The 200,343-nt window shown below is 71.2% G+C and carries 177 protein-coding genes, 7 pseudogenes and 1 riboswitch; of the genes and pseudogenes, 98 read left to right on the top strand and 86 right to left on the bottom strand.

Annotated features, from left to right (window positions below; all coding sequences use genetic code 11):
* Positions 1 to 321: 321 nt before the first annotated feature.
* Positions 322 to 2,292 carry a Stk1 family PASTA domain-containing Ser/Thr kinase gene (gene pknB, locus QCN29_RS08520; protein ID WP_279927102.1) on the top strand — a complete coding sequence of 657 codons (1,971 nt, stop codon included), beginning with the start codon at positions 322 to 324 and terminating at the stop codon, positions 2,290 to 2,292.
* 50 nt (positions 2,293 to 2,342) lie between these two features.
* Positions 2,343 to 3,188, top strand: coding sequence for a deoxyribonuclease IV (locus QCN29_RS08515; RefSeq protein WP_279927119.1), 846 nt, complete (start codon positions 2,343 to 2,345; stop codon positions 3,186 to 3,188).
* A gap of 28 nt (positions 3,189 to 3,216) precedes the next feature.
* Here QCN29_RS08515 and QCN29_RS08510 read toward each other — a convergent pair whose 3' ends face one another.
* Positions 3,217 to 3,849 carry a sulfite oxidase-like oxidoreductase gene (locus QCN29_RS08510; RefSeq protein ID WP_279927101.1) on the bottom strand — a complete coding sequence of 211 codons (633 nt, stop codon included), beginning with the start codon at positions 3,847 to 3,849 and terminating at the stop codon, positions 3,217 to 3,219.
* A 151-nt stretch (positions 3,850 to 4,000) separates the two neighbouring features.
* Between QCN29_RS08510 and bfr the strand changes: the two genes are divergently transcribed.
* Complete coding sequence (gene bfr / locus QCN29_RS08505) at positions 4,001 to 4,480, top strand: bacterioferritin (protein ID WP_279927100.1); 480 nt, start codon at positions 4,001 to 4,003, stop codon at positions 4,478 to 4,480.
* Between the two features lie 30 nt (positions 4,481 to 4,510).
* On the opposite strand, the gene QCN29_RS08500 is transcribed toward bfr, so the two are convergent.
* On the bottom strand, positions 4,511 to 4,765 hold the full coding sequence (locus QCN29_RS08500) for a (2Fe-2S)-binding protein (RefSeq protein ID WP_279927099.1): 255 nt from the start codon (positions 4,763 to 4,765) through the stop codon (positions 4,511 to 4,513).
* A gap of 177 nt (positions 4,766 to 4,942) precedes the next feature.
* Positions 4,943 to 6,289, bottom strand: a complete 1,347-nt coding sequence (locus tag QCN29_RS08495) for a class II 3-deoxy-7-phosphoheptulonate synthase (protein ID WP_279927118.1) — start codon at positions 6,287 to 6,289, stop codon at positions 4,943 to 4,945.
* A gap of 138 nt (positions 6,290 to 6,427) precedes the next feature.
* Here QCN29_RS08495 and QCN29_RS37050 point away from each other — a divergent pair, with 138 nt between their 5' ends.
* Together QCN29_RS37050 and QCN29_RS08490 are read left to right on the top strand one after the other, a co-directional pair.
* Entirely contained in the window at positions 6,428 to 6,493 is a 66-nt protein-coding gene (locus tag QCN29_RS37050) for a trp operon leader peptide (RefSeq protein WP_398859154.1), read from the top strand.
* Positions 6,494 to 6,602: 109 nt separating this feature from the next.
* Positions 6,603 to 8,468, top strand: a complete 1,866-nt coding sequence (locus QCN29_RS08490; RefSeq protein ID WP_279927098.1) for an anthranilate synthase family protein — start codon at positions 6,603 to 6,605, stop codon at positions 8,466 to 8,468.
* 261 nt (positions 8,469 to 8,729) lie between these two features.
* Here the strand turns inward: QCN29_RS08490 and QCN29_RS08485 are convergent, their stop codons facing one another.
* The 5 genes and pseudogenes from QCN29_RS08485 to QCN29_RS08465 all read right to left on the bottom strand — a co-directional run bounded on the left by QCN29_RS08485 (position 8,730) and on the right by QCN29_RS08465 (position 13,906).
* A complete protein-coding gene (locus QCN29_RS08485) occupies positions 8,730 to 9,725 on the bottom strand; it encodes a 2-hydroxyacid dehydrogenase (protein WP_279927097.1) in 996 nt (331 codons plus the stop codon).
* 190 nt (positions 9,726 to 9,915) lie between these two features.
* On the bottom strand, positions 9,916 to 10,944 hold the full coding sequence (locus QCN29_RS08480) for a 6-phosphofructokinase (RefSeq protein ID WP_279927096.1): 1,029 nt from the start codon (positions 10,942 to 10,944) through the stop codon (positions 9,916 to 9,918).
* Between the two features lie 140 nt (positions 10,945 to 11,084).
* Positions 11,085 to 11,835 (bottom strand): annotated as a pseudogene (locus QCN29_RS08475) (response regulator).
* The gene (gene macS / locus QCN29_RS08470) at positions 11,835 to 13,052 is read right to left on the bottom strand and encodes a MacS family sensor histidine kinase (protein WP_279927095.1); all 1,218 of its coding nucleotides are present in this window, start codon (positions 13,050 to 13,052) and stop codon (positions 11,835 to 11,837) included. Before macS ends, QCN29_RS08475 begins: the two are co-directional and overlap by 1 nt.
* 47 nt (positions 13,053 to 13,099) lie before the next feature.
* Positions 13,100 to 13,906 (bottom strand): lysophospholipid acyltransferase family protein, encoded by an 807-nt coding sequence (locus QCN29_RS08465; RefSeq protein WP_279927094.1) that lies wholly within the window; start codon positions 13,904 to 13,906, stop codon positions 13,100 to 13,102.
* Positions 13,907 to 14,122: 216 nt separating this feature from the next.
* Here QCN29_RS08465 and QCN29_RS08460 point away from each other — a divergent pair, with 216 nt between their 5' ends.
* Positions 14,123 to 14,902: an alpha/beta hydrolase gene (locus tag QCN29_RS08460; RefSeq protein ID WP_240139131.1), complete on the top strand. Its 780-nt coding sequence runs from the start codon at positions 14,123 to 14,125 to the stop codon at positions 14,900 to 14,902.
* Positions 14,895 to 15,506, top strand: coding sequence for a hypothetical protein (locus tag QCN29_RS08455; RefSeq protein ID WP_279927093.1), 612 nt, complete (start codon positions 14,895 to 14,897; stop codon positions 15,504 to 15,506). The genes QCN29_RS08460 and QCN29_RS08455 overlap by 8 nt, the downstream gene beginning before the upstream one ends.
* A gap of 55 nt (positions 15,507 to 15,561) precedes the next feature.
* Here QCN29_RS08455 and QCN29_RS08450 read toward each other — a convergent pair whose 3' ends face one another.
* From QCN29_RS08450 to QCN29_RS08425, 6 genes are all read right to left on the bottom strand, one after another.
* A complete protein-coding gene (locus tag QCN29_RS08450; protein ID WP_398859152.1) occupies positions 15,562 to 16,314 on the bottom strand; it encodes an endonuclease/exonuclease/phosphatase family protein in 753 nt (250 codons plus the stop codon).
* A gap of 459 nt (positions 16,315 to 16,773) precedes the next feature.
* Entirely contained in the window at positions 16,774 to 17,715 is a 942-nt protein-coding gene (locus tag QCN29_RS08445) for an ROK family glucokinase (protein ID WP_240139128.1), read from the bottom strand.
* A 65-nt stretch (positions 17,716 to 17,780) separates the two neighbouring features.
* On the bottom strand, positions 17,781 to 18,272 hold the full coding sequence (locus tag QCN29_RS08440) for a DUF5304 family protein (RefSeq protein WP_279927091.1): 492 nt from the start codon (positions 18,270 to 18,272) through the stop codon (positions 17,781 to 17,783).
* Positions 18,273 to 18,362: 90 nt separating this feature from the next.
* Positions 18,363 to 19,544: an ArsA family ATPase gene (locus QCN29_RS08435; RefSeq protein ID WP_279927090.1), complete on the bottom strand. Its 1,182-nt coding sequence runs from the start codon at positions 19,542 to 19,544 to the stop codon at positions 18,363 to 18,365.
* Positions 19,544 to 19,993: an SRPBCC family protein gene (locus tag QCN29_RS08430; protein WP_279927089.1), complete on the bottom strand. Its 450-nt coding sequence runs from the start codon at positions 19,991 to 19,993 to the stop codon at positions 19,544 to 19,546. The genes QCN29_RS08435 and QCN29_RS08430 overlap by 1 nt, the downstream gene beginning before the upstream one ends.
* A gap of 144 nt (positions 19,994 to 20,137) precedes the next feature.
* The gene (locus QCN29_RS08425) at positions 20,138 to 20,905 is read right to left on the bottom strand and encodes a metallophosphoesterase family protein (protein ID WP_279927117.1); all 768 of its coding nucleotides are present in this window, start codon (positions 20,903 to 20,905) and stop codon (positions 20,138 to 20,140) included.
* Between the two features lie 293 nt (positions 20,906 to 21,198).
* Here QCN29_RS08425 and QCN29_RS08420 point away from each other — a divergent pair, with 293 nt between their 5' ends.
* Positions 21,199 to 22,995 (top strand): AMP-dependent synthetase/ligase, encoded by a 1,797-nt coding sequence (locus tag QCN29_RS08420; RefSeq protein WP_279927088.1) that lies wholly within the window; start codon positions 21,199 to 21,201, stop codon positions 22,993 to 22,995.
* A gap of 14 nt (positions 22,996 to 23,009) precedes the next feature.
* Here QCN29_RS08420 and QCN29_RS08415 read toward each other — a convergent pair whose 3' ends face one another.
* On the bottom strand, positions 23,010 to 24,644 hold the full coding sequence (locus tag QCN29_RS08415) for a GMC oxidoreductase (protein WP_279927087.1): 1,635 nt from the start codon (positions 24,642 to 24,644) through the stop codon (positions 23,010 to 23,012).
* A 135-nt stretch (positions 24,645 to 24,779) separates the two neighbouring features.
* Positions 24,780 to 25,922, bottom strand: a complete 1,143-nt coding sequence (locus QCN29_RS08410; RefSeq protein ID WP_279927086.1) for a glycosyltransferase family 4 protein — start codon at positions 25,920 to 25,922, stop codon at positions 24,780 to 24,782.
* 69 nt (positions 25,923 to 25,991) lie between these two features.
* Here QCN29_RS08410 and QCN29_RS08405 point away from each other — a divergent pair, with 69 nt between their 5' ends.
* The gene (locus QCN29_RS08405; RefSeq protein ID WP_279927085.1) at positions 25,992 to 27,239 is read left to right on the top strand and encodes a glycosyltransferase 87 family protein; all 1,248 of its coding nucleotides are present in this window, start codon (positions 25,992 to 25,994) and stop codon (positions 27,237 to 27,239) included.
* Positions 27,240 to 27,681: 442 nt separating this feature from the next.
* Here QCN29_RS08405 and QCN29_RS08400 read toward each other — a convergent pair whose 3' ends face one another.
* The 5 genes from QCN29_RS08400 to QCN29_RS08380 all read right to left on the bottom strand — a co-directional run bounded on the left by QCN29_RS08400 (position 27,682) and on the right by QCN29_RS08380 (position 33,124).
* Complete coding sequence (locus QCN29_RS08400) at positions 27,682 to 28,782, bottom strand: hypothetical protein (RefSeq protein WP_279927084.1); 1,101 nt, start codon at positions 28,780 to 28,782, stop codon at positions 27,682 to 27,684.
* A gap of 15 nt (positions 28,783 to 28,797) precedes the next feature.
* Entirely contained in the window at positions 28,798 to 29,838 is a 1,041-nt protein-coding gene (locus QCN29_RS08395) for a C40 family peptidase (RefSeq protein WP_279927083.1), read from the bottom strand.
* A 226-nt stretch (positions 29,839 to 30,064) separates the two neighbouring features.
* Positions 30,065 to 31,117, bottom strand: a complete 1,053-nt coding sequence (locus tag QCN29_RS08390; protein ID WP_279927082.1) for a C40 family peptidase — start codon at positions 31,115 to 31,117, stop codon at positions 30,065 to 30,067.
* Between the two features lie 338 nt (positions 31,118 to 31,455).
* Positions 31,456 to 32,817, bottom strand: a complete 1,362-nt coding sequence (locus tag QCN29_RS08385) for an NYN domain-containing protein (protein WP_279927081.1) — start codon at positions 32,815 to 32,817, stop codon at positions 31,456 to 31,458.
* A 61-nt stretch (positions 32,818 to 32,878) separates the two neighbouring features.
* A complete protein-coding gene (locus QCN29_RS08380) occupies positions 32,879 to 33,124 on the bottom strand; it encodes a hypothetical protein (protein WP_279927080.1) in 246 nt (81 codons plus the stop codon).
* A gap of 177 nt (positions 33,125 to 33,301) precedes the next feature.
* On the opposite strand from QCN29_RS08380, the gene QCN29_RS08375 reads away from it, so the two are divergent.
* Positions 33,302 to 34,054, top strand: a complete 753-nt coding sequence (locus QCN29_RS08375; protein WP_398859151.1) for a rhomboid family intramembrane serine protease — start codon at positions 33,302 to 33,304, stop codon at positions 34,052 to 34,054.
* Positions 34,051 to 34,332, top strand: a complete 282-nt coding sequence (locus tag QCN29_RS08370; RefSeq protein WP_240136013.1) for an Lrp/AsnC family transcriptional regulator — start codon at positions 34,051 to 34,053, stop codon at positions 34,330 to 34,332. The genes QCN29_RS08375 and QCN29_RS08370 overlap by 4 nt, the downstream gene beginning before the upstream one ends.
* Positions 34,333 to 34,495: 163 nt before the next feature.
* On the opposite strand, the gene QCN29_RS08365 is transcribed toward QCN29_RS08370, so the two are convergent.
* The 6 genes from QCN29_RS08365 to ctaE all read right to left on the bottom strand — a co-directional run bounded on the left by QCN29_RS08365 (position 34,496) and on the right by ctaE (position 41,881).
* On the bottom strand, positions 34,496 to 35,863 hold the full coding sequence (locus QCN29_RS08365) for an aminotransferase class V-fold PLP-dependent enzyme (protein WP_279927078.1): 1,368 nt from the start codon (positions 35,861 to 35,863) through the stop codon (positions 34,496 to 34,498).
* A 160-nt stretch (positions 35,864 to 36,023) separates the two neighbouring features.
* Positions 36,024 to 36,141, bottom strand: a riboswitch (SAM riboswitch).
* A gap of 277 nt (positions 36,142 to 36,418) precedes the next feature.
* On the bottom strand, positions 36,419 to 37,483 hold the full coding sequence (gene trpD, locus QCN29_RS08360; RefSeq protein WP_279927077.1) for an anthranilate phosphoribosyltransferase: 1,065 nt from the start codon (positions 37,481 to 37,483) through the stop codon (positions 36,419 to 36,421).
* A 175-nt stretch (positions 37,484 to 37,658) separates the two neighbouring features.
* Complete coding sequence (qcrB, locus tag QCN29_RS08355) at positions 37,659 to 39,290, bottom strand: cytochrome bc1 complex cytochrome b subunit (protein WP_279927076.1); 1,632 nt, start codon at positions 39,288 to 39,290, stop codon at positions 37,659 to 37,661.
* A complete protein-coding gene (gene qcrA, locus QCN29_RS08350) occupies positions 39,287 to 40,342 on the bottom strand; it encodes a cytochrome bc1 complex Rieske iron-sulfur subunit (RefSeq protein ID WP_240136009.1) in 1,056 nt (351 codons plus the stop codon). The genes qcrB and qcrA overlap by 4 nt, the downstream gene beginning before the upstream one ends.
* The gene (qcrC, locus tag QCN29_RS08345) at positions 40,339 to 41,148 is read right to left on the bottom strand and encodes a cytochrome bc1 complex diheme cytochrome c subunit (RefSeq protein ID WP_279927075.1); all 810 of its coding nucleotides are present in this window, start codon (positions 41,146 to 41,148) and stop codon (positions 40,339 to 40,341) included. The genes qcrA and qcrC overlap by 4 nt, the downstream gene beginning before the upstream one ends.
* Before the next feature lie 112 nt (positions 41,149 to 41,260).
* Positions 41,261 to 41,881 carry an aa3-type cytochrome oxidase subunit III gene (ctaE, locus tag QCN29_RS08340; RefSeq protein WP_240136007.1) on the bottom strand — a complete coding sequence of 207 codons (621 nt, stop codon included), beginning with the start codon at positions 41,879 to 41,881 and terminating at the stop codon, positions 41,261 to 41,263.
* 212 nt (positions 41,882 to 42,093) lie between these two features.
* Here ctaE and QCN29_RS08335 point away from each other — a divergent pair, with 212 nt between their 5' ends.
* The gene (locus QCN29_RS08335; protein ID WP_240136006.1) at positions 42,094 to 42,495 is read left to right on the top strand and encodes a DNA-binding transcriptional response regulator; all 402 of its coding nucleotides are present in this window, start codon (positions 42,094 to 42,096) and stop codon (positions 42,493 to 42,495) included.
* 177 nt (positions 42,496 to 42,672) lie between these two features.
* Here the strand turns inward: QCN29_RS08335 and QCN29_RS08330 are convergent, their stop codons facing one another.
* The 4 genes from QCN29_RS08330 to ctaC form a co-directional block, all read right to left on the bottom strand.
* Positions 42,673 to 43,923, bottom strand: coding sequence for a L,D-transpeptidase (locus tag QCN29_RS08330; RefSeq protein ID WP_240136005.1), 1,251 nt, complete (start codon positions 43,921 to 43,923; stop codon positions 42,673 to 42,675).
* A 160-nt stretch (positions 43,924 to 44,083) separates the two neighbouring features.
* Positions 44,084 to 44,482, bottom strand: coding sequence for a cytochrome c oxidase subunit 4 (locus QCN29_RS08325; RefSeq protein WP_240136004.1), 399 nt, complete (start codon positions 44,480 to 44,482; stop codon positions 44,084 to 44,086).
* Positions 44,479 to 46,215, bottom strand: coding sequence for an aa3-type cytochrome oxidase subunit I (gene ctaD, locus QCN29_RS08320; protein ID WP_279927074.1), 1,737 nt, complete (start codon positions 46,213 to 46,215; stop codon positions 44,479 to 44,481). The genes QCN29_RS08325 and ctaD overlap by 4 nt, the downstream gene beginning before the upstream one ends.
* A complete protein-coding gene (ctaC, locus tag QCN29_RS08315; protein ID WP_398859150.1) occupies positions 46,212 to 47,216 on the bottom strand; it encodes an aa3-type cytochrome oxidase subunit II in 1,005 nt (334 codons plus the stop codon). The genes ctaD and ctaC overlap by 4 nt, the downstream gene beginning before the upstream one ends.
* A 259-nt stretch (positions 47,217 to 47,475) precedes the next feature.
* Between ctaC and QCN29_RS08310 the strand changes: the two genes are divergently transcribed.
* Entirely contained in the window at positions 47,476 to 48,852 is a 1,377-nt protein-coding gene (locus QCN29_RS08310) for a cysteine desulfurase/sulfurtransferase TusA family protein (RefSeq protein WP_279927073.1), read from the top strand.
* A gap of 312 nt (positions 48,853 to 49,164) precedes the next feature.
* Here QCN29_RS08310 and QCN29_RS08305 read toward each other — a convergent pair whose 3' ends face one another.
* Complete coding sequence (locus QCN29_RS08305; protein ID WP_240136000.1) at positions 49,165 to 50,139, bottom strand: carbohydrate kinase family protein; 975 nt, start codon at positions 50,137 to 50,139, stop codon at positions 49,165 to 49,167.
* Positions 50,140 to 50,269: 130 nt separating this feature from the next.
* Here QCN29_RS08305 and QCN29_RS08300 point away from each other — a divergent pair, with 130 nt between their 5' ends.
* Together QCN29_RS08300 and QCN29_RS08295 are read left to right on the top strand one after the other, a co-directional pair.
* On the top strand, positions 50,270 to 50,476 hold the full coding sequence (locus tag QCN29_RS08300) for a hypothetical protein (RefSeq protein WP_240135999.1): 207 nt from the start codon (positions 50,270 to 50,272) through the stop codon (positions 50,474 to 50,476).
* 158 nt (positions 50,477 to 50,634) lie between these two features.
* Positions 50,635 to 52,275, top strand: a complete 1,641-nt coding sequence (locus QCN29_RS08295; RefSeq protein ID WP_398859149.1) for a hypothetical protein — start codon at positions 50,635 to 50,637, stop codon at positions 52,273 to 52,275.
* A 9-nt stretch (positions 52,276 to 52,284) separates the two neighbouring features.
* On the opposite strand, the pseudogene QCN29_RS36825 reads toward QCN29_RS08295, so the two are convergent.
* The 4 genes and pseudogenes from QCN29_RS36825 to QCN29_RS08280 all read right to left on the bottom strand — a co-directional run.
* Positions 52,285 to 52,482, bottom strand: a pseudogene (locus QCN29_RS36825) (NF041680 family putative transposase); the annotation flags it as partial.
* 13 nt (positions 52,483 to 52,495) lie between these two features.
* Positions 52,496 to 53,047, bottom strand: a complete 552-nt coding sequence (locus QCN29_RS08290; protein WP_279927071.1) for a recombinase family protein — start codon at positions 53,045 to 53,047, stop codon at positions 52,496 to 52,498.
* 144 nt (positions 53,048 to 53,191) lie between these two features.
* Positions 53,192 to 54,016, bottom strand: coding sequence for an ABC transporter permease (locus QCN29_RS08285; RefSeq protein ID WP_279927070.1), 825 nt, complete (start codon positions 54,014 to 54,016; stop codon positions 53,192 to 53,194).
* Positions 54,013 to 54,933 (bottom strand): ATP-binding cassette domain-containing protein, encoded by a 921-nt coding sequence (locus QCN29_RS08280; protein ID WP_279927069.1) that lies wholly within the window; start codon positions 54,931 to 54,933, stop codon positions 54,013 to 54,015. Before QCN29_RS08280 ends, QCN29_RS08285 begins: the two co-directional genes overlap by 4 nt.
* Before the next feature lie 208 nt (positions 54,934 to 55,141).
* Here QCN29_RS08280 and QCN29_RS08275 point away from each other — a divergent pair, with 208 nt between their 5' ends.
* Together QCN29_RS08275 and QCN29_RS08270 are read left to right on the top strand one after the other, a co-directional pair.
* Positions 55,142 to 56,317, top strand: coding sequence for a sensor histidine kinase (locus QCN29_RS08275; RefSeq protein ID WP_279927068.1), 1,176 nt, complete (start codon positions 55,142 to 55,144; stop codon positions 56,315 to 56,317).
* Positions 56,314 to 56,976, top strand: coding sequence for a response regulator transcription factor (locus QCN29_RS08270; RefSeq protein WP_279927067.1), 663 nt, complete (start codon positions 56,314 to 56,316; stop codon positions 56,974 to 56,976). The genes QCN29_RS08275 and QCN29_RS08270 overlap by 4 nt, the downstream gene beginning before the upstream one ends.
* A 191-nt stretch (positions 56,977 to 57,167) precedes the next feature.
* Here QCN29_RS08270 and QCN29_RS08260 read toward each other — a convergent pair.
* Positions 57,168 to 58,060: pseudogene (locus QCN29_RS08260) on the bottom strand (Tn3 family transposase); the annotation flags it as partial.
* A gap of 299 nt (positions 58,061 to 58,359) precedes the next feature.
* On the opposite strand from QCN29_RS08260, the gene QCN29_RS08255 reads away from it, so the two are divergent.
* The gene (locus tag QCN29_RS08255; protein ID WP_279927064.1) at positions 58,360 to 58,608 is read left to right on the top strand and encodes a hypothetical protein; all 249 of its coding nucleotides are present in this window, start codon (positions 58,360 to 58,362) and stop codon (positions 58,606 to 58,608) included.
* Positions 58,609 to 58,713: 105 nt separating this feature from the next.
* On the opposite strand, the gene QCN29_RS08250 is transcribed toward QCN29_RS08255, so the two are convergent.
* Positions 58,714 to 59,700, bottom strand: coding sequence for an alpha/beta fold hydrolase (locus QCN29_RS08250; protein ID WP_279927063.1), 987 nt, complete (start codon positions 59,698 to 59,700; stop codon positions 58,714 to 58,716).
* 143 nt (positions 59,701 to 59,843) lie between these two features.
* On the opposite strand from QCN29_RS08250, the pseudogene QCN29_RS08245 reads away from it, so the two are divergent.
* Positions 59,844 to 60,447, top strand: a pseudogene (locus QCN29_RS08245) (helix-turn-helix domain-containing protein).
* A 49-nt stretch (positions 60,448 to 60,496) separates the two neighbouring features.
* Here the strand turns inward: QCN29_RS08245 and QCN29_RS08240 are convergent.
* Positions 60,497 to 60,742, bottom strand: a pseudogene (locus QCN29_RS08240) (transposase); the annotation flags it as partial.
* Between the two features lie 208 nt (positions 60,743 to 60,950).
* Positions 60,951 to 61,307, bottom strand: coding sequence for an iron-sulfur cluster insertion protein ErpA (gene erpA / locus QCN29_RS08235; RefSeq protein ID WP_240135997.1), 357 nt, complete (start codon positions 61,305 to 61,307; stop codon positions 60,951 to 60,953).
* A 298-nt stretch (positions 61,308 to 61,605) separates the two neighbouring features.
* On the opposite strand from erpA, the gene nadA reads away from it, so the two are divergent.
* Positions 61,606 to 62,784, top strand: a complete 1,179-nt coding sequence (nadA, locus tag QCN29_RS08230; RefSeq protein ID WP_279927062.1) for a quinolinate synthase NadA — start codon at positions 61,606 to 61,608, stop codon at positions 62,782 to 62,784.
* Between the two features lie 102 nt (positions 62,785 to 62,886).
* Here nadA and QCN29_RS08225 read toward each other — a convergent pair whose 3' ends face one another.
* From QCN29_RS08225 to QCN29_RS08215, 3 genes are all read right to left on the bottom strand, one after another.
* A complete protein-coding gene (locus QCN29_RS08225; protein ID WP_279927116.1) occupies positions 62,887 to 63,096 on the bottom strand; it encodes a type II toxin-antitoxin system RelE family toxin in 210 nt (69 codons plus the stop codon).
* Between the two features lie 31 nt (positions 63,097 to 63,127).
* On the bottom strand, positions 63,128 to 63,397 hold the full coding sequence (locus QCN29_RS08220; RefSeq protein ID WP_279927061.1) for a type II toxin-antitoxin system Phd/YefM family antitoxin: 270 nt from the start codon (positions 63,395 to 63,397) through the stop codon (positions 63,128 to 63,130).
* 78 nt (positions 63,398 to 63,475) lie between these two features.
* Positions 63,476 to 63,772, bottom strand: a complete 297-nt coding sequence (locus QCN29_RS08215) for a hypothetical protein (RefSeq protein ID WP_279927060.1) — start codon at positions 63,770 to 63,772, stop codon at positions 63,476 to 63,478.
* Between the two features lie 128 nt (positions 63,773 to 63,900).
* Between QCN29_RS08215 and QCN29_RS08210 the strand changes: the two genes are divergently transcribed.
* Together QCN29_RS08210 and QCN29_RS08205 are read left to right on the top strand one after the other, a co-directional pair.
* Complete coding sequence (locus QCN29_RS08210) at positions 63,901 to 64,746, top strand: helix-turn-helix domain-containing protein (protein WP_279927059.1); 846 nt, start codon at positions 63,901 to 63,903, stop codon at positions 64,744 to 64,746.
* Positions 64,725 to 65,000, top strand: coding sequence for a DUF397 domain-containing protein (locus tag QCN29_RS08205; protein WP_279927058.1), 276 nt, complete (start codon positions 64,725 to 64,727; stop codon positions 64,998 to 65,000). The genes QCN29_RS08210 and QCN29_RS08205 overlap by 22 nt, the downstream gene beginning before the upstream one ends.
* Positions 65,001 to 65,062: 62 nt before the next feature.
* Here the strand turns inward: QCN29_RS08205 and QCN29_RS08200 are convergent, their stop codons facing one another.
* From QCN29_RS08200 to QCN29_RS08185, 4 genes are all read right to left on the bottom strand, one after another.
* On the bottom strand, positions 65,063 to 65,752 hold the full coding sequence (locus QCN29_RS08200) for a response regulator transcription factor (RefSeq protein ID WP_279927057.1): 690 nt from the start codon (positions 65,750 to 65,752) through the stop codon (positions 65,063 to 65,065).
* Complete coding sequence (locus tag QCN29_RS08195; RefSeq protein WP_279927056.1) at positions 65,749 to 67,116, bottom strand: sensor histidine kinase; 1,368 nt, start codon at positions 67,114 to 67,116, stop codon at positions 65,749 to 65,751. Before QCN29_RS08195 ends, QCN29_RS08200 begins: the two co-directional genes overlap by 4 nt.
* Before the next feature lie 332 nt (positions 67,117 to 67,448).
* A complete protein-coding gene (gene pspAA, locus QCN29_RS08190) occupies positions 67,449 to 67,730 on the bottom strand; it encodes a PspA-associated protein PspAA (protein ID WP_240135988.1) in 282 nt (93 codons plus the stop codon).
* A 75-nt stretch (positions 67,731 to 67,805) separates the two neighbouring features.
* Entirely contained in the window at positions 67,806 to 68,606 is an 801-nt protein-coding gene (locus QCN29_RS08185) for a PspA/IM30 family protein (RefSeq protein ID WP_240135987.1), read from the bottom strand.
* Between the two features lie 306 nt (positions 68,607 to 68,912).
* Here QCN29_RS08185 and QCN29_RS08180 point away from each other — a divergent pair, with 306 nt between their 5' ends.
* The 4 genes from QCN29_RS08180 to QCN29_RS08165 all read left to right on the top strand — a co-directional run bounded on the left by QCN29_RS08180 (position 68,913) and on the right by QCN29_RS08165 (position 73,620).
* The gene (locus QCN29_RS08180) at positions 68,913 to 69,512 is read left to right on the top strand and encodes a DUF3043 domain-containing protein (RefSeq protein WP_279927055.1); all 600 of its coding nucleotides are present in this window, start codon (positions 68,913 to 68,915) and stop codon (positions 69,510 to 69,512) included.
* Between the two features lie 50 nt (positions 69,513 to 69,562).
* Positions 69,563 to 70,327: a class I SAM-dependent methyltransferase gene (locus tag QCN29_RS08175; RefSeq protein ID WP_279927115.1), complete on the top strand. Its 765-nt coding sequence runs from the start codon at positions 69,563 to 69,565 to the stop codon at positions 70,325 to 70,327.
* Between the two features lie 293 nt (positions 70,328 to 70,620).
* A complete protein-coding gene (locus QCN29_RS08170) occupies positions 70,621 to 72,468 on the top strand; it encodes an ABC transporter ATP-binding protein (protein WP_279927114.1) in 1,848 nt (615 codons plus the stop codon).
* A 51-nt stretch (positions 72,469 to 72,519) separates the two neighbouring features.
* Positions 72,520 to 73,620 carry a S1C family serine protease gene (locus QCN29_RS08165; RefSeq protein ID WP_279927054.1) on the top strand — a complete coding sequence of 367 codons (1,101 nt, stop codon included), beginning with the start codon at positions 72,520 to 72,522 and terminating at the stop codon, positions 73,618 to 73,620.
* Positions 73,621 to 74,046: 426 nt separating this feature from the next.
* Here QCN29_RS08165 and QCN29_RS08160 read toward each other — a convergent pair whose 3' ends face one another.
* On the bottom strand, positions 74,047 to 74,280 hold the full coding sequence (locus tag QCN29_RS08160; protein ID WP_279927053.1) for a hypothetical protein: 234 nt from the start codon (positions 74,278 to 74,280) through the stop codon (positions 74,047 to 74,049).
* A 93-nt stretch (positions 74,281 to 74,373) separates the two neighbouring features.
* Between QCN29_RS08160 and QCN29_RS08155 the strand changes: the two genes are divergently transcribed.
* The 3 genes from QCN29_RS08155 (at position 74,374) to QCN29_RS08145 (ending at position 77,736) form a co-directional block, all read left to right on the top strand.
* Positions 74,374 to 75,582, top strand: a complete 1,209-nt coding sequence (locus QCN29_RS08155) for a bifunctional adenosylcobinamide kinase/adenosylcobinamide-phosphate guanylyltransferase (protein WP_279927052.1) — start codon at positions 74,374 to 74,376, stop codon at positions 75,580 to 75,582.
* A 262-nt stretch (positions 75,583 to 75,844) separates the two neighbouring features.
* A complete protein-coding gene (cobT, locus tag QCN29_RS08150) occupies positions 75,845 to 76,933 on the top strand; it encodes a nicotinate-nucleotide--dimethylbenzimidazole phosphoribosyltransferase (protein ID WP_279927051.1) in 1,089 nt (362 codons plus the stop codon).
* A gap of 50 nt (positions 76,934 to 76,983) precedes the next feature.
* Positions 76,984 to 77,736, top strand: coding sequence for a hypothetical protein (locus QCN29_RS08145; RefSeq protein WP_279927050.1), 753 nt, complete (start codon positions 76,984 to 76,986; stop codon positions 77,734 to 77,736).
* On the opposite strand, the gene QCN29_RS08140 is transcribed toward QCN29_RS08145, so the two are convergent.
* Complete coding sequence (locus QCN29_RS08140; protein WP_279927049.1) at positions 77,684 to 78,448, bottom strand: hypothetical protein; 765 nt, start codon at positions 78,446 to 78,448, stop codon at positions 77,684 to 77,686. The two genes, QCN29_RS08145 and QCN29_RS08140, sit on opposite strands and share 53 nt — an antisense overlap.
* Positions 78,449 to 78,722: 274 nt before the next feature.
* Here QCN29_RS08140 and QCN29_RS08135 point away from each other — a divergent pair, with 274 nt between their 5' ends.
* From QCN29_RS08135 to aceE, 6 genes are all read left to right on the top strand, one after another.
* On the top strand, positions 78,723 to 79,490 hold the full coding sequence (locus QCN29_RS08135; protein WP_279927113.1) for an adenosylcobinamide-GDP ribazoletransferase: 768 nt from the start codon (positions 78,723 to 78,725) through the stop codon (positions 79,488 to 79,490).
* Positions 79,491 to 79,874: 384 nt separating this feature from the next.
* Positions 79,875 to 81,434, top strand: coding sequence for a leucyl aminopeptidase (locus QCN29_RS08130; RefSeq protein WP_279927048.1), 1,560 nt, complete (start codon positions 79,875 to 79,877; stop codon positions 81,432 to 81,434).
* 223 nt (positions 81,435 to 81,657) lie between these two features.
* Complete coding sequence (lpdA, locus tag QCN29_RS08125) at positions 81,658 to 83,046, top strand: dihydrolipoyl dehydrogenase (RefSeq protein ID WP_279927047.1); 1,389 nt, start codon at positions 81,658 to 81,660, stop codon at positions 83,044 to 83,046.
* 56 nt (positions 83,047 to 83,102) lie between these two features.
* Positions 83,103 to 84,842 (top strand): 2-oxoglutarate dehydrogenase, E2 component, dihydrolipoamide succinyltransferase, encoded by a 1,740-nt coding sequence (gene sucB / locus QCN29_RS08120; RefSeq protein ID WP_279927046.1) that lies wholly within the window; start codon positions 83,103 to 83,105, stop codon positions 84,840 to 84,842.
* Positions 84,843 to 84,965: 123 nt separating this feature from the next.
* Positions 84,966 to 85,592, top strand: coding sequence for a GntR family transcriptional regulator (locus QCN29_RS08115; RefSeq protein ID WP_240135977.1), 627 nt, complete (start codon positions 84,966 to 84,968; stop codon positions 85,590 to 85,592).
* 620 nt (positions 85,593 to 86,212) lie between these two features.
* On the top strand, positions 86,213 to 88,906 hold the full coding sequence (aceE, locus tag QCN29_RS08110; RefSeq protein WP_279927045.1) for a pyruvate dehydrogenase (acetyl-transferring), homodimeric type: 2,694 nt from the start codon (positions 86,213 to 86,215) through the stop codon (positions 88,904 to 88,906).
* A gap of 74 nt (positions 88,907 to 88,980) precedes the next feature.
* On the opposite strand, the gene QCN29_RS08105 is transcribed toward aceE, so the two are convergent.
* Both QCN29_RS08105 and QCN29_RS08100 read right to left on the bottom strand, forming a co-directional pair.
* Positions 88,981 to 89,118: a methionine/alanine import family NSS transporter small subunit gene (locus QCN29_RS08105; protein WP_279927044.1), complete on the bottom strand. Its 138-nt coding sequence runs from the start codon at positions 89,116 to 89,118 to the stop codon at positions 88,981 to 88,983.
* The gene (locus QCN29_RS08100; RefSeq protein ID WP_279927043.1) at positions 89,118 to 90,650 is read right to left on the bottom strand and encodes a sodium-dependent transporter; all 1,533 of its coding nucleotides are present in this window, start codon (positions 90,648 to 90,650) and stop codon (positions 89,118 to 89,120) included. The genes QCN29_RS08105 and QCN29_RS08100 overlap by 1 nt, the downstream gene beginning before the upstream one ends.
* A 182-nt stretch (positions 90,651 to 90,832) precedes the next feature.
* On the opposite strand from QCN29_RS08100, the gene QCN29_RS08095 reads away from it, so the two are divergent.
* Together QCN29_RS08095 and QCN29_RS08090 are read left to right on the top strand one after the other, a co-directional pair.
* On the top strand, positions 90,833 to 91,672 hold the full coding sequence (locus QCN29_RS08095; protein WP_279927042.1) for a MerR family transcriptional regulator: 840 nt from the start codon (positions 90,833 to 90,835) through the stop codon (positions 91,670 to 91,672).
* 400 nt (positions 91,673 to 92,072) lie between these two features.
* Entirely contained in the window at positions 92,073 to 93,068 is a 996-nt protein-coding gene (locus QCN29_RS08090; RefSeq protein WP_279927041.1) for a helix-turn-helix transcriptional regulator, read from the top strand.
* Positions 93,069 to 93,169: 101 nt separating this feature from the next.
* Here the strand turns inward: QCN29_RS08090 and QCN29_RS08085 are convergent, their stop codons facing one another.
* Positions 93,170 to 94,093: an SDR family oxidoreductase gene (locus QCN29_RS08085; protein ID WP_279927040.1), complete on the bottom strand. Its 924-nt coding sequence runs from the start codon at positions 94,091 to 94,093 to the stop codon at positions 93,170 to 93,172.
* 122 nt (positions 94,094 to 94,215) lie between these two features.
* Between QCN29_RS08085 and QCN29_RS08080 the strand changes: the two genes are divergently transcribed.
* Positions 94,216 to 94,737: a DUF4240 domain-containing protein gene (locus QCN29_RS08080; RefSeq protein WP_240136029.1), complete on the top strand. Its 522-nt coding sequence runs from the start codon at positions 94,216 to 94,218 to the stop codon at positions 94,735 to 94,737.
* A gap of 16 nt (positions 94,738 to 94,753) precedes the next feature.
* Here QCN29_RS08080 and QCN29_RS08075 read toward each other — a convergent pair whose 3' ends face one another.
* Entirely contained in the window at positions 94,754 to 95,254 is a 501-nt protein-coding gene (locus QCN29_RS08075) for a GNAT family N-acetyltransferase (RefSeq protein WP_279927039.1), read from the bottom strand.
* Positions 95,255 to 95,297: 43 nt separating this feature from the next.
* Here QCN29_RS08075 and QCN29_RS08070 point away from each other — a divergent pair, with 43 nt between their 5' ends.
* Together QCN29_RS08070 and QCN29_RS08065 are read left to right on the top strand one after the other, a co-directional pair.
* Positions 95,298 to 96,206 (top strand): TIGR01777 family oxidoreductase, encoded by a 909-nt coding sequence (locus QCN29_RS08070; RefSeq protein WP_279927038.1) that lies wholly within the window; start codon positions 95,298 to 95,300, stop codon positions 96,204 to 96,206.
* A 458-nt stretch (positions 96,207 to 96,664) separates the two neighbouring features.
* Positions 96,665 to 97,981 (top strand): NAD(P)/FAD-dependent oxidoreductase, encoded by a 1,317-nt coding sequence (locus tag QCN29_RS08065; protein WP_279927112.1) that lies wholly within the window; start codon positions 96,665 to 96,667, stop codon positions 97,979 to 97,981.
* Between the two features lie 192 nt (positions 97,982 to 98,173).
* Here QCN29_RS08065 and QCN29_RS08060 read toward each other — a convergent pair whose 3' ends face one another.
* The gene (locus QCN29_RS08060; protein ID WP_279927037.1) at positions 98,174 to 99,706 is read right to left on the bottom strand and encodes a regulator; all 1,533 of its coding nucleotides are present in this window, start codon (positions 99,704 to 99,706) and stop codon (positions 98,174 to 98,176) included.
* A 256-nt stretch (positions 99,707 to 99,962) separates the two neighbouring features.
* On the opposite strand from QCN29_RS08060, the gene lipB reads away from it, so the two are divergent.
* The 4 genes from lipB (at position 99,963) to QCN29_RS08040 (ending at position 103,020) form a co-directional block, all read left to right on the top strand.
* The gene (gene lipB, locus QCN29_RS08055) at positions 99,963 to 100,781 is read left to right on the top strand and encodes a lipoyl(octanoyl) transferase LipB (protein WP_279927111.1); all 819 of its coding nucleotides are present in this window, start codon (positions 99,963 to 99,965) and stop codon (positions 100,779 to 100,781) included.
* A gap of 100 nt (positions 100,782 to 100,881) precedes the next feature.
* Entirely contained in the window at positions 100,882 to 101,841 is a 960-nt protein-coding gene (gene lipA / locus QCN29_RS08050; protein WP_279927036.1) for a lipoyl synthase, read from the top strand.
* 239 nt (positions 101,842 to 102,080) lie between these two features.
* Positions 102,081 to 102,290, top strand: coding sequence for an SCO2195 family GlnR-regulated protein (locus QCN29_RS08045; protein ID WP_279927035.1), 210 nt, complete (start codon positions 102,081 to 102,083; stop codon positions 102,288 to 102,290).
* Positions 102,291 to 102,309: 19 nt separating this feature from the next.
* The gene (locus tag QCN29_RS08040; protein ID WP_279927034.1) at positions 102,310 to 103,020 is read left to right on the top strand and encodes a DUF4191 domain-containing protein; all 711 of its coding nucleotides are present in this window, start codon (positions 102,310 to 102,312) and stop codon (positions 103,018 to 103,020) included.
* 163 nt (positions 103,021 to 103,183) lie between these two features.
* On the opposite strand, the gene QCN29_RS08035 is transcribed toward QCN29_RS08040, so the two are convergent.
* A complete protein-coding gene (locus QCN29_RS08035; protein WP_240135965.1) occupies positions 103,184 to 103,651 on the bottom strand; it encodes an RDD family protein in 468 nt (155 codons plus the stop codon).
* Between the two features lie 232 nt (positions 103,652 to 103,883).
* On the opposite strand from QCN29_RS08035, the gene glnA reads away from it, so the two are divergent.
* Complete coding sequence (glnA, locus tag QCN29_RS08030) at positions 103,884 to 105,293, top strand: type I glutamate--ammonia ligase (RefSeq protein ID WP_240135964.1); 1,410 nt, start codon at positions 103,884 to 103,886, stop codon at positions 105,291 to 105,293.
* A gap of 290 nt (positions 105,294 to 105,583) precedes the next feature.
* Here glnA and QCN29_RS08025 read toward each other — a convergent pair whose 3' ends face one another.
* The 5 genes from QCN29_RS08025 to QCN29_RS08005 form a co-directional block, all read right to left on the bottom strand.
* Positions 105,584 to 106,153 (bottom strand): peptide deformylase, encoded by a 570-nt coding sequence (locus QCN29_RS08025; protein ID WP_279927033.1) that lies wholly within the window; start codon positions 106,151 to 106,153, stop codon positions 105,584 to 105,586.
* A 118-nt stretch (positions 106,154 to 106,271) separates the two neighbouring features.
* Entirely contained in the window at positions 106,272 to 108,110 is a 1,839-nt protein-coding gene (gene ltrA / locus QCN29_RS08020) for a group II intron reverse transcriptase/maturase (protein ID WP_450169258.1), read from the bottom strand.
* A 902-nt stretch (positions 108,111 to 109,012) separates the two neighbouring features.
* On the bottom strand, positions 109,013 to 109,216 hold the full coding sequence (locus QCN29_RS08015) for a hypothetical protein (protein ID WP_279927031.1): 204 nt from the start codon (positions 109,214 to 109,216) through the stop codon (positions 109,013 to 109,015).
* Entirely contained in the window at positions 109,213 to 109,395 is a 183-nt protein-coding gene (locus tag QCN29_RS08010; protein ID WP_279927110.1) for a hypothetical protein, read from the bottom strand. Before QCN29_RS08010 ends, QCN29_RS08015 begins: the two co-directional genes overlap by 4 nt.
* Positions 109,396 to 109,574: 179 nt before the next feature.
* Positions 109,575 to 109,814, bottom strand: a complete 240-nt coding sequence (locus tag QCN29_RS08005; protein ID WP_279927030.1) for a hypothetical protein — start codon at positions 109,812 to 109,814, stop codon at positions 109,575 to 109,577.
* A 281-nt stretch (positions 109,815 to 110,095) separates the two neighbouring features.
* Here QCN29_RS08005 and QCN29_RS08000 point away from each other — a divergent pair, with 281 nt between their 5' ends.
* On the top strand, positions 110,096 to 111,127 hold the full coding sequence (locus tag QCN29_RS08000) for a helix-turn-helix domain-containing protein (protein ID WP_279927029.1): 1,032 nt from the start codon (positions 110,096 to 110,098) through the stop codon (positions 111,125 to 111,127).
* A 245-nt stretch (positions 111,128 to 111,372) separates the two neighbouring features.
* On the opposite strand, the gene QCN29_RS07995 is transcribed toward QCN29_RS08000, so the two are convergent.
* Positions 111,373 to 111,933, bottom strand: coding sequence for a VanZ family protein (locus QCN29_RS07995; protein WP_279927028.1), 561 nt, complete (start codon positions 111,931 to 111,933; stop codon positions 111,373 to 111,375).
* A gap of 150 nt (positions 111,934 to 112,083) precedes the next feature.
* Here QCN29_RS07995 and QCN29_RS07990 point away from each other — a divergent pair, with 150 nt between their 5' ends.
* A complete protein-coding gene (locus tag QCN29_RS07990; RefSeq protein ID WP_279927027.1) occupies positions 112,084 to 113,292 on the top strand; it encodes a sensor histidine kinase in 1,209 nt (402 codons plus the stop codon).
* Positions 113,238 to 113,957 (top strand): response regulator transcription factor, encoded by a 720-nt coding sequence (locus tag QCN29_RS07985; RefSeq protein WP_279927026.1) that lies wholly within the window; start codon positions 113,238 to 113,240, stop codon positions 113,955 to 113,957. The genes QCN29_RS07990 and QCN29_RS07985 overlap by 55 nt, the downstream gene beginning before the upstream one ends.
* A gap of 202 nt (positions 113,958 to 114,159) precedes the next feature.
* Here QCN29_RS07985 and QCN29_RS07980 read toward each other — a convergent pair whose 3' ends face one another.
* Both QCN29_RS07980 and katG read right to left on the bottom strand, forming a co-directional pair.
* The gene (locus QCN29_RS07980; protein WP_279927025.1) at positions 114,160 to 114,867 is read right to left on the bottom strand and encodes a carbon-nitrogen hydrolase family protein; all 708 of its coding nucleotides are present in this window, start codon (positions 114,865 to 114,867) and stop codon (positions 114,160 to 114,162) included.
* Between the two features lie 146 nt (positions 114,868 to 115,013).
* A complete protein-coding gene (katG, locus tag QCN29_RS07975; RefSeq protein WP_279927024.1) occupies positions 115,014 to 117,245 on the bottom strand; it encodes a catalase/peroxidase HPI in 2,232 nt (743 codons plus the stop codon).
* A 328-nt stretch (positions 117,246 to 117,573) separates the two neighbouring features.
* Here katG and QCN29_RS07970 point away from each other — a divergent pair, with 328 nt between their 5' ends.
* The 4 genes from QCN29_RS07970 to QCN29_RS07955 all read left to right on the top strand — a co-directional run bounded on the left by QCN29_RS07970 (position 117,574) and on the right by QCN29_RS07955 (position 120,534).
* The gene (locus QCN29_RS07970; protein WP_279927023.1) at positions 117,574 to 117,984 is read left to right on the top strand and encodes a Fur family transcriptional regulator; all 411 of its coding nucleotides are present in this window, start codon (positions 117,574 to 117,576) and stop codon (positions 117,982 to 117,984) included.
* Positions 117,985 to 118,214: 230 nt separating this feature from the next.
* Positions 118,215 to 118,850, top strand: a complete 636-nt coding sequence (locus QCN29_RS07965; RefSeq protein ID WP_240135947.1) for an ATP-binding cassette domain-containing protein — start codon at positions 118,215 to 118,217, stop codon at positions 118,848 to 118,850.
* Between the two features lie 14 nt (positions 118,851 to 118,864).
* A complete protein-coding gene (locus QCN29_RS07960) occupies positions 118,865 to 119,767 on the top strand; it encodes a metal ABC transporter permease (protein WP_279927109.1) in 903 nt (300 codons plus the stop codon).
* Positions 119,695 to 120,534, top strand: coding sequence for a metal ABC transporter solute-binding protein, Zn/Mn family (locus QCN29_RS07955; protein WP_279927022.1), 840 nt, complete (start codon positions 119,695 to 119,697; stop codon positions 120,532 to 120,534). Before QCN29_RS07960 ends, QCN29_RS07955 begins: the two co-directional genes overlap by 73 nt.
* Positions 120,535 to 120,651: 117 nt before the next feature.
* Here QCN29_RS07955 and QCN29_RS07950 read toward each other — a convergent pair whose 3' ends face one another.
* Both QCN29_RS07950 and QCN29_RS07945 read right to left on the bottom strand, forming a co-directional pair.
* Entirely contained in the window at positions 120,652 to 122,328 is a 1,677-nt protein-coding gene (locus tag QCN29_RS07950) for a class I adenylate-forming enzyme family protein (protein WP_279927021.1), read from the bottom strand.
* Positions 122,329 to 123,545: 1,217 nt separating this feature from the next.
* Positions 123,546 to 125,255: pseudogene (locus QCN29_RS07945) on the bottom strand (CoA transferase); the annotation flags it as partial.
* A gap of 121 nt (positions 125,256 to 125,376) precedes the next feature.
* Here QCN29_RS07945 and QCN29_RS07940 point away from each other — a divergent pair.
* Positions 125,377 to 126,570, top strand: a complete 1,194-nt coding sequence (locus tag QCN29_RS07940; protein WP_279927020.1) for an acyl-CoA dehydrogenase family protein — start codon at positions 125,377 to 125,379, stop codon at positions 126,568 to 126,570.
* 176 nt (positions 126,571 to 126,746) lie between these two features.
* Here the strand turns inward: QCN29_RS07940 and QCN29_RS07935 are convergent, their stop codons facing one another.
* Positions 126,747 to 127,910, bottom strand: coding sequence for a sugar ABC transporter permease (locus QCN29_RS07935; RefSeq protein WP_279927019.1), 1,164 nt, complete (start codon positions 127,908 to 127,910; stop codon positions 126,747 to 126,749).
* Positions 127,907 to 129,145, bottom strand: coding sequence for an MFS transporter (locus QCN29_RS07930; RefSeq protein ID WP_318036700.1), 1,239 nt, complete (start codon positions 129,143 to 129,145; stop codon positions 127,907 to 127,909). Before QCN29_RS07930 ends, QCN29_RS07935 begins: the two co-directional genes overlap by 4 nt.
* A gap of 170 nt (positions 129,146 to 129,315) precedes the next feature.
* Between QCN29_RS07930 and QCN29_RS07925 the strand changes: the two genes are divergently transcribed.
* The 3 genes from QCN29_RS07925 to QCN29_RS07915 all read left to right on the top strand — a co-directional run bounded on the left by QCN29_RS07925 (position 129,316) and on the right by QCN29_RS07915 (position 131,868).
* Positions 129,316 to 130,086, top strand: coding sequence for a hypothetical protein (locus QCN29_RS07925; RefSeq protein WP_279927018.1), 771 nt, complete (start codon positions 129,316 to 129,318; stop codon positions 130,084 to 130,086).
* A gap of 184 nt (positions 130,087 to 130,270) precedes the next feature.
* Positions 130,271 to 131,050, top strand: a complete 780-nt coding sequence (locus tag QCN29_RS07920) for a sigma-70 family RNA polymerase sigma factor (RefSeq protein ID WP_398859153.1) — start codon at positions 130,271 to 130,273, stop codon at positions 131,048 to 131,050.
* Entirely contained in the window at positions 131,026 to 131,868 is an 843-nt protein-coding gene (locus QCN29_RS07915; protein ID WP_279927016.1) for an MOSC domain-containing protein, read from the top strand. Before QCN29_RS07920 ends, QCN29_RS07915 begins: the two co-directional genes overlap by 25 nt.
* A gap of 71 nt (positions 131,869 to 131,939) precedes the next feature.
* Here the strand turns inward: QCN29_RS07915 and QCN29_RS07910 are convergent, their stop codons facing one another.
* Both QCN29_RS07910 and QCN29_RS07905 read right to left on the bottom strand, forming a co-directional pair.
* A complete protein-coding gene (locus QCN29_RS07910; protein WP_240135938.1) occupies positions 131,940 to 132,266 on the bottom strand; it encodes a hypothetical protein in 327 nt (108 codons plus the stop codon).
* 156 nt (positions 132,267 to 132,422) lie between these two features.
* Positions 132,423 to 132,911, bottom strand: coding sequence for a carboxymuconolactone decarboxylase family protein (locus QCN29_RS07905; RefSeq protein ID WP_279927015.1), 489 nt, complete (start codon positions 132,909 to 132,911; stop codon positions 132,423 to 132,425).
* Positions 132,912 to 132,958: 47 nt separating this feature from the next.
* Between QCN29_RS07905 and pdxR the strand changes: the two genes are divergently transcribed.
* The 3 genes from pdxR (at position 132,959) to glnII (ending at position 136,731) form a co-directional block, all read left to right on the top strand.
* A complete protein-coding gene (gene pdxR, locus QCN29_RS07900) occupies positions 132,959 to 134,416 on the top strand; it encodes a MocR-like pyridoxine biosynthesis transcription factor PdxR (protein ID WP_279927014.1) in 1,458 nt (485 codons plus the stop codon).
* An 85-nt stretch (positions 134,417 to 134,501) separates the two neighbouring features.
* Positions 134,502 to 135,182, top strand: a complete 681-nt coding sequence (locus QCN29_RS07895; protein WP_279927013.1) for an RlpA-like double-psi beta-barrel domain-containing protein — start codon at positions 134,502 to 134,504, stop codon at positions 135,180 to 135,182.
* Between the two features lie 517 nt (positions 135,183 to 135,699).
* Positions 135,700 to 136,731 (top strand): glutamine synthetase, encoded by a 1,032-nt coding sequence (gene glnII, locus QCN29_RS07890; RefSeq protein WP_240135934.1) that lies wholly within the window; start codon positions 135,700 to 135,702, stop codon positions 136,729 to 136,731.
* 22 nt (positions 136,732 to 136,753) lie between these two features.
* Here the strand turns inward: glnII and QCN29_RS07885 are convergent, their stop codons facing one another.
* The gene (locus tag QCN29_RS07885; RefSeq protein ID WP_279927012.1) at positions 136,754 to 136,948 is read right to left on the bottom strand and encodes a hypothetical protein; all 195 of its coding nucleotides are present in this window, start codon (positions 136,946 to 136,948) and stop codon (positions 136,754 to 136,756) included.
* Between the two features lie 4 nt (positions 136,949 to 136,952).
* Positions 136,953 to 137,990 (bottom strand): amidohydrolase family protein, encoded by a 1,038-nt coding sequence (locus tag QCN29_RS07880; RefSeq protein WP_279927011.1) that lies wholly within the window; start codon positions 137,988 to 137,990, stop codon positions 136,953 to 136,955.
* A 92-nt stretch (positions 137,991 to 138,082) separates the two neighbouring features.
* Here QCN29_RS07880 and QCN29_RS07875 point away from each other — a divergent pair, with 92 nt between their 5' ends.
* The 3 genes from QCN29_RS07875 to QCN29_RS07865 all read left to right on the top strand — a co-directional run bounded on the left by QCN29_RS07875 (position 138,083) and on the right by QCN29_RS07865 (position 142,147).
* Positions 138,083 to 138,817, top strand: a complete 735-nt coding sequence (locus QCN29_RS07875) for a TetR/AcrR family transcriptional regulator (RefSeq protein WP_279927010.1) — start codon at positions 138,083 to 138,085, stop codon at positions 138,815 to 138,817.
* Between the two features lie 151 nt (positions 138,818 to 138,968).
* Positions 138,969 to 139,964, top strand: coding sequence for an NAD-dependent epimerase/dehydratase family protein (locus QCN29_RS07870; protein WP_279927009.1), 996 nt, complete (start codon positions 138,969 to 138,971; stop codon positions 139,962 to 139,964).
* Between the two features lie 620 nt (positions 139,965 to 140,584).
* A complete protein-coding gene (locus QCN29_RS07865; RefSeq protein ID WP_279927008.1) occupies positions 140,585 to 142,147 on the top strand; it encodes a DUF1996 domain-containing protein in 1,563 nt (520 codons plus the stop codon).
* A 138-nt stretch (positions 142,148 to 142,285) separates the two neighbouring features.
* Here the strand turns inward: QCN29_RS07865 and QCN29_RS07860 are convergent, their stop codons facing one another.
* The gene (locus QCN29_RS07860; protein ID WP_279927007.1) at positions 142,286 to 142,774 is read right to left on the bottom strand and encodes a hypothetical protein; all 489 of its coding nucleotides are present in this window, start codon (positions 142,772 to 142,774) and stop codon (positions 142,286 to 142,288) included.
* Between the two features lie 135 nt (positions 142,775 to 142,909).
* On the opposite strand from QCN29_RS07860, the gene QCN29_RS07855 reads away from it, so the two are divergent.
* From QCN29_RS07855 to QCN29_RS07835, 5 genes are all read left to right on the top strand, one after another.
* Positions 142,910 to 144,970: a hypothetical protein gene (locus QCN29_RS07855; protein WP_398859148.1), complete on the top strand. Its 2,061-nt coding sequence runs from the start codon at positions 142,910 to 142,912 to the stop codon at positions 144,968 to 144,970.
* Between the two features lie 279 nt (positions 144,971 to 145,249).
* Positions 145,250 to 145,372 (top strand): hypothetical protein, encoded by a 123-nt coding sequence (locus tag QCN29_RS37045; RefSeq protein ID WP_398859147.1) that lies wholly within the window; start codon positions 145,250 to 145,252, stop codon positions 145,370 to 145,372.
* A 381-nt stretch (positions 145,373 to 145,753) separates the two neighbouring features.
* Complete coding sequence (locus QCN29_RS07845; RefSeq protein ID WP_279927006.1) at positions 145,754 to 149,254, top strand: ALF repeat-containing protein; 3,501 nt, start codon at positions 145,754 to 145,756, stop codon at positions 149,252 to 149,254.
* Positions 149,255 to 149,256: 2 nt separating this feature from the next.
* Positions 149,257 to 149,685, top strand: coding sequence for a DUF7674 family protein (locus QCN29_RS07840; RefSeq protein WP_240135927.1), 429 nt, complete (start codon positions 149,257 to 149,259; stop codon positions 149,683 to 149,685).
* A 109-nt stretch (positions 149,686 to 149,794) separates the two neighbouring features.
* Positions 149,795 to 150,523 carry a TetR/AcrR family transcriptional regulator gene (locus QCN29_RS07835; protein ID WP_279927005.1) on the top strand — a complete coding sequence of 243 codons (729 nt, stop codon included), beginning with the start codon at positions 149,795 to 149,797 and terminating at the stop codon, positions 150,521 to 150,523.
* A gap of 54 nt (positions 150,524 to 150,577) precedes the next feature.
* Here the strand turns inward: QCN29_RS07835 and pulA are convergent, their stop codons facing one another.
* A complete protein-coding gene (pulA, locus tag QCN29_RS07830) occupies positions 150,578 to 155,911 on the bottom strand; it encodes a pullulanase-type alpha-1,6-glucosidase (protein ID WP_279927106.1) in 5,334 nt (1,777 codons plus the stop codon).
* 249 nt (positions 155,912 to 156,160) lie between these two features.
* Positions 156,161 to 157,855 carry a carbohydrate-binding module family 20 domain-containing protein gene (locus tag QCN29_RS07825; RefSeq protein ID WP_279927004.1) on the bottom strand — a complete coding sequence of 565 codons (1,695 nt, stop codon included), beginning with the start codon at positions 157,853 to 157,855 and terminating at the stop codon, positions 156,161 to 156,163.
* Positions 157,856 to 158,168: 313 nt separating this feature from the next.
* Between QCN29_RS07825 and QCN29_RS07820 the strand changes: the two genes are divergently transcribed.
* The 6 genes from QCN29_RS07820 (at position 158,169) to QCN29_RS07795 (ending at position 165,344) form a co-directional block, all read left to right on the top strand.
* Positions 158,169 to 159,467 carry an extracellular solute-binding protein gene (locus QCN29_RS07820; protein ID WP_279927003.1) on the top strand — a complete coding sequence of 433 codons (1,299 nt, stop codon included), beginning with the start codon at positions 158,169 to 158,171 and terminating at the stop codon, positions 159,465 to 159,467.
* A 139-nt stretch (positions 159,468 to 159,606) separates the two neighbouring features.
* The gene (locus tag QCN29_RS07815; RefSeq protein ID WP_279927002.1) at positions 159,607 to 160,560 is read left to right on the top strand and encodes a carbohydrate ABC transporter permease; all 954 of its coding nucleotides are present in this window, start codon (positions 159,607 to 159,609) and stop codon (positions 160,558 to 160,560) included.
* The gene (locus tag QCN29_RS07810) at positions 160,557 to 161,465 is read left to right on the top strand and encodes a sugar ABC transporter permease (protein ID WP_398859146.1); all 909 of its coding nucleotides are present in this window, start codon (positions 160,557 to 160,559) and stop codon (positions 161,463 to 161,465) included. The genes QCN29_RS07815 and QCN29_RS07810 overlap by 4 nt, the downstream gene beginning before the upstream one ends.
* 160 nt (positions 161,466 to 161,625) lie before the next feature.
* Complete coding sequence (locus QCN29_RS07805; RefSeq protein ID WP_279927001.1) at positions 161,626 to 163,236, top strand: glycoside hydrolase family 13 protein; 1,611 nt, start codon at positions 161,626 to 161,628, stop codon at positions 163,234 to 163,236.
* 25 nt (positions 163,237 to 163,261) lie between these two features.
* Positions 163,262 to 164,296: a LacI family DNA-binding transcriptional regulator gene (locus tag QCN29_RS07800; RefSeq protein ID WP_279927000.1), complete on the top strand. Its 1,035-nt coding sequence runs from the start codon at positions 163,262 to 163,264 to the stop codon at positions 164,294 to 164,296.
* A gap of 112 nt (positions 164,297 to 164,408) precedes the next feature.
* On the top strand, positions 164,409 to 165,344 hold the full coding sequence (locus QCN29_RS07795) for a phosphatase PAP2 family protein (RefSeq protein ID WP_279926999.1): 936 nt from the start codon (positions 164,409 to 164,411) through the stop codon (positions 165,342 to 165,344).
* A 261-nt stretch (positions 165,345 to 165,605) separates the two neighbouring features.
* Here the strand turns inward: QCN29_RS07795 and QCN29_RS07790 are convergent, their stop codons facing one another.
* Positions 165,606 to 168,659: a bifunctional [glutamine synthetase] adenylyltransferase/[glutamine synthetase]-adenylyl-L-tyrosine phosphorylase gene (locus QCN29_RS07790; protein ID WP_279926998.1), complete on the bottom strand. Its 3,054-nt coding sequence runs from the start codon at positions 168,657 to 168,659 to the stop codon at positions 165,606 to 165,608.
* A 232-nt stretch (positions 168,660 to 168,891) separates the two neighbouring features.
* On the opposite strand from QCN29_RS07790, the gene QCN29_RS07785 reads away from it, so the two are divergent.
* Entirely contained in the window at positions 168,892 to 169,338 is a 447-nt protein-coding gene (locus QCN29_RS07785) for a VOC family protein (RefSeq protein WP_279926997.1), read from the top strand.
* A 9-nt stretch (positions 169,339 to 169,347) separates the two neighbouring features.
* Here QCN29_RS07785 and QCN29_RS07780 read toward each other — a convergent pair whose 3' ends face one another.
* From QCN29_RS07780 to QCN29_RS07755, 6 genes and pseudogenes are all read right to left on the bottom strand, one after another.
* The gene (locus QCN29_RS07780; protein WP_279926996.1) at positions 169,348 to 169,557 is read right to left on the bottom strand and encodes an antitoxin; all 210 of its coding nucleotides are present in this window, start codon (positions 169,555 to 169,557) and stop codon (positions 169,348 to 169,350) included.
* Positions 169,558 to 169,664: 107 nt separating this feature from the next.
* A pseudogene (locus tag QCN29_RS07775) lies at positions 169,665 to 169,751 on the bottom strand (glutamine synthetase); the annotation flags it as partial.
* Between the two features lie 516 nt (positions 169,752 to 170,267).
* Positions 170,268 to 172,724, bottom strand: a complete 2,457-nt coding sequence (locus QCN29_RS07770) for a protein kinase domain-containing protein (RefSeq protein ID WP_279926994.1) — start codon at positions 172,722 to 172,724, stop codon at positions 170,268 to 170,270.
* 573 nt (positions 172,725 to 173,297) lie between these two features.
* Positions 173,298 to 174,008 carry a creatininase family protein gene (locus QCN29_RS07765; protein ID WP_279926993.1) on the bottom strand — a complete coding sequence of 237 codons (711 nt, stop codon included), beginning with the start codon at positions 174,006 to 174,008 and terminating at the stop codon, positions 173,298 to 173,300.
* A gap of 18 nt (positions 174,009 to 174,026) precedes the next feature.
* Positions 174,027 to 175,154 (bottom strand): hypothetical protein, encoded by a 1,128-nt coding sequence (locus QCN29_RS07760; protein ID WP_279926992.1) that lies wholly within the window; start codon positions 175,152 to 175,154, stop codon positions 174,027 to 174,029.
* A gap of 187 nt (positions 175,155 to 175,341) precedes the next feature.
* Positions 175,342 to 175,725 (bottom strand): GntR family transcriptional regulator, encoded by a 384-nt coding sequence (locus QCN29_RS07755; RefSeq protein WP_279926991.1) that lies wholly within the window; start codon positions 175,723 to 175,725, stop codon positions 175,342 to 175,344.
* Between the two features lie 764 nt (positions 175,726 to 176,489).
* Here QCN29_RS07755 and QCN29_RS07750 point away from each other — a divergent pair.
* The 14 genes from QCN29_RS07750 to QCN29_RS07685 all read left to right on the top strand — a co-directional run bounded on the left by QCN29_RS07750 (position 176,490) and on the right by QCN29_RS07685 (position 187,286).
* Positions 176,490 to 176,810, top strand: a complete 321-nt coding sequence (locus QCN29_RS07750) for a hypothetical protein (RefSeq protein WP_279926990.1) — start codon at positions 176,490 to 176,492, stop codon at positions 176,808 to 176,810.
* On the top strand, positions 176,807 to 177,478 hold the full coding sequence (locus tag QCN29_RS07745; RefSeq protein WP_279926989.1) for a GGDEF domain-containing protein: 672 nt from the start codon (positions 176,807 to 176,809) through the stop codon (positions 177,476 to 177,478). Before QCN29_RS07750 ends, QCN29_RS07745 begins: the two co-directional genes overlap by 4 nt.
* A complete protein-coding gene (locus QCN29_RS07740) occupies positions 177,475 to 178,380 on the top strand; it encodes a DUF2637 domain-containing protein (RefSeq protein WP_279926988.1) in 906 nt (301 codons plus the stop codon). Before QCN29_RS07745 ends, QCN29_RS07740 begins: the two co-directional genes overlap by 4 nt.
* Positions 178,380 to 178,772 carry an RRQRL motif-containing zinc-binding protein gene (locus QCN29_RS07735; protein WP_279926987.1) on the top strand — a complete coding sequence of 131 codons (393 nt, stop codon included), beginning with the start codon at positions 178,380 to 178,382 and terminating at the stop codon, positions 178,770 to 178,772. The genes QCN29_RS07740 and QCN29_RS07735 overlap by 1 nt, the downstream gene beginning before the upstream one ends.
* 95 nt (positions 178,773 to 178,867) lie before the next feature.
* Complete coding sequence (locus QCN29_RS07730; RefSeq protein ID WP_279926986.1) at positions 178,868 to 181,060, top strand: cell division protein FtsK; 2,193 nt, start codon at positions 178,868 to 178,870, stop codon at positions 181,058 to 181,060.
* Positions 181,061 to 181,200: 140 nt separating this feature from the next.
* Positions 181,201 to 181,482 carry a hypothetical protein gene (locus QCN29_RS07725; protein WP_398859145.1) on the top strand — a complete coding sequence of 94 codons (282 nt, stop codon included), beginning with the start codon at positions 181,201 to 181,203 and terminating at the stop codon, positions 181,480 to 181,482.
* Between the two features lie 4 nt (positions 181,483 to 181,486).
* Positions 181,487 to 181,675 carry a hypothetical protein gene (locus tag QCN29_RS07720; protein ID WP_279926984.1) on the top strand — a complete coding sequence of 63 codons (189 nt, stop codon included), beginning with the start codon at positions 181,487 to 181,489 and terminating at the stop codon, positions 181,673 to 181,675.
* Between the two features lie 11 nt (positions 181,676 to 181,686).
* Positions 181,687 to 182,298: a hypothetical protein gene (locus QCN29_RS07715; RefSeq protein ID WP_279926983.1), complete on the top strand. Its 612-nt coding sequence runs from the start codon at positions 181,687 to 181,689 to the stop codon at positions 182,296 to 182,298.
* Complete coding sequence (locus tag QCN29_RS07710) at positions 182,295 to 182,633, top strand: hypothetical protein (protein ID WP_279926982.1); 339 nt, start codon at positions 182,295 to 182,297, stop codon at positions 182,631 to 182,633. Before QCN29_RS07715 ends, QCN29_RS07710 begins: the two co-directional genes overlap by 4 nt.
* A gap of 18 nt (positions 182,634 to 182,651) precedes the next feature.
* Positions 182,652 to 183,212: a hypothetical protein gene (locus QCN29_RS07705; protein WP_279926981.1), complete on the top strand. Its 561-nt coding sequence runs from the start codon at positions 182,652 to 182,654 to the stop codon at positions 183,210 to 183,212.
* A gap of 86 nt (positions 183,213 to 183,298) precedes the next feature.
* Entirely contained in the window at positions 183,299 to 184,210 is a 912-nt protein-coding gene (locus QCN29_RS07700) for a bifunctional DNA primase/polymerase (protein WP_279926980.1), read from the top strand.
* Positions 184,207 to 185,616, top strand: coding sequence for a DNA primase family protein (locus tag QCN29_RS07695; RefSeq protein WP_279926979.1), 1,410 nt, complete (start codon positions 184,207 to 184,209; stop codon positions 185,614 to 185,616). The genes QCN29_RS07700 and QCN29_RS07695 overlap by 4 nt, the downstream gene beginning before the upstream one ends.
* A 62-nt stretch (positions 185,617 to 185,678) precedes the next feature.
* Positions 185,679 to 185,945, top strand: a complete 267-nt coding sequence (locus tag QCN29_RS07690; protein WP_398859144.1) for a helix-turn-helix domain-containing protein — start codon at positions 185,679 to 185,681, stop codon at positions 185,943 to 185,945.
* A 72-nt stretch (positions 185,946 to 186,017) separates the two neighbouring features.
* Positions 186,018 to 187,286 (top strand): tyrosine-type recombinase/integrase, encoded by a 1,269-nt coding sequence (locus tag QCN29_RS07685; protein ID WP_279926977.1) that lies wholly within the window; start codon positions 186,018 to 186,020, stop codon positions 187,284 to 187,286.
* A 75-nt stretch (positions 187,287 to 187,361) separates the two neighbouring features.
* Here QCN29_RS07685 and QCN29_RS07680 read toward each other — a convergent pair whose 3' ends face one another.
* Entirely contained in the window at positions 187,362 to 188,723 is a 1,362-nt protein-coding gene (locus QCN29_RS07680; protein ID WP_279926976.1) for a glutamine synthetase family protein, read from the bottom strand.
* Positions 188,724 to 188,945: 222 nt separating this feature from the next.
* Between QCN29_RS07680 and QCN29_RS07675 the strand changes: the two genes are divergently transcribed.
* The 7 genes from QCN29_RS07675 (at position 188,946) to QCN29_RS07645 (ending at position 194,780) form a co-directional block, all read left to right on the top strand.
* Positions 188,946 to 189,356: an ArsR/SmtB family transcription factor gene (locus QCN29_RS07675; RefSeq protein WP_279926975.1), complete on the top strand. Its 411-nt coding sequence runs from the start codon at positions 188,946 to 188,948 to the stop codon at positions 189,354 to 189,356.
* On the top strand, positions 189,353 to 189,607 hold the full coding sequence (locus QCN29_RS07670) for a hypothetical protein (RefSeq protein ID WP_279926974.1): 255 nt from the start codon (positions 189,353 to 189,355) through the stop codon (positions 189,605 to 189,607). The genes QCN29_RS07675 and QCN29_RS07670 overlap by 4 nt, the downstream gene beginning before the upstream one ends.
* A gap of 212 nt (positions 189,608 to 189,819) precedes the next feature.
* Positions 189,820 to 191,940, top strand: a complete 2,121-nt coding sequence (locus QCN29_RS07665; protein WP_279926973.1) for an MMPL family transporter — start codon at positions 189,820 to 189,822, stop codon at positions 191,938 to 191,940.
* 290 nt (positions 191,941 to 192,230) lie between these two features.
* Positions 192,231 to 192,680 (top strand): hypothetical protein, encoded by a 450-nt coding sequence (locus QCN29_RS07660; RefSeq protein ID WP_279926972.1) that lies wholly within the window; start codon positions 192,231 to 192,233, stop codon positions 192,678 to 192,680.
* 61 nt (positions 192,681 to 192,741) lie between these two features.
* Positions 192,742 to 193,383, top strand: coding sequence for a DUF3105 domain-containing protein (locus QCN29_RS07655; RefSeq protein ID WP_279926971.1), 642 nt, complete (start codon positions 192,742 to 192,744; stop codon positions 193,381 to 193,383).
* Positions 193,380 to 194,090 (top strand): DUF305 domain-containing protein, encoded by a 711-nt coding sequence (locus QCN29_RS07650; protein ID WP_279926970.1) that lies wholly within the window; start codon positions 193,380 to 193,382, stop codon positions 194,088 to 194,090. Before QCN29_RS07655 ends, QCN29_RS07650 begins: the two co-directional genes overlap by 4 nt.
* 270 nt (positions 194,091 to 194,360) lie before the next feature.
* Positions 194,361 to 194,780 (top strand): CBS domain-containing protein, encoded by a 420-nt coding sequence (locus QCN29_RS07645; protein ID WP_279926969.1) that lies wholly within the window; start codon positions 194,361 to 194,363, stop codon positions 194,778 to 194,780.
* Between the two features lie 45 nt (positions 194,781 to 194,825).
* Here QCN29_RS07645 and QCN29_RS07640 read toward each other — a convergent pair whose 3' ends face one another.
* The 3 genes from QCN29_RS07640 to QCN29_RS07630 all read right to left on the bottom strand — a co-directional run bounded on the left by QCN29_RS07640 (position 194,826) and on the right by QCN29_RS07630 (position 197,300).
* The gene (locus QCN29_RS07640) at positions 194,826 to 195,668 is read right to left on the bottom strand and encodes an alpha/beta fold hydrolase (protein WP_279926968.1); all 843 of its coding nucleotides are present in this window, start codon (positions 195,666 to 195,668) and stop codon (positions 194,826 to 194,828) included.
* Positions 195,665 to 196,474, bottom strand: a complete 810-nt coding sequence (locus QCN29_RS07635) for a DUF998 domain-containing protein (RefSeq protein ID WP_279927104.1) — start codon at positions 196,472 to 196,474, stop codon at positions 195,665 to 195,667. The genes QCN29_RS07640 and QCN29_RS07635 overlap by 4 nt, the downstream gene beginning before the upstream one ends.
* Positions 196,475 to 196,694: 220 nt before the next feature.
* On the bottom strand, positions 196,695 to 197,300 hold the full coding sequence (locus QCN29_RS07630; RefSeq protein WP_279926967.1) for a hypothetical protein: 606 nt from the start codon (positions 197,298 to 197,300) through the stop codon (positions 196,695 to 196,697).
* A gap of 96 nt (positions 197,301 to 197,396) precedes the next feature.
* Here QCN29_RS07630 and npdG point away from each other — a divergent pair, with 96 nt between their 5' ends.
* Positions 197,397 to 198,122, top strand: coding sequence for an NADPH-dependent F420 reductase (gene npdG / locus QCN29_RS07625; protein WP_279926966.1), 726 nt, complete (start codon positions 197,397 to 197,399; stop codon positions 198,120 to 198,122).
* A gap of 24 nt (positions 198,123 to 198,146) precedes the next feature.
* Positions 198,147 to 198,407: a hypothetical protein gene (locus QCN29_RS07620; protein ID WP_398859143.1), complete on the top strand. Its 261-nt coding sequence runs from the start codon at positions 198,147 to 198,149 to the stop codon at positions 198,405 to 198,407.
* Between the two features lie 67 nt (positions 198,408 to 198,474).
* On the opposite strand, the gene QCN29_RS07615 is transcribed toward QCN29_RS07620, so the two are convergent.
* Positions 198,475 to 199,281, bottom strand: a complete 807-nt coding sequence (locus QCN29_RS07615) for a site-2 protease family protein (RefSeq protein WP_279927103.1) — start codon at positions 199,279 to 199,281, stop codon at positions 198,475 to 198,477.
* A gap of 207 nt (positions 199,282 to 199,488) precedes the next feature.
* Between QCN29_RS07615 and QCN29_RS07610 the strand changes: the two genes are divergently transcribed.
* Positions 199,489 to 200,343, top strand: an 855-nt coding sequence (locus QCN29_RS07610; protein WP_279926964.1) for an AfsR/SARP family transcriptional regulator, incomplete at its 3' end; no start/stop codon positions are given.

Genomic DNA, 200,343 nt, shown 5'->3' with positions numbered 1-200,343 from the left:
GGGGCGGGGCAGGACGGCAGGCAGCGGAGCGCGGCGTCGACCGGCCTGGCTCGGGGCCGCGCCGGGGCGGGGCAGGACGGCAGGACCCCGTGCGGACGGGCCGTGCGGCCGAGCCCGCGTGGGGTCCCGGCCGTACGAGGCCCGGCCGTCGACCGGCCGGGCTCGGGGCCGCGCCGGGGCGCCCCTGCGGCGTCGCCCACCCTGCTGCGGGAGCCGCAAGGGCCCGGACACCGATCCGTACGTGACAGGTTGGTCGCAGTGCCGGGTCTGTGCCGCTCGAGGCGTTCGGGAGGTGCAGGCCCGGCTCGTACACTCAACGGCGTGGATACGACCCTTCAGGACCCCCTCGTCGGGCAGCTGCTCGACGGCCGCTACCGAGTCGACGAGCGCATCGCCGTCGGCGGCATGGCCACGGTCTACCGGGCGGTCGACACCCGTCTGGACCGGGTGCTTGCTCTCAAGGTCATGCACCCCGCTCTCGCCGCCGACGCCACCTTCGTGGAGCGGTTCATCCGCGAGGCCAAGTCCGCGGCCCGGCTCGACCATCCCAATGTGGTGGGGGTCTTCGACCAGGGCGCCGAGGGTGCGTATGTCTATCTGGCCATGGAGTACGTGGCCGGCTGCACGCTGCGCGACGTGCTGCGCGAGCGAGGGGCGCTCCAGCCGCGGGCGGCGCTGGACATCCTGGAGCCGGTGCTGGCCGCGCTGGGCGCCGCGCACCGGGCGGGGTTCGTCCACCGCGACATGAAGCCGGAGAACGTCCTCATAGGGGACGACGGCAGGGTCAAGGTCGCCGATTTTGGCCTGGTGCGGGCCGTGGGGTCGGTGACCAGCACCACCGGCGCGGTGCTGGGTACCGTGTCGTATCTCGCTCCGGAGCAGATCGAGCACGGCACCGCGGACACCCGCGCCGATGTGTACGCGTGCGGGGTCGTGCTGTACGAGATGCTGACCGGGGCCAAGCCGTACGCCGGGGACACCCCGGCCCAGGTTCTCTACCGGCATCTGAACGAGGATGTGCCAGCTCCGTCCGCCCTTGTCCCCGGGCTGGCGGTCGAGCTGGACGAGCTGGTGGCGAGCGCGACCGCCCGGCATGCCGACGTCCGTCCGGACGACGCCGTGGCGCTGCTCTCCCGGGTGCGTGAGGCCCGCGCGGCGCTCGGCGACGAGCAGCTCGACGCCGTGCCGCCGCAGGCCCGGGACACGGCGGGGGACGCGGTGGCGGACGCGGGCCCGGTCTCCCCCGAGGCCATGACCAGTGTGATCCCCCGTACGGCGCCCATGGAGCCGGGGGCCGGGGCGCCCCCCGCGGATTCCGGCCACACCAGCAGACTCGAGGTGCCCCTGCCGCCTCCTCCGCACCCGCCGGGGCAGGCCCGGCCGCGCGGCGGCAGGGTCCCGATGCCCCGGCGCGGCGTGCTCGCAGCGCTGATCGCGGTTCTGGTGGTCCTGGGGGTCGGCGCGGGCGTCTGGTACATCGGCTCCGGGCAGTTCACCCGGGTCCCCGCGTTGATCGGCAAGACCGAGCAGGAGGCGCGGCAGCGGCTCGGCGACGCCGGTCTCGGCGTCAAGGAGGTGCGCCGCGACTTCAGCGAGACGGTCGAGCGGGGCACGGTGATCAGCAGCGACCCCGGCACCGGTGAGCGCATCCGGGGCAACGGCTCGGTGACCATCGTCGTCTCCCGCGGCCCGGAGATCGTGAAGGTTCCGGACCTGAAGGGCAAGCCGCTCGCCGAGGCTCAGCGGGAGCTCGAGAAGACCGGTCTCGCGCCCGGGGTCGTCACCGAGGAGTTCAGCGAGGACGTCGAGCGGGGCTCGGTGATCAGCACGGAGCCGGGAGCGGGCGCCGGGCGCAGCCCCGACACGGCCGTCGCGCTGACCGTCAGCAAGGGCGCGCTGGTCGATGTGCCGGACGTGGTCGGCGACTCGGTGGACGACGCCACCCGTGAGCTGAAGGACGCCGGCTTTGAAGTGCAGGTGGCCCCGGAGCGGATCAACTCGGCCGAGGAGGCCGGGGCGGTCGCCCGGCAGTCGCCCGGCAAGGGCGCGGAGGCGGCCCGGGGCGACACGGTGACGCTCACGCTCTCCAAGGGCCCGCGGATGGTCGAGGTCCCGGATGTGGTGGGCGACAAGGCCGACGACGCCGAGCGGAAGCTGAAGCAGGCAGGCTTTGAAGTGAAGGTGGAGAAGAACTTCCCCTTCCTCGGCGACGAGGTGGAGAGCCAGTCCGTCGACGGCGGCGAGCAGGCACCCGAGGGCAGCACCGTCACCATCCGGATCAAGGGCCTGTAGCAGCCGGGGCCCGTGGCAGCGAGCAAGGAACCGTGGAATCCGTGGAGCGTGTGCGCAACCCCGTGGGCAGTCATGTGCCCGTGGCGGGCGGTCTGGCCAGGATCGGTCTGGGCTATGCCCGTGAGCTGGGCGCGGAGGCCGTCCAGGTGTTCGTCGCCAATCCGCGGGGGTGGGCGACGCCCGCGGGGAACCCGGCACAGGACGAGCAGTTCCGCGCGGAGTGCGCGGCCGAGGGGATGTCGGCCTGGGTGCACGCCCCCTACCTGATCAACTTCGGCTCGCACACGGAGGCCACCGTGGAGCGGTCGGCCGAGTCGCTGCGGCACTCACTGCGCCGGGGACGGGACATCGGGGCGCTGGGCGTGGTGGTGCACACCGGCTCCGCGACCGGGGGGCGGCCGCGTGGCGAGGCCCTGGCGCAGGTCCGGGAGCGGATGCTGCCGCTGTTGGACGAGCTGGCGGACGACGATCCGTTTCTGCTGCTGGAGTCGACGGCCGGGCAGGGCTTCTCGCTCTGCTCCCGGATGGAGGACTTCGGCCCGTACTTCGAGGCGCTGGACTTCCATCCGAAGCTCGGCGTGTGCCTGGACACCTGCCACGCATTCGCCGCAGGTCACGATCTCGCCGCCCCGCAGGGGATGGCGCTGGCTCTGGACCTGCTGGCGGCGACCGTCGGCGAGGGGCGGCTGAAACTCGTCCACGCCAACGACTCCAAGGACGTCGTCGGGGCCCACAAGGACCGGCATGCGAACATCGGCGCGGGCCATATCGGCGAGGAGCCGTACCGGGAGCTGATGCGCCATCCGGCGACCGAGGGGGTGCCCCTGATCATCGAGACGCCGGGCCGCAAGGAGGGCCATGCGGCGGATGTCGCCCTGCTGAAGAAGCTCCGCTGACCGGCGGAGAGGCGGCAGAGCCCGGGGGCTACAGCTCGGGGCCGTCTCCGGGCTCCTCCTGGTAGGAGTAGCGCTGCTCCCGCCAGGGGTCGCCGAGGTTGTGGTAGCCCCGCTCCTCCCAGAAGCCCCGCCGGTCCGCGATCATGTACTCGACGCCCCGGACCCATTTGGGCCCCTTCCAGGCGTACAGATGCGGCACGATCAGCCGCAGCGGGAAGCCGTGCTCGGCGGTGAGCAGTTCGCCGTCCTTGTGGGTGGCGAAAATCGTGCGCTCGGAGGCGAAGTCCGACAGCCGCATATTGGCGCTGAAGCCGTACTCCGCCCACACCATCACATGAGTGACGTCGGCCGCCGGAGGGGCGAGCTCCACGATCGTGCGGGCGGGCACTCCGCCCCATTCGGCCCCCACCATGCTGAACTTCGTCACACAGTGGAGATCGGCGACGACGGTGGAGAAGGGCAGCGCCGAGAACTCCTCATGGTTCCAGCAGCGTTTGTCGCCGTCCGCGGTGTGGCCGAAGACGCGGAACTCCCAGCGGTCCGGCCTGAACTTGGGGACGGGGCCGTAGTGAGTGACCGGCCAGCCCCGCTGCAGCCGCTGTCCCGGCGGAAGCACGGACTCCTCTGGTGCGCGGTATTCCCGGCTCTCCGGCTGACCCATGCCCTCAATGGTGACAGACAGGAGGGGGTGGTCATGACCGGGTCTGCACCGATTCGGGCAACTCGTACTAAGCATGTACTTACTGGACGACCCCTGCTCGCGGTGCGAGGATGCGCCCACCTGCCGGTCACATGTGGAAGGAGCCTCTGCGATGCAGGGCGACCCCGAGGTCATCGAGTTCCTGAACGAGCAGCTGACTGCCGAACTGACCGCGATCAACCAGTACTTCCTCCATTCGAAGATGCAGGAGAACTTCGGCTGGACGAAGCTCGCCAAGTACACGCGCGCGGAGTCGTTCGACGAGATGAAGCACGCGGAGGTGCTCACCGACCGCATCCTCTTCCTCGACGCCCTGCCGAACTACCAGCGCCTCTTCCACGTCCGCGTCGGCCAGACGGTGACCGAGATGTTCCAGGCCGACCGGCAGATCGAAGTGGAGGCGATCGACCGGCTCAGGCGCGGCATCGAGCTGATGCGCAGCAAGGGCGACATCACCTCGGCGAATATCTTCGAGTCGATCCTGGCGGACGAGGAGCACCACATCGACTATCTCGACACCCAGCTGGAGCTGGTCGAGAAGCTCGGTGAGCCGCTGTACATCGCCCAGCTGATCGAGCAGCCGGACAGCTGACAGCCGGAACCGGTCTCTGCGGTCAGGCGATCAGGCGGCTTCTTCGAGCAGCGGGGCCTCGTCCGGCGACCCGGCGCCGGCGGTGAGCGCCGGCAGCCCCTGATCGAGCAGCTCACGGCGCGGGCAGCCGCCGCGGCCGAGCAGGGACTGGATCTTGCGGACGCAGGAGCCGCAGTCGGTGCCCGCCTTGCTGGCGGAGGCTATCTGCCGGGGGGTGCATGCGCCCGCGTCGGCGTGCTCCTTGACCTGCTTCTCCGTAATGCCGAAGCACGAGCAGACGTACACGCGGATCCACCTCCCGTCCGATGCGAGCAGTCCGGCCGCGAAACAACCGGCCCACTGATCAATAAGGCTAACCTAACCTTACCCGCCGGGGGCGGCTCGCAAAAGCCCCGGATACGCCTGTGGGGCGTGGATCACATGGATCCACGCCCCACAGGCGGTGTGCGCACACTCACCGACTCACTGGTCGCGGTACATCTCCGCCACCAGGAACGCCAGATCGAGCGACTGGCTGCGGTTGAGCCGCGGGTCGCAGGCCGTCTCATAGCGCTGGTGCAGATCGTCGACGAAGATCTCGTCGCCGCCGCCCACGCACTCCGTGACATCGTCGCCGGTCAGCTCCACATGGATGCCGCCGGGGTGGGTGCCCAGAGCCTTGTGGACCTCGAAGAAGCCCTTGACCTCGTCCAGGACGTCGTCGAAGCGGCGCGTCTTGTGGCCGGAGGCGGCCTCGAAGGTGTTGCCGTGCATCGGGTCGGTCACCCAGGCCACCGTGGCCCCCGAGGCGGTGACCTTCTCGACCAGCTCGGGGAGCTTGTCGCGGACCTTGTCGGCGCCCATGCGGACGATGAAGGTCAGCCGGCCGGGCTCACGCTCGGGGTCCAGCCTGTCGATGTACGTCAGCGCCTCGTCGACCGTCGTCGTCGGCCCCAGTTTGACGCCGATCGGGTTGCGGATCCGCGACGCGAACTCGATGTGCGCCCCGTCGAGCTGCCGGGTGCGCTCGCCGATCCAGACCATATGGCCGGATACGTCGTAGAGGTCGCCGGTGCGGGAGTCCACCCGGGTCAGCGCCGACTCGTAGTCCAGCAGCAGCGCCTCGTGCGAGGCGTAGAACTCCACCGTGCGGAACTCGGCGGGGTCGGTGCCGCATGCCTTCATGAAGTTCAGCGCGTTGTCGATCTCACGGGCGAGCTGCTCGTAGCGCTGGCCCGAGGGGGACGACTTCACGAAGTCCTGGTTCCAGGCGTGCACCTGCCGCAGGTCGGCGTAGCCGCCGGTGGTGAAGGCACGCACCAGGTTCAGCGTGGAGGCGGACGCGTTGTACATCCGCTTGAGCCGCTCGGGGTCCGGGACGCGGGCCGCCTCGGTGAACTCGAAGCCGTTGACGGAGTCGCCCCGGTAGGTGGGCAGTGTCACACCGTCGCGGGTCTCGGTCGGCTTGGAGCGGGGCTTGGAGTACTGCCCCGCGATCCGGCCGACCTTGACCACCGGCACGGAGGCGGCGTAGGTGAGCACCGCGCCCATCTGGAGGAGGGTCTTGAGCTTGTTGCGGATGTGGTCCGCGGAGACGGCGTCGAAGGCCTCGGCGCAGTCGCCGCCCTGGAGCAGGAACGCCTCGCCCTTGGCGACGGCTCCCATCCGGGCGCGCAGCTGGTCGCACTCGCCGGCGAAGACGAGCGGCGGATACGACTCGAGGTCCGCGATCACATCGCGCAGAGCCTCGGCGTTCGGGTAGTCGGGCTGCTGCGCCGCGGGCAGGTCTCGCCAGGTGTTGCCACCGACAGCGGTGGTCTTAGCGTTCACGGTCACGACGTCAAGATTACGGGGTCCTGGACGAGGGCCCGTCGAGCGCCCAGCAAATGAGACGAGAAGTCCACGGCGCACTGCGGATCAGCGGACGGCCATCGGACAGCCGCGGGCGGATGCGCTAGGGTCGGCGGCATGTTCGCGCCGCCGACGTGCCTCAATCAGAACTGGTGGTGGACCGCAGACCCGGCGGCCCACTGACCGAGCGCGCGACATCATCGCCAAGGCCGCCCGAGGGGCGGCCTTCACTGTTTCCCGGGTCTCCCGGAGAGAAGCGGCCGTTCCTCCCTCTCTCCCGGAAGGAACCCGCATGATCATCCAAAGGCTGCTGGCGGACGACTGCCCTCCGTTCGCTCTGCTGCGCCGCCGCACCCCCGGCGGCGACCACGACACCGTGGAACTGCTGATCGGGTCCGTGCACGAGGCCGAGCGCCTCGCGGACATCCCGGTCGGCGAGCTGCCGTCCCTCGCGCTCGTGCCCTTCCGGCAGATCAGGGAGCGCGGCTTCGACGTCCGCGACGACGGCACGCCGCTGACCGTGCTCGTCGCCGACGAGGTGCACGAGCTGCCGCTGGCCGAGGTGCTCGCCGGGCTGCCCGCGCATGAGGTGCGGGTGGAGGACGGCGGGTTTGACACCGAGGACGCGGCGTACTCGGACATCGTCCGGCGGGTCGTCCGGGACGAGATCGGCGCCGGTGAAGGAGCGAACTTCGTCGTACGGCGGACCTACACGGGGCGCATCCCCGGTTTCGGCCGCGCCGACGCGCTCGCCCTGCTGCGGCGGCTGCTCCAGGGCGAGCGGGGCGCGTACTGGACGTTCGCCGTGCACACCGGGGAGCGGACGCTGATCGGCGCGAGCCCCGAGGTGCATGTGCGGATGTCCGGGGGCACGGTCGTGATGAACCCGATCAGCGGCACCTACCGCTATCCGGAGGGCGGTGCGACGGCGGAGGGCCTGCTGGCCTTCCTCGACGACCGCAAGGAGCGCGAGGAGCTCTCCATGGTCGTCGACGAGGAGCTGAAGATGATGTGCACCGTCGGCGACATGGGCGGGGTGGTGATCGGGCCCCGCCTGAAGGAGATGTCGCACCTGGCGCACACCGAGTACGAGCTGCGGGGACGCTCCTCGCTCGATGTGCGCGAGGTGCTGAAGGAGACCATGTTCGCGGCGACGGTCACCGGGTCGCCGGTGGAGAACGCCTGCCGGGTGATCGCCCGGCACGAGGCGGGTGGCCGCGGCTACTACGCGGGCGCGCTGGCCCTCCTCGGCAGGGACGCCGGAGGGGCGCAGCGCCTGGACTCGCCGATCCTGATCCGCACGGCGGACATCGACGCGCAGGGCGTGGTGCGGGTGCCGGTGGGGGCGACGCTGGTGCGGCACTCGGACCCGGCGGGTGAGGTCGCCGAGACGCACGCCAAGGCGGCGGGGGTGCTGGCGGCGCTCGGGGTGCGGCCCGGGCGGCCGCGGGAGGAGTCCGTACGGCCCGGGCTGGCCGAAGACCCCCGGGTGCGGGCGGCGCTGGACGGCCGGCGGGCCCAGCTGGCGCCGTTCTGGCTGCGGATGCAGGCCCGCTCCGCACGGCTCACCGGGCGGGCGCTGGTGGTGGACGGGGAGGACACCTTCACCTCGATGCTGGCGCATCTGCTGCGGGCCTCCGGCCTTGAGGTGGCGGTCCGCCGCTTCGACGAGCCGGGCCTGCGGGCGGCGGTCCTCTCCCATCAGGGCCCGGTGGTGCTGGGCCCCGGCCCCGGAGACCCGACCGACGCCGCCGATCCCAAGATGCGGCTGCTGCGCGGGCTCGCCGGGGAACTGCTGCACGGCCACCGCCATGGGCTGCTGGGCGTCTGCCTGGGCCATGAGCTGCTCGCGGCGGAGCTCGGCCTGGACATCGTCCGCAAGGACGCCCCCCACCAGGGGGCCCAGGAACGGATCGACTTCTTCGGCCGGCCGGAGACCGTCGGCTTCTACAACAGCTTCACCGCCCGCTGCGACGAGGCGGCGGCGGAGGAGCTGGCGATGCACCGCATCGAACTGAGCCGCGACGCTCCGACGGGCGATGTCCACGCCCTGCGCGGCCCGGGCTTCGCGGGCGTCCAGTTCCACCCGGAGTCGGTCCTGACCACGTCGGGCGCGGAGCTGACGGCGTCGCTGCTTGCGGGGGTGCTGGTGCCGTGAAGCCGGGGGGCGGGGCGGCGTTCCCGTGCTTCGGGACGCGGGGCACCGCGGATCCTTCCCCCTCCCCGCCCGCTCCCGAAACCGGGGGCAGGCCCTTGCCGAAACCCGGGGCCCCAGACCCCGCAACGGCCTGAAGGCCGTGTCCTCAATCGCCGGACGGGCTGGAGTTCGGCTGCTCCGAATTCCAGCCCCGCCCGGGGCGCCCCGGAAGCAGTCCGGGGAGTTCGGTGCGCGGGGTCCGGGGCGGAGCCCCAGTGGGGCCTAGGCGCGGGGGACCAGCGTGTTGTCGCTGCGGCGGCCCGCCGCGTAGTCGTCGACGTTGCGCCGCGTCGTCTCGACGATCTGGGTCACCGCGTCCCGGGTGTAGTACGCCTGGTGCGAGGTGACCAGCACGTTCGGGAACGTCATCAGCCTGGCCAGGGTGTCGTCCTCGATCGCCTCGAGGGACCTGTCGAGGAAGAACAGACCGGCCTCCGCCTCGTACACGTCGAGGCCCACACCGGTGAAGCGGCCCCGACGCAACGAGTCGACCAGCGCGTCCGTGTCGATCAGGCCGCCGCGGCTGGTGTTCACCAGGATCGCGTCGTCCTTCATCATGCGCAGCGCCTCGGCGTCCAGGAGGTGATGGGTGGCGGGCAGCAGGGGGACATGCAGGCTGACCAGGTCGCTGGAGGCCAGCAGTTCCTCCTTCTCGACGTACTTCATGCCGAGGTCCACGCACGCGGGGTTGGGCGCGAGGTCCCAACCGAGCAGTTGCGCGCCGAAGCCGTGGGCGATCCGGGTGAAGGCCTCACCGATCTTCCCGGTGCCGAGCACGCCGACCGTGCGGCCGCGCAGATCGCGGCCCATCAGCCCGTCGAGGCGGAAGTCGAAGTACCGGGTGCGGCTCGCGGCGCGGACGACGTTGCGGTTGACCGCCATCGCCAGGGTCCAGGCGAACTCGGCGACGGAGTACGGCGAGTAGTACGAGACACGGGCGACGGTCAGACCGAGACTCCCGGCGACGTCGAGGTCGATGTTGTTGAAGCCCGTGGAACGCTGGGCGATCATCCGGGTCCCGCCGTCGGCCAGGATCCTCAGCACCTGTGCGCCCAGATCGGCGTTGACGCTGGTGGAGACCGCCTCGTGGCCTGCGGCCAGCGGGGCGGTGTCCTCGGCGAGGAAGACGTCCAGGCACCGGATGTCATGGCCCTTCGCGAAGGCCCTCTCGATCAGCGGTTTCTCGTCTGCCTGCACACCGAACGCCAGGACTTCCACGACACACCTCTCCAAGACGGGCAATCGGGCCGGATATCACGCTTGTCAGCGCGTGTCCGTATCGCGAATATACGGCCCGCGGCCCGTCGGCGCCCGGGCCGAACGGCCCTCGCCGTCGCCGTCGCCTCGCCGTCACCCTCGCCTCGCCGTCGACCTCGCCGTCGCGTCGCCCTCGGCCTCGGCCTCGCCGTCAGCCGAAGAAGACTCCGACCTCCTCGTAGAGCTTCGGGTCGACCGTCTTCAGCCTTGATGTAGCCTCGGCGATCGGAACGCGCACGATGTCCGTGCCGCGCAGCGCGACCATCGAGCCGAAGTCGCCGTCCCACACGGCCTCGATGGCGTGCAGCCCGAAGCGCGTGGCCAGCCAGCGGTCGAAGGCGCTGGGCGTGCCGCCGCGCTGGACATGGCCGAGCACGGTGGTGCGGGCCTCCTTGCCGGTGCGCTTCTCGATCTCCTTGGCCAGCCACTCCCCCACGCCGGAGAGCCGGACATGGCCGAAGGAGTCCACGGAGCCGTCCTTGAGGACCGCCTCGCCGTCCTTGGGCATCGCGCCCTCGGCGACGACCACGATCGGGGCGTAGCTCGCCTTGAACCGGGACGTCACCCAGGCGCAGACCTGGTCGAGGTCGAAGCGCTGCTCGGGGATGAGGATGACGTTCGCCCCGCCGGCGAGGCCGGAGTGGAGGGCGATCCAGCCGGCGTGACGCCCCATCACCTCCACCACCAGGACCCTCATATGGGACTCGGCCGTGGTGTGGAGGCGGTCGATCGCCTCGGTGGCGATGCCGACGGCGGTGTCGAAGCCGAAGGTGTAGTCGGTGGCGGACAGGTCGTTGTCGATGGTCTTGGGGACGCCGACGCACTTGACGCCGTACTCGTCCGACAGCCGGGCCGCGACGCCCAGCGTGTCCTCCCCGCCGATCGCGACGAGCGCGTCGACCTCGTCCTTGGCGAGGTTCTCCTTGATGCGGCGGACGCCGTCCTCTTCCCGGAAGGGGTTGGTGCGCGACGAGCCGAGGACGGTGCCGCCGCGGGGCAGGATGCCGCGTACGGAGGGGATGCCGAGGGGCGCCGCGTCGCCGTCCAGCGGTCCGCGCCAGCCGTCGCGGTAGCCGAGGAACTCGTACCCGTACTCCTGCACGCCCTTGCGGACGATGCCGCGGATGACCGCATTGAGCCCGGGGCAGTCGCCGCCCCCGGTCAGTACTCCGACGCGCATGGAATCTCTCCTTCGCATGGTGAGCCTAGTGACCGCCACGCTAATGGTGAGCCAGATCACTCGCAGATGGGAAGGATCGTCAACTTCGTTATGTCCCAGGGCGGTTGGGCCCAGGATTTTCACCCGAACGAGTAATGGCGTCAGGCGTCGTCCAGGCCTCGCTCTATCGCGTACCGCACCAACTCGACCCTGTTGTGGAGCTGGAGCTTGCCGAGGGTGTTCTGGACGTGGTTCTGCACGGTGCGGTGGGAGATGACCAGACGCTCGGCGATCTGCTTGTACGACAGCCCCTTGGCCACCAGCCGCAGCACCTCCGTCTCCCGCTCGGTGAGCCGCGGCGCATGCGGCTCACGGGCGTCNCGTCTCCCGCTCGGTGAGCCGCGGCGCATGCGGCTCACGGGCGTCGGCGGCGGGGGCGGGCTCGGCGGCCAGCCTGCGGTACTCACCGAGGACCAGCCCCGCGAGCCCAGGAGTGAAGACCGGGTCCCCGGCGGCCGTGCGGCGCACCGCGTCCGTCAGCTCACCGGTGCTGGCCGACTTGAGCAGATAGCCGGTGGCGCCGGACTTGACCGCCTCCAGCACGTCCGCGTGCTCGCCGCTCGCGGACAGCACGAGCACACGCAGCCCCTCCAGTGAGCCGACGAGTTCCTTGCACACCTGGACGCCCGGCTTCGCGGGCAGGTTCAGATCGAGGACGAGGACGTCCGGGCTCGCCGCACGCGCACGGCGCACCGCCTGCTCGCCGTCGCCTGCCGTGGCGACCACCTCAAAGCCCGCGGCCTCGAGATCGCGGGCGACCGCGTCACGCCACATGGGGTGGTCGTCGACCACCATGACCCTGATCGCCCGCCCGGTCTCCTGCTCTTCCGAAGGCTGCCGCTGGTCCGTCATCAGTCCTGTCCCGCCTTCCCCCGTGGAACCTTCAATTCGACTTCCGTGCCCTGCCCCGGCACCGAGATCACCTCGGCGCCGCCGCCCAGATCCCGCAGCCGCCCGCGGATGGACAGCGCGACCCCCATCCGCCCCTCCCCCTCGGCCTGCTCCAGCCGGCCCTCCGGGATGCCGGGGCCCTCGTCCCGAACGGTCACGACCACCTCGTCGGGCCAGTCCTCGACCAGGATCCAGGCGCGCGCCCGCTCCCCGACGTGTCTGCGGACATTGTCCAGGGCGGCGCCGACAGCAGCCGTCAGCTCCCGTGCGGCGGGGGCGGGCAGCAGCACCGGCGCGCCCGGTTCGGAGAGCGTCACCCGCGAGTTCGCGTACGGGCCCAGCAGGGTCAGCAGATCGCACGGCGCGAGGGCCTCGGGGAGCTCCGGGCCCGGCTCTTCGACGACTCGCACCACCGCGCCCTGCGAGGCGTCCTCCGAGACCCGGGACGCGGGCACCATGCCGCCGGCGACCAGGGTCCGCAGGGCGACTTCCTGCTCGCCCGCCAGTCGGCCCAGCTCGGCCGCCTCGCCGCCGAGGGCCGTGCCGCGCCGCTGCACCATGGCCAGCACCTGCAGCACGCTATCGTGGATGTCCCGGGCGAGCCGCTCCCGCTCCCGCGTCGCGGCCTCGATTTCCAGGGCGCGGGCGAGGGTCCGCTCGGAGGCGCGGGCGACCTCGACGACGTACCCGATGGCGATGGACGCCACCCACACCAGCAGCACGTTGTGGTACGTGTCGCGGCTCGGCTCGCCCCGCTCCACGATGTTGGCGACGGCGACGACGGACGAGGCGCCGACCGCCCAGCGCCAGCCGCCCTTGATCGCATAGGCGAGCACGGAACCCGCCGTCCAGATGGTCGGCAGCGTCGGTCCGTCGATCTGCTGCGCCTGTTCGTCCGCCAGCGGCGTCAGCAGGATGCCGGCGACGGCGACGGTCAGATCGGCGGCCAGAAAGCGCTTGGTGCAGTGCGCCGCGCCCGCCACCTTGGGCAGGGTGACCAGCGTCCACACGGCCATGAAGGCCAGGAAGACGGCGGCTGCGAGGGGCCGCTCGAACTTCTCCCGGGTGAAGAAGGCCAGCAGCACCGCGTAGACCATGGTCAGCACGCGGTACGCGGTCAGCGCCCGCCACAGCGGCTGTTCGACCGACATCCGCACGACGCGCTCGCGCTTGGCCATCTTCCCCACCCCAGGACGGACTGTACTGCCGGACCGCGGGCCGTCGGCTAGGCCGCGGGCCGGTCCTGGCGACGGTCGTCCCCGCGCCGGCCCGCCTTCCCCTGCGCCGCGGACTCGGCCCTGGCCTGCTCCTTCGCCTGCTCCTTGGCCTGTGCCCTCGCGGCCTTCTCGGCCTCCGCGATCTGGCGCTTGGCCGCCGTGGCGTAGATGTCGACGTACTCCTGCCCGGACAGCTTCATGATCTCGTACATGACCTCGTCGGTCACCGAGCGCAGGATGAAGCGGTCGTTCTCCATGCCCCGATAGCGGCCGAAGTCCAGCGGCTTGCCGATTCTGATGCCCGGCCGCATCAGCTTGGGGATCACCTTCCCCGGCGGCTGGATCTTCTCGGTGTCGATCATCGCGACGGGGATGACGGGCGCGCCCGTGGCCAGCGCCACGCGCGCGAGGCCGCCGGGCTTGCCCCGGTAGAGGCGGCCGTCCGGGGAGCGGGTGCCCTCGGGGTAGATGCCGAACAGGCCGCCCTGCTCGATCACCTCGATGCCCGCCCTGACGGCCGCCTCACCCGCGCCGCGCGCGCCGGAACGGTCCACCGGAAGCTGGCCCACGCCCTTGAAGAAGGCCGCGGTGAGCCTGCCCTTGACGCCGGGCGTGGTGAAGTACTCGGCCTTGGCGATAAAGGTGACCTTGCGGTCCAGTACGGCAGGCAGGAAGAACGAGTCCGAGAAGGAGAGGTGGTTGCTCGCGAGGATCGCCGGCCCCTGGGCGGGTACGTTCTCCAGGCCTTCCACCCAGGGCCGGAAGGCAAGCTTCAGCGAGCTGCCGAGGGAGAACTTCATTGCGCCGTAGATCAACTCGTGTGCCTCCTGTGTGCTCTCGAACAGACCTTAACCCGTGGCGGGCGTGTGTTCCCCGCGACAGCCCCGCCGCCGGGAGCGTCGACGGCCCTGGTCGGTGTCAGTCCGGTCGCGTACGGTGAGGTACACCCTTTGAGCCAGGCATCCCGTCGGAACAATTCCGTCCGCAGAATTCCGTCCGCGGGATTCGATCCTCATGAACAGGAGACCCCGGTGCCGGTCCTTCCCGGAGCTGAGCCGTTCCGCCACGAGGGCGGAGAGGTCGGCGTCCTCCTCTGTCACGGATTCACCGGTTCCCCGCAGTCGCTGCGCCCCTGGGCCGGATATCTGGCGGAGCGCGGGCTGACGGTGTCGCTGCCGCTGCTGCCCGGGCACGGCACGCGCTGGCAGGACATGGAGATCACCGGCTGGCAGGACTGGTACGCGGAAGTGGACCGCGAGCTGCGGGCCCTGCGGGAGCGGTGCAGCCGGGTGTTCGTCTTCGGCCTGTCCATGGGCGGGGCGCTCACGCTGCGGCTCGCCGCCAAGCACGGTGACGCGATCAGCGGCATCGTGCTGGTGAACCCGGCGAACAAGGTCCACGGCCTGTCCGCGCACGCCCTGCCGGTCGCCCGGCACCTGGTGCGCACGACGAAGGGGCTGACCGACGACATCGCCAAGGACGGCGTGAAGGAGCTCGGCTACGACCGGGTGCCGCTGCACTCCGCGCACTCGCTGCGCCAGTTCCTGAAGCTGGTGGACGGGGAGCTGCCGCAGGTCACCCAGCCGCTGGTGCTGCTGCACAGCCCGCAGGACCATGTGGTGCCGCCCGTCGACTCGGCGCGCATACTCAGCCGCGTCTCCTCGCGGGACGTCAAGGAGATCCTGCTGGAACAGAGCTACCACGTGGCGACGTTGGACCACGATGCGGAGCTGATTTTCGAGGAGAGCTACGCGTTCATCGGCCGGCTCGCCCCCAGCGCGGGGAAGGAAGGAAGCACCACCGGTGGCTGACCAGCACGACGCGGACCGGGACGGGGACCGCGACCGGGAGCCGCAGCGCATCGACGAGGAGGCCGCCTGGGCCGCCATCGTCGCCGGGTACGGCGAGGAGCCCGCGGACCCGCCGGGGGCCAAGCCCTTCAAGTCCGTGGACGACCTGGCCGCGCTGGAAAGCAAGGTCGACGACGGTCCGCAGGACCGCGGGCCGGGCTCCCGCGAAGACGCGGACGGCGGGGGCGGCACGGACGCGGGAGCGGGCGGAGGGCCCTCGCTGGGCGGCTCGGTCACCTTTGCGCCCGGAGTGGGCGGCGGCCCCCGCGACTACCGGGTCTCCGAGCCCTCCGACGACGATCCCGGCGAGGGCGACGAGGGCCACTTCGTGCCGCCGGAGCCCCCGCCGCTGCCGGAATCCGACGTCACGGCGAAGTTCGCCTGGCTCGCGGTGGTCGGCGGACCGGTGCTGATGCTGGTCGCGGTGCTGTTGCGGTGGGACATGACCTGGTGGCTCACCACGCTGTGCGTGGGCGGCTTCCTGGGCGGTTTCGTCACCCTGGTGGCGCGGATGCGGCCGGGCGACGACGAGGACGACGATCCGGGGCGCGGCGCGGTGGTGTAGCGCGGGCGCGGTGTAGCGCGGCGCGGTGGTGTAGCGCGGGGCGTAGCGCGGCGGGTCAGACGGCGGGGACGCGGAGGGCGGCCAGGACCGGGAGATGGTCCGTGGCCGCCCTCAGATCGTCGTCGGCAACGCCGTCCAGCCCGGCGGGAACGCCGCAGCCGAGGACCTCGACGCCCTTGGTGGCGAAGATCGCGTCGATCCGCTGGTGCGGGTCGGCCGGCGTGGAAGTGTGCTCCCCTCCCCAGGGGGCGACCGCCCAGCAGTCCTGGAGCTCCGCCCCGAGCCGGCGGAAGGAGCGGCCGCCGGGGCGTTCGTTGACGTCGCCCGCGGCGACGGCGTACGGCACGTCCAGCGCCGCCAGCCGCCGCAGCACCATGCCGGCCTGCTCGTAGCGCTCATCCGCCCGCAGGCTCAGATGGCAGCTGAGCACCCCGAGTCGGGCGGCTCCGAAGCGTACGACCGCGGTGGCCAGCCCCCGGCGGTGCAGCCCCGGGGTGAGCGGCAGCAGCACGTCCTGAGTGCGCTCCACGGTCGCGCGCATCGAGCACAGCAGCAGCGGCCCGGCGGCGGTCGCCCCGCCGCTCAGCACCACCAGCTCGCTCTTGGCCGCCAGCCGGGCGGCATGCTTGCGCCACCGGAAGAAGCGCGGGGCCTCCTGTACGCACACCAGGTCGGGCGCGCAGGCGCGGATCACCCGGGCGAGTGCGTCCTCGTCGTCCCGCATGGAGCGGATGTTGTAGCTGAGCACCCGGATGACGGCGGAACCGTCGGGCTCGGTGTGGGGGTTGGGGAGCGGGGGGAGCGGCATGGGGGGCATTTCCCCAATCCCGCCCCTTCCCGAAACCGGGGGCTCCGCCCCCAGACCCCTGTACGGCCTTCGGCCGTGTCCTCAAACGCCGGACGGGCTGAAAATTGGGCTCCGCCCAATTCCAGCCCCGCCCGCGTCTGGGGCACAGGAGCCCGCGCAATCAAGCCCCGCCGGCGCTTGAGGCGCGAGGGTCCGGGGGCGGAGCAGCCCGCACCACAAGCCCTGCTGACGTCTGACGCGGAGGAGCCCGCGCAATCAAGCCCCGCCTACGGAACCAGGCACAGAAACCCGCACCACAAGCCCCGCCAACGTATATGGCGGAGGAGTCCCCGCCACACGCCCCGTCGACGTCCGACGCGGAGGAGCCCGCGCAATCAAGCCCCGCCGGCGCTTGAGGCGCGGGAGTCCGGGGGCGGAGCCCCCGGAAACCGGGGTCTGGGGCGGAGCCCCAGGAAGGCGTCAGCCGTGTCGGGCCAGGTCCGCCGCGCCCACCAGGCCCGCCTTGCCGCCGAGTTGCGCGGCGAGGACCTGGGCGTGGGGGCGCCACTGACCGCCGATCAGCCAGCGGCGGAAGGACTTGCGGATCGGGTCGAGGACCAGTTCGCCCTCGTCGGAGACGCCGCCGCCGACGATGAACGCCGAGGGGTCGAACAGGGACGCCAGGTCCGCGAGGCCCGCGCCGGCCCAGCGCGCCAGTTCGCGGAAGGAGTCGACGGCGACCGGGTCGCCCTGCCGGGCCGCGGCGCTGACGTGCTTGCCCTCGATGCCGCGGGAGGTGCCGTCGCCCAGTCCCAGCAGGATCTGCGCGTTCTCGGGCGTGGCGTTGGCGCGCTGGCGCGCGTATCGGACGAGAGCGCGCCCGGAGGCGTACTGCTCCCAGCAGCCCTGGCTGCCGCAGCCGCACAGCAGCCCGTCCGGAACCACCCGGATATGGCCGAACTCCGCGGCCACTCCGAAGCGCCCGCGGCGCAGCTTGTTGCCGATGATGATGCCGCCGCCGAGCCCGGTGCCGAGGGTGATGCAGATGACGTCGTCATGGCCCTGGCCGGCGCCGAAGCGGTACTCGCCCCATGCGGCCGCGTTCGCGTCGTTCTCGACGACCACCGGCAGGCCGACGCGCTGCTCGACCTTGTCCTTGAGCGGCTCGTGCCGCCAGTCGATGTTCGGCGCGAAGAGCACGGTGGCGCGCTTGTCGTCGACGTATCCGGCCGCGCCGATGCCGACGGCTTCGATGTCGCGCCCCTCCCCGGCCGAGGCCACGGCGGAGCAGATCGCGTCGACGATGCCCTCGGAGGTCGACGGGGTGGGCACCTTGTGCGTCTCGAGAATGGTGCCCTCTTCGTCGACCACGCCCGCCGCGATCTTCGTGCCGCCGATGTCGACGCCGATGGTGAGTCCCATGTGTCCCTCAGTTTTCGGTCGAGCCCCGCTATGGCCAACCGTACCCGAGGGCGGGCACCCGCCTGTCAGTCCAGGTCGATGTGCTCGCTGGGGCCCGGGCCCTCGTCAGGGCGTCCGTCACGGTGTCCGCCGTCACGTCCGTCACGTCCGTCACGCGGGTCCCCGGGTTCCTCGGTGTCGCCCGGCCGCTGCGTCCAGCGTCGCTCATGGCCCTCGACGGCGGATCGATAGGCGGCGAGCAGTTCGCCGCCTGCGGCGGCGAGGTGGTCGAAGACCCGGGGGTTGCGCTCGATGACCGGCTCGACGGCCGCCTTGGCCTGCTGGACGAACTGCTGTACCGCCTGCTGCGCGGCTGCCCCGGGCAGGGAGCCCTGGAGGGAGGAGACCTTGTCGGCGACGGCGTCCAGCAGCTTCCTGAACTCCTCGGACGCCGTGCCGGTCTGCTCCCCGTACTGGTCGCTTCGGCGCGCCCGCTCCGCCTTCAGGTCCTCGGCGCACGCATCGGCCCAGGCGTCGGCGTCGACCCGGGCGTCGGGGCGCTCGGTCGCATCGCTCATGGCGTACTCCGTGTCGGTCTCGCTGCCAGGCGTCACGGGGCCGGGACGGCCCTGCGTATGCCCGACGTTACCCGAACGGGCGATGTGTCTTCATCGTCCGAGCGGCCACAGCCCGGGGTCCGGGGCGAAGCGCACCGTCAGCTCGCCGTCCACCAGCCCCGCCCCCGCGACGGTGCAGCGGCGCAGCGCGGCCGGCAGCGGCGCGATCCTGCGGAACGGCCCGGCCGTGACCAGCAGTTCACCGCCGCGGCGGACCAGGGTCAGCTCCTCCTTGACCGCGCCGGGCAGCGGCAGCCGCCAGACGATGAAGCCGCCGTCGGCGCCGCCGTCCTCGGATCGCCGGTCCTCCACCGTCCAGCCCGGACCGGGGGCGAGCAGGGCGTCGTCGGACGGCGCGAGCAGGGCGAGGTCGTCGAGCCCGCGCGGGTCGCGGCCGAGGTGCGGCAGCTCGCACACCGTGCCGTACTCGGTGCGCAGCTCCGCAAGGTGCTTGTGCTGCTGTGCGATGAGCCCGGCGAGCCAGGCGTCGGGCGTCTCGGCGGGCAGCACCCGGTTGGCGACGACCATGTCGGGGGCCGGCCCCTGGAGGGCGAGGCCGAGGCGGGCGGAGCGCAGGGCGTCCGCGGCGGCCGGTCCCGGCTCGGCGACCAACCGCACGGCGGTGGCCGGGTGGTCGACGACCGCCTGGACGGCGGCCAGCTCGGCGTCCCAGCGTTCGGCTGTCTCGTAGAGCCGCTGTGCGGGCATCGGGACCCCGGCCAGCTGCGCGAGTACGGGGCGCAGGGCGCGGGCGGCCTGCCGTTCCCGCGGCAGCAGCCGGCGCAGATAGCGCCGGAGCTGCTCGGGCAGGGCGAGCAGGGCGATGGCCCGGCGCAGCGGGGGGAGGTCGAGGACGATCCGGTCCCAGTCGCCGCGCGCGGCGTGGGCCAGGGCGCGGAGCAGGGCGAACTCCTCGCTGCCGGGCAGCTCGGTCAGCTCCTCGTCTTCCAGCCGGGCGGCGCCGAGCAGGTCGAGGGCGGCGCCGCAGCGCTCCTGGAGGGAGAGGAACTCGGCGCGGAAGTCGGCGGCGGGCTCGATGCGGGCGGCCCACAGGCCGTCGGCGACCGGCTCGGGCGTTTCGACGCCGCCGCGTACGGGCGCGCCCAGCACCTCGCCGGGGTCGGCGCTCAGGAAGAGCGTGCGCTCTCCGCCTCGGGCGGCGGCGAGCGCCGTGGCCGCGGCGACGACAGTGCGGCCCGCGCCGCCGAGGCCGGTGACGAGGACCGTGCGCATCAGGTGTACGGCCCGCTCTCGACGCGCTGCTTCAGCCCGTCCAGCGCGCGGTCGATGATGACCTTCTCGGCCTTGCGCTTGATCATGCCCAGCATGGGGATCTTGACGTCCACGGTGAGCTGGTAGGTGACCTCGGTGCGGTCGCCCGCGCCGATCGGGGCGAGGGTGTAGGAGCCGTCGATGGCGCGCAGCATCTGGGACTTGACCAGCGTCCAGCTGACCTGGTTCGGGCCGTGCCAGGTGTAGGCGAGGGTGTGGTCGTCCTTGATCGCGCCCGCGTCGAGGACCAGCCTGACCTGCTCGGCGCGGCCCTGGTCGTCGGAGGCGAGCACCTCGGCCTGCTTCACCTCTCCGGTCCACTCCGGGTAGCGGGCGAAGTCGGAGATCACCGCCATGACGTCGGCCGGCGCCGCCGCGATCTCGATGCTCGAGCTGGTGTGTTCCGCCATCGCTGCGGCTCCTCACAGTGCGGTACGGACCGGTGTGGTGTGTATTGACCGGGGCTGGTGGTGTGTGCGGTGTGAAGGCTATCGCGGCCGGTCGGGCGGACCGCCCGGGGCCTGTTGGGGCGTGTGGGCCGCTCCGGGGGTTGGTCACCAGGTGAGCGTCCAGGGCTTGCCGGTGGCCGCGAAGTGGCCGACGTTGACGCATTCCGTGGCTCCGACGCGCATCCGGGGCGACAGCGGCTGGTGGACATGGCCGAAGAGGGCGTATCGGGGCCGGGTGCGGTGGATGGCCTCCAGCAGGGCGCGGCTGCCGCGTTCGAAGCGGCGCGGCACGGTGTCGTAGGTCAGTTCGGGGACGTCCGGGGGGATGTGCGAGCAGAGGACGTCGACCTCGCCGAGTGCCTCGACCTTGGCCGCGTACTCCTCGTCGGGGATCTCGTAAGGGGTGCGCATCGGGGACTGCAGTCCGCCGCCGACGAAGCCGAAGACGACTCCGCCGATCTCTGCGCGTTCGCCGTCGAGGACGGTGGTTCCGGGTCTGGCGTATTCCGACCAGAGTGCGGGGATATCGACGTTGCCGTAGGTGGCATACGTCGGTGTGGGGAGGGCGGCGAACATCTCGGCGTACTGGGCGCGCACGGCGGCCTCGATGGCGCTCTCCCGGTCGGCGCCGAGCTCGGCCCAGAGCCTGCGGGCGAGCTCCCGGGCCTCGCCGAAGCGGCGGGCGGTGCGCAGTTCCACGATCAGATCGGCGTTCCGCTCGCCGAAGAGGTCGGGGAAGATGCCGCGCGAGTGGTCGGCGTAGTCAAGGAAGAGCACCAGGTCGCCCAGGCAGATCAGGGCGTCGGCGCCGTCCCCCGCGGTGGCGAGATCCTTGGCGTTGCCGTGCACGTCGCTGACCACGTTGACTCGCATGCCTCGCATAACGATCACCCTAGGACGCGGGCTCGGACCTGGGTAGAGGCGGGCGGACGGGCAGTTACCTGCGAGTCATGAAAGGGGTGGACTAACCTGCGCGAAGCACCGCGGAACGTGTGTGACGCAGGGAACATCTGGCCGGGAACCCCTATCGGGAAGCGAGTACTGGTGGGTAACGTCCGGGCAGTCCAGTCGTGCTCACCCCCACTGAGCACCCTGCCCGATCTTGGACCGCAGCCGGTGCATCACACAGAGCCGTGGCGTCGGCAGCCTGATGAGGAGCAGCAGTCTTGCGCGAGTTCAGCCTTCCGGCCCTGTACGAGGTCCCCACGGACGGCAACCTGACGGATCTGATCCGCCGCAATGCCGCTCAGCATCCCGATGTCGCGGTGATGGGCCGCAAGGTCGCGGGCGTCTGGACGGATGTGACCGCCCGGCAGTTCCTCGCCGAGGTGCGGGCCGCCGCCAAGGGCCTGATCGCCTCGGGCGTCCGGCCGGGCGACCGGGTGGGGCTGATGTCGCGCACCCGGTACGAGTGGGTGCTGCTGGACTTCGCGATCTGGAGCGCCGGCGCGGTGACCGTCCCGGTGTACGAGACCAGCTCCGCCGAGCAGATCCAGTGGATCCTCGGGGACTCGGGCGCGGTCGCCGTGCTCGTGGAGAGCGACGCCCACGCCGCCGCGGTGGACTCCGTGCGGGACAGGCTGCCGGAGCTGCACAGCGTCTGGCAGATCGAGCGCGACGGGGTCGGTGAGCTGGTCGCGGCCGGCGCGGAGGTCGACGACGCCACGGTCGACGAGCGCAGCGCGAGCGCCAAGGCGGACGATCCGGCGACCATCGTCTACACCTCGGGCACCACCGGCCGCCCCAAGGGCTGTGTGCTCACCCACCGCAGCTTCTTCGCGGAGTGCGGCAACGCGGTGGAGCGGCTCAAGCCGCTGTTCCGCACGGGCGAGTGCTCCGTGCTGCTGTTCCTGCCCGCCGCCCATGTCTTCGGCCGGCTGGTCGAGGTCGCCGCCGTGATGGCGCCGATCAAGCTCGGCTGCGTGCCGGACATCAAGCAGCTCACGGATGAGCTGGCGTCCTTCAAGCCGACGCTGATCCTCGGCGTGCCGCGCGTCTTCGAGAAGGTCTACAACGCGGCGCGGGCCAAGGCGCAGGCGGACGGCAAGGGCGCGATCTTCGACAAGGCGGCGCGCACGGCCATCGACTACAGCCGGGCGCTGTCCACCCCGTCGGGGCCGTCCATGGGGCTGCGGCTCAGGCACAAGGTCTTCGACCTGCTCGTCTACCGCAAGCTGCGTGCGGTGCTGGGCGGGCGCGGCGAGTACGCCATCTCCGGCGGCGCGCCGCTGGGCGAGCGGCTCGGCCACTTCTTCCGCGGCATCGGCTTCACGGTGCTGGAGGGCTACGGCCTGACCGAGTCCTGTGCGGCGACGGCGTTCAACCCCTGGGACCGCCAGAAGATCGGCACGGTCGGCCAGCCGCTGCCTGGCTCCACCGTGCGGATAGCGGACGACGGCGAGGTGCTGCTGCACGGCGAGCATCTGTTCCAGGGGTACTGGAACAACGAGTCTGCGACGGCCGAGGCGCTCACTGACGGCTGGTTCCACACCGGCGACATCGGCACGCTCGACGAGGACGGCTATCTCACGATCACCGGCCGGAAGAAGGAGATCCTGGTCACCGCGGGCGGCAAGAACGTCGCTCCCGCGGTGATCGAGGACCGCATCCGCGGACATGCGCTGATCGCGGAGTGCATGGTGGTGGGCGACGGACGTCCCTTCGTGGGGGCGCTGGTCACCCTGGACGAGGAGTTCCTCGGCCGCTGGGCGGCGGAGCACGGCAAGCCCGCGGGGGCGACGGCCGCTTCGCTGCGCGAGGACCCGGAGCTGCTGGCCGAGGTCCAGAAGGCGGTGGACGACGGCAACGCGGCCGTCTCCAAGGCGGAGTCGGTGCGCAAGTTCCGTGTGCTGCCGTCCCAGTTCACGGAGGAAGCCGGTCACATCACGCCGTCGCTGAAGCTCAAGCGCAATGTGGTGGCGAAGGACTTCGCGGACGAGATCGAGTCGATCTACCGCGGCTGACCCGCCGCGGCTGATCAGCCGGGCGATGCGCCGCCCGCGAGGTCCACGGCGAGGATCCTTTCCATGTTCCGTTCCGCGAGCGCGGTGATGGTGAGGAACGGATTGACGCCGATCGAGCCGGGGATCAGCGAGCCGTCGGTGACGTACAGGCCCGGATACCCTTTGACGCGCCCGAAGTCGTCGGTGGCCCGGCCCAGCACGCAGCCGCCCAGCGGGTGGTACGTGAAGTCGTCGGCGAACGCCCGGTTGCCGCCGAAGAGGTCGTACCGGTAGATGGTGACATTGGCCCGGTTGATCCGGTCGAACAGGGACTTGGCGGCGCTGACGGAGGGCTGGTTCTGCTCCCTTCGCCAGTCGAGCCGCACGGCGTCGGCGGCCGCGTCGTAGCGGAGCACACCGCGTTCCGGGTTTCTGGTGATCGCCAGATAGAGGCTGATCCAGTGCTCGAACCCCATGGGCAGCGGCGCGACCTCGGCGAACACCGGGCAGGCCGGGTTGGCCCAGTCGTCGATGCCCAGCGCGGGCATGGTCGCCTGGCAGGCGCCGACGGTGTCCCAGAGGTGGTTGGCGCGCGCCGTCATCACATTGCCGTTGTGGCCCCAGCCGCGGCCGACCTCGTCGTCGAGGCCGGGCAGCGTGCCCGTCTCGCGGGCGCGCACCAGGAGTTCCGCGGTGCCGAGGCTGCCCGCCCCGAGGAACAGCCGGGCACAGCCGACCTCCCTGGTCTCGACGGTGCGTCCGGAGTCGTCGGTGCGGTCGGCGGTGACCACGTAGGAGCCGTCGGGTTCCCTGCGGATGGATCTCGCCCGGCAGCCGGTGGCGATGACGACGCGGCCGGTGCCGAGGGCGGCGGCGAGATAGGTCTTGTCGAGACTGCGCTTGCCGTGGTTGTTGCCGTAGATGACCTCGCCCGCCAGCGCGGACTTCGGCGCCTGCCCGGACGCCTCGCGCTCCATGTGGGCGAAGTCGTAGACGCTGGGCACGAAGACGGTGCGCAGCCCGGCGTGCCGGGCGTGTCTGCGGGAGATCCGGGAGAAGCGGTACCACTTGGTCGACTCGAACCAGGCGGGGTCGACCGTGTTGACACCCAGCGCGGCACGGGCGCGTGGGAAGTAGGTGTCGTACATGCGCGCCGCATCGATCTGCGGGAGGACCTCGGTGAGGTACGAGCGCGGCGGGGTGACCGCCATACCGCCGTTGACCAGCGAGCCGCCGCCTACGCCGCGGCCGACGTAGACGGCCATGTCCGGATGGGCCACCCGGTCGAGTACGCCGGGGTAGGGGGTGATGTCCTTGTTGACGACGTCCAGCCAGAGGAAGGTCGCGAGCGGGGCCTCGGTGCGGCCGCGGAACCACATGGAGCGGTGGTCGGGCGCGCCGGTGGAGCAGAACACCTTGCCGTCCGGGCCGGGGGTGTTCCACAGGCGGCCCATTTCGAGGACGAGGGTGTCCACGCCCGCCTCCGCGAGGCGCAGGGCGGCCACGGACGCGCCGTAGCCGGAGCCGATCACGACGGCGGGGGCGTAGTCGGCGGACCTCTGGGCGGCGGTGCGGCGGGATGCCGGGCCGATGCGGGTCAAGCCGAGGGAGGCCGCCGTCTGGAGGGCGGCCAGACCGATAAGGTGACGGCGTGTCAGTTTCGGGTTCATAGCCGGAGCATGGGCGGAATTCAGAATTCCGCCCATATGCCGCGCACGGCCGGAACTGACTGCCCGTCAAAAAGCTTTGACGCAGCTCAGCGAGGTGTTTAACACAACCGTCACAAACCGGGATGCGGCCGGTTTCTACAGGAGTGTGCGGAGCTTCTCGGCCAGCAGATCCCAGCGCCACTTCTCCTCGACCCAGGCACGGCCCCGCTCGCCCATGCTGCGCCGCAGCTCGGGGTCGTCCAGCAGCTTGAGGATCCGCTCGGCCGCCTCCCCGGGCGCGCCGCCCCGGACCACCCAGCCCGTCTCGCCTTCGAGCACGGCGTCCGGCGCACCGCCCGAGTCGCCCGCGACGACCGGCAGACCGGTCGCGGAGGCCTCCAGGTAGACGATGCCGAGGCCCTCCACGTCCAGGCCTCGCCGACGCGTGCGGCACGGCATCGCGAACACGTCGCCCGCGCCGTAGTGGGCGGGCAGCTCCTCCCACGGCACCGCGCCGGTGAACCGCACCGACCCGGCCACCCCGGTTTCCCGCGCCAACCGGCGCAGCTCCTTCTCATACGGGCCGCCGCCCACGACCAGCAGAACGGCGTCCGGGATCTCCGCCAGGACCGCCGGCATCACGCGGATCAGCGTGTCCTGGCCCTTACGCGGCACCAGCCGCGAAACGCACACCACCACGGGCCGGTCCGCGAGCCCCAGCCGCTCGCGCACCGCGTCGCCGCCCGAGCCGGGGTGGAAGGTCTTCTCATCGACTCCGGGCGGCAACTGCACCATGCGTGAGGCCGCCTCAGGGGTGAGGGCTGCGGCGATCCGGGAACGGGTGTACTCACCCAGATAGGTGATCGTGTCCGTGGTCTCGCCGATCCGCCGCAGCAGCTGCCGGGACGCCGGAAGCTGCGCCCAGCCGGCCTCGTGGCCATGCGTGGTGGCCACGATCCGCCGCGCGCCCGCCGCGCGCAGCGCCGGGGCCATCAGGCCCAGCGGGGCGGCCGCCCCGAACCACACGGACTCGCACCCGTGTTCGCGCAGCAGCTGCACCGCCCGCCGGGTGACGCGCGGCGTCGGCAGCAGCATGGTCGTACGGTCCCGTACGACGGTGAACGGCTGCTCCGCGTCGAAGACGGCGGTCGCCTCGACGCCCTCGCGGCTCCGCTTCCAGGTGGAGGCGTAGACCACAAGCTGCTCCGGGTCCAGCCGCAGCGCCATGTTGTGCAGGAACGCCTGGATGCCCCCGGGGCGGGGCGGGAAGTCATTGGTCACGATCAGGGTCTTGTGCATCGCCGCCGACAGTACCCAACGGCCGCGCCTGTCCGCCTCCGGGCCGTCCCCGGCGGCATCATGGCCGTCATGATCGGCGCATACCGGACCCAGCCGTGGCTTGTGTGGGCCTGGCTGCTCACCAGGGCGGCGCTGCTGCTGTGCGTTCTCAAAGTGATCGTCGTGCCGGGCCCCGACGTCACCTCCGATGTGTCGGTGATCTACCGGGGCTGGTACGAGGTGCTGCGCGGCGGAACGTATCCCCTGGACGACGTCACCTGGCAGTATCCGCCCGGCGCCGCGCTGCCCGTCCTCGCGCCCGGGACGCTGCCGTTCCTGGACTACGCGACCGCCTTCTTCGCGCTGTGCCTGCTGTGCGACGCGGCCGTCCTCGGGCTGCTGCTGTACGCCGGCGCGGGCGGGCCGGGCCGGTCGGCGCGGGGCGCATGGGTGTGGACGGCCGGAGTGCCGCTGCTCGGACCGACCGCATACGCCCGTTACGACCTGATGGTGACCGCCGTCGCCGTGGCCGCCCTGCTGGCGGGGGCGCGCAGGCCGCGGGCGCTGGGGGCGCTGGCGGCCGTCGGGGCGCTGCTGAAGCTGTGGCCGGCGCTTCTGGTCGTCGGCGTGCGGCGGGGACGGCCCGCTTGGGCCGCGTGGTCCACCGCGGCGGTCACTGCGGCCGCGCTCACGGTCCTCCTGGTCGCGGCGGCGCCCGGCGCGCTGGCCTTCCTCGCCTTCCAGCGCGACCGGGGCATCGAGATCGAGTCGCTCGGCGCGCTGGTGTTCCATGTGGCCCGACACGTCGGCTGGGACGGCCAGGTGCTGCTCAACTACGGCTCGGTCGAGTTCCTCGGTCCGCATGTGCCTCTGGTCGGCGCCCTCTCCCTGGGGCTGAGCGCCTTGGCGCTGGCCTGGCTGGTGCTGTGGCGCGTCCGGGCGCGGAGGTTCACGGCGAGCACGGTGTGCGACGCCGCGTTCGCGGCGGTGCTGCTCCTGACCGTGACCAGCCGGGTGCTCAGCCCGCAGTACCTGCTGTGGCTCGTCGGCCTGGCAGCGGTGTGCCTGACCTTCCGCCCCAGCCGGATGGGTCCGCCGGCGATGCTGGTCCTGGCGGCGACCGCGGTGACGCTGCTGGAGTTCCCCTTCTTCTTCGGCCATGTCGTCGCGAGCGACGCGCTGGGACTCGGACTGCTGGTCGCCCGCAACGGGCTGCTGGCGGCGGCGACGGCGGTGGCGTGCGCGAGGTTGTGGAAGGCGGGGGTGCGGGGGGAGGCGGTGCGGGGGGAGGCGGGGTCTTCGAGGCGTGCTTCTCCCCTCCCCCGCCCCTTCCCGTAACTGGGGGCTCCGCCCCCAGCCCCCCTCCGGGGGAGCGCGGGACGGGGCTGCCGCCCCACACCCCGACGCGGCGGCTCCGCGCCGCCGACACCCCTCCCGGGAACACGAACCCCGGAGGACCGGCACCCGGCCACGGGGGCCGGTGCGCACGAGGACACGCCTGGCCCCAGGCGGAGCCCAGAGGGCCGAAGCACGGGGCAGGGAGCGACCGGCAGAAAGACGGGCGGGGAAAGGCCCGCACACCGGCACAGCAGCTCTACGCCGCACAACACCCCTCCCGGGAACGCGAACCACGGAGGGCCGACGCCCGGCGACCGGAACGGGCGCACGAGGACACGCCTGGGCCCCGGGCGGAGGCCAGGGGCCCAGGCACGGGGGTGCAGGGGGCGAAGCCCGCACCGCCGGCAGGGCGGCGGTGCGGAAAGGGGCCGCGCTGCGCGGGTCAGGGAGACAGGCGGGTTTGGGTGTAGGCCCGCCACTGGGTCTCCAGCGTCCTCACCTTCACGCCCAGCACCTCCCGTACCCCAGGCTCCGCTCCCCCCGCGCCCGCCGCCCGGTACAGCTCGCGCAGGCGGGTCTCGCCCCAGCGGTCCGCGATGAGGGCGCAGGCCAGCCAGGCGCCCTCGTAGGCGAGCGCGAGGGTCTCCGGAGGGCCGCCGAAGGCGAAGGAGGCGTCGGCGGGCAGGGTCGCGGGCAGGTCGCCCCGGCGGACGGCGCGGGTCAGGGCGGGGGCGAGGTCCGGCGCGGGGCGGGAGGAGGTGCGGTAGGCGGACCAGTCCGCGAAGCCCTCGGAGAGCCACATGGGGGTCGACGCGGACGTCTCCGCGCGGGTGGCGACATGGGCGGCCTCATGGGTGAGGACCACCTCGCGCCCGTACGCGCTGAGCTCCCCGTACGCCTCGGGGTTGACGATCAGCCGGTCGGGAGTCCCCGCCCCGCCGGCGGCCACCGCCGCCATGCCCCGGTACGCGGCCGGCTGCCCGCCCAGCAGCCCGCCCATCCCGTCCAGGGAAGCGGGGACGAGGACCACCACCCTGCGCGCCCACGGCAGCGGCCATGCGGCCGAGACGGCGGGGACCGCCCGGTCGGCGTCGGCGGCGAGCTCGCGCAGCCGGGCGGCGGGCTGTCCGACGCCGAGCACCAGGCTCCGCGCGCCCCGTGCCGTCCGCACCTCGCCCTGGTCCCAGAGCTGCTGCGGGGCCCCGGCCGCGGGGCGGTCGGCCCGCACCCGCCAGCGGCCCGCGCCCCCGCCGTCGCGGCGCAGCTCCAGCCGCCGCGCCGCGGTGGTCTCGGGCCCGGAGCCGTGCCCCTCGAAGCGGTGGCGCAGCTCCGCCGCGACGACTGCCTGCGCGCCCTCGCGGCGCACCGCGGTCACCCAGTAGGCGCACGTGGCGAGCGGCAGCCGGGCGCGCAGGGCGGCCGCGCGCTCCTCCAGCGCGTCGTCGAGGGGCGGCTCGCCGGACGCTCTGCACCCGGACGCCGTCAGCAGCGCGGCCGCGGCCGCGCCGGCCGCGGCCCGGATCGCCTCGCGCCTGGTCGCCACCCCACGATCGTAGGGTCAGACCCGGGTGACCGAGGCGATGGGCATCATGCCCACGGGGTCGTACCGCACGGACGCCCCCGGATACGGCGCGTGCACCACCTGGCCGTTACCCATGTACATGCCGACGTGGCTGGCGTCGCTGCGGTACGTCACCAGGTCCCCCGGCCGCGCCTGCGACAGCGGCACCCGCCTGCCCGCGTACCGCTGCGCCTGCGAGGTCCTCGGCAGACCGACCCCGGCCTGCGCGTACGACCACTGCATCAGTCCGGAGCAGTCGAAGCTGGAGGGCCCGTTGGCCCCCCACACATAGGGGCGGCCGACCGCGCTGCGTGCCGCCGCGACCGCTGCCGCGGCGCGCGCCGAGGCGGGACCTGGTCCCGATGCCTCCGGCAGCGAATCACCGCGGCCGGAGCGGGAGGCCCGTCCCTCGTCGTACACGGCTCGCTCCCGCGCCGACAGCGCGTTCAGCAGCCGCTGCGCCTCGGCGAGCTTGCCCTCCACGACGCGCTTGTGCCGGGCGACCGTCCTGCGGCCCTGCTCCAGCTCCGCGAGGTCGCGCCCGGCCTCGGCCCGTTCCTGGCCGATCCTGCGCTGGGCCTCTCGCAGATCGCTCAGCGCCGTCGCCTGCCGTTCGGTGATGCGGTCCAGGGTGACGGCCTTGTCGAGATAGCCGTCCGGGTCCTCCGACAGCAGCAGGGCGAGCGAGGGGTCCATGCCTCCGGACCGGTACTGCGCGCCGGCCAGCGAACCCAGCGCCGTCCGCATGCGGTTGACCGCCTCCTGGCCGCGCGCCACGCGGTCCTGCGCCTGCGTCACCCGCTCGCGCAGCCGCTCCACGCGCTCTTCGGCCTTGTTGAACCGCTCGGTGGCCTTCTCGGCCTCCTCGTAGAGGCGGTCGACCTTGGCCCGGGCCTCCTCCGCCGTCTCGTGCGGCTCTGCGCTCGCCGGCGGAGCCGCGCCGAAGGCCGCGGCCGCGGTGGCAGCGGCGGCGGACAGGACGGTGATCCGGGCGCCGTGGGTGAAACCCGGCTGCGAGGGCCTGCGATGGGACGCCACGTGCCGCGCTCCCTTCCTCATGCGCGTACAAGGAGATGTACGAGGGACTACGAGGGATGTTGCGCGGCAGACAGTAGCCGGACGGTTACATGAGGACCAACGCCCGTCCGGGGCGAGAACAGTGACGCCCCGCCGGAGACCACAGGTCACCGGCGGGGCGTGCCGTCAGCTTCGGATGCCGGAATTCACTCGAAGGGCAGCGTGTGCCCCCTCCGGCCGCAGCGACTCAGATGCGCACGCCGAACTGGAACGTGCCCATGTAGTCCATCGACTCATAGCGGACATAGGCGCCCGGCTTTGGCGCGTGCAGGATGGTGTTGTTGCCCGCGTACAGGCCGACGTGCGAGAGGCTGTTGAAGAAGACCAGGTCGCCCGGCTTGAGCTGGCTGCGGCCGATCTTCGTGCCGTCGTTCTGCTGGGTGTAGGTGGTGCGTGTGATGCTCACGCCCGCCTGGCGGTACGCCCACTGGGTCAGGCCCGAGCAGTCGTAGGAGTTGGGCCCCTCGGCGCCGGAGACATACGGCTTGCCGATCTGGGTGGCGGCGGCGTTGAGGGCGGCGGCCCCCCGCTGCGAGGCCGGGACCTCGCTGCCGAGGTCGGGGCGGTCGCCGCCCGTGGAACGGGCCGCGCGCTGCTCGGCTTCCTGGGCGCGCTTCTGCTCCTCCTGGCGCATCCGCTCGCGCTCTTCGGCGGTCAGCGTGTTGAGCAGCTTGCGGGCCTCGGCGAGCTTGCCCTGGTAGTTCTTCTTCTTCTCACCGAGCTTCTCGCGGACGTCTTCGAGGTCCGCGAGCTTCTCGGCGGCCTCCGCGCGCTGCTGCGCCAGGGTGCGCTGCTTGAGCTGGATGTCCTCCAGGACCTCCGCCTGGCGGGCGCCGAACTGGTCCACGGCGGACGCCTTGTCGAGGTAGGTGTCCGGGTCGGACGAGAGGAAGAGCTGGACGGAAGGGTCGATTCCGCCCGAACGGTACTGGGCGCTGGCCACCGAACCGAGCTTGTTGCGCAGCTCGTTGACCTCTTCCTGGCCGCGCGCCACCTGGTCCTGGATGGTGTCGACCTGCTTCTGCAGCTTGCCCTGCTGCTCCTTGGCCCCGTTGTACTCCTCGGTGGCCTTCTCCGCCTCGTGGTAGAGCTTGTCGACCTTCGCCTTGACCTCTTCCTTGGTCGGCTTCGGGTCGGCCTGGGCGGACTGGGAGGTCAGGGCCACGGCCGCCGCGGCGGTCGCGGTGAGCACGGTCACACGAGCGCGGCTGGGCTGCTTGGGACGACGGTGGGACGCCACGAAGGCGAGCTCCTTCTTCCATAAGCCGCCTGCCGGGCATGGGGACCAGGTTCCGGCGTCCGGCCTCACACCCTCCGAGGAAAGGGCTGAACTGCACGGACTCGGCGGTTCCTTCGCTGTCACCCCGGTTGGGCGATCAACCGCGCGAAGGTTCGAGGCCAGACCCTAGTGACCTTCCTGTGATCACTTCAAATCCTCATAGGAAAAATCTCGCCCACGCAGCCCATTCTTTACTCGGTTCCCACGGGCTGTAGCCGTCACTTGACACAATGTCCCGCCCGCATTGGATCAATTCGGGCATTCCGTATGACAGTTGCGAGACCCCGCCGAGCCGGCGACTAGACCCGCGAAAGCCGCTTGAGCAGCAAAGCGGACGCAACCGGGCGGGCGCCCGCCTTCGCGACCCCGTCCGCCACCTCGCGGTCGGTGGAGACGACGATGACGGGACGGCCCGGCGGCTCGGCCCGCACCAGCTGGCGGATCAGCTCGTCCGCCGTCACGCCCGGCTTGGAGAACAGCACGCGCACCCCGCGCGGCGGCGCCAGCAGCACCGGCGCGGCCAGCTCCGCGCCGTCGAACACACAGGTGATCTCCGCGCCCGTCTGCGCGGCGAGCATCGAGAGACCGCCCAGCAGCCGCAGCCGCTGCTGTTCCAGCGGCATGGTCGGATAGCCGGTCTTGGTGACGTTGTAGCCGTCCACCACCAGATGCGCCTGCGGCAGCGCCAGCAACTGGTCCAGCAGCGCCGGATCGGTCGCCGACAGCGCACGGGCCGCGACGTCCTTGGGCGACATCCGCCCCGGCTCGACCGCGTCCACCGTGTCCGCCGGATGCGTGCCCGCGGGGGGCAGCGCCAGTTCGCGGCGCAGCCCCTGGGCGGCGTCCAGCACCGTGTCCAGCAGCAGCCGCAGCCGCATGTCCTCTATCGAACGGCCCTCGCGGGCGGCGCGCCGCCCCGCCTCCACAGCTGCCTCGGCCTCACCGAGCCGGGCCTTGAGCCGCCGGGCCTCGCTCTCCGCCGCGGAGACCTGGGCCGCGGACTCCGAGCGCTGCGCCTCGGCGTCGGCCTGCGCCCGCCGCAGCGCGGCCTCACCGCGCTTCACATCGCTCTGCGCGCTGCGGAGCTTACGGCGAAGCGATTCAGCTTCCTTGCGTGCCGCATCCAACTCGGCGCGCAGCCGCTCGGTCTCACCCTTGGCGCGGTCGCGCGCCTCGGCGAGCTCCGCGCGCAGCCGCTCCAGCTCGCGCCGGCCGGCCTCGTCGGCCCGCTCGGCGTCGGCACGCTGGGCCTCCTCGCCCGCGGCCGCCACCAGTTTCACCCATCCGGAGGGCCTGAGCACATAGGCCGCAGCCGCCACATCCACCGGATCGGCCGCCGCCGGAGGCGACCCGCCCTCCAGAGCGCGGGCCAACTCCGGCTCCGCCTTGCTCAGCCGCTCCCCGATCCGCTGCCGGAAGACCGGGTCGCTCTCCAGGGCCGAGGCCATGGCGTTGCCCGCGAAACGCGCCCGGCGGGACGGGGTGAACCGGGCATACTGCCGCAGCTGCGGCGGCAGTTCCGCGACGGTCAGCCCGCCGAAGGCGTCGGACACCAGGGCGACGATGCGCCGTCTCACGCCCTCCGGCAGCGGACGGTCGAGCGCCTCCGCGGCGTCACCGGCCGCACCGGCCGGCTCCGCGCCGCCTTCGGGCTGCTCCACGATCCGTCACCTCTGCTGACTGTCCTGCCTGTCCCTGCGCTGGCCCGTGCGGGCGGCTCCGTCAGGAGCCGGCGCCCGGCCTGTCCACCAGCTCGATCTGGTCCACCGCACTGCACCAGCGGCAGCGGACCGACTCGATGGTCTCACTGAGCACCTCGCGCTCCTCGACCTTCGGCTCTCCCGCCAGGTCCAGATGGACGTACTCGACGACACGGGACGAGCGGGTCACATCGAAACGGGTGAGATTGCCGCAGAGCGTGCAGCGCCAGCGGGTGTCGGCCGTCGGCTGGGGAACCGTCGTCGTCATGCGTGCCGTCTCCTCTTTCCTCGTACGTCGTCCGGCGAGCGCCGTCTGCCGTGCGCCGTACGGATGCGGGTGCCGCGGTGCGCCGTCGAACTGCGGAAGTGCTGCCCGCAACCCTACGGCCTTGCGGGTACCCATTGGAGCGGCGAGGCACTCTGTACCGGCAAGTCCCACTACGCCATGATCTGTGCCGTGATCGATTGGCGGCGTGCGGCGCGGGGGACGGTACGGGGCCTGGCCACCGGCCCCGTGGTCACCTACGGCGTGATCGCGGTGTGCTGCGCGGTGTTCCTGATCAGCCCCGTGTCGGGCCTCGCCCCCGGGTACGGCGCCGTCGACGCCCTGATCGCCGCGCGGAGCGGGTACTTCGAACGCTGGGGCGTCATCCCCGCGGAGCTGCTCGCGGGCCGGCCCCGGGCGCTGCTCACCCCGCTCACCGCGCTGTTCGTGCACGGAAGCTGGCTGCATCTGCTCGGCAACATGCTGTTTCTGTTCGTCTTCGGCGCGATGACCGAAGAACGCATGGGGCATCTGGGGTTCTGCCTGTTCTATCTCGGCTGCGGCTGTCTGGCGCTGTTCGCCTACGCCGTGGCGAACGCCGGATCGGAACAGACTCTCGTGGGCGCGTCCGGGGCCATCTCCGGTGTCCTCGGTGCGTTCCTGTGCCTCTTCCCCAGGGCCCGGGTGACCAGTCTCTTCCCGTTTCTGTTCTTTCTGCCGCTGCGGTTCCCCGCCTGGGCCGTGCTGATCTTCTGGTTCGTGCTCCAGGGGCTGGCGGCGCGGGAGGCGGACAGCGGACCGGGCGTGGCCTACCTCGCGCATCTGGTGGGGTTCGGGCTGGGCTTCGTCTACGCGTGGGGCCGGTTCAGGGGTGGGGCTAGAGTGAAGCCGAAGCCCCCAGCAGCGGCCACCGAGGGAGAACGCCAACCGTGATCACCGCGATCGTGCTCATCAAGACCAGCGTGGACCGCATTCCGGAGATCGCCGAGTCGATCGCCTCGCTGGAGAACGTCAGCGAGGTCTTCTCCGTGACGGGTACATACGACCTGATCGCGATGGTGCGGGTGGCGGCCCACGACGACCTGGCGGATGTCATCCCCGGCCGGATCAGCAAGATCCCGGGCGTGGAGGCGACGGACACGCATGTGGCGTTCCGGACGTATTCGCAGCATGACTTGGAGGCGGCGTTCGCGATCGGCCTCGACGCGTAGCGCCTCCGGCGGGGGCGCGGGGTCCGGGCGGGCCCTGCTCCGCGGCGCGCGAGCCTTGTCCGCCCACCGCCCGTCCGGCCTGTCGCCGGCTCCCGTCGGGCCCAGGGTCCTCAAAGGATGACGCCCGCCGGGGCCGCAGGGACGGGAGCGCGCCCGGTCCGCGTCAGGCCGGCACGCAGCGGCCGGCCTCCGTGCGGTACAGCCAGCGCGCCCCGTCGCGCACCAGCTCCCGCACCGCGCGCACAAAGCGTTCGACATGCTCGTCAGGCGTGCCCGCGCCGAAGCTGACCCGGATCGCGTTGAGCGCCTCGGGCGCTCCGCATCCGGCGGACTGCTCCGGGTCGCCGCCGAGGAGCGCGCGCACCAGGGGGTGCGCGCAGAACAGCCCGTCGCGCACCCCGATCCCGTACTCCGCCGACAGCGCCGCCGCGAAGTGCGAGCTGTTCCAGCCGTCGACGACGAAGGAGATGACGCCGACGCGCGGGGAGTCGTCACCGAACAGCGAGAGCACCCGCACACCGGGCACCTCCGCGAGACCGGCGCGGACCGTGTCGACGAGGCGCTGCTCACGGGCCACGAGGGCGTCGAAGCCGAAGCCGGCAAGCGCCCGGCAGGCGGAGGCGATGGCGTATGCGCCGATCACGTTCGGCGAACCCGCCTCGTGCCGCGCCGCGGTGTCGTGCCATTCCACGTCCACACCGCCGTCGGCGCGTCGCGCCACGGTCCGGGACGCGCCGCCGCCGGCGAGGTAGGGCTCGGCCTCCCGCAGCCAGTCCGCGCGCCCGGCGAGGACGCCGGCGCCGAAGGGCGCGTACAGCTTGTGCCCGGAGAACGCGACCCAGTCGACGTCAAGTTCGGCGATGTCCACCGGGTGGTGCGGGGCCAGCTGGGCGGCGTCCAGCACGATCCGTGCGCCGTGGGCATGCGCCGCTGCGGCCAGTTCCCGCACCGGCCAGATCTCACCCGTCACATTGGACGCGCCGGTGACGCAGACCAGCGCGGGGCCATAGGGGTCGTGGCGGTCGGCGAGGGCCCCCTCCAGGGCCGCGACGGCCTGCCCGGGGGTCTGCGGGGCGTCCAGATACGTCACCCGGGCCGTCCTCCACGGAAGCAGCGAGGCATGGTGCTCGGTCTCGAAGACGAAGACCTCGCAGCCCCCGGGGAGCGCGGCGGCCAGCAGATTGAGCGAGTCGGTCGTGGAGCGGGTGAAGACGACCTGGTCATCGGGCCGGCAGCCGAGGAATTCGGCGACGGCGGCCCTGCTGTTCTCGAACAGGTCGGTGGAGAGCTGGGAGAGGTAGCCGGCGCCGCGGTGCACGCTGCCGTAGTACGGCGCGTAGGCGGCGACATCGTCCCAGACACGTTGCAGGGCGGGCGCGCTGGCCGCGTAGTCGAGGGCGGCATAAGCGACCTCGCCGCCGGTCACGAGCGGCACGGTGACTTCGCGACCCAGCACGGGCAGCGGCTGGGAAGGCCCGCCCGGCTCGCAGCGGGCAGGGTCGGCGACGGCGGTGTTCGGGCATGCGGACATGGCGGTGACTCCCGGTGGGACAAGGCGAGATGGCTGTGAGAACTCGACACACGGCGTATGCCGCCGTGTGGAGAGTGAAAGGAAGGGGCCGAGCGGCCCTAGCGCATTCGCTTGCTCACGAGACTGCTCCCTTGAGGACCAGGACCCCGGGGTTCGCAGGGGTCCGCGCTTGCCGCGGACCTCGCTGCCCACGGCCTGGTCTTCACCCGGGGCACCCCGCCACGGACGGAGGGTTGCCGGACAGCGGGCCGGGGCCGAAGTCGCTGTCACTCATGACCTTGCCGAGCATCTTGCCATATGTCTCAGCATGCGCAAGGCGCAGTACCGGGATCCGGACTGCGCCTTGCGCCACACACGAGGCCCTCGCAAGGCCCTCACGAGTCGGCGCACGCGGTCCGACGCGAGGGGGCCGCACGAAGGAGCCGGGCCATATGAGGCCGCGCACGCGGTCACACGAAGGGCCGCACAAGGGCCGCACGAGGGCCCCGCAAAGGCCCGCGAAGGGGCCGGGCCGCACAAGGGCCCCGCGCGGGCCGCGCGGGAGACGCTCCGGGCTCAGGCGTTGCTCGCCGCGATCCAGCGCTCCAGCGCCGCCTTGGCCTCCCCCGAGTCGATCGACCGCGCGGCCTGCTCGACGCCCGCCGCCAGCCGCTCGGCAAGCGTGCCGCCGACTGGCTCCAGGGCGACGAGCGCCGCCGCCGCGTTGAGCAGCACGGCGTCCCGTACGGGTCCCTGCTCGCCGTCCAGGAGCCGGCGGGCGACATCGGCGTTGTAGGACGAGTCGCCGCCGCGCAGCGCCTCCACGGGCACCAGCTCGATGCCGATGTCCCGCGGGTCGAAGCGCTCCTCGCGCACCCGGCCGTCGCGTACGGTCCAGACGCGCGAGGTGGCGGTGGTGGTCAGCTCGTCCAGGCCGTCGTCGCCGCGGAAGACGAGGGCGGAGGAGCCGCGCTCGGCGAGCACCCCGGCCATGATGGGGGCCATCCGCGCGTCCGCCACCCCGGTGGCCTGCGCCTTCACCTGGGCAGGGTTGGTTAGCGGCCCCAGGAAGTTGAATGTGGTACGGATTCCGAGCTCCTTGCGGGCCGCGGCCACATGCCGCAGCGCCGGGTGGAACTTCACCGCGAAACAGAAGGTGATCCCCGCCTCCTCGGCGACCTGGGCCACCCGCTGGGGGGTGAGCTCCAGATTGACGCCGAGCTTCTCCAGCACGTCGGAGGCGCCGCTGGCGGACGATGCGGCGCGGTTGCCGTGTTTGACGACCTTCGCGCCGGCGCCGGCGACGACGATCGCCGACATGGTCGAGATGTTGACGGTCTTCGCGCCGTCGCCGCCGGTGCCGACGATGTCGACGGTTCTGCCGGGCACCTCGATCAGATTGGCGTGCCGGTACATGGTGCGCACCAGGCCGGAGATCTCCTCGACCGTCTCGCCCTTGGCGCGCAGGGCGACGGCGAAGCCTGCGATCTGGGCGTTGGTGGCCTCGCCGCTGAGGATGCGGTCCATCGCCCAGGCGGTGGCCTCCGCGCTCTGGTCGCGGTTGTCCAGCAGGGCGTTCAGCACGACGGGCCAGGAGAGGTCCGCCACGCTGTCGCCGCCGACCGGGGTCACAACGTTCATGGTCCGCTCCTGAGGGTCCACAGCCGATGGGGATTCATCCACTAGGGGATGCATCCACCCTATCCAGCCCCCGGGGACGGCGAAGAGCCCCGTCCAGCGCGTGGACGGGGCTCTTGCCGTGGCGGACGCTCCGGTCAGGGCGACCGGGCGGTCAGTCGATCAGCCGGGCAGGCGATCAGTGGTGGCCGTGGCCGCTGGTGATCTCCCGGTACTCCTCGGCCGTGGGCTTGGGGATCTGGTTCCCCTCACCGTAGTAGCCCTTGTTGAGCTTGGCGCGCAGCTTCTCCGAGCGCTTGATCTTGCGCTTGACGCCGTTCTCGTCGACCTCCGGGCCGAGCTCGGCCGGCTCGTACTGCTCGTGCGAGACCAGCTTGTAGCGGGTCTCCGCGTCGAGCGGCTCGTGGATCTCGACGAACTCACCGTGCGGCAGGCGCTTGATGATGCCGGACTCACGTCCGTGCAGCACCTTCTCCTTGTCGCGGCGCTGGAGGCCGAGGCAGATCCGCCTGGTGATGACGAACGCCAGCACCGGTCCGACGAAGTAGGCGATCCGCACGAACCAGGTGATCGCGTTGATCGACAGATGGAAGTGCGTGGCGAAGATGTCGTTTCCGCCGCCGACCAGCATCAGGACGTACGCGGTGACCCAGGCGACGCCCAGCGCGGTCCGGGTCGGCGCGTTGCGCGGGCGGTCCAGGATGTGGTGCTCGCGCTTGTCGCCGGTGATCCAGGACTCGATGAACGGGTAGACCGCGATCGCGCCCAGCATCACACCGAAGATCACCAGCGGGATGAACACACCCAGGACGAGCGTGTGGCCGGCGAAGTTGATCTCCCAGCCGGGCATCACCCGGATCAGTCCCTCGGCGAAGCCCATGTACCAGTCGGGCTGGGCGCCGGTGGACACCTGGTCCGGACGGTACGGGCCGAGCGCCCACACCGGGTTGATCGTGAACATCGCCGCGATCATCGCGATCACGCCGAAGACCAGGAAGAAGAAGCCTCCCGCCTTGGCCATGTAGACCGGCAGCAGCGGCATGCCGACGACGTTCTTCTCGGTCTTGCCGGGACCGCCGAACTGCGTGTGCTTGTGGTAGAAGACCAGGATCAGGTGTGCCACCACGAGGCCGAGCATGATGCCCGGCAGCAGCAGGATGTGGATCGAGTAGAACCGGGCCACCATGTCGTGGCCGGGGAACTCCCCGCCGAACAGGAACATCGAGATGTATGTGCCGACGATCGGCGTCGCCAGGATCGCGCCCTGCGTGAAGCGGACGCCGGTGCCGGAGAGCAGGTCGTCCGGGAGCGAGTAACCGGTGAAGCCGGTGAACATGCCGAGGACGAACAGCAGGAAGCCGAACAGCCAGTTGAGCTCACGCGGCTTGCGGAACGCGCCGGTGAAGAAGACGCGCATCATGTGCACGAACATCGCGGCAAGGAAGATCAGCGCCGCCCAGTGGTGGATCTGCCGGATCAGCAGGCCGCCGCGGACGTCGAAGCTGATGTCCAGGGTCGAGGCGTAGGCCTCGGTCATCCGGATGCCCTGCATCGGCACATACGAGCCGTGGTACTCGATCTCGTTCATGCTCGGGTGGAAGAACAGCGTCAGATACACACCCGTGAGGATGATGATGATGAAGCTGTAGAGGGCGACCTCGCCCAGCATGAAGGACCAGTGGTCCGGGAAGATCTTCCGCATGTTGGCCTTGGCCAGGGAGTAGATCCCCAGCCGGCCGTCCGCCCAGTCGGCGACCCGCTCGCCCGCGGGTGCCTTGCGGCTCTTTGCTTCGGTCGCAGTAGTACTCATCCGCGCTCCCAGAAGGCAGGACCGACGGGCTCTTCGAAGTCGCCGAGCGCCTCGAGGTAACCCTCGTCATTGACGCCGATCCGCAGCTGCGGAAGGGCGTGCCCGGCCGGGCCGAAGATGACACGGGCGCCGTCGGCGAGGTCGAAGGTGGACTGGTGGCACGGGCACAGCACATGGTGGGTCTGCTGCTCGTACAGGCTGATCGGGCAGCCGACATGGGTGCAGATCTTCGAGTAGGCCACGATGCCCTCGTGGGACCACTCCAGCTCCTGCTTGTCCTTGATGTCGCCGGGCTGGAGCCGGACGATCATCAAGGCGGCCTTGGCGATCTCGGTGTTGAAGTTGTGGTCGCTCTCTTCCAGGCCCTCGGGGATCGCGAAGGTCAGCGACCCCACCGCGACGTCCTCGGGACGCAGCGGCTCGTTGGTGTTCTGGTTGATGAGCATCTTGCCCCGGGCCCACAGCGTGTGGCGGAGCTTGTCCTCGGGCAGCGGACCCAGTTCGCGCAGCAGCACCACTCCGGAGAGCGGCACCATGGCCAGCGCCCCGAACATCGTGTTGCGGATCAGCTTGCGGCGGCCCAGCTGGGACTCCGCGGCGCCTTCCCGGAAGTCCTCCATGACCTTGGTCTTGACCTCGGGGGTCGCCTCGATCGGGTGGCGCTCCTGGGCGGTCTCCACGTCCGACATCAGGGTGCGGGCCCAGTGGACCGCGCCCGCGCCGATGCAGAACAGCGCAAGGCCGAGGGTCATGCCGAGCGAGAAGTTCAGCGAGCTGATGTGCCCGAACGGCCAGATGTAGACGATGTGGTTGATCGGGAAGATCACGAACGACGCGATAAAGCCGATCGTGGACAGCATCGAGACCGTGAACAGCAGCGCGACCGTGCGCTCGGAGCGCTTGGCGGCCCGCTCGTCGATGTCCTGGATACGCGGCTTGTGCGCCGGCAGCCCGGGGTCGGCGAACGGATCTTCGGCGACCTTCACCGCACCGTGGGCGGTTTCACCCTGCCCGGACGGCAGGTTCTCTTCTGGAATCTCTTGGGTACTCATGACTTCTTGGCCTTAGCGGTGTGGGCCGCAACCCAGACGGCGACTGCGACGAGCGAGCCCAGACCGAAGATCCAGCCGAACAGGCCCTCGCTGACCGGGCCGAGCCCGCCCAGTCCGAAGCCGCCGGGGGTCGGGGTCTCATCGCCGTTGACAGCCTCGATGTACGCGATGATGTCCCGCTTCTGCTGCTCGGGCATCGTCGAGTCGGGGAAGGACGGCATGTTCTGCGGGCCGGTCTGCATGGCCTCGTAGATGTGCTTCGAGCTGACGCCCTCAAGGCTCGGGGCGTACTTGCCGTCCGTGAGCGCGCCGCCCTCGCCGGTGAAGTTGTGGCACTGGGCGCAGTTGGTGCGGAACAGCTCGCCGCCGTTGGCGATGTCCGCCCCGGCGGGGTCGTACTGCTCCTTGGTGGGCGTGATCGGACCGGCGCCGAGCGAGGCGACGTACGCCGCGAGCTGGTCGATCTCGGCCTGCGAGTAGACCTTCGGCTTCGCCGGGACCTGCGCGCCCGGCTGCATGGCGGGCATCCGGCCGGTGCCGACCTGGAAGTCGACGGCCGCGGAGCCCACGCCGACCAGACTGGGACCGTCAGAGGTGCCCTGACCGCCGGTTCCGTGGCAGCTGGCGCAGCCGACGGTGTAGAGCTTCTTGCCCTCCTCGATGGCGAGGGACTGGGCGGTTTCTTCAGCCTGCGCCTTGTCCGCGGGCGCGAACGCGGCATACAGCCCCCCAGTGGCCGCCAGCGCGAGGAGTAGGACGACGACCGCCGCCAGCGGGTGGCGTCGTCGTGCGGAGAGCTTTTTCACGGATTACCCCGGTGTCAGGATCTTCTGCGTCGGTGCTTCTGGACTGTGCGGCGGCGGACAGGGCCCGGCGTCCGCGGCGGTCGCGCCGCGGCCGGCCGCTGGCCGCGGCCGATTACTTGATCATGTAGATCGTGGCGAAGAGGCCGATCCAGACGACATCGACGAAGTGCCAGTAGTAGGACACGACGATGGCGGCGGTTGCCTGCTCGTGGGTGAACCTCCTGGCCGCGTACGTGCGGCCGAGGACCAGCAGGAAGGCGATGAGTCCGCCCGTCACATGCAGGCCGTGGAAGCCGGTGGTCAGGTAGAAGACCGAGCCGTACGGATCGGACGAGAGCGACAGGCCCTCGTGCTTGACCAGCTCGGTGTACTCGTACACCTGCCCGCCGATGAAGATCGCACCCATCACGAACGTGATCACGAACCAGGCGCGCAGCTTCTTCACATCACCGCGCTCGGCGGCGAACACGCCGAGCTGGCAGGTGAGGGAGGAGAGCACCAGGATCGTGGTGTTGGTCGCGGAGAAGGGGAAGTTCAGGGCCGAGGCCTGTTCCGCCCAGTACTCCGCACCCATCACCGATCGCAGGGTGAAGTACATCGCGAAGAGGGCCGCGAAGAACATCAGCTCGGAACTCAGCCAGATGATCGTTCCGACGCTGGTGAGGTTCGGCCGATTGACCGACGGGTGCGCGTGCCCGGTATCTACTGTCGTTGCTGTCGCCACGACCGACATTATGTCGGTCGCTTATCCCGCCCTCACTCCGGGGGGTGCCGTTCGGTGTGTCCGTACACCGCGTCCAGCCCGAACAGCCCGTCCGGGCGATGGAGCGGCCTGCTCGAAGCACTGTCCGAACCAGTGTTGACAAGCTGTCCGACGGAGTAGCATCCGCCGCATCGGTCCCTTGGGCACCGCCGCCGATGTACGACGACGAACTCGGAGGAACAATGCAGTCGAGCGCCACCGTGCTGGTCTACAGCGACGACGCGAACACCCGCGCGCAGGTGCGGCTGGCGGCGGGCCGCAGGCCGGCCTCCGACGTTCCCCCGGTCGACTTCGTCGAGTGCGCCACGCTGCCCGCGGTGCTGCGGGCATTGGAGGCCGGGGGCGTGGACGTCTGCGTCCTGGACGGGGAGACGGTGCCCGCGGGCGGCATGGGGGTGTGCCGGCAGATCAAGGACGAGATCTTCGACTGCCCGCCCGTGCTGCTGCTGATCGGCCGGCCCCAGGACGCCTGGCTGGCCTCCTGGAGCCGTGCGGACGCCGCGGTGACGCTGCCCGTGGAGCCGGTGGAGTTCGCCGACTCCCTGGCCGCCCTGCTGCGCAGCAGGCTCTCGGTGGAGGCATAGAGGCCTGCTTGCGCCCGTGCCTCACCCCGAAGGAGCTGCTCAAACCGCGGGGGAGTGAGCCGAAGGGGCGCGCGGGTGTCGAAAGGGAGAACGCGCGGAGGCCGCGAGGGACGAGCGGTCGAGCACGATCGACCGTCGACAGACGCTGGAGCGCCCCGGAGGCGAAGGAGCCGCAATTCAAACTGTCTGCGGGCGGAGGCGGGAGGTGTCGACGGGGCCGGCTCCGTCCCCCGTGCCGCCGATCAGTGCGCTGCCCTTCTGCCACTTGTCCCAGGGCATGTTCCACTCGCCGAAGCCGTTGCCGAACGCGGGCATCATCTCGCCGAAGCTGTTGACGACGGTGACGAGGTCGCCCGGCCGCACGTTCTCGAAGAACCAGGCGGCGTTGCTTGTGGACATGCCCACACAGCCGTGGCTGACGTTGGCGTACCCGTGCGAGCCCGCTGACCAGGGTGCGGCGTGGACGTACTCTCCGCTCCAGGTGACCCGGGTCGCGTAGTAGACGGGCAGGTCGTAGGATTCGCCGCCGCCTATGCCGACGGTCGAGCTGCGCATCCGTACGTAGTACTGCTTCTCAAGCACCACTTTGGTCCCGTTACGGGTGGAGAAGCCCGGTTTGCCGGTGGTCACCGGCATGGTGTTGATCACTTCTCCGTTGCGCTTGAACGTCATGGTGTGCGCAGCGGCGTCGGTTATCGCCTCGACGCGGTCCCCGATGGTGAGTTCAGCGGGCTTGGATGCCTTGCCGTAGAGCTTGTCGGCGACCTTGAGGCCCTGGAGGTTGCTGACCGCCCGGACCTGTGCGCCGCTGGGCCAGTAGTCCTTGGGCCGGTAGTGCAGGGTCTTGTCGTCCACCCAGTGCCAGGAGCCGGTCACGCGCGGGGTGGACTCGACCTTCAGCGCTCGCTCGACGACGGTCCTGGCCTTCTTGTCCTTCACCGGGCGGTTGAGTTCGGCCGTGACGGGCTGGCCGACGCCGTATGTGCCTGACTTGGGGCCGAATTCCACGCTCAGGTGCCGTTTGGCGGGGGATGTTTCGAAGGTGAGCGTCCTGAGGCCCGGAGCGCCGTCCTCGTCCTCCGTGGAGACCCGCACGGTGTACTTGACTCCGGCGCCGAGCGAGGCGGTCGAGAGCCAGCGTGTGCCGTCCGCGGAGAGCTCTCCGGCGAGGAAGCGGCCCTTGTCGTCTACCGCGGTGACGTCGGTTATTCGTCCGTCGTCACCCTTGGCGGTGACTTCCAGGGGCCGGTCGGGGTTCACTTTGGAACTGCCCTCTTCGGCGTTGAAGGCGACCTGGTCCGCCGCGTCGTAGGGCCGGGCGGACAGCGGGTGGTCGTCGGATCCGCTGCACGCCGTCGCAACCGCCCCGAAGGTCACGACCACAAGCGTGCAGCTGACGACGGTCTGGAAATGCGGCGTGCGTTTCATAAGTCACACGGTAGGAAGAAGGGTCCACCGGGGCGCGTCCGGTGACTCCAAACGAGGGGCCCGGCTCCTCCACCGGGGTGAAGAAGGCCGGGCCCGTTCGCGTGCCGTGTTGACTTGTCGACGAGTTCCGGCCGGGATTCCGGCCGTTCGTCAGGCTCTGCTACTGGTTCTGGTTCTCGCCGCGGTAGTACTCGAAGACCCAGCCCCAGACGCCGACGAGGATCAGCGGCAGCGAGAAGTACAGCAGCCACCAGCCGATCGCGACGGCGAGGAAGGCCAGCGCACCGCCGATGGCCAGCGACAGCGGCTGCCAGCTGTGCGGGGAGAAGAACCCGACCTCGCCGGCCTCGTCCGCGACATCGGCCTCCTTGTTGTCCTGGGCCATGTCGTCCACGCGCCGGGCCGTGAAGGCCAGGTAGTAGCCGATCATGATGGCCAGGCCGAACGACAGGAAGAGCGCCGTGGTGCCGACCGGCTCCTTCGACCACACGCCATAGACGATCGCCATGGCGAGGATGAAGACGCTCAGCCAGATGAACATCTTGCCCTGGATCTTCACTTGCCGGCCTCCTTCTCACCCGCGAGGGCCTTGCCGCCGTGCGCGCGGTTCTCGAGCTGGTCGAGCGCGGCGATCTCCGGGTGGTGCAGGTCGAACGCCGGGGATTCGGAGCGAATGCGCGGCAGGGTGAGGAAGTTGTGCCGCGGCGGCGGGCACGAGGTCGCCCACTCGAGCGAGCGGCCGTAGCCCCACGGGTCGTCGACCTCGACCTTCTTGCCGTACTTGGCGGTCTTCCAGACGTTGTAGAAGAACGGCAGGATCGACAGGCCGAGCAGGAACGAGCTGATCGTGGAGACGGTGTTCAGCGCGGTGAAGCCGTCGGCCGCCAGATAGTCGGCGTACCGGCGCGGCATGCCCTCGGCGCCCAGCCAGTGCTGCACCAGGAACGTGCCGTGGAAGCCGATGAACAGCGTCCAGAAGGTGATCTTCCCCAGCCGCTCGTCCAGCATCTTGCCGGTGAACTTCGGCCACCAGAAGTGGAATCCGGCGAACATCGCGAAGACCACGGTGCCGAAGACGACGTAGTGGAAGTGCGCGACGACGAAGTACGAGTCCGAGACGTGGAAGTCCATCGGCGGCGAGGCCAGGATGACACCGGTCAGACCACCGAAGGTGAAGGTGATCAGGAAGCCGACCGTCCAGAGCATCGGCGTCTCGAAGGACAGCGACCCCTTCCACATGGTGCCGATCCAGTTGAAGAACTTCACACCGGTGGGCACCGCGATCAGGAAGGTCATAAAGGAGAAGAACGGCAACAGCACACCGCCTGTGACGTACATGTGGTGGGCCCACACGGTCACGGACAGACCGGCGATCGCGATGGTCGCGGCGATCAGGCCGATGTAGCCGAACATCGGCTTGCGGCTGAAGACCGGGATGATCTCAGAGACGATGCCGAAGAACGGCAGCGCGATGATGTACACCTCTGGATGGCCGAAGAACCAGAAGAGGTGCTGCCACAGCAGGGCGCCGCCGTTGGACGCGTCGAAGACATGGGCGCCGAACTTCCGGTCGGCCTCCAGCGCGAAGAGCGCGGCGGCCAGCACCGGGAAGGCGAGCAGGACCAGCACACCGGTCAGCAGCACGTTCCAGGTGAAGATCGGCATCCGGAACATCGTCATGCCGGGAGCGCGCATGCAGATGATCGTGGTGATGAAGTTGACCGAGCCGAGGATGGTGCCGAACCCGGAGAAGGCCAGGCCCATGATCCACATATCGGCGCCGATGCCCGGCGAGCGGACGGCGTCCGACAGCGGGGAGTAGGCGAACCAGCCGAAGTCGGCCGCACCCTGCGGGGTGAGGAAGCCGGCCACCGCGATCAGCGAGCCGAACAGGTAGAGCCAGTAGGCGAACATGTTCAGCCGCGGGAACGCCACATCGGGCGCGCCGATCTGCAGCGGCATGATCCAGTTCGCGAATCCGGCGAACAGCGGCGTCGCGAACATCAGCAGCATGATCGTGCCGTGCATCGTGAACGCCTGGTTGAACTGCTCGTTCGACATGATCTGCGTGCCCGGGCGGGCAAGCTCGGCGCGCATGACCAGCGCCATCACGCCGCCGATGCAGAAGAAGACGAACGAGGTGACCAGGTAGAGCGTGCCGATGGTCTTGTGGTCGGTGGTGGTCAGCCACTTCACCACCACATTGCCCGGCTGCTTGCGCCGTACCGGCAGCTCGTTCTCGTAAGAGTCCTCAGCTGCGGCGGCACCCTGAGGTTCGTTGAGGATGCTCACAGTTGGTTCTTCTCCGCATTCCTGGCCGGGTCCGTCTGCTCGATGCCCGACGGGATGAAGCCGGTCTGCCCCTTCTCCGCCAGCTCCTTGAGGTACTGCTGGTAGCGCTCGGGGGAGACCACCTTGACGTTGAAGAGCATCCGGGAGTGGTCGACGCCGCAGAGTTCGGCGCACTTGCCCAGGAAGGTGCCCTCCTCGGTGGCGGTCACCTCGAAGACATTCGTGTGACCGGGGATGACGTCCTGCTTGAAGAGGAAGGGGACGACCCAGAAGGAGTGGATGACGTCACGGGAGGTCAGGATGAAGCGGACCTTCTCGCCCTTCGGCAGCCACAGCGTCGGGCCGGGGTTGCCCGTCTGCGGGTTCCGGGTGCCGGGGATGCCGGCGTCGTACACGCCCTCGGCGCCCGCCGGGAAGTCATTGGTGTACCTGTCCGGAATCGCGTTCAGGTTCTGGTCGGCCGCGGCGTCGCCGGTGGCCGGGTTGCCGTCCACGTCCTCGAGGTAGTTGAAGCCCCAGCTCCACTGGTAGCCGACCACGTTGACGGTGTGGGCGGGCTCGTCGGAGAGGGCGAGGAGCTTCGACTCATCGCGTGCGGTGAAGTAGAAGAGCACCGAGACGATGATCAGCGGGACCACGGTGTACAGCGCCTCGATGGGCATGTTGTACCGGGTCTGCGGGGGAACCTCGACCTTGGTGCGGCTGCGCCGGTGGAAGATGACACTCCACAGGATCAGACCCCATACCAGCACGCCCACGGCGAGCGCGGCCGCCCACGAGCCCTGCCAGAGGGAGAGGATCCGTGGAGCCTCCTCGGTGACCGGGGTGGGCATGCCAAGGCGGGGGAAGTCCTCCCAGTTGTATGAGCAACCGGAGGCGGTAGCCAGGATCAGGCCCGCAGTCAGCACCTGCGGCAGCTTCCGCCGCATCGGGCGCCGCGACATGGGGGTACCGCCCCCGCCCGTCGGGCGGTGGGGGAGGTCGGAGCCGTTGGGACTCACGTAGCGCCTTCCCGAGAGTCTCGCCCGCGCGGCCGGCTGCGGCCGTCTCGCTGGTCGGTCGCCGGCCCTGGTGCGGGCAGGGGTTTGGATGTTTATGCGGACCAAACCCTACTGGACGCTATTTGGGGTCGCGCGGGGAGGGTGCCCAACGCGCCGCCCGACACCCCCAAGGGGCGGACGGACCCCTTCCGGCCTGCGTTATGACGCCTTCTCCAGCTGTCGCGGACTCCCGGTTCCGCCGTGGAGTTAGCGTGGCAGCGTGCCCTACTTCGACGCCGCATCCTCCGCTCCGCTGCACCCCGTCGCCCGGCAGGCCCTGCAGGCCGCTCTCGACGAGGGGTGGGCCGACCCCGCCCGTCTCTACCGCGAAGGGAGGCGCGCCCGGATGCTGCTGGACGCGGCCCGGGAGACCGCCGCGGAGGCGGTCGGCTGCCGTCCGGACGAACTGGCCTTCACCCCTTCGGGGACGTACGCGGTTCACTCGGCGGTTTCCGGCGCCGCGGCCGGTCGACGCCGCGCCGGAAACCACCTGGTCGTGTCGGCGGTCGAGCACTCGTCCGTGCTGCACGCGGCCGAGGCGGTCGGCGGCGGGGTGACAGAGGTCGCCGTGGACCGCGCGGGCGCGGTGGGCGCGGAGGCGTTCGCGGCAGCGCTGCGCACCGACACCGCCCTGGCGTGTCTGCAGTCCGCCAACCACGAGGTCGGCACCGAGCAGCCGGTGGCCGAGGTGGCGCAGGCCTGCCGGGAGGCGGGCGTGCCACTGCTGGTGGACGCGGCGCAGTCACTGGGCTGGGGACCGGTGGCGGGCGACTGGTCACTGCTCGCCGCAAGTGCCCACAAATGGGGTGGACCTGCAGGAGTGGGACTGCTCGCCGTCCGTAAAGGCGTCCGTTTCGCCCCGCAACATCCCGCCGACGAGCGGGAGTCGGGCCGGGTGCCCGGCTTTGAGAACCTCCCGGCGATCGTAGCCGCGGCCGCCTCGCTGCGGGCGGTGCGGGCGGAGGCGGACGCCGAGGCGGCACGGCTGCGGGCCCTGGTGGACCGTATCCGCGCCCGGGTGCCGCAGCTGGTGCCCGATGTGGAGGTGGTCGGCGATCCGGTGCGCAGGCTCCCCCATCTGGTCACCTTCTCCTGTCTCTATGTCGACGGGGAGACACTGCTGCACGAGCTGGACCGGGAGGGCTTCTCCGTCTCCTCCGGTTCGTCGTGCACGAGCTCCACGCTGACGCCGAGCCATGTGCTGCGGGCGATGGGAGTGCTCTCGGAGGGAAATGTCCGCGTCTCCCTGCCCCGGGGCACGGAAGAGTCGGACGTGGACGCCTTCTTGACGACGCTCCCGGACGTGGTCGCCGCGACCCGCGCCCGCCTCGGCGCCCCGGTCGCCTCCGCGCCGCGCCCCGAGGAATCCCCCTCGGTCCTCGTGGACGCCCTCGGCAAGCGCTGCCCGATCCCCGTCATCGAACTGGCCAAGGTCATCGGCGACGTCCCCGTCGGCGGCACGGTCACGGTTCTCTCGGACGACGAGGCGGCGCGCCTGGACATCCCCGCGTGGTGCGAGATGCGGGGCCAGGAGTTCGTGGGCGAGCGGGTGGCGGAGGAGGGGGGCGTGGCGTACACGGTGCGGCGGGTGGTGTGAGCTTTTCCCGCGTCGGGGGCGGCGCGACCCGGCCCCGCCGACGCCCGGGGGGCGGCACTCCCTCCGACGCTGAGGGGCGGGCCCATCCAACCCGCCGACGCTGGAAGCGCCACAATCCGGCCCCGCCAACGCCCGGGGGCGGCACACCCCCGACGCTGAGGGGCGGCACAAACCAACCCGCCGACGTTGAGGGCGGCCAAATCCAGCCCCTCCGGCGTTTGAGGAGCGGGGGTCCGGGGGCGGAGCCCCCGCACGGGGTCTGGGGCGGAGCCCCAGGGAAAAGCCCGCCGGAGGCGGGCCCTCCACCCCCGTTTACTTCAGCTTCTCGCGGACCTCGTTCGCCGCGTCATGCCCGTACGCCTTCGTGAAGCGGTCCATGAAGTTCGCACGCCGCAGCGTGTACTCCTGCGTGCCCACCGTCTCGATGACCAGTGTCGCCAGCATGCAGCCCACCTGCGCGGCCCGCTCCAGGCCGACGCCCCACGAGAGGCCGGAGAGGAAGCCTGCGCGGAAGGCGTCGCCCACGCCGGTGGGGTCGGTCTTGGACTCCTCCTCCGGGCAGCCGACCTCGATCGGGTCCTCCCCGGAGCGTTCGATGAGCACGCCGCGCGCGCCCAGCGTGGTGACCCGGCAGCCGACCTTGCCGAGGATCTCCTCGTCCGTCCAGCCGGTCTTGGACTCGATGAGGCCCTTCTCGTACTCGTTGGAGAAGAGGTACGCCCCGCCGTCCATCAGCGTGCGGATCTCGTCGCCGTCCATCCGGGCGATCTGCTGGGAGAAGTCGGCCGCGAAGGGGATGCCGCGCGTCTTGCACTCCTCGGTGTGGCGCAGCATCGCCTCGGGGTCGTCCGCGCCGATCAGCACCAGGTCAAGCCCGCCGACCCGGTCGGCGACGGACTTCAGCTCGATCAGCCGCGCCTCGCTCATCGCGCCCGTGTAGAAGGAGCCGATCTGGTTGTGGTCGGCGTCGGTGGTGCAGACGAAGCGGGCGGTGTGCGTCACCTCGGAGATCCGGACGGACGCGGTGTCCACGCCGTTGCGGTCCAGCCAGGCGCGGTACTCCGCGAAATCGTCGCCCGCCGCCCCGACGAGGATCGGCCGGGTGCCGAGCTGGCCCATGCCGAAGCAGATGTTCGCGCCGACGCCGCCCCGCCGTACATCGAGGTTGTCGACCAGGAAGGAGAGGGAGACCGTGTGGAGCTGGTCCGCGACCAGCTGGTCGGAGAAGCGACCGGGGAAGGTCATGAGGTGGTCGGTGGCGATGGAGCCGGTGACTGCGATTCGCACGGCGAGGCGCTCCTGGTGAGGGACGACTGTGACAGTTCACGCTACCGGTTTTCCCGGCGTCCCTGAATGGCGGAAACTACCCGATAGTAGGTCTATTGTCGTGCGTCCGGGTGGTGCGTACCGTGCGGTTATGACGAAGCACATCGCCCCCCGCGAGTCGCGGGAGTTTGAGATGAGCCTGGCCGAGCTGCGCGGCGACTGCGCGCGTATGGCGCCGCACTGGGTGGTGCCCGCCGCCGACGTGCCCGCGCCCGTCTCCCCGTCCCTGATCCACGGCGTGGTCGTTCCGCCCTCCTCGGCGCGGCTGATCGACGCGATGTCGGACTACGGCGACTGAAGTACGGCGTCGTACGGATCTACGAGGACCGGTTTACGACCTCTTTACGGCGCTTTACCGCGATCGGGTGAGGCCGTGCCGCCGCACGAGGGCGCGCGGCGGCGCATTCGAGGGAACCGTGCGCTCCCTGGCTCCGTCCCATCCCCGCTCCCCGGGAAATGCAGTGCAGGGGACCAGGGGAGTCAAGGGGACTTGAGACAAGGAGCGATGCGGTGAGCAGCACGGAGAACTCGCACGACAGCCCTCGAAGCCGGCGCGCTGCGGCAGTCGTCGTCTCGGTTGCGGCTGCGGTGCTGGTCGCAGGCGGCGGAGCGTACGTCGCGACGTCCGCGTTCGGAGGCGGCGGCTCGGACGGGGGGACCACGGCGGACGACCCCGGGAACGGCGCGCCGCCGCCCGTGCTCGCACTGGAAGGCTCCGCAGAAGGGCCGGCCGACGACGCGGCGGGGATCGCTCCGGGCGAGCCCGACCCGTCCGGCGGGGTCGTCTACCGCGCCAAGGGCTCGCTGCCGAAGGGCCCGGACCGCGCGGCCGTCCACCGTGCGCAGGGAACCGTGACCGAGGCCGAGGTGGCACGGCTGGCCGAGGCGCTCGGCCTGACGGGCGCGCCGCGGCTCCAGGGCACGGTCTGGAAGGTCGGCGCGGACAAGGACGGCGGCGGGCCACTGCTCCAGGTCAACAAGGAGGCCCCCGGCGCCTGGACGTACGGTCGCTTCGGCACGGCGCCGGGGAGCGACAGCTGCGAGAAGGGCAAGACGAGCTGCCACTCGGACGGCCATGGCGGTGCGCGCCTCCCGTCCGAGCCCTCCGGCCCCGCGGACCCCGCGGCCCCCTCCGATCCGGGCACGCCGGTGAGCGAGCGGGCCGCGAAGCAGGCGGCGGCCCCCGTGCTCAAGGCGCTCGGCCAGGACGACGCCAAGCTGGACGCGCGGCAGGTCATGGGTGCGGTACGGGTGGTGAACGCCGATCCCGTGATCGGCGGGCTCCCGTCGTACGGCTGGTCGAGCGGCATCCAGGTCGGTCCGGACGGCCGGGTGACGGGCGGCAGCGGACAGCTGAAGGAGCCGCGCAGGAGTGACTCGTACCCGGTCGTCTCAGCGGAGGAGGCGCTCAAGCGGCTGAACGAGGGCGCGAGCCGCAGCCCGATCGGCATCGGGGGCTGTGCGACGCCGGCGCCGGCAGACAAGGGCGGGACCACGACGGGCGGGACCGAGACAGGCGAGACCACGACGGGCGGGACCGAGACAGGCGGGGCGAAGCCCGCGGCGCCGTGCACGCCGGACCCGAAGGAGAAGCAGCAGCAGACGGAGGTCGTCCTGATCGACAGGGCGGTCTTCGGACTGGCCGCCCGGTATGTGGACGGGCAGCAGGCTCTGGTGCCGTCCTGGCTGTTCGAGGTGGAGGCCGAGGGCCCGGCCGGCTCGTTCACGATCACGCACCCGGCGGTGGCCCCGGAGTATCTGAAGGAGCCCGGCGCGCCCCAGGGCAAGGGCACGGGCGAAGGCAAGGACGGGACGCCGCCGGTGTCGGACCGGCGAGTGCTGGCGTACAGCGCGGACGGCACGGGCGGCCGGGAGCTGACCGTGTGGTTCTGGGGCGGCGTGTGCAGCAGCTACGCGGCCGAGGCGGACGAGCGGGACGGCGAGGTCTCCGTACGCATCGTCGAGTCGGTGCCGGACCCCGGCCGGGCGTGCATCGCGATGGCGAAGGAGCAGACGGCGACCGTGACGCTGGAGAAGTCACTGGGCGAGCGGAAGGTCGTGGACGCGGAGACGGAGGAGGTCGTCCCCGAGCACTGAGCTTGGCGTTTATCCCTGCTGAGCTCTGTGTTTCTTGATCGACTCGGCGCGTTTGGCTGTCTTGCCGACGTCGTGGCGCCTGGCCCGTTGCTTGTTCTTCGAGCCGGGTGGCCGTCCCGGTCCCGGCCGGGACGGTTTCGGTGCCGCGGCTGGACGAGCCGTGGTCGCCCGGAGGTTGCGAAACCCACGGCGGACTCGGGCCGGGGTGTTTGGGCTGGCCTTACCGCATCTCGGCGCTTGGGTGGGGTTGAGCCTGAAGCCGTTCGCGCAGGTCGTTCTCCTCGGGGGTGAGAGGTTCCCCGGGCCGGCGGATGCGGGCAGGATCGGGCCGCAGCGGCAAGCCATCGTCCGCCGCGGTGGCCTCGGCTTCCGCGAGCGCCCGGTACAGCGAGGCGACCGAGGGTGACTTGCCCGCGTTCTTCCCGACCTTGATGGTGAGCTTCTTCGCGATCTCGGGAACGGGAACGCCCTTGTCCTTCAGTGCGACGGCGAAGGTCAGCATGTCGTCGTCGATGACCTTCGGGCGCCCGCCGTGGTTGCCCTTGGACGCGGCGATGACCTGGCCCTCCAAGGTCTTCTCCCGGATGTAGTTGCGCTCGATCTGCCCGGCGACGGCGAGTACGGCGAAGAACATGGCGCCCATGCCGTTGGGGTCGTAGATGCCGGTGAGCGGGCCGGTGAGGAGTTCGAGCTGGATGCCGCCGGCCTGGAGATCGGCGGATAGCGTGATCAGCTCGGCCGCGTTCCTCGCCAGACGCTTCAGCTCGTGCACCGTGAGGATGACAGGCGTCTCCGGGGCTCTCGCAGAACTCTCACAGATGACCCTTTGTGAGAGACCGTCAAGGTTGCGACGAGCTACCGGGCCTCGCGTCCGGATCGTGCTCCAGGGCGCGATGTTCGAGTCCTGGAGGCACGCTCACACGTCGCGGCGCCTCACGACGAGCACGGCGAGTGCGACCGTGATCAGCGGCCAGAGCGTGTACACGATCCAGGAGCCGGGGACCGTGGCGGTGTAGCCCAGGGATCCGGGGTCCGGCTCCCAGGTTTGGACCAGGCGATTCCAGGCGGCCGACACCAGGGCGTGTTTGATGTCCGCCGACCAGCGGTTGCTCTCCGAGAACATGGTGGGCAGCATCAGCAGGGTGAAGACGCTGGTGACCATGGTCCCGGCGGCATGCCGGAGCAGAACGCCGAGGCCCAGACCGACCAGGGCACAGACCGGAGCCAGAAACGCGGATGCCACCAGCGCCCGGAACACTCCGGGGTGGGTGATCGGAACACCGGCATGGTGCCCGTCCAGAATGGCCTGGGAGACCATGAAGGAACCGGTGGAGGCGACCGTGCCGACCGCGGTCCACAGCGCGGCGGTGACGGCCGCCTTTGCCAGCACGACCGAGCTGCGGGCGGGGACGGCCACGGTGGTGGTGCGGATCAGACCGCTGCTGTATTCGCTCACTACGGTGAGGGCGCCCATGCTGCTGGCGACGAGCATCAGCGTCCAGTAGCCGGCCGCCGGGTAGGCGTCGTAGGGCAGGAAATCAGTGGGGCCGGAGCGGGCGGCCTTGTCCGTCAGCGTGGCCACGGCGGTGGACCCGATGACGAACAGGACGGTGAGTGCGATCGTCCACGGGGTGGAGCGCAGGGACCGCATCTTGATCCACTCGGAGGCGAACAGGTCGCGGAAGCGGGCGGTCGGCGCGGCGACGGGGGTGGTCGGGGGGACGGAGGCGAGTGTGGTCATCGGGGCTGTCCTGCCAGGTATTCGACGCTGTCGGCGGTGAGTTCCATGAAGGCCGCCTCCAGTGAGGCGGTACGCGTGGTCAGCTCGTCCACTCGGATATGGTTCTCGAAGGCGAGCGCTCCGATCCGGTCCGCCGGGAGCCCGGTCACGGCGAGCTTCTCGGCGCCCGCCGAGCCCTCCGGCTCGACCGAGGCGCCCGCCGCGGTCAGCACGGCTGCCAGCTCGGCGGCCTGCGGTGTCCCGACCACGACGCCGCTACGGGTGCTACGGGCCGCGAAGTCCCGTAGCGGCTCGGCGGCGATGAGGCGGCCCCGGCCGATGACGACCAGCTGGTCGGCTGTGTTCTCCATCTCCGACATCAGGTGGCTGGAGAGAAAGACCGTGCGCCCCTCGGCGGCCAGGCGCCGGAAGAGCCGACGTACCCAGAGCACGCCCTCCGGGTCCATGCCGTTGATCGGCTCGTCGAACATGAGCACGGGCGGGTCGCCCAGCAGGGCGGTGGCGATGCCGAGGCGCTGCTTCATGCCGAGGGAGAAGCCGCCGATGCGGCGGGTCGCCACCTCGGTCAGCCCCACTTCCTGGAGCACCTCGTCCACCCGGTGCCGCGGGATGCCGTTGCTGCGGGCCAGGGCGGAAAGGTGGGCAGCGGCGCTGCGTCCGCCGTGAACCTGTCCGGCGTCGAGGAGGGCGCCGACGTACCGCAGTCCGCGCGGGTGGTGGTGGAAGGGGACGCCGCTGACGGTGGCGCTGCCGGTGGTGGGCGCGTCCAGGCCGAGGATCATCCGCAGGGTGGTGGACTTGCCGGCTCCGTTGGGGCCGAGGAATCCGGTGACCTGGCCCGGCCGCACGGTGAAGGACAGATGGTCGACGGCCGTCTTGCCGCCGTAGCGCTTGGTGAGTTCGTTGACTTCGATCACGACACCCACACTGTCGGGAGGACCCCCGCCCGGGCATGGGGCCGTGGGTGGCAATCGTGCGGGCGCATTAGCCCGTGGGCGTACGTCCCCAGGCCGATGCTGCGCGGGCGGTGGCCGGTTAGTCTCGCGGCGTGAACCCCGTAACGATCACTCCGTTGCCTGCGCGCGTTGCGCACCGAGGCCTTGCCCCCGAGAGGGCACACCACCGATGACGAGAACGAAGGCCGTGGCCTGGGCGGGGGGTGCCTCCTACCTCCTCATGGTGGGTCTGCTGGTGGGGGTCGCGACGCGGGCGTCGGGCACGGTCCACGCTGTCGGTTCACTGCTGGCCGTGAGCCTGCTCGTCGGCGTGGTGCGACGGAAGCCGCAGCTGGCTCTGGCCATGGCACTCTTCGGATCCACCGCCGTGGTGGTGGGCACTCCCGGCTCCGTTCATGAGAGCCTGGCGGCGTCGTATCAGGGCCAGTTCCTGTCGTATCTGGCGGTGGACCTCGTACTGGGCTTCATCGTCGCCACCTGCACGTGGCGCGCTTCGATCGTCGCCGTGGCCGTGTCCTTCGTCGTGCAACTCCTGGTGATCGGCGGCTTCGCGCACGGGGACAACCTGACCGTCAACGGGGTGATCGCCCTCCTGGCGATGGCCGCATCCTGCATGGCCGGTCTGCTGAGCCGCGAGCGCCGCGAGCACGCCGTGGCGCTACGTGCACAGGAGGTGGCCGAGGCCGTGACCGCCGAACGGCTGCGAATCGCACGAGAGCTCCACGACATGGTCGCGCACAGCATCGGCATCATCGCCATCCAGGCCGGTGTGGGCAGCCGAGTCATCCAGACCCAGCCGGCGGAGGCGCGCGAAGCCCTGCGCGCTATCGAGGCCACCAGCAGAGAGACCCTGTCGGGCCTTCGGCGCACGCTGGTCTCGCTCCGTCAGGCCGACCGGGGCGCGACCGCCTCGGAGCAGTCAGCGCTTGCACCCTCGCCGGGGCTGGCGGACGTCGAACAGCTGGCGGCAGCGACCGCGGACGCGGGGGTACGCGTCGACGTGCGCCGCAGCGGAGAGCAGCGGCCTCTGCCGGCCGACATCGACCTGTCCGCCTACCGCATCGTGCAGGAGGCGCTGACCAACGTGGTGCGCCACGCAGGCACCGGGCGTTGCCGAGTGGCCATCGACTACGGAGACGAAGAACTGTCCGTGGAGGTCGTCGACGACGGGCGCGGCGCCACCGAGAACGGCTCGACCCACGGCTTCGGCATCATCGGGATGCGGGAGCGGGTCGGCCTGCTGCACGGCCACCTCAGCGCCGGACCGCGCCCCGAGGGCGGCTTCCGGGTGGCGGCCCAGCTGCCGCTGCCCGCACCCGTCGGAGTCCCGGTGGAGGCCCGATGACCGTCCGGATCCTGCTCGCCGACGACCAGCCGCTGGTTCGGTCCGGGCTGCGCGTACTCATGGCCGACCACCCCGACCTGGAAGTCGTCGGTGAAGCCGCCAACGGTGCCGAGGCCGTCCAACTGGTCAGGGACGTGAGTCCCGACGTCGTGGTGATGGACATCCGGATGCCCGGCATGGACGGCATCAAGGCCACCCGCCTGATCACAGCCGGCCCGGCGACCACACGCGTCCTCATCCTGACCACCTTCGACGAGGACGACCACGTCTACGGCGCGCTCCGGGCCGGCGCGAGCGGCTTCGTGATCAAAGACATGGCGCTGGACGACATCCTCGCGGCGGTCCGCGTGGTCGCTGCCGGCGAGGCACTGATCGCCCCGGGTGTGACGCGCCGTCTGATCGCCGACTTCATCGGGTGCCCCGCGGCTGTCCCGGAGCGCTCCCCACAGCCGGTCGAAGGCATCACCGAACGGGAACGGGAAGTGCTGACCCTGGTCGGACGCGGCCGGTCGAACACCGAGATCGCAGAGGACCTCTTCATCACCGTGGCCACCGCCAAGTCGCACGTGTCACGGCTGCTCACCAAACTGGGCGCCCGGGACCGCGTCCAGCTCGTCATCACCGCCTATGAGATGGGGCTCGTCACGCTGCCTCGCTGATGGTGCCCCCGGCCCCCAGAGTCTCGGAGATGCCCTGTCGCTGCCGTCTCGTGTACGAGCCGCCGCCACCACGCCACCCACTGCGGCCGTAAACAGGACTGGCCGATCCCGGCCTGGCTCAGTCCTCTCCGTCGTCATCGTCGAGGTTGACGGCGTCCGGGTCGCGCAGCGGCCGCAACCCGTCGAACCGCGAAGGCGTCCAGGAACCCGGTCCAGGCGTGCACCTCGAACAGCAGGTCAGGCAGGTCGATCTTCGGGAGCATCTTCTCGACCCGGCTGCGCAGCCAGACCAGGGACTTGGGCTCGCCGACTGCGTGGAGCTCCTCCACGTTCAGCTTCGCCCGCCCGCTGGGCTGGACCTCGATGCTGATCTTCGCGTCCGCGCCGGCCTCCTCCAAGCGCTCGGCCATCTGCTTCCACGCCGCGTCCAGGACCGCCGTCAGCTCCCGCAGGTGCTCCTCGGCGTCCTCCTGAAGGCTCAGCCCGGCCAGGACGTCCTCGCGCACCGCCTCCCAGCCTTTGCCGTCCAGTAGGCGGGCGCGCGGGTCGGACCAGCGGTGCGAGGGGGAGGCGAAGATGTCACGGCGCTTGAGCACGCGGAACAGCTGCTCCAGCACGCAGACCACGTACGCGTCGCGGTCCACCGCCCCTGCGGCAGTTCGGCATTCGCGTACACCGCCTTGCGCCAGTGCGACGGCACCAGCTTGTCGTCGATCTCCCGCGGCAGCAGCGGCTTCTCGCCCACCTTCCGCCGCGACAGGGCCGGGAGCCTCCTCACCCCGGCCAGGACGCGGGCCCCGCCGGTCGCCGCGCTAAGCGCCTTCGACTCGCCCAGCAGCGACAGGAACGGCTTGACGGTGTTATAGCGCAGCGCCAGCGCCCCGCGCAGGGCCGCCTCGGCCGTGCCGTCGTCCTCCGGGACCAGGCTCACCACCACGGTGGCCGCGCTGGACAGCGCCGCACGGGGCGCGACCTCCTCCAGCGCCGCCCAAAGCGCGGCCACGTCCACATCGCAGCCGCTCTGCTCGATGAGCTCCAGCTCCTCGATGAACACCGCCGCCGCCCTGGCCACCAGCCGTGACGCGCTCCACCGGGTCCTCGATCCGCCGGCGAACTCCAGCGCGACCTCCAGCGCGAACTGACCTACGACGGACTGCGCGCCGCCGAGGCCAAGGGCAGCAAGGGTGGACGCCGCCCCGCCGTGGCGGCCGCGAAGACCGCTGGCGTGCGCACTGCGTACCTGGAAGGCCGGTCCATCGCCGCCCTCGCTCGCGACCACGGAGTCACCGCGGCGCGATCCGCACGGCCGTCGCCGACCTCCTGCCCGACCACATCGCCACCGAGGAAGAGGCCCCGGCTCCGGAGCTGCCGGTCACCCTCGACATGCCCGGCAAGGTCGCCGACTTCCTCCGCGCCACCGAACTGGAGCCCGCTGAGCGAGCCGCCCTCGACCAGGGCGTGACCATACGGCGCGGCCAGGGCTACACCCTGCGCGTCACCGCCGTCTGCGCCGTGCACCGCCAACTCCTCGCCCGCTGCCGGTCCCTCGACGGCGCCGCAGCGATCCCGGCTCAGCGCAAGGCTCGCCGCGAGTACGAGAACCGCGTCAGCACCCTCGGATCCCCAGCCTGACCGAGATCACCGGCTTAGCGTTATTGGCTGTTCCGCTGGTCCCCAAGGCCGGGGTACGCGGGCCGAACTGTTCCGTGTGCAGAAGCCCCGGCCGCGCTTGGCGGTTCAACCCGTGAGGGTGTTGAGCCAGCCGGTCAGCAGACGGCTGATCTCCTCGGGGCGTTCCTGCTGGATCCAGTGGCCGCAGCCCTCTACGAGGTGGGAGGCGGTCAGGCCGGGGAGGGTGGTGGGGAAGGCGTCGATAGCGTCGGACATCCAGGTGGTGGAGGCGTCCAGGGCGCCGCCGATGAACAGGGACGGCTGCTTGATCGGGGCTCCGCGGTGGGGGGCGAGGTCCTCCCAGTCGCGGTCCACGTTGCGGTAGCGGTTGAGGGCGCCCGTCAGACCCGTGCGCTCGAACTCTCCGGCGTAAACGTCGAGGTCGTCCTCGGCCAGCCAGGCCGGGAGGATGCCGGTGGGAAAACGGTCACGCAGCTGGCCGCCGTGGGCGACGAAGTGCGGGTCGGGCTCGCCCTGGGCGGGCATGGTGTCGGCGGACAGGGCGGCGTAGAAGCCCGCGAGCCAGCCCCGCACGTCAGGCTCGATCTCCGTCTCGGCGCGGCCGGGCTCCTGGAAGTAGGAGACGTAGAACTCCTGCTCGGGGCCGCCGATCTGGCCGAAGATGTCGGTGGGGCGGGGGCCGCCGGGTGGCGCGTACGGGACGCTCAGCAGGGCGACGGCCCGGAAGACCTCGGGGTGGAGCAGGGCGGAGGTGGCGGCGATGTTGGAGCCCCAGTCATGGCCGACGACCACCGCGTTCTCCTCGCCGAGGGCGTGCACGAGGGCGACGTTGTCCTCCACCAGGTCCAGCATCCGGTAGGCATCGGTCTCCGCAGGCTTGGAGGAGCGGCCGTAGCCGCGCACGTCGAGCGCCACCGCCCGGTAGCCGGCCGCGGCGAGGGCCGGGAGCTGGCGGCGCCAGGAGTACCAGGACTCGGGGAAGCCGTGCACGAGCAGGACCAGCGGGCCGGTGCCCTGCTCGACCAGGTGCAGGCGCCCGGCAGGGGCCTCGACGGTGCGGTGGCGGAGTGCGGCGGACGGCTCGGGCTGCATGGGGTCTTCTCTCGGTTCGCGGGTGGACGCAGGTACGCATCGATCATGCGGCGCAGCGACCGTCCACCGCGATTACCCTTGCCACTCTGGCAAACTTGCAGGACAGGATGGTGGAGCGGCACGTCCGGAAGGGGGCAGAGCGGGTGACAGGCGACGACGTGGCCGACACGCTGGCGGCGATGGGCCCCAGGCTGCGGGCCGCACGCGAACACCGCGGCTCCACGCTCACCGGCGTCAGCTGCGCGACCGGCATCTCCCCGAGCACGCTGTCGCGGATCGAGACCAGCCGACGCAAGCCCACCCTGGAAGTGGTGCTGCAGTTGGCGAAGGAATACGGCGTCTCCCTGGACGAGCTGGCCGGCACCGCTCCCGCCGCCGAGCCCCGCACCTCCGCGCTCCAGCGTTTCGGCGACGACAAGGCGGTGCTGCCGCTGACCCGGTACGTCGGGGGCCTGCACGCCCACAAACACGTCCTACCCGCCGTCCAGGAGCCGCCCGCGCGGCCCCGGCAGGTCTCCCACGACGGCTGGGAATGGCTGTGGGTCCTGTACGGGCGGCTGGCTCGCACTCGGCGACCAGGACCTCGTCCTGAGTGCCGGGGACGTCGCCGAGTTCGACACCCGCAATCCCCATGGGGTCGCGAACGCCGGCCCCGGCGGCCCGGTCGAGTACCTGATCATGTTCGGGCCGCAGGGAGAGCGCCTGCGACCGCGCACCCCGCCCGCCCCCGGCCCCAGGGCCCGGTAGCAAGCAGCGAACGAACGGCCTGACGTCCCGGATACGCCCAGGACACATGGCGCAGCCGCACCGGCTCCAGCCAGCCTCGGTCCAGGGCGGCGTACAGGGCACCGTGCCCGCGCCGGTGCTCGGCCGCGAGCGACAGCTCGACCAGCGTCTTCACCGGCCCGTCCGCGCACAGCACCGCGTCGGTGGGCTCGAACAGCGCGTCCGCTCTCTTGTAGAGACAGTCGTAGAACTCGACCCGAAAGCGGGACAACAGACCCAGCGCCTCGCTTCCGGGTACATCGGCGGGCAGACTCATGTGCAGCGGCCGTTCTCTCGTTCTTCGTGACTCGACATCTCGAAGCGTGGAGAACGGCCGCCTCCGCTGTCCCGGAAGAACCGCAGGTCAACAGGACGAGTGACCTACGATGTTAAACGCCAAGCTGAGGCGACGGCACGAAAACGGACGCGGCGGCGAGCCCCCCGTTCCGGGGGCTCGCCGCCGCGTCCGTGACAACCGGCGCCGGTCAGCTGAAGGAGTCGCCGCAGGCGCAGGAGCCCGTCGCGTTCGGGTTGTCGATCGTGAAGCCCTGCTTCTCGATGGTGTCGACAAAGTCGATCGTGGCGCCGACCAGGTACGGGGCGCTCATGCGGTCGGTGACGACCTTGACGCCTTCGAAGTCCTTCACCACGTCACCGTCGAGCGAGCGCTCGTCGAAGAAGAGCTGGTAGCGCAGGCCGGAGCAGCCACCGGGCTGAACGGCGACGCGGAGCGCCAGGTCGTCCCGGCCTTCCTGGTCGAGCAGGGCCTTGACCTTGGCCGCGGCGGCGTCGGTCAGGATGATGCCGTCGGTGACGGTGGTGGTCTCGTCCGATACGGACATCTACATCTCTCCCGGGTTGTACGGAGACTGCTTGCCGACGGTAGCAACCGACGTGATCGCGGATTCATTCCGCGGGGCTTACGTCCTCTTCTTCTCATGCTCGCATACCGCGCCGGAATGGAGCACGAGCCCGGGGACGGGGGGTGCGTCACATCGACGCTATGGCCATCGTCAAACTGACGTGAAGCGGTTATGATAGATAGCGTCATTTAGACGAGAAGGCCGCTGGCGGCGTCGGCATCGGTTCCGCCCGAGCGGCTTCGCCGCGCATATCGAATCAGAAGAAAGGGTGCGTGACGTGACCACCGCCCAGCCGCTGGATGTCCAGCCGACGCCCCTCGCGCTGCTGCTGCTCGGCCGCGACGCCGACCCCAAGAGCGAGCGGGGCGTGGACTGCCCCGGCGACCTCCCCTCCCCGTCCGACCCGGACCTGGTGGAGCGCGCCCGCGCGGCCAAGGAGAAGCTCGGGGACAAGGTCTTCATCCTCGGCCACCACTACCAGCGCGACGAGGTCATCCAGTTCGCGGACGTCACCGGCGACTCCTTCAAGCTGGCGCGGGACGCGGCGGCGCGGCCGGAGGCGGAGTACATCGTCTTCTGCGGCGTGCACTTCATGGCCGAGTCGGCCGACATCCTGACCTCCGACGACCAGAAGGTCGTGCTGCCGGACCTGGCGGCGGGCTGCTCGATGGCCGACATGGCCACGGCGGAGCAGGTGGCGGAGTGCTGGGACGTGCTCACGGAGGCCGGCGTCGCCGAGGTCACCGTCCCCGTCTCGTACATGAACTCCTCCGCCGACATCAAGGCCTTCACGGGCAAGCACGGCGGCACGATCTGCACCTCGTCCAACGCCAAGCGCGCGCTGGACTGGGCCTTCGAGCAGGGGGACAAGGTGCTGTTCCTGCCGGACCAGCACCTGGGCCGGAACACGGCCGTCCGCGACATGGGCATGTCCCTCGACGACTGCGTCGTCTACAACCCGCACCGCCCGAACGGCGGCCTGACCGCCGACGAGCTGCGCGCGGCCAAGATGATCCTCTGGCGCGGCCACTGCTCGGTGCACGGCCGCTTCAGCCTCGACTCCGTCAGGGACGTACGGGAGCGCATCCCCGGCGTGAACGTGCTGGTGCACCCCGAGTGCAAGCACGAGGTCGTCGCCGCGGCGGACTACGTGGGCTCGACGGAGTACATCATCAAGGCCCTGGAAGCGGCCCCGGCCGGCTCCAAGTGGGCCATCGGCACCGAGCTGAACCTCGTCCGCCGCCTGGCGAACCGTTTCGCCCCGGAGGGCAAGGAGGTCGTCTTCCTCGACAAGACGGTCTGCTTCTGCTCCACGATGAACCGCATCGACCTCCCCCACCTGGTGTGGGCCCTGGAGTCCCTCGCCGACGGCAAGCTGATCAACCACATCCAGGTCGACAGCGAGACGGAGAGCTTCGCCAAGCTGGCCCTGGAGCGCATGCTGGCGCTGCCGTAGCGCCGACGGAGCCCTAGGGGCTCCCTCACGGATCCACCGCCCCCGGCCGGGTGACCGCACCCGGCCGGGGGCGACTTCTGTCTCAGTCCGGGCGGGTGAGTGTCATGGGACCCTGCCCACCATCTCGACGGAGATCACGACGGGTGAGCCGTCCCGGACGTGATAGAGCACGCGATAGCGACCCACATGGATACGGAGAAAGCCGCTCCCGTACGGGCGCGCGCCCTGCGGGCGAGGGTCGGCCCGGAGCAGGCTGATCGCGTCAAGAACCTGATCGACCCCCTGCCGGTCAGTCCTGCGTAACTGCGTCAGCGCCCGCCGGGCGGCAGGCTGGAAGACGACGTCAGCGCCCCTGCGCCTCCTCGTCGTCGTTGTCAGCGGCGGCCAGCTCGGCGCTCAGCTCATCCAACGTGAGGACCGGCTCCGGGGAGCCCAGCACCTCGTTCAGACGGTTCTGAGCGATGGCGAGGTCGTCTTCGAGATCCGCGAGCTCCTCAGGGCTGATCAACACAGCCAGCACCTCGCCCTGAGCCGTGATGGCCGTGCGCTCAGGGCCTGTGGCCACCCTGCGGCACAGCTCCTCCAGAGCAGCGCCGGCCTGTGCGATTCCCATCGTGTCTCCCATGAGTCACCAGCATGCATCCGCCGGCGCCCTTGAGTGAGCCCGCCTGTCGGATTTCCCCCGATGCGTTCACTCCCCCTCCAGTCGCGCGCCGCGGCTCGAAGCGATGCGCAGCGCGTCGCCCAGCGCCTCCGCGAGTCGTACGCCCGTGAAGCGCAGTTCCCGCGCCTCCGTGGCGGGCTCGGCGAGCAGCGGTTTCGCCTCGGAGAGGACGAACGCCGCCGAAGCGAGCAGGTCCGCCTCCAGCTTGTCGGCCAGCCGTGACATGCGGCTGGCCGAGTCCTCGGTGCTGAGGTAGCAGGGGCCGCCCGTCGCCGACGCCCACGGCAGCAGTCGCAGCGGGGTCCCCTGTTCGTTGCGCATCATCGCGTATGTCCTCCATGCCACGCTTCGGGCAATTACGGTGTGTGCTCACATCGTTGCCCTGTGGCGTATGGCCTCAACAGGGGCTGTGCGTCCCCGCGTTGAGTACGGGACGGCAGAAAGGTTCGACCATGAAGTTCCAGCCCCAGGCCCTGACCCCGTATGTGTCCGCCCGCCACTACTTCGGCTCCGAGCAGCGCCGCCACCGGGAGCGGGCGCGGCTGTCGCTGGTGCAGCTCGCAGGGATCGTGAACTCCAGCAAGAGCGCGCTGGCTCGGGTGGAGACGGCGGAGTTGATGCCGCCGCCGGATCTGCCCGCGCGGCTGGATGCGGCGTTCGGGACGGACGAGTACTTTCACGGGCTGTACCAACTCGCCAAGCGCGAGGCGCATCCGGACCAGTACCGGCGGTACATGGACTTCGAGGCGCAGGCGGAGGTGATCGAAGACCTTGCCACACAGGTGATCCCGGGGTTGCTTCAGACAAAGGCGTACGCCGGGAATCTCCTCGCCTACGCGAGTGGCATCACCCCTGAAGCGGTTGAGGAGAAGCTTCACGCGCGGCTGCAACGGCAGGAGCGACTGCACTCGGCCGCGCCTCCCCGGTACTGGGCCATCCTGGACGAGTCAGTCCTCCACCGGCCCGTCGGCGGCTGTGCGGTGATGCGAAGTCAGTTGGAATCACTGCTGCCACGTGTCGATACACCGGCCATGAAGATTCAGGTACTCCCCTTTGCCCACGGCGGCTATGCGCTGATGGATGGGCCGTTGACGCTGCTGAGGCAGCCTGACCTGCGGGTGTACGCCTACGAGGAAGGGCGCAAGTCCGGCCATCTACTGGAGGACAAGGAAGAAGTCAACCAGCGCTGGGCGCTGTATGACGCGCTCCGGGCGTACGCTCTGTCCCCAGGCGACTCTGCGTCGCTGATCCGGAAGGCAATGGAGAGGTACGAGCCATGCGAACCAGCGTCGAGCTGAGCTCAGCCACCTGGTGCAAGAGCAGCTACAGCAACATAGACGGCGGCGACTGCGTCGAAGTTGCCCGGAACTTCCCCGGAGCCGCCCGCTGGCGCAAGAGCAGCTACAGCAACATAGACGGTGGTAATTGCGTCGAGGTTGCCGCGAACCTGCCCGGCGTCGTCCCCGTGCGGGACAGCAAGAACCCCCACCTCCCCCCGGTCGTCGTCCCCGCCGCCGCCTGGGCCGTCTTCGTCGGCGGGCTCAAGGCATAGGAACAGCGCGTACACGGCCCGTCCCGGCGAGGCGCCGGGACGGGCCGAGGCCGTTACTCGGGCTATTCGGCCCTCGGGCGGACCAGGCCCGACTCGTAGGCGGTGACGACCAGTTGCGCGCGGTCGCGGGCGCCCAGCTTGGCCATCGCCCGGTTGACATGGGTCTTCACGGTCAGCGGGCTCACTTCGAGGCGTTCGCCGATCTCGTCGTTGGAGAGCCCTGCCGCGACGTGGACCAGGACCTCGCGTTCACGGCCGGTGAGCGCGGCGAGCTTCTCGGCATACGGCCCCGAGTCGGCACGCGTCTCGTCGGCGCCCCCGCCCTGGGAGAGGAACCGGGCGATCAGGCCCTTGGTAGCGGCCGGGGACAGCAGGGCGTCGCCTGCCGCCGCCGTGCGGATGGCGTTGAGGAGCTCGTCCGGCTCCGCGCCCTTGCCGAGGAAGCCCGAGGCTCCGGCGCGCAGCGACTGGACCACGTACTCGTCGACCTCGAACGTGGTGAGCATGACGACGCGGACGTCGGAGAGTTCGGGATCCTCGCTGATCAGGCGGGTGGCGGCGAGTCCGTCGACGCCGGGCATCCGGATGTCCATCAGCACCACGTCGGCCTTGCCGGTGCGGGCCAGCTCGACGGCCTGGGCGCCGTCCGCGGCCTCGCCGACGACCTCCATGTCGGACTCGGAGTTCACCAGCACGCGGAAGGCGCTGCGCAGCAGGGCCTGGTCGTCGGCGAGCAGCACGCGGATCGTCATCCGTCCCCCTGAACGTGTGCCGTGGCGGCAGCTGTCGCAGGCAGTATCGCCTGGACGCGGAAGCCGCCGCCGTGGCGGGGGCCGGTGGCAAGGGTTCCGCCGAGGGCGGCGACCCGTTCGCGCATGCCGAGCAGCCCGTGTCCGCCGGAGTGCGTCTCGCCGGGATGTCCGGAGACACCGGTGACGCCCGCGCTGCCGGTGACGCCCGCGCTGCCGGTGACGCCGGCGCTGCCGGAGCCGCCCGCCCCGCCGGAGACACCGGAGCCGCCCGCGCCGTCGGAGTCGCCGGAGCCGCCCGTGCCGCCGCTGTCCAGGACGGTGACCTCCACGGAGGATCCGACCCGTACGAGGCTCACCTCGGCGGTGGCGTCCGGCCCGGCGTGCTTGCGGACGTTCGTCAGGGCCTCCTGGACGATCCGGTACGCGGCGAGGTCCACGGCCGCCGGGAGCGGATCACCGCCGTCGGCGCGGGCGACGTCGACCGGGAGCCCCGCCTGCCGGAAGGTCGCGATCAGCTCGTCGAGGACGTGGAGTCCGGGGGCGGGCTCGGTGGGGGCCTCCGGGTCGCCGGACTGCCTGAGCAGCCCCACGGTGGCGCGCAGTTCGCTCAGCGCCGAGCGGCTGGCCTCACGTACGTGGGCGAGGGCCTCCTTGGCCTGGTCGGGCCGCCGGTCCATCACATGGGCGGCGACGCCCGCCTGCACATTGACCAGGGCGATGTGGTGGGCGACCACATCGTGCAGATCGCGGGCGATGCGCAGCCGTTCCTCCGCGACCCGGCGGCGGGCCTCCTCCTCGCGTGTGCGCTCTGCTCGCTCGGCCCGTTCGCGTATGGCGTCGACGAAGGCCCGGCGGCTGCGCACGGCGTCGCCCGCGGCCGCGGCCATGCCGGTCCAGGCGAAGATGCCCAGGTTCTCCTGCGCGTACCAGGGCGCGGGCCCGAAGACCATCGCCACACCGGTCAGCGTGATCATGGTCGGCAGGCCGACCCGCCAGGTGGTGGGCCGGTCCGTGCGGGACGCCACGGTGTAGAGCGCGATCACCGCGGACATCGCCAGCGGCGCGGGAGGCTCGCTCTTGATCAGTTCGATGACCGTGATGAGGCCGGTGCACGCCAGCACGGCCACCGGACTGCGGCGGCGGAAGACGAGGGCCCCGGCCGCGGGCAGCATCAGCAGCAGACTGCTCGGCTCGGGGGTCCGGGTGCCGAAGGCGCCGAAGGCGCCGCGCGGCGCGTGCGGATCGGCGTAGGCCGCGAGCACCATGCACAGCAGCACTCCCAGTGCGAGCACGCCGTCGCACATCGTGGGATGTGTGCGCAGCCAGCGCTGGGTGGGGGCGATCCCGGGGGCGAGTGAGGTCACGTCACGCAACGGTACGGCGTCGGCCCGGGCACAGGGCACGCACAGGCACAGGCACGTACACACACAGGCAGGTACACGCACAGGCACAGGCACGTACACACACAGGCAGGTACACGCACAGGCACAGGCACGTACACACACAGGCAGGTACACGCACAGGCCTGTGCGCGGGCAGAGGTACGGGGCGGACCTGCGGTGGACATACCGCCGCGGTGCGGACGCCCGCGCCCGGAGCCCCGGCCCGGATGCGCGCACGCCCCGCGCCCGGGGTTCCGGACGCGGGGCGGCGCAGAGGCTGGAGTGGGGTGGGGACAGCGGCCCGGCGCGGTCGGTCAGCCGCCGGGGATCAGGCCGTCGTCGCTGAGCAGCTCGCGGACCTCCTCAAGGGACGCGTCGGGTGCGGGGAGAATCAGCTCGGACGGCTCCAGGGCATCGTCCGGCAGTGGTTCGCCCAGCTCGCGGACCTTGTCCAGGAGCGAGTGGAGCGTGGCGCGGAACCCCGGTCCGTCGCCGCTCTCCATTTCCTCGAGCAGCTCGTCGTCGAGCTTGTTCAGTTCGGCGAAGTGGCTGTCCGCCAGCTTCACCTGTCCCTCCCCCATGATCCGCACGATCATGACGAGTCCCAACTGTCGGCCTACTGTCGGTCACCAACAGACACTGATGGTCACACTACCCCGATCAGACGGCGATCACTGCTTGTCGAAGCGGTGCGGGCTGTTCTGCTGCTGCGCGTCCTGCTGGCCGGCCGCGCCCGCCGCGCCGTTGCCGCCCTCGATCGCCTGCTTCTCCGGACCCGAGCCGCCCGCGAGCTCCGCCTTCATCCGCTGGAGCTCCAGCTCCACGTCCGTGCCGCCGGAGATCCGGTCCAGCTCGGCCGCGATGTCGTCCTTCGCCATGCCGGAGGGGTCGTCCAGGGCGCCCGAGGCGAGCAGCTCGTCGATCGCCCCTGCCCGCGCCTGGAGCTGGGCGGTCTTGTCCTCGGCCCGCTGGATGGCAAGACCGACGTCGCCCATCTCCTCCGAGATGCCGGAGAACGCCTCGCCGATGCGCGTCTGGGCCTGCGCCGCCGTGTACGTCGCCTTGATCGTCTCCTTCTTCGTGCGGAAGGCGTCGACCTTGGCCTGCAGCCGCTGCGCCGCGAGAGTCAGCTTCTCCTCCTCGCCCTGCAGCGTCTGGTGCTGCGTCTCCAGGTCCGTGACCTGCTGCTGGAGCGCCGCCCTGCGGGACAGAGCCTCGCGGGCCAGGTCCTCACGGCCCAACGCCAGCGCCTTGCGGCCCTGGTCCTCCAGCTTGGACGACTGGCCCTGGAGCTGGTTGAGCTGCAGCTCCAGCCTCTTGCGCGAGGTGGCCACGTCGGCGACGCCGCGGCGCACCTTCTGCAGCAGCTCCAGCTGCTTCTGATACGAGTAATCAAGGGTCTCGCGCGGGTCCTCGGCCCGGTCAAGGGCCTTGTTTGCCTTCGCGCGGAAGATCATCCCCATACGCTTCATGACACCGCTCATGGGCTTCGCGCGCCCCCTTCTGACGGACTTGAGCTCCAGCACTCCAACAGAACCCACAGTACGGGCCCTGTCTCTATTACCGCACTGTCCGAGTGCGGATGGGCTCCTCCCCAAGGACGACTGCGACCGGACGCCGCTCCGGCCCAAGGTGTAGATGACTGTCCGGGAAACGCCCGGCGACGACCGCCGACCGCCGTGGCGGGCCCCGGCGACGGGCCCGGCGACGACCGCCGTTGCCGGATCGTTCCCCGCCGCAGTAGGCCCCACTCCTGCCAGCCCGTACCCTTGGGCTTTGTGTTCCGTAGCCGTTCCAAGGAAGAGAAGGCCCCCACCGCTCCGGTGACGGCGGACCTCTCCAAGCAGCCCCGCGACCCCGAGGCCCCCAAGGGCCGCCCCACGCCCAAGCGCAGCGAGGCCCAGGGCCAGCGCCGCCGCGCCAACAGCGGCGCGCCGGCCAACCGCAAGGAGGCCATGCGCCGGCAGCGGGAGACCCGCCGCGCGGACCTGGCCCGCCAGCGTGAGGCCCTCGCCAGCGGCGACGAGCGTTATCTGCCGGCCCGCGACAAGGGTCCGGTGCGCCGCTTCGTCCGCGACTTCGTCGACTCGCGCTTCCACATCGCCGAGTGGTTCCTGCCGCTCGCCGTGGTGATCCTGGTGCTGAGCATCCTCCAGAACGCGCGGATGCAGAACATCGCGCTGCTGCTGTGGATGGGTGTGATCGTGCTGATCGTCGTGGACTCGATCGGTCTGACGGTGCGGCTGAAGAAGCAGCTCAAGCAGCGCTTCCCGGACGAGCCCAAGCGGGGCGCGGTCGCCTACGGTCTGATGCGCACGCTTCAGATGCGCCGGCTGCGGCTGCCCAAGCCGAAGGTCAAGCGCGGGGAACGGCCCTGAGCGCGGACGTCACCCCCTTCTCGGGGGCTTCCGCCGAGTGGCTGGCGGGACTGGGCGGTCTGCGCAACGTCGTCCGCCAGGAGCTCGTCGCCCGCCAGCTGGACGAGCAGATAGCCGCACGCTTCCCGGTCGGGCAGCGGCTGCGCATCCTCGACGTCGGCATGGGCCAGGGCACCCAGGCACTGCGACTCGCCCGCACCGGGCACACGGTCACCGGTCTGGAGTCCGACCCGGCGATGCTCGAGGCGGCCCACGCCTCGCTTGCGGGCGAGCCCGCCGGCATCCGGGAGAGGTTCCGGATGATCGAGGGCGACGGCCGGGAGACCGGCGTCCACTTCCGGCCGGGCAGCTTCGACGTGGTGCTCTGCCATGGCGTGCTGATGTACGTCGAGGAGCCCGACGCCATGCTCGCAGGCCTGGCGAGGATGCTGGCGCCGGGCGGTCTGCTCTCCCTGCTGGTGCGCAACGGCGACGCGCTCGCCCTGCGGCCCGGCCTCGCCGGTGACTGGGACACGGCGCTCGCGGCCTTCGACTCGGACGCGTACACCAACCGGCTCGGTCTGGCGGTGCGCGCGGACCGCCTGGACGCGCTGACCGCGACCCTGGCGGGGATCGCGGCGCCGCTGCACGCCTGGTACGGGGTGCGGGTCTTCACCGACCTCGCCGACAACGACGACCCGCTGCCGCCCCCGGCCGAGCTGGCCCGGCTGCTGGCGGCCGAGGACCGGGCGGGCCGCACGGAGCCGTACCGCCGGGTGGCGGCGCTGCTGCATCTGTGCGGGGTGCGGGGCGACCGGCCGGTACGCGAGGGCTGAGCCGACGCTCCGGCCCTCCGGGCTGCACCGGAGCACACGGGAGCAGAGCACATACGCTCGACGGATGTCCGGGCCTTCGGGCTCCCGGACCACCCCGGACCCCCGGGCATGCGGGCCTTCGGGCTCCCGGACCCCGGACAGGCCGGCCTCCGAGTCTCCGGGCTCGCGGACCCCGAGCCTCCGGACCCCGAGCCTCCGGGCATCCGGGCATCCGGGCATCCGGGCATCCGGGGCCTGCCCGCTCAGGCGGATCGGCCCCGGACCGCGTCCTCTCCTTCGTGACCACAGCGGATATGACGGCGTCCGGCGGCGACGCCACCACGACGAGACTGCCCGCCGGAGAGACCTGGCGGGCTCTGTACGCCCACTTCAGACCGCACCGGTGGGCGGTCGCCTGCGGGGCGCTGCTCACCCTGGTCGGCGCGGCGACGGCGCTGGCCCAGCCGCTCGCGGCGAAGACCCTGGTGGAGCGGCTGGGCAGCGAGCAGTCGATCACCGGGGTGCTGGTGCTGCTGACGGCACTGGTGGTGCTCGGCACCGCGATCGAGGCGGTCGGCGCATACGTTCTGGAACGCACCGCGGAATCGGTTGTGCTGGCCGCCCGCCGCTCACTGGTCGGGCGGCTGCTGCGGTTGCGGCTGCCCGAGGCGGAGCGCATCCAGCCCGGGGATCTGATGGCCCGCGTCACCTCGGACACCACGCTGCTGCGTGCGGTCACCACCCAGTCGGTGGTCTCGGCGGCGACCGGCAGCCTCACCTTCCTGGCGACGATCGTGATGCTGGCCCTGCTGGACCCGGTGCTGCTCGGCGTCACACTCGGGGTCATCGTGCTGATCGGCGGCGCCGTGGCCCTGGTGATGCCGAAGATCGCCCGGTCGACGCAGCGCGCACAGGAGGCGGTCGGGGAGATCTCCACGGTCCTGGAGCGGGCTTTCGGGGCGTTCCGCACCGTCAAGGCGTCGGGAGCGGAGGACCGTGAGACTGCGGTGGTGCACGAGGCGGCGCGGCAGGCCTGGCGGCATGGCATACGGTCCGCGAAGTGGCAGTCCGTCGCCTGGTCGTCGGTCGGTCTGGCCGTCCAGGTGTCGTTTCTGGCGGTGCTGGGGATCGGCGGTGCGCGGGTGGCGTCGGGCGCCATCTCGATCGCCACTCTCGTGGCCTTCCTGCTGTTCCTGTTCTATCTGATCGACCCGGTGTCCCGGATGGTCGAGGCGGCGTCCCAGTACCAGGTCGGCTCCGCCGCCGTCGCACGGATCGTGGAGACCGAACGGCTCCGCACCGAGCAGTTCTCCCCCGCCGCCGTCTCCCCCGCCGTGCCCGCCGCGCGCCGAGGTGACGCCCGGCCCGACTCCGTCGTCTTCGAGGATGTCCGGTTCCGCTACCGGGAGGATCTGCCGTTCGTCCACCGGGGAGTGTCCTTCACCGTCCCCGGAGCCGGGATCACGGCGTTCGTGGGGCCTTCGGGGGCGGGCAAGACGACCGTCTTCGGGTTGATCGAACGGTTCTACGAGGCCGACGGCGGACGCGTCCTGGTCGAAGGCGAGGACGTGCGCGACTGGCCGCTGGCCGAGCTGCGTGCCGCACTGGGCTATGTGGAGCAGGACGCTCCGGTGCTGGCGGGAACCCTGCGCGAGAATCTGGTCTTCGCCGCGCCCGGCGCGAGTGAGGAGGAGATCCACCGGGTCGTCGCCCGATGCCGGCTCGACGCCCTCGTGGCACGGCTGCCCGACGGGCTGGACACGGTCGTCGGCCACCGCGGCTCCCGGCTGTCGGGCGGCGAGCGGCAGCGGGTGGCGATCGCGCGAGCGCTGCTGCGGCGGCCGCGGGTGCTGCTGATGGACGAGGCGACCTCGCAGCTCGACGCGGTCAACGAGATGGCGCTGCGCGAGGTGGTGGCCGAGGTGGCGCGGGAGGTGCCGGTACTGGTGGTGGCGCACCGGCTGTCGACGGTGACGCTCGCGGACCGCATCGTGGTGATGGACGGGGGCCGGGTTCGGGCCGTGGGCACCCACCCGGAACTCGTGGCGTCGGACCCGCTGTACGGGGAGCTGGCGGCGACGCAGTTCCTGGCGACGGGTCAGCCGGGTCATGCGGAACAGCAGCAGGGGCACGCGGAACAGCCGAGTGGGGCCGCCCCCTGATCGGCGGCGCTCGGCAGGCCGCAGGACCCGTACCGAAGGGACACTCCCAACATGAGCGCTTCCCTTCGCCGCCGTACGACCGCCGCCGTCATCGGGGCGATCAGCGTGATCGCCCTGGCGGGCGGCTGCTCGTCGGGCTCGCCCGCGCCCGTGTCACAGGGGCAGGCCCGGTCCACGCCCGAGTCCTCGAACCAGGCGGCGGGGCGTGCGGCCGTGCCTAGGGCGGCGAGCGCACTGCAGGACGACTACCAGAACGTGATCGAGAACGTCCTGCCGTCGGTCGTCCAGATCGAGGCGGACAACAGCCTCGGCTCCGGCGTGGTCTACGACGACAAGGGCCATATCGTCACCAACGCGCATGTGGTGGGCGGGGAGCGGTCGATGCGGGTGACCACCGCGACCAGGGAACAGCCGCTGACCGCGGAGCTGGTGTTCTCCTACCCCGAGCAGGATCTGGCCGTGGTCAAGCTGGAGCGGGTGCCCAGCGGGCTCAAGCCCGCGGCCTTCGCCAACTCGGCGGAGGTCGAGGTGGGCCAGATCGTGCTGGCGATGGGCTCGCCGCTGGGCCTGGCGAGCAGCGTCACCCAGGGCATCGTCTCCGCCGTGGGCCGCGCGGTGACCACCAGCGCAGCGGGCGGGGGCGTCAGCACCACGTTCGGCAACATGGTCCAGACATCCGCGGCGATCAACCCGGGCAACAGCGGGGGCGCGCTCGTCGACCTGGACGGCGAAGTCGTCGGCGTGCCGACGCTGGCCGCGACCGACCCCGACCTGGGCGGCACGGCGGCGCCGGGCATCGGGTTCGCCATCCCCTCCTCCACGGTCCGCTCGATCACGGACCAGATCATCGAGGACGGCGAGGTCACCGACTCGGGCCGGGCCGCCCTCGGCATCCGGGGCCGCACCGTGCTGAACGCCGACTACGAGCCGTCCGGTGTGGCGGTGGTGGAGGTGACGCCCGGCGGCGCGGCGGCGGAGGCGGGGCTCAAGTCCGGCGACATCATCACCCGTGTCGGCGACGAGGAGATCACCACGATCACGTCCCTGGCGGAGACGCTGGCGTCGCTGAAGCCGGGCGACACGGTGGACGTGGAGTACACGCGGGGCGGCACGGAGCGGTCGGCGGAGGTGACACTGGGCGAGCTGGAGTGACGTGCGGCAGCGGGGCCGCGGGCGGCCGGGCCGACATGTCCGCGGGAGGCCGGAGTTCGGCGCGTCCGAGAGTGGCCGGAGCCGGGTGCGTCCGAGAGAGCCGGCCGGTCCATGGAGGATCGGAGTTCGGCGCGTGCGCGGAGGCCCGGAGCCGATACCGGCCCGCGGGAAGCCGGGCCCACGGATCCGCGGGGGCCGGAGTTCGGTGCGTCCGAGATCGGTGCGTCCGAGTTCGACGCCTCCGAGAGTGGCCGGAGCCGGCGAGCCCACAGGCGGTCGGAGTTCGCCGCGCCCACGGAGGCCCGGAGCCGATACCGGCCCGCGGAGGCCCGGAGCCGATACCGGCCCGCGGAGAGCCGGGACGCGCACCACGCCCGAGCGGGGCGGAGTGCTTCGCGGCTCTCCGCGGCTCCCCGCCCCCGGGGTCTATCGCTCGCCCTCTCCCACGCCCGCCTCCGCGTCCGCATGAAGGCTCATCGGCCCGTAGACCTTCCTGCCGTCGTCCGACAGCACCGCCTGGTCCGCGCCGCCGTCCAGCAGCTCCTTCCAGTACTCACCGATCCAGGTCTCCGCATCGCCCTGCGTGGTGAACTCCTCCGGCTGCACCGCCGGCTGGACCTCCGTACCGTCGGACTTCTCGAACCGCCACGTCCATGCCATGTCGCCTCCCGGGTCCCGCCGACTGATCGGTCATTGCTGCCCGCAGCGTAGCCGGGCGCGCAGGCCGGACGGCGACGCGGCAGGATCAGGGGCGTGGAAGTGACTCTGCTCGGCACCGGCGCGCCCGCCGGACTCCCCCGCCCGGACTGCCCCTGCGCCGTCTGCGCCACCGCCCGCGGCGGCCTCGCACGGGCTTCGACGGCGCTCCTGGTGGACAGCGCGCTGCTGCTCGACCTCACTCCGGGAGCCGCGCTCGCCGCGGCGCGCGCCGGGCACTCCCTCGTCGGCGTACGGCAGGTGCTGCTCACACATCCGCACAACGGCCCCGCCCTCGACCTGCCCGCAGGGCTGCCGACCGCCGGGCGGGCGCCGGACGGGCGCGACCTGACCCTCATCAGCGGACACCGGGTGCGGGCCGTGCCGATGGACCACCCCGGCACGGGGTACGAGGTGGCCTCCCCCGACGGCGAACGCCTCCTCTACCTCCCGCCCGGCGGCGCCCCCGCGGGCCTCGCCGAGGGGCTCGCCCCGTACGACATGGTCGTGGCCGACGTCGTCGGACGGCCCGACGCGCTGGCCCGGCTGCGGGCGTCCGGGGCGGTCGGGGCGACCACGGACGTCATCGCCGCGCACCTCGACCACGATGTGCCCGGCGGGCCGGAGCTGACGAGGCGTCTCGCGGCCGCGGGGGCGCGGGCGGTGCCCGACGGCACGACGCTGTACGTCGGCGAGTACCACGCCGTCCCGGACGTGCCGCGCCGCACCCTGGTCACCGGAGGCGCCCGGTCCGGCAAGTCGGTGGAGGCCGAACGCCGGCTGGAGACCTTTCCCGACGTGCTGTACGTCGCGACTGGCGGGACGCGTGAGGGGGACGCCGACTGGGCGGAGCGGGTCGCACTCCACCGCGTACGCCGACCGGGGAGCTGGCGGACCGCCGAGACCTGCGACCTCGTGCCGCTGCTGGCGGCGGACGGTCCGCCGCTGCTCATCGACTGCCTGTCGCTGTGGCTGACCGATGCGATGGACCGGGTCGACGCCTGGGACGACGACAGGTGGACGGCCGAGCAGCGGCCGGCGCAGCGGGCGCTGCGCAAGCGGGTGGCGGAACTCGTCTCTGCGGTCCGGGAGACGACCCGGACGGTCGTGGCGGTCACCAACGAGACGGGGTCGGGCGTGGTGCCCGCGACGGCGGCGGGGCGGCGCTTCCGGGACGAACTGGGGCGGTTGAACGCGGCGTTCGCGGACGAGTGCGAGCAGGTCGTGCTGGTCGTGGCGGGCCAGGCGCTGGCGTTGCGCGGCTGACGGGCGTCCTGGGTTCCGCCGCCCGCTCCTGCGGGCTTCCCGTAGCCCGGGCCGGCGCGCTTCTCCCTCCCGCCCGCCCTCGTCCTGAGCCTCGCCGGGCGCGGCCCCGGGGGCCCCGGCCCGCCCGGTCCAGCGCCCACGGCGCGCGGCGACGCAGGGGGTGGGGGGGCTTCACGCCCGCGCTCCAAGCGGTCGGACCGGGTGGGAAAGGGGGTTGGGGGCAACGCCCCCAAGAGCGAGTCGGCCCGGTACTGTTCGGCGAATGAGCAGGTTGAATCTCGACGACTTCTCCGATCTGATCGAGCGCCCCGACAGCGGCACCCGCCGCGACGCCGAAGCCCGCCGAGAGCGGCTCGCGGTCGCGCCCGGCGCGCTGGGACGGCTGGACGAGCTCGCGGAGTGGCTGTCGGCCGCACAGGGCGTCGCCCCGGTGAAGGCCGTCACCCAGCCGCGGATCGTGCTGTTCGCCGGGGATCACGGGGTCGCCGAGCTCGGGGTGTCCCGCCGCCCGGCGGGCTCCGCGCACCGGCTGGTGCGGGACGTGCTGGAGGGGGTGAGCCCGGTCGCCGTGCTCGCCCGCCGCATGGGCGTCCCCGTCCGCGTCGTGGACGCAGGTCTCGACTGCGAGCCGGACCTGCTGCCGGACGAGATCGTCCGCCACCGGGTGCGCCGCGGCAGCGGCCGCATCGACGTCGAGGACGCGCTCACCGCCGAGGAGGCCGATGCGGCCGTGCGCCTCGGCATGGCCATCGCCGACGAGGAGGCCGACTCCGGCACGGACCTCGTCGTGCTCGGTGATCTGAGCGTCGGCGGCACGACCCCCGCCGCCACCCTCGTCGCCGCGCTCTGCGGCACCGACGCCTCGGTGGTCACCGGTCGCGGCGGAGTCGCCATCGACGATCTGACCTGGATGCGCAAGTGCGCGGCGGTCCGGGACTCCCTGCGCCGCGCCCGCCCGGTGCTCGGCGACCAGCTGGAGCTGCTCGCCGCGGTCGGCGGCGCGGACCTCGCCGCGATGACCGGCTTCCTGCTCCAGTCGGCGGCGCGCCGGATGCCGGTCATCCTCGACGGGGTCGTCACCGCGGCCTGCGCGCTGGTCGGCCAGCGCGCCGCTTTCCGCGCGCCGGACTGGTGGCTGGCGGGCCAGGTCAGCGGCGAGCCGGCCCAGACGAAGGCGTTCGACAGGATGGCGCTCAACCCGCTGCTCGACCACGGCGTCACTGTGGGCGAAGGAACCGGGGCACTGCTCGCGCTCCCCCTCGTCCAGGCTGCCGCCGCGCTCGCGGCGGAGCTCCCCGAGCAGCCCGAGCAGGGCTTGGCGGAGGACGAGGGCGCGCACCGCGACGACTGACGGATCAGGCGGACTGTCATGACATGCGATGCCCCATATGATCGCGTTTCATGGGAGAGGTCCGCTTGTCTGCTTTCGCGCGCCGCGAGTGGGGCCCGCTGTACGGAGCCGTGCGCACGGCGCTCGTCACCGACGGGTGGCAGGCGGTTCCCCTGACCCTGACGGCCGTCTGCCTCACCGCGCTGCTCCAGGTGGCACAGCACCAGCCCTGGGGGTACGGCCCGGTCCGGCTGATCGGGGCCGTACGCGCCGAGGACCCGCTGTGGCTGGGGCTCCTGCGCACCCCGCTGTCGCTGTTCGTACCGGCGCTGGACCTTCCGGTGTGGGGCGCGCTGGCTCAGATCCTGCTGGTGTTCGGCATCGCGGAGATCACCGTGGGCCGGGGGCGGACGCTGGCCGTCGCCTATCTCGCGACGCTCGCCGGGACGCTGTACGCCCGGATCGGCATCGCTCTGGGGCCCGACGCCTTCGCCGGTCTCGGACTGCCGGCGTCCGACGCGCACGTGGTCGACACCGGGCCGTCGGCCGCGGTCGTGGGCCTGGCGGTGTTCGTCTGCTGGCGTCACCGGGCCTGGTTCACGGCGGGTCTGGTGGTCGCCGCGATGGTCGTCGAGGTGGTCGTCAAACCCAATCTGGCGGGCAAGGAGCATCTGGCGGCGATCGCCGCGGCGCTCGCCCTGTGCGCCGCGCTGTCGGTGCAGCGCACCGCCGTCGACGACGACAGCGCCGTCGACGACAGCTCCGAGTGGCTCAGCGGTCGCCGCCGCCCGGCCCCGTCGGCCGGTCGGGCGCGCCCCCGATGAGGTCCTGGAACTTGCGGCGCGGCCGGTCCCAGCGGCGGTCGTGGCGGTACGAGCGCAGCTGGGCCCTGGCCCGGGCGCGCGGGCGGTTGCGGTAGAAACGCCGCGCCCACGGCGAACCGGGCCGGGCCAGCCGCACGGCGCCGAACAGCGCCACGAACGGCACCAGCACCCCGATGAGAGCCATCCGCAGCTTGCCCTTGAGCAGGGTGATGATGACGAAGACGAAGTCGGCCGCCAGCGTGAGGATCACGACGGCCCGGTTCTCCCGCTCCTCTTCCGTGAGCTGGTCGACGCCGAGCGGTGAGAAGCCGCTCAGGACCAGCAGCGCCAGCGCGGCCGCCAGCACGACCACCTCGACGCTCTTGCGGCCCTCTTCGGTCCAGTAGACGTCGTCGAGATGGAGGAGCAGTGCGAACTCGTCGAGGACGAGGCCCGCACCGATGCCGAAGATGACCGCGCAGACGGCCGCGGCGACGTCGTGCCCACTGGCGCTGAGGGCGGCGAAGCCTCCGACCACGGTGAGGATGACGCCGGGGACGACATGGTGGATGTGCATCCCGCCGGGCGTGACATTGCGGAACGGCCCTTTGCCCGCGCGGATCAGCCGGGTGACGGTCCGAGTGATCAGAAAGGTGAGGATGAAGGAGGACAGGGCGAGGAGCGTGGGGAGCTTCCCCGGCTCGACGATGTTGCGGTAGAACCAGTCATCCATGCCGCCTGCTTCCGATTCACACGATGCGTCAGTGAATGTGCACTATGCGTAAATTTACCGTCGGAGGGTCCCGGCTACCCTTCGCGCGGTGGATGCCATTCACCCCCAGGAGCCGGCCCCCGGCACAACGCCCGACCCCGAACCCGTTCCCGCTTCGGCCACCCGGTCCGGACCGGCCGCCGAGCCGACAGACGGGCCGACGAACGGGCCGACAGACGGGCCGGCCGAGTCACCGGCCCCGCCCCCGGCTCCCGACACCGACCCGGCCGTCGGCCTGCACGGGCTTCGCTTCGCCTTCGGCACCCTGACCGTGCTCCCGGTCCGCGTCACCCGATGGGACCGCGACGCCGCCCGCGCCGGCATGATGTGGGCGCCCCTCGCCGGTCTCGTCGCCGGCCTCGTCGCGGCGGCCGCCGGCGGGCTGATCCTGCTGCTGGGCGGCGGCCCGCTGCTCGCCGCGGTCGCTGCCGCAGCCGTCCCCGCCGTCCTCACCCGGGGGCTCCATCTGGACGGTCTCGCCGATACGGCGGACGGTCTGGGCAGCGGCAGGCCCGCCGCGGACGCGCTGCGCATCATGAAACAGTCCGACATCGGGCCGTTCGGAGTGATCACGCTGCTTTTCACACTGTCCGCCCAGATCGCCGCTGTGTACGAGCTGTACGCGCAGAGCTGGCCGCGCGGTGCGGCGGCCGCCGTGCTGAGCTCCGTGGCCGCGCGGCTCGCGCTGACCCTCGCCTGCCGGCCCGGCGTTCCCGCCGCACGCCCCGAAGGCCTGGGCGCGGCGGTGGCCGGCGTGGTCCCGGCGCCCGGCGCCCTGGCCGTCGCCGCGGCGACGGCAGCGGTCTGCGCCGGGGCGGCGGGGGCTCTCTTCGACGCGCTGGGGGCACTGCACCATGTGCTCGCGCTCGCCGTCGGGCTGCTCGCGGCGCAGGCGCTGCTACGACGCTGCGTGCGCCGCTTCGGCGGGGTGACGGGAGATGTGTTCGGCGCGCTCGCCGAGACGGCGGCGACCGCGGCGCTGGCAACGCTCGCACTGGCCTGAAAGCTCCGCGGCATGTGCCGCGACGGCCCGCCGGGAAGGTGCGGGCGTGCCACGGCCGGCTGCGCCCACGCGTCGGAGCCGTATGTCGACACGGCCCGGGCCCCTCCCCGGGGAGCTGCCGGACCGCGCCGGGCTTCACCGGACCCGCTGGGCCGCCCCTCCGTGCAAGCTCCGTCCTGTCGCGGCCGTTTGGCCGGACGCCCGTGGACGGCGCCGGGAGGGGGGTGCGTGCCGGACGTGACACAACCAGGGTTGGCGGCCGCCGCCGTGAGCCGGACAGGTGAGCGCGCGTAGGCTCTTCCCGGCAGAGGGGGCGTCGATCCGTCCCCTGTGCCGAACGAGCCCCGACCTCCTGGAACTCAACGGAAGCGAGATTTCACCACCGTGACTGCTCTCACTCTCAGCACTGCCGGCGCGGCGACGCTGCGCGCCGACGCCATCGTCGTCGGGGTCGCCAAGAGCCCTCAGGGCGGGAACGGACTCGTCGTCGCGCCGGGCGCGGAGGCCGTCGTCGAGGCATACGACGGCAAGCTCGCCGACATCCTGAAGTCCCTCGGCGCGAGCGGCGCGGAGGGCGAGGTGACCAAGCTCCCCGCGCCCGCGGGCTTCAAGGCCCCGGTCGTCCTGGCGACGGGGCTGGGCTCCGCGCCGGAGAAGGACGAGGCGTATGACGCCGAGGCGCTGCGCCGGGCCGCCGGGACCGCCGCCCGGGCGCTCAGCGGCTCGAAGAAGGCCGCCTTCGCGCTGCCCATCGAGGCGTCGGAGGACGCGGAGGCCATCGCGGAGGGCGCGCTGCTCGGCGCGTACGCCTTCACCGCCTACCAGGGCGGGGGCGCGTCCGCGAAGAACGGCGGCAACGGGAAGAACGGCGGCAACGGCGTCAAGGCGCCCCTGGCCGAGGTCGCCCTTCTGGGGGCCAAGCCGCGCGACAAGGCGTACAAGGCGGCCGTCGCGCGCGCCCTGGCGGTCACCGAGGAGGTCAACCGGGCCCGCGACCTGATCAACACTCCGCCGAACGACCTCACGCCCGAGGCGTTCGCGGCGGTCGCCTCCGCGGCCGGCAAGGAGCACGGCATCAAGGTGCAGGTGCTGGACGAGAAGGCACTCGCCAAGGGCGGTTACGGCGGCATCCTCGGCGTCGGCCAGGGCTCCCAGAACCCGCCGCGCCTGGTGAAGCTCACGTACACCCACTCCAAGGACGCCAAGACGCTGGCGCTGGTCGGCAAGGGCATCACCTACGACTCGGGCGGCATCTCCCTGAAGCCGGCCGGCCACAACGAGACCATGAAGTGCGACATGAGCGGCGCGGCCGCCGTGTTCGCCGCGGTCGTGGCGGCCGCACGGCTCGGCCTGGAGGTGAACGTCACCTGCTGGCTGGCGCTCGCCGAGAACATGCCGTCCGGCTCGGCCGTCCGCCCCGGCGACGTGCTGCGCATGTACAGCGGCAAGACCGTCGAGGTGCTCAACACGGACGCCGAGGGCCGGCTGGTGCTCGCCGACGCGCTGACGAGGGCGTCCGAGGAGAACCCGGACGCGATCGTCGACGTGGCCACGCTGACCGGCGCGATGGTGCTGGCGCTGGGCCACCGCACCTTCGGGATCATGGCCAACGACGACGCGTTCCGCACCGCGGTCCACGAGATCGCCGAGGAGGCCGGCGAGCAGTCCTGGCCGATGCCGCTCCCCGCCGAGCTGCGCAAGGGCATGGACTCCCCGACTGCGGACATGGCGAACATGGGTGAGCGGATGGGCGGCGGCCTGGTCGCCGGACTGTTCCTCAAGGAGTTCGTCGGCGAGGGCATCACCTGGGCCCACCTGGACATCGCCGGCCCGGCCTTCCACGAGGGCGCGCCCTGGGGCTACACCCCCAAGGGCGGCACGGGCTCCTCGGTCCGCACCCTGGTGAAGCTCGCCGAACGCATCGCCGCCGGCGACCTGGGCTGAAATTTTGTGGCTCGGTTCGCCCAAGGGCGAACCGAGCCTCGATCAGACAGAGAAAAAGGCCCCGAGTCCCCCCTCGCGGCAACAAGTGCGAAGATGGGTTCTCGGCAGGACAGGGCCCCCACCACAGGGCCGACGAGACAGCGGCCGAACACCAGCCGACCGGCCGGGCAAACTTCCAGGTAGACGGGCCCGGCGTACGGCGCATATGCATGGAGGACGTGACGTGGCGAACGACGCCAGCACCGTTTTCGACCTAGTGATCCTCGGCGGCGGTAGCGGCGGTTACGCTGCGGCCCTGCGCGGAGCTCAGCTGGGCCTGGACGTCGCCCTGGTCGAGAAGGGCAAGGTCGGCGGCACCTGCCTGCACAACGGTTGTATTCCCACGAAGGCGCTGCTGCACGCCGGCGAGATCGCCGACCAGGCACGCGAAGCCGACCAGTTCGGTGTGAAGGCCACCTTCGAGGGCATCGACATGGGTGCCGTCCACAAGTACAAGGACGATGTGATCTCGGGCCTCTACAAGGGTCTGCAGGGTCTGATCGCCTCGCGCAAGGTCACCTTCATCGAGGGCGAGGGCCGGCTGTTCTCCCCCACCTCCGTCGATGTGAACGGCCGCCGCGTCCAGGGCCGCCACGTCCTGCTGGCCACCGGCTCCGTGCCGAAGTCGCTGCCGGGCCTGGAGATCGACGGCGACCGCATCATCTCGTCCGACCACGCGCTGACGCTGGACCGCGTCCCGAAGTCCGCGATCGTGCTGGGCGGCGGCGTCATCGGCGTCGAGTTCGCCTCCGCATGGAAGTCCTTCGGCTCCGAGGTCACCGTCATCGAGGGCCTGAAGCACCTGGTGCCGGTCGAGGACGAGAACAGCTCCAAGCTGCTGGAGCGCGCGTTCCGCAAGCGGGGCATCAAGTTCAACCTGGGCACCTTCTTCGAGAAGGCCGAGTACACCCAGGACGGCGTGCGCGTCACCCTCGCGGACGGCAAGACCTTCGAGGCCGAGGTGCTGCTCGTGGCGGTCGGCCGCGGCCCGGTCTCGCAGGGCCTGGGCTACGAGGAGCAGGGCGTCGCGATGGACCGCGGCTATGTCCTGGTCGACGAGTACATGCAGACCAACGTTCCGACGATCTCCGCCGTCGGCGACCTCGTGCCGACCCTCCAGCTCGCGCACGTCGGCTTCGCGGAGGGCATCCTGGTGGCGGAGCGTCTGGCCGGTCTCAAGACCGTTCCGATCGACTACGACGGTGTGCCTCGGGTGACGTACTGCCACCCGGAGGTCGCGTCCGTCGGCATCACCGAGGCCAAGGCCAAGGAGATCTACGGCGCGGACAAGGTCGTCGCTCTGAAGTACAACCTCGCGGGCAACGGCAAGAGCAAGATCCTCAAGACCGCGGGCGAGATCAAGCTCGTCCAGGTCAAGGACGGTGCCGTGGTCGGCGTTCACATGGTCGGCGACCGCATGGGCGAGCAGGTCGGCGAGGCCCAGCTGATCTACAACTGGGAGGCTCTGCCGGCCGAGGTCGCGCAGCTGGTACATGCCCACCCGACGCAGAGCGAGGCGCTCGGCGAGGCCCACCTGGCGCTCGCGGGCAAGCCGCTCCACTCCCACGACTGATCAGTCGCCGGGCGCGACGACCACATACCGCACTTTTGTAAGGAGCAACTGAAACCATGGCGGTTTCCGTAACCCTTCCGGCGCTCGGCGAGAGCGTCACCGAGGGCACTGTCACCCGCTGGCTGAAGGCCGAGGGAGAGCGCGTCGAGGCCGACGAGCCGCTGCTCGAGGTCTCCACCGACAAGGTCGACACCGAGATCCCCGCACCGACCGCCGGTGTCCTCACCTCCATCAAGGTCGCCGAGGACGAGACCGTCGAGGTCGGCGCCGAGCTGGCCGTGATCGACGACGGCACCGGCGCGCCGGCCGAGGCTCCGGCCCCGGCGGCCGCCGAGGCCCAGACCGCGGCCGCTCCGGCCCCGGCCGCCCCCGCTGCCGAGGCCCCGGCAGCCCCGGCTCCGTCTCCTGCGGCTGCGGGAGGCGCCGAGGGCACCGATGTGACCCTTCCGGCGCTCGGCGAGAGCGTCACCGAGGGCACCGTCACCCGCTGGCTGAAGGAGGTCGGCGAGTCCGTCGAGGAGGACGAGCCGCTGCTCGAGGTCTCCACCGACAAGGTCGACACCGAGATCCCCGCCCCGGCCGCCGGTGTGCTGCTGGAGATCGTGGTCGGCGAGGACGAGACCGCCGAGGTCGGCGCGAAGCTCGCCGTCATCGGCGCCCCGGGTGCTGCCCCGGCCGCCGCTCCCGCTCCGGCCGCCCCGGCCCCGGTGCAGGAGGCTCCGGCGCCCGCTCCGGCCCCGGCTCCCGCTCCGGCACCGGCCCCGGCTCCCGCTCCGGCACCGGCTCCGGTCCAGGAGGCACCAGCACCGGCCCCGGCGCCTGCGGCCGCCCCCGCACCCGCCGCTCCCGCCGCGGTCGAGGCGGGCGACGCCTACGTCACCCCGCTGGTGCGCAAGCTCGCCGCCGAGAACGGCGTCGACCTGAGCGCCGTCAAGGGCACCGGCGTCGGCGGCCGTATCCGCAAGCAGGACGTCATCGCCGCCGCGGAGGCCGCCAAGGCAGCCGCTGCCGCCCCGGCTCCGGCAGCTGCCGCCGCTCCGGCCCCCGCCAAGGCGCCGGCGCTCGAGGTCTCCCCGCTGCGCGGCCAGACCGTCAAGATGACCCGCATGCGCAAGGTCATCGGCGACAACATGATGAAGGCGCTGCACGGCCAGGCTCAGCTGTCCTCGGTCGTCGAGGTCGACATCACCAGGCTGATGAAGCTGCGCGGCCAGGCGAAGGACTCCTTCGCCGCCCGCGAAGGCGTCAAGCTCTCCCCGATGCCGTTCTTCGTCAAGGCGGCGGCCCAGGCGCTGAAGGCCCACCCGGTCATCAACGCCCGGATCAACGAGGACGAGGGCACCATCACGTACTTCGACACGGAGAACGTCGGCATCGCCGTGGACTCCGAGAAGGGCCTGATGACGCCCGTCATCAAGGGTGCGGGCGACCTCAACATCGCCGGCATCGCCAAGGCCACGGCCGACCTGGCCGGCAAGGTCCGCGGCAACAAGATCACCCCGGATGAGCTGGCCGGGGCGACCTTCACCATCAGCAACACCGGTTCGCGGGGCGCGCTGTTCGACACGATCATCGTGCCGCCGAACCAGGTCGCCATCCTGGGCATCGGCGCGACCGTCAAGCGCCCGGCGGTCATCGAGACCCCCGAGGGCACGGTCATCGGCGTCCGCGACATGACGTACCTGACGCTCTCCTACGACCACCGTCTGGTGGACGGCGCGGACGCCGCCCGCTACCTGACCGCCGTCAAGGCGATCCTGGAGGCCGGTGAGTTCGAGGTCGAGCTCGGTCTGTAACGCTCGACACAGCTGTGCCCGCGGCGCCCCGTCCGGATTCTCCGGGCGGGGCGCCGCGGCGATAATGGCAACGCCCGCGCACGACAACCACAAGGCTCGCCGCCGCTCGCCCCAGGAGCCCTCATGACCACCCCGCCCGTCGTCCACTCGCTGCGCGAACAGATCCGCGAGCACATCGTGGAGGGCATCGTCAGCGGCCGCTGGAAGCCCGGCGAGCGGATCGTGGAACGGCGGATCGCCACCGAACTGCAGGTCTCCCAGACACCGGTGCGGGAAGCGCTGCGTGAGCTGGAGAGCCTGCGACTGATCGAGTCCGCGCCCAACAAGGGCGTACGGGTGCGGAATCTGACGGCCGCGGACCTGGAGGAGAGCTATCCCGTCCGCGCCGGTCTGGAACAGATCGCCGCGGAGCTGGCGGCGGAGCGTCTCGGCGCGGACTGCTCGGCGCTGGAGCCGCATGTGGCGGCGCTGTACGAGGCGGACCGCGCCGGCGACTCGGCGGCGCAGGTGCGGCACACGGTCGCCTTCCACCGGGAGCTGGTGCGGGCCGCAGGGAACGCGGTGCTGCTGCACACCTGGGAGGGGCTGGGGATCGAGGTGTTCACGGCGCTGTCGATCCGGTGGCTGGGGACGGTGCAGAAGTCGTACGCGGAGGAGCACGAGGAGCTGGTGGAGGCGTTCCGGCGGGGGGATCCGCAGATCGGCGCCCTGGTCAAGGCCCACGTCCTGGGCTGCGCCCCGCGCGCCTGACCCGCGCGCCTGTTCCCACAACCGGGGCTCCGCCCCGGACCCCGTCTTACGGGGGCTCCGCCCCCGAACCCCCGCGCCTCAAACGCCGGCGAGGCTGAGCTTCAGGCCTCTGTGCCTCAAGCGCCGGCGGGGCTTCATATATCGGGCCCACCAAACCCCCGCGGGCCCGATGCACCACTCCACCAAACCCCGGCGGGCCCGATGCTCTGCTCCACCAAACCCCGGCGGAGGCTGGATTGGCGCAGGCCAATTCAAGCCCGTCCGGCGTTTGAGGACACGGCCGAAGGCCGTACGGGGGCCCGGGGGCCTGCCCCCGGTTGCGGGAAGGGGCGGGATCGGGGAAAGGCTCCGCGCAGCGCAAACAGCCCGCACAGCTGAGGCCGCCCCCGCTCACCCGCGCCCCCACCCCGCCCGATTCACCCGCTTTGCCGCGGCACCCGGTGCCCCATTCCACGGCACGGAATGCCAATTTCTCGAGATTGAGAAGTTTTCCCCTCCCAGGCTTTGATCGATCATCGATCAGCGACTTACAGTCGACCGCGGGTTCACCAACCCTTCGCCCTGTCCTGCCAGACAAGGCCCCTTTTCACCACCCCCCTCCAGTCCGGAAGGCGGCGATCATGACCGACCCCGTAGGCAAGCTTCCGAGCGAGCTCGATCAGCTCCCGGACCGCGACGCCGAGGAGACCGCCGAGTGGGCGGCCTCTCTCGACGCCGTCGCCGAGCATGCCGGCCCCCACCGCGCCGCGTACCTGATGCGTCGCACGCTTCAGCACGCCGAGACCTCCGGGGTCCCGCTGCCCAGCCTGCTGGAGACGGACTACGTCAACACCATCCCCACCTCCGCCGAGGGCTCGTTCGGCGAGTTCGACGGCGACGCGGAGCTGGAAGCCCGCATCACCGCGTGGAACCGCTGGAACGCGGCCGCGATGGTCACCCGCAGCTCCCGCCACGGCGTCGGCGGCCATATCGCCACCTTCGCCTCCGCCGCCTGGCTGTACGAGACCGGCTTCAACCACTTCTTCCGCGGCAAGGAAGCCGACAGCTCGGGCGACCAGCTCTACATCCAGGGCCACGCCTCTCCCGGCATCTACGCCCGCGCGTTCCTCGACGGCCGCCTCTCCGAGGCCCACCTGGACAACTTCCGCCAGGAGGCCGGCGGCGAGGGCCTGCCCTCCTATCCGCATCCGCGCCGGCTGCCCTGGCTGTGGGAGTTCCCCACGGTCTCCATGGGCCTCGGCCCGCTCTCCGCGATCTACCAGGCGCGGTTCAACCGCTACCTGGCGGGCCGCGGCATCAAGGACACGTCCGGCTCCCACGTCTGGGCGTTCCTCGGCGACGGCGAGATGGACGAGCCCGAGTCGACCGCGGCACTCGCCCTCGCCGCCCGTGAGCAGCTGGACAATCTGACGTTTGTCGTCAACTGCAACCTCCAGCGCCTCGACGGCCCCGTCCGCGCCAACTTCAAGATCGTGCAGGAGCTGGAGGCCCAGTTCCGCGGCGCCGGCTGGAACGTCGTCAAGACGCTCTGGGGCTCCGCCTGGGACGAGCTGTTCGCCCTCGACACCACGGGCGCGCTGGTGCGCAGGCTGCGCCAGGTGCCGGACGCGCAGTTCCAGACGTACGCGACGCGGGACGTGGCGTACATCCGCGAGCACTTCTTCGGCTCCGAGCCCGCGCTCGCGGAGCTCGGCAAGCTGCTGGGCGACGCGAAGATCGCCGAGTGCTTCCACTTCTCCCGCGGCGGCCACGAGCCCCGCAAGGTGTACGCGGCCTACCGCGCGGCGCTCGCGCACAAGGGCGCGCCGACCGTGATCCTCGCCCAGACGGTGAAGGGCCACACGCTCGGCAAGGGCTTCGAGTCCAAGAACGCCAACCATCAGATGAAGAAGCTGTCGGTCGAAGAGTTCAAGGACATGCGCGACCTGCTCGGGCTCCCGATCGCTGACAGCGCCTTCGCCGACGGCCAGGTGCCGTACGGCCACCCCGGCGCCGACTCCCCCGAGGTCCGCTACCTCCAGGAGCGCCGCGCGGCCCTCGGCGGCCCGGCCCCGGCCCGCCGTGTCCACCCCGTCGCTCCCCTGCCCGCGCCCGAGGAGCGCGCCTTCAAGGCGCTGATGAAGGGCTCCGGCAAGCAGGAGATGGCCACCACCATGGCGTTCGTCCGCCTGGTGAAGGACCTGATGCGGGACAAGCAGACCGGCAGGCGCTGGGTGCCGATCGTTCCGGACGAGGCCCGCACCTTCGGCATGGAGTCGCTGTTCCCGTCCGCGGGCATCTACTCGCCCCTGGGCCAGACGTATGAGCCGGTCGACCGCGACCAGCTGATGTACTACAAGGAGGCCAAGGACGGCCAGATCCTCAATGAGGGGATCACCGAGGCCGGCGCCATGGCCGACTTCATCGCCGCCGCGACGTCGTACGCGACGCACGGCGAGACGATGATCCCCTTCTACATCTTCTACTCGATGTTCGGCTGGCAGCGCACCGGCGACCAGATGTGGCAGCTCGCCGACCAGCTGGGCAAGGGCTTCATCGTGGGTGCGACCGCCGGCCGCACCACCCTGACCGGTGAGGGCCTGCAGCACGCGGACGGCCACTCGCATCTGATCGCGGCCACCAACCCGGCTTCGCTCAACTACGACCCGGCGTTCGCGTACGAGATCGCGGTGATCGTCAAGGAGGGTCTGCGCCGGATGTACGGCGAGACCGCCCCGGGTGAGGACTCGAACGTCTTCTACTACCTGACGGTCTACAACGAGCCGATGCCGCAGCCCGCGATGCCGGAGGGCGTCGAGGAGGGCATCGTCAAGGGGCTGTACCGCTTCAAGGAGGCCGAGTCGGCGGCGGCCGACGCCCCGCGGCTCCAGCTCCTCGCGTCGGGCACGGCGATCCACTGGGCGCTTGAGGCGCAGCGGCTGCTCGCCGCCGACTGGGGCGTCGCGGCGGACGTCTGGTCCGCCACCTCGTGGGGCGAGCTGCGCCGGGACGCGCTGGAGTGCGACGAGGCGCTGCTGCGCGGCGAGCAGCGGACCCCGTACGTCACCCGGGCGCTGGAGGGCGCACCCGGCCCGGTGCTGGCGGTCAGCGACTGGATGCGCCAGGTGCCGGACCAGATCAGCCAGTGGGTGGAGCAGGACTACTCCTCGCTCGGCACGGACGGCTTCGGTCTGTCCGACACCCGTCAGGCGGCCCGCCGCCACTTCGGCGTCGACGCGCAGTCGATCGTCGTGGCGGCGCTTGCGCAGCTCGCCCGGCGCGGCGAGGTTCCGGCCTCCGCGGTGAAGGAGGCGCGCGAGCGCTACGGCCTCTGAGCCGACAGGCACAGCGCAACGGGTGCGGCCTCCTTCCTTCGGGCGGGGCCGCACCCGTTGCACGTGGACCGCTGTCACTCCGCGGGGCGGACTCCCGGCGGCGGAGGTTCCGGTTCGGGGGCGTGGCTGCGCAGCCGGATGATGGCCGCGACGAGCCCACCCCAGACGATGACGATCGCGACGATCATCATGACGACGGCGCTGGCGGACATCAGGGCTCCTTCCTCTCGACGGGGGCCTCCATGTCGAGGTCGATGTCCTCACCGCCGGCCTTCCACGGCATCAGGGTGAGGATGACGCCGATGAGCAGCGCGCCGATCGCGACGCTCCAGCCGGCGCTGAGCAGGAACTCGGTGGAGTAGCCCTCGTAGTTCTCATCGAACTCCTGACGCAGGCTGTCGACCATCATCCAGCCGAGGACGAGCGGTGTGATGAGGCCCAGGCAGATCCGCCACCAGTGGCCGAGCCTGATGGCGGAGGTCGCGTCCGCGTTCTGCTGCAGTTCCGGGAGCTTGCGCAGCACCCAGGCGATCACGACCACGCTGACCAGCGCGGCGAGGGCGATGCCGTACTGGTTGACGAAGTGGTCTGAGGCGTCCAGCAGGAACAGCCCCTCGTCGGTCGGGAACAGCAGGATGGAGGCGAGGGCCACCAGACCGCCGACGCCGAAGACCGCGGGGATGCGGCGGATGCCGGTGCGGTCCTGCACCGCCGAGACGACGACCTGCACGATGGAGATCAGCGAGGACAGTCCCGCGATCACCAGCGAGACGAAGAACAGCACGCCGAAGAAGCTGCCGGCGGGCATCTCGGAGATGACGGCCGGAAAGGCGACGAAGGCGAGTCCGAGCCCCGCGCTGGCCACCTCGTCGACCGGCACCCCCGCCTGCGCGGCCATAAAGCCCAGCGTGGCGAAGACGCCGATGCCCGCCAGGATCTCGAAGGAGCTGTTGGCGAAGCCCGCGACCATCGCGGAGCCGGTGAGGTCCGCGCGCCGCCCCAGGTAGGAGGCGTAGGTGACCATGATGCCGAAGCCGATGGACAGGGAGAAGAAGATCTGGCCGTAGGCGGCGACCCAGACGCTGCCGTTGTCCAGCTCCGACCAGTCGGGCGCGAAGAGCGCGTCGAGGCCCTCCGCCGCACCGTCCAGGGTGAGCGCCCGGATCACCAGGATGACGAAGAACAGCACCAGCAGCGGGATGAAGACCTTGTTCGCCCGTTCGATGCCGCGGCGTACTCCGAATGCCAGGATGACCAGCACGACCACCCAGACGGCGATCAGCGGCCAGATCACCGCGGTCACATAGCTGGAGATCATGCCGGGCGACTCCGCGACCTCCAGGAAGTCCCCGAAGAGGAACGCCTCGGGGTCGTCGCCCCATGCCTGGTCGGCGGAGAACCCGACGTAGCGCACGGCCCAGGCGAGGATGACCGCGTAGTAGGTGGCGATGACGAAGCAGATGACGACCTGCCACCAGCCGATGACCTCGGCGGGGCGGGCCATCCGGCGCAGCGCGGCCGGCGGGGACATCCGGTACTTGCGGCCGATCGAGTACTCCATGATCAGCACGGGGATGCCCGCGGTGAGCAGGGCTACCAGATAGGGGAGGAGGAACGCGCCGCCGCCGTTCCCGTATGCGATCGCGGGAAAGCGCCAGATGTTGCCGAGCCCGATGGCCGAGCCGATGGCGGCCAGCAGGAACCCTGTACGGGTGGACCACTGCTCACGAGGCTGGTTGGTCATGGGGGCGTCCTTGCTCGCGCTGTCCTCTTGCACGGTTTGATGCTCTGTCGGCCTGCCCTGCTCATCCGGTATGCCCTGCTTTGCACTGACTGAACGTTAGCGTGGGATGTGCGGCCCGGCGCGCCGACGACATGGGCGACCCTTGACCTTGACACCGTGTGAGGGCGTGGAGTGAGGGGGTCATGTTCACCATCGGAGACTTCGCCAGACACGGGCGTGTGTCGGCCCGCATGCTGCGCCACTACGACGCCATCGGGCTGCTGCGCCCCGCCCGCACCGACCCTTTCACCGGCTACCGCCGCTATGCGGCGGCCCAGCTCGCCGACCTCAACCGGATCATCGCCCTCAAGGATCTGGGCTTCAGCCTCGAACAGGTGCGGCAGATCCGTCAGGGCCGGTTGGACACAGCCGGGCTGCGCGGCATGCTGACGCTGCGCCGTGCCGAGCTGGAGGCGGCGAGGGCGGCGGCCGAGGCGCGGCTCACGCGGGTCGAGGCGAGGCTCCGGTCACTGGAGAGCGAGGGGCGCATGCCTTCCCAGGACGTCGTCGTCAAGAGTCTTCCCGCCGTACGCGTGGCCGAGCTGACGGCGGTCGCCGCCGGCTATGAGCCGGAGCACATCAGCCCGGTGATCCGCCCGCTGTACGAGGAGTTGTGCAAGCGACTCGACGCCGCGGGCGTCACTCCGTCGGGTCCCGGCATCGCGTACTACGAGGCCTGCGCAGACGCAGCGTCAGGCTCCGGCGCGGACGAGGGAGCCATCGTGGTGCATGCGGCGATGACCGTCTCCGCGGAGCCCGCGCCCGGGCAGGACTTCGCGATCGTCGATCTGCCGGCGGTCGGGCGGGCGGCGACCATCGTGCACCGCGGCCCGATGGACGAGGTGGTGACCACGGGGCAGGCGCTCGCCCGCTGGATCGACGAGGGCGGGCACCGCTCCGCCGGTTACGCCAGGGAGGTGACGCTGGAGTGGGACGAGGACCCGCGCAACTGGGTCACCGAACTCCAGGAGCCGCTGGTCTGACGCCGGTTCGCCCGACGTCGGCGCGGGTGCGGGTGCGGGCGCGGGCGCGGGCGCGGTGCTCTCAGGGTCAGGTCCGGCGGCCCCGGCGACCCGGCGCTCTCCGGCACAGATCCGGCGGCCCCGCCGGCGCGGGCGCTCTCCGTGGGACAGGTCCGGCGGCCCCGGCGGCCCGGCGCTCTCCAGCACAGGTTCGGCGGCCCCGCCGGCGCGGGCGCTCTCCGGGGGGCATGTCCGGCGGCCCCGGCGGCCCGGCGCTCTCCGGCACAGGTTCGGCGGCCCCGCCAGCGGGGGCGCTCTCCGGGGGGCAGGTCCGGCGGCCCCGGCGGCCCGGCGGCCCCTGGCAGTCCGGGCCGGATCGGGCCGACCGGGGCCGCCGGGGCCTTTGGGGACAATGGCCCGCATGCGCGCTGCCCGCCTGATCAAGATGGTGCTGCTTCTGCAGTCGAGGCCCTCGATGACCGGGGCCGAACTGGCCCGGGAGCTGGAGGTGTCGGAGCGCACCGTCGCCCGGGACGCCCTCGCCCTGTCCGAGGCGGGCGTTCCGGTGTACGCGGACCGGGGGCGGGCCGGCGGCTATCGCCTGATCGGCGGATACCGCACCCGGCTGACCGGCCTCGCCCGCAGCGAGGCGGAGGCGCTGTTCCTGTCCGGGCTGCCCGGCGCCCTGCGGGAGATGGGCCTTCAGGACGCGGCGTCGGCGGCCCGGCTCAAGGTGTCTGCGGCGCTGCTGCCGTCGCTGCGGGACGCCTCCGCCTCCGCGGCCCGGCGCTTCCATCTCGACGCTCCGGGCTGGTACCAGGAGCCGGCGACCCCCGAGTTGCTGCCCGCGGTGGCCGAAGCCGTATGGGACGACCGGCTGCTGCGGGCCCGCTACCGGCGGGGCGACGGGTACGGCGCAGAGGCAGAGCGGGAGCTCGCGCCGTACGGCCTCGTGCTCAAGGCGGGGGTCTGGTACCTGTGCGCACGTGCGGAGGGCGGGGCGGGCTCCTTCCGGGTGTACCGGATCGACCGGTTCAGCTCGGCGGAGCCCGCGGAGGAACGTTTCGAACGGGATGAGGAGTTCGATCTGCCGGACTTCTGGGCGGAGCGCGCGGCGCAGTTCGCGCGCTCCATCCTGCGTGCCGAGGCCGTGCTGCGGCTGACCCCGGCGGGCGCCCGCCGTCTGCCGTACGCGACCGACCGCGCCGCGGCCGAGGAAGCCCTGGCCGCGGCGGACGGCCCGGACGAGCACGGCCGGGTGACCGTCGCCCTCCCGGTGGAGTCCCTGGAGGTCGCGCTGGGCCAGCTGCTGTCGCTGGGCCCGGAGGCCGAAGTGCTGGGGCCGCCGGAGCTGCGCGAGCGGTTCGCCGCGGCGGCGCGCGGCATGGCGGCGCTGTACGGGACGGGTCGGCCGTAGTACGGGACGGCCGCGGCAGCACGGAAGGGGGCGCAGCAGTACGGAAAGGGGGCCGCGGCGGTACGGGACCGGGTCAGCGGCAGTCGTTCAGCAGTGGTCATTCAGCGGTAGTCGTCCGCTGTGGCCTTCGCGCCGCCCTTGACGACCTCCTCGATATACGTCCAGGCGTCGGGCCGGCTGCCGTCCGCGTCCGTGAAGCCGTACACCTTCGCCAGCTCCCCGCTGGACAGCGACCGGCCGTTCCAGCGCGCCCGCTCCGGGTCCGCGGCCAGAGCCGCGACCGCGCGGCCGACGAAGACCGGCGACTCGGAGATCGCGAAGTGCTCGCTCTTGGCGACGGCGTCGCGCCAGTTCTCCTCCGTGACGCCGAAGTGGTCGAGCATCTGCTCGGAGCGCAGCCACCCCGGTGTCATCGACACGGCCGTGCAGCCCACGCCCTTGAGGTCCTCGCCCAGGGACAGCGCCATCCGGATCGGGGCGTACTTCGCGAGGTCGTAGTAGAAGTTCTCCCGGAACCCCTTGTTCGTCTCGGCCGTGCCGTCCGTGACCTCGACGACCAGCCCGCCCGGGTTGCGCACCAGCAGCGGCAGCGCACAACTGCTGGTGATGATGTGGGTCTTCACCCCGAGTTCCAGCATCCGCAGTCCGCGCTCCAGCTCGGTGTCCCACATCTTCGTGTCCCAGACGATCAGATGCTCGCCGCCCCAGACGTCGTTGACGAGGACGTCCAGACGGCCATGCTCCTCGTCGATCCGGGCGACGACCGCCCGTACCTGCTCGACGTCGAGATGGTCCGCCGGGATCGCGATCCCCTCGCCGCCCGCCGCGGTGACCAGCTCCGCGGTCTCCTCGATGGTCTCCGTGGTCCGGCCGACCTCGCTGGCCTTGCCGCGTGTGGTCCGCCCCGTCACATAGACGGTCGCCCCGGCCGCGCCCAGCTGTACGGCGATGGCGCGGCCCGCGCCCCGGGTCGCGCCGGCGACGAGGGCGATCCTTCCTGACAGTTCCTTGGTGGGTGTCGTCATACGCCGACCGTGACACGGATACCCGACATCCTCTGTCCGCTATCCGATCGGTTTCGGCTGGCTCCGGCTTTTCCCCGGCTCCGCGTGCGCGCCCGTCCGTCAACCACGATGCTTGTGCCGTGATGGACGAGACGGAGTTCTGGGAGATCGTGGACACCACTCGCGAGGCCGCCGAGGGCGACCCCGAGGACCATGCCGATCTGCTCGTCGAGCGGCTGCTGCGGCTCGACCCCGACTCCGTGCTGGACTTCGCCCGCCACTTCGAGGCGCGCTACAACCGCGCGTACATCTGGGATCTGTGGGGCGCGGCCGCCGTGCTGCTCGGCGGGGCGAGCGACGACGCCTTTGACTACTTCCGCTGCTGGCTGATCGGCCAGGGTCGGGAGGTGTTCGAGGGCGCGGTGCACGATCCGGACTCGCTGGCCGAGCTGCTGGAGGAGTTCGACGAGGACATCGACGGGGACGGTGAGGAGCTGGGGTACGCGGCCGACGAGGCGTACGAGCAGCTCACCGGGGTGGTGGCCCCGGATCTGGGGATCGCGCCGCAGACGGCGGAGCCGGCCGGCACTCCCTTCGACTTCGACGACGACGCGGCTCTGGCACGCCGCTTCCCCCGGCTGTGGGAACGTTTCGGCGAGCCGTAGGGCCTGCCCGCTGCGGTCAGCCGCCGAGCGCGCGGCCCATCAGCACATCGTCCACATACCGCCCGTGCAGAAAGAACTCCCCGGGCAGCACGCCCTCGACGGCGAAACCCTCCGACGCGTACAGCGCACGGGCGGGGGCGTTGTGGCCGAGGACGCGCAGCGTGATGCGGATCGCGCCCTGCCGCCGGGCCTCCTCGCAGGCCGCGCGCAGCAGCGCCCGTCCGACGCCGCGTCCGCGAGCGCGGTCGGCGACGGCCAGACCCTGGATCTGACGGACATGACGGTTGCAGTCGAGCGGAGTGGGCAGACCGAGGCGGACGTATCCGAGGACGGAGCCGTCCGCCGGGTCCTCGGCGACGAGATACTGCTCCGGCGGATGGGCCGCGTCGAAGAAGGGCGCGTACGGGGGCTCCGGCCGGGGCTGTACGGCGTGCAGCGGCGACCAGACCGCCGCGTCCAGTCCGGCGAGGGCTGTGCCGTCGGTGTGACGTGCGGGACGTATACGGGAATCGGCCATGCGGTCACTGTGTCACGGCGTGACCGAGGGCAGGATGGGCTTCATGCAGGGATCTGAACGTTCTCGTGTCGCCGTCACAGGCTCCACCGGGCTCATCGGCTCGGCGCTCGTCCGCTCACTGCGGACGGACGGGCACGAGGTGGTCCGCCTGGTCCGCCGACCCGCCGGAGCGGCGGACGAGGTGGAATGGGATCCGCACCGCCAGCACGTCGATGTCGCCGGGCTGGCCGGTTGTGACGCGATCGTGCATCTCGCGGGGGCGGGGATCGGGGACCGCCGCTGGACGGATGCGTACCGCAAGGAGATCCGGGACAGCCGGGTGCTCGGCACGGCCGCCATCGCAGAGGCCGCGGCGTCCATGGACCCGCCGCCGCGGGTGCTGGTCTCCGGGAGTGCCGTGGGGTACTACGGCGACACCGGCGACCGCGCCGTGGACGAGGACGCCCCGCCGGGGGACGGGTTTCTGCCGGATGTGTGCGTGGAGTGGGAGGAGGCCGCGGCCCCGGCGCAGGAGGCGGGGGTGCGCACGGTCTTCTCCCGCACCGGTCTGGTGGTGGCGCGCAAGGGCGGCGCATGGGGGCGGATGTTTCCGGTGTTCAGGGCGGGGCTCGGCGGACGCCTGGGGGACGGTCGGCAGTACTGGAGTTTCATCGCCCTGCACGACGAGGTGGCGGCCCTGCGGCATCTGATCGACGCGGAGTCGCTGTCGGGTCCGGTGAATCTGACGGCCCCTGAGCCGGTCACCAACGGGGAGGCCACCGCGGCGATGGGGCGGGTGCTGCACCGTCCGACGCTGTTCAACGTGCCGGCGCCGGTGCTGCGGGGCGTGCTGGGCGAGATGTCGGAGAATGTGCTGACCGGTCAGCGGGTGCTGCCGGCGCGGCTGCTGGAGTCGGGCTTCTCGTTCGCGTTCCCGACGATCGACGAGGCGATCCGGGCGGCGCTGAGATAGCGGGCCCGGGAGGGGCACGGGCCTGGGAGGGCCACGGGCCTGGGAGGGCCACGGGCCCGGGCGGGGCACGGGCCCGGGAGGGGCCGGCCGGCCCCGCGGCGTGGTCGGGGTCGGCGTCCGATCCGGTTTGTGTGCGGCGTGATTCGACACGGCTGGCGCATGGTTGCGTACGGCAGTGCGAAGCGCACGTCACGCCCCTTTTCGGCGACCTCCGCGGACGGCGCCGTGCGCCCCCGCGCAACGGTGCTCCACGCTGTGCGCGCACCGAACTGACGGCCCTGCTGCTTACGCTCGGTCCGAACTCGGGTATTCCTCGGGCCTGTCGAGGGCATCAGCTTCCCGTCAGCCGCGCCGACCTCGGGGAGGGGCACGTGCTCAGCACCGCTCACCATGAGCACCACGCGCACCACGCGCACCACACGCACCACACGCACCACACTGATCGTGCGAATCCAGGACTGGCGAACGCTGCGCGTCACTCGGACCCGGCACGCCAAGTGGACGTCGTCATCGTCGGGGCCGGCGTCGCCGGGCTCTCGGCGGCCCGTCAGCTGACCGGAGCGGGGCTCACGGTCAGTGTGCTGGAGGCGACGTCCCGGGTGGGCGGCCGGATGGCGACCGAGGAGATCGACGGGTTCCGCCTCGATCGCGTCGTGCAGTTGCTCAACACCTCGTATCCAGAGCTGCGCCGCACAGCGGGTCTCGGAGATCTCGCCCTGCGGCGCTTCACTCCCGGAGTGCTCGTGCACAGCGGGGGCCGGGTGCTTCGGTTCGGCGTCGGGAGCGCACGGGGCAGCGCACTGACCGTGGCACGCGCCCTGGCGAGCGCCCCCAGGCCGCTCGACCAGGCGCGACTCGGCGCGTCCCTCGCCCGGCTGGCGGCCACACCCGTGGAGCGGATCCTCGCCCGGCCCGAGCGGCCCACGGGCAAGGCGCTCCACGCCCGCGGGCTGCCCGCGCGCACCGTGCACGGGTTCCTCCGCCCGCTGCTGTCCACACTGCTCAGCGATCCCGCGCTGACGACGTCGAGCCGCTGTGCCGACCTCGCACTGCGCGGCTTCGCCCGGGGCAGGCTGTGCGTGCCAGAGGGCGGTGCGGCCACGCTGCCGGGGCAGCTGGCCGGGGCGCTCCCGCCCGGGACGGTGCGGACCGGAGTGCGGGTCACCGATGTCGCGATCAACCGGGTCCTCACCGAGGAGCACGGCGAGATCCACTGCCGTGCGGTGGTCCTCGCGACGGGCGCGCGAGCGGCGGCCGAGCTGCTGCCGGGGCTCCGGGTGCCGTCGTTCCACCCGGTGACCTCGGTGCACCACACCGCGCCCGCACCGCCTCCGCACGCGGACGCGTCCCTGCTGCTGGACGCGGACCGGACCGGGCCGGTCTCCCACACCGCGGTGATGAGCACGGTCGACCCGTCGCGTGCGCCGCAGGGGCGGGTGCTGGTCTCGTCGACGGTGCTGGGCGCTCCGCCGGACGATCTGGACCGGCGGGTGCGCAAGCAGCTGGCGGCGCTCTACGGGACGGCGACCGACGCATGGGAGCTGCTGGCGGTCTCCCACGACCCCGAAGCGGTGCCGGCGATGCCTCCGCCGCACGATCTGCGGCGCACGGTGCGGCTGCTGGCCGGTCTCTACGTCTGCGGGGACCACCGCGACACGAGCACCGTGCAGGGCGCGCTGTTCTCGGGCCGCCGCGCCGCGCAGTCGGTCCTCGCCGACCTGGGCGTTCACCCGGCCGGGACGTATGAGGCGTCCGCATTCCCGGCCGCCGCCTGACCACAGCCCGCGTCCCGGGCCGGGGGGACCCGGTACGCGGCTTCCTGCCCGCGCGCACGGTCATGGGGAGTCCGTGCGCGCGGGCCTTTTCGCCTTCCGGCGCGGTTGGCAGACCCAAGGCCCCCGGGCGCGGGGCCCTTCCCGCCCGCCCTCGCTTTCTCCGGGCGGGGGCGTGCGGGGCGGAGCCCGGGGTCAGCCGAGCGCTGCGACCCGGTCGCGATAGTTCCGTACCGCCGCCGCGTCCCTGTACGGCTCCAGCCGCCGCTCAAACTCCCGCACGTACTCCACCGCCCGCACCGACCGCATCTCCGACGACTGGAGCGCCGCCTCCGCCCCCAGCGCGCACGCCTGGTCCAGCTCCCCCAGTCCCAACCTCGCGGAGGCCAGCACCACCCGGCAGAACAGCCTGCTGCGGGCATACGCGGGCGCGCCCAGTTGCAGGGCCCGCTCGGCGTGCTGCACCGCCGACCGGTACTGCTGCAGATCGCGATGGCAGTGCGCGAACTCGTACGCGAGCTGCGCCTCGTCGAAGAACCGCGCCCAGTACGGCACGTCGTCGCCCGGCCGGGCCGTATCCAGCGCCCGCTCCGCCCGTGCGAGGGACGCCGTGCAGGCCCGGACCTCCCCGAGCACGGCGTGCCCGCGCGCCTCCACGGCGTGCAGCAGCGCCAGCACCACGGGCGGGGAGGCGGATCCGACGCCCTGCTGGGCGACCCGGGTGAGCTGCACCGCCTCGCGGCCGTGGCCCAGATAGACGGCCTGGCGGCTCATCGTGACCAGTACATAGGCGCCGTACGCCCGGTCGCCCGCCGCCTGGGAGAGCCGCAGGGCCTGGACGAAGTAGCGCTGGGCGAGGCCGTGGGCGACGATGTCGTACGAGGTCCAGCCGGCCAGCCTGGTCAGGTCGGCGGCCGCCGCGAACAGCCGCCGCCCGATGCCCTCCCCGTACACGCCGCGCAGCATGGGCTCGGCCTCGTGCTCCAGATAGCGGACGAGCGCCTGCCGGGCGTGCCCGCCGCCGTACGCGTGGTCGAGTGTGCGGAACAGCTCGCCCACGGAGCGCAGCGCCGCGATGTCGCCGGAGGTCACTCGCTGCCCGGGGCCGCGGTCGGTCGTCCGCTCGGCGCCACGCTGGCGTGGCACGGAGGGCCGTCCCTGTACGGGCACCCGCGGCCGCCCGAGCCGTTCCGCCGGCCCGAGGCGGTCGGGGGCCGCCAGCCGGTCGGCGGGCTCGCCCCGCCCGGGGTCCCACCCGGGGTCCCGGCCCTCGCCGCGCACGACGCGCTCGTCGGCGCGTCCGATCAGCCAGTCGCGGCTCGGCACCACGAGGCCCGCCGGGGTGAACGCGATCTTGCGCAGCTCCGCATGGCTGCCCGAGTCCTTGCGCCAGAGCCCGCTGACGATGTCCACGGCCTCCTCCGGCGTCGCGGCGAACTCCAGCCCCGCATACACCGGCGCGCATGCGTCGAGGCCGAGGTCCTGCGCCGTCAGCCGGCGGCCGAGTCTGCGGGTGAACACCTCGGCGATCAGCGCGGGGGTGGTGCCGCGCGGCTGCTGTCCGCGGAGCCACCGGGTCACCGACGTCTTGTCGTACCTCAGATCGAGGCCGTGTTCGAGGCCCAGCTGGTCCACGCGGCGCGCCAGCCCCGCGTTGGAGAACCCAGCCTCGGCGATGAGCGCGGCGAGCTGGCGGTTTGGTGTGCGCTGCGAGGGTCGTTCCGTCATCAGCTGTGCGGTCTCCTGCCTTCCGGGCCGGGAACAGCCCTCATAGAACGGCGCGAATTTAGCGGTCCTTCTGGCTGAGACAATCAGGTTCGCCCCATATTCATCCGATCGTGTGAGGATTGGGTGCGTCGCATGACGGATGCCCACCCCCTTCGAGCGTCGAGGCGTCGCCGTACAGTGGCGGGAGTGCACGGTGCGACGCGTGCAGGTTGAAGGCTTCAAGGGAGGCACGGCCGTGGGCAATGGCGCGAAGGGCGTGAACGGCACGAGCGGCGAGCTGCGGTTCGTCCGGCTGGGTTTCGGCGGGGAAGCGGTCGAATACCAGACGGCGTGGGAGCAGCAGCGCGCGGTGCACGCCTCCCGCTTCGCGGACGAGATCCCGGACACCTGTCTGCTGCTGGAGCACCCGCCGGTGTATACGGCCGGACGGCGCACCGAGGACAGTGAGCGCCCACTGGACGGCACCCCGGTCGTGGACGTGGACCGCGGCGGCAAGATCACCTGGCATGGCCCCGGCCAGCTGGTGGGCTACCCCATCCTGAAACTGCCGCGCCCGGTGGATGTGATCGCGCATGTGCGCCGGCTGGAGGAGGCGCTGATCCTCACCTGCGCGGAGTTCGGCGTGCGGACGTCACGGGTCGAGGGCCGCAGCGGCGTGTGGGTGCTGGGCGACGCCGTGGAGGAGCGCCCCGCGCCCGGGGGGCTCTCGCTGGACTTCGACCCCCGGCTGGACGACGAGGAGTTTGACCCGCGGCTCAGCGGCCCGGAGTACGCTCCGTCCAATGCCGGCCAGCGCCGGGAGGACCGCAAGCTCGCGGCGATCGGCATCCGGATCGCCAAGGGCGTCTCGATGCACGGCTTCGCCCTCAATGTGAACCCGGACAACACCTGGTTCGACCGGATCGTGCCGTGCGGCATCCGGGACGCGGGCGTGACGTCCCTGGCGAACGAACTGGGCCGGGATGTGACGATCGCCGAGGTGCTGCCGGTGGCCGAGAAGCATCTGCGCGAGGTGCTGGAGAACGCGGAGCTGAAGCCGCGCGAGATCTCCCCGGCCGGCGTGCCGTCCGCATAGGGAATGCTCTCCCGTGGCCAAGGGTTGGGCCAGGCATAGGGCCATTGAACTACGGGCGTACCCTGGTGTACGCCGAAGAATCGAAGCCTAGGAGCGGGACGTGTCCGCAGTCTCACCCGACGGACGCAAGATGCTGCGCCTGGAGGTCCGGAACAGCCAGACCCCCATCGAGCGCAAGCCCGAATGGATCAAGACGCGGGCGAAGATGGGGCCCGAGTACAACCAGCTGCAGAAACTCGTCAAGAGCGAGGGCCTGCACACGGTGTGCCAGGAGGCCGGCTGTCCGAACATCTTCGAGTGCTGGGAGGACCGCGAGGCCACCTTCCTCATCGGCGGAGACCAGTGCACCCGGCGCTGCGACTTCTGCCAGATCGACACCGGCAGGCCCGAGGCGCTGGACCGGGACGAGCCCCGCCGGGTCGGCGAGTCGGTCGTCTCGATGGATCTGAACTACGCCACGATCACCGGTGTCGCCCGTGACGACCTCGAGGACGGCGGCGCCTGGCTGTACGCGGAGACCGTCCGCCAGATCCACGAGCAGACCACGGGCCGCGAGGCCGGCCGCACGAAGGTCGAGCTGCTGGCCCCGGACTTCAACGCGGTGCCCGAGCTGCTCGAGGAGGTCTTCGCCTCCCGTCCCGAGGTCTTCGCCCACAACGTCGAGACGGTGCCTCGCATCTTCCGGCGGATCCGCCCCGGCTTCCGCTACGAGCGTTCGCTGGAGGTGATCACCAAGGCTCGTGAGTACGGCCTGATCACCAAGTCGAACCTGATCCTCGGCATGGGCGAGGAGCGCGAGGAGATCAGCGAGGCACTGCAGCAGCTGCACGACGCGGGCTGCGAGCTGATCACCATCACGCAGTATCTGCGCCCTTCCGTGCGCCACCACCCGGTGGAGCGCTGGGTGAAGCCGGCGGAGTTCGTGGAGCTGAAGGAGGAGGCCGAGGAGATCGGCTTCTCCGGTGTGATGTCGGGCCCGCTGGTGCGCTCTTCGTACCGGGCGGGGCGGCTGTACCAGCAGGCGATGACGCGGAGGAACGGCTCACACGCGGCCGCGTGAGTTCAGCCACAAGCGCCTACCAGGCAGTTATATGCGATCGGTGCGGCTCGCACTCACCCCCGCAGGTCGGGGGTCCGGTGCGGGCCGCACCGGCATATTCACCCTGGACAAAAGGTTTCATCAGCGTTTGACCACCCAGTCACGCCCTGGTAACACCAATCAGTAACGCTCGCTTCACCCACCGTGTCATCCACTGTGTCACCCCCCGTGCCGAAGCCCCACCGAGGAGGACCTCCACGATGCAGGCCGCGCAGGTTCGTCCCGTACGCGCCACCCCGATCCCGTCCCTCACCGACGCGCTGCGCGCAATGGAGTCGCTGCTGCTGGGCGGAGGCCAGCGCACCGCCCGGCGCAACGCCTGGACGGCGGTGCTGGAGGACCGACGCCGGGCCAAGGACCGCGTGGAGGCGCAGCACGTGCTGGAGGCCGCGGCCGACCGCACTCTCTGAGCCACGTAAACTTCGAGACATGGCGAGGAAGGCAAACTCTGACAGCGGCGCTGACGCCGCGGCGAACCCCGGGCGGCTCAAGCAGATCGCCCTGACGTACAAGATGACCCGGCGTACCGATCCCAAGGTCGGGCTTGTCCTCGCAGGTGTGGGAATCGTCACCTTCGGTGTCTTCCTTGCGATCGGCTTTGTGCTCGGCTTCCCGGTCTACCTGGGCATCCTCGGCTTCCTGCTGGCCTTCCTGGCGATGGCGATCATCTTCGGCCGGCGGGCGGAGCGGGCGGCGTTTGGGCAGATGGAGGGCCAGCCGGGCGCGGCGGCCGCGGTGCTGCAGAACGTGGGCCGGGGCTGGACCACGACTCCGGCGGTGGCCATGAACCGCAGCCAGGACGTCGTCCACCGGGCGGTCGGCAAGGCGGGCATCGTGCTGGTCGGCGAGGGCAATCCGAACCGGCTGAAGTCGCTGCTCGCGGCGGAGAAGAAGAAGATGTCGCGGATCGTGGTGGATGTGCCGGTGCACGACATCGTCGTCGGCGACGGCGAGGGCCAGGTGCCGCTGAAGAGGGTGCGCACGACCATGCTGAAGCTGCCGCGGGTGCTCTCGGGCCCGCAGGTGACGGCGGCGAACGACCGGCTGCGCGCCATGGGCGACCTGATGAGCAATATGCCGATGCCGAAGGGCCCCATGCCGAAGGGCATGCGGATGCCTCGGGGCGGAAAGATGCGCTGAGCGCTCCGCGCGCGCCGGACTGCACACGATCCGCCAGTCGCTGTTCACGGCAGCGAGCGGAAGCGGTCCACGGCGTACACGGCGGGGAACGGAAAGAGAGGGCGGCGGCCGATTCACATCGGCCGCCGCCCTCTCTTTCCGCCCTCTTTTGCCCTCCGTGCGCCTACATCCGGACCTGCACGGCGCGGGAGAGCCGGTCGTGCAGTCCGCGCCCGTCGCGGTCCCAGATCAGGGCGGGGACGGCGAGGGCGAGCAGCACGCTGCGCACGACGACGCGTACGACGCCGAGCCGCCCGCCGTCCTCGGCGATGACCCGCAGCCCGAAGAGCCGCTTGCCGGGGGTGCAGCCGACCGTGCCGACGGTGAGCACGCTCAGTACGAGGAAGATGCCGAGGGCCCAGTTGCCCGCCGCCTGGCCGTTGCCGCCGGCGAACAGCCCGTATGCGATCAGGAGGCACAGCCCCCAGTCGACGAAGACGGCGCCGAAGCGCCGACCCAGCGGGGCGATGGAGCCGGGTCCCGACTCCGGCAGACCGAGCCGCTCGCCCCGGTGACCGAAGTCGGCGCCCATCTCCTCGGCCGCCGCGCGCGGCCCGGAGAGCCACGATCCGATTGCTTGCCTGTTGTCCACCCGTACACGGTACTGCGCCCGCTTTGCCGCCCCGCGACCCGGGGCCCGTCACTCCCCGCGACGACCGAGTCACACATGTCCCACCACCCGGCCTGGTTAACTTCTCCGAAACAAATGGGTCATGCTTGAGAAATGCCACCTGCCTATGGTCGGGTCCAGCGTGTGCCACCGCACTGGCCGCACGACCGAGCTGCAACCCCGCCCCTCCCGGGTCGGGAGTAGGAGGAGTTGGATGTTCCAGAACGCCGACGAGGCCAAGAAGTTCATCGCGGACAAGGACGTCAAGTTCGTCGACGTCCGGTTCTGCGACCTGCCGGGTGTGATGCAGCACTTCACGGTCCCGGCAGAGGCGTTCGACCCGGCCGAGCAGCTGATGTTCGACGGCTCCTCGATCCGCGGCTTCCAGGCGATCCACGAGTCCGACATGGCTCTGGTGCCGGACCTGTCGACGGCCCGTGTGGACCCGTTCCGCCGGGACAAGACGCTCAACATCAACTTCTTCATCCACGACCCGGTGACCGGCGAGCAGTACAGCCGCGACCCGCGCAACATCGCCAAGAAGGCCGAGACCTACCTCGCCTCCACCGGCATCGCCGACACCGCGTTCTTCGGCCCCGAGGCCGAGTTCTACGTCTTTGACTCGGTGCGCTTCGCCACCACCGCGAACGAGGGCTTCTACCACATCGACTCCGAGGCCGGCGCCTGGAACACCGGCGCGGTCGAGGACAACCGCGGCTACAAGGTCCGCTACAAGGGCGGCTACTTCCCGGCCCCGCCGGTCGACCACTTCGCCGACCTGCGCGCCGAGATCTCCCTGGAGCTGAACAAGGCGGGCCTTCAGGTCGAGCGCCAGCACCACGAGGTCGGCACCGCCGGCCAGGCTGAGATCAACTACAAGTTCAACACGCTGCTGGCCGCGGCCGACGACCTGATGCTCTTCAAGTACATCGTGAAGAACGTCGCCTGGCGCAACGGCAAGACCGCCACCTTCATGCCGAAGCCGATCTTCGGCGACAACGGCTCGGGCATGCACGTCCACCAGTCGCTGTGGCAGGGCGGCGCCCCGCTCTTCTACGACGAGCAGGGCTACGCGGGCCTGTCGGACACCGCCCGCTACTACATCGGCGGCATCCTCAAGCACGCCCCGTCGCTGCTGGCCTTCACCAACCCGACGGTGAACTCCTACCACCGCCTGGTGCCCGGCTTCGAGGCCCCGGTCAACCTGGTCTACTCGCAGCGCAACCGCTCCGCGGCCATGCGCATCCCGATCACGGGCTCCAACCCGAAGGCCAAGCGCGTCGAGTTCCGCGCCCCGGACCCGTCCTCGAACCCGTACCTGGCCTTCTCCGCCCTCCTCCTCGCGGGCCTCGACGGCGTCAAGAACAAGATCGAGCCGGCCGAGCCCATCGACAAGGACCTCTACGAGCTCTCCCCCGACGAGCACGCGGGCGTCCCCCAGGTCCCGACCTCCCTCCCGGCGGTTCTGGACGCCCTGGAGGAGGACAACGAGTACCTCCAGGCGGGCGGCGTCTTCACGGCGGACCTGATCGAGACCTGGATCGACTACAAGCGCACCAACGAGATCGCCCCGATCCAGCTGCGTCCGCACCCGCACGAGTTCGAGCTGTACTTCGACATCTAAAGAGCGGGGCCGGGTGGCCTGGGGCTAGAGCCTGGAAACATGCCGTGAGCTGCGGAAACAATGCTCGGCAGTTCTCACTGTTCCCAGCTGTTCTCCAGGTCCTTGTGCACCGGGTGTGCACCACCCGGCCAATTCTCAGACTTGATGTCAGGAACAACAGCGGAGGCCGCTACCCCACATCCGGGGGAGCGGCCTCCGCTGGTTCCGCCGGCCTCCCGCGGGGTGAGGCAAGTCAGCCTGCCGAGGGGGACGCGACGGGGCCAGCGCGCGTACACAGAGCGGCCTCTGGATCAGGCACCGTCATATACCCAGGCATGGCCGGTCTGCCGGTACTCCTCCACGGGGATCGGGACAACGCCGGTCCTCATGCGTGCGGTGTACAGCAGCCCGTCGAGGTGGTCGATCTCGTGGTGGATGAGGCGGGCGAGACCGCGTTCGTACACCGTGGTCACGGTCTCGCCGGTCAGGGCCGTGGTCTCGGTAGTGATCTTCATGGGGCGGGGAACGAGCCCGCGGACGTCGAAGAAGCTGAGGCAACCCTCGTACTGCTCGTCCGTCTCGTCGGAGCTGGTGGTGATCCGGGGGTTGAGCAGGATGATGGCGGGGGCGTTGCCGGGCGGCTGGACGACCGCGGCGGCGCGTGCGATGCCGATCTGCGGGGCCGCGATGCCCATGCCCTTGGCGAAGGGGTGGACCTGGCCGATCCGCTCCATGGCGGCGAACAGTTCGTCCGTGATGCGTTCGGCCTCGTCGCGCTCGGCGGGCAGGTCGAAAGCGCGGGCCGGTTCGGCGAGGATGCCGGCGCCGTGCTGGACAACGCCGAGGTCTCGCATCTGCTGGCTGGGCCTCACGTCAATCACCTGAACTCCTCTTGATCCGTGTTGCGTTCGGGCCGCGCTCGAAAGTCGGGTAGCCGGAGCGCATTGCTGCGCTCCGGCCCCCTCAGAACCGTGCGTGCCACTCGTCGCGGCACACGGCTCAAGCAAGCCGTGACGGCTTCGGTGAAGTGTCCCGGGCCGGTGGGCCCGAGGCGGTGGCGATCCTGCCGCTTTGCTCGGTGGCATGGAGACGCCGGTGACAGTGATCGTGAACAAGGCGGAGGTTGGTTCGCTCGTCGCCGCCACCGTGCCGTTTGAAGATGAGGAAGTGATGCGTGTGCAGCGTCCTCCTCATTGCGTCGAACCAGGCGATCCACTCTCGGACATTGCCCGGTTCGTACTCAGCGCCTCCGATGAGGGGCTGATCGCACAGTGGGCACAGGCCCTTCTGCCTCACCGCGAGTGCCAGTTCGCTCTTGTTGAGCGGTGGCAGCGGTTTGCGCCGTTGGCGCTCGGCCCAGTAGGCGGTCAGAGCGGGATCGTCCGGAGACGACCAGCCCTTGACGGCCGCATGGCGGACGATCTTCGTCCAGGAGAACTTGACCAGGAAGACGCCGCTGGCGCGGTGCCCGAACACCCAGTTGTCTTTCCGGGACGGGTTGAACCTTCCGAAGTACCTCCCGCTGACCCAGATGCGCCCCTTACGCGGGTGCTGCCGCACCGCCCACCGCCACAGCAGCCGAAAGGCGTGGTGGTTGAGGTCGGCGAACGTCTCCGCCGAGACCGCGTGCCGGTAGTACCCCGACCAGCCCCGGACGATGGGAGCGAGCCGACGGATCACCGATAAGGCGTCTGTGCCGTGAAGGTTCCTGACCTCTTCGGTCAGGCGTCTCCGGATCCTCTTGACAGCGTCCTTGCTCGGTTTGATCAGCAGTACGCCGTTGCGGTAGCGCCGGATGGTGAATCCCAAGAAGTCGAACCCGGTGTCAACGTGGACGACCTTCGTCTTCTCCTCGTTCAGGGACAGGCCCCGGGGAGCCAGCCATTCGACGAGCCGTTGTCGTACCGCTGTCGCCTCTTCCTTCGTCGCGCAGAGTGCGACGAAGTCATCGGCGTACCTAACCAGTGTGGGAGAGCTTTCCCGCACCATGGCCTTCCCGGCGTGAACGCCGTTTGAGGGCACGGGGCGGTAGTGCACTCCGGCTGCTGCCTCGATCCCGTGCAGCGCGATGTTCATCAGCAGTGGGCTGATCACGCCACCTTGAGGAGTGCCCTCCTCGGTGGCCGCGAACTTTCCGCGATCGACCACGCCGGCCTTCAACCACTGTCGGATCAGCCCCTTCGCAGGGAAGTCTCCGACGGCCTCCAGCAGGTAGTCGTGGTTGATGCGATCGAATGCCGCCGACAGATCCGCGTCGAGGATCCACACGCGTCTGGCCTTGCGCGCCAGCGTCGAGTAGATCGTCTCGATCGCGTCATGTGCCGACCGACCCGGTCTGAACCCATAGGAACGGGGCTCGAACCGGGCCTCCCATTCGGGCTCCAGCGCGTTCTTCACGCGGGCCTGGAGTACCCGGTCACGGATGACCGGGATGCCGAGCGGTCGCTGCTTCCCATTCGCCTTCGGGATGTACACCCGCTTGACCGGCTGGGCTCTCCAGGGAGTGGCCTCGGTGTGGACCTTGGCCGCCAGCTGCATCCGCTTGCGCGGGTTCAGCGCGGTTTCCCCGTCCAGTCCTGCCGTCTTGCGGCCGCCGCTCTGCTGCGTGACTCGCCTGGTCGCGACCAGAGTGTTCGAGTACGAGCGCAGCATGAGCTTTTGCAGGTTGCGTACCTGCTTGGTGTCACCCTTCTGCGAAGCCACGAAGATCCGCTGCCTCAAGCGCCGTACGTTTGCCTCGTGCTTGGCCCAGTCGATGCCGTGCCAGCCGGGGTTCTCGTCCTCGGGTCCGTTCACCGTAGAGGCTGCCTTTGGAGCCACGGTAGTCTCGGCCACCATGCTCATCCGGTACCTCCCAGCGTCTAACTTGTCCCTCGGTTCTTGCGCTCTTACTGCGGTGACCTCGTCAGCTCACCTGACCCACGTCAGCACCCTTTCGGGTGACGGGCCTCTGCTCCCCTTGGCTCCCCCACGCCACCCGAGCGGGTGATGAAGAGGTCGGTGGCAGTCGTCTATCCGGCGGCTTATACGTTCCCGAGCGGCGGGGATCCGCGATATTGAGAACGCGTTCACCTGGGCTTTCGCCCTACCGGCATTTGCTTCTTGGGTCATCCTGTCCCGCTACGGAATTGAACCTTTCTCACGATTGGCCTACCCGGCATATTTACCCGGACCGTAACGGGGTTTCCACGTTCCGCACGTTTAACGCGCGGCTGGGTTGGGCGCCCTCTTTCCTCCGGGGACGGCGGTGTTCTCCGGCGCGGTAGCAGCACCGTGCCGCGCCTGCGCCACCAGGCCGTACGGCCTGTCTGCGCTGGTCCCTGCCCCTCCTGACGCGCCGCCAGTGTGAGGGTCCTGGATTACGAAGTGTCAGCGAGGGTTCATTCGCATTCGCCCGTCCAGCCATTTCCCTTGCCCGTGACCCCTAATGGCGCGAGGGTCCTTCGGCGTTTCTCTGGGCTCCACACCTCGCCGTTGCCAGCGACGCATGCCAGAGCGGGAACAGACCTGAACACGAGTCTGGGACCGGCATCGTCAGAATCAATTGCCCAACTCCCCTCAATGCCGGTCCAGTTAAAACGTGCGACTTCGTGTCGCACCCGCCATTCCAGACGGTACCGAGCGTGCAGGGCGGGTGAGTGATCCTCCGGGGGGCCTCACCGTGACCGCCCGCCTCAGTGGTTCCGACTAGAAGGGAAGGAACCGATGCGAGGGATGGGGAGCCGGCCCTTGGGACCGCGCTATCGGCCGTCCGGCGGCGGGGCCTTGTGGCAGGCGCACGTACACCGCAGCGTGAAGAGCGGCAGTTCTCCCCGGTGGCGGGTGCTGCTGGCGTAGACGTCCTGCGGGTGGCAGAAGGAGTGCTCGCCCATCTCGCACTCACCGGACCGGCCGGAGCGCTCTGCGTCTGCCCGTACCTGGGCGACCGTGCGTGCCGCGTTCACCGCCCGCCCTCCGTCCGCTTGCGCCATCCGGACTCCAGCAGATCCAGCGCGTCCGGCAGCACCGGGAAGTGCGGCGCGCACTCGGCGCAGGCATAGACGTTGAAACCAGGCCCGGAGCCTGCGTGCACCTCGGAGACGACCACCGGCCGCGACGTCAGCGTGTTGCACCGCACGCACATCCGCGCCGCCCGCCGCCCCGCTACAGGCGCCCTGCCGACACCGTCCGCCGCGCACGACTGGCACACCCGCCGGTGCCACGCGCCGCCCGCCGTGTCGGTCGTGACGGTCGCCAGAGGGCCCGCCGTCGACCCGCAGACCTCACACGCCTCTGCCCCAGGAGACTCAGGGGAGTTGGTCATCAGGCACCCCCCGCGTCGACCGCGTGGGCGTCAAGGTCGATGCCGAAATCCGCCGCGAGGACCAGCGTCAGCCGCCGCCTCTGCTGCCGGGCCTGATCCTGCCCACGCTCCCACGCCACCAGATACGGCCGGACGAGCGCGTTATCGCTGCCGTTCAGCGGCTCATCCAGTCCGTAGGGCGACCGCAGCGCGGGAATCCCCGCCGGACGGCCCGCACGCCGCTCAGCGGCCACCGGCACGGCCGGACTGTGCATTACGGGCCAATGCGCCCGGACGGCCCGGCGGGCACGATGCCGATCCCCGCCACGGGGCCAAAAGGTCACTCTCGCCCACATGGCGAGCACACGGATAAGGTCAGTCACGTCAACGCTCCAATCAGCACGCGTTGGCCACGCCCCCGGACGGTTGCGCCCGTCGCGGGGGTCTTTGCCTGCCATCGTTGAGCACCGTTCTGCTCACGCGTAAGTTGACCGGTGTTGATTACTCTGGGAGCAACGGTCAACACCCTTTGGAGTCCGCCGTGAGCGCCTTCTCCGATCTCGCCCGACGCGCCTTGCGGGACAACGGCTATTCGATGCGTGCCGCCGCCCGTGCGACGGGGTATGACGTCGGGTACCTGTCACGGGTGCTCAACGGCAAGCAGAAACCATCTCCACAGCTGGCCGAGGCTCTGGACCACCTCTTAGGCGTTGACGGCGCTCTGACGGAACTCGTGTCCACGCTCAACACCGATGATCGTGCGCGGTTCGCACACTGCCTCGCCCACCCGTCCCGCGTCGACGACGATGCTGTAAGAGCGCTTGGGGATGTGCTGGCCGCGCAGAGACGCCTTGATGACGCACTTGGATCTGCCGTACTGTTGGGACCAACTACCGTACAGCTGTCCACACTTGAAACCCTGGTGAGCGAATCGGGGAAGTCTGGAAACGCTGACGTAGGTCTACGCCTCCGCGCCGTGGTCGCTGAATGGATCCGGTTTGCGGGGTGGCTCCATGCCTCACTGCGCAAGGACCAAGAGGCTGTACGACTTTTCGTAAAGGCCGAAGAGCTAGCCGATGAAGCGAATGATCCTGTCACCGCAGCACTCGCGATCAGCTTCCGGGGCTACGTGGCCAGGCAGCGCGGCAACTGGCCTGGTGTCGTCCGTGCGTCCATCGCTGCCCGAGAATCACCAGGCGCTCACTATGTGCAGCGCACCTTTGACACCCTCCAAGCCGCTCAAGGACACGCGGGCCTTGCCGAAGCAGTTGCCCGCATGGAGGGCGTAGGGCAGCAGCGGCACCACGAGGACGCACGCCGAATGCTCGACACCGCCTCGTCCATGATCGAAAACATGACCGGGGACAAGGCAGCCCCGCCCCCTTCCGTGTACTGGTACAGCCCGACGTTCTTCCGGATGAACATCGGCATGGTCCACTTCGGCCTCGGAGACTGGTCAGAGGCTGCCGAGAACCTCGGGGCTGGCGTAGCGGGGCTCCCTCCCGAGCACATGAACGCTGAGTGGACCGAGGAGTACAAGGCAGCGCTGACAAGGGCCAAGAACGCGATATAGCCAAAGCTGCGTGGAGATCGCAGACCCCTTGGTCGACATGCGTCGAAGCGATTAAGGACGGCTACCTGCCCGCCTGAGGCACGCAGTTGCCCGCGATCAGCCTCCGTCGCGGCGGGGGCTGTCGTAGTTCTGGGCCTTCTAGGGCATCTGAACTGCGCAAATGCAGGTCCCTTCGATGGTGTGCCCCATGAAACTTGGCATGCGCGTGGTTTCGGACTGCCCCGGGTGCCCGGCGTCGGACGGGCTCAGACGCCGGGCGTCGAGGAGAGCCTGTTCAGTGCGGCGCCCGTGGCGTCCGCGCGCTGCGCGGCGCGCAGGACGGCGTAGCCGGCAAGGCCGCCGACGGTGTTGGCGATCAGGTCGTTGACGTCGACGGCGCGGCCGGTCGTGAAGGCGATGTACTGGAGCAGTTGGGTGAGCTCGATGCCGAGGCTGATGAGGGCGCAGGTCACAACCGTGCGGCCGCAGGTGTTGTAGCGGCGGGAGAGCAGCGGCAGCAGGAAGCCGAGCGGAATGAACATGATCACGTTGGGGAGCATGGAGATGTCGGCCGTGATCAGCGGGATCGGCTGGATCTGCCCGGTCCACGGCACCTGGTTGCGGTAGATGCCTCCGTAGATCCACAGGGGGAAGAACGTGAGTGAGGCGACCGCCGTCCCGTAGAGCGCGGTGACGGCCCGGAGCGCCAACGGGCCGCCGTGCCACCCGGGGATGCTGCGTCGTCGGCGGGAGAGCGCGACGAGGGCGAAGACCACGAGTGCCGGTCCGAGGACGGCGGCGGTGGGGATCTGAGTCTGGAAGTTCACGGTGCTCCTGCGACATGCCGGTACGGGGTCGGAGAAGCGATCCTGTCCCGCCGGCGGGGCGTTGCGGATCTGCCGGAAGACGGAAACCGGCAGGGGGCGCTATGACTTTCGGCAGAGGGGCGCGGCGCGGCGGGTACATAGGCTGCCCGTATGCATGTCGTGTTCTCCCGCCGCCGCTCCTCACGAGTGCGTGGGGTGCTGGGCTGTCTCGGCGCCGCCGCCGTGGGGGCCGTCCTGGCGCTGGCGCTCGCCGTCGACTACCGCAGCGGTGTCTACGAAACCTCTCTCGCGCCGCAAGCGCGTATCTCGGCCGCGGCGGCGCTGCCGATGGTGCTCGCCTTGGCGGTGCGCCGCTCGCGCCTCGGACCGTGGGCGCTGGCGGCGGCCGGAGGGCTTGCGGGGGCGGTGTCCCTGGCATGCAGCGCGGCGATGCACATCGAGGCAGGGCGGCCGGGGTCGTCGGCGCAGCGTGCTGACGCCTACACCTTGTTCGAGATCAGCGTGCTGATCGCGGTGCTGGTGATCGTCGTCCGGCACGGCGCTCCGCGGCCGACCGCCCCGGCGGCCGTCGTGCTGTGCACGGCGGTGGTCCTGCGGCCGGTGGCCGTGGACGCGAGCGAGAACAGCCTGATCGTGACGGTGTTCTGCACGTTCGCGGTGTGCGCCGCGCTGGTCGGGGCGCTCGCGGCCCGGCTGGTGGCCGCCGACCGCGGGCGTCACGCGGAGCGGGTGCGCCTTGAGCAGCGTCTGGCCTTCGCCCGGGACCTTCACGACTTCGTGGCACACCATGTGACGGGCATCGTCGTACAGGCTCAGGGAGCCCAGGCGGTCGCGGCTGCCAGGCCGGAGATGACCGCAGCGGCACTGGAGCAGATCGAACGGGCCGGATCGGAGGCTCTCGGGGCTCTGCGGAACATGGTGGGCGGACTGCGGAAAGAGGGGCGTCCCGTACCGGGGGGCGACGCCGAGCAGCTACGCGCCCTGGTGGCCGGGTTCGCCCTGCCCGGCGGCGGGTCGGCCCGCCTGGTGGAGGAGGGCCCCGTCGGGAGCCTGCCCACGGCGGTCATGGCAGTCGTGCACCGGGTCGTCATGGAGTCGCTGACCAATGTGCGCAAGCACGCGCCGGGTTCCCGACAGGTGTCCGTGACGCTCGGGGCCCTTTCCCGGACCGCCGAACTCGACATCGTCAGCGACCGCGCCGGCCCCGGCGGGTACACGGCGGCGGGTTACGGTCTCATCGGGCTGGAGGAACGCGTCACGGCTGAGGGCGGCAGCTTCCAAGCGGGCCCCGACGACCAGGGACGATGGCGAGTGAGCGCCCGGATTCCCTTCGACAGCGAGTGGAGGGACCTTCCGTGATCCGGGTACTTCTCGCCGACGACCAGGAGATAGTCCGCACCGGCATGGCGATGATCCTGTCCGTCGAGGACGACATCGACGTCGTCGCCCACGCCGAAGACGGCCTCCAAGCCCTGGAGATGGCCGCGTTGCACCGGCCGGACGTCGTCCTCATGGACATCCGGATGCCGCGCCTGGATGGCCTGGACGCGCTGCGCCGGCTCACCCGGCCCCACGCCGCGCACCGGCCGCAGGTCGTCATGGTGACCACCTTCGACGATGACGAATATCTGACCCGCGCGGTGGAGGCGGGCGCCTGCGGATTCATTCTCAAGGACTCCGGTCCACGCCTGCTCGCCGAAGCGGTTCGCGCGGCCGCGGCCGGTGACTCCCTGGTCAGCCCGTCGATCACCGTACGGCTCCTGAAACGGCTCCGTGCCGTCTCCTCCCGACCCGCGCCCGCCACCCTGCTGTCCCCGCGTGAGGAGCAGGTGGTGATGCTGCTGGCCGAAGGCCTGACCAATGCCGAGATCGCCGCCGCGCTGTCCATCACCGTCGGCACGGTCAAGACGCACCTCGGCAACATCCAGGCCAAACTCACCGCCAGAAACCGCGTGGAGATCGCGGCCTGGGCCTGGCGCAACGGGCTCGCAGGACGCAGCGACGAGCGCGCCGGCGACATGTGACACGAGCGGACGGTCAACGACTTTCCCGGCCGGCAGCCGCACCACACGGGCACCGCCTGCCGCTTGCCGCAGTCAACACAGCCGCGTGCCACGGCTGGTGAGCGCGGCTGCCGCCGTCCGGTTACCGGCACCGATGCCGATGCCGATGCCGTCACCGGTGCCGCATATCTGATCTGGCTCCGATGCCGACCCGGGCCATGCTCTATCCGACCTCGGCGGTGACCACCATGGGCCGGTCGGCATCGGCCTCGGCGAGCAGGACTCCGCCCGGGGCCCACAGTGCGGAGCGGCCACAGCCGGTCCATGCGCCGGCCGGGCCGACATGGTTGGCCACGACGACATGCAGATCGAAGTCCTTGGCGATGCCCGGATACACCGTCGCCAGCTCTTCCACTCCGCCACCCGTGCCATACAGCGAGCTGGACAGGTGCACCTGACACCCGTCGGCGGCGCCCCGGGAGGCCAGCTCGGTGAAGTGGTTGTCGAAGCACGTGGCCAGAGCGAAGCGAAGCCCTCCAAGCTCGAATCGCCCGTCGTGCTGCCCTGCTGCGAACACGCCCTGCTCGTGCTCGAACAAATGCTGCTTGCGATACGTAGTGATCAGTTCGCCGTCGGCCCCGAAAACCAGCGTCTCGATGGCAGGCCGCTCCCCGTCGGTGACCGCAGCACAGTTGACGACGCTGGCGACACCGCCCGTCCGGATCGCGTCCAGCCGCAAGTCGTCCGCCCGTACCCAAAGATCACGACGGGCGAGTACGGCTTCGAGCTCGTACCCCGTCAGCGCCAGCTCGGGGAACACCACCAACTCGGCACCCTGCACACGCGCCTCGGCGATCAGCGCAACCATCTGCTTCACGTTCGCAGACACATCAGCGGGGACGCAGGTGAACTGGACGGTCGCGATCTTCATGGAACCCAGGATGCCAGCCCGTCGGGGCGACCCCCCGCCGGGGCGGGGCCGCGGGCTCGGACGGTCCGCGTGGGCGTCCGGGAAGCCGCTGATGGCCGCCACCCCCTGAGGGTGGCGGCCATCAGCAGCTGTTCAGTGCGGTGCGGTCAGGAGAGGTCGAAGCGGTCCAGTTCCATCACCTTGGCCCAGGCCGCGACGAAGTCGTGGACGAACTTCTCCTTCGCGTCGTCGCTCGCGTAGACCTCCGCCACGGCGCGGAGCTCGGAGTTCGAGCCGAAGACGAGGTCGGCGCGGGTGCCGGTCCACCTGACCTCGCCCGTGGCGGTGGAGCGGCCCTCGAAGGTGTTGGCGTCTTCGGAGGTCGCATGCCAGGTGGTGCCGAGGTCGAGGAGGTTGACGAAGAAGTCGTTGGTCAGCGACGCCGGGGCATCCGTGAAGACGCCGAGCGGCGACTGCTGGAAGTTCGCGCCCAGGACGCGGAGGCCCCCGACGAGGACCGTCATCTCGGGGGCGCTCAGGGTCAGCAGGTTCGCCCGGTCGAGCAGCAGGTACTCGGCGGGGAGGCGGTTGCCCTTGCCCTGGTAGTTGCGGAATCCGTCGGCGGTCGGCTCGAGCGCGGCGAAGGACTCGATGTCGGTCTGGTCCTGGGAGGCGTCCACACGGCCCGGTGTGAAGGGGACCTCGACGTCGAAGCCCGCGTCCTGGGCGGCCTTCTCGACGGCCGTGCCGCCGGCGAGGACGATCAGGTCGGCGAGGGAGACCTGCTTGCCGCCGGTCTGGGCGGCGTTGAAGGAGTCCCGGACGCCCTCCAGCGTGCGCAGCACAGTCGCCAGCCGGTCGGGGTCGTTGACCTCCCACCCGCTCTGCGGCTGGAGGCGGATGCGCGCGCCGTTGGCGCCGCCGCGCTTGTCGCTGCCGCGGAAGGAGGAGGCCGAGGCCCAGGCGGTGGACACGAGCTGGGACACCGACAGGTCGGCGGCGAGGATCCGGCTCTTGAGGGAGGCGATGTCCTCGGCGTCGATCAGCTCGTACGTCCGCTCCGGCAGCGGGTCCTGCCACAGCAGCGTCTCGGCCGGCACCTCCGCGCCGAGGTAGCGCACGACCGGGCCCATGTCGCGGTGGGTCAGCTTGAACCAGGCCCGTGCGAAGGCGTCCGCGAACTCGTCGGGGTTCTCGAGGAAGCGCCGGGAGATCTGCTCGTACGCCGGGTCGAAGCGCAGGGAGAGGTCCGTCGTGAGCATCGTCGGGGCGTGGCTCTTCGACGGGTCGTGGGCGTCGGGGACGGTGCCCGCCCCCGCGCCGTCCTTGGGCCTCCACTGATGGGCGCCTGCGGGGCTCTTGAACAGCTCCCACTCATAGCCGAAAAGGATCTCCAGGAAGCTGTTGTCCCAGGCCGTCGGGGTGTTCGTCCAGATCCCCTCCAGACCGCTGGTGATCGTGTCGCCGCCCTTGCCGGTGCCGTGGCTGTTCTTCCAGCCGAGGCCCTGCGCCTCGATCGGGGCGGCCTCCGGGTCGGGGCCGACCGCGTCCGCGGGGCCCGCGCCGTGGGTCTTGCCGAAGGTGTGGCCGCCCGCGATCAGAGCGACCGTCTCCTCGTCGTTCATCGCCATCCGCCGGAACGTCTCACGGATGTCGCGGGCCGCGGCGAGCGGGTCCGGGTTGCCGTTCGGGCCCTCCGGGTTGACGTAGATCAGGCCCATCTGGACCGCACCGAGGGGGTTCTCCAGATTCCGGTCGCCGGTGTAGCGCTCGTCGCCGAGCCAGGTGGACTCGGGGCCCCAGTAGACGTCCTCCTCGGGCTCCCAGACGTCCTCACGGCCGCCGGCGAAGCCGAAGGTCTTGAAGCCCATGGTCTCCAGGGCGACATTGCCGGCGAGGATCATGAGGTCGGCCCAGGAGAGGCTCTGGCCGTACTTCTTCTTGACCGGCCACAGCAGGCGGCGGGCCTTGTCGAGGTTCCCGTTGTCCGGCCAGCTGTTGAGGGGGGCGAAGCGCTGCTGGCCGGCCCCGGCGCCGCCGCGGCCGTCGCTGATCCGGTAGGTGCCCGCGCTGTGCCACGCCATCCGGATGATGAACGGGCCGTAATGGCCGAAGTCGGCGGGCCACCAGTCCTGCGAGGTGGTCAGCGTCTTGGCGACGTCCCGCTTCACGGCCGCGAGGTCGAGGGAACGGAAGGCCTCGGCGTAGTCGAAGTCCTCGCCGAGCGGGTTGGCCACGGCGGGGTTCTTGGCGAGGATCTTCAGATTGAGCCGCTCCGGCCACCACTGCTGGTTTCCGCCCCCCTGAGTCGGGTGCGGGGCGCGCGCGTGCGCGACCGGGCAGCCGCCCATGTCCTCCGTCTTCGCGTCGGTCACGATTGCATCAGGGTTCTCAGCCATGGGAATCCTTCCGGATGAGGCGGATCACGGTGCTTGTCCCCGGCGCGTCCGTCGTACTGGGGCCGGGCTGCCGAACGGTTCTGTTTCGCGTACGAGGCCCGCCGCGGTCAGCGAGTGGTCTCAAGCGGCGCGACGCGGGCGGCCGTTCCTCTTCGGCCGGCGGTACGTAGCTCCACTGGAGTCTCCTGTCCCTTGGCTATCGCCGGAACCGATCCTACGATGGACAGAGTCCAGGTCAAGAAGCTCACCTCAGCTACACCCAATGGGGGTCCGGACAGCCGCCGGTAAACTCCGGGCATCCCGCCGAGCCTGAATAGGTGAAACCGATATGAGCGACCTGCTGCAGCGACTGCGAGGGCGTGGCTGGCGAGTGACCTCCCAGCGGCGTGTCGTCGCGGAGGTCCTCGACGGCGACCATGTGCATCTCACGGCCGACGAGGTGCACGCCCGCGCGGCACAGCGGCTGCCCGAGATCTCCCGTGCGACCGTGTACAACACCCTGGGCGAGCTGGTCGCGCTCGGCGAGGTCATAGAGGTCTCCACCGACGGCCGCGCCAAGCGCTACGACCCCAACGCGCACCGTCCGCACCAGCACCTGGTCTGCTCCGGCTGCGGCGCCATCCGCGATGTCCACCCCACCGGCGATCCGCTGGCCGACCTCCCTTCAAAGGAGCGGTTCGGCTTCACCGTGTCCCAGGCGGAGGTCACCTACCGCGGGCTGTGCCCTTCCTGCGTGTAGCGCCGTTCCCGCACGCTGCACACTTCCTGCACGCTTGCTGCGCACAGCGCCGTTCCCGCACGCTGCACACTTCCTGCGCACAGCGCCGTTCCCGCACGCGACGCCCGTACCGCTGCCGCGCGTGACTCCCGCCGTTTCCGGCTCCACCGCCCCCGCCGGGAACTGAAAGCCGCCGTCGTCCGACTACTGCCCAGACAAGGGACCCGCGAGCGAGAGGCGAAGGGTGCGGCATGGGCGGGCTGGACATACGGATGCGCGACGTCGCCTGCCGGCATGGGCGGGTCGAGGCCGTACGGGACGTGGATCTCGAGGTCGCCGCCGGGGAGCGGGTGGCGCTGACCGGCACGAACGGCTCCGGGAAGAGCACGCTGCTGCGCGCCGTCCTCGGGCTGCACCGGCAGTGGGCCGGGGAGATCCGGGTCGGCGGGCGCGGCAGCCGCACCGCGGCCGAGTGGGCCTGGCGGCGGCGGGCCTGCGGCTGGATTCCGCAGAAGCCGGCCGGGGGGCGGTTTCCGCTGCTCGCACAGGAGTTGCTGCACAGCTCCGGCGCACCCGTCGAGGCGGCTGAGGCCGCGGAGCAGTTGGGCGTGGGCGGGCTGATGCACAGGCCGCTGCACACGCTGTCCGGGGGGCAGTTGCAGCGGATGCATCTGGCGCGCGCCCTCGGCTGTGTGGCGGCCGGGGCCGGGGTGGTGCTGGCCGACGAGCCGACCGCCGCACTGGACTTCGCCGGCCAGGAGGAGGCGGCCGATCTGCTGACCTCACTGCCGGTGACGCTGGTGGTGGTGACTCATGACCGGGCCCTGGCCGACCGCTGCGACCGGGTGCTGGAGATGGCCGCCGGCCGGCTGCGGGAGGTCCGGTGACCGCGGCGACGGGCATGCTGGCGGTGACCACAGCCGCGGACGTCGGGGAGCTGCTGCAACTGCTGCCCGTGCAGCGCGCCGGATTCGCGCTGCTGCTCGCCGCGGTCGGGTTGCCGATCGTGGGCGTGGTGATCGTCGGGCTCGACATCATGCCGGTGCGGTTCGCGATGATGCACGTGGCCCTGCTGGGCATCGCGGTCGGCCTGCTGACGGGTCTCGACCCCGTGCTGTGCGCCCTGGTGGCCTGTGCCCTCGCCGGTGCGGGCGTCGCCCCGCTCGCCCGTACGCCTGACGGGCTGTCGGGGGCCATGGGGCTGTTGATGAGCCTCGCCATCGCCGCGGCGCTGCTGGTGCTCGCGGTCTCCGGAGTCAATGCCTCCGGGGCGTTCGCCCTGCTCTGGGGGTCCATCCTGTCCGTCGGCACCGCCGATCTCGTGGTGCTCGGGCTGCTGGCCGCAGCCGTGCCCGGACTGTTCTTCTGGCGGCGTCGCGATGTGGCGCTGCTGCTGTACGACCGGGAGCTCGCCCAGTGCTCGGGCGTGCGGGTACGCGGGCTGACCCTGGTGCTGCTCGTCCTGGTCGCGGTCGCCGTAGCCGGCGCCATCAAGCTCACCGGGGCGCTGCTCGTCGACGCGCTGACCCTGCTGCCGGCCCTCGCGGCCCGCCGCCTGGGCTCCTCCCTGAAGTCGATCACCCTGTGGGCGGTCGGCATCGGAGTCGCCGTGAACGTGACCGGGTTCCTCGTCGCGCTCCGGCTGGACCTGCCGCCCGGCCCGGTACTCGTACTGACGGCGGGGGCGGTCGTCCTCGGCGTCCATCTCATCCCTGAACGGAGAATCAGCTCATGGCGCGCAACCGCGTCCGTTTCATCCACGGCCTCCGCCCCCTCCTCGCCGTCGGCGCGGCCGCGTCACTGACCCTGCTCGCCGGGTGCGGGGAGGCGGCGAAGCCCGCCCCCGCGAAGGGCGTCGCCCCCCCGAAGGGTGAGGACGGGAAGGACGGCAAGCCGGTCGTCGTGGCGACCACGACCTGGGAGGGCGCGCTCGCCAAGGCCGCGGGCGCCGAGGACGTCACGGTCATCGTGCCGCAGTCCGTGCACCACGCCCCCGACTACGACCCCAAGCCGTCCGACCTCGCCGCCGTGGCCAAGGCCGACTTCGTGCTCTACGCGCCCTTCGAGCCGTACGCGGAGAAGATCAAGGAGGCGGCCGGCTCCGACGCCGAGCTGGTCGAGGTGAAACTCGACAACAGCGCTGACAAGGCGGCCGCCGAAGTCGAGCGTCTGGGCGGGATGTTCGGGACGAAGGACAGCGCGGCCCGGTGGAAGTCCTCGTTCACCTCCGAGTACGACAAGCTGTCGCAGGAGCTGAAGACCGCCTGGCCCGGCGGGAAGAGCCCGGCCGTCGTCTCCCAGGTGTTCACGGCGTGGGCGGCCGAGATGGCGGGCGCGCGGACCGTGGGGACGTACGGTCCCGAGGCGGTGACCCCGGCGCAGCTCGCCGCGCTGACGAAGGAGAAGCCGGCGCTCGTCCTGGACAACGCCCATATGTCGACGGGGACGGTGCTGCCGGACTCCGGCGCGAAGCAGGTGAAGATCGTCAACTATCCGGGAGACGACCTGGATCTGCTGTCCGTATACCGCAACGCCGCCGACGAACTGAAGAAGACGATGAACAAGGGCTGAAAAGGCCTCTGACGGGGTAGAACCTCCTCAGTGGGACAGCGAGAGGCCGGGGCGGGTGCCGCCGCCCCGGCCTCGTCGCGTCCGGACGGGTTCAGCCGTGCCGGGGCGGGCCGATTGTCAGACGGCCTCTGCCGCGCAGCGCTTCTGCACGGCCTTGCGGTCCGGCTTGCCCGCGGGCGTGAGCGGGAGTTCGCCGACCAGAAGCAGCCGCTCGGGGTGCTTGCGCCGCTCCAGACCGCGTTCCATGAGCAGCTCGCACAGCGAGTCGAGGGTGGGCTGCTCGGCGGCGTGCGGCACCACGCAGGCCGCGAGCCGTTCGCCCATCAGCTCGTCGGGCACCCCGACGCAGACCACGTCCCGTACGAGAGGGTGGGCCGTCAGCTCCCGTTCGACTTCGGCGGGGCTGATGTTCGCGCCGCCCCGGATCACCACGTCCTTGAGACGGCCCACGACGTGCAGGACCCCCTCCTTGTCGAGGAACCCGAGGTCTCCGGTGCGCACCCAGCCGTCCGGCGTGCGGTAGCGGGCGTCGAGGTCCGGGGAGCCGACATAGCAGTGCGGGGTCATCGGGCCGCGTGCCGCGATCTCGCCGACGGCGCCCTCCGCGGCCTCCCGCAGACCGTCGCTGTCGGGCTCCATGATGCGGATCTCGGCGACCTGCGGGTCGGGCCGGCCCGCGACCACTCCGGGCCCCTGCGACTCCGGGGGCTCCATGGCCAGGCCCGTATGGCAGTTGACCCCGTCGGCCGACCCGTACAGATTGACCACCGGGCAGCGGAAGGCGCGGCGGGCCTTCTCGGCGGTCGTCTCGTCGAGGATGGATCCGCCGAGGACGAGCGCGGTGGGCGCGGGGAGTTCGTCCGGCGACGCCGTGCCGTCCTGCGAGGTGCTTTCGGCGTCGAGGCGCTCCAGCATCATCCGCACCATCGTCGGCACGCCCAGCACATGTGTCGGCCGGTGTTCGCGGATCGCCGCGAGCGCCGCCTCCGCGGTGAAGTGGTCGAGCAGGACGAGTGTGCCGCCGTGCCGCGCCAGGGTGACGGCCGTGCCGTTGGAGCCGTACGCGGAGGCCAGCGGCACCAGGAACAGACAGCGGGGCGGGGTGTCGTCGGGGAGGAGGGAGCCGAGGAAGTTGCCGCGGCCGCCGGCGAGCGCGTTGTGCGAGTACGCGATCATCTTGGGCTCAGCCTCGGAGCCGGAGGAGACGAGGATGCGGGCCGGGCTGTCGGGGTCGGGGCGCTCCGCGACGAAGTCAGCGGGGTCGGAGCGCAGCAGATCGGCGAGCGGAATCGTTCCTTCGGGGGCGGTGCCGCCCTTGCCCGCCGCGATGACATGGCGCAGCGCGGGCAGGGTCGGTGAGAGGGCGTACAGGTCCGCGGCGTGGGTGTTCCCCCGGTGCTCGACCGCGGCGATGACGGCGACGGCCCGGGCACGGCGCAGCAGGCACTCCGCCTCCAGGCTGCCGCGACCCACGGGGAAGGGCAGTGCGACCGCGCCGACGGCGGCGATGGCCAGATCGGCGATGACGGCGTTGCGGCCGTTGGGGAGCTGTACGGCGACGACTTCGCCGGGGCGTATGCCGAGTCCTCTGAGACCGACGGCGAGGGAGCGGACTTTTCGGTCCATGGCCGTGTAGCAGAGCTTCCCCTTGGCGTCGAGGATCGCGGTGCGGTGCGGGTCGGCGATCTGGCGCGCGCGGTAGAGGCTGTAGACGTCGAGGTCGGGGACGGCAGCGTCGACGGCCCAGGAGCGGCGCAGCCGGGCGGGCAGCAGATCGTGCAGCGTGACGGTCATCTCGGGCTCCGTTGTCAGTTCCAGGTCCAGGGGTCGGGAACGGCGGGTGCGCCATGGGCGTCCAGGCTGATCGAGCCGGTGAAACGCGGGTCGTGGCGCAGGTCGGCGAGGTCTTCGGCAACGGGGGTCGCGGGTGTTCCCCGGGTGCGGAGCAGTTCCGCGGCGGCGGCGGTGGGCAGTGCGCGGAGGGCGGCCTCCGTGATCTCCGTCGGCGTCGCCGCGGGACCGGGCGCGGCCGGTACGGCCGCGCCCGCCGCGGACGGGGTCGAGCCGCCCGCCGCCGGGTCGGCGGCGGGCGGCTCAGGAACGGCCCCGGCCGATGGAGCCGCCGCACCGCCGGACGCGGTAGGGGGGCAGCCAACCCCGGCCGAAGAAGCCGCCGCACCGCCGGACACCGTGGGGGTGCAGCCAACCCCCGCCGATGGAACCGTCACACCGCCGGACGCCGTGGGGGCAGCCCCGGCCGAAGAAGCCGCCGCACCGCCGAACGCCGTAGGGGCAGCCCCGGCCGAAGAAGCCGCCGCACCGCCGAACGCCGTAGGGGCAGCCCCGGCCGAAGAAGCCGCCGCACCGCCGAACGCCGTAGGGGCAGCCCCGGCCGAAGAAGCCGCCGCACCGCCGAACGCCGTAGGGGCAGCCCCGGCCGAAGAAGCCGCCGCACCGCCGAACGCCGTAGGGGCAGCCCCGGCCGAAGAAGCCGCCGCACCGCCGAACGCCGTAGGGGCAGCCCCGGCCGAAGAAGCCGCCGCACCGCCGAACGCCGTAGGGGCAGCCCCGGCCGAAGAAGCCGCCGCACCGCCGAACGCCGTAGGGGCAGCCCCGGCCGAAGAAGCCGCCGCACCGCCGAACGCCGTAGGGGCAGCCCCGGCCGAAGAAGCCGCCGCACCGCCGAACGCCGTAGGGGCAGCCCCGGCCGAAGAAGCCGCCGCACCGCCGAACGCCGTAGGGGCAGCCCCGGCCGAAGAAGCCGCCGCACCGCCGAACGCCGTAGGGGCAGCCCCGGCCGAAGAAGCCGCCGCACCGCCGAACGCCGTAGGGGCAGCCCCGGCCGAAGAAGCCGCCGCACCGCCGAACGCCGTAGGGGCAGCCCCGGCCGAAGAAGCCGCCGCACCGCCGAACGCCGTAGGGGCAGCCCCGGCCGAAGAAGCCGCCGCACCGCCGAACGCCGTAGGGGCAGCCCCGGCCCGGCCGGGCGCTGCGGCGGCTGCTCGGGCCTGGGCCGACTGCGCGGCAGGGGCGGCCTGGCGGGTCGACTCGTCGGGGAGGGCCAGCCAGCCGTCCGCCGTGCGCAGGGGACGGCGGAACCCCGCGGGGCGGCGGGGTGGGCGTCCCGCGGCGGCCCGGCGCAGGGCCGGGGCGGTCAGGGTGTCCGCGGCGGACAGCAGCGAGGAGTCCACCCGTACGCCGTGGCCGGTGCGTTCCCGCAGCAGCAGCCCCGCCACGACGGCCTCCGCGCCCAGCAGTCCGCCGAGCACGTCCAGCAGCGTCATCAGGGACGGCGCGGGCGGCTCGTCCGCCGGGCGGACCGCCTCACCCACGCCCGTACGCGCCTGGACCATGAAGTCGGTCCCCATGGGGGCGTCGGGCAGCCGGTCCGCCCAGCCACTGGTGTACGCGAAGACGAGCGCGGGATTGAGCGCACTGAGGTCGGCGGCGTCCAGGCCGAGCTGTGCGGCCTTGCCGGGGGCCCAGTTGTGCAGGAAGACATCGGCCTCGGCGGCCAGTTCGCGCAGTCGACGCCGGTCTGCCTCGGCCTTGATGTCGAGTTCGACCGCCTGCTTGCCTCGGTTGAGGGCCAGCCAGCGGGCGGAGACGCCGGAGCAGGCCGGGGGCATGCCGCGCAGCGGGTCGCCGCCCGGCGGCTCGACGCGGACCACGTCCGCGCCCAGCAGTCCGAGCAGATGGGCGGCGAGGGGGGCCTGGATACGGCGGCCGGCCTCCAGGACCGTGAGTCCGGCGAGGGGTGGGGCGGCAGCGGCCGACGCGGGCGTACGGGGCGCGCCCGGCGGCCGCGGCGGCGCGGCGGCGAGCGGGGCGAACGTCCAGGGGGGTGCGCCGTCGTGTTCCGCGGCCCGCTCGGCGAGCGTGCGCAGCGCGCAGACCTGCGCTCCGGAGGCGGCCGCCGCCTCCCGGATGCGCCGCCAGGACCTGGCGCGCGCCGCCTGGTGCAGGGATTCGGGGAACGGCGCGCAGGCGGTGGCATAGCGGAACTGGAAGGGCCGCCAGCCGGCCCGCACCGCGTCGGCCGGGGCGTCCAGGGCGCGCCAGAACGCCGCCCAGGCCCCCGGGTCGAGGGTTTCCAGCTCGAACAGCGTTCCGTCGGCCGAGGTGAACGGCGGTCCCCCGGGGCCGATTTCCACGGCCTCGCCCTCGTCCGCCCCGGCCGCGGCCAGATACTGCGAGACGGCGAGCAGCCCGGCCCGCTCGGCGCTGACGGTCGTCCCGGCGGGGGCGGGCAGCCCGCGGGCCTGGGCGAGAAAGGAGGCGAGCATGCCCTGGACGGCCAGGACGGAGGCGGCGGCGGCGGTGTAGTCGACGGCGAGGCCGCGGGGCGTGCCGTCGCGGCGTCCGTGGACGGCCATGACGCCGGTGGCCGCCTGGACGGTCGCCTCGTCGACCAGTCCGCGCCGCGGCCCGGCGTCACCGCCGCCACCGCCGCCACCGCCGTCGTCTTCGTCGCCGTCCGCCCATGTGAGCCGGGCGGTGCAGGGGCTGAAGTCCCCGCCGGTGAGGGTCAGTCGGCCGGTCGAACCGTCGGGGTCCCCGTCGTCCGACCTGACGGCGCCGAGCAGTCGCAGATGTTCTGCCGCGACCGCGGTGAGCCGGTGCGGTCCGGAGCTCTGCAGACGCAGTCCGTCGAGCGGAGCGGCCGGTCCGTCCGGACCGTCCGTGGTCCGGGTGGCGTGTACAGCGGCTGGTGACGCCATGTCTCTCCTCCCCCTGAGGGATCCGTTCACGGGAACCCGGGAGCCCTCGCACCCGACCAGTTCCACGGAAGAGACAGTCGGACTGTCGTTCGCATGGGTTCCCGAGGGGCGGAGGAAAGCGGTGGAGTACGGGCAGGGAGGGCTTCCGCAATGCCCGCCGGAGACGGTCGAGTTGCGTGACCGGGTCGCCGAGTTCGTCCGCGGACGGGTCATCCCGTGCGAGCCGGTGCTGGACGCCGGAGGCCCGGACGCCGCCGCGGCCCTGGCCGAACTGCGGTGCGCGGCCAGGGAGGAGGGGCTGTGGGCGCTGCCGCTGCCGGAGGAGCTGGGCGGGCAGGGCGTGCCGCTGCGGTCGTACGCCCATATCGCCGAGGCCGAAGGGGCCAGCGACCATGGGCCTGCGGCTCTGGGCTCCGCGCCGCTGCTGGATGTGGTGATGCTGCTGCGGCACGGCTCGCACACGGTGCGGGAGGCGTACCTCAAGCGGCTGGTCGCCGGGGAGGTGCGTACCTGCTACGCGATGACCGAGCCCGACGTCCCGGGTACGGACCCCTGCTCGACGGGGACGCGCGCCGTACGGGAGACCGGCGGGGACTGGGTCGTCAGCGGGCGCAAATGGTTCATCTCCGGGGCGGCGGAAGCCGATCTGGTCACGGTGCTCGCCCGGACGGACGGCGCGCCCGGGGACCGTACGGGCCTGTCGCTGCTGCTCGCGCCGACGGATGCGCCGGGCTTCCGGGTGGTGCGGGAGCTGCCGGTGTTCGGCGCGTCCGGGCAGTGGGAGATCGAGCTCGACCGGGTCCCGGTGCCCGGCTCCCATCTGCTGGGCGAACGGGGCCAGGCGCTGGCGATCGCGGGCGAACGACTGCAGCTCGGCCGTACGCTGCGCTGTCTGCGCTGGCTGGGGCAGGCCGGGCGGGCGTTCGGCCTGCTGTGCTCGCGGGCGCAGAGCCGCAGCGGGTCGCGCGGGCCGCTCGCCGCGCAGCAGTTGGTGCAGCGGCATGTCTTCGATGCCCTGCTCGCGCTGCGCACCGCCAGACCGCTGGTGTACGAGGCGGTCGCCCGGATCGATGCGGGACTGGACGCGCATGTGGAGGTGGGGCTGGCGAAGGTGGCCGCCGCGAGGATGCTCCAGCAGGTCGCGGATGTGGCGATCCAGGTCCACGGGGCGGCGGGCCTCGGGCCGGACACCGCGCTGCCGGCGCTGTTCCGCACCGGGCGGGCGGCGCGGATTCTGGACGGTCCCGACGAACTCCATATGACGTCGGTGGCGCGGCGGGTGCTGCGGGGCGGCGTCCGACCGGCTGTCGGCTGATCGGAGGTCTTGATCAGAGGCCGGCCGACCCGGCGGGTCCGGTGGCGTCCGGCGCCGGTCGACAGCGCCCCGAGGGGCACGGCTGTTATCGATGTGCGGCTCCGCCGCGTGGGCGCAACCGGCCGCGATGCGCCCGCACACGCTCGACGGCCCGTCCGGCGCTGCCCGCGGAGCGCTCAGAGGTCGACGAGGCCGGTGAGGGCGGCGAGCCCGAGGACCAGGAAGTAGTCCCCCCAGATCAGTTCATGGCCTACGGCGAGCCCGCTGCCGGCGTCGTAGCAGCCGTCGAGGAGCCTGCCGGACGCCATATGGGCGTGGACGAGGCGGTCCAGTACGGCGACGGCGCGTGCGCGGAACCGGCCCGCGCGCCGCCGGCTGTCGTCCGCCCGGGCCAGCATGAGCAGCGCGACGGCGGTGATGGCGGCGGCGGAGGTGTCGAGCGGGGCGTCGCAGTGGGGAGCGCCCGCGTGCGGAACGAGGGGCGCGGACTCCAAAGAGGCCGTCAACCCCTCCCGTTCGGCGGACAGGTCCATGCCGAGGGCCGTTCCCTCGGCGACGGCCAGCAGCAGCCAGGCGTGGCCCCGGGACCAGTCCGGCGGGGGCTCCTCACAAGGCTGCCAGCCGGTGCCGTCGAAGCGCCAGGCGGGGTGCCGTCCGCCGAGGCAGAGTGCGAGGTGACGGCGGAGGTGCGACTCGGCCGCTGCCCGCCCGGCGGGGCCCGCGGCGGTGAGGAGAGGGCCCATGCCGGGGGCGCCGTCGGCGCGGGCGAGCAGGCGTTCGCCGCCGAAGGCGGCTCCCCAGGGGACCAGGCCGAGGTCCGGGTCCACGGCGGCGAGGCAGGCGTGCGCCGCCCGCTCCCGCAGGGCCGTGGCGTCGGGGTCGCCCGCGGCGTGGGCCGTCCCGTACCAGAGGATCAGTCCGCGGGTGGCGGTGTCCGCCTCGGCCCAGCGGGCCAGACGCGCCGTGGCGGCGCGGGCCGCGACACGGTCCTGGACGTCTCCGGTGCGCAGCGCGCGCAGCCACTGGAGTCCGGCCCAGAAGCCGCCGGTCCAGGAGCCGCGGGAGGTGGTCGTCCAGCGGCCGTCGCCGTCCGGCTCGGCGAAGAGGGGGAAGCGGTCGCCGACGGCGGCGCGGGTGAGGGCGACGCGGGCAAGGGCGGTGTCGAGGGCGGGGACGGTCCACGAGGGGCAGTCGGGGCGCCGCCGGGCCGGGTCCCGCGCCTCGATCTCCCCCAGACTCCGTCCGGGGGGACCCCCAGGGGCTTGTACTTCGGGCTCTTCGCTCCCGGAAGACCCAAGGGGCGAAGGTACGGGCTCTTCGCTCCCGGCGGCCGGGGTCATGCGGGGGCTCCGGCAGGGGTGGCGCGGCGGTCGCGGGCAGCCCAGAGGGTGGAGATCGCGCATGCCGCCGTGAACTCCGCTGCGACGAGCAGCCATCCCGGGCCGTAGCGGCCCGCGTCCGCGAGGAGGCCGAAGAGGGGCGGGCCGACGGCGAAGCCGGCGAAGAAGCCCGCGGAGACCAGGGCCGAGTCGAGGCCGGCCCGGCCGGCGGCGGCGCGGCGCATGACGAGGACCATGGAGACGGCGTTGCCGGAGACGGCGAAGACGCCGACGGCCGCGGCCGCCGCCCAGGCGAGCGGGTGGAAGGCGCCGGCGCCGGCCAGCATCAGGGCCGCCGCGACCGCTCCCGCCGCCAGCCAGCCCGGGAGCCATTCGCCGAGGCCGGGGCGGCCCGCGAGCTTGGACCACCACACGCGTCCGGCGACGCCCGCGACGCCCAGCACCGCCACCAGCGCGCCGGCCGCGGTCGGGCCGAGACCGAGGCGCTGTGCGCCGAAGAGGGCGAGGTAGGTGTTGACGGAGGCGATGCCGCAGCCCAGGAACAGGGAGAACACGGTCAGCCAGGCGATGTGCCCGCGGGGCAGCAGCGACCTGCGGCCACCCGGCCCGGCCGCGGCGGGCGGCGGGTCGGCGGGGAGCCGGCGGGCCGCCCAGACCGCCGCGACGACCGCTGTGCCGGCCGCCGTCCACACCGCGCCGCGCCAGCCGATGCCCCCGGCGAGCGCCGCCAGCGGCAGCCCGGCGGCGAAGGCTCCGAGCTGCACGCCGGACTGCTTCATTCCGGTGACCGGGCCGCGCTGGGGCCCGGGCACGGCGGCGAGAATCGCCTTGTTGGTGGCGGGGTTGGCCAGCGCCTGGGGCAGCCCGCCGAGGGCCACCGCCCCGAGCAGCAGCCCCGCCCCGGGCGCGGCCCCGATCAGTGTGAGCGCGACGGCCGACGTCAGCAGCAGCGCGACCAGACAGCGGCGGGGGCCCACCCGGTCGACGACCCGGCCGCCGACCGGGGAGAGCACGGCGGCCGTGCCGAAGCCGACCGTGGTGGTCAGGCCGAGGACGGTGGGTGAGATGCCCAGTTCGCCGACGAGGCGCGGGCCCAGCGCGCCAAGCAGGAACAGCTGCATCATGGAGAACGCCATGGCGCAGGTGAGCAGCGCGGTCAGTCCGGCTGTCCCCCGCGGTGGGCCGCCTTCGGCGTCGGTCGCCGCCGCTGTCCGCACCCCGGGCTCCGCTGCCACACCGCTCTCCGTTCTCCGTCGGGACCTTGCCAGAAGTCGCCCCCAACATCTCCCGAGTTCCCCGGAGTTGCCGTGGTCCGCGTCACACCGCCGCAGACGGCGGGCGCGATGGCCGAACTTCGCAGGCCCGTCCTCAGCCGGTCCTCCCCGGGTGCGAGGATGAGCCCGCCATGTCAGCGGGTCACGGTTGTCGCACTGTACGGGCTGCGGTGTTCGCGGCCGCCTGCGTGCTGCTCACGGCGTTCGGCCACATGCTGATGTCGGCAACGCCCGTTCCCTGGCCCGCGATGCTTGGCGCGTTCGCTGCGGTCGGCTGTTCGGCGTGGGCTCTGGGCGGCCGGGAGCGCGGGTTCGCGGCGGTGACGGCCGCGGCCGTGGTGGCCCAGGCGGCGCTGCACTCGCTGTTCTCCCTGGCGCAGGCGGCGGCGCGGTCGGCCGTGGGCGAGGGCGGTTCCTTCCTCCACCAGTGGGGGCGGTACCTGCTGTGCGGCATGTCGGGAGGCCCGGGGGCCCCGGAGGGCGCCTCCGCGGCCGCGACAGCCGCAACGGCCGTGACGGGCGGCGCGCATGGGCACGCCCACCACGCCCTGCCGCACACGCCCGGGCACGGACACCTCACGGCCGCCGACACCGGCATGGGCATGGGCATGGGCCACGACATGGGCGGGATGTCGGCGGGCGGCATGCTCGCCGCGCATCTGCTGGCCGCGCTGCTGTGCGGGCTGTGGCTCGCCCACGGAGAACAGGCCGTCTTCCGCATCCTGCGCTGCTTCACCGCCTGGATCACCGCCCCGCTGCGGGTGCCGCTTCAACTGCCCGCGCCCGCGCACCGCCCCCGTGTCCGCGCCCGCCGCACCCGTGCGGTGCGCGGGCCGCGGCGGCTGCCGCTCGTCCACGCCATCACCTCCCGGGGTCCGCCCGTCGGGTCCGCTGTCCTCTGACAGCCGGCTCCCCGCTGCCGCGACGGCCTGACGGCCGGTTCCGCGGCCGGGCACCGGCTCCGCCGCCGTGCGGAGCCGTACGACGTCACCGGCCTGCCGCGGCTGCGCGGCAGCGGCCGGATTCCGCCAACTCCGAGGAGAACCGAAGGCGATGAACGCTGCCCTGCTCGCGCGCCCGGCGCGCATGGACGACGCACACCCCGACGCCCGCCACGACGCACATCACGACACGCATCACGACGACGTTGACCACGGCCGCACACTTCACGGCCGCACGCTTCACGGCCGCACCTGTGACGGCGACGCACTCGACGCGTTGATCACGGACTGGGCGCTGGCCGCCCGCGGCGGCGACCCCGACGCCGTGGAACGTTTCGTCCACGCCCTGCACCGCGATGTCTGGCGCTATGTGGCCTATTTGAGCGCGGACCCGCAGGCCGCCGACGATCTTTCACAGGACACCTTTCTGCGGGCGCTGGGGAGTCTGCACCGCTTCGAGGGCCGTTCCTCGGCCCGCACCTGGCTGCTGTCCATCGCCCGCCGCGCGGTGGTGGACAGCATCCGCCACGCCGCCGCGCGGCCCCGGCTGTCGGACACGGAGGACTGGCAGTCGGCGGCGGAACGGGCGCAGCCGCACGGGCTGCCCGGCTTCGAGGACGGCATCGCGCTCGCCGAGTTGCTGTCCGGGATCCCCGCCGCGCGCCGTGAGGCGTTCGTCCTCACCCAGGTGCTGGGGATGCCCTACGCCGAGGCGGCCCTGGCGATCGGCTGCCCGATCGGCACGGTCCGCTCCCGTGTCTCGCGCGCCCGAACGGCGCTGCTGGAACTGCTCGCGGCGGCGGACCGGCCGCGGGACTCGGCCGAGAGCACGCCAGAAGCGCCCCGGGACGCCCGAGGAGCCCGCCCGGCGGCGGCCGCGCCGCCGGTACGATCGCCGTCATGGGGATCTCTGTGCGGACGTTGACGTACTACCCGGTGAAAGGCTGCGCCGGTACGACGGTGCGGTCTGCGCGCGTCGGGGATACGGGGCTCGAGCACGACCGCACCTTCATGGTCGTCAACGCGGCGGACGGCTCGTTCCGCAGCCAGCGCACGCAGCCGACCCTGGCGGTGGTCCGTCCGGAGGTGCTGGACGGGGGCGCGGCGCTGCGGCTGTCCGCGCCCGGCGTGGAGAGCCTGACGGTGGACGCCGTCCCGGAGGGGCCGTTGCGGCCGGTGTCGCTGTTCGGCAAGGACATCGGCGACGCACCGGACCAGGGGGACGCGGCCGCCGAATGGTTCTCGCAGGTGCTCGGGGCGAAGTCGAGGCTGGTGCGGGTGGCGCGGGGGTTCGACCGGGACGGCTGGGGCGAGACGCCCGGCAAGGTCGCCTTCGCGGACGCGCACGCCGTGCTCGTCGTCTCGCAGGCTTCGCTGGACGGGTTGAACGCCCGGATCTCGGCGGGGGGCGGGGGGCCCGTGCCCATGGACCGCTTCCGCCCGAACGTCGTCCTCGACGGCTGCGCGGACGCGCATGCGGAGGACCGGATGCGCACCCTGGACATGGGGACCGTCCGGCTCGCCTATTCCGTACGGGCGACGAGGTGCGCGGTGCCGATGGTCGACCAGGCCACCGGGGTGCGCAGCGGGCCGGAACCGCTGCGCACCCTGTCGGCCTACCGCCGGGAGCCGGAGTACGGAAACCGGGTCAGTTTTGGCCTGAAGGCGGCGGTCGTGCGGCATGGCACGCTCGCCGTCGGGGACGTGGTGCTGCCCGAGTGGCGTGACGACCGGCGGGACTGACCCGGCGCGTGGGCGGGCACGCATGGTCGGGGGCCGGGCCGAGCCCGGCCCCCGAGTGGCGCCCCGACTGCTCAGTGGCCGTAGCGGATCAGCGCCCGGACCATGCGGCAGGTGGTGTCGGACGGCGGGTGGACCCCGATGCGGTCCGCGGCGGTCCGTATCCTGCCGTTGTCAGCCGTCGCCGGGTGGTAGACGCCCGAGTCGAGCAGGGCGATCGCCAGGCGCATGGCCTTCAGTCGGCGGTTGTGGGTGATGTACCACTCGCGGGGCTGTCCCGCGGGCAGCGCTTTCTTCTCCAAGGGCCTCGGGGTGGTGGCGAACAGGGACTCCTGCTGGGACTTCCGCTGCGGCCTTCGCTGCGGTTGTGCGGTGAGTGTCGTGAGTGCGGCAACGGCCATCGGCAACCTCCTGGCGCGGTGGCGGGACCCTCCCGAACCATTCCGAACTACTGTTCATTCTACGTCCGACCACTGACAATCGCCCCTGGCCAGAAGGGGTTTGAGGGAGGCTGGAGGGGCTTGTGCAAGGTCCCGCCGCCACACCGGGACTCCCGGTCACCGCCCGTCCGCACCCGCCGTCTTACGCGTCGCCAGGGCGATGCGGTTCCAGGTGTTGATCGTGAGGATCAGCCCCAGCAGCTGGGCGAGCTCCCGCTCTTCGAAGCAGGCGGCGGCCGTCCCGTACACCTCGTCCGGGACGCCGCCGTCCGCCACCAGCGTCACCGCCTCGGTCAGGGCGAGGGCCGCCTGCTCCTTCTCCGTGAAGAAGTGCTTCGCCTCGCGCCAGACGCCGGTCATATGCAGACGCTCCTCGCTCTCGCCCGCCTTGCGCGCGTCCCCGGTGTGCATATGCAGGCAGTACGCGCAGTTGTTGAGCTGCGAGGAACGGATCTGCACCAGTTCCACCAGCGCCGGGTCCAGCCCCTCGCGGGCCGCGGCGTCCAGGCCGAGCACGGCGCGGAAGACCTTGGGAGCCTGTCGGGCGAAGTCCAGCCGGCCCGAACGGGGAGCGGATGCAGCGGCGTTGCTCTCTGTCGTCGTCATGTGTACGAATCTAGATCGGCAGGCGACCGGTTCAGGGGGGCATTTCAGTGGCGGAATCTCGGGTCAATTCCTGGACGGACACAGCGGAGGCGCTGGGCGCGGATCTGCATCTGGAGCTCGCGGGTCCGGGCAGCAGACGCGCCGTGCTGACCCGCGCCCTGCGGGAGGCCGTGCAGAGCGGACGGCTCGCGCCCGGCACCCGGCTGCCGCCGTACCGTTCACTCGCCGCCGATCTGCGGGTCGCCCGCAACACGGTGGCCGACGCCTACGCCGAACTGGTGGCCGAGGGCTGGCTCACCGCCCGCCAGGGCTCGGGCACGAGGGTCGCCGAGCGGGCCGCTCCGCCGGCTCCTCCGCCCAGGCGCCGCCCCGGTGCGGCGGCACACCCGGACAGGCCCGCGCTCGATCTGGTGCAGGGCCGCCCGGACCCGTCCGCCTTTCCCCGTGCCGGCTGGCTCGCGGCCGCGCGGCGGGCGCTGACGGCCGCGCCCCACGACGCCTTCGGCCCCGGCGATCCGCGCGGCCGGGCCGAGCTGCGGCAGGCGCTGGCCGGATATCTGGCGCGGGTGCGCGGAGTGCGGACCTGCCCGGAGCGGATCGTGCTGTGCTCGGGGGCCGCGCATGCGCTGCGGCTGCTGGCGGACGTGGTCGGCGGACGCTGGGCGGTGGAGGCGTACGGTCTGCCCTTCCACCGCGGGCTGCTTGAGGCCGGCGGGGCGGCCACACTCCCACTGCCGGTCGACGACGGAGGGGCCGTCGTCGAGGAGCTGGCCGGGCACTCCCCCGCGCCGGACGCGGTGCTGCTGACACCGGCGCACCAGTTCCCGACGGGCGGCCCGCTGCTGCCCGAGCGGCGTACGGCGGTCGTCGAGTGGGCGCGGGCCGCGGGCGGGCTGGTGGTGGAGGACGACTACGACGGCGAGTTCCGCTACGACCGGCAGCCGGTGGGGGCCGTGCAGAGCCTTTCCCCGGAGCGCGTGGTGTTCCTGGGGTCGGTGAGCAAGAGCCTCTCCCCCACTCTGCGGATCGGCTGGATGGTCCTGCCCGGGCACCTCGTGGACGAGGTGGTGGCCGCCAAGGGCGAGCGGGAGCAGTGGTCCAGCGCCACCGAGCAGCTCACGCTCGCGGAGTTCGTCGTCTCGGGGGCGTACGACCGCCATGTGCGCAGAATGCGGCAGCGGTACCGGCGGCGGCGCGACCAGCTGACGGCCACGCTGGCGGAGCATGCGCCGCGGATGCGGGTGTCGGGGATCGCGGCGGGGCTGCACGCGGTGCTGGAGCTGCCGCCGGGAACGGAGCGGACGGCGCTGAAGGCGGCGGCCTGGCAGGGGCTGGCGGTCGAGGGGCTGTCGGGGTATCTCCATCCGGCGGCGGCAGGGCTGCGCGGGCGCCGGGAACGGGACGGGCTGGTCGTCGGCTATGCGACACCGCCGGAGAGCCGCTACGGAGCCGCGCTTCAGGCGCTGTGCCGTGTGTTGCCGTCCGAGACTCCCGAAAACCATTGAGCAGAACGGGACTCCTACTCGTACGTAACGACACAGGGAACACACCCCCAGGAGGGGAACACCCCCTACCCCCACAGGAGTTCACGTGTCACGCAAACGCACCCTCACCGCGAAGAAGAAGATCGCCCTGCTGGTCGGCGCTGCGGCGCTGGCGGGCGGCACCGCGGTGGCGATGACCGGCACCAGCCAGGCGTCGGTCGCCTGCGACGGGCTGGCCCAGGCCCTGCAGAACAACCAGAACTTCATCGCCGCTCAGCGCGCCAACCCGGACGCCCAGTCGGAGGCCCGGATCGCCAACCGGGAGGCGGTGATCGCAGAGATCCAGCGGAAACAGGCGGCCTCCGGCTGTGAAGTGACCGGAGGCGGCGGGCAGGCCGCCGCCCAGCCGCCCGCCGACGGCCAGAACGACGCGGGCCAGAACGACGCGGGCCAGGGAGCCGGCAACCAGGACGGCGACGCGGGCCAGGGAGCGGCGGACCAGGCCGGGGCGGGCGGACAGGGCGACCAGGGCGCCGTGGGCGAGGTCGTCTGCGCCGGGTCGACCGTCACACTGTCCGGCGAGGGCGGTGCCCCCGCCGCCACCAGCAGCGAGTTCCCCGCGGGCACCACCCTCAAGATCACCAACCTCGACAACGACAAGTCCACCACCGTCGAGGTCACCGGCCCGTCCGGAAGCTGTGCGCTGCTGAACAACGCGGCCTTCGAGCAGGTGCGTGAGCCCGGCAAGTTCCTGATCCGCAACGCGCGCATCGAGCGGGTCGGCTGACCCCGGGCTGACCCCGGACGGGGTTCAGGACGGCGCCGTCGTCGCACTTCCGTGAATTTCGGTCGTAAGATCTGGTCCCGACGAACGACCGATACGCTGCTTCCGCACCCTTGCGGTGGATCGCTCCCCTCGACCCATCACCGGAGGAGCGCCGTGCGGAACCGGTGGTCCGGCGGTGTGCACGGCGCCGTCCTGGCCGGCTCGCGCCGCCGGCCGCGCCGCGGAGCGGAGGCGCCGTTCCGCTGAGATCGTCCGCGATCGGCCTGCTGATGACGCAGCCGACGCGACTGCCGAACAACCCGCCGCCACCCGGCGTCCCGGCCTTCGCCCGGCCCGTATACGACAAGAGCCGGACCACGCCTCACAACGGCGGCCTCAGCCCGTCGCAGACACGCACAGCCCGTGCCCTTTACCGAGGAAACCCGAGTAACACGGGGTTCACAGTCGAGCAATCGATGGGAAACCCCCCGTTGGGAGGCTGCGCCTCATACCCGCTGCACCGCAAAGGATGAGGCCCGTGACCTTCAAGGCTGAGTACATCTGGATCGACGGCACCGAGCCGACCGCGAAGCTTCGCTCGAAGACGAAGATACTTCCGGGCACCTCCGCGGACCTCGCCGAGCTGCCCATCTGGGGCTTCGACGGGTCCAGCACCAACCAGGCCGAGGGCCACGCCTCCGACTGCGTGCTCAAGCCGGTCTTCTCCTGTCCGGACCCGATCCGCGGGGGCGACGACATCCTCGTGCTCTGCGAGGTCCTCAACACGGACATGACGCCGCACTCCTCCAACACCCGGGCCGCGCTCGCCGAGGTCGCGGAGAAGTTCGCGGCGCAGGAGCCGGTATTTGGCATCGAGCAGGAGTACACCTTCTTCGAGGGCGACCGCCCCCTCGGCTTCCCGGCAGGCGGCTTCCCGGCCCCGCAGGGCGGCTACTACTGCGGCGTCGGCGCGGACGAGATCCACGGCCGTGACGTCGTCGAGGCGCACCTGGAGAACTGCCTCCAGGCGGGTCTGGGCATCTCCGGCATCAACGCCGAGGTCATGCCGGGCCAGTGGGAGTTCCAGGTGGGCCCGCTCGCCCCGCTCGAGGTCGCGGACCAGCTCTGGGTGGCACGCTGGCTGCTCTACCGCACCGCAGAGGACTTCGAGGTCTCGGCGACCCTGGACCCGAAGCCGGTCAAGGGCGACTGGAACGGCGCGGGCGCGCACACCAACTTCTCGACGAAGGCCATGCGCGAGGGCTACGAGGCGATCATCACCGCCTGCGAGTCGCTGGGCGAGGGCTCCAAGCCGCTCGACCACGTGAAGAACTACGGGGCCGGCATCGACGACCGCCTCACCGGCCTGCACGAGACCGCCCCGTGGAACGAGTACAGCTACGGCGTCTCCGACCGCGGCGCGTCCGTCCGCATCCCCTGGCAGGTGGAGAAGGACGGCAAGGGCTACATCGAGGACCGCCGCCCCAACGCCAACGTCGACCCGTACGTGGTGACCCGGCTGCTGGTGGACACCTGCTGCACCGCCCTGGAGAAGGCCGGCCAGGTCTGATCCGAATCGACAGCCAGCGCTTTCACGCCTCAGCGCCCGCCGGCAGGACCGGCGGGCGCTGAGGCGTGCTGCCGCACGGCGCGTCGCACGCGTCGACGGACGCGTCGACGCGCGCGTCGAGCGAGGCGAACTCGAACTCACCGTGGCCCGGCTGCCGGAAGCCGGGCGCCGGACACCGCCGCACGGTCCGGACCATGCGGCGGTCGGCTGCATACACGCCCCTAGCCTCGGGCGCGGTCCGCGGCGCGGGACACGAGGCCCTCCCAGTTGCGGTGCGCGATGTCGGCCTTCTGCCGGTCGGTGAAGGGGGCGTCCTCCAGGAAGGACCTGGCGACGCCCGCGCCGGTGTCCACGAAGGGGAAGCCTCCGGGGCGGAACCCGTAGGTGAAGGGATAATCCGTGGAGTACAGCATCCGTTCGGTCCCCACGACTTCGGCTGTCCAGCGGAGGTAGCGGGGGCTGACGGTGCCGCTTCCGGCGACCCAGAAGTTCTGCCTGAAATAGTCGGCGAGCGGGCGGGCCAGTCCGCCGGCGTCGGCGAAGAACCCGGTGTGGTCGAGATAGAAGAGCACGACCTCCCCCCAGTGGCCGGCGATCACCTGGAGCTCGGGGAACCGGTCGAAGACGCCGGAGAAGATCATGCGCAGGTACTGCACGCCCAGGTCGTAGTACCAGCCGATCGCGGGACCCGCCAGCGCGGTCCCGATGGGCCCGAGGCCGGAGTAGTAGGCGTCCGTCACCGCCTCCACAGGCATCTGCGGGTGGAAGTGGAGGGGGACCCGCAACCGCTCCGCAGCGGCGTACAGCTCGTCGTGCTCGGGGTGGTCGGCGAGCTTGGATCCGGTACGCCCGTAGAGCATGGCCCCGGGGAAGCCCAGCTCGGTGACAGCCCGCTCCAGCTCCGCAGCCGCGGCCGACGGCGACTGCGTGGGGATCGCGGCGAACGCCTGGAACCGGTCGGGGTTGCCGGCCACGACCTCCGCGAGCTGGTCGTTGACCTCGCGGGCCACGGCTGTCGCGTCCGCGCCGGGCAGGTTCTGCACGCCCGGCGACGAGATCGACAGCACCGCCACATCGACCCCCTGGTCGTCCATGTGCGCAAGCCGCCCCTCCGCGGTGTCGCGCAGCCGCCGGGCGACGGGGCTGTCGCCGAACCCCAGGTTCGGCAGCTCCGGGACCCCTGCCCGCGACCACGCCTCCATGATCACGGGCAGGGTGACGTGCTCTTCCAGTGCGATGATCCGCAGTCGTTCGGACATGCGATGCCCCTCCACGATCCGTTTCCAATGGAATCAATTGAACGGTATCACCGATACTAACGCCGGAATCACTTCTGCGATATCGTTGATACATGCCATCACGCGCAGAGAGCAGGAGGAGTCCTGCCGACGCTTCGGCCGTCGGCCGGGAACAGACCCGGCAGCGGGTCGTCGAAGCCGCCATCGGCCTGCTCACACACGGGGGGCGCGACGCGGTCACCACCCGCGCGGTCGCCGATGCGGCGGGCCTGCAGCCGCCGGCCATCTACCGGCTGTTCGGCGACAAGGAAGGGCTGCTCGACGCGGTGGCCGAGCACGGCTTCGCCATGTTTCTCGCCGCCAAGCAGGTCGACCCCGACCCGCGGGACCCCGTCGAGGACCTGAGAGCGGGCTGGGACGTCGCGGTCGAGTTCGGTCTGACCAATCCGGCGCTGTACACACTGATGTACAGCGAGCCCACCCGGTCCACCTCGGCCGCCTTCAGGGCCGGCATGGAGATCCTGATGGGCCGCATCCGACGCCTCGCCGCCGGCGGCTGGCTGAGCGTCGACGAAGCGCTCGCGGCCCAGATCATCCATGCCACGGCCCGCGGCGCGGTGCTCACCTGGCTGTCCCTGCCGGAGCACCTGCGCAACCCGGCCCTGTTGACCACACTGCGGGAGTCCATGGTCACCGCCGTCACCAACCGGCAGCCGGCCGTGCAGGACGCGGGGCCGGCAGGCGCCGCCCGCGCCTTGCGCGCCGTACTGCCCGAAGAGACGGCTCTCAGCCACGCGGAGCGGCATCTGCTGACGGAGTGGCTGGACCGCATTGCCGCCGGAGGCTGAGACACCCGAGGTCGAGGCGCCGGAGGCCGGCGCGCCGGGTGCTCTTGCGGAGCACACCGGAGCGCACAGGGTGTCACCTGTGGGCGAAACAACCGGAAGAGAGTCCTCCATTCGTCCCGCCGTCCGTCCCGGCAGGGCAGAGTCGTGCTCCATGAAACTGCTGATTCTGGGGGGCACGGAGTTCGTGGGACGGGCGGCAGCCCGGGCGGCGCTGGACCGCGGCTGGGAAGTGACCGTCTTCCACCGGGGCCGGCACCCCGCCCCGGCCGGAGCCCATGAGCTGATCGGCGACCGTACGGAGCCCGGCGGACTGGCCGCGCTCACGGGCGGCGGCCCCTGGGACGCGGTCCTGGACACCTGGTCGGCCGCCCCGTCCGCGGTGCGGGACGCGGCACGGCTGCTGGCGGGCCGGACGGACCGCCATGTCTATGTGTCGAGTTGCTCGGTGTACGCCTGGCCCGTGGAAGAAGGCTACGACGAAGACACTCCCGTGGTGGACGGCTCCGCGGACGCCGGGGACGTCCCGTACGCGGAGGCCAAACGGGGCGGAGAGCTGGCCGCGCTCGACGCGTACGGCGCGGACCGCTCCCTGCTGCTGCGGGCCGGGCTGATCATCGGCCCCTGGGAGAACGTCGGCCGTCTGCCCTGGTGGCTGGGCCGCATCGCCCGCGGCGGCCCCGTGCTCGCCCCGGGCCCGCAGTCCACCCCGATCACCTATGTCGACGCCCGCGATCTGGCGGAGTGGGCCCTGGACGCGGCGGAGCGGGGGCTGAGCGGTCCGTACAACGTGGTCCGCCAGGACAGGGCGACCATCGCGGAGTTGCTCCAGGAGTGCGTACGGGCGACGGGCGCACAGGCCGACCTGCGGTGGACCCCGGCCGCGACGGTCCTGGACGCGGGCATCGATCCGTGGACCGAGCTGCCGGTCTGGATCCCTCGCGCCGAGCGGCCCGACGAACACGCCATGATGCACGGCGCGAACGCCTCCCGCGCGCAGGCGGCGGGCCTGCGCATCCGTCCGCTCGCAGAGACGGTGCACGACACCTGGGCCTGGCTGCGGTCCCTGGGCGGCACTGCGCCGCACCGCCCCGACCGCCCTCCGGTCGGCCTCCCCGAGGAGAAGGAGGCCCGGGTGCTGGGGCGGTGACGGCGCAGCAGCCGAGGGAACAGCGGGGGGAGCGAGGAGCTCCGCGGCGGTTCGCGGTCCTGAGAGACGCGGCGCGCTGACGGCGCTGACGGGTGCGGGCGGCCGCCGCCCGCACCCCTGCGACGGAGTCGCAAGGCGGGCTCGCCGGGGCGGCGCAGGCTGCACCCCGCGCGGCGGGAAGGCCCGGCGGCCTGCCCGCCGGGCCGCGACGACACCGGCGCGGCCGGCGAATCGCACACCACACCGGAGGGCGCCGGCGGCGCCGACCCACCTGGACGCGGGGCAGCCGCGCCGGAGCCCCCGGCCCGCAAAGCCCCGCGGCCCCGCGGCCCCGCGGCCCCGCATCCTGAGGTGGCGCGAGGACGCCAAGGCGGGAAGGCGGCGGTGTCGGCATGCCTGCTCTCCCGGAGGGAGGGGGCGAAGTCGCCGTTTCGGGGGGCGGTCGAACACTCCGGCTTCCTTGCGGTTGGTCCGATTTGACGGTGGAGATTTCTACGAACTCGCCGACGCCTTGAACACCCCACTCCTCAGAGCCGTATGGAACGGCGCGCTTCTCCCTCTGTCGGGACCCCCCAATCCCCGTAATCCCACACACCCCGGCAACGAAGCAGAGGAGTTCCATGGGACGCAACGCAAGAAAACGCTCCACGCTGGCGAACCGGGCGATCGCCGCCACGGCTGCCTTGATCATGGGCGGGGGTGGGCTGGTCGCCGCGAATGTGTACGCAAATGCGGGCGAAGGCCGATCCGGCCAGCGAAGCGAGCAGCAGCAACGGCAGAATTCCTGGCAGGCGATGGCCACCATCGACTGCCCCGAGGTCGGGAACGACCTCCGTGAGGTGCCGAGGCAGGCCAAGCGTGAGGTCGCCCGGGAGCTCGCACGGATGGACACCCAGATCACCGAGGCGTACAAGCGGTTCGCCGAGGAGAAATGGCAGATCCAACGCGATCCGCAGTATGCGCAGAACGCCATCCTCAACCCCCTGAAGAGCAAACGGGTGGCGAGCATCGACCGGATCTCCATCGTGATCAGCCGGTGGACCCAGCGCCCGCGGGGGCTGGACCGCCTGGCGACCTGCACCCTTCAGGCCGATGACAACGACACGCTCAAGGGAGGAAACCAGAACGAGGACAATAACGACGGCAACAACAATGACAACGGTGGAAACAACGACAACGACAACGGCGGCAACCAGGACAACGGCAACAACAACGACGGCAACAACGATGGCAACAACAACAATGGAAATGACAACAACGGCAACGGCGGGCAGGCCGGGAACGGGCCCGAAGCCAATGACTTCGTCGACATCCAGGACGTCCAGCCGAACGTCCGGGAGCCGCGCCAGCGCCGCAACGCATCCCGTGGCGTCTTCACCACCAAGTGCGGCGTAAACGAGAACGGCAAGTTCAACCCGGACAACGTCATCGTCGCACCCGGCGTCGCCAACGGCGCCCACCATATGCACGACTACGTCGGCAACCAGGAGACCGACGCGTTCTCCAGCGACGACGATCTGGCGCGCGGTGAGACGACCTGCCGCAACCAGGGCGACAAGTCGACGTACTACTGGCCGGTTCTGCGACTGCAGAACGGACAGGACGAGAACGACGCCAACGAGGACGGCGGCGGCAACGACCAGAACGTCGGAGAGATCCAGACGCCCACCGAGGTGACGCTCGACTTCGAGGGCAGCCCGGTCAGCAAGGTCACCGCCATGCCCCGCTTCCTGCGGATCATCACCGGCGACGCCAAGGCGTTCACCAACGGCGACGCCAACGCCAACGCCTCCTGGTCCTGCACCGGCTTCGAGGACCGGCAGCTGAAGGACAAGTACCCGATCTGCCCCGAGGGCAGCCAGGTGGTGCGCACCTTCAAGTTCCAGAGCTGCTGGGACGGCCAGAACACCGACAGCGCCAACCACCGCACCCATGTGGCGTTCGCGAACGAGAACGGCAACTGCCCGAACGGCTTCCAGGCCATCCCGCAGCTGGTGCAGCGGATCGTGTACGACGTGCCGCAGCCGTCCTTCGGCGACAACGGCGTGGTCTACGCGGTCGACTCCTTCCCGGAGCAGCTGCACAAGGCGATCACCGATCACGGCGACTTCATCAACGTGTTCGACGAGCGGCTGATGGACCAGGTGGTCTTCTGCATCAACTCAGGACGTCGCTGCCGATGACCCCGTGACCCCGGGCGGGAAGCGGGAGCTTCCCGCCCGGGCCCTCCGGATCCCCCCCACATCCGCCACGTCCCCCACACCCCCCAAGTCCCCCACATCCGCCACGTCCCCCACATCCCCCACACCTGCGCGGCCGACTCAGTGATCCGCCGAGTGGTCCCCCTCGCTCCCCCCATCGTCACCGCTACTCCCCTGGTGGTGCGGCGAGGCGGTCTCCACCGTTCCACCGAGTCGGCCGCGCAGCGCTGCCAGCACCTCGGCGTCGCCGACCGCGACCCACTTGCGGCCCACGAGGTACGTGCCGCCGTAGTTCTTCGCCTCGTTGATCCACTCGCGCTGGCCGCGGTCGGTGGCGAAGGTGGCCAGCACATAACGGCCGTCCCCGGTGGTGCAGTTCGCCTGCCGCAGCTCCGCCGCGTCCGTCTGTATGTTGGGTTCGCAGTCGGCCTGGGCCGCTATCTGTTCCAGACTGCCCGTCGCCTCCTTCGGCGGGGCGGGCTTCCCGCCGCCGTCGCCACGCCCCTCGGCGTCACCGTTCGTCGTACACGCCACGGCCAGGCTCAGCGCCACAACTGCCAGTGCAGTGCGGGCCGCCCGCCGCGCGCAGATGTTCGTACTCGTCCACATGCGGCCATCGTGCCCGCCCCCGCCTCTGTCGCGGGAGCAAACTACTGATAACCCGCGCACCACTACGCACAGTCGTCACAGGGGTCATCCAGGGGCCGGCGGTGACCATGTGACGATTCGCTCGTTCTGCTGAACGTGCGCCCACACGATGCCGTCACCCCTTCCGCAGCCCCGTCCGTCACCGCCCCCGCCGCCCCTCCCGGCTCCATCGGGCTGGAACAGGCCGAGGCGGCGCTGGTGGAGCACTACCCACGGCTTGTGCGCATCGCGTATCTCGTGCTGCCGCCGTCGTTGGGGCGCAACCGTCGGGTGCTCAGCGCCCATGCGCTGGTACAGCGGTCGCTGCCGCGCGGGCGCGGCGGACGGCCCGCGGCCATTCCGGCGCAGGCCTCGCCACCGGCGCAGGCCTCGCAGTCGACACAGGCCTCGCGGCCGGGGCCGGGGCACGGGCCGGGCTATGCCTACGTCAGGGAGCAGGTGCTGCGCCAGGCCCTGGACGCGGGGCTGCCGCTGAAACGCCCGGCGCTCCCCCGGCGGGCGCAGTTGCCTCCCCTGCTGCCGCAGGTGTGGGGGCTGCGGATGTTCCCGCGCTCCGGCGGCGCCGACGAACTCGCCCTGGACCAGAGGCTGTCCGCGCTGTCGGGTCCGGCGCGGGCCGCCTATGTGCTGCGCTGCCTGGAGCGGCTGTCGGACACCGAAGTACGCCGCACCCTGACCGCCTGCGACGCGGCAGACCCGCACGCGGCCCTGGCGGAGGCCAACGCGATGGCCGCACTGGAGACGGCGGAGGGACGGGGGGACTCGGCCGTGCTTCTGGAATCGCCGGAGTTCGACCCGTGTTCGCTGCAGGTGCGCCCCACGGATCTGATGCGCCGCCGCCAGCATCTCAAGGCGGCGCTGCTGGGGACCGCGGCGGCCGCCGTGTGCGCGGCGCTGCTCGGGCTGCCGGATGACGGCCGGGGCCCGGACGGGGCGGCCGCGCCGCCCTATGCGCGCCACCCGGCCGCGGAGGCGGCGCTCGACCCGGCGAAGCTGACGAAGGCCGCGGACGCCTCCTGGCGGCGGGCATCCCGGCTGGACTACTCGGTCTGGCCCGCCCGCGGCGCGCTCACCGGCGACCGGGAGCTGCTGCGGCGTGCGCTCGCCGTCTGGGCGAGGCCGGGCGGTGCGGTGCAGGTCTCCGCAACGCCGGGGACCCCGGCGGGGCCGCCGATGGGCGCCCCGCAGCTGCTGTACGCGGGCGAGGTCGACCAGGCGCGCGTGGTGCTGCTGTACGACGGGCTGCGCGTGGTGCGGTACGCCGAGCCCAAGGACGGTGCGGGCGGTTCCGGGGCAGCGGCGGCGCTGGACCTGGCGCGCACGGACGCGGCCTCCGCGGGCGCTCTGGTCGTGGGCCGGAGCGACGGCAACGTCCGCTATCTGACCGCACCCTGGGTGCGCGGGACCGCGGTGCGGGATCTGCTGAAGCCGTCCGGCGGCGCGAGCGCGCTCCCGGTCGGCGAGGACGGCGTCACCGCGCCCGTGCCCAGTCCGGCTGCCGCACGGGAGTGCCGTTCCTGGGAGGCGCTGGAACTGACCGAGGACGACGCCGTCGGCCGGCGGGCCGGCTCGGGGACTGCGGCCGTCCGGACGGTGACCGACCTTGGGGAGCTGACGCCCGCCCGGCTCACCTCCGGGAAGCCCGGCGCCCCTCAGGACCCGGCGGCAGCCGGCACCACGGCCCGTCAGGCGTGGGCGCGCACGGCGTGTCTGCTGCCCGGGATGCGGGCGCACGGCGTGCGCGGCGTCCGTCTCTGGGAGTACGCACGGCAGCCGCTGCCGGAGGGCGACGGCACCGCGGCCTGGCTGTGCACCCGCGCGGAGACCTGGCGCGGTGCGGGTGGCCGGGTGTTGGCGCAGATCCAGGCGCCGGGCGTTCCGGAGGGCGCTCCCGGCGCGGTGGCCGCGCGTGCCGAGGACTCCCCCGCGTGCGGGGAGCGGGAGCCGCGGGTGCTGGCGGGCGTGCTGTGGAAGTCGCGCGCGGGGCACTGGTACGTGCTCGCCGCGGGGAGCGAGGAGTTCGCCTCGGTGGGAGCGTCGGGCGGGGTGACCGGCAGCGCGAAGGGGAGGCTGCTGGCGGTGAAGGCCGGGCAGGGCGCACGGGCGGAGCTGACGGGCCGGCTGAAGGACGGTACACGGGTCGACGGTCTGCGCTGACCCGGCCCGGTCCCTGCACGGCTTTCCCTCCCGGACTCGGGTCCGGGTCGCGGAGCGCAGCGAGGCGGCCGAGTCCGTGGTGCAACTGCGCCTGGAGGCCCCGGCGGGCGCTGAGTTGCCACCCTGCGCGCCGGGGGCGCCTTGGAGGTGGAGCTCCGCCGCTCGGGCCATGTGGTGCGGGTCGCCCCCGGCCGGTCGGTGCTGTCCGCGGTGCGCGAGCGGCTGCCCCGTCTGCCGTACTCCTAATGAGCAGGGTTCTGCGGAACCTGCCGACAGCGGGTGGTGGAGGCGGACGGCGAGATCGACCGCCGCGACGAGCGGCTGACGGCCGCGGTGCGGCCGGATTCGATGCTGCTGTGCGCCTCCCGCTGCCGAGGCTCCCGGCCGGTGCTGGACCTCTGACCGACGCAGGCGCATTCAGCCGCGTGTTCCGGTGGCCCGAAGGCCGGCGAGCGACTATCCGGAATAAAGCATTCAGAATTCTGCTCGTATTGATGCCCCAAGTGCCGACTTCTCTATTCAGGGGCTGACGCTGCAACACATCCGACCACATGTACTGTCCATCTCTGCGGCTCCGGACGACCAACCGGAAACCGCCTGAACCAGTGATGAGTTGGAGACACAGTGGTCAGAAGCAGATGGAAAGAGCGGCTGGTTCGCTCTGCTACGGTGGGGCTGACAGCTCTCTCCTTGGCAATAGGCACGACGGGGGGCCTGTCCGCGGTCGCGCCGAATACGGCCGCGGCAGCGGAGCAGCCGACTGCATCGCCCAGTCAACGCGCTTTGGCCCTTGAGGCCTGGCGTGACGGGGACAGGGCCACCAAAGCAGAGGCCGAGAAAGCCCTCACCGGCTCGGACGAGGATGTGCAGGCATTCCTCGAGACCGGCCTGCGGATCGCCGCCGAGGAAGACAACCGAGTTGCGGTCCTGCGCATACTCAACACCAGCGGCCCGGGGGTACGAAAGGCCGCCGAACAGGCGCTCGACGGATCGGCTGAGGACATCGAGCAGTTCCTGGCCGCGGGCTGGAAGAAGCCGTACGCGGACGACCAGCGGGTCGCCGTTCTCCGGGCCATGAACACGGGCGGCCGAGGGGTGCGCAGTGCCGGGCAGGCAGCGCTCGACGACGGCTCCGAGAAAGCGCTGGCCAGGTTTCTCGCCCACGGCCTGAAGCGCGCCCGGGAAGAGGACGACCGAGTCGAACTGCTCGGCATCATGCACGTCGGCGGCCCTCAGGTGAAGAAGGCCGCCAACGAGGCGATGAACGGGACACCGGCGGACATCCGCGAGTTCCTGGAGACGGGTCAGCATGTCGCCCGCGCCCGCGACCAGGAGACGATGACCGTCGCCCAGCTCGCGAAACTGGCCGAACAGGCGGGCCGGAAGGCGAAGCGGGAGACCGACGCCGCCAAGGAGGCCTCCGACCGTGCGGTGAGCGCGTCCCAGCGCGCCAAGGAGGCGGCGCGGCGTGCCGCCGAGGAGACGGCCGCGGCCAAGGACTCCTCGCAGAAGGCGGCACGCGCCGCGGGCCGGGCGGCGGACGCTGCCAGCGCCGCGGCGAGCGCCGCACGCACCGCGATCCACGCCGCCAACACAGCCACCTCCGCCGCCCGTACTGCGGCTTCCGCGGCATCCGCCGCCGCCTCGGCGGCCGCGGCCGCGGGTGACGCGGCCGCCCGCGCCTACAACTCGGCGACCGCGGCTTCCAAGGACGCGGGCAAGGCGGCGGCGGCTCGCAAGGCAGCCGAGACCGCGCGGAAGGCCGCGGCAGGGGCACGCATGGCTGCCGTTTCCGCGCTGCACGCCTCACAGGCCGTCTTCCAGGCCGTCGCGTCCGCGCGCGCCGCCGCCAGCGCGGGAGCCAACGCGGCCGCCGCGGCGACCGCGGCGGCCGAGGCAGGCGGACACTCCAATGTGGCGGCGGCCGAGGCGCGCCGGGCAGCTGCTGCCGCGGCCACGGCCCGTCGCGCAGCCGCCACTGCCAACCGGGCGGCGAACACCGCGGAGTCCCTGGCCCATCAGGCCGCGAACGCGGCCAAGCAGGCTCACGCCGCGGCCAATGACGCCGCCGCCCATGCGGAGGCCGCGGCGAAGGCCGCCGACGAAGCCGCCGCGCACGCCGGCAAGGCCATCGAATACGCCAAGAAGTCCGCCGCACATGCGAAGGCCGCGCTCAAGGCCGCCCAGGTGGCCTCCACCGCGGTGGCCACAGCGCGCGAGGTCGCCAAGACGGCCCGCGCGGCCGAGGCCGCGCAGCTGGCGAACGACCGGGACGAAGGCATCCAGTCCGCGGAGGAGTTCAAGGCCGAGGAGGACAGGGAAGCGGCCCAGCGCGAGAAGGAGGAGATCGAGGCCGCCCGTCGCGACGCCGAGACCAAGCAGCTCATCGCCGACGCCACGGCGCCGGACGCCGATCCGGCGATCGCGGTGTCCAAGGGCCGCAGGGCAGCTCTCCGACTGGCCGCCACGGGCGGCCCGTGGACGGTCAGGGCCGCAGAGGACGCGCTGGCCGGCGCCGAAGCGGACGTCCGCCAGTGGCTCGCGACAGGTCGACTCGTCGCCGAGGAACAGGACGACCGGGCCCGGGTCTCCCATCTCGCCGACACCGGGGCGCCCGCGGTGGCCGAGGCGGCCGCCGCCGCACTGGACGGTTCACACGCGGACGTTGTGGCGTTCCTCGAGACCGGCCGGCACACCGTCCAGGCGGACGACTACCGCGTCGAGGTGCTGAAGATCTCCAACCAGGGCGGACCCGCCGTCAAGAAGGCCGCCACAGCCGCCATCGACGCGGGAACGACCGAGGCGCTGCGGCAGTTCCTGCGGTCCGGTCAGCACACCGCCCGGGAAGAGGACGACCGGGTCGAGACGCTGCGCATCCTCAACAAGGGCGGTCCGCAGGTCAAGGCAGCCGCCGAGGTCGCCCTCGCGGGTCCGGCGTGGATGCTGCGCGACTTCGTCGCCTCCGTCCAGTACCGCTCGGCCAAGCTCGATCACGACAGCGCGACCCATGTCGCCGGCGTCGAGAAGCTGATCGCTCAGGCCGCGCGCACCGCCGCCACCGCCAACCAGAACGCCGCGCTGGCCGCTGAGGCCTCGGCCCGCGCGGGCAACGCCGCCGCGGACGCCGCGGGCTACGCCAAGCAGGCGAAGGACTCGGCCGACAAGGCCAAGGGGTACGCGGCCGACGCCGGCAGGTCCGCGGCAGCCGCGGACCGCTCGGCGCAAGCCGCGGCTGAGTCAGCCCGGCAGGCGAAGGCAGCGGCCGCACGGGCGAGCAGCGCGGCAGCCGCGGCGACGAGGTCGGCTCATCAGGCGGCGTCGTCGGCTGCGCAGGCGCGCACCTACGCCACGCTCGCCTACTCGTCCGCTGAGTCGGCTCGTGCCTCGGCCGCCCAGGCCGGGAAGGACGCGACCGCGGCAGCCAAGGCCGCCGTCGAAGCGGTCAAGATCGCGGTGAAGAAGTTCCAGGAGGCGGCCAAGGCATGGCGCGAAGCCGCTCCCGAGCCGACCGGTGACGACGTCGCCGCGGTCGAGAGGCTTGAGGAGTACGAGAACGGCTCGCATCTGCTCGAGATCGGCGGAACGTGCTATCTCAACGGCGTTGCGCTGCCCGAGAAGGTGGGCATCGGCTCCTGTGACGAGCTCGCCGCCGACTTCGACAAGTGGATCGGCGACTGGTCCGGGCAGATCTTCTGGCACCGGTTGGAGGGCCGGGACGACGCCGCGGCAATGCTGCTGGCCTCGTACTGCAACTACACGACGAACGGCGTCTTCAGCCGGGAGAGCAACCGGGGCAAGTGCGGCCCGGAGCTGCTGAAGCAGCTCGAGGAGGTCTACCCGGCGAATTCCGTGTCCCTGTACTACTACGAGTCGGGCGTCGGGAAGGGTCTGGCGAAGCTGTTCAAGGAGGTCGGCAAGAAGATCGGCATCCGGTCGAAGCCGCCGATGAACCAGCTGGCCCACAACCGGGCGCTGTTCGAGAAGTACAAGGACGTCCTGCGCGAGGAGATGGCCAAGCCCCTGGTCCGGGACCCCAAGCTCGCCGAGCACGTCGACACCCTCTATCGTGCCAACGCGAAGATCGGAAGCGGCAGCACGGCTGCGGCCGTCCGCTACGAGACGCTCACCGGGAAGCCCGTGGGCAGGGTCTGGCACACCCAGAAGGCGAGGGACTCCATCACTTTCCTGCAGAAGTGGCTGAAGAACAACCCGAACGCCGCGCGCGGCGACCGGGCTGCCGCGGAGAACCTCATCAAGGACATGCTGAACGCATTGGGAGGCTAGTGGTGTCGACTCCATCGTGGTGGGCGGAGCTGATCGGCGTCAGCCGGGTGCTGGCGGCGACGGACCATGCCGAGCTGGTGGACTGGCGAGGCGGCCCGGACACGGATGAGGCCGACGAGGACGATGTGCCGCCCCTCACCACGCGTCTGGGTGCTCTCGGGAGAGTCTTCGCGGAGCGCGTTGACGAGTTCACCCCGCAGCAGCGGCAGGAGGTGCTCCGGATCGTGGAGCGGATTCAGGCGTCCGGCGGCGAAGTCGACCGCACGGCGGTCGCGACCGGATTCCTGGAGGCGCTTCTGAACGCCTGGGACAGAGGATTCGACCTCCGTTCCATCTGGCCGGACATGGGGCGGGAATCCCGCGCCTATTGCCTCGCCTGGAACCGTTTCGGCGGCGTCGAGTCTCCCGAGTGGATGCAGCAGACGGGTTGAACGCCCCACGCGACGCACCAGCGAACCCGGTCGCCGTAGGCGGCTGACGACGGCCCGCCGGATACGCCCGGCGGGCCGTCGCCGTTTCCCGCCCGTTAGGGTGTTCGGTATGACGACGACCGGGGTTCGCCGCAGGATGGGCGTCGAAGAGCGCAGGCAGCAGCTGATCGGAGTGGCGCTGGACCTGTTCAGCCGGCGGTCGCCGGACGAGGTGTCCATCGACGAGATCGCTGTGGCCGCCGGGATCTCCAGGCCGCTCGTGTACCACTACTTCCCCGGAAAGCAGAGCCTGTTCGAGGCGGCGCTGCGGCGGGCCGCCGATGAGCTGGCGGCGCGGTTCGCGGAGCCGCACGAGGGGCCGCTCGGCGGGCGGCTGCTGCGGGTGATGGGGCGGTTCTTCGACTTCGTCGAGGGGCATGGGCCGGGTTTCTCGGCGCTGATGCGGGGCGGGCCGTCGGCGGGGTCCTCCACCGCGTACGCCATGGTCGACGAGGTGCGGCAGGCCGCCTACGACCAGATCATGGCGCATCTGGGGGTCGATGAGGCCCCGCCGCGTCTGGAGTTGGTGGTGCGGTCCTGGGTGTCGCTCGCCGAGACGACCGCCCTGATCTGGCTGGACGGGCGTCGCGTGCCCCGTGGCGAGCTGGAGCTGCAGCTGGTGCATGACTTCGCCGCGCTGGCCGCGGTGAGCGCCGCGTATGACGACGAGATGTCGGGGATCCTGCTGCGGGTGCTCGCGGACGAGCCGTCCGACGGGCCGTTCGCGGATCTCGTGGGGCGGCTGACGGCCCTGGCGTCCGCGGCTACGCGGACGGTGCCCGCCCAGCCGGTCCGCTGAGAGAGCCGGAAAGGGCCCGCCGGCGTCGGCGGGCCCTTTCGGTTTCTCACCGGGTCAGGGGCGGGTGAAGACCGCGACCGTGCGCGCCGGGACCGTGAAGGTTCCCGAGGAGCGGTCGTATGAGGCCGTCTTCACGGTGGTGTCCGCGCCCTCGGCCTGGACCGGGTGGAGCGTGTACGCGGTGTCCGCCGCGGACGCGATCCGCTGGGTCTGCTCGTCCGGGGTGGCGTTGAAGACCACGACCAGTTCGCCCAACCGCATGGTGATCACTCCGGGCGTCTCGTCCTTCCCCGACAGCGGGAAGGAGAGCCGCTTCTGCACCGCTTCTGCGGTCGGCTGGCTGAAGGCCTCCTCCGTGGTGCGGACGGTCAGCAGGTCCCGGTAGGCGGCCGAGGCCCCGGTGATCTCCTCGCAGCCCACGGTGAGCGACGGAGCGGTGAGCAGCGGCTTGGCGTACGGCCACTTGGGCTGGTTGTCGGCCGCCGGCGGCAGCCCGCGGCCGAAGCCGTTGCCGTCGCGGCAGTCCCAGTGGACGGAGTTGAACCAGTCGCCGCTGTCGTACGAGTTGCGGTCCAGGGACTTGGAGCGCAGCAGGTCCGATCCCGCCTGGGAGAGCGCGGGTCCCTGGGACAGCGCTGCCGTCGCCATCGCCAGCACCTGCATCCGTGCCCGGTCGGCGGGTGAGGTGGCGGCGGGCAGCTTGAAGGCCAGCGCGTCGTACAGGGTCTCGTTGTCGTGTGCGTCCGCGTAGGCGAGGGCGTCGCCGGGCGCCGAGGCGTAGCCCGCGGGTGCGCCGTTGTAGTCGACGTCCGATCCCTTGACGCGGCGGCCGGCCGAGTCGGTGAAGGTGTACGACGCCAGGTTCCCGGACAGCCCGACCTTGATCAGGTCCTGGTAGTGCAGCAGCCGGGCCTTCTGCTCGGCCAGGGTGCCGTTGGACGGGGAGGAGTTCGGGTCGGTGAACAGTCCGGAGGCGAAGCCCTGGACTCCGGGGTCCTCGTCGAACGGCCCGCCGCCGCGCACCGCGTCGCGCGCCCGGTCGGAGAAGGTCGCGATGCCGGTGCCGGCCATGTTCTGCTGGGTGGCCTGGACGAAGCGGGCGTCGTCGGCGATCTCGCCGAAGTTCCAGCCCTCCCCGTAGAGGATGATCTTCTTTCCGTCGACTCCGTCCTTTTCCGGGGTGAGCGCGTCGAGTGCGGCGCGCACGGCGAGGATGTTCTCCTTGGGGTGGTGGCCCATGAGGTCAAAACGGAAGCCGTCGACCTTGTACTGCTTCGCCCAGGTGACGACCGAGTCCACGACGAGCTTGCCCATCATGGCGTTCTCGGGCGCCGTGTTGGCGCAGCAGGTGGAGGTGGCGACGGCGCCGTCGTCGAGGAGCCGCTGGTAGTAGCCGGGCACGATCCGGTCGAGAACGGACTTCTCCGACTGGCCGGCGGCCACGGTGTGGTTGTAGACGACGTCCATCACGGTGCGCAGCCCGGCCGCGTTGAGCCCCTGCACCATCTGCCGGAACTCGACCGTGCGGCGCACACCGTCCGGGTCGGAGGCGTACGAGCCCTCGGGGACGGTGTAGTGCAGCGGGTCGTAGCCCCAGTTGTAGGCGTCCTTCGCGGCGGCGCGGGCGATGCACGCCTGCTGCTCGGCGGAGTCGGGCGCGTAGACCTTGAGGTCGCAGGCGGGCCGGGCCTGGTCGGACTTCTTCTCGGGGATGGTGCCGATGTCGAACGCCGGGAGGAGATGGACATACGACGTGCCGGAGTCGGCCAGCGCCCGCAGATGCCGCATGCCGCGGGAGTCGCGGTCGGTGAAGGCCAGGTACTCCCCCGGATGCTTCGACGTCGGGTCCGCGATGGAGAAGTCCCGGATGTGCAGCTCCTGGATCTGGGCGTCCCGCATGGGGGTGTCCCCGCCGTAGGCGGGGGAAGGCACGGCGTCCGGCTTGCGCAGCCGCTGCCAGCCCTTGGGGGCGAGCTTCGGATCGTCGAGGTCGACGATCAGGCTGCGGGCCGAGTCGGCGGTCAGAGCGGTGGAGTACGGGTCGGTGACCTTGTTGACGACGACCTGCTGGACGCTGGGCGCCCACACCGTGACGACGTACCGGTAGGGCTTGCCCGTCCAGCTCCGCCGTCCGGTCGCCGACCAGACTCCGCTGTCGTCGTCCCGGCGCATCCGCACGGTGCGCCCGTCGAGTTCCAGGGAGACCGACTGCGCGGTGGGCGCCCATACGGAGAGGGTGGGGCGGCCGCGGTGGAAGACCGGTCCGAGGTCCTTCGCCACGGCTTCGGCCGCGTACAGGTCGTCGAGCACGCCGGGGATCTGGACGCCGGTCGCGGCGAGCAGCGCCCCATCGGCCGCCCGCTGGGTGGCGATCAGCTGGCCGCGCAGCGCCTCCCGCACCCGGTCGCGGTCCCTCGGGTCGACGGTGAACGCCTGGCGGTCCTTGAGGTGCGGGAACTTCTTCTTCTGGGCGTCGGTGAGGGCGGCCGGGATCAGCCGCAGCCAGCGGCCCTCGTCGGACAGGGCTCCGTCGACGACGGAGATCCCGCCGTCGCGCGCGTACACGAGCTGCTGGCTGGCAGCGTCGGTCGCCGTGACCTTCCAGACGACGGTGGAGCGGTCGATGAACTGCGCCTCGGACGCGGTCAGGTCGAGGGCGGGCGCGCCGCCCGTCTGCGGCAGCAGGTATCCCGGCTGCCCGGCCAGCAGCCACACCTCCTTGCCGTGGGTGGCGAAGTCCAGCGACTGGTCGGCGGGGAGGTCCTTCTGGTCGCCGCGGTGGACGATATAGCTGAGCAAGGTCGCGCCGGGCGCGAGCGGCACCTCGAAGGTGATGCCGTACGCGTCCCGCTTCACCGGCTGCAGCGGGGTGGACCAGTCGGTGGGCTGCTGTGCCCCGGTCCAGGTGTGCAGACCCCAGCCGTCGTAGTCGCCGTCGGGGCGGTGGTAGTGCAGTACGGCCTTGGTCTGGTCCTGGGGCGGGTAGGCCCCGTCGGGGGCCGTCGTGCTCTGGGCCGCCTCTCCCTGCTCGATCCACACCTGTCCGGTGCGGGACAGGTCGACGGTGCGGCGCGGTCCGTCCGCCGTGCCGTCTGTGTGCTCGACGGTGTACGGGACGGAGGAGGCGTCCTCTGCGAGCTTGACCCAGGCGAACGCGCCATAGGCGTCCCGGCCTGCGAAGTCCGCGGTCGTGTCGCCGGTGCTGATCCGCCAGCCGTCGTAGTCGCCGTCGGGACGGTGGTAGTGGACCACCGCGTAGTCGCGGTCGACGGCGCTCGGCTTCTCGGGCGGCGGGGCCTGGCCTGCGGTGGTCTCGGCGCGTGCGCTCGCGGTGCGGCCCGCGCTGTCGACGACGACGGCCTTGTAGCGCACCGGGGTTCCGGCGCGGACCGAGTCGTCCAGGTGGTGCGTCACCCGGTACGGCGCATGGTCGGCGGAGCCGAGGACCCGCCACTTGCCGTTGCCGGTCTGGGCGGCGAAGACGACCCGGTTGAGCTGTCCGCCGTCGACGTCCGCGGTGACGGCGAGAGTTCCGGTCGCCCCCGCGGGCGGCGCGGTCAGCGTGATCCCGGGCTTGGCGGTGGGCGGGGGCAGCGCTGCGTCGGCCTTCAGCACCAGTGACGACAGGGCCGGGACGGTGACGGTCACCTTGCCGTCCGCGGCGCGGAGCGTGCCGTCCGGCCCGTCGCCGTACAGGGTGGTGTAGGCGTCGGCGTCCGCCGCGAGGGAGACCGTCTTCGGAGCGGTGCCGTTGTTGACGGCGACCAGGTACTCGATGTGTTCGGTCTTCTCGCGAACGTCGGTGCGTGAGAAGGCGTAGACGGAGCCGTCGGCGTGACGCTCCCGCTGGGTGCCGTCGCGCAGTGCCGGGTGTTCCCTGGTGAGCGTGGAGAGCTCGGCGATCTGCCGGTAGAGCGGGTGGCCGGGGTCGTACGCGTCCGAGGCGTGTGTACGGTCCGTGCCCAGCTGGTCGTCGTCGAGGTAGTCGGCGGTACGGGACGCGAAGAGGGTCTGGCGGGCGTCCTTGTCGCCGCCCGCGCCGGTGAAGCCCTGCTCGTCGCCGTAGTAGACGACCGGGTTGCCGCGGCTGAGGAACATCAGCTCGTTGGCGAGCCGCGCCCGCCGCAGCAGTTCGTCCTCGTCGGCGTCGGGGTTGTCCTGCTTGAGGAACGTCCCGAAGCGGCCCATGTCGTGGTTCCCGAGGAAGGTCACCTGCTCATAGGCGTTGGCCTTGTCGGTCGTGTACCGGTAGTCGTCGCCGAACACGGCGGCGAGGCGGTCGGCGGACGCCCCCTGGGAGGCGAAGGCGCGGGCCGCGTCCTGGAAGGGGAAGTCGAGTGTGGCGTCGAGGCGGCCGCGGGTGACATACGGGGAGGTGACCGCCGTGTCGGCGGAGTACACCTCGCCGAACATGAAGAAGTCCTCGCGGCCCCTCCTGGCGGCGTACCGGTCGAGGGCGGTGGCCCACTGGGTCCAGAACTCCAGGTCGACGTGTTTCACGGTGTCGACGCGGAAGCCGTCGATGTCGAAGTCGCGGACCCACTTCTGGTAGATCCGCTCCATGCCCGCGACGACTTCGGGACGTTCGGTCCACAGGTCGTCGAGGCCGACGAAGTCGCCGTACTCGCTGCTCTCTCCCGCGAAGGTGGAGTCTCCGCGGTTGTGGTACATCGTGGGGTCGTTGAGCCAGGACGGCGCCTTGCCGCCGGCAGTGCGCGGGGTGTACGGGAAGGAGTCCTCGTCGACCTTGCGGAAGTCGGCGCGGTCCGCCTGCCGGTCGTCGAAGGGGCGGCCGTCCTCGTCGAGGTAGGGGTAGGCGCCCTTGGGCCGGTATCCGTACTTCTTCTCGGCGTAGTCGACGGTGTCGGCGGTGTGGTTGGTGATGACGTCGAAGAAGACCTTCATCCCTTTGGCGTGTGCCTTGTCGATGAGGGTTTCAAGGTCTTCGTTGCTGCCGAAGTGAGGGTCGACCTGGGTGAAATCGGTGATCCAGTACCCGTGGTAGCCCGCGGAGGCGTTCTCTCCCTCACCCTGGACGGGCCTGTTCTTGAAGATCGGGGCCAGCCAGATGGCGGTGGTGCCGAGGCCCTTGATGTAGTCGAGCTTCCTGGTGAGTCCCCTGAGGTCGCCTCCCTGGTAGAAGCCCTTGTCTGCGGGGTCGTAGCCGTGGTCGAGGCGGGTGCCGGTCAGACCGCCGCGGTCGTTGGACTTCTCGCCGTTGGCGAACCGGTCCGGCAGCACGAAGTAGAACTGCTCCCGGGTCAGATCATGCCGCGCGGGCTCCGCGGCGAGCGTGCGGTCCGACGGCGGAGGCGGGGGTTTGTACGCGGCGGCGGCCGGTGTCGCCTGTACGGCGGGTATCAGGCCCGCGAGCAGGGCGGCGGCCACTGTCGCGGTGACGGAGGCCGCGGGGCGTTTCCGTCGCCGGCTCGGTGCGGTGGTGGACACGAATGGGGTTCCCTTCGGCAGTGAGGGATGGATGCATCTCGCCGCGGCGCGGCGAGGGTTTCGTATGCGGGCGCGGGGTCCCGGAAACCCAGCCCCGCCGGCGACTGAGGCGCGGGGGGCCGGGGGCGGAGCCCCGGTTACGGGAAGGGGCGGGGTGGGGAAGCTCGCCGCGCAGGCGGCAAGCGCCGCCTACTCCCGGAACGTGTCCCAGAGCGTCACCGCCCCCGACTCCGGCGCCGTCGCCACACGGTTCGCACCGGCCTCCCAAGTCACCCGCCCATCCGCGTCCTTGCGGAGGTACTTGTACTCGAAGGCCGCGCCGACGGGCAGGGTGACGTCCCGGCGCCACACCGGGTAGCCCCCCGGGTCGAGCTTGAGCGCCGCGTCGGGGTTCCAATCGCCCAGCTCGGGGCGGTTGCCGGTGACGTACACGTTCTCGCCCCACACGGTGGTGGCGGTGACGTTGAACGAGACGCCCGCGGCCGCGGGTTCGTCCGCGCACTCCCGTGCCCCCACATGCAGGGCCAGCGCGGTGTCCGGGCCCAGGGTGGCGGTGAAGCGGCCGTCGCCGTCCACGGTCATGCTTCGGCCGGACTGGACGTCGCAGTACGCGCCCGCGGGAAGCGAGGTCTCGAACGTCCTCGTCAGCGATGACGCCTCATGGTTGAGGACGGCATACGCCCGGTCCCCGCGCCCGAACCCGATCGCGTCCGCGCCGTTGTCCCACCAGTCGGTCACGCCCTGTCCCCGGGCCGCATTGCGGAAGCCGACCATGGACGCGATCTCCGGCCAGGCGTGCTGGCACTTCCAGCCGTCGCTGTAACAGGCGTTCACGGCACCGCCGTCGGGGGGTCCTGCGTCCTTGTCGGCCCACTCGTATCCGGAGTGGACGTCCGGCGCCCCGTACGGCCACGCCAGCATGAAGATGTTCGCGAGTGTGTAGTTGGCCCCGTCCTTGTAGCTGAGGGTGTCGCCGACGCGTTCGGTGTCGTGGTTGTCCACGAAGACCGCGGAGGAGCCGGAGTCCATATAGCCCCACCCCTCGCCGTAGTTCTTCAGATATGCGAGGTTCTCGTCCTCGAAGACGCGCTTGAGGTCGCGGGCGTAGCGAAACTCCTGTACGTCGCCGTTGCCGAGGTACTCGCTCGGCGAGACCGCCTCGCCCTCCCCGTGGATGGCCTCCTGCTTCCAGTAGACGCCGGGGTCGGTCAGCCGGGACTTGATCGCGGCGAGGTCTGCGGCGGGCATGTGCTTGGCGGCGTCGATGCGGAAGCCGTCGACGCCCAGGGACAGCAGATCGTCGAGATACGCGGCGATGCGGTCGCGGACGTACTCCTCGCCTGTGTCCAGGTCCGCGAGGCCGAGCAGCTCGCAGTTCTGGACGTTGCCCCGGTCCCGGTAGTCGGTGATCACGGACCGGCAGTCGTTCATATCGTTTCCGGAGTAAATGCCCGGATAGTCGTATTTCTGGTACGGCGAGCCGCCCGTGCCGACGCCGTCGCCCGCCGCCATATGGTTGATCACGGTGTCGACGACGACCTTCACACCCGCGGCGTGACAGGTGTTCACCATGTCCGCGAACGAGGCGCGGTCGCCGAGCCGTCCGGCGATCTTGTAGCTGACGGGCTGGTACGAGGTCCACCACTGCGGGCCCTGAATATGCTCCTGCGGTGGAGAAACCTGGACATATCCATACCCGGCCGGGCCCAGCGTGTCGGTGCACGCCCGGGCCGCCGAGTCGAAGCGCCACTCGAAGAGGACGGCGGTCACGTCCTTGTCTCCGGGTGGGGCCGCCTGCGCGGCGCCGGTCGCCACCGGCGCCGCGACGGCGACCGCCGCGCCCGCGGCCAGGGCGAGCGCGGCGGCCAGAGGTCTGCTGGCCATGTGTTGCCTCCTGCACGGCACTGTGCGGAATGGGGGGAGCCCCGCAGCCTCGTAAGACAACGCGCCATGCCTGAAAGGCTCTTGCAGGTCTTTGCGATTCTTGCAGCAAGCCCTCAACAGCAGCTGCGCAGCAGACCGTAGAAGCCTGAACGACCACGGTCAACCCCCAGGACACGAGACGGTCACAACCTGGAAATCTCGCTGTTTTCTTTCTGCAAGACCTTTCGCAAGCTCTTGCAAGGCTGTTAACTTCACGCCGCAGCAGCCCGGCCCGAGGGACAGGTCAGGGCCTGACCTCAACGAGGAGATCACCATGCGCAAGGGCATATCGGTCGCCGCTCTCGTCGGCGCACTGGCTCTTACCGCGACCGCCTGCGGGGACAACGGCGGAGCGAGTGACAGCAGCGGCAAGAAGGCCGCCGAGGACCCCAAGAGCGTGAGCGGTTCCATCACCTGGTGGGACACTTCCAACGAAGCCGAGGGCCCGGCGTACGACACACTGATCGAGCAGTTCGAGGCCGAGTACCCGAAGATCAAGGTCAACCGGACCTCCGTCTCCTTCGACCAGGCCGAGCAGAAGTTCAAGACGGCCGCCCAGAACGGCAAGGGCGCCCCGGACGTCATCCGCACCGACGTCGGCTGGTCGGCCGGGTTCGCCAACCTCGGCTACCTCCAGCCGCTGGACGGCACCCCGGCTCTCGACAACGCGGACGACTTCCTCGAGGGCCCGATGTCCACGGCGAAGTTCAACGGCGAGACCGTCGGCGTGCCGCAGGTCACCGACACCCTGGGTCTCCTCTACAACAAGGAGATCTTCAAGAAGGCCGGCATCAGCAAGCCGCCGGCCACCTGGGACGAGCTGATCGAGACCGCCAAGACGATCAAGAAGAAGACCGGGGTCGCGGGCATCCAGCTGAACCCCGAGGGCTACTTCTCGCTGCCGTTCCTGTACGGCGAGGGCGCCGACATGCTCGACGTCGAGAACAAGAAGATCACGGTGAACTCCCCCGAGGCCGTCAAGGGCATGGAGACCGCGCTGAAGCTGGTCCAGTCCGACGTCGCCCTCAAGCCCGCCACCACCGACGGCTATGTCGCGGCCCAGACCTCCTTCAAGGACGGCAAGGCCGCCATGACGATCAACGGCCCGTGGTCGGTCTCCGACGACTACTCCGGCAAGGCCTTCCAGAACAAGGACAATCTGGGCATCGCGCCGATCCCGGCGGGCTCCTCCGGCAAGGCCGGCGCTCCGATCGGCGGCCACAACTACTCCGTCTACCGCGGCTCCGCGAACAAGGACGCGGCGTACCTCTTCGTGAAGTTCATGTCCTCCGCGAAGAGCCAGGAGTTCACCGCCAAGGAGATCAACACCCTCCCGACGCGCAAGTCCGCCTACACCGACGCGGTCACCTCCGACCCGGCGAAGAAGGCCTTCCAGGAGGCGCTGGCGGTCTCCAAGTCCCGTCCGGTGATCCCCGGGGTCGGCGATCTGTTCGTGGCGTACGACCAGCACTACGTGAAGATCCTGCGCGGCGACGTCTCCCCCGAGGAGGGCCTGGACGCGCTCGCCAAGGAGTGGAACACCAAGCTGCTGAAGGACTACTCGATCGGCTGACGCCCATCGAGCCAGCACAGCTCCGGTCCGGTCGGCTGGGGGATCCGTTCCCCGCTACGCGTGGGACGGGCCCCACGCGCCCAGCCGACCGGGCCGGTCCACCGTCCTCGTACAGTCCGGCCGGTCCTTACGGAGAGAGATGAGCACCCTGATAGCCAAGACCGTCACCAAGACCAGACGGTCCTTCGCCACGCACTGGTACGCATGGGCCATGGTCCTGCCGGTCGTCGTGGTGCTCGCCGTGCTCGTCGGCTACCCGCTGGGCCGCGGCATCTACCTCTCCTTCACCGACGCCAACGAGGCCAACATCGGCCGTGTGATCGGCGACTTCGAGGTCCCGGCGAGCTATCGGTTCGTCGGCCTCGACAACTACTGGCACATCCTGTCCGGCCAGGAGGGGTCCTTCTACCCCCGGCTGACCTGGACGGTCATCTGGACCGCCAGCTGCGTCTTCCTGCACTACACCATCGGCCTCGGCCTGGCGATGCTGCTGAACCGGCAGATCCGCGGCCGCTCCCTGTACCGGGTGCTGCTGATCCTGCCGTGGGCGGTCCCGGCGTTCGTCGCCGCCTTCGCCTGGAAGCTGATGTACAACACCGACAACGGCGTCCTCAACGCGCTGCTCTCCAAGATCGGCATCGGCGCGGTGGACTGGCTGGGCGACCCGACGATCCAGAAGCTGTCGGTGATCGCCGTCAACACCTGGCTGGGTGTGCCGTTCATGATGGTCGCCATCCTCGGCGGTCTGCAGTCCATCCCCAGGGAGCTGCACGAGGCGGCCGAGATGGACGGCGCCTCGGCCTGGCAGCGGTTCTGGAATGTGACCGTGCCCGGGCTGCGGCCGGTCTCCAGCACGATCATCCTGCTGGGCACCATCTGGACCTTCAACATGTTCCCGATCATCTACCTGGTGATCGGCCAGGCCGGCGGCACCGAGAGCGAGATCCTGGTGACCTACGCCTACCGCCTCGCCTTCCAGGGCGTACGGGACTACGCGGGCTCCGCCTCGTACGGCATCGTGATCCTCTCCCTGCTCCTGGTCTTCTCCGTCTTCTACCGCCGGATGCTCAGCCGCCAGGAGGTCGCCAAGTGAGCACCGTCAGCACCCCGGCCCGCTCGCCCGAGAAGCTCCCGGCCCCGGAGGCGACCGCCCCCGCACCCCGGCAGCGCGGCCGCGGCGAGCGCTCGGCGGCCGCGTCCGTCGCGCTGCACGCCACCCTGGTCGTCGCCTCCCTCATCGCGCTGTTCCCGATCGTCTTCATCGTGCTGGTCTCGATCCGCGGTGAGAACGGCTGGACCCACCCGATGGAGATGACCGGCTTCACGCTGGAGAACTACACCCACGTCCTGGGCGACACCGAGTTCCTGACGTGGTTCATGAACTCCGCGATCGTCGCCGGCGGCACCATGCTGGTGGGCGTGCTGATCGCGGCCAGCGCCGGCTACGCGGTCTCCCGGATGCGCTTCCCCGGCGACAAGTCGCTGATGTGGTCGTTCCTGCTGTGCCAGATGTTCCCGGTGGCGGTGCTGATCGTGCCGCTCTACAACATCCTGGGCCGGCTGGGGCTGCTGGACAGCTACGGCGGACTGATCATCACCTACTGCTCGGTGTCGGTGCCGTTCTGCGCCTGGATGCTCAAGGGCTACTTCGACACCATCCCCACCGAGATCGACGAGTCGGGCCGGGTCGACGGACTGACCCCGTTCGGCACCTTCTGGCGGCTGATCATCCCGCTCGCCCGGCCGGGCCTCGCGGTCACGGCCTTCTACACCTTCCTCACCGCCTGGAGCGAGGTCGCCTTCGCCACCTCCTTCATGAGCAGCGAGGGCAAGTACACGCTCGCGGTCGGCCTGCAGACCTTCGTCGGCCCGCACCGCGCCGAGTGGGGCCTGATGACGGCCTCCTCCGTACTGATCATGGTCCCGGCCGGATTGCTGTTCTTCTTCGCGCAGCGCCATCTGGTCGCGGGGCTCACCGCAGGGGGAACCAAGGGATGAGCCGAGGGATGTGCCGAGAGATGAGCCGAAGGGTGTGCAGAGGGGTGAGCCGCGCCGCAGGCCCGACCGGCTTCGTATCCGGTCCGCGCACCGCGCGTTGACCAGCACGACAGAGCAGAGAAGCGGTACCACGCAGTTGACGACCAACGAGGGAACGTACATGACCCAGGAGCTCGCTCCCATGCCCAGCAGCCCGACCGCCGCACACTCCGCGGGCTGGTGGCGTGACGCCGTCATCTACCAGGTGTACGTGCGCTCCTTCGCCGACAGCGACGGGGACGGCATCGGCGACCTGCGGGGCATCAGAGAGCGTCTTCCGTACCTTGCGGACCTGGGCGTGGACGCCGTCTGGCTCACCCCCTTCTACGCCTCCCCGCAGGCCGACGGCGGCTACGACGTGGCCGACTACCGGGCCGTGGACCCGCTGTTCGGCGATCTGTCCGACGCCGACGACCTGGTACGCGAGGCCCACCGGCTGGGGCTGCGGGTGATCGTGGACATCGTCCCCAACCACACCTCCGACCGGCACACCTGGTTCCAGGCGGCGCTCGCGGGCGGCCCGGACGCACCCGAGCGGCAGCTCTACCACTTCCGCCCCGGCAAGGGCGAGGACGGCGAGCTGCCCCCGAACGACTGGGAGTCCGTCTTCGGCGGCCCCGCCTGGACCCGCACGGCCGACGGCGAGTGGTATCTGCATCTGTTCGCGCCCGAGCAGCCGGACCTCAACTGGGACAGCCCCGCGGTACGCGAGGAGTTCGACTCCATCCTCCGCTTCTGGCTGGACCTGGGCGTGGACGGCTTCCGCATCGACGTCGCCCACGGCATGGTCAAGGCCGAGGGGCTGCCGGACATCGGGCTGAGCGAGCAGGCGAAGCTGATCGGCGCACAGGTGCTGCCGTTCTTCGACCAGGACGGAGTGCACGAGATCCACCGCTCCTGGCGGCGGCTGCTCGACGGATACGAGGGCGACCGCATCGGCGTCGCCGAGGCCTGGGCCCCCAACGCGGAGCGGCTCGCGCTGTACGTCCGCCCGGACGAGCTGCACCAGGCGTTCAACTTCCAGTTCCTGACCTGTGAGTGGGAAGCGGCCGCGATGCACCGGGTGATCGACGAGTCGCTGCTGGCGACCCGCTCGGTCGGCGCGCCCACCACCTGGGTGCTCTCCAACCACGACGTCGTCCGGCACACCACCCGCTACGGCGGCGGGGAGCAGGGGCTGCGGCGGGCCCGTGCCGCGGCCCTGCTCACCCTCGCCCTCCCCGGCTCCGTCTACGTGTACCAGGGCGAGGAGCTCGGTCTGCCGGAGGTGGAGGACCTGCCGGACGCGGTGCGCCAGGACCCGGCGTTCTTCCGCGGCGACGGCCAGGACGGCAGGCGGGACGGCTGCCGGGTGCCGCTGCCCTGGTCGGGGGCGAAGGCCCCGTACGGCTTCGGCCCCGGCGGCTCATGGCTGCCCCAGCCCGACGCCTGGGCCGGCCTTTCGGTCGAGGCGCAGACCGGCGACCCGCGCTCCACGCTGGAGCTGTACCGCTCGGCGCTGGCGCTGCGGCGGCAGCTGGACGGCCTGGGCGACGGGGAGATGGAGTGGCTGCCCGGGCCCGACGGGATGCTGACCTTCCGCCGGCCCGGTCTGGTGTGCACCCTGAACACCCTGGACACGGAGGCCGAGATGCCGGTGCCGGGGCGGCCGGTGCTGGCCTCCGCGGCGCTGGAGTTCAGCGGCGCGGCCGTGCGCATCCCGGGCGAGACCTGCGTCTGGTGGGCAGTCTGAGATGCGCCCGGTACAGTCGCATCCCGTGACCGCACCCGCACGACTGGCAGACATCGCAGCCCAGGCGGGGGTCAGCGAAGCGACGGTGAGCCGCGTCCTCAACGGAAAGCCCGGAGTCGCCGCGACCACCCGCCAGTCCGTACTGGCCGCGCTGGACGTTCTCGGCTATGAGCGTCCGGTGCGGCTGCGCCAGCGCAGCGCGGGACTCGTCGGGCTGATCACCCCGGAGCTTGAGAACCCGATATTCCCCGCGCTGGCACAGGTGATCGGACAGGCGCTGACCCGCCAGGGCTACACCCCGGTGCTCGCCACCCAGACCCCGGGCGGGTCCACGGAGGACGAACTGACCGAGATGCTGGTCGACCGGGGCGTGGCCGGGATCATCATCGCCTCGGGGCTGCACGCCGACACCTCCGCCGACATGCAGCGCTATGCCAGGCTTCGGGCACAGGGGGTGCCGTTCGTCCTCGTCGACGGCTTCTCGCCGGAGGTGCAGGCGCCCTTCATCTCCCCCGACGACCGGGCGGCGATGACGCTGGCGGTGACGCATCTGGCGTCGCTGGGCCACACCAGGATCGGTCTGGCGCTGGGGCCGAAGCGCTTCGTGCCCGTACTGCGGAAGATAGAAGGCTTCGTCCGGGCCGTGGGAGACCAGCTGGGGCTCGCCCCGGAGACGGTCGAGGCGGAGCTGATCCAGCACTCGCTGTTCACCCTGGAGGGCGGCCAGGCGGCCGCCTCGGCGCTGATGGACCGCGGGTGCACGGCGGTGGTGTGCGCCAGCGACATGATGGCGCTGGGGGCGATACGGGCCGCGCGGCAGCGGGACCTGAGGGTGCCCGACGACATCTCGGTCGTGGGCTTCGACGACTCCCCGCTGATCGCGTTCACGGACCCGCCGCTGACCACGGTCCGCAAGCCGGTTCCGGCGATGGGGCAGGCGGCGGTGCGCACGCTTCTGGAGGAGATCGGCGGCACACCGGCGCCGCACAGCGAGTTCGTCTTCATGCCGGAGCTGGTGGTGCGCGGCTCGACCGCCTCCGGGCCCGGTCAGGCGGCCTGAGCGAGGGGGCCCGCCCCTAGGGGGCGGGTCCTCCGCAGGATTCAGCGGGTGCGCCATTAGCCCACCCGAGGGATGATCAGTGTGGGGGGCGAATCTGGCAGACTCTCGTCCCATGGGTGAAACGACCGTGAAGACTTTGGACGGCCAGAGGGCCACCCCGTTTACCCCGTCACCCATGGTGGACGAGGCCCCAGAGGATGCGCCTGCGCGTAACCGGCTGAACACGCTGCGCACCCCCCGCTATCCGCGGATCTGGTTCGAGATACTGCTCATCGCGGTCAGTTACTGGACGTACTCGCTGATCCGCAATGCCGTGCCGGAGCAGAAGGCGCAGGCGCTGCGGAACGCCGACTGGATCTGGGACGTCGAGCGGACGCTCGGCATAGCGGTCGAGCAGACGGTCAACCACGCCGTGAACTCCGTGACATGGCTGATCGTGACGATGAACTACTACTACGCCACCCTGCACTTCATCGTGACCATCGGCGTGCTGGTGTGGCTGTACCGCAGCCATCCGGGCCGCTACGCGGCCGCCCGGCTGGTGCTGTTCGCCACGACCGCGGTGGCACTGGTCGGCTACTACCTGTACCCTCTCGCGCCGCCGAGGCTGATGAACGGGCAGCATTTCATCGACACGGTCCTGGTCCATGAGACCTGGGGCTCGATGGCCTCCGGCAACTTCAAGAACATGTCGAACCAGTACGCGGCGATGCCGTCGATGCACATCGGCTGGTCGCTGTGGTGCGGTCTGATCATCTTCGCGGTGGCGGCCGCGCCATGGGCGAAGATCCTCGGCGTGCTGTATCCGACGGCCACGCTGATCGTGATCGTCGCCACGGCCAATCACTTCTGGCTGGACGCGGTGGGCGGCATGATCTGCCTGGCGTTCGGCTTCGCGCTCTCGTACGCGTGGTACCGGGCGCTGCCGCACCGGCTGCCGCGGCTGCCGGAGGGGGCGCCGCCCTCGGGCGCCCGCTCCTCGAACTCCACCGGACTCCGTCCGGGGGGACTCCAGGGGCTCGGAACGCGCCTCGGCCGAAGGCCGTAACGGCGCGCCCCCCTACGCCGTGCTGCGCACGAGGGCGGCCAGACGCCGGATCGCACGCCGACAGCCCATGCGGCTCAGCTCGAGAAGCACTTCGCCGGCCGGCCGGCGGAGCAGGACCGCCGGGCGTTGGAGGGCGTTCTGCGCACCGTGTGCGACGGCGCCGAGCGCCGGCGTACCTCCGGCACGTCTCCCGTGCGGTCCTGCGCGGGTGCGGAAAGCGGGCACGGCCGAGGCCGGAAAGCGGGCGCGGCCGAGGAACGGTCAGAGGGCCGCGCCGTAGAACAGTTCGTCGACCACCGCACGCGCACGGCGAGTGATCCGGCGGTAGTCGTCGAGCATGTCTCCCACATGGCCGGGGCCGTAGCCCAGGTAGCGGGAGACGGCGGCCAGCTCACGGCTGTCGGAGGGGAAGGTGTCGCCGGGGCGGCCGCGTACCAGCATCACGCCGTTGCGGACGCGGGTCGCCAGCACCCAGGCCTCGTCCAGGATGCCCGCCTCGTCCGTGCCGATGAGCCCCGCGGCGTGCGCTGCGGCGAGCGCCTCGCGGGTGCGGGTGGTGCGCAGGCCGGGCTCCGCCCAGCCGTGCTGCATCTGCAGCAGCTGGACCGTCCACTCCACATCGGTCAGCCCGCCGCGCCCCAGCTTGGCGTGGAGGGTGGGGTCGGCGCCGCGCGGCAGCCGCTCGGTCTCCATCCGGGCCTTGAGCCGGCGGATCTCGCGTACGGCGTCCTCGCCCAGGCCCTCGGCCGGATAGCGCAGCGGGTCGATCAGCCCGATGAAGCGCGACCCCAGTTCGGCGTCGCCCGCCATCGGCTGGGCGCGCAGCAGCGCCTGGCTCTCCCACACCAGCGACCAGCGGCGGTAGTACGCCTCGTACGACCTGAGGGTGCGCACCAGCGGGCCGCTCTTGCCCTCCGGGCGCAGATCGGCGTCGATCAGCAACGGCGGGTCGGTCGTGGGCAGCTGCAGCAGCCGCCGCATCTCGGCGACGACGGCGCGGGCGGCGCGGGCGGCCACCTGCTCGTCCACGCCGTCGCGCGGCTCGTGCACGAACAGCAGATCGGCGTCGGAGCCGTAGCCGAGCTCGCACCCGCCGAAGCGGCCCATGCCGATGACCGCGAACCGGGTCGGCAGGGTGTCGCCCCACTGCGTGCGCACGGCGGCGCGCAGCGCGCCGGAGAGCGTGGCCGCGTTGAGGTCGGTGACGGCGCCGCCCACCTGGTCCACCAGCGCACCGTGGTCGATCCGGTCGTGCCCGGCGAGCGCGGCGGACGTGTCCCGCTCCGCGGCGGGGCTCTGGTCGACGCCGTACGAGGCGATCAGGTCCGCGGCCGCGGTGCGGAACAGCTCCCGGCGGCGGACCCCGCGCGCGGCGGCCGCGGCGGCCTCCGCGGCGTCGGCGCGCCCCACCGCGGCCAGCACCTCCTGTTCCAGGTGCTCACGGCTGCGCGGGGCGAGCCCCTGCGGGTCTCCGAGGATCGCCACCGCCTCCGGGGCGCGCAGCAGCAGATCGGGGGCGAGGCGTCCGGCGGACAGCACACGGGCGAGGTTCTCCGCGGCCGCGCCCTCGTCGCGCAGCAGCCGCAGATACCAGGGCGTCTTGCCGAGCGCCTCGGAGACCTTTCGGAAGCCCAGGAGGCCGGCGTCCGGGTCGGCCGAGTCGGCGAACCAGCCGAGCAGCACGGGCAGCAGGGTGCGCTGGATCGCCGCGGCGCGGGTCATGCCGGAGGTGAGGGCCTCCAGATGGCGCAGGGCGGCGCCGGGGTCGGCGTATCCGAGCGCCTCGAGGCGCTGCTGCGCCGCCTTGGGGCTGAGCCCGGTCTCGCCGGGGGCGAGCTGGGCGACCGCGTCCAGCAGCGGCCGGTAGAAGAGCTTCTCGTGCAGCCGTCTGACCGCCGAGGCATGGCGACGCCACTCGCGGTTGAGTTCGGTGACGGGTTCGGTGCGCAGTCCGAGCGAGCGGCCGAGGCGGCGCAGATCGGCTTCGCCCTCGGGGACGAGATGGGTGCGGCGCAGCCGGTGGAGCTGGATGCGGTGCTCCATGGCGCGCAGGAAGCGGTACGCCTCGTCGAGCTGTGCGGCGTCCGCGCGGCCCACATAGCCGCCGGCGGCCAGTGCGCGCAGTGCGTCCAGGGTGGTGCCGCTGTGCAGGGTCGCGTCGCTGCGCCCGTGCACGAGCTGCAGGAGCTGCACGGCGAACTCGACGTCGCGCAGTCCGCCGGGGCCGAGCTTGAGCTCGCGGTCGATCTCCGCGGCGGGGATGTTGTCGACGACGCGGCGGCGCATCTTCTGTACGTCGGCGACGAAGTTCTCGCGTTCCGCGGCCTGCCAGACGAGCGGGGCGAGGGCCTCGATGTACGACTCGCCGAGGGTGAGGTCGCCGGCGACGGGCCGGGCTTTGAGGAGCGCCTGGAACTCCCACGTCTTGGCCCAGCGCTGGTAGTAGGCGAGATGGCTGGACAGGGTGCGCACCAGGGGGCCGTTGCGGCCTTCGGGGCGGAGATTGGCGTCGACCGGCCAGATCGAGCCCTCGACCGTGGTCTCGGAGCAGATCCGCATCAGATGCGAGGCGAGCCTGGTGGCGGCGCGCAGCGCCCTGGTCTCGTTGTCGCCGTCGCCGTTTCCGCCCGGTCCGCCCATGGGCTCCGCGACGAAGATCACATCGACGTCGGAGACATAGTTGAGCTCGCGGCCTCCGCACTTGCCCATGGCGATGACGGCGAGCCGGCACTGCGCGGCGTCCTCGGGGGCGGCGCTGCGGGCGATGGCGAGAGCGGCCCGCAGGGTGGCGGTGGCCAGGTCGGCGAGTTCGGCGGCGGTCTCGGCGACGTCGATGGTGCCGCAGACGTCGCGGGCCGCGATGGCGAGGAGACAGCGCCGGTAGGCGATGCGCAGGGTGACCGGGTCCTCGGCTTCCGCGAGCCAGTGCTCGAACTCCGCCACGCCGGGGTGCAGATCCGCCGCCTCGTAGGCGAGCAGCGCCTGCCAGTCCCGCGGATGCCGGGCGAGGTGGTCGCCGAGTGCCTCGGAGGCGCCGAGCACACCGAGCAGCCGGTCGCGCAGCGGCTTCGCGGTGAGCAGGGTGTCGAGGAGCCCCCGCCGCTCGTCGAGCTGCTGTGCTTCGACGAGCCGGACGAGGCCGCGCAGGGCGAGGTCGGGGTCGGCGGTGTCGCCGAGGGCGTCGAGCAGGACGGGGGCGCCGCGGACAGGCGTCATCTCGGGGAGGTCCAGCAGCCGTTCCGCGGCTGAGGGGTCGGTGAAGCCGTGCCGCAGGAGTCGGGTGAAGACACTGCTTCTGCGTCCGGGCACCGTCATCAAGCCGTCTCCCGCCTCTACCGCCCGACCAACGTCCGGGACCGAGCCTATCCGCAGCCGGCCTGCTCCGGGCCCCCGCCCGCCCGCTCGGGCAATCGGCTGACCGGGGCCGCCCGATGATTTCCGGCGTGCGGCGCGGTCAACACTCTGTACATCCGGGAGACTCCCGCACTCTTCTGCACCGGCCCGGAGGGCCGCAAGGCTTCCCGCTGCGTCCGAAGGAGAACTGACCATGGACTGGACGCTCGAAGTGATCGTGGTGCCCGTCTCCGATGTGGAGCGGGCCCGTGACTTCTACCGGGACAAGGTCGGCTTCCACGTCGACATCGACTTCCGGACCGACGGCGGCGCCCGGCTCATCCAGCTCACCCCGCCAGGATCCGGCTGCTCGGTCGTCATCGGCGAGAACGTCCCGATGCCCTTCGGCGCGCCGACGCCTAACCCCGGCTCGTACCAGGGTCTTCAGCTGGTGGTGGCCGACATCCGGGCGGCCCGCGACGAGTTGGCGGGACGCGGCCTCGAGGTGACGGGCCCGGTGGAGGTCGCCCCCGGGGACGGGGGCACGTTCCTCTACTTCAAGGACCCCGACGGCAACGGCTGGGCGGTGCAGGAGTTCCGCAGACGCGCCGCCGAGCCGTTGCACGAGGTGGTGCGCTCCCTCACCACCGCGACCGGGTAGCAGGGGGCGTCAGTCCTGGGGCGGGTTGTCCTGCTCGCGCCTCGGCGCTTCCGGGTCCCGCTGCAACCGGTCCTTGGCCTTCTGCTGGGCCGTGTCGATCTGCTCCTGGTACTTGCCGTGGGTCGTCTCGTCCACCGTGTCGCCGGACCTGTCGACGTCCTGCGCGGTCTTTTCCTCGTGGCCCTTGAGCATCTGCCTGAGCTTGTCCATCACGGACATCGGGTCGTCCTCTCGACGCTGTTCGGCCCCCGGTCTCCAGGGTCCCCGCACCCCGCGCGATCCGCATCCGCACGGGGGACCGGGGCGGCGACCGCGCCGGGAACCGGCTACAGCACCGGGAGGTTCTTCTTCAGTTCAAAGGCGGTGACCTCGGAGCGGTACTCCTCCCACTCCTGCTTCTTGTTGCGCAGGAAGTGAACCGGCACGCTGACCACGTGGGCGGCTGCACACCCAAGCCCCCGCGACCAGCAGCGCAGCAGCCGTCATCGGTCGTCGTTGGTCGTGCCCGGCCACCCTCCGACGGCCCACAGACGGCCCGACGCACACGACTCCGGAGGGCCCTTACGTCCCCAGCGGAACCGGTTGGTCAAGGCCCCGTAACAGACGCTCGGTCGGTTCGGGTCCGTCCACAGATAGTCCACGGAGAACCGGACCACCACCTCGAGCACGCCCCAGCCTTCCTCGTCGCGCCGCTCACGGATTTCGCAGTCACCATGTGGGGAAGTGGGGAACCATACAGGTTCCACCTGCGCTGGCGTATCGGGAACTTCAGCCAGGGAAGCAAAGGGTATTAGGCGGGCTGCGGGGTTGACGTGCGGTGGATCTGTGATGGCATCTAATCGGCGATGGACTGGGTTCCCGGTGCTCCCCGTCCGTTCCCGCACGATTCTTGCACGAATGCGGTCGCTGTTCCACACTCTTGTTCGGCGTCAGAACGTGAGAAGCTTGCTGGCATCATCGATGGATTCGGCCAGTCGATCGAGGTGTGTTGGCGCATGGTCGACACCAACCCAGGCGCTGACTTCTAGCTGACCCCTTCCATGTCGCTCGCGGACGTCTTTCCATTGGCACCGCTTAAGCGTGGCGACAACTCCTGGCACCTTTTCGTTCATGTACTTTGACAGGCTGCTTCGATCGTGCTGACCCATAGACATGAATTCAATGTTCAGCAACACCCTACCTAGTGATTCATCCCCCTGAACCTGGTAGACCACTCCAGTTGGTGGGGCGTAACGAGCGAGCGAAGCATCGAAGTCCCAGGTATAACTATGCAACGCTTCACTCCGAGCAGCAATTTCCTCGGCTAGCAATTCTGTGTCGGTCACCCGGTCCGGCTCTAGGTGAGCGGACCAAAGACGCGACAGCTCGTTGGCAATAGCTGGAACGTCAATCCTGAGAGCCTGTTGCTCAGACGTAGCCATCAGAATGCAGCGCGCGAAGCGGCTAGGCAAGGAACGCCATTTGGTATCCCGAATCATGGCGGTGGCCTGGTTGACTCTTGTGTACCATTTTTCGCTGGTGTGCTGACCCGGATAAGGGTCCTCGCCGGAGCACAGGAAATACAGAGTCATACCCAAACCGAAGGAGTCAACCGCCCCACTCCTGGTTGATACGTTTGGGATTCTCGCTATCTGCTCAGGGGCCAGGTATCCGCTCGCGGAATAGAGTACAGACTGGTCGCTGGCGCCACGGTGCCAGGAGAGGTCAAAGTCCAGCACAACCACGCGCCAGTCATCTGGAGCGTGATAAAGGCCTTCCAGCATGACATTTGGCGGCCTAATGTCCCGATGCAAAACCCGCTCGGGTAGCGACTGTGCACTTTGAATGATGCGAGCTAGATCCTTTCCAATACGCAGAACCATGTCCCAGTCATCGATTTGGTGCGCTTCTTTCGCCTGGGCCAAATTGGGCCCCTCGATCCATTCCATGGAAACGAAGGTCGGGATCTCGGAGGCATCCTTGTAGGTAACCATCCCCGACACCTGACGCTCCTGAAGAATCTTCATAGAGCGCACGCCACGCCGGAAAGCTGTGAGCTTTTCCCTGTTGCCCCTGATGTTGGAGTGTAGGATTTTGACAGCCTCGTCCTCGCCAGATGGACCGCGCGCGCGATATACGGTTCCAAATGCACCCGAGGCCTCTTCCGTCAGGAGCGTATGACCGAGCAACTCATTCTTTCCTGGGGCTGTGGACAGGAACCAGGCTGCGTGAATCTGCTCAGCATATTTCTGAGCAAAACGCTCATAGGAGTCCAGACCTTCGCCTCCAGGGGTCGACAACAGGTAAGAAGCGTGTGCGTTCAGAACCTTCCGAATCTCCTCTGCGGGCTTTCCCGTCAGTTCTTCCGGGCTTGGAATTCCTGAATTGGCCGGGGTGATTTCGGGGGTGACTGGCGGGTAATCCTCGTCGTCAGCCGCGACGTACGAAAGAAGATCCTCTAGGAAAGCGCCGACTGCAGCGTGTGAATCATCTGGGCTATGATACTTGATGACCTGAATTCCCGACTCTTCTGCCCAATCATCGGTTTCCTGATCTGCCCTATTAGTGAGCCAAAATTTTGGGCTTGCTTGAAGGTTTCGGGCTGTCAGGTACTGAAGGTGACTCCCAATGGCAAAATCGTCGACAGAGATTCCCATGAAGAGGTTGACCCACGACGAAAGACAAATTCGGATGAATTCCTTGTATGTGGCATTCCGCGAGAGTCGCTTAATCTCCTCGTGAGTTAGAATCCACGTTGATGTATCGTCAATAATGCCGTGCAGATTTACCACGAAGCGGTTATTCCCTGTTGGGAGGTTTCTCAGGCGTGCCGCCTGAGTGCCGCCAAATTCAAGTAGCCGAACTCCAGGGTTGACTATGGAAAATGCTCGCGTTGCCAGTCCGTCTAGATTCAAATTCATGATTCCACGCAGCTCTGGAATTCTCCAGAGGGATGCATATTCAGCTGGCACGTCTTTCTGTGGGTTGGGGGTTAGTGCGGCAGCGACAGAGGCATTCCAGGTACTGAATCCAAGCTCCTTTTTGAGTCGCTCAAACGCCACCCAGTAATTCGCTTCATTCCTAATGGATGCGATGTTCCGGAGATGCCTATTGCGGTCCTCTGGCAGGAAGTCTTCAGCTTTTCTCTCTGCCACCTCAAGAAGTTGCTTCTTGAGGCTCGGCCAAGTTGGCATTCCCGCGCTTGCGCTGAGGCCGGAACCTGTCCAGACCAGAATCGGCGAGGTTCGCTCGGCCACGATGGCGCGGAGCTTTTCGTGGGATGGTTGATTCGCATTGAAGGCCATCGTCAGGACCTCCGCCTGGCGGTCTGATCCAGTACTTCTAGCTTGCGACGATTTCTCAGGTATGTCACCTTGGTGGACTGTCTGATCCTTGGTGCTGGGCACCACCCGCTCCGTCGATCTCTCAAAGGTCGGTGGAGCGGCTTTGGGGTGGCGCTGCTTTGGCGCGAGTGATCATGGCCCCGTAAGCTTCCGGCGCGTCGGGCAGTCTGTGGACCTGCCCGGTAAAGCACGACGTTGGGGCCGTGATCTGCGAGGCTCGCGCCAAACTGGCTCCGTAAAGCCGTGGAGTCGACCGCCCCAGCCGCGACGCACCTCTTCTCTGGCATCAGGTGGCTGATCGCTGTAGCCCGCGGCGCGGGCACCGGCCGGGCTGGAGTGGGGCGGAGACAGGAGCGCAGGTCCGGCCGGGGGCCGCGCCGCGCGGCGAGCGAATGCGAGCCGCCTTGATGAACGTAGGAAAAGTCTGGCGTGCAGGTCTCGCACGCCACCCGGGCGCACCTCGCCACCGAGGCCGCCCACTTCCCCGGCTGCCCGGCGATGGGCCGTGCCTGATCGGCGCGGGCCTCGCTGTCGTCGTTCTGTATCACGTGGTCGGGGTGCTCGGGTAAGCCCGGACAGCGCCTCTGAGTTCTGGCAGGAGCCGGTGCTGGTGACCGCCTCTAGCACGCGGAGTGGCTACGCCTCGCCGAGCGCCGCCAGGTGGTCCGCGAAGCTCGCCGTGAGGCTTTCCAAGACCGCCTTGCCCTTCTCCGCGGTGGCCAACGAAGGGAAGCCAATGACGCCCGTCTCGGTGTATGCCTTCATGCCGAGCGTGAGCAGGAACGGCCGGTGGCTAGCGTCGTGGTCGGCGTTCTCGTAGCCCGGTCGGACAATGGAAGGTTCCGCGTGCAGCAGGATGGACGTTTCGATCTCACCCGCGTGCATATCGTCATGCGCGTTGCTGACCAGACCGCCGTGCTCGCGTGCTCGGTTCCACTCCCGCCCCTGCGGGAAGAGGCTCATGCGCGGCTCGGTGAGGTTGGCCTCCTGCACGATGTTGGAGAGTACGTAGTTCCCGCCGTGGGCGTTGACCAGCACGAGCTTCCGGACCCCGGAGGCTTCCAGGGACGACGCGATGTCCGTGATCACAGCGTGTAGGGTTCGCGCGCTGATGCTGACTGTCCCCTGCCACGTCCCATGCTCGTGGCTGCACGCGATCGTGATGGGCGGGAGAGCGAGCACCGGGTACGCGGCTGCCAGCTCGCGGGCGATGATGCAGGCGATCGCTGTGTCTGTGATGAGCGGCAGGTGGCCTCCGTGCTGCTCGTACGACCCGATCGGCAGTACGGCCACGCGCGGTGCCTGTTCCTGGACATCGGTGGTGGTGATGGTGGGAAGCAGGTTCACGGCTCTCCTCTGGTCCGGTCAGCTCCCTCTCATACTGCCCAAGAGTCGATTCAGCTCTGAAATCTCCACCAGCTTCCGCCACGGCTGGAGGAGCGGCTGGAGCCGCCCAAGCTCAGCGAAGATGCGCGCTGAGCCCGTCGCCTGTGCGATCGCGGCTGCCTCGGAGGCGGCGTTGTACGCGCCCTCCACGTCTTCGAGCTGTGCGTATGCCGTGGCGAGCCGCGCCAGGCACAGGCCCCGGTCCCGCTGCTGCTCCGCCGGCCACCGGGTGAGGCTCGCTTCCAGGGTCTTCACCGCCTGTTCGGGGCGCTGGAGCTGGAGCGCACAGTTCGCGGCTTCCATGTCGATATACGACACCGAGCAGTACGGGGCGAGGCTGGCACCGTCATCGGGGGCTTCGTCGGCGAGTACCCGCGCCTCGTCCAGAGCACGGGCACAGTCGTCGGCCTGGCCCAGCAAGGCGTAGGAGTTGGCGCGGGCCCGAAGTGCCACGGCTCGAACCTGGTGGGGCAGCTTCCGAGCCTCCTTCAGAGCCGCGTTGGCGAGGCCGACCGCGTACCCGGCCTGCCCGGCCTCAGCCGCGATGTTGCTGCGCCTGTGGAAGACATAGGCGCTGAGTGCAGGGTCGTCCAGCTCAGACGCGTAGTCGAGTGCGCGGTTCGTCCAGAGCATGGCCGACTTCGAGTCGCCCGTGTCCTGGTGGAGCCACCCCAGAAGTTCGGCATATCGGGCCCCCACGCGAACGACCTCATCCCTCAGCGGTCCGGATGCGTCCTTGCACAGCTCCTCGATCAGCGGCATTTGGCTTTGGACAGCGGGCACCAGGAAGCGGGGCCCCACCAGCGGCTCTGCCTGCACGTGCTGGAGGAACACGGACCTGAGGTAGTCGAGAATGGCCGGGTTCGCCGTGGGTGATGTCGCGCTCGGTATCGGCAGCGTGGGCAATGCTTCGAGCTGGGACGGCGCGAACTCGACAGCCAGGCCGAGTTCCATGCGGGTCGCCTCGTAGACCTCGCAGAAGAGTGCCTGGTACTCCGGCCCCGGCTCCCGCCGGCCGTTCTCGAACATGGACACCTGCGTCTTGAGGCTCGATCGCGACGGCAGCTCGATGCCAAGCCGTACGGCGGCATCCTCCATTGCGTCCATCAACTGAGCCTGGGACCATCCACGGGCCGAACGGGCCGCTTGCAGCTTCGTCTTCATCGCTCCCCCGATGTCAGGCGATGCGGCGGACTCTCATCATTGCCCAAAACTGCGCCTGACGTGGGGAGTTAACAGTTAACACCGCGCGGGTGTTAACCGCTGTCCGCTGTGAACAGGGGCGCGATGCGGCCTACTGGTTCTCGACAGCGCGACCGGAACGCTCGGCTTCCAGCCGTTCAACTCGGTCGCGAAGGTCCGAGAGCTGGGAGGTGACATGGTCGAGCTGACGCAGGACTTCGGGAAGCGTGCCGCCGGCGTCAGCGCCGTTCGACTGGGCGATGCTCTTCGGGTCGCGGGCAAAGCTGCCGCGAGACGTGGTCGTGATGAACCCTCCGTCCCGGAGGATCGTAAGTGCCCGCTGCACGGTCATACCGGAGATCTTGAACCGATCGGCCAGGTCGCGTACGGAACCGACCCTGGCACCGGGCCTGATGTCGCCGCGCAAGATCTCTTGCCGCAGGATGTCGGCTGCCTGCTCGGAGGGTGGCCTGGGGTCATCTTCAGCAATCGTCACGCCATCGAGCGTACTCACTAGCACGCCCTAGCACGGACTTCACGGGACTCTTGCACACTGGCTCGTACTAGTACATGCTGGTACGTGCCAGTACGAGTGGCCTCGAAAGAGCCTTCGCCGCCTGTGCTCGCAATGGCTCCACCTGCGTGTTCGGTGCGGGATCGCCCGACAGGAAGGCGGCTACGGCCGCGCGCCACGGGCCCCGCGCCACTGGTCCTTGAGAACTGAACAGCGTGCCAAGAGATTGATCGACAGGGGTTGCGCCCTGTCCCCGTGACGGCCGGGTGAGGACCGTCGGCGACCGCGACGCTGTCGGGGCCTGTTGGGCTCGGGTGGAGGTGCGGTCGTTCTGCTGGCGCCGAGCAGTGCGAATAGGGCGCCCCGAGATTGCGAGGCTCGGGACCGGTGACCGTGGCGACGGTACTGGTGAAACCCTCGCGCACCTTCTGTGTGATCGGAGGTCATCTTGACTCGCCGACATACGGGGGCGCCGGCCGTACGGGACCGGTACGGCGGCAACACCCCTTCGCGTCACCGAACCACCGCCGGGCGAGGCAGTGCCGGAGCTGTCCGGCACCGTCTCGCCTGGCTCCACCCGTAGCCGCAGCACTGAAGGTGCTGGGGCCGGTTGCCTCCCCTGTCCGTCTCGTACGGGCGGGGTTGAGGGGAGCCGAGCATGCGGGCTTCACAGCTGGAACGGTCGCCTGTCACCACAACACCGCGACCGCTCCGGCTTCTTCGTCCCTTCGAGTCAGGAGTGATCCATGCGTACGTACATCGGCACACACCGCGTGCTGGACGCGGCGGAGTTCGCGGAACTGGCGCTCGGTATGGAGGAACTGCCCGCGGGGATCGACCGGCACCTGTTCCGGGGCCCGCTGGCACCGGAGAGCGCCGAGGAGCGGGCGGCACGGCTGGACGTGGCCCGGGAGGTCATCGCGGACCTGGCCGCCGAGGGCGAGGCGGGTGACGAGGTCGCCGCGTGGGACGCGCTGTACGCGGATGCGCTGACCCGCACGGTGCCGTTCCTGCGCGCCGCCCGCACCGCTGGCCGTTCCGGCCAGGCCGGGGAGGTGGCGGCATGAGCCAGACCCTGACGGCCCTGTCCGCAGCGCTGCCGCTCGCGGCCGGATGGTCCGTGCACAGCCTGCGTCTGCGACGCCGGATCGAGGACGCGCGCCGCGACCCGCTGACGGGCCTGTGGACGCGCGAGGCGTTCGAGGAGCGCGCCCGCAAGAGCCTGTCCCAGGGGCAGCAGCGGGCCGTGCTCGTGCTGGATCTCAACTGGTTCAAGCAGATCAACGACACCTACGGCCACGCGGCCGGTGACGCGGTGATCAGCGCGACCGGCCAGCGCCTGGGCGGCTGGGCGGCTGAGCACCACGGCGTGGCCGGCCGACTGGGCGGGGATGAGTTCGCCGCCGTCTCCGACGTGAGCGGCACGAGGGACACCGTCACCGGCAACCTCAGCGCGAAGCTGCTGGAGTTGATCGGTCGCCTTGAGCGGCCCGTCCCCTTCGAGGGTCGCCTCATCGACGTGCACGTGTCGGTTGGGGTGGCCCGCTACTGGCGTCGCCCGGCTGATCTGTCGGCCCTGCTGCGGCTGGCCGATGAGCACATGTACCGGATCAAGCAGGAGGGCGGCGGCTTCAGCATCGCCCCCAGGCACGGGCTCGGTCCGGAGCTCGGGACGGTCAACGGCCGCCGCGAGGGACGCCCCGGCACCCACTCCGCGCCGGAGGTGGCGGCATGAGGCGCATTTTCAACCCCAAGACGCTGCTGGTCGCCGCTCTGGTCGGCGTGGTCGGGATGGCGTTTCGCGTCTCGTGGAACGCCCAGCGCGACGTGGCCCGCACGGTCGGCGCGGACGACACGGCCGCGCTGCTCTACCCCTTCGTGGTCGATGGGCTGATGGCCCTGGCGCTGGTCGCCACCCTCACCCTCACCGGCAAGGACAAGACGTTCGCGCTGCGGGTGCTGGCCGGGTACACGGTCGCGTCGCTGGTGCTCAACTACGTGCACGGGCTGGTGCCCGGACTGCACGGTGGAGGCCAGCGGATGCAGTTGGCCGACTGGGCTCCGGCCAACTGGGTGCTCGTGCTGCTGGCCACCTCGCTTCCGGTCGGGTCGATTTTCTTCGGCTCCGACCTCGTGGCTAAGGTCCTGCACCACCGACCCATCCCGACCATAAACGCGGATGAAACGGAAGACACCACAGCAAATCGGTTGAGGTCTGACCTGCACGAGTCGACCCCCGAACCAGTCCCGGCGGTGTCCGAACTGCCTGCCCCTGAGTCGGCCGACCCGGGCCCGGTCATCGAGCCGGTGGGGCAGGTCGACTCCGAGCCGGGAGACGAGCCGACCCAGTCGGCTGAGCCGGTTCCGGTGAAGGCGGTGGCTGCCGTGGAGTCGGGTCCGCGTCGGGCGACCGGTCGGGTACCGGAGGCGGCGCGGACCCCGCGCCCGGTCCGGACGCCGGATGAGCTGCTGGCCGAGGCGCGGACGGTCACGGCCGACTGGTCGGGTGCGGAGCTGACGGCTGAGGCGATCCGCAAGGCGGTGCGTACGTCATCGGCCAACGGCCGGATGCTGCGCGACACGCTGAGGGCGGAGCGCGCTGAACCGGACGCTGGCGCTGAGGCGACGGCCGCGTAATGGCCGCCCGCCGACGCCTGTACGACCCGACCGGCAAGCGGTACGGCATCCCCACCTTCCCGTGGCGGATGGCCCCGGACGGCTTGGCCACGCGCCGCCAGCTCAGGGCCCGCGGCTTACGCCCCGGCGGCCAGGAGATCGCCGCGCAAGTGCTGTGGCACTCGCACCGCTACTGGCGCCCGGGCCGCAGCTCGATCCGCGTCGCCTACCTCTACCGCCTCGACCTGGCCAAACCGGTCCGGCCGATGACGCCCGCGAAGTGGGCGGCGCTCGCCAAGGCGAACACAGCCCGCCGCATCTGCCCCGAGTGCCGGCGGGACGCCGGATACCGCATCCCGACCTCGCTCGGCCTGTGCGTGGCCTGCGCCGACGCACCCCAACTCGCTGCCTGAACGGGCAGCTTCGCCCAGCGGGGCCCGGAAGCCTCGCCGACCAAAGCGCCGTCCGGGCCCCTTCCATCCCCTCCCGTTTCCGGAAGGAATCAGCAGTGAACCACGACGACGAAAGCGAACTGTTCAACCGGCTCGAAGCCGACGTGGCCGCCGACTCAGGGGCGGAAGTGGTCGACCTGGACAAGGCCCGCTCCGTCCGCGGGTCGGCCGACTCCACCGCCTCCGAGCCGACCCCGGAACACGTCACGGAGCCGGACTCGACCGCGCGCATCATGGTCGACGGACCGGAGCAGAAGGGCCCGGGCTACTTGGGTCGGCTGGCCGGGGCCAAGCGCCGACAGGTCGTCCCCGAGTGGCTGAAGTCGACGGCCGAGCTGAAGACGGCCGCCGGGTGGGTGGTGCGGCACTACGGCCACATGGCCGGGTACCACGCCTTCCGCTCCCCGGCCTACGCCGCGCGGCTGGCGCTGCAGTCGCCGCGCGGGGCCGCGAAGTTCCTGGGCGGAACCATGCGGTGGGTGGCCGACAAGGAGGGCGAGCCGGTCCGCCTGGCCATGGTCCATAAGGAGGACGCGGCCACCTACCTCAAGCTCTCCCGGCAGCGTGACGGACGTGTCCGGCTGCGGACCCTCGTGGTCGTGCTCGCCTCGTTCATCGGCCTGGGCGCGGCCCTCGCGCTGTACGTACTCGCCCCGGCCTGGCTGATGACCGTGTCCGTGGGTGCCGTAGTGCTGGCGCTCGGCTACGCGGGCGAGTCGCCGGACGCGCCCGTCATCAACCGGGCGGTGGAGCTGCCCAAGGCGCAGAAGCTCACCAGTGACATCGTGCTGCGCGCTCTGGCCGCGCTCAGCATTTCGCAGATCAACCAGGCGGTGGCCAAGGGTCGGGAAGGGTTCGTGTTCACCGCCCCGATCACCCGCGACGGCCCCGGCTGGCGCGCCGAGGGCGACCTCCCGTACGGCGTGACGGTCTCGGACGTGATGGACCGCCGTGACCGCCTCGCCTCCGGTCTGCGCCGGCCGCTGGGGTGCGTGTGGCCCGAGGCCGTGCCGGATGAGCACACCGGTCGGCTGGTGCTGTGGGTGGGGGATCAGGACATGTCCAAGGCCAAGCAGCCCGCTTGGCCGCTGGCCAAGTCCGGCCATGTGGATCTGTTCAAGCCCACCGCGTTCGGCACTGACCAGCGCGGACGCTGGGTGGAGTTGTCGCTGATGTACATCGCGGGCATCGTCGGCGCCATTCCCCGCATGGGCAAGACGTTCCTGCTCCGCCTGCTGCTGCTCATCGCCGCCCTCGACCCGCGCGCGGAGCTGCACACCTACGACCTCAAGGGCACCGGCGACCTCGATCCGGTGGGGGAGAAGTGCTCCCACCGCCACCGCGCCGGGGAGGACGAGGAGGACATCGAGCATGCGATCCAGGACCTGCGGGCCCTGCGGGAGGAGCTGCGGCGCCGGGCGAAGATGATCCGCTCCCTGCCCCGCGACATCTGCCCGGAGTCCAAAGTCACCACCGAGCTGGCCAGCATGAAGAAGTTCGGCCTGCACCCGATCGTGGTCGGGGTGGACGAGTGCCAGGTGTGGTTCGAGCACCCCAAGTACGGGGCGGAGTTCGAGGAGATCTGCACCGACCTGGTCAAGCGCGGTCCCGCGACCGGGATCACGCTGCTGCTGGCCACCCAGCGGCCGGACTCCAAGTCCCTGCCGACCGGCATCAGCGCGAACGCCTCCACCCGGTTCTGCATGAAGGTCATGGGCCAGATCGAGAACGACATGGTCCTGGGCACCGGCTCCTATAAGCGCGGGGTGCGGGCCACGATGTTCGCCTGGGGTGACAAGGGCATCCACTACTTCGTCGGCGAGGGCAGTGACGCCCGGATCGTGCGCTCGGTGTACGTGGACGCTGTCGTGGCCGAGGCGATCGCCTCGCGGGCCCGCAAGCTGCGCGAGGACGCCGGCACCCTGACCGGTCACGCGGCCGGACAGGCCCCGGAGGTGGACGCGGCAGCGAGCTACGACCTGCTGCGCGACCTGCTGGCGGTCGTCGCCCCGGAGGAGCCGAAGGTGTGGAACGAGGTCGCCGTGGCGCGGCTGGCGGAGCTGCGGCCGGAGGTCTACGGCGGATGGGAGCCGGAGCAGCTCACCTCCGCCCTCAAGCCCTGCGGCGTCCCCACGGGCCAGGTGTGGGGCAAGACCGAGGACGGCAAGGGCGCCAACCGGCGCGGCTTCGAACGCGCCAAGCTCACCACCGCGATTGCGGAGCGTGACGGAAAGCGGGACGCGAGCTAGCCGCAACCCGCCGCTAGACCTAGCGGGCACCCCCGCTAGGTCTAGCACCCCCGCTAGCGACCCAAACAACCCCTGATCAGCCCGCTAGTGCCTAGCGGGCTCCCTCTCGCATCCCCTGAAACCGCCCTGGGAGGCCCCTTGTGACCCTCATAGCCGCCGCTAGCCTGCTGACCTTGTTGCTCACGTTCTGTTACGTCTGGCTGTGCGCCACTTCCCCGTTCGGCAACTGCCGCAAGTGCAAGGGCTTCGGCTACGCGCTCGAGAAGGACCGCCGCGGACGCCTCAAGCCCGGCAAGACCTGCCGCCGCTGCCGGGGCGACCGCAAGCGCATACGCGTCGGCCGCCACCTCTACAACGTGTGGCTGCGCCTCTACCGCGACGGCACCCCCACCCAGCCCAAGAAGTTCACCCCGAAGGGATAACCCCATGGCCATCACCGTCTCCCTCGTCGCCCTGTTCGGCCTCGTCCTGTTCTTCCTCCTGCGCTCCAAGACCCTCGGCTACGGCTCCGCCTTCATCGCCATGATGTTCGGCTTCTTCCTCGCCTCCACCGGCGCCTCCGGCCCGATCAACGAACTCACCCGCGCCGTCATCAACGCCATCCCGGACCTGTGAGGAGTCAGACAGTGAACGAGCCCCTCGCCACCCGCCACTTGCTCGCCATCGCCGCCCCGAAGGCCACACCCGCGGTGGCCACCTCCACGGTGCTCATCCTCGGGCGGATCTGGAACGCCAACGGCGCCGAACACAGCTTCGGCAACGCGGCCCTCATGGTCGTGCTCGCCGCCGGGGCCGCGACCGCCGGCGCTTTCGCCTCGGCCGGGCGCGCGGGTGATCGCGTCATCGCCGGGACCGCGTTCGCCACCGCTGGCGCGCTGGCCTTGGCCGGGGTGGCCGGTTACGCGGACGGCATCTCGCTGCCGCTGCTGCTGTGGGCGGTGGCCACCGCCGTCGCCTACGGCCTGGCCGCCCGCTACTGGCGCACCGACCGCCGCGAGCGCGAGACGCACGAGCGGCACACCGCCCAGCGGCGCGAGGAACACGCCCACGTCGAACGTGTCGAGGCCCTGCGCGCCGGGGCGCAGATCGAGGTGGCCCGCGAGGGTGCCGCCTACGCCGCCGCACTCGCCCAGGCGCTCACCGCCCGGGCCGCGCTGCCCGGCTTCGACCCCGCCGCCCTCACCCGCGCCGGACTGCCCGAACTGCCCAGCACCGACAGCACCAAGGAGGACTGGTGATCTCCCGACTGCTGGCCCGCAAGCGCCTCGCGGTCCGCTACTGGAGCGGCTGGGTCGCCACCCGGCGCGGCGGGCGCCAGATCGGCCCCCGCCCCATCCTCGCCCTGCACCGCACCCCCGACCCCGACTGCACCACCTGCGGCGGCGCGGGCGAGGTGATGAGCGGCAGCCCCGGACAGGACGAGCCGGACTGGGACGACTGCGACTGCGCGCCGTTCCTGCCCCTGGCCTACCTGTGGCTGCCCAAGCCCCCGGCCTGGCTCCGCCACCGGCGCACCGCGCACGACCCGTGGTGCACCGACCCGGCCTGCGCCCACCACCAGCACCCGTTCTAAAACTGCGAGGAGAAAACCGTGTTCGAGATCCGCGTCATCTGCCACCCCGCCCAGGCCGAACGCGTTACGCGCGAGCTGGCCGACACGTTCACCACCGGCTCCGTACGCCAGCACCCCACCCGCGACGGGCAGCGCACCCGCCTGTACGTCACCGCCGACCACAAGCCCACCGACAACAAGCCGTGGCCGACACCGCGCGAGGCGTACGCCCAGGCCCCGAGCGTCATCAGTGAGATCGGATGGACCGCCCAGGCCGCCCGCGCCATGCGCAACGGCGAACAGGATGAGCGGGAGTTCTTCCTCCGCAAAGCCGCGCTGCTGGACCGCATCGCGCTGGACGACGAGAAGGCCGACGCCCACGGCGACGCCTGCGACCTGGCCCGCCAGGCCGGACGCCGCCTGATGGACAGGGACGGTGCCGACAACGCCACTACCTGCGACGCGCGCGACTACGTCCGCCAGCAGTACGCCGCCTGGGCCAAGCACAACCAGCGCGCCGCGCTCGTGGCCGACGGGCGCTGCCCGAACTGCCAGTGGCGCGACTACCAGTGCAACTGCGCCGAGCACCCCAACGCCTGAATCCGCCCGGGGCGGTCGCCTGTCACCACAACACCGCGACCGCCCCGGCTCTCCGTCCCTTCGATAGAAACAGGAGAACGCCAAGCATGACACCTCCCAGCAAGATCCCGCTTCCGCGCGCTGCGAGCACGGATGGCGACCTGCTGCACACCGCGCTCGCGCTGGCCACCGCCGGCGTGCCGGTGCTGCCCCTCCGACGTGGCAAGGTGCCCTTCGGTAACTGCCGAGCGTGCACGGACGGTGCCTGCGGCGGGCGTCCCCACATGAAGTGCGCCGGCGCCTGCCAGTGCCCCGGCGTCTGCCACGGCTGGGCCGCCGCCACCGCCGACCCCACGGTCCTCACTTCCCCAGCATGGGCACCGGCCTGGCGGCGGGCCGTCGGCGTCGCCTACCACCCCGCTGGCGCCGGGCTCACTGTCGTGGACCTGGACGACGCTCACGCCGTCGCCTGGGCCCGCCGCACGCTGCCGCTCACCAGGACAGTGGCCACGACGCGCGGAGAGCACTGGATCTACCTGGGCACGATGCGGTCCGCCAACGCCGTACGGCCCGGTGTGGACATCAAGTCGCACATGTCCTACGCCCGCTGGCTCGGCCCCGGGAGCGGCACCATGACAGCCCTGCCGCCGGTCGTCCGCCACCTCGCCGTGAAGGAAGACACCACTCCTCCGCGCGGCGCCGTGGTCTCTTCCTCCCCCCGCGCACGGTGGGGTCGGACCGTGGCCACCGGGTGCCGCCACACCGAGACGTACGTCCGCACCGGGCTGGAAAGGGGCCTGACCAAGGTGCGCAGCCACACCGACTCCGGCGCCGGATCGCAGGCGTTCGGCGTCGCCCAGTTCCTCGCCTCCCAGCACGCCCGGTGCCCCGGACCCTGCGGACTGGACGCCATCGGGGAGGAGATCATGGCCGCCGCGGTGTCGGTCGGGGTCCCCGAGCACTACGCGCGCCGGGCTGTCACCAACGGCATGGCCACCGCCCAGGGGAGGGCAGCGTGACCGCCCCCGAAGAATTGCCCGCACCCTCCAACCCTCTGGCCGTCGCCCGGCGGCTGGTCCCGGCCTGGCGGACCGAGGACGGACGGCTAACGGTCCGCCGCTGGCGCGGCTCGTGGATGCGGTGGAACGGCACGTGCTGGCGCGAGCTGGACGAGAAGCAGGTCCGGGCCTCACTGTACGAGCGACTGGAGCACGCCATCTACCAAACGGGCACGGACAAGGACGGGGAACCCGAGTACCGCGAGTGGGCCCCCACGAAGCCGAAGATCAGCAACCTGCTCGACGCGCTGGAGGCCATCACCCTGCTGCCCGCCGATGTCGACGCGCCCGCGTGGATCGACCGCAACGCCGCTCGGCAGGACGCCAGCCCGATCGTGGCGTGCCAGAACGGGTTGCTACGCATCCACAACCGCGAGCTGCTTCCGCACGACCCCGGGTTCTTCAACCACGGCTCCGTCCCTTTCGCCTACGACCCGCAGGCGACCGCGCCGACCTGGCACTGGTTCCTGGGCCAGATCTGGCGCGGAGAACCCGACGCCATCCAGGCGCTTCAGGAGTGGTTCGGCTACGTCCTGTCCGGCCGCACGGACCAGCAGAAGATCCTGCTCATGGTCGGCCCGTCCCGGTCCGGCAAGGGCACCATCGCCCGCGTGCTGAAAGAGCTGGTCGGCAAGGAGAACCTCGCCGGGCCGACGCTCGCCGGGCTCGCCACGAACTTCGGACTGTCGACACTCGTGGGCAAGCCCCTGGCAGTCATCGCCGATGCCCGCCTGGCCGGCAACGACAACAACAGCCAGGTCGTGGAACGGCTGCTGACCATCTCCGGCGAAGACACCATCGACGTCGACCGCAAGTACCGCGAAGTGTGGACCGGCAAGCTGCCCACGAGGCTGATGATCCTGTCCAACGAGCTGCCGTACTTCGGCGACTCCTCCGGGGTCATCGCACGCCGCTTCGTGATCCTCAACATGACGGTCTCCTGGCTGGGCAAAGAGGACCCCACCCTGTTCAGCCGACTCACCGCCGAAATGCCCGGCATCCTCAATTGGGCCCTGGACGGACTCGCCCGGCTGGAAGCCAAGGGCCGGATCACCGAGCCTGCATGCAGCCGCGAGGCGGTCACCACCATGCAGGACACCGCCTCACCCACCAGCGCGTTCGTCCGCGAGCGCTGCCTCACCGGACCCGCGTGCAACGTCCCCGTAGACGCCCTGTGGGCGGTCTGGCGTGACTGGGCCGAGGACAACGGCGTACGCCCCGGCACCAAGCAGGTGTTCGGCCGCAACCTGCTGTCCGTCATCCCCCAGCTCAACCGGACCCGCCCTCGCGACGCCTACGGCCGACAGGTCGCCACCTACAACGGGATCACCCTCCGAACCCCAGAACCACATTTGTCTGAGTCGTGACTCACCGCGACTCAACACCACCCGGCACCGCTCTGAGTCGCGATGAGTCACGACTCAGAGCAATGTCACTCCAACACGTGGAGGACGCTTTGCGCGCTACCGCCCCTCCTCAGAACTCCGCCCTCACGACGCTCCGGGGTGACCTCCCGGACCGGTACCTCACCCCCGACGACATCGCCGAGCTGTTCGAGGTACCCAAAGAGACCGTCTACCAGTGGCGCAAGAAGCGGACCGGTCCGCCCGGCTTCCGCGTCGGCAAGCACATTCGCTATGACCCTGCTGCGGTCCACCGCTGGGCCTGCGAGCGCATGGCCGCCGACGCCGTCTGACACCACCGACACCACATGGGCGGGCCACTCTGTGGCCCGCCCTTCCCATGCCCGAGAAGGGACCGCCCCTCCATGGCCGGCCACATCCAAGACCGCTGGTTCAAGACCGAGAACGGCACCGACGGCAAGCCCCGCAGGGCCAAGACCGACCGCCACGGCACCGGTATGCGGTACCGGGCTCGCTACATCGGCCCCGACGGCACCGAGAAGTCCAAGTCCTTCCCCGACCGTCAGAAGCGACTCGCCGAACAGTGGCTCACTGCCGTCGAAGCCGACATGTCGCGCGGCCAGTACATCGACCCCTCGGCAGGCCGCGTCACCTTCCGCCAGTACGCCGAGAAGTGGCTGGAGACACAGACAACGGACGTGACGACGCGTTCGTCCGTCGTCGTGCAGATCCGGAGCCACGCGATTCCGTACCTCGGTTCACGGCCTCTTGGCTCCTTCCAGCCGCAGCACATTCGGGACTGGCTCAGCGAGTTGGAGCGCGCCGTACCCGCGTCCTCGTACCGGCGCGTCATCTACAACAGCGTCTCGACGGTGCTCAACGCGGCCGTTGACGATGGGCACTTGTCCAAAAATCCGTGTCACGCCCGGTCCGTCCGGCCGCCCGAGCGTGCGACTCCACGGGTCATACCGTGGTCTCGCGAACGGGTCTTCGCCGTTCGGGCGGCGCTGCCCGAGCAGTACAAGGCCGCGGTGGACCTCGGCGGCGGCTGCGGGCTGCGGCAGGGCGAGATCTTCGGCCTTGCGGAAGACGCGGTGGGCTTTGACAGCGGATGGCTCCACGTCGGCTGTCAGGTGAAGGTCGCGAACGGCCATCTCGTCTTCGGACCGCCGAAGCGCAACAAGGTGCGGGATGTGCCGCTGCCCGACCGTGTGGCGCACGCGATCAAGGAGCACAGGGAGAAGTTCCGCCCCGTGGCTGTCACGCTGCCGTGGCTGCGTCCGGACGGGCCGCCGGTGGCGAAACGGCTTCTCTTCACCCGCGTCGACGGCGGCGGAGCGGTACGCCGCACCGACTTCAATACGCGGGTGTGGAAACCCGCCCTCGTGGCCGCCGGCGTGATTCCCGAGCCTTCGCCCGGACAGCGGCACCAGGCCGCCCGTGAGCATGGGATGCACGCGCTCCGGCACTTCTACGCGTCGGTCCTGTTGGACGCCGGGGAGAACGTGAAGGCGCTCAGTGCCTACCTCGGACACAGCGATCCGGGCTTCACGCTCCGCGTGTACACGCACCTGATGCCGAGCAGCGACGGACGTGCGCGGAGGGCCGTGGACGGCATGTACGAGAGCGCCGTTCCCGCACCGGACGGCCCACAGACGGCCCAGGGCGGGTGATACGGCTCCGGGGTGGCAGTCGTTGACCGCCACCCCGGGACGCCGTGGAACGGCGGGACCTGCGCTGACCTGCGCTTACAGCACCGGCAGGTTCTTCTTCAGCTCGAAGGCGGTGACCTCGGAGCGGTACTCCTCCCACTCCTGCTTCTTGTTGCGCAGGAAGAAGTCGAACACATGCTCACCGAGGGTCTCGGCCACCAGCTCGCTGCGCTCCATCAGCGAGATCGCCTCGCCGAGGTTCTGCGGCAGCGGCTCGATGCCCATGGCGCGGCGCTCGGCGTCGGAGAGGGCCCAGACGTCGTCGTCCGCGCCGGCGGGGAGCTCATAGCTCTCCTCGATGCCCTTCAGGCCCGCCGCCAGCAGCACCGCGTAGGTGAGGTAGGGGTTCGCGCCGGAGTCGATGGAGCGGACCTCCACCCGGGCGGAGCCCGTCTTGCCCGGTTTGTACATCGGGACGCGGATCAGGGCGGAGCGGTTGTTGTGGCCCCAGCAGATGTACGAGGGGGCCTCGCCGCCCGCTCCGGCGCTGCGGGCCGAGCCGCCCCAGATGCGCTTGTAGGAGTTGACCCACTGGTTGGTGACCGCCGAGATCTCGGCGGCGTGCCGGAGCAGGCCGGCGATGAAGGAGCGGCCGACCTTGGAGAGCTGGTACTCGGCGCCGGACTCGTAGAAGGCGTTCCGGTCTCCCTCGAAGAGGGAGAGGTGGGTGTGCATGCCGGAGCCCGGGTACTCGCTGAACGGCTTCGGCATGAAGGTGGCGTGGACGCCCTGCTCCAGAGCCACCTGCTTCATCACCAGGCGGAAGGTCATGATGTTGTCGGCGGTGGACAGCGCGTCGGCGTACCGCAGGTCGATCTCCTGCTGGCCGGGCGCGCCCTCGTGGTGGCTGAACTCCACCGAGATGCCCATCGACTCCAGCATGGTGATGGCCTGCCGCCGGAAGTCCATGCCGACGTTCTGCGGGGTGTGGTCGAAGTAGCCGGAGCTGTCCGCGGGCACCGGCCGGCTGCCGTCCACGGGCTTGTCCTTGAGCAGGAAGAACTCGATCTCGGGATGGGTGTAGAAGGTGAACCCGAGGTCGGAGGTCTTGGCCAGGATGCGCTTCAGCACATAGCGCGGGTCCGCGAAGGACGGAGATCCGTCGGGCATCAGGATGTCGCAGAACATCCGGGCGGTGCCGGGGGCCTCGGCACGCCAGGGCAGGATCTGGAACGTGCCGGGATCAGGTTTGGCGATCATGTCGGACTCGTATACGCGGGCGAACCCCTCGATCGCCGAGCCGTCGAATCCGATGCCCTCGTCGAAGGCCTGTTCAAGCTCGGCGGGGGCGACGGCGACCGACTTCAGAAAGCCGAGCACGTCGGTGAACCACAGGCGCACAAAGCGGATGTCGCGCTCCTCGAGCGTACGGAGCACGAATTCCTGCTGCTTATCCATTTCCACCCATCCTTGCCGGTCAGGCCGCCTGGCGCTGTCGAGCATCGCACCCATGCGTTTCAGGCGCGTTGCGCGCCGCGGCTGAGGCCATTGTGAGTCAGGGCGAACCCCGATACGACCCTGAGGCCCCCTTATTGCACCCGGACATGTGTCAGTTCTCTTTGACACCCCCCCTCGGGGTGCGTCAGCCTGGACTGACAGATATCGGAGAGGGAGGCCGCGATGAGCCAGAGACCGGCCTCCGGCCCGTCCGGCGACGTGCTCTCCGGCGACGCGCTGCTGAAGGTCCTCACGGCCCTCGGCAACCCCCACCGCATGCGCATCGTCGCGGCGCTGCTCGGGGGACGCAACTACGTCAGCGCTCTCGCCCGCGACCTCGGCATCGGCCGCCCGCTGCTCCATATGCATCTGCAGCGCCTGGAGGCCGCGGGCCTGGTCAAGGGAGAGCTGGAGCTGTCCGAGGGCGGCAAGGCGATGAAGTACTTCGCGCTCACGCCGTTCTGCGTGTCGCTCACTCCGGAGAGCGTCGGCGGGGCGGCGCGGACGCTCACTGACGACCGCGCCGGGGACCGCGCCGAGGACCGGAAAGACACCCAGAAGGATCAGAAGGATCAGAAGGAGACGGCAACATGAACGCGGACACGGTGGCGGCGGTCGGAGCCGGCGGGGTCTTCCTTCTCCTGATCGTGATCGTCTGGCAGGTCGCGGCGACCTGGCGGGCCCGGATGCTGGCCGCCCGTGAGGACGAGTACCGGCGGCTCGCCGAGCGGTACGCCCGTCTGCTGGAGGACAACACCGAGTTGCACCGCCGCACCCTCGACGAGCTGACGCAGACCCGCTCCTCGCTGACCTCGATGGAGAAGATGATGCGCGATATCGAGTAGGCCGCGGCCCGATTCCGGGTCCGGTTCCGGTTCCGGTACGGCCAGGAGCGGCAACTCCCGGCCGTACCCATGGAGCCCGTACACATCACAGGCACAGGCGCTCATGCGCCGCGGCAGGTCGTCACACCCTTCACGCCGCGGTGCGGGCCCGCTACGCCCCGAGGGCGTGGGGACCCCGTGTGCGCCCTTCACTCCACACAAGGAGAGTACTCATGAAAGCGCTGCTCAAGCGTCTGGCCGGTGCACCGGGCGGCAGTCGCGCAAAATGGCTGGTGCTTGTCGGCTGGCTGATCGTCGTCGCGGCCCTCGGCCCCCTCGCCGGGAAGCTGGGCGAGGTCGAGGAGACCGGGCCCAACGCCTTCCTGCCGCGCGGGGCGGAGTCCGCACAGGTCAACACCGAGCTGGAGCGGTTCCGCGACGACACCCTGATGCCGGTCGTGATCGTCTACAGCTCCCCCGAGGCGATCGACGCGGCCGCCGCGGCCAAGGCCGAGGCCGATCGGACCGCCTTTGAGCCGTACGCGGCCCAGGGCGAGCAGATCGCTCCCCCCGTCCCGTCCGAGGACGGCAGGGCGCTGATGACCGCGGTGCCGCTGAACTCCACCGAGGACGGCCTGACCGGCAAGGTCGAGGAGATCCGGCAGATCGCGGGCGCCAACGCGCCACCCGGGCTGGACGTCGAAGTCGGCGGACCGGCAGGCTCGCTGGTCGACCAGGTCGCCGTGTTCGACACCCTCGACGCCACCCTGATGATCGCCACCGGCCTGGTGGTCGCCTTCCTGCTGCTGGTCACCTACCGCAGCCCGGTGCTGTGGCTGCTGCCGCTGCTGTCCGTCGGCTTTGCCGCCGTCCTCACCCAGGTGAGCGCCTATCTGCTGGCGAAGTACGCGGGCCTGCCCGTCGACCCGCAGAGCGCGGGCATCCTGATGGTCCTCGTCTTCGGCGTGGGCACCGACTACGCCCTGCTGCTCATCGCCCGCTACCGCGAGGAACTGCACCTCCACGAGGACCGGCACACCGCCATGAAACTGGCGCTGCGCCGCTCGGGGCCGGCGATCCTCGCCTCCGCCGGAACCATCGCCGTCGGCCTGGCCTGCCTCTCCCTCGCCGACGTCAACTCCTCCCGCTCCATGGGCCTGGTCGGCGCGGTCGGCGTGGTCTGCGGTTTCCTCGCCATGGTCACCGTGCTGCCCGCCCTGCTGGTCATCACGGGCCGCTGGGTCTTCTGGCCGTTCGTGCCCGCGTACGGCACACCGGTGCGCAAGGGCCGGACCGTCTGGTCCCGCATCGGCCACGCCGTCGCCCGCCGTCCGCGCTGGTCCTGGATGATGTCCGTCGCCGTCACCGGGGTGCTGGCCCTGAGCGCCGTGGGCATCGACATGGGGCTGCGGCAGTCCGAGATGTTCCAGACCAAGCCCGAGTCGGTCGTCGCCCAGGAGCGGATCTCGGCCCACTACCCGTCCGGAGCCTCCGACCCGGCGACCGTGGTGACCGACGCGGCCCGGGCCGCCGAGGTGAAGGCCGCGGCTGGCGAGGTCCCCGGCGTCGCCCGCGTCGAGGACGGCGACCGCACCCCCGACGGCGACCGCGCCACGCTCTCCGTGGTGCTCAAGGCCGCCCCCGACAGCCAGGCCGCCAAGGACGCCGTGGACGCGCTGCGCACGGCCGTGAGCGCGGTCGACGGGGCGGACGCCCTCGTCGGCGGCACCGCCGCGCAGACCCTGGACACCCAGCGGGCCGCCGACCGCGATCTGCGGGTCGTCATCCCGGCCGTGCTCGCAGTCGTCCTGCTGGTGCTGATCTGGCTGCTGCGGGCGCTGATCGCCCCCGTGCTGCTGCTCGCCACCGTCGTGCTGTCGTACTTCGCCGCCCTCGGCGCCTCGAACCTGCTCTTCGAGAACGTCCTCGGCTATGCCGGAGTCGACTGGTCGATCCCGCTGATGGGCTTCGTCTTCCTGGTCGCCCTCGGCATCGACTACAACATCTTCCTGATGCACCGCGTCAAGGAGGAGTCGGCGCGGCTGGGCTGCGCCCGCGGGGTGCTGGCGGGCCTGACGTCCACCGGCGGGGTCATCACCAGCGCGGGCGTCGTGCTCGCCGCCACCTTCGCGGTCTTCGCCGGGCTGCCGCTGGTGACGATGGCCGAGATGGGTGTGATCGTAGGCCTCGGTGTGCTGCTGGACACCTTCCTGGTCCGCACGGTCCTGGTGCCGGCCCTGGCCCTCGATCTGGGCCGCTGGTTCTGGTGGCCGGGCCGGCTGTTCCGCCGTCCCGCTCAGGAAGCGGAGCAGAGCGCGCCGCAGCGGAGCGAGCGCACGCCGGAACGCGTCTGACGCCTCGCCCGCCGCACCGAAGGCTCCCGCCGCACCGCGCGTCGGGAGCCTTCCCGCACGGCCCGCGCCAGCACGGCCCGCCCCGTACCCGAACCCGAACCCGAACCCGAACCCGAAGCCGCAGCCGCAGCCGCAGCCGCAGCCAGGCCTACACCCACACAGCCACAGCCGCACCCACACCCGCAGCCGCGGGCAACGGCGACCGGGAGTCCGCCCCCGCCCCCGGACGCCCCGGCGGAGCCGAACCCCGCGAGCGGCGGGGCACGTCCCGCGCACTACCATCGGCGGCCATGGGCGCCCCGCGGCCCGGCCGCCTCGCGTACACCGCACGTCCCACGGCCCTGACGACCGCCGTGGCGACGCTCCTCGGCGCGCTCTTCCTCTGCCTCGGCCCGGCGGCCGACCCGCACCACGCCTCCGCCGCCGCCCCCGCCCGCACATCCGTCGGCATATTCGCCGGCAACTCCGCCGGTGCCTTCGGCTTCGCCGCCGAAGGCGCGCAGAGGCCGCTGAACCCCACACGGAGCGCGTACACCTGCCCGTACGACGAGGGCCGCTGCGCGCTGACGCCGGTGGCGTCCGCCGCCGTGCTCACCGGGCCCCCGACGGACGCCCCGGTCGACGCGGACGCCTCATCCGTGCGCGCCGCCCCGCCGGCGAAGGACCACGGGCGGCCGCCCCGCGGCGAGGCCCGGCCCCGCGCCCCCGACCTGCATGTCCTTCAAGTGCTGCGGACCTAGACGGAACCGGAAGAAACGGCTCCGTCAGACCAGCACACACTCACGAAGGACCTTTCACACCATGAACTCCCGCAGCAGTGACCGCCGTGCCCGGGTAGAGCAGATGCGCCGCGCCGAGCAGGCACGTGAGCGGCGCAGCCGCATCCTCACCCTCGCCGTCAGCGGCGTCGTCGTCGCCGGCCTGGTCGGCTTCGGCGTCTTCGCCCTGAGCCAGGAGGCGGAGAAGAAGGAGCGGCGCGAGGCGCAGGCCAAGGCCCCGATCGCGGACGAGAAGTCCTGGGACGCGCAGACGCTGGACCGCAACCATGTCGAGACCCCCGTCGACTACCCGATGAAGCCGCCGGTCGGCGGCGACCACAGCCCGGTGTGGATGAACTGCGACGGGGACGTCTACCGGGAGCCGGTCCCCGCGGAGAACGCCGTGCACTCACTGGAGCACGGCGCGGTCTGGGTGACGTACGGCGGCAAGGCGTCCGACGCCGATGTGGCCACGCTGGCCGCGAAGGTGAAGAAGACCCCGTACTCCCTGATGAGCCCCGTTCCGGACCAGACCGGGGCGATCACGCTGAGCGCCTGGGGCAAGCAGCTCACCGTTGACGGGGCGGACGACCCGCGCGTGGACCGGTTCTTCACCAAGTACGTCCAGGGCCCGCAGACCCCGGAGCGCGGCGCGGTCTGCACGGGCGGGGTGGACCGCGGGTGAGCGGCTCCGGAAGCGGACTGACGCGAACTCACCGGGCGGCGATCGCCGCGGTCGTCCTGGCTCTGCTGTTCGCAGGGGCGGCGGTCGTCTCCTCCGCCGTGGGCCGGGGCGACGCCGGCGCACCCCCCGCGCCGTCGACGGACTCGCCGGACGCGGGGTTCGCCCGCGATATGTCGGTCCATCACCAGCAGGCGGTGGAGATGTCCTTCATCGTCCGGGACCGCACGGACGACGAGGATGTGCGCAGGCTCGCATACGACATCGCCAACACTCAGGCCAATCAGCGCGGCATGATGCTGGGCTGGCTGGATCTGTGGGGGCTGCCCGCGATGGAGACGGGCAGCGAGCCCATGGCCTGGATGGCAGACGCCGACGGCCACGGTGGCCAGGACGACCGGAGCGGCGGCCGGAGCGGCGGCCAGAGCGGCCACCCGGCCGGGGACGGCCCGCTGATGCCGGGCATGGCCACCAAGAAGCAGCTGGAAGAGCTGCGCGCCGCCTCGGGGCGGGACGCCGAGATCCGCTTCCTTCGGCTCATGATCGCCCACCACAAGGGCGGGGTCGCGATGGCCGAGGCGTGCGTCGGGCAGTGCGCCGTGGAGCCCCAGCGGAAGCTGGCCCAGGGCATGGTCGACGCGCAGCGCTCGGAGGTCGAGCTGATGACGGACCTGCTGCGCAAGCGCGGGGCGGAGGTCGCCGCCCCCTGAAGCCGGCGGGCGGCGCGCCCCGACGCGCCGCCCGCCGGTGAGGCAAGCCGTGCCCCGCCTTGCCCCCGCCCCCGCCTTGCCCCCGCCCTTGCCCTTGCCCTTGCCCTTGCCCTTGCCCGCCAAAGCGTCCGGGGAAGGGTGTCGGTCCCGGCTGCGGGGGTACCCCGTGCGGTGCCAGGTGGTGCGGGGTTGCCCCGCACTCCCCGTTCAGTCGTCTGCGGTCGCGTCCTGCGAACGGCGCAATGACGATGGTGACAGGAGGTATCTACCATGACGACCGCACGAGACATCATGCACACCGGGGCTCGGTGGATCCCCGCACACGAGACGCTCGACCGGGCTGCGCAGCTGATGCGCGAGCACGGTGTGGGGGCGCTCCCCATCGCCGACGCGAACGAAAGGCTCTGCGGCATTCTCACCGACCGCGACATCGTGGTCGGCTGTGTGGCCATGGGCCGTGACCCCTCGAAGGTCACCGCGGAGGAGATGGCACAGGGGACGCCGCGCTGGATCGAGGCGGACTCGGATGTGGAGGCCGTGCTCAACGAGATGGAGAACCACCAGATCCGCCGCCTGCCGGTGATCGACAACAAGCGGCTGGTGGGGATGATCAGTGAGGCCGATCTCGCCAAACATCTGAGCGATGAGCAGCTCGCCCACTGGATGGAGCGGGTCTACGCCCTCAGCTGAGCGGACGCGGCCCGCTCAAGGCCCCCCGTTTCACGGCCCCCCGTTTCAAGGGCCGCCCGTTTCCAGGATCGCCCGCGCCACGGTCCGCGGGCAGTCCAGCGTCATCAGATGGCCCGACTGCTCGACCGGTTCAAAGCGGGCCGCGCCGAGCAGCCGGGCCAGTGCGCGCTGCCGCCCGGTCCAGCGGGCGTCCGCGCCCGCCGCGAGGACCGCGACCGGCAGGCCGCGCGGCAGCGGACGGTCCTCGCGCAGCGCGAGGAGCTCGGCGGCGACGGCGCGGTAGTGCGCGTTCTCCAGCAGGATGCCGCGGGTCACCCGCGAGGCGCCGTAGCAGCGGCGGACGAGGGGGTACGGGGCGGGGTCGCCGCCCCCCGTACGGGACAGGCGCACCGCGGCGCGCCGGGCGGCCGGGCCGAGGGCGGCGGGGGCTCCGACAGCGGTGAGGGCGGCCCCGATCCCGCGGGCGAGGACTGTGCGCACGGCGGGGGCGGCGGGCGTACGGGCGGTCTCCTCGACCGAGGAGTCGACGAGGACGAGTCCCGCGGTGCGGTCCGGGTGCAGCCGTGCGAACGCCTCCGCGTGGAACCCGGCGATCGAGTGCCCGGCGACCACGGCGGGCTCGCGGAGGCCGACCGCGTCGAGCAGGGCGGCGATCCGGCAGGCCTCCCCGGCGGCGGAGGGCGGCACGGCGGCGGGGCCGCTGAGCCCGTGGCCGGGGCGGTCGAAGCGGACGACGGTGCGGTGCGGGGTCAGGAGGGGGACGACGGGGTCCCAGTCGAACCAGGCCATGCCGAGACCGGCGCTCAGCACGCACACCGGCCCGCCGCCCTCGACGACCACATGGTGCGGCACTCCTCCCACCCGTACGAAGGCGTCGGCGACGGTCATCCGCGGCTGTCCTTCCGCTCGTGCACAGGGGCCTTCCGCTCGTGTACGGCGGTCTGCTCGCGTACAGCAGCCCGTTCGCGTACGGCGGTCCGTTCGCGTACAGCCCGTTCGCGTACGACGGTCAGGGCGAGCACGCCGAGCCAGCCCGCCACGAGGAGCACCTGGAGCCGCTGGCCCGCGCCCAGGGCCCAGGTCCCGCGGCCCGCTTCGAAGGCGGCGACCGCGGCCAGCGTCCAGACGGTGGCGGCCAGTTCGAGGGCGACGAGCGCGGGGCCGACTCGGGCCAGCGGCGACGGCCGGGCGCAGCGGCGCGCGGCGACGGTGAGCGCGACGACGCCGACGAGCGCCCCGGTCATCGCGAGCGCGGAGCTGACGGCGTGCGCGGTGTGCGTGGCGGGGACGAGTCCCGCGGTCTCCCGGGCCGCGCACACCGGGTCGGCGGTGGGCGTGCAGCTCAACGGCAGCCGGGAGTCCACGGCCGTCGCGGCCCCGAAGAGCGCGAGCCCCGACCAGCCGACGACCTCCCACACGGTGCGCCGGGAACGCTCGCCGCTCCACAGGGCCGGCAGCGCCCCGGCGAGGACGAGCAGCCCGGCGGCCAGGTCGGTGGCCCGGAAGAGCCCGCCGAGCGGCTGGTCGGCGGCGGCGAGCTCACTGACGTACGTCTGTACGGGGTTGAGCCCGGTGGCCACGACGACCTCGAGGACCCAGGCGGTATAGGCGACGGCCCCCAGCGCGATCAGCAGCGCGACGGGCCGTGCGGCACGTGGGGACAGGGCTCGTTGGGACAGGGCGCATCGGGACATGGCGCGTCGGGACATGGTGGGCCGATCGTATGGGACCGCCCGTATGTCCCCGGTTACCTGATGGGGTGGGGAGAAAGGCCGCGGGCGTGACGCTCGTCCGGGATTCATGGGGTTCGCCTACGGCCGTGCGGCAGGGATTCGCCTGCCGGGGACGCCCCGGGGAATGTCCACCCGCCGGGCAATCCGGTTTCCCCGGGCGGCCGAGTCGGTCGCCGGAGCGTCACCAACCCGTCGGCGGCGGTGAGGTCAGCCGGTCCGCGAGCCGTGCCAGCCGTTCCTTGAAGGGCCGCCGCCCCCGCGGCGCGGGCATGTTGTTCTCCCCCGCCGCCGCGCTGACCAGATGCTGCACCGTGTCCAGGTCCACCGCCGTGGACTGATTCGCCGTCAGCGACTCATGGGCCAGCCCCTGGACTTCCGGATCGCCGCCGTCCAGGGTGAGCACCGTCGCTCCCGCCCGCCGTGCGTCGTGGACACGTTGCAGCAGACCCGCGCCCGGCGAGGCCGGAGCCACCAGCAGCAGCGTCTCCCCCCGTCCGGCCGCCTCCAGCCGGCCCAGGCCCACGGCCAGCTGCGCCGGGTCCCCGGTCCGCACGCGGTGCCGCACCAGCGTCGGCGTCAGCTCCGGCAGCCCCGACCAGGCGGCCTCGTCCATCAGATGCGCCGCCAGATGCCAGGGCTCGTACTGCTCCGTGCCGACGAGCAGCAGCCCGCCGCCGCGGCCCGGCGCGACCGAGGCCCGCAGCGCCTGAGCGAACCGACGGGTCGCCTCGGGCCACTCCGTACCGCTCAGGACTTCGCGCAACAGCGCGACGCGCACCGCATCCATGGGCGGCACCCTGGAGTCCGGGCGGTCCGCCCGCCCGCGGGTTGCCACCCACCTCACCCGTACGGGCTACAAGAACCTGCCAGTAATGTCGGGACCATGACTTCACACGACACCGGCTCCGCCGACTCCGGCGCCGCGCCCAAGCCCCCCGCCAAGGACCCCTGGGACCTGCCCGACGTATCCGGCCTCGTCGTCGGCGTCCTCGGCGGCACCGGCGACCAGGGCCGAGGGCTCGCTTACCGTCTCGCCCTGGCCGGACAGAAGGTGATCATCGGCTCGCGCGCGGCGGAACGCGCCGAGGCCGCCGCCGCCGGGATCGGCCTCGGCGTGGAGGGCCTCGACAACGCCGAGTGCGCGCGCCGCAGCGATGTGGTGATCGTGGCCGTGCCTTGGGACGGACATGCCAGGACGCTTGAGGCGCTGCGCACGGAGCTGGCCGGCAAGCTGGTCGTGGACTGCGTCAATCCGCTCGGCTTCGACAAGAAGGGCGCGTACGCCGTCAAGCCCGAGGAGGGCAGCGCCGCCGAGCAGGCCGCGGCCCTGCTGCCCGACTCGCGGGTGACCGCCGCCTTCCACCATCTGTCCGCCGTGCTGCTCCAGGACACCTCGCTGGACGAGATCGACACCGATGTGATGGTGCTGGGCGAGAGCCGCGCGGACACCGACGTCGTGCAGGCGCTGGCCGCCCGCATCCCCGGCATGCGCGGGGTCTTCGCGGGCAGACTGCGCAATGCCCACCAGGTGGAGTCGCTGGTCGCCAATCTGATCTCGGTGAACCGCCGCTACAAGGCGCACGCGGGGCTGCGGGTCACCGACGTGTGACCGGAGCGCGGCCCGTGCAGGGGCATGGGGGACACTGTTCCGGTACGTATCGCCGCGCCGCGGCCGACCCGCGGCCGGACCGCCACCGGACAGGAGCCGACTCCCATGCCCCGTCTCGCCCTCTACGCCCTCGTCGTCTGCGCCCTCGCCCTGGCGGCGGCCGTCGTGTCCTTTGTGCAGGGCAGCTGGCTGGGGATCGTCTGGGTGCTGCTGGTCGGCGTCTCCTCCAACATGGCGTGGTACTACCTGCGCCGCGCCAAGGTCACGGGGACCGCCAGGAGCTGAAGCCCGCCCCGCCGCCGCCCCGCCGTCAGCCGCCGTCAGCCGGCGTCGTCCCGCCGTCGTCCTGCCGTCAGCCGACCAGCTGCTCGCACAGCGGGTTCGCGTCCTCCCAGAAGCGGAAGTACTGGTACCCGCAGTAGGCGTCGTTCTGGCTGATGCCCAGGGCGTCGAGCAGCGCGTACACCGCGTCGAAGAACGCGTTGTAGACCTCCGGGACGAAGAACAGCAGCACGAAAACGAAGATCAGTCCGAACGGCGCGAAGGGCTCCACCTGCCGGCGGACCTTGTACGAGAGCCAGGGCTCCAGCACTCCGTAGCCGTCCAGGCCCGGCACCGGCAGGAAGTTCAGGATCGCGGCCGTGACCTGAAGCAGCGCCAGGAACGCCAGCGCGAAACGGAAGACGCCCGGCACCCCGTCCAGGGCGTCCAGCCAGAACGGCGCGGTGCACACGATCGCGAACAGCACGTTCGTCAGAGGCCCCGCGGCCGAGATCAGACTGTGCTTCCAGCGGCCCCGGACACGGCCGCGTTCGATGAAGACCGCACCGCCCGGCAGACCGATGCCTCCCATGATCACAAAAACCACGGGGAGCACGATGCTCAGCAGCGGATGCGTGTACTTCAGCGGATCGAGGGTCAGATAGCCCTTCGCGCCCACCGTGATGTCGCCGCTGTGGTGCGCGGTGCGCGCGTGCGCGTACTCGTGCAGACAGAGTGAGACGATCCAGGCTGATGTCACGAACAGGAACACCGCGAGCCCGGCGCTCGCGGCGAAGTCCGTCCACACCGCCCAGCCCGTCACCGCCATCACGGCGACGATCCCGAGGAAGACCGGGCTGATCTTCCACTCGCTGCGGCGGGTCGCGGCGGTGCTCATGGGCTTCGGCTCCCGGAGGTCGGACATGCGGCTGCGCGTACGGCGGCGCGGTACGGCGGTCATGCGCGGTAGACCGTACCGGCACGCGGTGAAACGCCCCGGGCCGGGTGCGGGGTTCCCGGCCCGTGCGGCTCGGGGGCGGCGCGCGCAGGGGTGCGGGCCGATACTCGCGCGCGCTCCAGGACGGTCGGCGGACACAATGGCCGGGTGCACTATCGCGTACTCGGCCCGACTCGGGCACTCCACGACGACGGCACGCCCGTGGCTCTCGGCGGACCGCGGCTGCGTGCGCTGCTGACCGCGCTGGCACTGCGGCCGGGGCGGGCGGTCCCGGTGGGCGCCCTGGTCGACGAGGTCTGGGACGGGGAACCGCCCGCGGACGCGGTGGGCGCGGTGCAGGCGCTCGTGGGTCGGTTGCGCAGGGCCCTGGGAAGGGCCGCGGTGGCCTCCGCCGAGGGGGGCGGCTACCGGCTGTGCGCGGAGCGCGACGCGGTGGACCTGCACCGGTTCGACCGGCTCGCGGGCGAGGGGGCGCGGGCGCTGGCCGACGGCGACGCCGCCAAGGCGACGGCGCTGCTCGACGAAGCGCTCGCGCTGTGGCGCGGCCCGGCGCTGGCGGATCTGCCGAGGCGGCTCGTCGAGGCCGCCCGCTGGGAGACGCGGCGACTCGACGCCCGGCGCACCCGGCTGACCGCGCTGCTCGCCCTCGGCGGCCGGGCGGAGGAGGCCCTCGCGGAGCTGGCGGAGCTGTGCGCGGCGCATCCGCTCGACGAGCGGCTCCAGGAGCTGCGGCTCAGGGCACTGCGGGACGCGGGGCGCACCGCGCAGGCTCTCGCCGCGTACGAGGAGGTCCGCCGCACCCTCGCCGACCGCCTGGGCGCGGACCCGGGCCCGGGCCTGCGGGCGCTGCACGAGGAGCTGCTGCGCCCGCACCCGTACGTGGCGTTGGGCGGCTCCGCGGCGGGGCAGGCCCCCGGCGCCGGACCGGTGGGCGACCGGGGCCGGACCGCCGCGACCTCTGGGGCCGGGGCCGCAGGGGCCGCCGGGGCGTCCGGGGCCGGG

The sequence above is a fragment of the Streptomyces chengmaiensis genome (assembly GCF_029846775.1).
Taxonomy (GTDB): domain Bacteria; phylum Actinomycetota; class Actinomycetes; order Streptomycetales; family Streptomycetaceae; genus Streptomyces; species Streptomyces chengmaiensis.
Note: the sequence above shows the minus strand (reverse complement) of the source record. Positions and strands in the feature narration are given on the sequence as shown.

What these genes read in the sequence shown, in the direction of transcription:
- QCN29_RS08105 (WP_279927044.1), bottom strand. Translation starts at nt 89,118, where the DNA reads ATGTCCGCCAGCGCCGTCGTCATGATGATCGTCGCGATCGTCATCGTC.
- QCN29_RS07935 (WP_279927019.1), bottom strand. Translation starts at nt 127,910, where the DNA reads ATGACCCCGGCCGCCGGGAGCGAAGAGCCCGTACCTTCGCCCCTTGGG.
- pspAA (WP_240135988.1), bottom strand. Translation starts at nt 67,730, where the DNA reads ATGATCGTGCGGATCATGGGGGAGGGACAGGTGAAGCTGGCGGACAGC.
- QCN29_RS07665 (WP_279926973.1), top strand. Translation starts at nt 189,820, where the DNA reads ATGAAAGCGCTGCTCAAGCGTCTGGCCGGTGCACCGGGCGGCAGTCGC.
- npdG (WP_279926966.1), top strand. Translation starts at nt 197,397, where the DNA reads ATGACTTCACACGACACCGGCTCCGCCGACTCCGGCGCCGCGCCCAAG.
- QCN29_RS08250 (WP_279927063.1), bottom strand. Translation starts at nt 59,700, where the DNA reads ATGCAGCCCGAGCCGTCCGCCGCACTCCGCCACCGCACCGTCGAGGCC.
- QCN29_RS07790 (WP_279926998.1), bottom strand. Translation starts at nt 168,659, where the DNA reads ATGACGGTGCCCGGACGCAGAAGCAGTGTCTTCACCCGACTCCTGCGG.
- QCN29_RS07680 (WP_279926976.1), bottom strand. Translation starts at nt 188,723, where the DNA reads ATGGATAAGCAGCAGGAATTCGTGCTCCGTACGCTCGAGGAGCGCGAC.
- QCN29_RS08010 (WP_279927110.1), bottom strand. Translation starts at nt 109,395, where the DNA reads ATGTGCGTGCGGTGCAACACGCTGACGTCGCGGCCGGTGGTCGTCTCC.
- QCN29_RS07620 (WP_398859143.1), top strand. Translation starts at nt 198,147, where the DNA reads ATGGGGGACACTGTTCCGGTACGTATCGCCGCGCCGCGGCCGACCCGC.
- QCN29_RS07660 (WP_279926972.1), top strand. Translation starts at nt 192,231, where the DNA reads ATGGGCGCCCCGCGGCCCGGCCGCCTCGCGTACACCGCACGTCCCACG.
- QCN29_RS07905 (WP_279927015.1), bottom strand. Translation starts at nt 132,911, where the DNA reads ATGACGACGACAGAGAGCAACGCCGCTGCATCCGCTCCCCGTTCGGGC.
- QCN29_RS07970 (WP_279927023.1), top strand. Translation starts at nt 117,574, where the DNA reads ATGAGCGACCTGCTGCAGCGACTGCGAGGGCGTGGCTGGCGAGTGACC.
- QCN29_RS07950 (WP_279927021.1), bottom strand. Translation starts at nt 122,328, where the DNA reads ATGACCGTCACGCTGCACGATCTGCTGCCCGCCCGGCTGCGCCGCTCC.
- QCN29_RS08095 (WP_279927042.1), top strand. Translation starts at nt 90,833, where the DNA reads ATGTTCACCATCGGAGACTTCGCCAGACACGGGCGTGTGTCGGCCCGC.
- QCN29_RS08170 (WP_279927114.1), top strand. Translation starts at nt 70,621, where the DNA reads ATGACGGCGTCCGGCGGCGACGCCACCACGACGAGACTGCCCGCCGGA.
- QCN29_RS08510 (WP_279927101.1), bottom strand. Translation starts at nt 3,849, where the DNA reads ATGGGTCAGCCGGAGAGCCGGGAATACCGCGCACCAGAGGAGTCCGTG.
- QCN29_RS07655 (WP_279926971.1), top strand. Translation starts at nt 192,742, where the DNA reads ATGAACTCCCGCAGCAGTGACCGCCGTGCCCGGGTAGAGCAGATGCGC.
- QCN29_RS08160 (WP_279927053.1), bottom strand. Translation starts at nt 74,280, where the DNA reads ATGGCATGGACGTGGCGGTTCGAGAAGTCCGACGGTACGGAGGTCCAG.
- QCN29_RS07670 (WP_279926974.1), top strand. Translation starts at nt 189,353, where the DNA reads ATGAACGCGGACACGGTGGCGGCGGTCGGAGCCGGCGGGGTCTTCCTT.
- QCN29_RS07690 (WP_398859144.1), top strand. Translation starts at nt 185,679, where the DNA reads ATGTCACTCCAACACGTGGAGGACGCTTTGCGCGCTACCGCCCCTCCT.
- QCN29_RS08380 (WP_279927080.1), bottom strand. Translation starts at nt 33,124, where the DNA reads ATGACGACGACGGTTCCCCAGCCGACGGCCGACACCCGCTGGCGCTGC.
- QCN29_RS08185 (WP_240135987.1), bottom strand. Translation starts at nt 68,606, where the DNA reads ATGAAGCGTATGGGGATGATCTTCCGCGCGAAGGCAAACAAGGCCCTT.
- QCN29_RS07740 (WP_279926988.1), top strand. Translation starts at nt 177,475, where the DNA reads ATGAGGCGCATTTTCAACCCCAAGACGCTGCTGGTCGCCGCTCTGGTC.
- QCN29_RS08445 (WP_240139128.1), bottom strand. Translation starts at nt 17,715, where the DNA reads ATGGGACTCACCATCGGCGTCGACATCGGCGGCACGAAGATCGCGGCG.
- QCN29_RS08435 (WP_279927090.1), bottom strand. Translation starts at nt 19,544, where the DNA reads ATGCGCACGGTCCTCGTCACCGGCCTCGGCGGCGCGGGCCGCACTGTC.
- macS (WP_279927095.1), bottom strand. Translation starts at nt 13,052, where the DNA reads ATGGCCAAGCGCGAGCGCGTCGTGCGGATGTCGGTCGAACAGCCGCTG.
- qcrB (WP_279927076.1), bottom strand. Translation starts at nt 39,290, where the DNA reads ATGAGTACTACTGCGACCGAAGCAAAGAGCCGCAAGGCACCCGCGGGC.
- QCN29_RS08145 (WP_279927050.1), top strand. Translation starts at nt 76,984, where the DNA reads ATGGGAGAGGTCCGCTTGTCTGCTTTCGCGCGCCGCGAGTGGGGCCCG.
- QCN29_RS07675 (WP_279926975.1), top strand. Translation starts at nt 188,946, where the DNA reads ATGAGCCAGAGACCGGCCTCCGGCCCGTCCGGCGACGTGCTCTCCGGC.
- QCN29_RS08275 (WP_279927068.1), top strand. Translation starts at nt 55,142, where the DNA reads ATGACGAGAACGAAGGCCGTGGCCTGGGCGGGGGGTGCCTCCTACCTC.
- QCN29_RS07990 (WP_279927027.1), top strand. Translation starts at nt 112,084, where the DNA reads ATGCATGTCGTGTTCTCCCGCCGCCGCTCCTCACGAGTGCGTGGGGTG.
- QCN29_RS07820 (WP_279927003.1), top strand. Translation starts at nt 158,169, where the DNA reads ATGCGCAAGGGCATATCGGTCGCCGCTCTCGTCGGCGCACTGGCTCTT.
- QCN29_RS08205 (WP_279927058.1), top strand. Translation starts at nt 64,725, where the DNA reads ATGCGAACCAGCGTCGAGCTGAGCTCAGCCACCTGGTGCAAGAGCAGC.
- katG (WP_279927024.1), bottom strand. Translation starts at nt 117,245, where the DNA reads ATGGCTGAGAACCCTGATGCAATCGTGACCGACGCGAAGACGGAGGAC.
- sucB (WP_279927046.1), top strand. Translation starts at nt 83,103, where the DNA reads ATGGCGGTTTCCGTAACCCTTCCGGCGCTCGGCGAGAGCGTCACCGAG.
- erpA (WP_240135997.1), bottom strand. Translation starts at nt 61,307, where the DNA reads ATGTCCGTATCGGACGAGACCACCACCGTCACCGACGGCATCATCCTG.
- QCN29_RS08115 (WP_240135977.1), top strand. Translation starts at nt 84,966, where the DNA reads ATGACCACCCCGCCCGTCGTCCACTCGCTGCGCGAACAGATCCGCGAG.
- glnA (WP_240135964.1), top strand. Translation starts at nt 103,884, where the DNA reads ATGTTCCAGAACGCCGACGAGGCCAAGAAGTTCATCGCGGACAAGGAC.
- QCN29_RS07915 (WP_279927016.1), top strand. Translation starts at nt 131,026, where the DNA reads ATGGGGATCTCTGTGCGGACGTTGACGTACTACCCGGTGAAAGGCTGC.
- QCN29_RS08220 (WP_279927061.1), bottom strand. Translation starts at nt 63,397, where the DNA reads ATGGGAATCGCACAGGCCGGCGCTGCTCTGGAGGAGCTGTGCCGCAGG.
- QCN29_RS08085 (WP_279927040.1), bottom strand. Translation starts at nt 94,093, where the DNA reads ATGACGACACCCACCAAGGAACTGTCAGGAAGGATCGCCCTCGTCGCC.
- QCN29_RS08090 (WP_279927041.1), top strand. Translation starts at nt 92,073, where the DNA reads ATGCGCGCTGCCCGCCTGATCAAGATGGTGCTGCTTCTGCAGTCGAGG.
- QCN29_RS07805 (WP_279927001.1), top strand. Translation starts at nt 161,626, where the DNA reads ATGACCCAGGAGCTCGCTCCCATGCCCAGCAGCCCGACCGCCGCACAC.
- QCN29_RS08410 (WP_279927086.1), bottom strand. Translation starts at nt 25,922, where the DNA reads ATGCACAAGACCCTGATCGTGACCAATGACTTCCCGCCCCGCCCCGGG.
- QCN29_RS08330 (WP_240136005.1), bottom strand. Translation starts at nt 43,923, where the DNA reads ATGAAACGCACGCCGCATTTCCAGACCGTCGTCAGCTGCACGCTTGTG.
- QCN29_RS08255 (WP_279927064.1), top strand. Translation starts at nt 58,360, where the DNA reads ATGCCCGGCAAGGTCGCCGACTTCCTCCGCGCCACCGAACTGGAGCCC.
- QCN29_RS08335 (WP_240136006.1), top strand. Translation starts at nt 42,094, where the DNA reads ATGCAGTCGAGCGCCACCGTGCTGGTCTACAGCGACGACGCGAACACC.
- QCN29_RS07635 (WP_279927104.1), bottom strand. Translation starts at nt 196,474, where the DNA reads ATGTCCCGATGCGCCCTGTCCCAACGAGCCCTGTCCCCACGTGCCGCA.
- QCN29_RS08040 (WP_279927034.1), top strand. Translation starts at nt 102,310, where the DNA reads ATGGCGAGGAAGGCAAACTCTGACAGCGGCGCTGACGCCGCGGCGAAC.
- QCN29_RS08165 (WP_279927054.1), top strand. Translation starts at nt 72,520, where the DNA reads ATGAGCGCTTCCCTTCGCCGCCGTACGACCGCCGCCGTCATCGGGGCG.
- QCN29_RS08430 (WP_279927089.1), bottom strand. Translation starts at nt 19,993, where the DNA reads ATGGCGGAACACACCAGCTCGAGCATCGAGATCGCGGCGGCGCCGGCC.
- QCN29_RS07985 (WP_279927026.1), top strand. Translation starts at nt 113,238, where the DNA reads ATGGCGAGTGAGCGCCCGGATTCCCTTCGACAGCGAGTGGAGGGACCT.
- QCN29_RS07860 (WP_279927007.1), bottom strand. Translation starts at nt 142,774, where the DNA reads ATGTGGACGAGTACGAACATCTGCGCGCGGCGGGCGGCCCGCACTGCA.
- QCN29_RS07920 (WP_398859153.1), top strand. Translation starts at nt 130,271, where the DNA reads ATGGACGACGCACACCCCGACGCCCGCCACGACGCACATCACGACACG.
- QCN29_RS07870 (WP_279927009.1), top strand. Translation starts at nt 138,969, where the DNA reads ATGAAACTGCTGATTCTGGGGGGCACGGAGTTCGTGGGACGGGCGGCA.
- QCN29_RS08490 (WP_279927098.1), top strand. Translation starts at nt 6,603, where the DNA reads ATGATCATCCAAAGGCTGCTGGCGGACGACTGCCCTCCGTTCGCTCTG.
- QCN29_RS07980 (WP_279927025.1), bottom strand. Translation starts at nt 114,867, where the DNA reads ATGAAGATCGCGACCGTCCAGTTCACCTGCGTCCCCGCTGATGTGTCT.
- QCN29_RS07875 (WP_279927010.1), top strand. Translation starts at nt 138,083, where the DNA reads ATGCCATCACGCGCAGAGAGCAGGAGGAGTCCTGCCGACGCTTCGGCC.
- QCN29_RS07745 (WP_279926989.1), top strand. Translation starts at nt 176,807, where the DNA reads ATGAGCCAGACCCTGACGGCCCTGTCCGCAGCGCTGCCGCTCGCGGCC.
- QCN29_RS08405 (WP_279927085.1), top strand. Translation starts at nt 25,992, where the DNA reads ATGATCGGCGCATACCGGACCCAGCCGTGGCTTGTGTGGGCCTGGCTG.
- QCN29_RS07815 (WP_279927002.1), top strand. Translation starts at nt 159,607, where the DNA reads ATGAGCACCCTGATAGCCAAGACCGTCACCAAGACCAGACGGTCCTTC.
- ltrA (WP_450169258.1), bottom strand. Translation starts at nt 108,110, where the DNA reads ATGGTGGCCGAGACTACCGTGGCTCCAAAGGCAGCCTCTACGGTGAAC.
- QCN29_RS07630 (WP_279926967.1), bottom strand. Translation starts at nt 197,300, where the DNA reads ATGGATGCGGTGCGCGTCGCGCTGTTGCGCGAAGTCCTGAGCGGTACG.
- QCN29_RS08415 (WP_279927087.1), bottom strand. Translation starts at nt 24,644, where the DNA reads ATGAACCCGAAACTGACACGCCGTCACCTTATCGGTCTGGCCGCCCTC.
- QCN29_RS07825 (WP_279927004.1), bottom strand. Translation starts at nt 157,855, where the DNA reads ATGGCCAGCAGACCTCTGGCCGCCGCGCTCGCCCTGGCCGCGGGCGCG.
- QCN29_RS08200 (WP_279927057.1), bottom strand. Translation starts at nt 65,752, where the DNA reads ATGACGATCCGCGTGCTGCTCGCCGACGACCAGGCCCTGCTGCGCAGC.
- bfr (WP_279927100.1), top strand. Translation starts at nt 4,001, where the DNA reads ATGCAGGGCGACCCCGAGGTCATCGAGTTCCTGAACGAGCAGCTGACT.
- QCN29_RS07955 (WP_279927022.1), top strand. Translation starts at nt 119,695, where the DNA reads ATGGCGCGCAACCGCGTCCGTTTCATCCACGGCCTCCGCCCCCTCCTC.
- QCN29_RS08480 (WP_279927096.1), bottom strand. Translation starts at nt 10,944, where the DNA reads ATGCGCGTCGGAGTACTGACCGGGGGCGGCGACTGCCCCGGGCTCAAT.
- QCN29_RS08365 (WP_279927078.1), bottom strand. Translation starts at nt 35,863, where the DNA reads ATGTCCGCATGCCCGAACACCGCCGTCGCCGACCCTGCCCGCTGCGAG.
- QCN29_RS07880 (WP_279927011.1), bottom strand. Translation starts at nt 137,990, where the DNA reads ATGTCCGAACGACTGCGGATCATCGCACTGGAAGAGCACGTCACCCTG.
- QCN29_RS07735 (WP_279926987.1), top strand. Translation starts at nt 178,380, where the DNA reads ATGGCCGCCCGCCGACGCCTGTACGACCCGACCGGCAAGCGGTACGGC.
- QCN29_RS07865 (WP_279927008.1), top strand. Translation starts at nt 140,585, where the DNA reads ATGGGACGCAACGCAAGAAAACGCTCCACGCTGGCGAACCGGGCGATC.
- QCN29_RS07835 (WP_279927005.1), top strand. Translation starts at nt 149,795, where the DNA reads ATGACGACGACCGGGGTTCGCCGCAGGATGGGCGTCGAAGAGCGCAGG.
- QCN29_RS07615 (WP_279927103.1), bottom strand. Translation starts at nt 199,281, where the DNA reads ATGAGCACCGCCGCGACCCGCCGCAGCGAGTGGAAGATCAGCCCGGTC.
- QCN29_RS08300 (WP_240135999.1), top strand. Translation starts at nt 50,270, where the DNA reads ATGACGAAGCACATCGCCCCCCGCGAGTCGCGGGAGTTTGAGATGAGC.
- QCN29_RS08375 (WP_398859151.1), top strand. Translation starts at nt 33,302, where the DNA reads ATGATCTGTGCCGTGATCGATTGGCGGCGTGCGGCGCGGGGGACGGTA.
- QCN29_RS08060 (WP_279927037.1), bottom strand. Translation starts at nt 99,706, where the DNA reads ATGACGGAACGACCCTCGCAGCGCACACCAAACCGCCAGCTCGCCGCG.
- QCN29_RS08100 (WP_279927043.1), bottom strand. Translation starts at nt 90,650, where the DNA reads ATGACCAACCAGCCTCGTGAGCAGTGGTCCACCCGTACAGGGTTCCTG.
- aceE (WP_279927045.1), top strand. Translation starts at nt 86,213, where the DNA reads ATGACCGACCCCGTAGGCAAGCTTCCGAGCGAGCTCGATCAGCTCCCG.
- QCN29_RS07750 (WP_279926990.1), top strand. Translation starts at nt 176,490, where the DNA reads ATGCGTACGTACATCGGCACACACCGCGTGCTGGACGCGGCGGAGTTC.
- QCN29_RS08285 (WP_279927070.1), bottom strand. Translation starts at nt 54,016, where the DNA reads ATGACCACACTCGCCTCCGTCCCCCCGACCACCCCCGTCGCCGCGCCG.
- QCN29_RS07685 (WP_279926977.1), top strand. Translation starts at nt 186,018, where the DNA reads ATGGCCGGCCACATCCAAGACCGCTGGTTCAAGACCGAGAACGGCACC.
- QCN29_RS07965 (WP_240135947.1), top strand. Translation starts at nt 118,215, where the DNA reads ATGGGCGGGCTGGACATACGGATGCGCGACGTCGCCTGCCGGCATGGG.
- QCN29_RS07645 (WP_279926969.1), top strand. Translation starts at nt 194,361, where the DNA reads ATGACGACCGCACGAGACATCATGCACACCGGGGCTCGGTGGATCCCC.
- QCN29_RS08140 (WP_279927049.1), bottom strand. Translation starts at nt 78,448, where the DNA reads ATGGATGACTGGTTCTACCGCAACATCGTCGAGCCGGGGAAGCTCCCC.
- QCN29_RS07785 (WP_279926997.1), top strand. Translation starts at nt 168,892, where the DNA reads ATGGACTGGACGCTCGAAGTGATCGTGGTGCCCGTCTCCGATGTGGAG.
- QCN29_RS07960 (WP_279927109.1), top strand. Translation starts at nt 118,865, where the DNA reads ATGCTGGCGGTGACCACAGCCGCGGACGTCGGGGAGCTGCTGCAACTG.
- QCN29_RS07780 (WP_279926996.1), bottom strand. Translation starts at nt 169,557, where the DNA reads ATGTCCGTGATGGACAAGCTCAGGCAGATGCTCAAGGGCCACGAGGAA.
- QCN29_RS07925 (WP_279927018.1), top strand. Translation starts at nt 129,316, where the DNA reads ATGTCAGCGGGTCACGGTTGTCGCACTGTACGGGCTGCGGTGTTCGCG.
- QCN29_RS08045 (WP_279927035.1), top strand. Translation starts at nt 102,081, where the DNA reads ATGCAGGCCGCGCAGGTTCGTCCCGTACGCGCCACCCCGATCCCGTCC.
- QCN29_RS08075 (WP_279927039.1), bottom strand. Translation starts at nt 95,254, where the DNA reads ATGGCCGATTCCCGTATACGTCCCGCACGTCACACCGACGGCACAGCC.
- QCN29_RS07700 (WP_279926980.1), top strand. Translation starts at nt 183,299, where the DNA reads ATGACACCTCCCAGCAAGATCCCGCTTCCGCGCGCTGCGAGCACGGAT.
- QCN29_RS08270 (WP_279927067.1), top strand. Translation starts at nt 56,314, where the DNA reads ATGACCGTCCGGATCCTGCTCGCCGACGACCAGCCGCTGGTTCGGTCC.
- QCN29_RS08070 (WP_279927038.1), top strand. Translation starts at nt 95,298, where the DNA reads ATGCAGGGATCTGAACGTTCTCGTGTCGCCGTCACAGGCTCCACCGGG.
- QCN29_RS08080 (WP_240136029.1), top strand. Translation starts at nt 94,216, where the DNA reads ATGGACGAGACGGAGTTCTGGGAGATCGTGGACACCACTCGCGAGGCC.
- qcrA (WP_240136009.1), bottom strand. Translation starts at nt 40,342, where the DNA reads ATGAGTACCCAAGAGATTCCAGAAGAGAACCTGCCGTCCGGGCAGGGT.
- QCN29_RS08210 (WP_279927059.1), top strand. Translation starts at nt 63,901, where the DNA reads ATGAAGTTCCAGCCCCAGGCCCTGACCCCGTATGTGTCCGCCCGCCAC.
- trpD (WP_279927077.1), bottom strand. Translation starts at nt 37,483, where the DNA reads ATGAACGTTGTGACCCCGGTCGGCGGCGACAGCGTGGCGGACCTCTCC.
- QCN29_RS07910 (WP_240135938.1), bottom strand. Translation starts at nt 132,266, where the DNA reads ATGGCCGTTGCCGCACTCACGACACTCACCGCACAACCGCAGCGAAGG.
- QCN29_RS07795 (WP_279926999.1), top strand. Translation starts at nt 164,409, where the DNA reads ATGGGTGAAACGACCGTGAAGACTTTGGACGGCCAGAGGGCCACCCCG.
- QCN29_RS07760 (WP_279926992.1), bottom strand. Translation starts at nt 175,154, where the DNA reads ATGGACGCAATGGAGGATGCCGCCGTACGGCTTGGCATCGAGCTGCCG.
- QCN29_RS08440 (WP_279927091.1), bottom strand. Translation starts at nt 18,272, where the DNA reads ATGAGCGATGCGACCGAGCGCCCCGACGCCCGGGTCGACGCCGACGCC.
- QCN29_RS07640 (WP_279926968.1), bottom strand. Translation starts at nt 195,668, where the DNA reads ATGACCGTCGCCGACGCCTTCGTACGGGTGGGAGGAGTGCCGCACCAT.
- ctaE (WP_240136007.1), bottom strand. Translation starts at nt 41,881, where the DNA reads ATGTCGGTCGTGGCGACAGCAACGACAGTAGATACCGGGCACGCGCAC.
- QCN29_RS08215 (WP_279927060.1), bottom strand. Translation starts at nt 63,772, where the DNA reads ATGATGCGCAACGAACAGGGGACCCCGCTGCGACTGCTGCCGTGGGCG.
- cobT (WP_279927051.1), top strand. Translation starts at nt 75,845, where the DNA reads ATGAGCAGGTTGAATCTCGACGACTTCTCCGATCTGATCGAGCGCCCC.
- QCN29_RS08425 (WP_279927117.1), bottom strand. Translation starts at nt 20,905, where the DNA reads ATGCGAGTCAACGTGGTCAGCGACGTGCACGGCAACGCCAAGGATCTC.
- QCN29_RS08450 (WP_398859152.1), bottom strand. Translation starts at nt 16,314, where the DNA reads ATGCCGCTCCCCCCGCTCCCCAACCCCCACACCGAGCCCGACGGTTCC.
- QCN29_RS07720 (WP_279926984.1), top strand. Translation starts at nt 181,487, where the DNA reads ATGGCCATCACCGTCTCCCTCGTCGCCCTGTTCGGCCTCGTCCTGTTC.
- QCN29_RS08295 (WP_398859149.1), top strand. Translation starts at nt 50,635, where the DNA reads ATGCAGTGCAGGGGACCAGGGGAGTCAAGGGGACTTGAGACAAGGAGC.